Source organism: Arthrobacter sp. C9C5 (assembly GCF_013359735.1).
Taxonomy (GTDB): Bacteria; Actinomycetota; Actinomycetes; order Actinomycetales; family Micrococcaceae; genus Arthrobacter.
Genome location: NZ_JABFMX010000002.1, coordinates 1 through 180,260 on the forward strand (window position 1 = coordinate 1; position 180,260 = coordinate 180,260).

Below are 180,260 nucleotides of genomic sequence, written 5' to 3' on the forward strand. Positions count from 1 at the left end.
GCCCCGGACCTCCGCCCGCCCCGCCCTCCATCGAAATGGCTCCGAGGAGAAAAAAGTTCTTGACAAATAAAACTGTCGGCGGCCAAACTCGGAGCATGTTGGACATCGAAGTGATCGAAGACCCGGCCGCGGCGGAGGCGTCGCTTGACCCGATCCGCACCCGGATCCTGCGTGAGCTCGCCGAGCCCGGATCCGCAACACAGCTCGCCGCGAAGGTGGGCCTGCCGCGGCAGAAGGTGAACTACCACCTCAAGGCCCTCGAACGGCATGGTCTGGTGGAGCTCGTCGAGGAGCGCAGGCGCGGCAACGTCACCGAACGCATCCTGCGGGCGACGGCGGCCTCGTACGTGATTTCCCCGACCGTGCTGGCGTCCGTAGCCCCGGATCCGCGTCGGTTCTCGGACCACTTCTCCGCGTTCTGGCTGCTGGCGCTTGCGGCCCGCATGGTCCAGGAAATGGGCCAGCTGATCGCCGGTGCCGCCGCGGCCAGGCAGAAACTCGCCACCTTCGGGATCGACGGCGAGGTCACCTTCCGGTCTGCCGCAGACCGGGCGGCCTTCGTCGAGGAGCTCGGCGTAGCGGTGACCCTGCTCGTGGACAAGTACCACGACGGCGGAAGCGAGGCCCCGGCGGGCGGCGCGCCAGGGTCCCCGGCAGCCCGGCCTACCGGACGCAGGCACCGTCTCGTCGTCGCACTCCACCCCGCACTGAAGGCGCCGGCCCGCGCAGCAGCGCACGCGGCCTCACAAACAAACAACCCACAAGCTAAGGAGCAGGACAATGACTGACAAGCGCGAATTCGAGATTGTCTACGACACCGAGCTGCCCGGCACCCCGGAGCAGGTGTGGGAGGCCGTTACCAAGGACACGCCGGCCTGGATGTTTCCCACGGACCAGTGGCCCGCGGTCCGGACCGTCGACGAGTACCCCTCCCACCTGGTGTCCCGGATGGACGGCCCTGACGGCTGGTTCAACCAGCTGGAGCACGTCCTGGAACCGCTCGACGGCGGCCGGGCGCGGCTGCACTACGTCCACAGCGGCATCTTTGCCGAGAACTGGGACGAGCAGTACGACGGCGCCAGCAAGCACACCGCCTTCTACCTCCACACCCTGGGCCAGTACCTGGAGCACTTCAACGGCCGCCCCGTGGTCTTCGCGGACATCCAGGCGCCGGCTGCGTCCCAGGCCCCGGACGGCTTCGATCGACTCAAGACGGCCCTCGGAGTGGCCGGCTCGGCCCAGGGGGACAACGTGGAGTTGGACGTCGACGGCGTCGGGCACCTGTCCGGGGAAGTGGACTTCTCCAACGAAAACTTCCTTGGCCTGCGGACCGCCGACACGATGTACCGGTTCTTCGGACGCAACGCCTTCGGCGCACCCGTGGGCATGACCGTGCACGACTTCAGCGGCCGCGGTGACTCCGGCGGGACAGCCGATGCCTGGGCCGGGTTCCTGGCGAAGGTCTACGCGTAGGCTTCCTCCCGCCCGCACCCGCCCCGCCCGCGCCATTTCGACGGTTCCGCGCACACTCGACGTTTCCAAGCATCGTGCCGGCAGGGAACCGTCGAAACGGGCCGACCCCAGCTCGGCCGGGAGCTCAGGCGATGGCCGCGGCGGGCTGGGCGGGGAGATTCCGGCGCAGCTGCGGGGAGCGGTCCAGCCGGTCCTGGGACGCTCGCAGGGCCAGCACCGCCGACTCCAGTTGCTCCGGCGGCAGGGTGAACGGCAGGCGCAGGTAGTACTCGAAGGCGCCGCCGACGCCGAACCTGGGTCCCGCCGCGAGGCGGATGCCGAAGTCCGGGGCGAGCACCGCAAGGGCGGTACTGACGGGCGCGGGAAGACGGCACCAGACCGACAATCCGCCTGCCGGCCGTTCGGGCTCCCAGTCCGGAAGATGCCCGCGGATCAGGTCCAGCAGGGAATCCCGGTTTCCGCGCAGCGCGGCGAGCCGGGCGGGAAGCGGCTCGGCCAGGTCGTTGACCAGGTGCGCCGCGGCCAGCTGCTCCACCACCGGACCGCCCAGGTCCAGGGTGGTGCGCGCCGCGGCGAAGCGCTGGATCAGGGGCTCGCTGGCGCGGATCCAGCCGGTGCGCAGCCCCGCCCAATGCGACTTGCTGAGCGAGCCCAGGGACACCACCGCCGGCCCGAACGCGGCCATCGGAGTGGAGCTGGCGCCGTCGAGGTTCAGCTCCCGCAGCGTCTCGTCGGCCACCAGCACGGTGCCTGACGCCGCCGCGGCCGCTACCAGGCGGCGCCGCTGGGCGTCGGGCATGAGCCGGCCGGTGGGGTTGTGGAAGTCCGGCACCACGTAGGCCATTGACGGCCGCTGCTGCAGCAGGGCCGATTCCATCGCTTCCAGGTCCCAGCCCGCCGGGCCATCCGCGCCGGCGCGGTCGGGCCGCGCGCCAAGGCGGTGGGCCGCGGGCATGGCCACCGTCACCGGCCGGCAGCCCGCGGCCCGGATCGCGTCGAGGGCATTCGGGTAGCTCGGATGTTCCACGAGCACCTTCCCGGACCGCCCGGCGAGGGTCCGGAGCACAATGTTCAGGGCGTGCTGGGCGCCGGAGGTGACCAGGATCTGCCCGGCGGTGGTGGGCACCCCGGCCGCCGTGTAGCGGGCCGCGATCGCCTCCCGGAGCGGACCCACGCCGAGCGCGTCGTAACCGAAGCCGGGCAGCAGTGCCGGCAGCTCCGTCAGTGCGGCGGCGAAGGCCCGGTGCACCACTTCGCCGCTGGCCGGCAGAGAGGCGTAGGCCAGGTCCAGGATCCCGTCGGGAACCGCCAGCCCGGGGGCGCCGCTGAGCCGCAGGCCGCCGTCGTTCCCGCCGGTATGGGCCGGTCCCTGGCTCGGGATGCAGCTCCGGCTCCGGCTGCCCTGGCCGCTGCTGAGGAAGCCCTGCTCCCGCAGCAGGGCGTAGGCCGCGGTCACGGTGGTGCGGCTGATGCCGAGGGTGGCTGCCAGCGAGCGCTCGCTGGGCAGCGCGACGTCGAGCGCAACGCGCCCGTCGAGGATCAGCAGGCGGACGACGTCGGCCAGCTCACGGTAGGCGGGCGAGGCGCCGACGTTCCACTCGCCCAGCAGGCGGGGCAGGGAACTCGGATTCAGGGAGCCGGACATAAAGCCAGTATTCCAAACTGGCTATGGATTACAAGGCCAGTTTGCCGGCAGGATGGTGGCCATGATGACGCGCAGACTCCTCCAGCTCCTGATCGGCCTTGCCCTGTACGGCGTTTCGCTCGCCATGGTCATCCGAGCCAGCCTGGGGACCGCGCCGTGGGACGTCTTCCACCAGGGGCTTGCAGGCAGGACCGGGCTGAGTCTTGGCACCGTGGTGATCATCGTCAGCTTCCTGGTGCTGCTGCTGTGGATCCCGCTCCGGCAGTGGCCCGGGGTCGGCACTGTTTGCAACGCCGTGCTGGTGGGGGTCTTCGCCGACGTCGGGTTGGCGCTGATCCCGAAGTTCTCACACCTTGGTGGACAGATCGGGCTCCTGATCGGGGCCGTGCTGCTCAACGGCGTGGCCTCCGCCCTGTATATCGGCGCGCGTCTGGGGCCTGGAGCGCGGGACGGCCTGATGACCGGACTTGCACGGCGCACCGGCTGGCCGGTCCGGGGCGCGCGGACCGGCATCGAGGTGGTGGTGCTGGCCGCCGGCTGGCTGTTGGGCGGCTCGGTCGGCGTCGGGACCGTGCTCTACGCGCTGGCCATCGGCCCGCTGGTGCAACTCCTGCTGCCGCGGTTCACCGTCCCGGAGCTGAAATCCGCGGAGCTGAAGTCCGCCGGAGAGGTCCTGCCCGCAGCGGACGACCAGCCCGAAGCGGAGGCCGCCGTGGCCGGGGCCTCGACCCCGGCCACGTAGGTCCACGGGACGGAGCCTAATGGCCGCGCACCCGGCCGGGCCGCCTCAGGCTCCGGGCGGCGGCTGGCAGGTGGGGCAGAAGTAGATGTCCCGTTCCTCGGCGCCGGTGGCCTTGGCCAGGACCCCGCGCCGGATGGGGGTGCCGCATTTGAGGCAGGGCTGGTGCTCGCGCCGGTACACCCAGTAGCCGGGCCGCCCCGCCGTCCGGCCGACCGGGACGCCGCGAGCGTTGAGCACCGTGACGCGGCGGCCCGGGCCGAGGTTGGCTGTCAGCAGGACCTTCGCGTCGGTGATCATCGCGGCCAGGTCCGGTACCGCTGAGACCGGCGACGCCGGGTGGACGCCGGACAGGAAACACGCCTCGCAGCGGTAGATGTTGCCGATGCCGGCCAGGTTGCGCTGGTCCAGGAGCGCGACGCCGATCGGCACCTCGGGTGCCGCGAGCAGGCGCCGTTCGGCTTCCGCCATGTCCCAGTCCGGGCCGAGCAGATCCGGTCCGAGGTGGCCTACGACGCTGGCCTCCTCCGCCGTCGGGATGACCTCCAGCAGCCCGAGGGAAAATCCGACGGCGTCCGCCGACGCCGTGCGGAGCACACAGCGGGCGGTGAAGCCGGGCTTGCGCCAGCGCCCGCCGGGGGGATAGACCTGCCAGGTCCCCTCCATCTTCAAGTGCGAGTGGATGGTGAGCCGGTCCTTCGGTGCCGGGCCCGTCAGACGCATCAGCAGGTGCTTGCCGCGGGGGACGACCTCCTGGACGGTCCAGCCGCCCAGCTTCAGCGTGGCGAAGCGCGGCACGCGGAAATCGGACGCCAGCAACTCCTTGCCGGCCAGCGCGGCGTGCAGTTGCGCCGCGGCGCGGAAAACGGAATCGCCCTCAGGCACGGATCCTCAGTCCCTTCGGGGTGGAGTAGGCGCCGGCCTGGGCCAGGGCGGCGGCAACGGGTGTGTCCAGGATGCCGTGGCCGTTGACCTTTTCCATGATCAGCTTGTCCACGGCGCCTCGGGCCACGACGCCCACGAGGGCCGTGCCGGCGGCGGCCAGGACGTTGGCGTCGGTGCTGAACGCCAGCAGGGTTTTCCCGCCGCGTTCGACGTAGAGGACCAGGGCTCCGTCGACCAGCACCACCAAGGCACCTGCTTTCCGGCCCGGCCGGTGGCCGGTGCCGGCCTCCTCATTCAGGGCCGGCCACGGCAGCGCGGCGCCGTACGGGTTCGCGGGGTCCGTGGCGGCGAGTGCCAGGGCGACCGGCTCGGCCTTGTTCAGCTGGGCGTCCTCGACGTAGGAGCGCAGCCGGTCCACCGTGGCCGGCACCGCGAACTGGGCTGCGCCGAGGTGCTCGATGAAGTAGCCGCGGCGGCAGCGTCCGGCTTCCTCGAGCCGGGCCAGCACCTTGTACATCAGGCCGAAGCCGCCCAGGATGTTCTCCGCCATGACCGATCCCCGGGTGACCACGCCGTAGCGGTCGAGCAGGAGTTCGGCGGTGGCGCGGGCATGGATGGTGGCGTCGAGTTCGGGGGCCGGGAGCGCGGACCAGCGCCCCGCGGCTAGGGGAGGCGTGGGGGCGGCGCCGCTGGCTGAGCCGTAGCGGCCGCCGGTAAGGCCGGGCGATCCGAGCAGGCCGGTCCCGTGGGCGCGGCCCAGCCGGCTGAGCCGTGGTGCCCGGGCCCGTGGGGCGCGCCCGACCTGCCGGTGCGCGGTGTGCCCGCCGGCGATGAGGGCCCGGACCGGGGCGAAGGTGTCGCCGGTGATCCGTCCCGCCCAGGCCAGGTCCCAGAGCGCGGAGACGACGTCCTGGTCGCTGAGCACCGAATCCATCCCGCCGGCGATGTCGGTCAGCTGCCGGAAGAAGTAGCCGCCGCCGTTGTTCTGCAGGTGGTCCAGGAGCCGCTGCTGTGCGTCGCCTGGTTCGAAGTCCAGGGCCGGGTTCAGGGTCAGTTCCGCCGAATCGGCAAGGTGCAGGCTCACCCAGCCGTCATTGCCGGGCAGTGAGCCGGCTCCGGACCAGAGGACCTCGCCGGCGGCCATGAGCTCGTCGAGCATGGCCGGCTGGTAGTTGGAGACGCGGCTGGCCAGGACCAGCGGTTCCCAGGCCGAAGCCGGAATCGGAACGCCGGAGAGCTGGTCGATGGCGGTGACGATGCCGTCGAGCCCGCGCAGCGCCGACTGCCCCCGGGTGCCGGGTGTCCGTACGTTTTGCCAGGCCGGGAGGAACCGCCCGTAGGCGGACGCGTCCACGGGCTCGACCTCGGCGCGCAGCGCGGCCAGCGAGCGGCGGCGGAGCTTGCGGAGCACCTCGGCGTCGCACCATTCGCTGGCACTTGCCGCAGGCAGAACGGCCGGCGGGGCGACGGGTTGATGAACCGGCGGAACGACGGCGGCGTCCTCCTCGGCGGGTTCCCGGGCCCCGGCTGCCGCTGTTTCCGGTGCCGTGGCGTGGGGCCGGAACTCGCCCTCGACGGCGCGTCCGTCCGCGGCCAGCCGCTTGAGCGCCGTGCCGACGACGGCGACGCCGAGTCCCAGCCGGGCGGCGGCCTCGGCGGCGGTAAAGGGCCCGTGGGTCCGGGCGTAGCGCGAGACGAGGTCGCCCAGCGGGTCCGCGACGGGTTCGATGAACGCCAGCGGCACGCCCATCGGCAATGGAACACCGAGGGCATCACGCAGCCTGGCGGCGTCCTCGACGGCGGCGAACCGTTCGGCGCCGCCGATGTTGACCTTGATCGCACGGTTGGCCCGCTGCAGCGCGGCCAGATGCGCCGCGGCCTCGGCGCTGCCCGCAGCGGCTTTGACGGGTTCCGGTTCCGCGCCGGGCGCGCCGTCTCCGGCTGCGGCGTCGTCGGGCTCCGCTCCCGACGCGGGCTTGGTTTCGGCGGGCTGGACCTCCGCCTCCAGGCGGGCGGCGACTTCGTCGGGGGTGAGCGGGCCCAGCAGCCGGAGCAGGTCGGCCACGCCCTCCAGCCCGCGCATCCTGCGGTCCGGCGCGAGGCGCTGCAGTTCAAGCTCGGTGGCCTCGATGACCTTGGCGTCGAGCAGTTCGCGCAGCTCCACCCGGCCCAGCAGTTCGTTGAGCAGGGTGGAATCCAGCGCCAGGGCGGCGGCCCGGCGCTCGGCCAGCGGCGAATCGCCCTCATAGAGGAACTGCGCGACGTAGCCAAACAGCAGGGACTTCGCGAACGGCGAGGGCTGTTGCGTGGTGGTCTGCAGGATCCGCAGCTCGCGCCGCTCGATCGAGGCGGCAATGTCCTTCAGGGCCGGAAGGTCGTAGACGTCCTGCAGGCACTCGCGCACGGTTTCGAGGACGATCGGAAAGGTCGGGTACTTCCGGGCGACGTCCAGCAGCTGAGCCGAGCGCTGGCGCTGCTGCCACAGCGGCTGGCGCTTTCCGGGGGTCTGCCGGGGCAGCAGCAGGGCGCGGGCGGCGCACTCCCGGAAACGGGAGGCAAACAGTGCGCTGCCGCCGACCTCCGCGGTGACAATCTGTTCGAGTTCCTCGGGCTCGAAGAGGAACAGTTCGGCGCCGGGCGGTTCGTCCTCCATCATCGGCACCCGCAGCACGATGCCGTCGTCGGCGGCCATCGCGGAGCCGTCCATCCCGTAGCGCTGTTGCAGCCGCTGGCCGACGGCGAGGGCCCAGGGCGCGTGCACCGGCATGCCGAAGGGGCTGTGCAGCACGACGCGCCAGTCGCCGAGCTCGTCGTGGAACCGCTCGACCACGAGGGTCGTGTCGCTGGGGACCACCTCGGTGGCGAGCTTCTGCTCGGCGAGGTACTGGATCAGGTTGTTGGCGGCGAAGTCGTCCAGGCCGGTGGCCTTGCAGCGCTCGGTGGCCGGGCCGACGTCGGACGCCGAAAGTTCGCGCATGAACGCGCCGAGGGCCCGGCCCAGGTCCACCGGCCGGCCGAGCGAGTCGCCCCGCCAGAACGGCAACTTGCCCGGCTGGCCGAAGGCGGGGGAGACAAGGACGCGGTCGTGCGTGATGTCCTCGATCTTCCAGCTGGTCGCGCCGAGGGCAAAGATGTCGCCGACGCGGGATTCGTAGACCATCTCCTCGTCGAGTTCACCGACGCGGCGGCCGCCCTTGGCCGTGGAGGCCTGGCCCGCGGCTTTGCCGTCCGCGGTGCCGCCGGGGGAGCCGGTGCCCTCCACCTCGGTGCCGATGATGTACACCCCGAACATGCCACGGTCCGGGATGGTGCCGCCGGAGGTCACGGCCAGCCGCTGCGAGCCGGGGCGCCCCTCGATGGTGCCGGCATTGCGGTCCCAGACGATCCTGGGCCGCAGTTCGGCGAATTCGTCGGAGGGATAGCGCCCGGCCAGCAGGTCCAGGGTGGCCTCGAACGCGGAGCGCGGGAGCGAGGCGAAAGGTGCGGAGCGGCGGACGGTGGCGAACCATTCCTCGACGTCGATCGCGCCGAGCGCGGTCGCGGCAACGGTCTGCTGGGCGAGGATGTCCAGCGGGTTGGCCGGGACGTAGAGCCGTTCAATCTTGCCGTCCAGCATGCGCTCCACGGTGATGGCCGTGTGGACAAGGTCCGCCCGGTGCTTGGGAAAGAGCACTCCCTGGGAGATCTCGCCGACCTGGTGGCCGGCGCGGCCCACCCGCTGCAGCCCGCTGGCCACCGAGGGCGGCGACTCGACCTGCACCACGAGGTCCACGGCGCCCATATCGATGCCGAGTTCCAGCGAGGAGGTGGCCACGACGCAGCGCAGCCGGCCGGATTTCAGGTCGTCCTCGATCATGGCCCGCTGGTCCTTCGAGACGGACCCGTGGTGTGCCCGGGCCAGCACCGGGTCCGCGCCCGCGGTGCTGCCGGCCTGGGCCATCATGTGCGCCGGCGTCGCGGTCGAGGCGGGCAGCGAACCGCCCGGCCCCGCGGCACCGCCGCCTGCCTCGTCCCAGCCGCCGCCTTCGGCCATCAGCTGGCGCTCGGCGTAGATCTCGTTGAGCCGGGCGGTGAGCCGCTCCGCGAGCCGGCGGGAGTTCGCGAACACGATGGTGGACTGGTTGGCCAGCACCAGGTCCACGATCTTCTCTTCGACGTGCGGCCAGATCGACGCGTGCGGCTGCAGCCCGGACGCCGGGCCCGAATCGAAGGCCCCGGCGGCGCCCTGGAGATCGGACATGTCCTCGACCGGGACGGAGACGGTCAGGTCCCAGGTCTTCTTCGACGGCGGCGCCACGATCTCGACCGGCGCGGAGCCTGCCAGGAACTGCGCCACCAGCTCCTTCGGCTCCACGGTCGCGGAGAGCCCGATCCGCTGGGCCGGTTTGGGCAGCAGCGCGTCGAGGCGTTCCAGCGAGACGGCCAGGTGCGCGCCGCGCTTGGTGCCGGCGACGGCGTGGACCTCATCCACGATGATGGTGTCCACCTCGTCAAGGGTCTCGCGCGCCTTGGAGGTGAGCATCAGGAAGAGGGACTCGGGGGTGGTGATCAGGATGTCCGGCGGGTGGCTGAGCAGCGAGCGTCGGTCCGCCGCCGTCGTATCCCCGGAGCGGACCCCCACCGTGATTAGCGGCGCGGGCAGGCCGAGGCGCTTGGCGGTCTGGGTGATGCCGATCAGCGGCGCGCGCAGGTTGCGTTCGACGTCGACGCCCAGCGCCTTGAGCGGGGAAATGTACAGCACGCGGGTTTTCCGCTTCGGCGCCTTCCGCCGGACCGGCTTCGCGGCCGCGGCATCCAGGCCGGGCAGTTCTTCGGGTCCGGCGGGTGCGGAGACCAGCAGCCGGTCCAGTGCCCAGAGGAACGCCGCGAGGGTCTTGCCGGAGCCGGTCGGCGCCACCACCAGGGCGTGCGCGCCCGAGGAAATGGCATTCCAGGCGCCGTTCTGCGCCGGCGTGGGCGCGGAGAACGCGCCCAGGAACCACTCCCGGGTCGGCCGGCTGAACCGGTCCATGGCCTCGGCCGCAAGTGTGCCGCCGGCAAGCTCCTGCCCCTTCATTCCTCCATCATGCCTTAAGGCACCGACACTATTTTGCGGTGCGATTTGGCGGTGGGGTCCGGCGGTGCCTTGGGGCGGACGCTACATCGCGGTGAACGCCGAGATGGTCAGGAGCTTGATCGCCGACTCGCTGCAGGCGTCCTTGGGTGCGGCGATGAACAGCGACGCCGTGTCTTCCGGCGGGTAGACCCGGAAGCCCGCGGCCGGGGTGCGGGTGCAGCTGGGGTAGTTGCCGGCCTGCGTGTAGCGCAGCGTGGCTTTTCCGGACTTGCCCGGGGCGAGCAGCACGTTGGCAACGGGCGCGGAGTCGTCGCGCGTCGCCGGGGCACCGATGGGGGTGCCGCTGGCGCCGGCGGTGAGGGATACTCCGGCGAAGCCCAACAGCCGGCACGGTTCAGCGCCGGAGTTCTTCAGGATCAGCTGCATATAGACGCTTCCGGCAGCGCCGCCGCCCCGGGCGTCGAGGGAGGCCTTCAAGTTGGCGGCCTTGCAGAGGGCAGGACCCGTCGCGGTGGACGAGGTGGCAGTTGCGGGCGATGCCGTAGCAGCTCCGCCGGACGCCGTCGTGGCCGGGCTGGCGGAACTCGTCTCGCTGGCAGAGGCCGACGGCGACGTGGCGGTCGTCGCGCCCTGGGACTGGCTTTGGGGCCGGCTTTGGCCGCAGCCGCTGAGCAGCAGCGCAACCGCGGCGGCCGCCGTCACGGAAGTAATTACCAGTTTGTTCTTCATCTGCTGAGGCCTCATGGCACAACCTTGATGTTCCACGGTTGCCTTAGTCAACGACGCCACGACGAAGGGCCCGGATTGATGCCCGGATTGTGATTTCCGGGCATCAACCGGGTGTGCGTCACTTCGCTGGTGCTGGCTTACGGCTGCGGAGCAGCGCGAGGCCGCCCAGGACCAGGCCACCGACGCCGGCGACGAGGCCCGCCCAGCTTCTGGCCTGGCCGCCGTCGTCGTTTGTCGCGGACGCGTGGGCCGCGGTGACGGACCCCGCCGGCTCGGCGCCGTGTGCGTCGTGCCCGTCTGCTTCCGTGGCGGCTGCCGCTGCTGTCACCGTCAGCGACGGCGCCGGAGACTTCAGCGCATGGGCGTCCTGGCCCTCTGCCGGGACCTGCGACCAGTCCACCCGGCCGACTTCGCAGCTCTGCAGGGTCGGGAAGTAGAGGGTCTTTCCGGCAGCATCCGGCAGCTTCACCGACAGCACCAGCGCGTCGCGGAGCTCCGGGCTCAGCGGCGTCTTGGCGGTGTACACGATCTGGCTGGTGCGCTTGGTGATCGATGAGCCGTCGGCCAGCTTCTTCGGCGCGGTCAGCTTTTCGGTGACCTTGGCCGCCGTCCAGTTGGGGTTCACGGTGGGCTGGGCGTCGTCGAGCTCCGGCGGCAGGGTGATGGCCACCTTGGTGGTGGCGGATTCTTCGCAGCCATGCGGGATGGCGAAGGTCAGCAGGGCATAGGAGTTAGCCGTGGTTTTGTCCGGGGAGACGCCGACGTGGGCCGAGGCGCCGCTGATGCCGGCGAGCATCAGGGCGGCGGTGGCTGCGGCGACGGCGGTGCCGGAGAGGGTGCGGCGGAGGGCGGTTTGGTGCTGTGTGGTGGTCAAAACAGGTGCCTTTCAGGCGTGCGCGCGGCAATCAAAGCGGCGCGCGGAAACGGGGGAGGCGCGGGGCAGCTACCCGACGTGCCGGGGGCACGGAGGCTTTGCGGGGCAGGAACGGCCGCAGCCGGAAGGGAGGTTAGGAGGAAGAGACGACGACGGCGGGCGGCCCGCGGCGGCAATCGGGCCGGAGGTTGCGCCACGGCAGCGGGACGGCGACCACGGACCGGGGCGGCAGGACGCGCGTGAGGGCCGGACGCGGCGATACCGCCGCCGGGAGCTCGACGAGCGGGCGGAGCCACGCCGCGAGTGACCAGAGCGCATCCTCGCCCTTGGCCAGGAGCAGGGCGCAGGCGAGGGTTGCGAGGGCGTGGCCGGCGAGCATGGACAGGGCCAAGGCGGAGTCCAGTTCGTGGAGCCGGAGGTGGTCCGCCGGGACCGGAATCGTGCCCAGGCCCGCGTGGTGCGCCGGCGCGGCAATTCCGCCGGTTACGCTGCCGGGCCCGGGCCCTGGCGTGCCGACCGGCGTGCTGAACGCGGCGAATGCCTCATGCAGCACCACCTGCCCCGCGCCGAGCAGGCCGGTCATCGCGGGCAGGTTGAGTTTCAGCCTGGTGGCCGTGGTGGAAACCAGTCCGGTGAGGGCCAGGAAAGCGAACAGGATGGCGGGGGCGGGAAGCTGGCCCCCGGCGACAACGTGCGCTGCGGCGGCGAGGGTCACGATTGTCGTGGCAACGATGGCCGAGCGCAACGCGTGGAAGGGTGCTCTGGCGGCGGTGCGCATGGAACACTCCCTTCCCCGGCGGCGGCCATGGTTGCTCCCGCGGGCGTCCTGTCGGCAGCGGGTTGTCCCTTGATTCTAGCCTCGATTTCTACAGGGCTACGAAAAAGGACTGTCTGCTACAAAGCGGACACCCCGGTCCGGGGACCGGGGTGTCGTTGTCATGATTTCCGTTGGTGCGGCGGGACTCAGTTGCCGACGGCGGCTGCGGCGGCTGCCGACGCCTCTGCCGCCCCGGCGAGGCGGATCCAGGTGTCCACCACGGTGTCGGGGTTCAGCGAGACGGAGTCGATGCCTTCCTCGACCAGCCATTCGGCGAAGTCCGGGTGGTCGCTCGGGCCCTGGCCGCAGATGCCCACGTACTTGCCGCGCGCCTTGCAGGCCTTGATGGCCATGCTTAGGAGCTTCTTGACGGCAGGGTTGCGCTCGTCGAAGCTACCGGCGACGATCGAGGAATCCCGGTCCAGGCCCAGGGCTAGCTGTGTCATGTCATTGGAGCCGATGGAGAAGCCGTCGAAGTAGTCCAGGAACTCGTCCGCCAGCAGCGCGTTGGACGGAATCTCACACATCATGATGACCTCGAGGCCGTTTTCGCCCCGGCGCAGGCCGTTTTCAGCGAGCAGGTCGATGACGCCGCTGGCTTCGTCCAGGGTGCGCACGAACGGGATCATCAGCTTGACGTTGGTCAGGCCCATCTCGTTGCGGACGAAGGACAGGGCCTCGCACTCCAGGTCGAAGCAGTCCCGGAAGGACGGCTCCAGGTACCGGGAGGCGCCGCGGAAGCCGATCATCGGGTTTTCCTCGTGCGGCTCGTAGGCCGGTCCGCCGAGCAGGTTGGCGTACTCGTTGGACTTGAAGTCGGACATCCGCACAATCACCGGCTCCGGGGCGAAGGCCGCGGCGATGGTGGCCACCCCTTCGGCCAGACGCTTGATGTAGTAATCGCGCGGGCTGTCGTAGGCGGCGATGTGCTCCCGGATCTCGGCGAGCACCTCCGCGGGCTGATCGTCCATGTTCAGCAGCGCCTTGGGGTGGATGCCGATCTGCCGGTTGATGATGAATTCCAGCCGGGCCAGGCCCACGCCGTGGTTGGGGAGCTGGGCGAACGTGAAGGCCTGCTCGGGGGTGCCGACGTTCATCATGACCTTCACCGGGGCCTCGGGCAGCTGGGTAATTTCGGTTTCCTCGACGCTGAAGTCCAGGAGCCCTTCGTAGATGAGGCCGGTCTCGCCGTCGGCGCAGGAGACGGTCACGTCGAGTCCGTCGGAGAGGGTGTCGGTTGCGTCCCCGGTGCCGACGACGGCGGGAATCCCCAGTTCCCGGGCGATGATGGCCGCGTGGCAGGTGCGTCCACCGCGGTTGGTCACAATCGCGGAGGCGCGCTTCATGATCGGTTCCCAGTCCGGGTCGGTCATGTCCGCGACCAGGACGTCGCCGGTCTTGAACGCGGCCATCTGGTCGATCGCGGTGAGGATCCGGACGCTGCCGGCGCCGATCCGCTGGCCGATGGCGCGGCCCTCCACCAGGACCCGGCCGGTCCCATTCAGGCGGAAACGGCTCAGGCTGCCGGAGGCCCTGCGGGACTGCACGGTTTCCGGGCGCGCCTGCAGGATGTACAGGCTGCCGTCCACCCCGTCCTTGCCCCATTCGATATCCATCGGGCGTCCATAGTGGTTTTCGATGGCGACGGCGTGCCGGGCGAGCTGCTCGACGTCGTCGTCGGTGAGGCTGAAGCGGCTCCGCAGGGAGGCCTCCACCGGGACGAAGTCGATGGTGTGGCCGATTTCGCGGTTGCTCGTGTACGTCATCTGGAGCGCTTTTTCGCCCAGTCCGCGCTTCAGGATGGCCGGGCGGCCTGCCGCCAGGGCGGGCTTGTAGACGTAGAACTCGTCCGGGTTGACCGCGCCCTGGACAACGGCCTCGCCGAGGCCGTAGGAGGAGGTGACGAAGACGGCGTCCTTGAAGCCGGATTCGGTGTCCATGGTGAACATGACGCCCGAGGCGCCGACGTCGGAGCGGACCATGCGCTGGACGCCCGCGGAGAGCGCCACCTCGGCGTGCTCGAACTTGTGGTGTACGCGGTAGGCGATGGCCCGGTCGTTGTAGAGGGACGCGAAGACGTCCTTGATGGCGGCCAGGATGTTCTCGATGCCGCGGACGTTCAGGAAGGTTTCCTGCTGCCCGGCGAAGGAGGCATCGGGAAGATCCTCCGCCGTCGCGCTGGAGCGGACGGCCCAGGAAAGCTCCTCGGAGCCGCCGTGCTTGTCCACCAGCTTCTGGTAGGAGTCGCGGATCTGCGCTTCGAAGTGCGGCAGGAAAGGCGTCTCGCGCATCAGGGTGCGGATCTCCTGGCCCGCTGCGGCCAGGGCCGTCACGTCGTCGGTATCCAGGCCCACCAGCCGGTCGGCAATCTTCTGGTCCAGGCCGGAGTCGGCCAGGAAGCTGCGGTAGGCGTCGGCTGTCGTGGCGAAGCCGTCGGGAACCTGGACGCCGGCGGAGGTGAGGTTTTGCACCATCTCGCCGAGGGAGGCGTTCTTGCCGCCCACCCGGTCCAGGTCCTTGAGGCCGAGTTCTGAGAACCACAGGATGTCCGTCGTCATGGTTGCTGCTCCTTTGCAGATGATGCCGTAATACAGCCCCGCATGGGGCGGCGCTAAGTTGATGGGCGCAAGTCCTGTCCACAGTGACAGGTCGGCGCCGGTGATTCCACACGATGTGGTCCACGCAACACTTGTGAAGTCTGGCCTCAGTGCTTGAGGTTCATCTTCTGGAGGATGGTGGCTGCCATTTCCTCCACGGAGACGCTGGCCGAATTGAGGTACGGGATCCCGTGGGACACGTACAGCCGCTCGGCGCTGCGCAGCTCGAAGCCGCACTGCCGCAGTGACGCGTAGGGCGAGCCGCGGCGGCGTTCGGTGCGGACCTGGCTCAAGCGCAGGGGATTGGTGGTGAGACCGAAACACTTGGAAACGACCGGCCGCAGCGGCTTGGGGAGTCCTTCGCGTTCAAAGTCCTCGTCCACCAGCGGAAAATTCGCGGCGAAGATCCCGTGCTGCAGCGCCAGGTACATGGTGGTGGGCGTCTTGCCGCAGCGGGACGGGGCCACCAGGATCACCTGCGCCTTTTCGAGCGCGCGCAGGCTCTGGCCGTCGTCGTGCTCCATGGCATATTCCACGGCGGCCATCCGGGACTGGTAGCGGGCGGCGTTGCCCAGTCCGTGGGCCCGGCCCGGTTCCCCGCTGGCTTGCGTTCCCAGGGCCCGCTCCAGCTGCCCGACGTGGCTCCCGATCAGATCCACGATGATCCCCTTGCAGGTCCCCAGCGTCTGCCTAATGTCGCTGCCGACGGCGGTGGAGAAGACGATCGGCTGCTTTCCCGTGGCCGCGAGGTTGTCGATGACCCTGACGACGGCGCGCGCCTGGTCGACGGTGGTGATGAAGGGGACCGTGATGCGGTCATATTCGTTTGCGGGGAACTGCGTGAGCAGGGTGTTGCCGAGCGTTTCCGCGGTGATGCCCGTACTGTCCGAAAGGAAGTAGACCGGGCGGGGAGCGTCATTGGTCATGAACGCATTGTGCACCAGTGGGGGCCGCGCGGTCTTCCATGACGCCTGCGCCCGCCGCCGGGTGTCGGCTGGACTACGGGGAGTAGGCTGTGACCCACATCCCCAAAGGAGGCCGCATGAGCTACAAATATCGGACTGTGAAGGTCCGCGGTACGGACCTGGTCGGCACCATTGCGCGCAGGCACGGGGGCGCGCCCGAAATCTACGAGACCTCGAAGGACCCGAGTACTTCTGTGGTTCCCGTGTTCTTCGCGGAAACCGGTGAAATCCGCTTCTTCGACCGGTCGGTGCTGGAGGACGTTGTAACGCCGGCCGGCTAGGAGCGGCGGCTGGCGTGACCTAGTGCGCCGTGACCTAGTGCGCGCTGTCCGCCCCCGGGTCGGGCTGGTCCGCTGTGGCCGCGCGGAAGACCAGAACGGGGCAGTGGGCATGGTGGACCGCCTGGGTGGACACGGAACCAAGCAGCAGCCCGGTGAATCCTCCGTGGCCGCGTGAGCCAACGGCAACGACGTCGGCGTCCCGCGAGGCGTCCACGAGCACCGCAGCGGCGCTGCCCTGCACAATACGTCCGCTGATCTGCACGCCCTGGCCCCGGACCCGGGCAAGTTCCTCATCGAGAATCGACTGGGCATCAGTTTGGAACACCTCGTAGTCCCAAGCCTGGCCGAGGGCGTCGGTGACGTAAGGGAAGTGCCAGGCCGTGAGGGCCAGCACTTCACCGCCCCGAGCCTTGGCTTCCTCAACAGCCCAGTCCATTGCCGCTCGGGACTGCTCAGAACCGTCTACGCCGACCACGATTCTGTAGCTCTCGTTTCCGGCCATAAGCCTTCCTTCCGAATAGCAGGCCCGCTTCCGGGCGGTGCAGTGATAGCTCACCCTGGCACGCCCGAACTCGGTCCGGGAGTGCCATTGGGCACGGATCCCGCGCGCCTTTTCGGCCTTGGGAGACAGTGGAGGCTGGCCGGATAGGCTGAGGACATGCGCGCTTCTCCGCTGGTCGCCGTCTGTGGCCCCGCCTCGTGGAACCACCTCATTCTCCTTGACCACCTCCCGGACCCTGTTCCGCACATGCAGTTCGCCCGGCGCGCCTGGCATACGGTTGGAGGGACCTCGGCGGGCAAGGCCTTACACCTGGCGGATCTTGGCGTCCGCGTCCGCTTGTGTTCGCCTGTGGGCGCGGACGACGCCGGCGGCCGGGTGCGCGACGCCCTCGCCACGGCCGGTATCACCATCGAAGCGATTGCGTCGGAGCGCACCGAGCGCCACGTCAACCTCATGACCGACGGCGGCGGCCGGGTATCGCTTTACGTTTCGGTGCCCTCCCCGCCGGCGGACGACGACCTCAACGCTGTCGCGGCAGTAGTGGCTGCAGTGGATGTTGCCGTGATTGACCTGAGCGAACTCGGCTTGTTGTTGCTCGAACGCGACGAGGTCCGGCAAACACCAGTGTGGGTGGACCTTCATGACTTTGACGGGTCGTCCGCGTTCCATGAGCCATTCCTGAGGGCGGCCGACACCGTCTTCATGAACGACGACCGGACCGACGATCCCTGGGCGCTGATGCGGTCCTGCCTCGCCCGTGGCCCCCGTCTGGCTGTGTGCACGCGCGGGGCGGAGGGTGCTGTAGCGCTGGAAGCGGACGGGACGCGGCATGTGGTTGCTGCTGTTCCCGCGGACGTAGTGGACACCAACGGTGCCGGCGATGCGTTCATGGCCGGTTTTCTGGCGGCGAGCCTGCACGGCGCGTCCGTAGCTGATTCCCTCAAAGCTGCGGCCGTTCAGGCCCGCGTCGCCATTGGGAGTGAGCATCTGCACCCCGTTCTCGGGCGCTGAATCGTGGGGCGCCTGTCAGAAAGACCGGTGCGGAAGACCCGACGCGCGTCCGAGGGGCCGGCTTAGAGGCCGTCCGGGAACGTGAACGTCGCGGGCATCGGGTCCGGCGCCGTCCCGTGGAACAGGACGACCTCATCATGGGCTTTCAGGACGACAGCCTGGGCCGGCCCCGCCTGCTTGGCGCCGTTCACAGCGACTGACCAACCCGAGATGGCTGAATGCGCGGTCCCCGGCTTGTCGGTGCCGTCCAGGACACCCCATTCGGTCAACAGCTGGCCAAGCGTGTAGGTAGCCCCGGCGACCGGCGCCTCAATGTGGATGATGCCGGTCTCGTCGTGTGTGTGCAACGCCGAGATGCCGTTTGGTTGGCCGGCCGCGGTGAAGCTGAACCCGATGTCCGCCGGGACAGGAACGGGTTTGCCGTCCGCGAAAACGTCCAGATGGGCGTGGAAGTGCTCGGCTGCTCCCTCCTCGTTGAGGACCGCCAGGCCTGCTGCTTTGATCCGCTCTGCTCCGCCCTTGGGGTTCAGCTCCCAGCCCGTGGTCGGAGCCGCGGCTGCGGCGGAGGAGGTGGCCGATGCGGCCGCGCTCGCAGGCGGTACGGTCGGGCTCGGAGTAGGGGCGGCGGTAGAACATCCGGAAACGGACAAGCAGGCAGCGCCCAGCACCACAGAGAGCGGGAGGAGCTTCTTCACAGGGGCTTCCTTCTTTAGGGAGCAGGGGCACGGTGGATGTGTGCGGGGGAGGCAGGAGGTCTTCGTGACTTCTAAGCCTACGTGGCAGGAGTTTGCGCCCGATCCGGAGTCCAGTGCGCATCGGTCAATCCGCGCGGACGTTGGACGTCGCCGGGAAAGTCAGGAAAGTACCCGCACGGCGAAAGCTGGCTCAGCTAATCCGCTCAGCCAACGCCACGGGAAACCCTGCGGACCGCGCGCGTAGGCCATACGCCAGGCATCCTCACGCCGGCCGATGCCGCCGCCTAGTCAATGTCCCGCCGCGGCCAGCCGATCGACGTGGGCATCAAGATCGCTGACTTCGAAGGACAAACTGCGCAGTTCCAGCTCGTTTGCCATGGCGGCGGCCAGACCCCGCAACGGGGTCCGGTCGGACGAAGCTGGACAGCTCCACGCCTGTGCCTAAGCCGGGCACTCGCAATATGACGATTTCTGTGCCCGAGTCCGGGATTGCTATGACCTTGTCGATGGACTCGCCCTCTACGAACCTCCGGCCTTCGATCTCAAGGCCGAGTCCTACGAAGAACGCTGTCACGTTGTCGAGGTCCTGCACGGTGACGCCAACGTGGTCGAACCGCATGACTCGTGTCATGAGCGGCACCGACGCCGAGGGTGGAGCGCGAAGCTTGAAACTCCGTGGAGCCGACAACGTGGCCAGGGTAAAGGCGGATCCTGCATCCTAATCCGTGCAGACGGATCAGTTTGGCAACCCGCAAGACGGTTTGATGAGTCAATGACTTACCTGCTCACTCGCGTCGTTGGCAACCGGGATGCGCGGGAATCCACGGACGAGGAGTATGTGATTGCACCGTTGAAGGGGGCAGGTCGTCGTGAGAAAGTGACGGTGTGAATCCGGACGACCTCAGAATGTGGACAAATGCTTACGTCGTCGAGTTGGAAGCAACGGACTCGATCCCTCTGGCAAGCGACACGCGCGCCAGACGATGGAACAAGCACGTCCATCGAATGCAGCGTGCCCAGCTCGAGCTGAGGAAGTCTCCCGCGGGACGCGCGGCAATTACGGCGATGATCGCCCATCCCGTGCCGACCGTCGCGCAGTGGTCCGCGGCCCATTCCCTGTTCTGGGCTGAATCTGAAGCGCGCACCTATCTGACGGCTCTCGCAAGCTCGGGCGGCGTCGGGGCCCTTGAGGCGAAGATGGTGCTGCGTGAATTCGACGTTGGCCGCCTCCAGATGGACTCGGAGCCCAAACACCTATGATCGCAGCGCGTCACGGAGCCTCTTGCTATATACGTGCTTCTCCCGTGGCATGTAAAGAAGCGGACGGTTCACCGAACTTCGCGGACGGTCAGATGATTCACTTAGCATTCGTGGTCGTTTACCTCGTGGCGGCCCCGCCACGAGGTTCGAGTCCAATGGCTTTGTAGCATTGATCGATTAGTTCCATGGTCTGGACGGCGTCGTCGCTGTCTGTGGGCATGGGTGTTTCGTGCCGGATCAGGGCGGCGAAAGCGTCGAGCTGGTAGGTGTAAGAGGATCTTGTGCCCGGGTGCTCGATCCGTTGGCCGTTAGTCGTTTCCACCTCGAGGCTGTCATTGGTATGAGGAAGGATGAAATTTGCCACGGTGGCTTGCCCTTTGCTTCCGATGGCGCGGTAGGTCATTTCGGCTCGCGTCCCGTTCATATTGCATCGTGCCGTTGCGGTGATTCCGGAGGGATATGCCAGGTCTGCGTCAACCCATTCATCCACTCCGGGCAAGCCGGTCCGTTCCGCTCCCCGTGCGCTGATGAGGGTGGGATTCCCTCCTGCCAGGTGGGCCATAGCCCGGATGGCATGGAGACTGTAGCAGCCCAGGTCCATGAGTGCTCCGCCCGCGAGTGGCAGTGACCAACGGGGGTCTTCGGGTGGCGGGGACGGAATCATCACCATAGTTTCCACACGCTGGAGCTCGCCGAGTTCCCCTGAGGCGACCAGTTCGTGGAGTCTCTTCGTGACAGGGTGGTAGAGATAGTGGAAGCCGTCGACGACCTTGACGCCCGCGCGTTTGCCTGCGTCCCGCACTTCTCTGGCTTCCGCTGCGTTTGCGGCGAACGGTTTCTCCGACAGGACGTGTTTTCCGGCGGCGATGGCCGCCAGGTTCCATCGTGCGTGCTGCGAGTTGGCCAGCGGGTTGTAGACGGCTTCGATCTCCGGGTCATTGACAAGATCTTCGTAGGAGCCGAGTACCCGTTCGACGCCGTACCGGTCGGCAAAGTCCTGTGCCCGGTCCCGGTCGCGGGCTGCGACGGCCACCAGCCGCGCGCCTGTCAGCCTGGCAGGTTCAATGATGGATGTCGGGCTGACACGGGACGCTCCCAGGATGCCGATGCGCAGTGGTGCTTCTTCTGGATCCATCTGTGGAGTCCTTTCTGGTTTTCTGATGTCGCGTTCGCCCCCGCCGGATTGGTCACAGTGCGTCCCTGATCGATGAGCTACTGCTTGAAGGCGGCGTCGAAGGAGGTGTGCGAGGAGGGGAAGTCGTACTTCTTGAGCGCGGCGAGGGCTTCGGGGGCGCCGTGGAGGCGGTCCATGCCGGCGTCCTCCCATTCCACCGAGATGGGGCCGTCGTAGCCGATCGCGGTCAGGGCCCGGAATGATGATTCCCAGGGCACGTCGCCGCGGCCAGCGGAGACGAAGTCCCAGCCCCGGCGCGGGTCTCCCCAGGGCAGGTGCGAGCCCATGACCGTGTTGCGTCCGGTGGGGCGCAGCTTGGTGTCCTTACAGTCCACGTGGTAAATCCGGTCCTTGAAGTCCCAGATGAACGAGACCGGGTCAATGCCCTGCCACATGAAGTGGGACGGGTCCCAGTTCAGGCCGAACGCTTCGCGGTGCCCGATCGCCTCGAGGGTGCGGACGGTGGTCCAGTAGTCGTAGGCAATCTCGGAGGGGTGCACCTCGTGGGCGAAACGGACACCGCATTCGTCGAAGACGTCCAGAATGGGGTTCCAGCGGTCAGCGAAGTCGTGGTAGCCGGCCTCGATCACCTTCTCCGGGACGGGCGGGAACATCGCCACGTACTGCCAGATCGAGGATCCGGTGAAACCGACTACGGTGTCCACGCCGAGGGCTTTGGCGAGCCGGGCGGTAAGCTTCATTTCCTCCGCGGCGCGGGTGCGGACACCCTCGGGGTTCCCGTCACCCCAGACCCTGGACCCGACGATGGCCTCGTGCCGGAAGTCGATGGGATCGTCGCAGACCGCCTGGCCCTTGAGGTGGTTGGAGATCGCCCATACCTTGAGCTTGTACCTTTCCAGGACGGCGAGCTTGGAATCAACGTAGCCGGGTTCGTCCCAGCGCCAGGCGTCCAGATGATCACCGGACACGGCGATTTCCAGGCCGTCATAGCCCCATCCGGAGGCCAGGCGCGCGACTTCTTCGAACGGCAGGTCGGCCCACTGGCCGGTGAACAGCGTGTACGGGCGTGGCATGTCAGGCTCCCTTGCCTACTGGATTGTTCGGTTTGGTCGGATCGCCAGTTTTGGGGCCGGCGCGTTCGGATCAAAGGTTGTCGCCCCGGCGGTGGCAGCGCTTGCTGCAATGTCGGATTTCCGTCGGGTCCGGGGGTGTTCAGAGGACTTGGGCTTTTTTCATGCAACCCCTGACGTAGGCGTCGGACGCGCGAAGGTGTTCGCCGATTCTTTCGAAGCTCCATCCCTGCGTTCCGTGGCATTTGAGGCTGGCGACGCCTTCGTACCCGACACGACTTAGCGTTCCCAGCATCACGGAATGGTCGAGTGTTCCATCAGGGCGGGGGAGCTGCTGGTCCGCGGGACCGAAGTTCAGCCCGTCTGTGCCGTGGCGGTATGCGCGGTCGATGTCCCAGATGTAGTAGTAGAAGAGCCGCTTGCGTTCGGCGAGGAACGTGATCGCTTCGCTGATGGTGTCCTGCATTACCCACAGGTGCGGGGGAGCGATGCAGACGCCGAGGTAGGGGTCGTCGATGTCGCGGATGAGACGTTTCATCTGCGCGAGGGTGTCCACGCCTTCGTCCCATCGCTGGTCCTCGTTGGCACCGGATTCGAAATCCGCCGAAAAAGGGACGGTGAGGTGGTTTTCGACCGCGATCCGGACTCCGCGGCGCGCTCCTGCTTCGACGATGGGAGGCAGGAAGGTGGAGACGAAGTCGGGGTAGTTAGCTTCGCAGTCGAAAATGATGGTGTCGATTCCGAGGTCTGCGGCGAATTCGACGCGTTCAAGGATCTCGTCCTGGGTCTTTCCGTAGACCGTGAGGCCACAGGGTTTAAGCCCGTACTTGTTCAGGACTCCAAGGATTTTGCCTGGGTCATCTCCTGGATTGACGTGGTGGGCCAGCGGTGCTGCGGAGGACCAGAGATTGACTTCCTTGAAGCCGATGTCGGCAAGGTCGCGGATCGAGTCTTCGAAGCCGTGGTCGTGGTAGGGGACGAGCTCGGCGGCATATCTGAACATGGGTTCTCTCCTTGGGAGGGTCTGACGGGGTTCACCAGACGAAAACGGCTTTTTCCGTTTCGCGCTGGTCGAAGGCGCGGAAGGCTTCCTCGGCCTGATCAATGGAAAAGTCATGGCTGATGAGCTTTTCGACCGGGATTTTCTGGTCGATGACGAGGCGGACGATTTCTTCCCAGTCGCTGATGGGGAAGTACCAGCCGCCGACGACGGTGAGCAGTTTTCTGAGCATTTGGTCGCTGGGATTGATCTGTGTGGCACGCGACTCACCGACGAACGCGACGGCGCCTAGCTTGGCGGCGGCGTCTAGGGCGGAGTTCTGCCCGGCGGGGTTGCCGGAACAATCGATGCAGATGTCCGCTCCGCGGCCCTGGGTGAGGTCCCGGATCTGCTTAACGGCGTCGGCTGTTGTGCTGTTGATGACGGAGTCCGCGCCGAGCGAGCTGGCCTGTTCGAGCCGGTGGTCGATGACGTCGACGGCGATGACGCGGGCGCCGAAGGCCTTGCCGATGAGCACCGCGGCGGATCCCATTGGTCCCATGCCGAAGACGGCGACGGTTTTTCCGCCGGCCACGCCGAGCTGCTTCTGCACGTGGTACTGGCTGCCGACCATGTCGGTCATGACCGCCCCGGCGCGGAAGCTGAGTTCGTCGGGGAGCTGAAGACAGTTGCGTTCGGGAAGCACGAAGTAGTCGGCGTCGCCGCCGTGGACGTCGAAACCGAAGCATTCCCACTGGTTGCACAGCATCATGTACCCGCTCAGGCAGTACTCGCAGAATCCGCAGCCCACGGCGAGGTAGCCGGCGACGCGGTCTCCCACTTTGACATGGGTCACGGCACTACCGACCTCGACGACTTCGCCGGCTGCCTCGTGCCCGGGTATCACCGAACCGTGGCTGGCGCCTTCGCCGCCGACGATCGGGGTCCCGTAGTAGATGCTCATGTCGCTGCGGCAGATCGCGGAGGCACGGGTCTTCACCAGCACCTCGTGCGGTCCCGGCTCCGGGACGTCGCGTTCCACGACGGTGACTCTCTTGTCACCGGGGAGGATGACTGCTTTCATCTTTTCTTCTCCAATACTCATTTACTTGACTGCACCGAAGGTGAGGCCGGCGACCATCTGGCGGCGCAGCACGACCATGAGCACCAGGATGGGCGCGACGATCAGGGTCGCGGCTGCGGTGATGTTGCCCCAGTCCGTGCCGTACATACCGGTGAACTGCTGCAGGCCCACCGGAGCGGTCTTCGCTCCGCTGCGGGTCAGGGACAGGGCGAACAGGAATTCGTTCCAGGACAGGACGATGGTCAGTACGGCGGCCGTAGCCACGGACGGCACTAGCAGGGGCCAGATGATCCGGCGGAGCACGTCCCATGTTGAGGCGCCGTCGACCATGGCGGCTTCCTGGATCTCATAGGGCAGCTGCAGGATCGAGCTGCGCAGGATCCAGACCACGATGGGCAGGTTGAAGGCAGCGTACGGGATGATCAGGGCCGGGTAGGTGTCCATGAGGCCGAGCTTGCCGGCGAAGACGAAGACCGGGATGACGGCGACGATGGGCGGGAACATGTAGGTCGACAGGATCCAGGATGAGAGCCCCTTTCGGGCCCGAAAATCCCTCATGGTCAAGGCATAGGCAGCCGGGACCCCCACGACGATGGCAAGGGCGGTGGCACCGAGACTTACGATTGCGCTGTTGGTGAGCAGTTGGCCGAAGCTTTCGGATTTGCCGCCGCCGGCAGACAGTACTGAGGCGTAGTTGTCCAGAGTGGGTGGGAAGATCCACGCCGGGGGGATCTGGTTGGCGATCCCGGCCGGCTTGATGGAGGTGATGAACATGAACAGCAGCGGCACGAGGCCGACCAAGAGCCATGCCCACAGGAAGGTACGTCCGACGATGACGCGTGCCACGGCACCGCCGCGGCTGGTTGATGATGTCGTTGTCATTACATTTCCTCAGGGTCGGACCGGCGGCCGATGACGCGCAGCATGAAAGGGATAAGGAGCGAGAGGATGATCAGGAAGACTACGCCCAGGGCGCAGGCGAGACCGACGTTGAAGCTTTGAAGGCCGACGCGGAATATGCCCAGGTTGATGATTTCGGTGGACTCACCGGGACCGCCGCCGGTCAGGATCTTGAAGGAATCGAACGTCTTGAAGGCCTGAATGGTCCGCAGCACGGCCGCGATGGCAATGAACGGAACCATTGCCGGAAAGGTGATGTGCCGGAACATCTGCCATGAGGTGGCCCCGTCGACCATGGCTGCTTCTCGGGGCTCCCCTGGCAGGGACTGAAGGCCGGCCATCAGAATCAGGGCTACGAACGGGGTCCACTGCCACATGTCGAGGATGACCAGGACGATCCATGCCGATGTCGGATCACCGAGGAGGTCGATGCCATTGGGGAATCCGAAGACGCCGAGGTAGTAGCCTACCCACCCGTAGTTGGGGTTCAGCAGCTGCTTGAAGACCATGGCCGCGACCGCCGGCGTGACGGCGAAAGGCAGCAGCATGAGCGCGGCCCCGACTTTGTTGGCGCGCGTCTGAGCGGCGAGCGGGAGTGCCAGGGCGAAGCCCAAGATCATCTCCAGGATCACCGCGACCGCAACGAAGCCGAACGTGATCAGGAATGCGTGCTGGACTGAGGCGTTGGTGACCGCCGTGATGAAGTTATCCAGGCCGACGAATTTGCCCACGCCGCCGAGAATCTTGTCGTTGCGGAAGGCCGAGTAGAAGATAAAAATGGCCGGGGCCACCGTCATCAGCAGCAAGACAAACATCGCCGGGGCCATGTAGACCCACGGGGTCGAACGTTTTTTCCAGGTCAGCGGCTTCCTGTCGCGCGGGCCGGCCGTGGCACGGCCGGCCGCGCGGCGGGAAGCGTCAACCGTCAAGGTCGCATCCAATGGTGCGGCGGTTGCTTTCATAATCGATACTCCTTGGGCGACCTTGAGCGGTCCGATGGGTTAGTAGCCGGCCGATTTTAGGAGGGCCGAGACCTTCTCTGACGCGGATTTGAGGGCGTCCGTCGGGGAGGAAGCGCCTGTTGCTGCGTTGTTCACGGCGACGGCAACTTCGTGGCTGACTTCGGTGTAGTTGGTCAACCGTGCACGGCCAACGCCTTCTGCGAGGGATTTTCCGAGGGTGTCGTAGAAGGGCGCGAGGGGGTTATCGCTCTTGATGCCGGTAAAGACGGAAGTCCGGCTGGGGTGCAGGGACTTTGCGGTCATCGTCGTTTGCTGCTCGGCGGCGGTCAGCCAGCTGATCCCCTGGTAGGCCCATTCCTTGTTCTTGGAATTCTTGTTGACGCTCAGCATCCAGGTCCCGAAGTGGGGTCCGGCGGCCTTCGCGCTGGGCACCGGGGCATAGCCGATGGTGCCGCCCTTGACGTTGTCACCGAGTTTGAGGTCGTGGTAGTTGATCGTCATGGCGGTCAGCCCGCTGCCGAACGATTCGGCGGTTGTACCCCAGTCCGCTGACGTGCTGCCCGGGGGCACGTGTCCGCTTTGCGCCAACTTGGCATAGTAGTCAAGTGCCTGGGTTCCTTCGGGTGTGTCGAACGTGGGCTTGCCGTTCTGGTCTGCCAAGGTCCCGTCTCCGCCCCAGGAGGCGAGCAGGGTCTTGAAGTCGTCGGTGGCCCAGTCGCCGACGCCTGCCATGACCGTGGTGCCGTACAGCTTCTTGTCAGGCTGGGTGAAGAACTCTGCAACCTGGGCATAGTCGTCCCAGGTCTTCGGGACCGTGAGGTCCTTGCCGTACTTGGCCCTGAAGTTCGACTTCTGGACCGGGTCGTTGAACAGGTCGCTACGGTAGGCCATGACGGCCACGTTCGACTGGATCGGCATCCCGTACACGTCGAATCCGGCATTCTTGATCGCGGATGCGTCGGGCTTTGCCGTGGGGTCCGGGTAGCGTTTGATCGGGGAATCAGCGTTGTAGACGGCCGTGTCGTAGAACACCTTGGGGATGAAGTCGCCCACGTTGGACTGCGGGCCGTCAGGGTTCAGGGCGTCGTTCTGGATGTACTGGCTCAGGGGTTCGAGGTTTTGCACCAAGGCCGGCGCCCACGGGGTGTCGACGACGACGATGTCGTAGTAGCTGCTGCTGGACGCGAACTCGGAGAAGACCTTCTGCTGCAACGCGTCGTACGGCTGGTTGTCGATCTTCAGATCGATGCCGAACTTTTCCTTGAACTGCGGCACCAGCGACGCGACGGCGGCGCTGTTGGCTTCATCGGTGGTGTAGAGCATCCGCAGCTCTGCCGGTTTGGCCGCAGCGGTGTTGGGTGCTGATGACCCGCCCGTGCATGCGGTTGCCAACAGGGTTACGGTGAGCGCGGCTCCCAGGCCCGCTACGATGCGGGATCGCTTGACGCGATCGAGAGATCGGATCATCCTACTGCCTTTCCTTAAGGGTTAATATAGGGGTCTTGTGCCCGGTCAGTTCCGGGTCGTTCGGTGGAACGTCTTGCCAGCCGCCCTCCCGGGCGGAGCGCTGGACGGCGGAGGTGAGCCGGGCAGCCCGTAGCCCGTCATCAAACAGGGGCAGGCCATCCGGAGCCGTACCGGATCTCACCGCTAGGTAAGCATCGGATATGAATGAGTTGAAGGCGTCCTGATAGCCCTGCGGATGGCCTGGCGGCAGGCTGCAGTATCGGGCAGCCGACGGATCAAGGACGGCCGGATCTCGGACCATCAGCTGGGAGCCCGAGCGGCGTCCGACCCACAGAGTTTCCGGTTGCTCCTGATCAAAGGTCAGTGTTTCCGTCGTTCCCGAGATTTCCAGGGCGAGGCGATTCTTACGCCCCGGGGCGACCTGGCTGATCAGGAGTGTTCCCACGGCGCCTCCGCGGGTCTCGAAAACAATGGAGACGATGTCCTCTGTCCGGACATCCCGGCCCCCCCGTTGGCTGAAGGCCGTGCGTGTCAGGGCGGCGACGCGGCTGATTCGGTCATCAAGAATAAATTCGATGACATCGCACAAATGGGAGCCGATGTCGGCGAAAGCCCGTGAGGGGCCGCCCAGGCTTTCATCAACCCTCCAGTCGTCATCTTCGCTGGACAGAAGCCAATCCTGAAGAAATGAACCCTGGATGGTCAGGACACGTCCGACCTGGCCATGGCGCACCCTGGCCCGCGCCTCCCGGACCATGGGATGAAACCTGTAGATAAAGGGCACGGCGGCTGTGCGGCCCATGGTGCGGGCCAGTGCGGTCACTGCCGCGGCGTCCTCTACGGAGGTAGCCAGCGGCTTCTCGCAGACCACGTGCTTGCCAGCCCGCAGCGCCGCCGTGGCGAACTCCGCATGGGTGACGTTCGGCGTGCAGATGTGCACAACGTCGATGGACTCGTCGTCGAGTAACTGCTCCACGGAAGAATAAACGCGGCCCAGCCCTAGACGGGTAGCCGCCCGTTCGGCACTCTCCAGCGTCGAGGAGGCCACCCCGGCAGGGATGAGACCGGCAGCCCGGACCGCCCTGCCGTGAACGGCAGCCATAAACCCGCCCCCAATGAAGCCCGCTCGCAGTGGGGCGGACGCCTCGTCAGTTCCGTTCTCGTTCATTGCATCAGTATGACATTCGTCACCTGTCTTATGTCAAGCACTAAGCAAAAGATGCCTAAACGTGCTCAATAGATCATTCACGACGGTTCGTATCGCGTGTAATAATCAACAGATGAAACAAGACGGAGCTTCGAAGTCCTACAGGAGGGAAGCGGTTTCAGTGAGCAGCCAGACGCCGGGATTCGGTGCATTCGAGATCTTTCAGCTCATGCGTGACGGCAAGCCGCGGACCAGGGCCGAACTGACTGCTCAAACGGGACTTTCACGGTCGACCATCGGCGCGCGGATCGATACCCTCTCGGAGCTCGGGCTCGTCAAGCCGGTCTCTTATGCCTCATCAACCGGCGGGCGGCCGTCGTCTCAAATAGCCTTCAACGCGGGCGCCGGAATCGTGGCGGCCGCCGACCTCGGCGCCACGCACGCCACCATTGCCATCACCGACCTCGCCGGGAACAGAATCGCTGAAACACATACGAAACTTGAAATTTCCGACAGGCCCGACGAGGTGCTCACATCCCTGGCAGAGAACGTCACGTCGCTGCTGAAACAGATCGGACGTGATGCCAGCGAACTCATGGCCATCGGCATCGGACTGCCCGGCCCGGTAGAACATGATACCGGGAAGCCCTCCAAGCCGCCCCTCATGCCGGGCTGGGACGGATTCGACGTTCCGGCAGCCATGCGGAAGAAATTCCAGGTGCCCATTCTGGTCGACAATGACGTTAACATCATGGCCTTGGGTGAACGCGCCGCCCAGTCGCCGGACACGGACCATATGATCTTCGTCAAGGTCGCCACCGGCATCGGGGCAGGGATCATCAGTGGCGGACAGCTTCAGCGCGGGGCGGACGGAACCGCCGGGGACATCGGCCATATCCCCATCTCACGCGGCGTCCTCGTCCCCTGCAGCTGCGGCAATATGGGCTGCCTCGAGGCCCTCGCCAGCGGGCCGGCAGTCGCTGCCGCCCTCAGGAAAAACGGCGCGGATGTCCGCACGGTGGCCGATGTCATTGCACTCGTACGGGCCGGCGATCTCGCCGCCATACAGACCGTCCGACAGGCTGGCCGGGACATCGGTGAAGTCCTGAACATGTGCGTCAGCATCATCAACCCCTCCGTCATAACCATCGGGGGCTCGATGGCCGAAGCGGGCGAATACCTCATCGCAGGAATCCGCGAAGTCGTGTACAGCCGGTCCACACCGATAGCCACTCAACACCTGACCATCGAACAATCACACTCCGGGCCCCAGGCCGGCGTCATCGGTGCCAGCATCCTCGCCATCGAGCACGCACTCTCTGCCGAGCGACTCGAATCCCTCCACAGCCGCCGAACCGCCTAGACCATCAGCTCGGGACCCAGAGGGCCAAAGCGGCTTGTGCGCCGCCGTTCTCATAAAGAGCGATAAGGCAACTGGCAATCAAGGTTCCGGCAGGGGACGGACCCGGAACGTCGAACCCATCTTCGTCAGCACGCGCAAGCTCATGGTCATCACGTTTGCCTTTAGGTGGACGCGGTCAAGCCACGCGATCTTTGACCGGGCGCGCGTCTGAGACTGCCGCTGGAGCCCGCATCTATTCCGCAGATTCGATGGCAGCCGACGAAATCAGATGGCAACAGTAAACAGCCCTGACCTGCGACGATGAAAAGTGCGGATAGTCCGCAGAAACGCCCGAGAGCGCCGTACTCTCTCTCGAAAGGCCATCGGATCCACTCCGGTCCAACATCTGCGGGTCCGGGTTGCATTGTTTGCCTCGGCCGGCAGCACTGCCCGACCTATGCTCGGGCCGGCTTCGCCTTAGAGTTGGCGACGGCCAGCCCGTCGCTTGTGCAGTTCGTAGCTTCTGGTGTGGTGATCGCCCTGGTAGGTCTCGCCATGACCGTCACGACCCTCAGGAAAGAACCGGCGCCTCCCGAGGTATTTCTAGAGGAGGAACACTTCGAGGGCGGCGGGACCGTGCCAGTCCGAGAGGGAAACGTGTGGACGGGTTTTTCAGTTCATGCGATGTTCCGGATGCTGATTCTTAGCCCCACCTCGGAAGCCCTCAGGTTCAGTCTCGCCTACGGCTTTGGGAAGTTCGTTGGGCCATGGACTTTACAGCGAACGGAAGTCGCGCGGATAGAGCGCGTCCGGATGTGGTTGAATCCTCAGGACGCCCTCAGAATCATCCCGGCCACCGGTTCTCCTTGGTATTTTTTGAAGCACGAGCCCGGCACCGTTCTGGCCTGCTTGAAAGAACTTGGCTGCCCCGTGTCCGCTGACGTAGGCAAATGGCCCTGATCGTCCTATCGGTCTCGAACCGGGCTGGCCTACTCTCCGCGCCGGACGGGGGGATGTCAATCCGCACATCAGTAGACGACCGCTGTGGGCAGCGCATGCGGGTTTGACGTCAGGGCTGGGGCGAAGCGTCGATGGCCGGCGGCGAGAGCCCTGGCGAAGTCTTGCCAATTCTTTGCCAATGCGTCCATTCCGGGCAAAGCAAAGGCCCCTGCTTCCCTTATAAACAAAGGGAAGCAGGGGCCTCGATCATTGGCGGTGACGGTGGGATTTGAACCCACGTTGGCTTTTACACCAAACAACATTTCGAGTGTTGCACCTTCGGCCGCTCGGACACGTCACCAACCTGACTAGGGTACCGGAGCAAGGCGCCCAACCCCAAAACGGCGCCTAAACAGACAGCGCCGGAGTCGTGGTCGGGTTCCCGGCGCTCGGGGTTCTGCAACGCAGAGGGCCGCGGCTGGATCATCGCGGCCGTGACGAAGCTGGCCACCGCTACCGCCATGGACGCGGCGGACACCAGTTGGAACGTCGACATCATGGGGGAGAGGCGGGTGCCGCTGGCGATGGCGACGGCAAGGCCTGCCGCCATGCCGGCCGCGCTGGAGGCCCAGCCCAGCAGGGCCAGCCTCCTGCACAGGGGCCGCAGCAGCGGCCACACGTCACCCAAAGTCATGCATCCACGTTAATGAAGCCGGCTGGACGCAGGCTGGGAGCGGACCGGGCGGTAGCCGGATTCCGCCGGAGCCTCTGGCCCCGGCCCTAGGATGAGGTCATGGCAGCACAGGTGCGCACGCGGTTGAGCCGGTCCGTGATGGGCCGGCTCCGTCTGGCCTCCCAGGGTCTCACCGGGCCTGGCTTCGAGTCCGTTCCCGGGGCGGTCCGGGTCATGACCGCCATGCAGGCGCAGGACCTCCAGGCTTCGCTGTGGGCCGTGGGGCAGCGTGTGCCGGGCTCCCGCGCGGCCGATGTCCGCGCCTCGCTGGACCGCGGCGAAATCGTCCGGTCCTGGCCGATGCGCGGCACGCTGCACCTGCTGGCGCCCGAGGATCTGAAATGGATCCTGGACATCACCTCCGCCCGCCTCATCAAAGGCCTGGCCGGGCGGCACCGGGAGCTGGGGATCTCCGCCGCGGACATCGAAGCTGCCGCGGATGCCGCCCTGCAGCGGGTCGCCGGCGGGGCCGCGGCCAGCCGGGCGGAGCTGTTCCAGGCCTTCGAGCAAGCCGGCCAGTCCACGGCGGGCCAGCGCGGCATCCATCTCCTGGGGACCCTGTGCCAGCGGGGCTTGCTGGTGCTGGGCCCGCTCGCCGGCAACCAGCAGCTGGTGGTGGCCTTTGACGACTGGATCAAGGACTCGCGGCGGCTGGGCCGCGAGGAAGGAATCGCCGAGTGGCTGCTGCGCTACCTGTACAGCCACGGCCCTGCCACCGAACGTGACTTCGCCTGGTGGTCCGGCATCCCGCTGACCGAGGTCCGGGCGGCGCTGGCCGAAGTGAGGGACCAGCTGGCGGAGCTGGACTTCGAAGGCAGGCAGTACTGGCTCTCCCCGGAGACGGAGGCCCTGCTCGACGGCGGCGTCCCCGCCCAACGCACCGTGCTGGCGCTGCCGGGATTCGACGAGTTCCTCCTCGGCTACACCGACCGGTCCATCGCGCTGCCCGCGCAGCACGCGGACAAGATCGTCCCCGGCGGCAACGGGGTGTTCAGGAAGACCATCGTGGCCGGTGGCGCCGTGGTGGGGACCTGGGCGGCGCCCGGCAACGGCCGGTCCGGCGCCGTCGTGCCCGAACCGTTCGACGGAGTTAACGGACTGCGGCCTGCGGCTCGAAAATCCTTTGAGCTGCAGGCCGCGAAGTACCGGCGGTTCCTCGGCCTCGACCGGCCCTGAGGGGTCGGAGGGGCTTAGAGGGACCTAGAAGGCCCTAGAGGGTGCCGGTGGCGATCTTGAGCATGCGCCGCAGCGGCTCCGCGGCGCCCCAGAGGAGCTGGTCCCCGACGGTGAAGGCGCTGATGTACTCCGGGCCCATTTCGAGCTTGCGGATGCGGCCCACCGGGATGTCCAGGGTGCCGGACGCCGCCACCGGGGTGAGGTCCGCCATCGAGGCTTCCTTGGTGTTGGGCACCACGGTGGCCCATTCGTTGTCCGCGTCCAGGAGCTTCTCGATCTCGGCGACGGAGAGGTCCTCGCGGAGCTTGAGCGTGAGCGCCTGGGAGTGGGAGCGCATGGCGCCGATCCGGACGCACAGGCCGTCCATGATGACGCGGTCCGCGCCGGTGGTACCGAGGATCTTGTTGGTTTCCACCCCGGCCTTCCACTCTTCCTTGGACTGGCCGTTGCCGAGGTCCGCGTCGATCCAGGGGATCAGCGAGCCCGCCAGCGGCACACCGAACTGGGTGGCGTCGATATCGGTACGCTGGTGGGCCAGGACCTTGCGGTCGATCTCCAGGATGGCCGACGCCGGGTCGTCCAGTTCGCTGCTGACCTCGGCGTTGAGCGTGCCGAACTGGCTCAGCAGTTCACGCATGTGCCGGGCGCCGCCGCCGGACGCGGCCTGGTAGGTCATCGAGGTGCCCCATTCGACGAGGCCGTTCTTGAACAGGCCGCCGAGGCCCATCAGCATGCAGGAGACCGTGCAGTTGCCGCCGATGTAGTCCTTCACGCCGCCGGAGAGGCCGGCGTCGATGACGTCGCGGTTGATCGGGTCCAGCACGATGATCGAGTCGTCGTTCATGCGGAGGGTGGAAGCGGCGTCGATCCACAGGCCGTCCCAGCCGCGGCTGCGCAACTCGCCGTGCACCCGCTTGGTGTAGTCGCCGCCCTGGGCGGTCACAATGATCGGCAGCTTCGCCAGCGTCTCGACGTCGAACGCGTCCTCGAGCTTGCCGGCCGCGCCCGCCGCAGAGCCCGCAATGGCCGGGGCGGCGCCTCCGGCGTTCGAGGTGGAGAAGAAGACCGGGTTGATGTTGGCGAAGTCGCCCTCGTCCTGCATGCGCTGCATCAGGACGGAGCCGACCATGCCACGCCAACCGACCAGTCCGACGGACGGGGTAGCTGCTGTAGTCATTGGGCCAGTTTAGACTTTGCGGCGGGTGGGCCGCAGTCGGTTACGTCACGGCCGGTCCGCCGCGCGCAGCACCGCCCGGGCAGGCTCCCCGTCAGTCCAGCTGCCGCGGGCTTGGTTCCGGAAGACCGCGCTCGCGGCGGATGCTCCGGGCCTTGAACTCAGACGTGGCAAGCCGGACGGCATAGAGCACTCCGGCGGCACCAATCACGGTCAGCACGAGGGCGCCCCACAGCGGGCTTTCGCCCCGCGAGGTCGGGGCGGCTACGAGGAAGACCGAGAACACGGTCACCGCGGCGAACACGGCCGCCAGGAGGGCCATCCCGGACGCCGTGGTGACGATCGGGCCGGACCCGGTGCGGGCAAAGCCGATCTCGTCCGCGGCGTAGGAATGCAGCCGCCCGCGGTCCATGGTCCTGGTTAGGAGCCGCTTCTCCCCGGCAGCCACGGCACGTTCGTGCCGGGCGCGGATCTCGTCGTCGTGCTGGTGGTCCGCCGCGTCTTCAGGCACGTGGTTCTCCCTTTGTGATGGGTCCATTTCCCCGGCGTCGCCGGGGGTTCATTGACGGCTCGGGTGCTCGACCGGCCTCGGCAGGTTGCGGGCCCTACGCAGCTTCTCGGCTTTGCGTTCCGTGACGTAGCCGGCCCAGCCTGCGAACAGCGGATAGAGTACCAGCACGTACATCCACCAGATCTCGCCCATGATGTGCCACTGGCCGGTGACGGCCATCTGGACCACGCCGTAGAGCATCAGTCCGAACAGGGCGGTCATCAACAGGGACAGGAACAGCAGGCCGCCGGAGGAGTTCACCGGCTTGATGATGCCCAGTCCGTCGTCTTTGCGTACCCCGTATTCCTCGTCGGTGCAGCTGACAATCCCGCCATTTTCGGCCATCCAGTGCTTCACGGGCGCCTCCGTGGCCGGCGGCGGTGTGTCACCGGGTTCCTGAGGCACGCCCCGGCTACGCCTCGCCACGGGACCCTCCCCCCTTCAGTAGATTACCGCCGGTGCCGTGGGCCTGTGCTACTCGACCGGCCGGGGCAGGTTCCGGTCCTTGCGGAGCTTTTCGGCCTTGCGTTCCTTGAAGTAGTTGAACCAGGCAGCGGCGAAGGGGAAGATGCAGGCGGGAAAGACCCACCAGACCTCGCCGGCGATGTGCCAGGCGTCCTGCCTGATGATCTGGACCACGAAGTAGACCAGCCCTCCCATTCCGATCGTCAGCAGGATAGCCAGAAAGAGAATACCGTTGGCACTGTTGACGGGTTTGATCACGCCGAGGCCGTCATCCTTGCGGACCCCGTACTCCTCGGCGCTGTAGGCGACAAGCTCCCCGTTGTCCGCCCTGCGGCGGATCGGGCGCCCTGGCCCGGCTCCCCGCTCATGCCCTCCTTGCGCGCCGTCGCGGGCGGGATCCTGGGGGGTGTTCTGGTTATGCCTGTCCACGGGACTCCTCAATGGCCCGCAGCAGCGCGGCGTCGTCAAGACCTGCGGTTTCCGCGACCTCATCCGTCTCGAAGTCGGGCACGCCGGTCGTCCACGTATCGCCTTCCCGGCGCACCAGAAGACGGGTCTCGGCCGTGAGGGTTTTGAACACGAAGTAGGCAGAGCCGCCGGGGGTTTCTACGGCGTGCTGCTTGACCAGCCGCAGCGTAGCCTCGGCCGAGCTGATGGCGGGGTCCTGCGCGAACACGAACCAGGTGCCCAGCAGCCGGGGCTGGAGCATCAGCGCGACGTCGGGGGCCTCGATGAGCAGCACGTTGTCCATCGACTCGGGTGCCAGGAGGGACACCTCCGTCCAGCGGGTCGCGTGGCCGAAAGCGGACGCGACGGCGGCGGCGGCACCGGTCACGCCGAGCTCTCCTTCTTCATTGACCGTGGCTAGGTCCCGTGCAAGGAGCGAGGAGGCGCCGGCGGTAGCCAGAGTGACGTCGTCCACCATCTCTTCAGCCCGGAAGACGCTGACGGAACGGTCACGGGCCGGTCCCTCGAAAACATCAAGCAGGTAAGCGAGTTCCCCGATGCCGAAGCCGATGACATCGACGCCGAGCCGGGGCTCGTAGGCAGTTTCATCCTGAACTGTCATGTGATTCTCCTAATCTAGAAGCCGAAGAAGTGTGCCACGGATTCGCCGGCATCCTTGACGCTGTCAGCGGCATCGCTGACGAACTTGCCCGGATCCTTGACGGCATCGACGATGCCTTCTCCGATGTTCTTGCCGACGCTGCTGATGGTGTCCCAGTTCTCGTAAACGGCTACGCCCACGCTCGCCACCTGGCAGATGGTCCCGGCAGGCGGCGGCATGAAGCATCCGACGCCGAGCATCGTTTTGCCAAGGCTGGCGGCGCCACCCTTGAGGTCCCCGTCCGCGAAGCTCTTCACTGTGTCCACGGCGTTGAATCCGACCCCGGCCCAGCCGAGAGTACGGGACAGTCCGGACTTCCCGAGCCAGTCCCAGCTCTTGCCGGCCCCAAAGAGCTGCCGCTCTTCGAGCAGCGGCGCCAGACGTGACAGCCCGGGGATGTGCTTGTTGAGGTCCTTGAGCGACGCGATGTCCGAGGCCTTGTCGATCCGGCCGAGTGTCTTGCTGGACTCCGTCGATTTCTTGAGCAGGTCCTTGAGCGGATCACTTCGCAATAGCTTGCCTGCGGTGAATCCGGGTCCCCCCAGCCGGTGGCGGCCGGTGGTGAAGAACGCCTTGGACAGTGCATCCCGCTCGTTCTTCAGGACCCAACCGTACTGCCCGAGGTGTTTGGCCAGGGTGAGTGGGGTCTTGAAGTTCTTCTGGATCCCCATGAGCATCTTGAGGCGGGCGGCTCCGCCGGCGAGGATGCCGCCGGCAAGGGCCCACGCCCCGGGGCCGGCGCCGTGGCCGAGGGGGCCCAGCGGGCCGCCGCCGGAGCCCGGGGCGGCGTTGCTGGCCTTCTCCTGCTCGTCGGCCTGCGTCAGGAGCACCTTGGACTGCTGCTTCAGCGCCCGGGCGGTCTGCTGGATCAAGGCACGGTGGGTGCCGTTCCACTCAGAGGTGAAGCGCGCGCTGTCCGCGCCCTTCCACGAGGTGTTGTTGTTGATCGTGGACGTGAGGACTGAGGACTGCTGCAGCAGCGTTTCCGACGTGTTGCCGAAGTGCTGCGCGAGCGACCGAAGCTGGGCGACGTCGGCGCCCCACAAGTTTCCTGCCATGCTGGCAACCCCCTTTACGGGCAACAGCCTAACGGGCCGCTGCCAAACCGCACGCATCCCGGACGGACGCACTGTGGTCGAAGAATCTGACCGGCCCAATCTATCCGGGCCGGAGCAATGCCGCGATGGGGTGATCTCCCCATCATGTCCGGGCCGGAGGCCGGTGCCGCTATTCGCCGTCGGGCTCTGCCAGCAGTGCGCTCTTGCGCCGGCGCAGGGCGAACATGGCACCGAAAGCGAACACCTGCGTAACGACGACGAGCACGATCGCGCCGGCAATCTTGTTGCCGCCCAGGATCATGGTCAGTCCCACGATCGCGGACAGCAGCGCCAGCAGAGGCAGCAGCATGTAGCCGAGGACAAAGAGGATTTCGGGTTTACGCAGCACTATTTGGCCTCCGTCCGCCGCCACAGGGTGATGCGGTACCGCGTGCCGTTCGCCGCGGTCAGCCAGCCGTCGGGCGGGAGGCTGGCCTCCGCGGTCCAGTCGTAGCCGAGTTCCGGGGCGAAGGTGTCGCCCTCCGTCGTGGTGTCGATGGTCGTGACCACGGCGACGTCGGCAAGGTCGAGGGACTGCGTGAAGATCTCGCCGCCGCCGATGATCCAGACCATCTGCTGGCCGGACGCAAACTGCGATTCCAGCAGGGCGTCGTCGAGGGATTTGACCGCCAGCGCGCCTTCGGCCTCCGGCGTCCCGCCCCAGCCTTCCTGCCGGGTGATGACAATATTTGTCCGGCCGGGCAGCGGCCGGTACTTGTCCGGGAAGGAGTCCCAGGTCTTGCGGCCCATGATGACGGGGTGTCCGGCCGTGAGCCGGCTGAAGTGCTTCATATCCTCTGGCAGGTGCCACGGCATGGTACCGGCCTGGCCGATCACGCCGGTGCTGGTCTGCGCCCACACCAGGCCGAGGCCTGTGACGGTGCCGCGGAGCTGCTCGGTGAAATCGACGGGATCCGTGGGGTTGCTGGTCTCGTTGCTCATACGGCTATCGGGGCCTTAATCGTTGGATGGTGCTGGTAGCCGACGACCTCGAAGTCCTCGAGGGTGTAATCGAAGATGGACTCCGGCTTGCGGGTGATCCTCAGCTGCGGATATTCGTAGGGCTCCCGGCCCAGCTGCGTGAGGACCTGGTCCAGGTGGTTCTCATAGATGTGGACATCGCCGCCGGTCCAGACGAATTCTCCCGGTTCCAGCCCGGTCTGCTGGGCGAGCATGTAGGTCAACAGCGCGTAGGAGGCGATGTTGAAAGGCACACCCAGGAAGGTGTCCGCGGAGCGCTGGTACAGCTGGCAGGAGAGTTTGCCGTCGGCTACGTAGAACTGGAAGAAGGCGTGGCACGGCGGCAGGGCCATGTTCTTGAGCTCGGCCACGTTCCACGCCGAGACGATGTGGCGACGTGAATCGGGGTTGCTTTTGAGGTTCTCCACCAGTTCCGCGATCTGGTCGATGTGGCCGCCGTCGGGCGTGGGCCAGGAGCGCCACTGCACGCCGTAGACCGGGCCGAGTTCGCCGTCGGCGTCGGCCCATTCGTTCCAGATGGTGACGCCCTGGTCCTGCATCCATTTCACGTTGCTGTCCCCGCGCAGGAACCACAAGAGCTCCACGGCGACGGACTTGAAATGCACGCGCTTGGTGGTGATGAGCGGGAAGCTCTTGCCCAGGTCGAAGCGGAGTTGCCGGCCGAACACGCTGCGGGTGCCCGTCCCGGTGCGGTCCGATTTGTGTGTGCCGTGCTCGAAGACATCGCGCAGCAGGTCTTCATAGGGCGTTGGGATGCTCACGCTCCCAGTCTACTGAGAAGTGTCTTGCCCGCCGTATTCGTGGCGTTGGCCGAGCCGGGCGCGCATCACGGCGAGCAGCGCGCCGTCGTCGAGGCCGGCCGCGCGGCCCGCGGCTATGCAGCGGTCGACGGCGGCGATCACCGCGGCATTCGGTCCGGGCGCCGGCCGCGCCGGGACAGCATCACCGGGCGTGCCGCCGGGCCCGTCCCCGCCGGCCGGGGCGGCGACGACGGTTCCGTTGCGGCGTCCGGTCTGGATCAGCCCGGTTTGTTCGAGTTCCTTGTAGGCACGTGCGACGGTTCCGGCCGCAATGCCGAGGTCTGCGGCGAGGCGCCGGACGGTCGGCAGCCGGGTTCCCGGCGGCAGCGCCCCGATGGCGACCAGGGAGGCGATCTGCGCACGGATTTGCTCGTACGGCGGTGTGGCGGAGCGGAGGTCGATGGAGATTCCCGCGGTCATGCGGCGGGCTCCTTGTCCCGCCGCGGCGAGGGTCCGGCCGGGCTGCGCGCGGGGCCGGCGACGGGGATGACGGCGATGATGGTGGCAATGGTGCCGAGGACCGCGCCGGCCAGGGTCGCCGGCCACCAAGTGTTGGCGTCGGGATTGAATGGTCCCCCGAAGGATTCGGCCGCAAACACGGCAGCCCACGCAGGCCCCTGGGTCAGCAAGAGCGCGGCCGACTGCGCGGTGAACAAGGCCGCCAGGGTCCGCACGGTCCGGTGGATCGTGACGGCGCGCAGCGCGGCGTCCATGCCGGCGGCAAGGCCGGGGACCCCCTGCCGTCGCCTGGCGGCGAGGAAGGCCGGCACCGAGGCAAGCGCGCCGCCGGCCGCGAGGAGGGCCGGAGGAACCCAGTCCGGTTCGCCGTAGAGCCGCTCCTGACCGACAGCGGTAACTGCCAGGACCAGCAGGAACGCCAGCAGGGCCAGGACGGCCGTGGCCAGCATTGCCGGGCTAACCGGCTGCCGCGGCCAGTTGCGCGGCGCTCCCGGGTCGCCATAGTTGCGCTGCAGGAGCAGTTCGCCGGCCGTAATGACCGCAAACACCGCGGCCGCCATCAGGGTAGCGAAGCCCGCCATTCCAAAGCCCGCCGCGGCGGCCGTTAGCCCGGGGACGATAAAGACCCCCGCCAGCAGGGGCACCGCCGCCGCGAAACCCAGCAGCGGACCCAGCGAGGAGACCAGCCGGGCCGCAGGATGCTGGCCGCCGGCCTGCAGTCCTGCGGGCGGCCGGTTGCGCGCGCCCAGCCCGGCGGCCGCGAGCCGCGGCGGCCCCCACAACCACATCACCAGGAGCACGGCCATGCCGACGACGCCGGCCGGATTCGTCCATCCCGTGATGCCGGCGGACGGGTCGGGCCGTGCCGCGAAGTTGCCTGCGATCACGCCCAGCCCGGCGGCCACGGTGGATACGGTGCGGAGCAGGCGGTTCATGGCGATGGTGCGCAGCACCGCATTGTCGCCGGCGTCGAGGGCCTCGAGCTGGCGGCGGCTGGCGATCAGCCACAGCACCAGCATCGTCCCGGCGGCCAGGACGGCCAGGGCTCCGCCCAGCCAGGTGGCCAGCTCAACCCCGGGAATACGGCCGTCACCGCCCTGCGTCTGCCGGGTGTATGGGCCGTCCACCACGGTTGCGGGCGGCACGGGTGCGAACCCCGGGAGGGCGGCGGTCCACGCGATGAGCGCGCCGGCGGCGGCAAAGACGACCGCCGTGACCGCGGCCAGCCGGTGCGGCAGGAAGTCGCGGATCCGCCGGACCGACAGGACGGTCTGCCGCCGCATTCGCCGCGGCCCCGGATAGCTGACCTGGCCGAGGGCGTGCACGCCCAAACACCCCAGGATCGGCCAGATGAGGGCCGGCAGGATGGTCGCGGGGGTGGTCAGGGCGCCGCCGGCGGAAGGGTCGGCCGGAATGATGCCCAGATTCATGGCGCCCTGGAGCGAGCTCGCCAGCCAGCCGATGACCCCCACCCAGAGGGCGTGTTCCGACACCGATGCCGGGGACGTGCCGGTATTCGGCGCCCAGATGACCCAACGCAGCACGGCGTAGATCAGCACGGCGGCGATGATCGGGCCGAACAGCAGCATCGACGGAAAGTAGAACTCGCCCGGCATGAAATCCCCCAAAGATCCCGCAGTTATGTACCAAGTACTTGATACAAACTAGGGCCGGCCGGCGCCGGGGTCAAGGACCTAGTCGTCGAAGGGCCGGAACTGCTCCACGGCCACGACCTTGCCCTTGCCGCGCGAGACATGGCAGACGATGATTTCCCCGGGCGAGAGGAACGGATCGCTGGACGGCAACAGGTCCCGCAGCCGGGAGTTCATGTGCTTGCCCAGCTGCGCAAAGACCGTGGGCAGTGCGGGGCGGTGCGTGCACAGTGCCACGGGGCGCCCCTTGTCGAACAGGGACTCGACGACGTTGGCGGTCTTGTGCGGACTCCGGCCGTGCAGGTGCTCGGTCAGCGATTCGTGCAGCTTCACCTTGGCGTCGACGGCCTTGGCATAGGGCGCGACCGTGGCTACGCAGCGCAGCCACGGACTCGTCACCACCCGCGACGGGCTCCACGCCTGCAGCAGTCGGCCCACGGCCTGCGCCTGGCGTGTCCCGGTGGCAGCCAGCGGACGGTCGCCCTCGGCCTTGGACCAGGAAGAGCGCGGCTTGGCTTTGGCGTGGCGCAACACCAGCAGCGGCCAGGTGTCCAGTTCGCCGCGGGAGTGTGCCGCCGCGAGGTGCTCCAGCGGGACCCGGTCGCTGGGGTTGCTGAGCAGGCCGGCGGCCTTCTCCGGCGAACACCACATGACGCTGTCCACCTCCTTGCCATCGGGCTGGAGCGGGGCGCCGTCGACGTCGACCGCCCAGTAGTGCACCACCTTTAGGCCCGCCGCCACGTGGTAGTGGATGGGCGGGAGCGGTATGCCTAGGGGGGCCTTGAGGCCGATTTCCTCTTCCACCTCGCGGGCGGCGCACTCGGGAACGGTCTCGCCCGGATCAAGCTTGCCCTTTGGCCAGGACCAGTCGTCGTAGCGGGGGCGGTGGATCAGCAGGACCTCAAGCTTGTCCTTGTTGACGCGCCACGGCAGGGCGCCGGCCGCGACGACGGCTATGGCCTCGCCGGGATGGTCGGTCTGGTCCGCAACCAGGGAATCGCTGCTCACAACCGGCGGCCCTAGCGCAGGCTCGCTGAGCGCTGCCGCGAACGCGATGCGAGCAGCCATGACTGGACGTCTTGCAGTGCGGTGCCGTCCTCCGAGAGGTGGTGGCGGACCCATTCGCCGCTGTTGTCCAGATGCCAGCTGGCGGTACCCGGATCCATGTAGCGGCGGAGCATGTCCAGGACATACGAGGTGTCGTCCCCGCTGCTGAGCTGCACCAGGGCCTCTACCCGCCGGTCCAGGTTGCGGTGCATCATATCGGCCGAGCCGATGTAAACCACCGGGTCCCCGGCGTTGGCGAACGCGAAGACGCGGGAGTGTTCCAGGAAGCGGCCCAGGACGGAGCGCACGGTGATGTTCTCGCTGAGTCCGGGGACGCCGGGGCGCAGGGAGCAGATGCCGCGGACAATGACGTCCACCTGCACCCCGGCCTGCGAGGCCCGGTAGAGGGAATCGATGATGGCTTCGTCCACCATCGAGTTCACCTTGATCTGGACGCGGGCGGCGATTCCGGCCCGGGCGTTGCGGATTTCCGTTTCAATCCGGTCAATCAGCCCGGAGCGCACCGACCGTGGAGCAACCAGCAGGCGCTTGAAGGTGGACTTGGGCGCGTAGCCGGAAAGCTGGTTGAACAGCTTGGACAGATCCTCGCCCACCTGCTCGTTGGCCGTCAGCAGGCCGAGGTCCTCGTAGTAGCGGGCGGTGCGCGGGTGGTAGTTCCCGGTGCCGATGTGGCAGTAGCGGCGCAGCCCGTCGACTTCCTGGCGGACCACGAGCGAGAGCTTGCAGTGGGTCTTGAGGCCCACGATGCCGTAGACCACGTGCACCCCGGCCTGCTCCAGCTTCCGGGCCCAGGAGATGTTGGCCTGCTCATCGAAGCGGGCCTTGATCTCCACCAGGGCGAGCACCTGCTTGCCGGCCTCGGCGGCGTCGATCAGGGCGTCAACGATGGGCGAGTCGCCGGAGGTGCGGTATAGGGTCTGCTTGATGGCCTGCACCTTGGGGTCCGCGGCGGCCTGCTCGAGGAAGGCCTGCACGGAGGTGGAGAAGGAATCGTACGGGTGGTGCAGGAGGATGTCCCGCCGCCGCATGGCCGCAAAAACATTCGCTGCCTTGGAGGTTTCCGACTCGTTGAGGTACCGGGACGTGTGCGGCACGTGCTTGGGGTAGTGCAGGTCCGCGCGGTCGATCCCCGCGATCACGGAGAGCCCGCGCAGGTCCAGCGGGGCAGGGACGGAGTAGACCTCGGATTCCTCCACGCCGAGCTCACGGATCAGCAGCGCACGGATGTTGGGGTTGATGTCGTTGGTGACCTCGAGCCGGACCGGCGGGCCGAAGCGGCGGCGCAGCAGCTCCTTCTCCAGGGCCTGCAGCAGATTCTCGGCGTCGTCCTCTTCGACCTCGACGTCCTCGTTGCGGGTAACGCGGAAGGTGTGGTGTTCCAGTACCTCCATCCCGGCGAAGAGCTGGTCCAGGTGGACGGCGATGACTTCTTCAAGCGCGATGAAGCGGGCCACCCGCCCGGGCACGGAGCCGGCGCGCGGGCCGTCAATGGAGATCAGCCGCGGCAGCTGGTCCGGGACCTTGACGCGGGCGAAGAGCTCCTTGTCGCTGACCGGGTTGCGGACCACGACGGCGAGGTTCAGCGAGAGTCCGGAGATGTACGGGAACGGGTGGGCCGGATCCACGGCCAGCGGCGTCAGGATCGGGAAGACCTTTTCCGCGAACATGGCGCTGAGCTGGTCCTTGGCCTGGTCGTCGAGTTCTTCCCAGTGCATCAGGTGGATGTGCTCGTAGGCCAGCGCGGGGCGGATCTGTTCCGCGTAGACCCGGGCGTGGCGCTGCTGGAGCCGGTGGGCGGCGTCGCCGATCTGTTCCAGGACCTGCATGGGGCTCAGTCCGGCGGGGGAGGGCACGGCCAAGCCGGTGGCGATGCGGCGCTTGAGGCCGGCGACGCGGACCATGAAGAACTCGTCCAGGTTGGAAGCAAAGATGGAGAGGAAGCTGACGCGTTCCAGCAGGAAGAGGTTCGGATCTTCGGCGAGTTCCAGGACGCGGGAGTTGAACGCGAGCCAGCTCAGTTCCCGGTCCAGGAAGCGGTCCGGGCTGATGTCGCCTTCCGGTTCCAGGTTGGGGGCGAACTCGGGGATGTCGATCCGGTCCTGGGTGGCGCGCGAGGCGGGCACTTCGGAGGAGCCGAACCGCGCACGCACGGGACGCGTAGCCTTGTCCGGCGTAGCGGCTTCAGACGTGGCTGTCCGGGCAGATTCCCGTTGCATGGTCTCTCCTAATGCTTGCGCGATTTAGCTTCAACCTTACAAGGAATTAGATCCGGATGAGCCCAGGTTTCGGCCCTGGCCGGGTGCCCGACCGCCGGCCCGGCTACTGCCCTTCCAGCGGGGCATACATGACGTCCACATCCCAGCGTGAAAAGCCCAGCCGCCGGTACAGCGCGACGGCGGGAATGTTGTCGGCGTCGACGTAGAGCATCACGGCGTGCAGGCCCTGCTGCTGCAGGTGCTTGATGCCGGCCACGGTCAGGGCCTTGCCCAGGCCGGTGCCCTGAGCCTCGGGGGCGACGCCGACGACGTACACCTCGCCGATTGCCGGGTGCTCGCCGTGCCGGGGGTGCACCTTGGTCCAGTGGAAGCCGAGAATCCGGCCGGCGCCGTCGACCGCGAGCAGGAAGCCGGCCGGATCAAACCACGGCTCGGCCATCCGGGCGTCCAAGTCCGCGCGGCTCATGTTTCCCTGTTCCGGGTGGTGGGCGAAGGCGGCCCGGTTGACCGCGAGCCAGGCCTCCTCATCCCGGCCGGGGACGAAGCTGCGCAGCGACACGCCGCCGGGCAGGGCGACGTCCGGCAGCTCCGAGGCCGCGGTGGCGAGCCGCATCTTCCACAGTTCGCGCACCGGGGCGTAGCCGTAGCGGGCGGCCAGGTCGGCGGCGGCCTCGTGGTTGCCGTGCGACCACGCCTTCAGGCCCGCGAAGCCGCGCACCTTCCGGAGTTCGCCGACCAGCCGGTCCGCGACGCCCTGGTTGCGGTAGCTCGGATGGACGGCCACCTCCAGCACCCCGGTGCCGTCGGCTTCCTCGACGACGACGGCGAAGCCCGCCAGGTCGTTGCCGCGGCCCTGGCGGGGTGATCCGGCGGGGCGGGGGGCGGCGGCATCCATGCCGGAGTCCTCGCGGGAATAGTCGGGGGAGTAGAGGGCCAGGGCCAGCACGGAGTGCGGGCCGGAGTCCGCGGCGCGGAGCGTCACGAGGGTCTGCTCGGACAGCGGCGGGTTGCCGTCGGACTCCTCGGCGGCGGCCACGAGCGTCTTGACGTCCCGCAGCAGCTGTTCGTCGACAGCTCCCTGCAAGGTGAGTACGGGCCAGTTTTCCGGATGCGCAGGACTCATGGTGCAAGGCTATACGTCCGCTGCCCGCCGGCGGGTGGGAGCCGCGTCGATTTGATGCATCCGGCCCGGGCACGTATAGTCGTTATCTCATCCGGCTCAACGGTTCGAAACGTTGAGTGGATGCGAGGGGGATCCACCACTGGGGTGGCCTCGATACGTTCGACCCGTATGTCCTCCACTGCAGCGCCAAGCGGCGTAAGAAAGCCCCGGACTATTGAGTCCGGGGCTTTTCTGTTTCCGAAGCGGCGCGGGCGGCGCCGCTCAGGCCTCGGTGAGTTCCTCGTCCGGCTGCCGGACCAGCGTTAGCCGGTATCCGACGTTGCGGACGGTGCTGATCAGGTTCTCGTGGTCGGCGCCGAGCTTTGCCCGCAGCCTCCGGACGTGTACGTCCACCGTGCGGGTGCCGCCGTAGTAGTCGTAGCCCCAGACCTCGGTGAGGAGCTGCTGGCGGGTGAAGACGCGGCCGGGGTGCTGGGCGAGGTACTTGAGCAGTTCAAATTCCTTGAACGTCAGATTGAGCGCCGCCCCGTTGACCCTGGCCGTGTAGCTGGCTTCATCGATGACGACGCCGGCCGCCCGGATCTCCGTGGGGGTGTCGTCCTGGTCCGGCAGGGCACGCGCGACGCCGAGGCGGATGCGGGCTTCGACTTCTGCGGGTCCGGCCGACTCCAGCAGGATGTCGTCCACGGCCCAGGCCGAGGAGACCGCTGCCATGCCGCCTTCGGTCAGGATCAGCATGAGGGGGGCGCTCAGCCCGGTCGCCTTGAGCAACTGGGTGAGGGAGCGGGCGCCGACCAGGTCCTTGCGTGCGTCCAGCAGCACGATGTCGCACGGGTCGGTTTCGAGCAGCGCCGTGGGCTCGGCGGGAAGAATGTGGACGCGGTGGTTGAGCAGTTCCAGCGCAGGCAGGACATCCACCGATGACCCGGTGCTGTTCGTCAGTAGCAGGATGTGCGACATGGTTCCTCCAAGGGGTGTCCGCGCATCATTGGGCGTCTGAGCCGGGCTCTCACCGGCCGGTACTGAGCTTCCGGACGGTGACCTGCCTGCGGCTGCCGGAGGAAGCGTAGCTGAGCTTTGAGTATACCCAAACGGCCTCCGACAGGCACTGTTCCGCCGCTCCAGCTTGGCTCTTTTGCGACACAAAACGTTCATATAGGGCAGGATTGATCCGTCAGGGCCTCAAGCCCGGCGGAGTCGAGCGGACCCAACGGGTCCGCAGTGAGCGAAGGTGCCGGTTGATCGTGGCTAAGTTGATCGTGGGGGACCGCGTCCTGGGTGCCCTGCTGGGGAGGGCTTTGAGACAGACGTTGGAGGGGAAACTGTGAAGTCCTGGAGTGTCGGTGTCATCGGCCTGGCCGGACTCGCCGCGATCATTGCCGGGGCTTACTCCGCGCCGGAGGTCCTGCTGGCCGTCGCCGTGCTCACCGCCGTCTGCGTCGGCATCGGCTGGCCGCACTTCCTCGGCATCCCGGCCAAGAAGACCCTCGCCATCCTGATCGGCCTCCCCGGAATCGGCTCCGCGGTGGCCGCCACTTACCTGCCCGCGCCGGGTTTCCTGAACTGGACGCCCGCACTTGTGGCGGCCGGGGTGATGGCCATCTTCGTCATGCAGCTGATCCGCGGCACGGGCCAGGCCCAGCGCCTCGAATCCACCCTGGGGTCCAGCGCCGGCGTGCTGCTGTCCTGCCTCGGCGCCGGCTGGATCGCCTGCTCTCGTTTCAACGGGGTCAAGGAAATGCTGCTCGTTGCCGCCATCAGCGCGGCGATCGCCCTGATGGCGGGCCTGATCCGCTGGCCGGACCGGATCGTGGCCCCGCTGGGCATCGTCGGGGCAGGGCTTGCCGGTCCGCTGGCCGGCCTCGTGCTCTCCGACATCGCCGTGCTGCCGGCCGCCCTCGTCGGGATCGTGGTCGGGGCCGTCCTGGTCAGCTTCCGCCGGCTGGTGATCATCCGAGGCGCTACCTTGAACCTTCCGGCCGTGCTGAGCATGGGCCTGGCGCCCGTCTCCGCGGTCGGTTCGCTGGCTTACTTCATAGACAAATTACTCCTCCACTAACGCGTTAGGATGGCATCATGTCCGTACTTGCATTTGAGATCTTCTTCCTTGTCCTGCTTGCCGTCGCCGGCCTTTCCATGGCCTGGTTTGCCGGCTTTGTGGTGTACCGGCTTTTCAAGGGCCAGAAGTAAAAAGCCAATAAGCGTCCAGAACCCGTAGTTTCCAGAGGTAGCTGCTGTGCCGATTGAAATTCCTACAGATCTGACACCCGAAATTGTTCCGCTGTCCTGGCTCATTGGTGAGTGGGAGGGCCGCGGCCGGCTCGGTGCCGGGGAAGAGGATTCGGAGCATTTCCTCCAGCACGTCTCCTTCACCCACAACGGCCTGCCGTACCTGCAGTACCGGGCCGAATCGTGGCTGACGGACGACGAGGGAACCAAACTCCGTCCGCTGACCGTGGAGACCGGTTTCTGGGCCCTTGAGCGCAAGCAGCGCGAGGAGGACGGCGGCCCCGGGCTCATTCCGGCCGACATCGTCCCGGTGCTCAAGAGCGCCGACGAGGTCGAGGAACTGCGCAACAGCGACGGCGGCTTCGACATTTCCGTCTCCATCTCGCATCCGGGCGGGATCTCCGAGCTGTACTACGGCCAGATCAAGGGCCCGCAAATCCAACTCAGCACCGACATGGTGATGCGCGGCAGCCATTCCAAGGAGTACGCCGCGGCGACACGGATTTTCGGCCTGGTTGACGGCAAGCTGCTCTGGCGCTGGGACGTCGCCGCCGGCAAAATCTCCACGCCCGGCGGCGGCCTGGAAGCGCACGCCTCCGCCATCCTCAGCAAGGTCGGCTGAACCGCGCGTCCGGCCGAAGCCGGGGTCTCACTGGATTTCCGTTGTCCGCAGCGAACGCAGGGAGCACCACAGTGAACGACACAGCAAATGGCACCGCAACGGAAACCGCCCCTGACACGGCGGGATCCGGCACGTACAGCGACCTCAAGGCAGTCTTCTTCAACGGCACCCTGAAGAAATCCCCGGAGACGTCCAACACGCAGGGCCTGATCGAGATCAGCCGCAGGATCATGGAGAAGCAGGGCGTCGCCACCAGCGTCATCCGGACGGTGGACCACGACATTGCCAGCGGCGTCTACCCGGACATGCGCGAGCACGGCTGGGCGAGCGACGAATGGCCCGCGCTGTACCCTGCGGTGCAGGAAGCGGACATTGTGGTGGTGGCGGGCCCGATCTGGCTGGGTGACAACTCGTCCCAGACCAAGAAACTGATCGAGCGGCTCTACGCGCACTCCGGCGAGCTGAATTCCAAGGGGCAGTGGGCGTTCTACCCGAAGGTGGGCGGCTGCCTCATCACCGGCAACGAGGACGGCATCAAGCACTGCGCCATGAACGTGCTCTACAGCCTCCAACACATCGGCTTCACCATCCCGCCGCAGGCGGATGCGGGCTGGATCGGTGCGGTGGGTCCGGGGCCGAGCTACCTTGACGAAGGCTCGGGCGGACCGGAAAGTGACTTCACCAACCGCAACACCACCTTCATGACGTGGAACCTGCTGCACCTGGCCCGGATGCTCAAGGATGCCGGCGGCATCCCCGCCTACGGCAACCTGCCCGAAGGCTGGAAAGCCGGCACCCGATTCGACTTCGAAAATCCGGAATACCGCTGAGCGCTGAGGACTTCTACTTCATATGACTACCAAGAGCCCCCTGCTGTCGCGCCCGGGCGCCGTCGAAGCGGCCGGTGCTGATGCCGGCGTCGCCGCCCATTACGGCGAACCGCTGCGCGAGCAGCGCGCGCTGGCTGCCGGCACCGCCGTCGTCGACCTGTCCCAGCGCGGAGTGGTCACGGTGAGCGGGCCGGACCGGTTGAGCTGGCTCAACACCCTGTCCTCGCAGCAGCTCACGGCTCTGGCCCCCGGCCAGTCCACCGAGCTGCTCCTGCTCAGCGTGCAGGGCCGGATCGAGTTCGACGCGCGGGTGCTGGACGACGGAGCGACCACCTGGCTGATCGTGGAGGCGGCCGAGGCCGCGCCGCTGGCCGAATGGCTGACCAGGATGAAATTCATGCTCCGGGTCGAGGTCGCCGACGTCTCGGCGGACTGGGCCGTGCTGGGCGCCACCCGGCCGGTTCCGGAGTGGTCCGGTCTCCATGTTTGGGAAGACCCCTGGCCGCACGTCGGCGCCGGCGGGTACTCCTACGCCGTGGTCGGCGAGGACACCCACCCGGGCCTGGAACGGCCCTGGTTCGAATACCTCGTGCCGGCTGCCGAGCTCGAGGCCACCGTGGCGGAACGCCCGCTGGCCGGCGTCCTGGCCGCCGAGGCGCTGCGCATCGCCGCGTGGCGCCCCCGCTGGGGAGCCGAGACCGACGACAAGACCATCCCGCACGAACTGGACCTGCTGCGCACGGCCGTGCACCTGGCCAAAGGCTGCTACAAGGGACAGGAAACCGTCGCCCGGGTGCACAACCTGGGCCATCCGCCGCGGCGGCTGGTGTTCCTCCAGCTGGACGGCTCGCAGCACACGCTGCCCGCCGTCGGCAGCGAAGTCCGAGCCGGCGAGCGGAAGGTCGGCACGATGACTTCCGTGGCGCAGCACTACGAAATGGGTCCCGTGGCATTGGCGGTCATCAAGCGTTCCGTCGCCCCGGACGAGGTGCTCACCGTGATGGACGGCGAGGAAGCGTACACCGCCGCCCAGGAGCTTATTGTGGCGCCCGACGCCGGGCAGGTCGTGGGACGCCAGACCGGCTTCCTCCGGGGGACCCGGTGAGCGGCGGGCCGGAGGTGACCGCTCCGGAGCCGGCCGCCCCCGACGACGAGACCCTCGCCCTCGCCCACGCGCTGTTCGACGCCGCCCGCGAAGGCAACTCCGCACTGCTCGGCAGCTACCTCGCGGCCGGGGCGCCCGCCACGCTGACCACCGCGGCCGGGGATACCCTGCTGATGCTTGCCGCCTACCATGGCCACGCGGACACCGTCCGGCTGATCCTGGCGCACGGCGGCGACGCCAACACGGCCAACGACCGCGGCCAGACACCGCTCGCCGGGGCCGTGTTCAAGGGCTACCCGGAGGTCGTCCAGGTCCTCGTGGACGCGGGCGCCGACCCCGACGCCGGAAGTCCCTCCGCCCGGGCAGCCGCCCAAATGTTTGCCCGGAACGATATTCTGGCGCTCCTCGGCTGAACCGGCCACCCACGCACCCTAAGGAACCGAATGGAAAACGTAGCGAGGCCGTGGGCCGCCCTCTGGTCTTTGGTGATCGGATTCTTCATGATCCTGATCGACACCACCATCGTCTCGGTGGCCAACCCCCGGATCATGGAGGGCTTGAACGCTGACATCAACTCGGTGATCTGGGTGACCAGCGCCTACCTGCTGGCCTACGCCGTCCCGCTGCTGATCACGGGCCGGCTGGGCGACCGCTTCGGTCCGAAGAAGCTCTACCTGTCCGGGCTGGTGGTCTTCACCCTCGCATCGCTGTGGTGCGGGCTGTCCGGCGACGTGCACACCCTGATCGAGGCCCGGGTGCTGCAGGGCCTCGGGGCCGCGATGATGACGCCGCAGACCATGGCGGTCATCACGCGGATCTTCCCGCCGGACCGCCGCGGCGCCGCCATGGGCATCTGGGGTGCCACGGCCGGCGTTGCCACCCTGGTGGGGCCGATCCTGGGCGGAGTCCTGGTGGACGGCCTGGGCTGGGAGTGGATCTTCTTCATCAACATTCCGGTAGGCATCACCGGCTTTATCCTGGCCGTGCGCTTCGTTCCGGCCCTGAGTACGCACCCGCACAAGTTCGACATCCCCGGCGTGGTGCTCAGCGCCGTCGGCCTGTTCCTGCTGGTGTTCGGGATCCAGGAAGGCGAAACCTACAACTGGGGCACCATCACCGGCCCCATCACCGTCTGGGGCCTGATCATCGGCGGCATCGTGGTCCTCGTCGCCTTCGTGGCCTGGCAGCGGTTCAACAAGGGCGAACCGCTGCTGCCTCTGGGACTGTTCAAGGACCGCAACTTCTCGCTGGCCAACGTGGGCATCACCACCGTGGGCTTCACCGTGACCGCCTTCAGCCTGCCGCTGATCTTCTACTACCAGGTGGTCCGGGGCCTCACCCCGACGCAGTCCGCGCTCATGATGGTTCCGATGGCCGTGATCTCCGGGGGCCTGGCACCGGTCGTGGGCAAGATCATCGACCGGGTCAACCCGAAGTTCATCACGGCCGGCGGCCTGACCCTGATGTCGGTGGCGCTGTTCTGGAACGCCTCGCTGATGCACCCGGAGACCCCCATCTGGCTCTTCCTGCTGCCCAGCGCCGTGCTGGGATTCGCGAACGCCGGCATCTGGGCGCCGCTGAGTTCCACCGCCACCCGGAACCTGCCGCCGCGCCAGGCAGGGGCCGGCTCCGGCGTCTACAACACCACCCGCCAGATCGGTGCGGTCCTGGGCAGCGCTGCCATTGCCGTGCTGATCCAGGCCCGGCTTGCCGCGGAACTCCCGGCAGCCCCGGGGGCGTCGGGGAAGTCGAGCCCGATGGCGTTCGGCGGCAAGCTGCCCGAGGCGCTGCACGAGGGATTCTCGACGGCGATGGGCCAGTCCATCCTGTTGCCCGCGGCGGTGATCCTGCTCGGCGCTGCCGTGGCGCTGTTCTTCGCCAAGCCGCAGCCGCACCAGGGCTGGGGAACCCCCGGCACGGTTCCGGCGGCAGCAACCGGCGGGGCCGCCGTCACGGAGGACGCCGACGCCCAGCGGGGCTAGGGCAACGCGGCCGGGCGCAACCGGACCCGGCCCGGCTAGCCCAGCAGCACGCTGGTCTGGATGCCGCCGGCGGTGAAGCCCAGGCTCCGGGCCAGCGCCAGCGAGCCCTTGTTGCTGACATCGGAGCGCCACTGCAACGTCAGCCCCGAGGCCAGCGCCTCGTGGGCCGCAATCGAGGCGGCCAGGGTGCCGACGCCGCGGCGCCGCCACTCGGGGGCCACCAGCACCCCAAGCTGGGCCAGGATGCCTTCCCACTCGGTGTAGGCGCCGCAGGCCACGGGCGTCCGCCGGCCGTCTTCGACGTGCATGATCGTGAAGCGGTGTTCGAGGTCCGCGAGGCCGACCTCGTTGACATCGTCCGGCGGGCACAGCGCTTCGAGTTCGATCGCTTCCGGGTTCCCGTGGGAGACGGTCAGCTCCTCGGCGGGCTGCTGCAGCGGCAGATCGTCAGCGAAGAACAGTGCGGCGGCACCCAGCCCGTGGCCGCCATGCCCGCGGGTGATAGTCAGCAGCGTGACGTGCTGCGCCAGCTCCTCGTCGGAATACCCAGCCGCGGCGTCGACGGCCCATCCCGGCCCGACCAGGGCGGAGCTGCCAAACAGGCGGACGAACTGCACGGCACGGGCCGCGTCGTCCACCCGGGTGAGGCGGCGGCCCGCGGCGGTGGCGAAAGCGCCGTCGTCGAGCCCCAGCCGGCGGGCCCACGCGAGCTGGATGATTTCAGCGGAACCGGGCGCAAGAGTCATGCCTCAACCCTACCCAGCGGCGACTCCCAGTCGGGAAAGCCTCAGCCGAAGAGGACGGCCGCTTCCTCGTAGCGGTGCTGCGGCACGCTCTTGAGGTTGCCCAGGGCGGCGTCGAAGCCGACGTGGACGATGTCGGTGCCATTCAGCGACACCATGGTTCCCCAGCGCTGCTCCACCACCGAATCGATCGCCGCCATGCCGAGGCGGGTGGCCAGCACCCGGTCGAAGGCCGTGGGGACGCCGCCGCGCTGGATGTGGCCCAGCACCGTGGCCCGGGTCTCGATGCCGGTGCGGGCCTCCAGCTCGGGGGCCAGCAGTTCGGCGATGCCGCCGAGGCGCGGCCGGCCGAAGGTGTCCAGTCCGCGCTCGGAGTGCGGTGACTCCTGGCCTTCGGGGACGAAGCCCTCCGCGACGACGACCAGCGGCGCGCGGCCACGGTCGCGGGCCGAGATGACCCATTCGGTGATCTGTTCCATCGAGGCCTTCTGCTCCGGGATCAGGATGGCGTGGGCGCCGGAGGCCATACCGGCGTGCAGTGCGATCCAGCCGACGTGGCGGCCCATGACCTCGGCGATCATGGTCCGGTGGTGGGATTCCCCGGTGGTGCGCAGGCGGTCGATGGCCTCGGTGGCGATCTCGACGGCGGTGTCGAAGCCGAAGGTGTAGTCGGTGGCGTCGAGGTCGTTGTCGACGGTCTTGGGCACGCCGACGATCTTCAGCCCGGCGTCGGTCAGGCGCTTCGCGGCGGCGAGGGTGCCTTCGCCGCCAATGGCGATGATGGCGTCGATGCCGAGGCGGTCCATGTTCGCCTTGATGACCTCGGGGCCGCCGTTGTTCTCGAACGGGTTGGTGCGGGACGTGCCGAGGATGGTCCCGCCCTGCTTGGCGATGCCGCGGACGAGGGCTCGCGGGATGTCGATGATGTCGCCCTCGACCACGCCGCGCCAGCCGTCCAGGAATCCCACGAATTCGTGGCCGTGCACGGCGATGCCCTTCAGGACGGCGCCGCGGATCACGGCGTTCAGTCCGGGGCAGTCTCCGCCGCTGGTGAGGATTCCAATTTTCATGTCTCGGCTCAAATCCTGGTTCGAAGGGGTACAGGCAGAGCGCCACGCTGAGCTCACCTAGAAGTCTAATCGCGGATGTGGGGCAGCACACAAACGGTGACCAACGCACAGTGCCCCCGCCGGAGTCGGCGGGGGCACTGTGCGTTCGTGGAGGGGGCGGCGGCTGCCGCCCCGGCTCAGGGCCGGCCGGCGCGCTTCTCGAGGAAGGACTCGAGGATGATCGCGTTCCGCTGGTCCGGCAGGATCAGCCAGGCTGCCAGGTAGAACACGAAGGCGGGGCCGGGGATGAGGGCGAAAAGCAGGTACCCGATCCGGACGTACGCGACGTCGACGTTCAGCTTGGCGGCGATCCCGCCGCACACGCCGCCCAGCCAGCGCTGCGGACCGCGTTTCAGGCCAAGGCCCCGGACGATGCTGAAAAACTTATCCATGGTTCAAGACTTCCCTGTCGTAGTGTCTTTGTCACGTCCGCGGGCGGACAGCAATCCGCCGACCACCAGCGCGGCGCCGGCCCCGATCATCAGGCCGATCAGCACATAGGTTCCGTTCAGGGCGACGAGGCCCAGCCGGGAGATGATGATCAGCGCGGCCAGGGCCAGCACGATCAGCCCCCACACCACGGTTCCCACGCGGGCCCGCGGACCGCCGTCGGTCGAGGGCCCGGCCGGCGTTTCCGGCGTGTCCGCCGGGTCATAGCTGCTCATGTCAGTTCCCTTCCTTCACGGTGATGTTGCTCAGGGTCCCCGAGATCTTGACGATCAGGCGGCTGCCGGGTTTGTCCGTGTTGTAGTCGTTCTGCTGGGTCGTCATGCCGCCGTGGTTGCCGCGGCTGTCGCTAAGGTTGCCCATCGTCATGTCCGCCTGGACCTGGACCGGGACGCTGGCGGGGATGGCCACCGTGACATTGCTCGCCGTGGCATCCAGCCGGACCACGACGTCGGAACCCAGCGGCGGGTTCAGGTTCAGCTTGGTCAGGTCCACCGTGCCGGTCCCGCCCGTGATGTCGAAGCCGTCCCGGGCCTGCTCGATGCTCGCCGGGGCCCAGTCGATGTTCTGGAACCGGGCGCGGTCAGCGTTGGGCACCAGGTTGAAGATCCCGCCGATGATCAGTGCCACGACGGCGAAGAACCCCAGGATGCCCGCCGTCCGGCCCCTGAGCCCGGAGACCAGGATCCCCAGACCCAGCACTGCCGCGGCGCTGGCCCACACGACGGCATTGCCCGCGGTGCCGAGATTGATAGCGTGGGCTGCATCGAGGGCCTTGATGCCGCCGCCGACCAGGAGCGCAATGCCGGCGGTCACCGCCACGGCAGAAGCCCCGGGGCCCAGGTTGCGGGGCTTGGGGGCCGGCACCGGGGCGGTCGGCGGCACGGGGCCGTAACCGCCGCCGTAGGGCGGGATAGGGCCGGAGGGGGGCGGTGCCGCCCAGCCGGGGGCAGCTTCGGAGTGGTTCTCCCAGTTCCGCGCCGGGAGTCCTTCCAGCGGGAGGGTCTGGTTGGTGACCGTTGGGGCCGGCCCGGCGCCGCCGTAGGTGCTGCCGTAGGTGTCGGCGCCTGCCGCACTCCAGCCGGCGCCGCCCGGCCGCGATCCTGGGGACATGGGGGTTCCCCCGGCCCGGGCCTTGTTGCGCTGCGTCAGGTAGTAAATGACGTAGATGGCGCCGCCCACCCAGAACACGGTCCAGACAAAGGCGCCGAAACCGTAGCGATCCCAGCCCCAGACGCCGCTGCCGAGGCTGGGGAACCCGATGATGGTGGTGATCAGGGCGCCCGTCATGCCCGAGCTCCAGCGGCCCGCGGCCGCCTCCTGGACATGGATCCGGCCGTCCGGCTCCGGCAGCAGCGCCCACGCCAGACCGTAGAACAGGACGCCGACGCCGGCGAACACGGTCAGAACGATCAAGATGCCGCGCACGATCAAGGGGTCGACGCCGAGCCGCTGGGCAATGCCGCTGGCGACGCCGCCGACCCAGCGCTGGCGGCCGCGGAAGATCCCGTGGCTGCGGATCCAGTCAAAGAAGTCTTGCGGCTGCGCGCCCGGGGCCCGCGGGGCGCCGGTGTACGGCGGAGGGGTGGCCCCGGGGCCGGACGGGTACGGGCCGCCCGGAGGGTAAAGGGGCGGCGCCTCCTGGGCTGGTTCGCCGGCCGCCGCAGTGGTGTCGGCGGGGCCGCCGTAAGTGGCGTCCGGAGTGCTATCCGGACGGCCCGAAGCGTTCGGGTCCTCATCTGGGTGCGGAGTGTGCGGGTTCATACCTCGATCCTCCCGCCCACGGGGGCTTGCGCTCTACTGGGGAAGACCCTGACCGGCCCCTGACCGGCCCCCGGTTCGGCCCGAAAACGGCTCCGGGAAACCCCGGTTCGTGCTTGGATTGACCCATGACAACAGCCGCTTCCCGCCCGCCGCTGGTCCGCAGCAGCGACCGCGTGATCGCCGGCGTCTGCGCGGGCCTGGCCCATCACCTGGGCTGGCCGGTGCGGATGGTCCGGATCGGCATGGTGGTGGCGGCGCTCGCGGGCGGCGCCGGCGTCGCGTTCTATGCCTGGCTCTGGATCATGGTGCCCACCGCGGACGAAAGCTCTAAGCGCAACGCCCGTCAGCCGGCGTCGCCAATCGCTCCCGCGGTGAGCGCGCCGGCGGTAGGCGGTCCAGCGGTAGGCGGGGGGAGCGGCGTCGGCGTAGATGCCAGCGCCTGGGCCGGCTCCTGGCGGACGCGGTTCCCGGGCATGCCGTACGGCAAGGAAATCCTGCTCGGCGCCGGGCTGCTGCTGGCGGCCGGCATCCTGATCGCCCGGCTCTTTGGCCTGGACGTGCCGCTGGGCACACTGATCCCGGTTGCCGCGATCCTGGGCGGCGCCGCCATCGCCTGGATGCAGCTGGATGAAACGCGGCGGGCCGGCCTCGTGGACAAGACAAAAGCTGACCAGGCCGGCGGCTGGGCACGGCTCGCGGCCGGGCTCGCCCTGGTGGTGGCCGGGGTGCTGCTGATGGTTTCCGGCTCGGGCTCCTGGGAGCAGACCTGGCTCGCCCTGCTGGCCTCCGTGGCCGTCCTGGGCGGCGTGGCGCTGGTGTTGCTGCCCTGGGGGCTGAAGTTCTGGCGCGATCTGGAAGCCGAGCGCACCGGCCGGGTCCGTGCCACCGAACGGGCCGAGATCGCCGCCCACCTGCACGACTCCGTGCTCCAAACTCTGGCGCTCATCCAGCGGCGCGCCGCCAACGAGCACGACGTCGTCCGCCTCGCCCGCGCCCAGGAACGGGAGCTGCGGGGCTGGCTCTACCGTGACCCCGGGCCGGACTCGGGCCAGCTCTCCGCCGGACTCAAGGCTGTCGCCGCGGACGTGGAGGACTCCCTGGGGCACGCCGTGGAAGTCGTGACCGTGGGGGACTGCGCCATGACCGAACGCCTCGAGGCCCTGGTCCAGGCAGCGCGCGAGGCCATGCTCAACGCGGCCCGGCACGGCGGCGGCGCCGTCTCGGTGTACCTGGAGGTCACCGATGACGCCGCCGAGGTCTTCGTCAAGGACCGGGGGCCGGGGTTTGATCCGGGCTCGATCCCTGCCGACCGCCTGGGCGTCCGGGAATCCATCATCGGCCGGATGCGGCGCCACGGAGGCACCGCCGCCATCGCCAGCAGCGCCGACGGCACCGAGGTGCGGCTCCGGTTGCCGCTCGCTGCCACCGCCAACAACACCGCCGCCAGCAACGGCACCCGAACCAACGGAGAGGACCAGCCATGAGCACCCAGCCCCTGGCCAGCAGCGGGGCCGGGACCCCTCACGGGGCCACGCGCGTGGTGATCGTCGATGACCACGCCATCTTCCGCTCCGGGCTGAAGGCCGACCTGGATCCCGGCATCCTGGTGGTCGGCGAGGCGGGCACCGTGGAAGAAGCCGTCGCCGTCATCGCCGAGGCGCGCCCCGACGTCGTGCTGCTGGACGTCCACCTCCCCGGCGGACTGGGCGGCGGCGGACGCGAGGTCCTGGCCGGCTCCGCGGCGCTGCTGGGCAGCACCAGGTTCCTTGCGCTAAGCGTTTCGGATGCCGCCGAGGACGTCGTCTCCGTGATCCGCGCCGGGGCACGGGGCTACGTCACCAAGAGCATTTCAGGGGCGGGGATCAGCGACGCGGTGCGCCGCGTGGCGGGCGGCGACGCCGTCTTCTCACCCCGGCTGGCGGGCTTTGTCCTCGACGCCTTCGGCACCGCCCCGGCGGACATCGCCGACGACGAACTGGACCGGCTGTCGGCCCGCGAACTTGAGGTGATGCGGCTGATCGCGCGGGGCTACAGCTACAAGGAAGTGGCCAAGGAGCTGTTCATCTCGATCAAGACAGTCGAAACCCACGTCTCGGCGGTGCTGCGAAAACTCCAGCTCTCCAGCCGGCACGAGCTGACCCGCTGGGCCGCGGAGCGCCGCCTCCTCTAGCCCTCCCTCACGTCTGGGGGTCTGCCACCCGACGCTCCCGCAGTTCCGGCGGCCGGACGGCAGACGCTCCCGCAGTTCGGGCGGTTACGACGAACGCTCCCGTAGTAAGTGCGGAAGCGTTCGTGGGACTCGGGCAGGACCTGCGGGAGCGTCGGCGTCCCACCCGCTAAAGGGGAGGGAACGTCGGTGTTTGAGCTGCGAAATCTGAGAGAGGGCCGCTACTTGGCCTTGCCGAGGAAGTCTTGGAGTCGGCCGACGCCGGTGGCGAGGTCCTCGTCGCCCAGTGCGTAGGACAAGCGCAGGTAGCCGGACGGGCCAAAGGCCTCGCCGGGCACCACAGCGACTTCCACCTCGTCAAGGATCAGCGCGGCGAGTTCGGCCGACGTCGAGGGCCGAACCGGGCCGTTCGCGGTGGGGAACTCCTTGCCCAGCAGCGCCCGGACGTCGGCGTAGACGTAGAAGGCACCCTTGGGTGTGGGGCAGTCCACGCCCTCGATCGCGTTGAGCCCGGCCACGATGGCCTTCCGGCGGCGGTCAAAGGCCACCTTCATCTCATCAACCGCGGTGAGCGGGCCGGAAACGGCCGCGAGGGCAGCGATCTGCATGATGTTGGAAACGTTGGAGGTGGCATGCGACTGCAGGTTGGTGGCGGCCTTGATGACGTCGGCCGGGCCGATCATCCAGCCCACCCGCCAGCCGGTCATAGCGTAGGTCTTGGCGACGCCGTTGAGGATGACCACCTTGTCGCCGAGTTCGGGGACGGCCGTGGCGATCGAGGTGAAGGGCACGCCGTCGTATGTCAGGTGCTCGTAGATCTCGTCGGTGACCACCCAGAGGCCCCTGGCGGCGGCCCACTGGCCGATCTCCTTGACCTGTTCCGGCGAGTAGACGGCGCCCGTCGGGTTGGACGGGGAGACGAAGAGCAGGATCTTGGTGCGGTCCGTGACGGCCGCTTCCAGCTGTTCAACGGTCACCAGGTAGCCCTGTTCCGGGCCGGCGAAGACCTCCACCGGAACGCCGCCGGCCAGCCGGATCGCCTCCGGGTAGGTGGTCCAGAACGGCGCAGGCACGATCACTTCGTCGCCCGGATCCAGCAGGGTGGCGAAGGTGTTGTACACCGCCTGCTTGCCGCCGTTGGTGACGAGCACCTGGGACGCCTCGGCCTTGTAGCCGGAATCCCGGAGGGTCTTGTCCGCGATGGCCTGCTTCAGTTCAGGCAGGCCGCCGGCGGGGGAGTAGCGGTGGTACTTCGGCCGGCTCGCGGCCTCGATGGCTGCCTGGACGATGTAGCCGGGAGTCGGGAAATCGGGTTCGCCGGCGCCGAAGCCGATCACAGGCCGGCCGGCCGCCTTCAACGCCTTCGCCTTGGCATCGACAGCCAGTGTGGCGGATTCGGCTATGGCGGAAATGCGCTGGGAAATGCGGGCGGCAGGCATTGCGGGTCCGTTCTTCGCGTTCAGCTCGTGGCTGGATGTGGGATTCGACGAAATCTACTCTATGCTGTTCAGCGGATCCTCCGGGGTGCCGGGTATGAATGTGACCCAGAGCGGGAATGCGACTTCAGGGTCCGCCGTTTCCGCAGGCAGCCAGGGGTCCGGAGGGAGCCGGTTCGACGTGGACGCAGTTGTTGCGTAGACTGGTTCTCCGGTGTTGAAAACACGATGATGGCTTGCGCCTCAGGGAAGCCTGCGGAAATGCGCGGTCTGACCGGTTTTCGATCCATAGGGTAGTGGCGCAATTGGTAGCGCAGCGGTCTCCAAAACCGCAGGTTGCAGGTTCGAGTCCTGTCTGCCCTGCGCAAGCTGTTCCGGGGTTTACCGGAACCAGCGCAGCAACCATGGTTCAGTTCAGAGCCGGGTATCCGACATCGCGAGGATGAGTGAGGATCAGGTGACCGAAACAGCTGCCAGCAGCTCCAAAGGCCGCCCCGCCAAGAATGCCCCCAAGGCAGGATTCTTCGCTCGGATTGCACTCTTCATCCGCCAGGTCATCGGCGAACTGAAGAAAGTCGTTGCGCCCACCCGCAAGGAACTGATCAACTACACGCTCGTGGTGCTGGTGTTCGTGGTCATCATGATGGTGATCGTCACCCTGCTGGACCTGGCCTTCGGGACCGGAGTGAGCTGGGTCTTCGGCGGAACAGGCGCCACGGACCGCTAAGGCGACCGGTCCGCAGACTGCGTGGACCTCCGGGAAACCGGAGCTTCCGCGGGGTGTGCGGAATTGAGTCATTTAAATAGGCATGTTAGGCAATGAGGAAGCAGGAGACCAAGTGTCTGAGCAGGAGCTCGAGGTAACTGAGACTGAGCTGGATAAGAGCCAGGACGCCGCGGCGGAAGCCACGGAAGAGTCCGAGGCTGTGTCTGCTGCGCCCGAATCCGACGCCGCCGATGAGACTGCTGACGAGGCCGTAGCTGCCGAGGAGACCGGGACCGGCGACGCCCTCGCGGCTGCCGCCGCCGCGGCCGAGGTCGACCCCGCCGACGAATTCAAGGCCAAGCTGCGCCGCCAGGAGGGTGACTGGTACGTCATCCACTCCTACGCCGGCTACGAAAACCGCGTTAAGGCAAACCTTGAGACCCGCATCCAGACCCTGGACATGGAAGATTACATCTTCGAAATCCAGGTCCCGATGGAGGAAGTCGTTGAGATCAAGAACGCTCAGCGCAAGGTCATCAACCGCGTCCGCATCCCCGGCTACGTGCTGGTCCGCATGGACCTGACCGACGCCTCATGGGGCGCCGTCCGCCACACCCCCGGCGTCACCGGCTTCGTGGGCAACGCCCACAACCCCGTGCCGCTGCGCCTCGACGAGGTCTTCTCCATGCTCGCCCCGGTCTTCGAAGAAGAGCAGGCCGAGAAGGGCAAGCCGGTCAAGCACGCTGCCGCCGCGGTCGACGTCGACTTCGAGGTCGGCGAATCGGTTATCGTCAAGGAAGGTCCCTTCGAGACCCTTCCCGCCACGATCTCCGAGATCAAGGTGGATTCGCAGACCCTCGTGGTGCTGGTTTCCATCTTTGAGCGCGAGACCCCGGTCACGCTGGCGTTCAACCAGGTCAGCAAGATCTAGCAACACCGACAGAATTCGCCCCGGGCTGCCCGCTTAGCAGCCTTGGAGCGGCAGGCCGCCTCGCCATGGCGGCCAACAACCTGAGGCACGCTCCTGTGTCCCAGGACGTAATTGAGAGAAGGACCCTACATTGGCTCCCAAGAAGAAGGTCACCGGCCTCATCAAGCTGCAGATCCAGGCAGGTGCCGCTAACCCGGCCCCGCCGATCGGTCCTGCGCTTGGCCAGCACGGTGTCAACATCATGGAATTCTGCAAGGCGTACAACGCTGCGACGGAAGCCCAGCGCGGCAACGTTATTCCGGTTGAAATCACCGTCTACGAAGACCGTTCGTTCACGTTCATCACCAAGACCCCGCCGGCTGCAGAGCTCATCAAGAAGGCTGCAGGCGTCGCCAAGGGTTCGGCTACCCCGCACACCGTCAAGGTTGCGAAGCTGACCCAGGCCCAGGTCAACGAGATCGCCTCCACCAAGATGGAAGACCTCAACGCCACCAGCCTGGAAGGCGCCGCGAAGATCATCGCCGGCACCGCCCGCTCCATGGGTATCACCGTCGAGGGTTAATTCCCCACCGCTGATGCGGCTCCGGGTTCGGGAAACCGAGACCGACGCCGGGCAGCACAGCCGGGCGACCGGCACCACCTAAACATTGAAATGTCGGGAACCCGGAACGGATCAACCGTTCGGAATTCCGACTGTGGCAGGGCCCAGCGCGGTCCGCAGACCACAACTGCACAAGGAGAATAAGCAGCATGGCAAAGCGCAGCAAAGCATATGAGGCAGCCGCCGCCAAGATCGACGCGGAGAAGTTCTACGCGCCGTTCGAGGCAGTGACCCTCGCCAAGGACACCAACCCGTCCAAGTTCGACGCCACCGTTGAGGTCGCGTTCCGCCTGGGTGTCGACCCCCGCAAGGCCGACCAGATGGTCCGCGGCACCGTCAACCTGCCGCACGGCACCGGCAAGGTCGCCCGCGTCCTCGTCTTCGCCACTGGCGACAAGGCTGAGGCCGCGATCGCAGCCGGCGCCGACTTCGTCGGTTCCGACGACCTGATCGAGAAGATCGCCGGCGGCTGGACCGACTTCGACGCCGCCGTCGCCACCCCTGACCTCATGGGCAAGGTTGGCCGCCTCGGTAAGGTCCTCGGCCCGCGTAACCTGATGCCGAACCCGAAGACCGGCACCGTGACCGCTGACGTCACCAAGGCTGTCAACGACATCAAGGGCGGCAAGATCGACTTCCGCGTCGACAAGCACTCGAACCTGCACTTCATCATCGGCAAGGTTTCCTTCGACGCCATCAAGCTGGCCGAGAACTACGCTGCCGCTCTGGAAGAGGTCCTTCGCCTCAAGCCGTCCGCTTCCAAGGGCCGCTACATCCAGAAGGCCACCGTCGCCACGACGTTCGGCCCGGGCATCTCGGTTGACCCCAACGTCACCAAGGTTCTGACCGAGGTCTAATCCCCTCTCGGCTTGCCGTTGTAAGCACTGAAAAGACCGTCCCGCATCCGCGGGGCGGTCTTTTCTGCATTCCGGACCCCGGTTAGGCTGTTTCGGTGACTCCAGCGACGTACCTCATCGAACCCCTGATCCTTCCGGAATCCGTCGACGCGCCGGACGCCGCGGATTTTCACGAATTCGGCCGGCTCTGTGACGCGCTGACCCTTGAGACCTGGGGAAGCCTGGACCGGGCGACGGCGCCCCGGGCGCGGCTGCGCTTTTGGCGCGACAACGCCTACACCCGGATGCGGATCTTCTTCGTCCGCGTTGAGGGCCGGATGGTGGCGAAGTCCTGGATCCGCTTCGAGCAACAGGAGAACCTCGGCCGCGCACTCCTGCACGTCGCCGTGCTCAGGGCGCACGGAGGCCGCGGGATCGGCCGGGCGCTGCTGGAGCACGCGGAGGAGTTGGCCGCCGCTGAGGGCCGCAGCGTGCTGATGAGTTTCACGGAACACCCGGCGGACTTCGACGCCAACGGCCCGGACATGATCGCCCCGCTGACCGGAACCGGCGCACTGCCGACCGCGGCCCGCGGCGTCCGTTTCGCCGTGGCGGCAGGCTACCAACTCGAACAGGTGGAGCGGTTCAGCAGCCTGGATCTCGCTGCTGCGGCGCCGGCGCTGGACGGCTTGGAGCGGGACGCGCGGACCAAGGCCGCCGGGTACGAGCTGCTGACTTGGACGGACCGCTGCCCGGACGAATACGTGGCGCAGCTTGCCGTGCTGATGTCACGGATGAGCACGGACGCGCCCACGGGAGGCCTCAGCTTTGACGAGGAAATCTGGGACGTTGCACGCGTCCGGCACGTGGAGGACACCTGGAAGCAGGCCGGCAATGTCTCGCTCGTGGCTGCGGCCTGGCACCGAGAGAGCGGCGAGCTGGCGGCGTACTCCGTGCTCGAACTGGCGCCCAGCAAGCCGTGGCTCGCCGAGCAGGACGACACCCTGGTGGCCGCCAACCACCGCGGCCACCGCCTGGGCATGCTGGTCAAGATCGCCAACCTCCGCCGTCTGGCCGACTTCCCGGAGGTCGAACGCGTCACCACCTTCAACGCCGCCGAAAACGACCACATGCTGGCCATCAACGTGGCCCTCGGCTTCCGTCCGGCCGGCTGGGACGGGGAATGGCAACGGTCCGTCACGGCCGGGACTGCAACGGCGTCCCAGTGACCACCGGCTGCGTTCCGGCCGTCCGCAAACTTCCCGGTGCCGGCCATGGAATGCGGACCCAAACGGGCATATGCTGACGCTTGAAAGCCCGGCGCGGGCCGGGCAGCGCATGAGGCGGTAGAGCATTGGGCGGCAGGATGGCTGGGAACATGCCCGCTAAGGCACAAGAGGTACGGGTCGAGCAGCTCTGGATCCCGGATTCGCTGGACGGACCGGATGCAGCGGACTTCCTTGCCGCCGTCGAAGTGGGGCGGAAGGTCCGGATGCAGACCTGGGGGAGCGATGACCTGGCCTACGCGCCGCTGGAGAAGCTGCTGGAGATGGCGGACCCCTATGAACGCCAGGTGATCCTGGTGGCCAAGTTCGGCAACCAGATCGTCGGAACCGTGGACATTGCCCTGCCGCTCGCGGACAACCTGGACCTGGCCGAATTCACCCTCGACATCCTGCCGGAGTTCCAGGGCCGCGGCGTCGGGCGGCAGTTGCTGGAAGCCGCGGAGCACCTGGCACGGGAGGAGGGTAGGCGCACCATCCTGATCGACACGAACCACCCCGGCGCGACGCTCGCCGACAGCAAGGCGGGGCAGCTGATTCCCGGGACCGGTATGGGGTTCGTGCCACTGAACAGCCGGGAGGTGGAATTCGCCCAGCACACCGGCTACACCCTGCAGCACATCGAACAGTTCAGCTCCTGCGCCCTTCCGCTGGACAGCAAACTGGCCGCCGAGCTCCAGGCCGAGGCGGAAGAAGCCAACGCCGGACGATACCGGCTGCACCACTGGACGGACCGCTGCCCGGAGCAGTGGCTCGAGGCCGTCGCCGCGCTGGAGAACGAGGCCGGGGAGGACGGTATCCCCGGCGCCGACGACGGGGCCCTGGTGTTCGACGGCGGCATCCTCCGTGAGGCGGAGGACGTCGCCATCGCGCAGGGACGCCGGACGGTGGTCACCGCCGTCGAGCACATCGCCAGCGGAACGCTGGTGGGGCTGACGACCATCAGCGTCCTGGCCCTGCGCCCCGACGTCGTTTTCCAGGACGACACCGTCGTGCTGCGCGAGCACCGCGGCAACAAGCTGGGACTGCTGATCAAGGTGGCGAACATGGAAAGGCTGACAGAGCAGTTCCCGGACGCGCGTGTGCTCTACACCTGGAACGCTCCGGAAAACCGCTACCTCCTCACCGTCAACCAGCAGCTCGGGTTCACCACCGCGGGCGTCACGGGCATCTGGCAAAAGGAGCTGCCGGACCTCCGGCCCAGTGTCAGCTGAGCCGATTTGGAGCACACGGTGCCCTTCCCGTAAGCTAATGGGACCAAAGACCGTCGGTTGTTGGAAATCCACTCTCCCAAGCAAGGCTCAATTCTGCAGCTGCGCCGGGAGGGCCAGTGGATCTCCAGACGAAGGACCCTGACATAGGGCGGCCGGCGCAGGTGAACGAAGCAAAGCTCCGCGGCATGACCGCGTTGAGCCAAGCCCCGTGCATCTGCGCGGGGCGTTTTTAGTTTTAGCTCATCTGAGCGGGGACCCGGACAAACCGGCACTATCCCCGGAAGGAGGGTTATGGCAACGCCTAGCAAGGTTTCAGCAGTAGCTGAGATCACTAACGATTTCAAGGAATCGAACGCCGCTGTCCTGACCGAATACCGTGGGCTCACCGTTGCACAGCTCAAGCAGCTGCGTGTTTCTCTCGGCCAGGAAACCAAGTTCTCGGTCGTCAAGAACACCCTGACCGCAATTGCAGCCAAGGAAGCTGGTGTCGAAGCATTCGACGGTCAGCTCGCCGGCCCCACTGCAATCGCGTTCATCAAGGGTGACGCAGTTGCCGCTGCCAAGAGCCTGACGGATTTTGCCAAGGCCAACAAGCAGCTGGTTATCAAGACCGGTTACTTCGAAGGCAAGGCACTGAACGCCAGCGAAGTTGCTGCCCTGGCAGCACTCGAGTCCCGTGAGCTGCAGCTCGCCAAGGTTGCAGGCGTCCTCAAGGCTCCTGCTGCCGCTGCTGCACGCATCATCGACGCACTGCGCCTCAAGCTTGAAGAAGAGAACGGTGCACCGGCAGCTGCCGAAGCGCCCGCCGCTGAAGAAGCAGAAGCCCCCGCAGCCGAGGCTACCGCCGAAGCCGCAGCTCCGGCCGAAGCCGCAGCTGCCGAAGAGAACTAACTCTCTCTTTCAAACCAGACTCCGGTGCGAAGGCACGGCCCCGGCCGCCAAGCACCACTATAGGAAGGACGCCAACCATGGCGAAGCTCACCAACGAAGAGCTCATTGAAGCTTTCAAGGAACTGACCATCATCGAGCTCTCCGAGTTCGTCAAGCTCTTCGAAGAGACCTTCGAAGTTACCGCTGCTGCGGTTGCTGTTGCTGGCCCCGCCGGCGGCGCCGCTGAAGAGGTTGAAGAGAAGACCGACTTCGACGTCATCCTCGAAGCTGCTGGCGACAAGAAGATCGCAGTGATCAAGGAAGTTCGCGCCATCACCTCCCTCGGCCTCAAGGAAGCCAAGGACCTGGTCGACGGTGCACCGAAGGCTGTTCTCGAAGGCGCCACCAAGGAAGCCGCAGAGAAGGCCAAGGCTCAGCTCGAAGAGGCCGGCGCAACGGTTACCCTCAAGTAACTTGCCCTGCCCGGGACGCTCGACGATTTCGAACGCCCCAGTCTTTCCGGGAAACCCCGTCCACTTCGGTGGGCGGGGTTTCCTGCGTTCCGGGCTGGAAGCGCCGCGGGTGAACCTTGTGTAAATGATTGTGGGCTCTCCTTTTCAGGAGAGTGCGGGGCCCCTAGACTTTGGCTTTGTGCCGACCGGCCGCCAAACCCTGAGGAGTCCACCCCATGACCGATCCGAATCCTTCGTTCTCCCGCCGGGCCATGCTCACCGCGGCCTTCGTCGGCGGCAGCGCTGCCGCTGCCGCCCTCTCCGGCGCCCCGGCGGCCCAGGCCGCGCCGGCCCGCGGGAAGAAGCAGTTCCAGCTGACCGTGCTCGGCACCACCGACCTGCACAACAACGTCTTCAACTGGGACTACTTCAAGGACGTGCCCTACTCGGACAACGGAGGAAACAAGATCGGCATCGCGCAGGCCGCCACCCTGATCAAGGCGGTGCGGGCCGAGCGCGGCGCCGGCAACACCCTCACCATCGACTCCGGCGACACGATCCAGGGCACGCCCCTGGCCTACTACTTCGCCAAGGTCAACCCCATCTCCGAGACCGTCAAGCACCCCATGGCGCTGGCCATGAACGCCGTGGGCTACGACGCCGTCGCGCTCGGCAACCACGAATTCAACTATGGCATCCCGCTGCTGCGGACCTGGGAGAAGCAGCTGGATTTCCCGCTGCTCGGCGCGAACGTGCACGACGCCGTCACCGGCCAGCGCGCTTTCACCCCGTACATCCTCAAGCGCGTCAAGACCGAGAGTGGCTGGCTGACCGTGGGCCTCGTCGGCTTCGTGACCCCCGGCTGCGCGCTCTGGGACCGCGACAACGTCCAGGGCAAGCTCGACTTCAACGGGATCGTCGAGGAGGCCAAGACCGTAATCCCGCAGATGAAGGCGGCCGGAGCCGACGTCGTCATCGTCTCCAGCCACTCGGGCGCGACGCCGGGTTCTTCCTACGGCGATGCGCTGCCGTTCCCCGAGAATGCCTCCACCCAGCTCGCTGAGGAGGTCCCCGGGATCGACGCGATCCTCGTCGGGCACGCCCACCTGGAGATCCCCGAGCGCTTCGTCACCAACAAGGCCACCGGCCGGCAGGTGCTCCTGACCGAACCCCTCAAGTGGGGGATGCGTGTCGCCGTGATCGACCTGCAGCTCGTCAAGGACCGGGGCCAGTGGACCGTCGCCTCGGCGCACTCGCACCTCCTCGACGCCAAGACCGTCGATGCTGACCCCGCCGTCGTCGGCGCCGTGCAGGCCGGCCACGAGGCGACCGAAGTATGTGAACCAAGTGATCGGCACGTCCACCGCACCGCTGAGCACGGCGACCGCCTGCTGGGGCGACTCGGCCGCGATCGACGCGATCAACTATGTCCAGGCGAGCACCATCAAGGCGGAGCTGGCCAACGGGCCGGCAGCCGGGCTTCCGGTCCTCTCCATCGCGGCGGCGTTCTCGCGGTCGGTGGATGTCAAAGCCGGGCCGCTGACCATCCGCGACGTGGCCGGGCTCTACATCTTCGACAACACACTGTTGTCGATCAAGGTCACCGGCGCCCAGGTCAAGGCCTACCTCGAATGGTCAGCGCAGTACTTCAAGCCGGTCTCCGGCACGACGGCCAGCGCCCAGGACGTCACGAACGCGGCCACCGCGATGGCGCCGAACGGCACCCCGGACTACAACTACGACGTCGTCTACGGCCTGGACGCCCCGCTGGACTACGAGATCGACCTCGCCCGCCCGGTGGGGGACAGGATCATGAACCTGACGTACGGCGGTTCGCCCGTGCCGGCCGGCCAGGAATTCGCGATGGCGATCAACAACTACCGACAGAGCGGTGGAGGCAACTTCCCGGCCGTGAAGACGGCGCCGGTGCTCTCAAATAGCCAGCAGGAGATCCGCCAGCGCATCATCGACTACGTCGTGGCCCGCGGCACCCTGGACGCGGCCGTGTTCAGCCAGAGTAACTGGCGGCTCACAGTCAACGGGGCTCCGCTGACCGTCACCGCCTGACGCCGGCGCATCACCGTCCACTGCTCCGTAACTGCCGTTGTCAGCACCCATGACGGCAGTTACGGAGCAGTTGTCGGGTCGGACACCCCTGGACGGACGGTGGTGTTAACCCGGCTGGGCTACTTTCTCACTGCGCCCGGTTTGTCATTGCAGTGGCTCGGTGATGTCCGCGACGATGGCGCCGAGCGCCGCGGTGAGCGCGTCGGCGTCGACGAACGCGCTGTAGCCGTGTTCGCCGGCGCCCATCGAAATCCGCCGGCCGGTGATGGTGCTGTCCGCGTAGACCGGCCACGGGGAGATGCTGCCGAGCGGGGTGATCGTGCCGCGCTCGTAGCCGGTCGCCGCGAGGGCGACGTCGGCGCTGGGCAGGGAGAGCTTGTTGACGCCGACCAGCTGGCGGAGCTTGGGCCAGGAGATCTGGCGGTCGCCGGGAACGAGGGCGAAGAGGAAGCTGCCGTCCTTGTGCTTGACCACGAGTGATTTCACGATGTCGCCGGGGGCGATCCCGAGGATACCGGCGGCCTCCTCCAGGCTGCTGGCGGCCAGCCGCTCAACCAGCTCCACCGCAAGACCGCGCGCGGCGGCGTCGGCGAGGAAGCGCTTCCTGCCGGCACCGCCGCCGCGGCCCTGGCCCGAGACGAGCTCGGTCATCAGTCGCGGTACAGCAGCAGGGCCTCGCCCTGGCCGCCGCCGCCGCAGAGCGACACGGCGGCCTTGCCGGTGCCGCGCCGCTTCAGCTCGTGGGCCGCGTGCAGGGCCAGCCGGGCCCCCGAGGCCCCGATCGGGTGGCCCAGGGCGATGGCGCCGCCGTGGATGTTGCACTGTTCCAGCGGGTAGTCCAGGTCCTTGAGCGACTGCACGGCCACGGAACCGAAGGCTTCGTTGATCTCGATGAAGTCCAGGTCCCCGGTGGACCAGCCGGCCTTGTCCAGCGCGTTCTTGATCGCATTGGAGGGCTGGGAGTGCAGCGAATTGTCCGGTCCGGCGACCTGCCCGGGCTTACCGACCACGGCCAGGTAGTCCAGGCCGTGGTCCTCTGCGAACTTCCGCGAGGTGAGGACCAGGGCGGCGGCGCCGTCGGAGAGCGGGGAGGAGTTGCCGGCCGTGATGGTGCCGTCCGTGGCGAAGGCCGCGCGCAGGCCCGCCAGGGATGAGACGGACGTGTCCGGGCGGATCCCCTCGTCGGTGCCGACCAGGATCGGGTCGCCCTTGCGCTGCTTGACGCTGATTGGGGCGATTTCGCCGTCGAACACCCCGTCCTTCGCCGCCGTGGCGGCGCGCTGGTGCGATGCCGCGGCCACTTCGTCCTGGGAGGTGCGGTCGATGCCGAGCGTGACGTTCTTGCTCTCCGTGGACAGGCCCATCGACTGCCCGTCGAAGGCGTCGGTGAGGCCATCGTGGGCGGCGGCGTCGAGTGCCTGGACCGAGCCGTAGGTCCAGCCCTGCCGCGAGCCGGGCAGCAGGTGCGGTGCCCGGCTCATCGATTCCTGGCCGCCGGCGACGACGACCGTGGCGTCGCCGCTGCGGATCATCCGGGCCGCGTCGATCACGGCGGTGAGGCCCGAGAGGCAGACCTTATTGATGGTGACGGTGGGGACGTTCCAGCCGATGCCGGCGCCGATGGCGCTCTGCCGGGCCGGGTTCTGGCCCGCTCCGGCCTGCAGTACCTGGCCCATGACCACCGAATCGACCTGGTCCGGCTTCACTCCGCTGGCGGCCAGGGCCGCCCGGATCGCGTGGGCGCCGAGTTCGACGGCGGTGAAGCTGGCCAGCTGCCCGTTCAGCCGGCCCTGCGGGGTGCGGGCGGCGGCGAGGATGACAACATCATTGTTGTCCGCGGAGTTGCTCATGGTTATCTCTTCCGATCTCTAATGATGTCCTCCAAGGCTATCGTGAGCCCCATCACGGAGCCATTCCGCGGAAGCGGCCCGGCTGTGGGCGAACCTGCGGCGAGGCCGTGGGGGAGCGGGAGCCGTGCTTGCATTCACGCCGCAAGTGGGGTAGACAAGTAGGTTGCTTTGCCGTATCGTAGATATTTGCGTCTTCCCTGTTTACCTTCAGCCTTCATATAGCGGTGGGCTTAGCCTGACAGCTGCTCCATCAATGTGCCGTCTACAACGCGCACCAGCATGGGCAGCGGGGTCCCGGGTCATATAGCGGAACCGGACTGGTAGCACTGCGGAGTCACTTCGCAGGGTGCATAACGGGGGAGATCTGAAAACGCCTGAAGGTCTGTGGAAGGATCCCTCTTGGTCGCCTCGAGCACCTCTAATGTAAACAACGCTACCGCTATCAATGCCGACAGCACCGACGGTGCAACCCGCCGGCTCTCCTTCGCAAAGATTCACGAACCGCTTGACGTTCCGAATCTGCTTGCCCTGCAAACCGACAGCTTCGACTGGCTGGTCGGAAACGAACGCTGGCAGGCACGCGTCGCGAAGGCCGTCGAAGAAGGCGACCTCAGCGTCGCCACCACTTCGGGCCTGTCTGACATCTTCGAAGAGATCTCCCCGATCGAGGACTTCCAGGGCACCATGTCCCTGAGCTTCTCCGAGCCGGAGTTCGCTGATCCGAAGTACACCATGGCCGAGTGCAAGGACCGGGACGCTACCTACTCGGCTCCGCTGTACGTCAAGGCCGAATTCATGAACAACAACACGGGCGAAATCAAGCAGCAGACCGTGTTCATGGGTGACTTCCCGCTGATGACCGAGAAGGGCACCTTCGTCGTCAACGGCACCGAGCGTGTCGTCGTGTCCCAGCTGGTCCGTTCCCCGGGCGCCTACTTCGAGCGCACCGCGGACAAGACCAGCGACAAGGACATCTTCACCGCGAAGATCATCCCGTCCCGCGGCGCCTGGTTCGAACTCGAAATCGACAAGCGCGACCAGGTCGGCGTTCGCCTCGACCGCAAGCGCAAGCAGTCCGTCACCGTGCTGCTGAAGGCCCTCGGCTGGACCGAAGGCCAGATCCTCGAAGAGTTCGGCCAGTACGACTCCATGCGCGCAACGCTGGAGAAGGACGCCACCGAAACCCGCGAAGACGCCTTGCTGGACATCTACCGGAAGCTGCGACCGGGCGAGCCGCCCACCGTCGAGGCTGCCCAGTCCCTGCTGGACAACCTGTACTTCAACTCCAAGCGCTACGATCTGGCCAAGGTCGGCCGTTACAAGATCAACCGCAAGCTCGGCATCGACCGCTCCCTTGGCGACAAGGAAGCATCCGTGCTGCACGTTGAAGACATCGTTGCCATGATCAAGTTCCTGGTAGCCCTGCACGCCGGTGAGAAGACCCTCATGGGCAAGCGCGACGGCCAGGACCACGAGCTGCGCGTCGAGATCGATGACATCGACCACTTCGGCAACCGCCGCATCCGCGCCGTCGGCGAGCTCATCGAGAACCAGGTCCGCACCGGACTGTCCCGCATGGAGCGCGTTGTCCGCGAGCGTATGACGACCCAGGACGTCGAGGCCATCACGCCGCAGACCCTGATCAACATCCGCCCCGTCGTGGCAGCCATCAAGGAGTTCTTCGGAACCTCCCAGCTGTCACAGTTCATGGACCAGAACAACCCGCTCTCGGGCCTCACCCACAAGCGCCGCCTGTCCGCGCTTGGCCCGGGTGGTCTGTCCCGTGACCGCGCCGGCATGGAAGTTCGTGACGTGCACCCGTCCCACTACGGACGTATGTGCCCCATCGAAACCCCTGAAGGCCCGAACATCGGTCTGATCGGTTCGCTGGCTTCCTACGGACGCATCAACCCGTTCGGCTTCATCGAGACCCCGTACCGCCTGGTCTCCGAGGGTGTCGTTTCCGATGAGGTCCAGTACCTCACCGCCGACGACGAGGCCGAGGTCCTGATCGCACAGGCCAACGCCCCCCTCGACGAGAACAAGCGTTTCGCCGAAGAGACCGTGCTGGTCCGTGCCCGTGGTGGTGGAGGCGAGCCCGTGCTGGTTCCCGCCGCCGACGTCGAGTTCATGGACGTTTCCCCGCGCCAGATGGTGTCCGTGGCTACCGCCCTGATCCCGTTCCTCGAGCATGACGATGCCAACCGTGCACTCATGGGTGCCAACATGCAGCGCCAGGCTGTCCCGCTGGTCCGCTCCGAGGCGCCGTTCGTCGGCACCGGCATGGAGCGCGCCGCCGCCGTCGACGCCGGTGACGTAGTCATCGCGAAGAAGGCCGGTGTGGTCACCGAGGTTTCCGCCGAGCTCGTCATCATGCTCAACGACGACGGCACGGAGACCAACTACCGGATCAACAAGTTCGCCCGCTCCAACCAGGGCAACTGCTACAACCACCGTGTCCTGGTGAACGAAGGCCAGCGCTTGGAGGTCGGCGGCATCATCGCTGACGGCCCGGCAACGGACCAGGGCGAGCTCGCCCTCGGTAAGAACCTGCTCGTGGCATTCATGTCATGGGAAGGCCACAACTTCGAGGATGCCATCATCCTGTCCCAGCGGATCGTGGCCGAGGACGTCCTGTCCTCGATCCACATCGAGGAGCACGAGATCGACGCCCGCGACACCAAGCTTGGTGCCGAGGAAATCACCCGTGACATCCCGAACGTGTCCGAGGAAGTCCTGGCAGGCCTGGACGAGCGCGGCATCATCCACATCGGTGCCGAGGTCGAAGCCGGCGACATCCTGGTAGGTAAGGTCACGCCCAAGGGCGAGACCGAGCTGACCCCGGAAGAGCGCCTGCTGCGCGCCATCTTCGGTGAGAAGTCCCGCGAAGTGCGCGACACATCGCTGAAGGTTCCGCACGGCGAGTCCGGCACCGTGATCGGTGTCCGCGTCTTCGACCGCGACAACGACGACGAGCTGCCCCCGGGCGTCAACCAGCTGGTCCGCGTCTACGTGGCCGCCAAGCGCAAGATCACCGACGGCGACAAGCTCGCCGGCCGTCACGGCAACAAGGGTGTTATCTCCAAGATCCTTCCGATCGAGGACATGCCCTTCCTTGCCGACGGCACCCCCGTTGATATCGTCCTGAACCCGCTGGGTGTTCCGGGCCGTATGAACGTCGGCCAGGTGCTCGAAACGCACCTCGGCTGGGTTGCCAAGACCGGCTGGAAGATCGAGGGCGAGCCCGAGTGGGTCAAGCAGCTGCCGAACCTGCCGCGTGAGAGTGGCCAGACCACTGTCGCAACGCCGGTCTTCGACGGTGCTCGTGAAGAAGAAATCACGGGCCTGCTCGACTCCACCAACGTCACCCGCGACGGCGACCGCCTGATCAACTCTTCGGGCAAGACCCGCCTGTTTGACGGCCGCTCCGGCGAGCCGTTCCCGGATCCGATCTCGGTCGGCTACATGTACATCCTGAAGCTCCACCACCTGGTGGACGACAAGATCCACGCGCGCTCCACCGGCCCGTACTCCATGATCACGCAGCAGCCGCTGGGTGGTAAGGCACAGTTCGGTGGCCAGCGCTTCGGTGAAATGGAAGTGTGGGCGCTCGAAGCCTATGGCGCCGCCTACACGCTCCAGGAGCTCCTCACGATCAAGTCGGATGATATCCACGGTCGTGTGAAGGTCTACGAAGCCATCGTCAAGGGCGAGAACATCCCGGAGCCGGGCGTTCCTGAGTCCTTCAAGGTCTTGATCAAGGAAATGCAGTCGCTGTGCCTGAACGTGGAAGTTCTTTCCACGGACGGAACCACAATTGAAATGCGTGACTCTGATGACGCAGTCTTCACGGCTGCGGAAGAACTGGGCATCGATCTGTCTCGTGCAGAGCCCAGTTCCGTAGAAGAGGTCTAGCAGGCGGGGTCCGACGGCGGGTCACCACCCGCCGTCGGACGCCACCTCCCTCTTCCCGTAACCCAAGACTTCAGAATTTAGAGAACAAGAGAGAACAGGGACCATATGTCCAGCGAATCCTCCTTCGGCCTCATGCAGATCGGCCTCGCCACCGCGGAAGACATCCGTGGCTGGTCTTACGGCGAGGTTAAGAAGCCGGAAACCATCAACTACCGCACGCTCAAGCCCGAGAAGGACGGTCTCTTCTGCGAGAAGATCTTCGGCCCGTCCCGCGACTGGGAATGCTACTGCGGCAAGTACAAGCGCGTGCGCTTCAAGGGCATCATCTGCGAGCGGTGTGGCGTTGAGGTCACCCGTGCCAAGGTGCGCCGTGAGCGCATGGGCCACATCGAGCTGGCCGCCCCGGTCACGCACATCTGGTACTTCAAGGGTGTACCGTCCCGCCTGGGCTACCTCCTTGACCTGGCGCCGAAGGACCTCGAAAAGGTCATCTACTTCGCCGCCTACATGATCACCAGCGTCGACGCTGATGCCCGTCACGAGGAACTGCCCAACCTCCAGGTTGAGCACGACATCGAGAAGAAGCAGCTGATCGACAACCGCGACTCGGACATCGCCACGATCGCCCGCGACCTCGAAAACGAGATCGCGCGCCTCGAGGGTGAAGGCGCCAAGGCTGCTGACAAGAAGAAGGCCCGCGACTCCGCCGACCGCCAGATGGCCAACGTCCGCAAGCGCGCGGATGCTGAGATCGAGCGCCTCGAGCAGGTCTGGGACCGCTTCAAGAACCTCAAGGTCGCCGACCTCGAAGGTGACGAGGGCCTGTACCGCGAACTGCGTGACCGCTACGGCATGTACTTCGAAGGCTCCATGGGTGCCGAGGCCATCAAGAAGCGTCTTGAGGGCTTCGACATGCAGGCCGAGTCGGACCTGCTGCGCGACATCATCGCCAACGGCAAGGGCCAGCGCAAGACCCGCGCCCTGAAGCGGCTCAAGGTGGTCAACGCGTTCCTGACCACCAACAACAGCCCGCTCGGCATGGTGCTGGACGCCGTCCCGGTGATCCCGCCGGAACTGCGCCCGATGGTCCAGCTGGACGGTGGCCGCTTCGCGACCTCCGACCTCAACGACCTGTACCGCCGAGTGATCAACCGCAACAACCGCCTCAAGCGCCTGCTTGACCTCGGTGCCCCGGAGATCATCGTCAACAACGAGAAGCGCATGCTTCAGGAAGCTGTTGACAGCCTCTTCGACAACGGCCGCCGCGGCCGTCCGGTCACCGGACCGGGCAACCGCCCGCTGAAGTCCCTGAGCGACATGCTCAAGGGCAAGCAGGGTCGTTTCCGCCAGAACCTCCTGGGTAAGCGCGTCGACTACTCGGGCCGTTCCGTGATCGTCGTCGGCCCGCAGCTGAAGCTGCACCAGTGTGGTCTGCCGAAGCAGATGGCGCTTGAGCTCTTCAAGCCGTTCGTGATGAAGCGCCTGGTTGACCTCAACCACGCACAGAACATCAAGTCGGCCAAGCGGATGGTCGAGCGCTACCGCCCGCAGGTCTGGGACGTGCTCGAAGAGATCATCACCGAACACCCCGTGCTGCTGAACCGTGCACCTACCCTGCACCGTCTCGGCATCCAGGCGTTCGAGCCGCAGCTCGTTGAAGGCAAGGCAATCCAGCTCCACCCGCTGGTTTGTGGCGCCTTCAACGCCGACTTCGACGGCGACCAGATGGCAGTCCACCTGCCGCTGAGCCCCGAAGCCCAGGCCGAAGCCCGGATCCTGATGCTGTCCTCGAACAACATCCTGAAGCCGTCCGATGGCCGCCCGGTGACGCTGCCTTCGCAGGATATGATCATCGGTCTCTACCACCTGACCACTAAGCGTGTCGGTTCAGCTGGCGAAGGCCGGATCTTCTCCTCCGTTTCGGAAGCCATCATGGCGTTCGACCTGCACGAGCTGCACCTGAACTCCAAGGTCAAGATCCGGCTCGAGGACTTCGTTCCTTACGCCGGCTGGGAAGCTCCCGAAGGCTGGGAGCCGGGTCAGACCGCACTGGTCGAAACCTCCCTCGGCCAGGTCATCTTCAACCAGACGCTGCCTGCGGACTACCCGTGGGTTGAGGCTGTTGCCGACAAGGGCGAGCTGTCCCGGATCGTCAACGACCTCGCCGAGCGCTACCCGAAGGTAGTCACGGCGGCAACGCTGGACAACCTGAAGGATGCCGGTTTCTACTGGGCAACCCGCTCGGGCGTCACGGTCGCCATCTCCGACATCGAGGTCCCGGCCTCTAAGCCGGAGCTCCTCGCCGGTTACGAGACCATGGCCGCGAAGATCCAGGGCCAGTACGACAAGGGCCTGATCGACGACGACGAGCGTCGCCAGGAACTGATCGAGATCTGGAACAAGGCAACCAACGAGATCGCCCAGGCGATGCGTGACAGCCTGTCGCCGATGAACACCATCAACCGCATGGTGTCCTCCGGTGCCCGTGGTAACTGGATGCAGGTCCGTCAGATCGCGGGTATCCGTGGCCTGGTGGCCAACCCGAAGGGCGAGATCATCCCGCGTCCGATCAAGTCCTCCTACCGCGAGGGCCTGTCGGTGCTGGAATACTTCATCGCCACGCACGGTGCCCGTAAGGGTCTGGCCGATACCGCACTGCGTACCGCCAACTCGGGTTACCTGACCCGTCGTCTGGTGGACGTTTCGCAGGACGTCATCGTCCGTGAAGAGGACTGCGGCACCGAACGCGGCCTCGTCACCCCGATCGCGGTGGCTGACGCCAATGGCGAACTGGTCCTGGACGAAAACGTCGAGAACAGCGCATACGCCCGCACCCTGGCCGTGGACGTCGTTGACGCCAAGGGCAAGGTCCTGGCGGCGGCCGGCACTGACTGCGGCGACGTCGTCATTGCCGAACTGTTCGCAGCCGGCATCACCGAGGTCAAGGTCCGCTCCGTTCTCACCTGTGAGTCCAGCGTCGGCACCTGCGCCCTGTGCTACGGCCGTTCGCTGGCCACCGGCAAGACCGTGGACATCGGCGAGGCCGTGGGCATCATTGCCGCACAGTCCATCGGTGAGCCGGGTACCCAGCTGACCATGCGTACCTTCCACACTGGTGGTGCTGTCTCCGCCGGCGGTGGTGACGACATCACCCAGGGTCTGCCCCGTATCCAGGAGCTCTTCGAAGCCCGTACTCCGAAGGGTGTCGCACCGATTGCTGAAGCAGCCGGCCGCATCACCATCGAAGAGTCCGAGCGCCAGATGCGCCTGGTCATCACCCCGGATGACGGGTCCGAAGAGATCGCCTACCCGGTTCTGCGCCGTTCACGTCTTCTCATCGAGGACGGCGAGCACGTCAGCGTCGGACAGAAGCTCATCAACGGTCCGGTCGACCCCAAGCAGGTTCTGCGCATCATGGGCCCCCGTGCCGCGCAGAAGTTCCTGGTTGACGAAGTCCAGGGCGTGTACCGCAGCCAGGGCATCGGTATCCACGACAAGCACGTCGAGGTTATCGTCCGCCAGATGCTGCGCCGCGTCACGGTCATCGAGTCCGGTGAATCGGATCTGCTGCCCGGCGAGCTCGCCGAGCGCAGCCGCTTCGAGGATGCCAACCGCCGCGTTGTCTCCGAGGGCAAGACGCCGGCCTCCGGCCGTCCCGAGCTCATGGGTATCACCAAGGCGTCCCTGGCGACCGAGTCCTGGCTGTCCGCAGCTTCCTTCCAGGAGACCACCCGCGTCCTGACGCAGGCGGCCATGGAAGGCAAGAGCGATCCGCTGCTCGGCCTCAAGGAAAACGTCATCATCGGTAAGCTCATCCCGGCCGGCACGGGTCTCCCGCGCTACACCGAGGTCACGGTGGAGCCGACTGAAGAAGCGAAGGCCAATCTGTTCACCGGCCCGAGCGCGTTCAGCGACTTCTCCTACGACTCCCTGGGCGGCGACGGAGCTCCTGAGTTCCACGCCATCCCGCTGGATGACTACGACTTGGGCAGCGACTTCCGCTAACCGCCGCGGCGGCCCCTCCGGGCCGTCGTAGCTCTGCCGGGGATGGTCCCGCACCGCAAGGTGTGGGACCATCCCCGTTTAACCCGCAGCCTGCTCCCCGCCGCGTCGCCGGCTGGGCCAGGTAGCAAGCTTCGCCGGGAGCAGTCGATGGGAGCGGAGGGCCGGGTTTCCGCGCCGATTAAGGGCTGCGGGCCGTCCGTGTTAGACTTGAGACTAATTGTTATTGTGGCAGTGGATGAGAGCGCCGGTTGTAGCCGAAAGGTTCGACCAGGACGACGTTTCCGGTTTGCAGGGTTCTTGTGCAACGTATGCCACATTTTCGCATGCCTAGGGGCAGTCCAGGATGAGAGTCCGGAGCCCCGGTGTGCGGTCCGACTATTAAGGCTTCGCCTCAGCTGCTCTGGAGAGAACTTCAAAGCTCGAGCGGCGGGGCGAAGCGACAAGAGAGCAGCCGTCAACGGCCGCTCCGGATAAAACGGAGAACACGAGAGTGCCTACGATTAACCAGCTGGTCCGCAAGGGCCGCACGCCTAAGGTCAAGAAGACCAAGGCTCCCGCGCTTAACGGCAGCCCGATGCGCCGCGGTGTCTGCACCCGCGTCTACACGACGACCCCGAAGAAGCCGAACTCGGCTCTCCGTAAGGTTGCCCGCGTGCGCCTCAACGGCGGCGTTGAAGTCACCGCCTACATCCCCGGTGTTGGCCACAACCTGCAGGAGCACTCCATTGTGCTCGTCCGTGGCGGCCGTGTTAAGGACCTTCCGGGTGTCCGTTACAAGATCGTCCGTGGCGCCCTCGATACCCAGGGTGTGAAGAACCGTAAGCAGGCCCGCAGCCGCTACGGCGCAAAGATGGAGAAGAAGTAATATGCCTCGCAAGGGTCCGGCCCCCAAGCGGCCGCTAGTACTAGATCCCGTTTACGGCTCCCCGCTGGTCACTCAGCTGATCAACAAGGTGCTGGTTGACGGCAAGAAGTCCACCGCAGAGCGCATCGTTTACGGTGCCCTCGAAGGCGCACGCGCCAAGTCCGGCGGCGACCCGGTTGCAGCCCTCAAGAAGGCCATGGACAACGTCAAGCCTTCCCTCGAGGTCCGCTCCCGCCGCGTCGGTGGCGCCACCTACCAGGTTCCCGTCGAGGTCAAGCCGGGCCGTTCCACGGCCCTCGCCCTCCGCTGGCTGGTTGGCTACTCCAAGGCCCGCCGCGAAAAGACGATGACCGAGCGCCTCCAGAACGAAATCCTGGATGCCTCGAACGGTCTCGGAGCCGCTGTGAAGCGTCGCGAAGACACCCACAAGATGGCCGAGTCCAACAAGGCCTTCGCACACTACCGCTGGTAATACTTCCCGGACGCCGCCGGCTCAACCGAGTCGGCGGCGAACGTGCAGTCCATCCGAAAGGGAGACACCGTGGCACAGGACGTGCTTACCGACCTTAGCAAGGTCCGCAATATCGGCATCATGGCCCACATTGATGCCGGCAAGACCACTACTACCGAGCGCATCCTGTTCTACACGGGTGTGAACCACAAGATCGGCGAAACGCACGACGGCGCGTCGACCACCGACTGGATGGAACAGGAGAAGGAACGCGGCATCACCATCACGTCTGCCGCCGTGACCTGCTTCTGGGAAAACAACCAGATCAACATCATTGACACCCCCGGCCACGTGGACTTCACGGTTGAGGTTGAGCGCTCCCTGCGCGTCCTCGACGGTGCAGTCGCCGTGTTCGACGGCAAGGAAGGCGTGGAGCCGCAGTCCGAGACTGTTTGGCGCCAGGCCGACAAGTACAACGTCCCGCGCATCTGCTTCGTCAACAAGATGGACAAGCTCGGCGCTGACTTCTACTTCACCGTCGACACCATCGTCAGCCGCCTCGGTGCCAAGCCGCTCGTCATGCAGCTGCCGATCGGCGCCGAGAACGACTTCATCGGCGTCGTCGACCTGCTCTACATGCGCGCACTGGTCTGGCCCGGCGACTCCAAGGGTGACGTCACCATGGGTGCCAAGTACGAGATCCAGGAGATCCCGGCTGACCTCAAGGAAAAGGCCGAAGAGTACCGCGCAACTCTCGTTGAGACCGTTGCAGAGTCCTCCGAAGAGCTCATGGAGAAGTACCTCGAGGGCGAAGAGATCTCGATCGACGAGCTCAAGGCCGGCATCCGCAAGATGACGATCAACTCCGAGCTCTACCCGGTCTTCTGTGGCTCCGCGTTCAAGAACCGCGGCGTCCAGCCGATGCTCGACGCCGTCGTGGACTACCTGCCGAACCCGCTCGACGTCCCCCCGATGATCGGTCACGATCCTCGCGACGAAGAGAAGGAACTGACCCGTAAGCCTTCCGCTGACGAGCCGTTCTCCGCGCTGGCGTTCAAGATTGCCGCACACCCCTTCTTCGGCCAGCTCACCTTCATCCGCGTGTACTCCGGTCACGTGGAAGCAGGCGCACAGGTGGTCAACTCCACCAAGGGCAAGAAGGAGCGCATCGGCAAGCTGTTCCAGATGCACGCCAACAAGGAAATGCCCGTTGACGGCGCTACCGCTGGCCACATCTACGCAGCGATCGGCCTGAAGGACACCACCACGGGCGACACCCTGTGCGATGCGTCGAACCAGATCGTCCTCGAGTCCATGAGCTTCCCGGAGCCCGTGATCTCGGTCGCGATCGAGCCGAACACCAAGGGTGACCAGGAGAAGCTCTCCACGGCCATCCAGAAGCTCTCCGCTGAGGACCCGACCTTCCAGGTCTCCCTCAACGAAGACACCGGCCAGACCATCATCGCCGGCATGGGCGAGCTCCACCTGGACATCCTGGTGGACCGCATGCGTCGCGAATTCAAGGTCGAGGCAAACGTGGGCAAGCCCCAGGTTGCCTACCGCGAAACCATCAAGCGTGCTGTAGAGCGTCACGACTACACGCACAAGAAGCAGACCGGTGGTTCGGGCCAGTTCGCAAAGATCCAGATCGCCATCGAGCCCCTGGACACGTCCGAAGGCGAGATGTACCAGTTCGAGAACAAGGTCACCGGTGGCCGCGTTCCGCGCGAATACATCCCGTCCGTTGACGCGGGTATCCAGGATGCGCTGAACGACGGCGTCCTGGCCGGATACCCGGTTGTCGGCATCAAGGCGACGCTGATTGACGGCGCTTACCACGATGTTGACTCCTCGGAAATGGCGTTCAAGATCGCCGGCCGTATGGCTTTCAAGGAAGCCGCACGCAAGGCGAACCCTGTCCTGCTTGAACCGCTGATGGATGTCGAGGTCCGCACCCCTGAGGAATACATGGGTGAAGTTATCGGTGACCTCAACTCCCGCCGTGGCCAGATGCAGTCCATGGAAGATGCCCAGGGCGTCAAGGTCATCCGCGCGCACGTCCCGCTGTCCGGCATGTTCGGCTACATCGGTGACCTGCGTTCGAAGACCCAGGGCCGCGCTGTGTACTCCATGACGTTCAACAGCTACGCCGAGGTCCCGAAGGCAGTTGCCGACGAGATCATCCAGAAGAGCCGCGGCGAGTAGTCCCCACGGACTTCCCGCAGCAGCGAGAACACTCGGGTGCGTTTCCTCAATAGGGGATTCACCTGGTGCTGGCGGCCGGCCCCGGCCGGATGCAGTCGGTCCAGACCGGATCCGGCCGCCAGCACGAACAGGCTCGAGGGACTAGTATTAGTTCCTGAATCTGCAATTTCACCAATCCAAAGCCCCCCAAGTAGACTTACTGGAGTTTCAGCCGCGACAAGCGCGGTCGAAGGGTAAGTCATTTGAAAACGTTCTAGGAGGAACCTGTGGCAAAGGCAAAGTTCGAGCGGACTAAGCCGCACGTTAACATCGGTACCATTGGTCACGTTGACCACGGTAAGACGACGCTGACGGCCGCCATTTCCAAGGTGCTGTACGACAAGTACCCGACTCTCAACGAGAAGCGTGACTTCGCGTCGATTGACTCTGCACCCGAAGAGCGTCAGCGCGGCATTACCATCAACATCTCCCACGTTGAGTACCAGACCGAGAAGCGCCACTACGCACACGTAGACGCTCCGGGTCACGCTGACTACATCAAGAACATGATCACCGGCGCTGCTCAGATGGACGGTGCAATCCTCGTGGTTGCCGCCACTGACGGCCCGATGGCCCAGACCCGCGAGCACGTTCTGCTCGCCCGCCAGGTTGGTGTTCCCTACCTGCTGGTGGCACTGAACAAGGCTGACATGGTCGATGACGAGGAACTCCTCGACCTCGTCGAAATGGAAGTTCGTGAGCTCCTGAGCTCGCAGGGCTTCGATGGCGACGAAGCACCGGTTGTCCGCGTTTCCGGCCTGAAGGCTCTGGAAGGCGACCCGGAGTGGGTCAAGTCCGTTGAGGACCTGATGGCTGCTGTCGACGAGTCCGTTCCGGACCCGGTACGTGACCGTGACAAGCCGTTCCTGATGCCGATCGAAGACGTCTTCACGATCACCGGCCGTGGCACCGTTGTTACGGGCCGCGCCGAGCGTGGAACCCTCGCGATCAACTCTGAGGTCGAGATCGTCGGCATCCGCCCGGTCCAGAAGACCACGGTTACCGGTATCGAGATGTTCCACAAGCAGCTCGACGAAGCATGGGCCGGCGAGAACTGTGGCCTCCTGCTCCGCGGTCTGAAGCGCGACGATGTCGAGCGTGGCCAGGTTGTCGTCAAGCCGGGTTCCATCACCCCGCACACCGACTTCGAGGCTAACGTCTACATCCTCTCCAAGGACGAAGGCGGACGTCACAACCCGTTCTACTCCAACTACCGCCCGCAGTTCTACTTCCGCACCACGGACGTAACCGGCGTTATCACCCTGCCGGAAGGCACGGAAATGGTTATGCCCGGCGACAACACTGAGATGACCGTTGCGCTCATCCAGCCGATCGCAATGGAAGAGGGCCTCGGCTTCGCTATCCGTGAAGGCGGCCGCACCGTTGGTTCGGGACGCGTCACCAAGATCATCAAGTAGTACTTGCTGATCTGAGCTTGAACTCCTGATCGGCCGGCCGTCTGACGGCCGCCGTGACGAAAGGAACAGCCCCGCTGCACTGCAGCGGGGCTGTTCCTTTTAAGTGCCTGCTACGGTTGCAGGTGAAGAGAGGAGTCCGGCATGGAATGGATCATTTTCTTGGTGGTGGTTGCCGCCGTCGTCGCAGGCGGGCTGTGGGCCAAGAAGTACTTCCGGCACGAGATCGAGCGTGCAAAACGCATCGACCGCGCCAACAAGAACCAGTAGCGGGGCAGGGATTTAGCGCGCGGACTGGTCCTGCCTGGCCCGGCTCAGTGCCTGGTACCAATAAAAGGACTCCTTGGGGGTCCGCGCCTGGGTGTCGAAGTCGACGTGGACCAGGCCGAAGCGCTGGGAGTAGCCGGCCGCCCACTCAAAGTTGTCCATCAGCGTCCACACGTAGTAGCCCAGGAGTTCGACGTCGTCGGCGATCCCGCCGGGGGCCGTCGCCGCGAGGGCGTGGCCCAGATGGTCGGCCAGGTAGCTGATCCGGCCCGCGTCAGCGATCGGCCCGTCCACATGGTCCGGTTCCGGGAAGCTCGCCCCGCTCTCGGTGATGTAGAGCGGTGGGAGGGCTTCGCCGTACCGGTCTTTCATTTCCCGAAGCAGCGGACCCAAGTGGTCCGGCGCAACCGGCCAGCCGAAGCCGGTGGTTTCGTACTCCGGGAATGCGGCGAAGTGGAACGGTAGCTTCACCATCGCCTCCGCTGAACCGACCGGACTGTCCGCGGGGCCGCGGCCGGTGGCCACCTTCACCGGGTAGTAGTAGTTCACCCCGTAGAAATCCAGTGGCTGGTGGATATTGCGCAGGTCCGCGTCGGAGATCTTGCCTAGGGCACGGAACCAGGGCCGGGCCACCAGCGGCGGTTTTGGATAGCTCCCCAACAGGATCGGATCGGCGTAAATGCGGTTCAGCGCGAGATCGAAGACCTTCGCCAGCAGCCTGTCCGTGACGGACCCGGTGGCCGGCCGGACGGGGGAGTGCAGGTTGGTGACGCCGACCGCCCCGGTGACACCCTCGGCCCGCAAGGCCTGGACCGCGAGTCCGTGGGCCAGAAGCTGGTGGTGCACCGACGGCAGGGCGTCGAAGAGCAGGTCGTGGCCGGGCGCGTGCACGCCCAGGGCATAGCCGTTGAGGGTGACGGAGGCCGGTTCGTTCAAGGTCACCCACTGGGTCACCCGGTCCCCGAACCGGGCGCCGGCGGCGGCGCTGTACTCGGCGAAGCGTTCCGCCGTCGTCCGGTTCATCCAGCCGCCGCGGTGCTCCAGCGGAAGCGGGGTGTCCCAGTGGTACAGCGTGGCCATCGGCGAGATGCCGGCCTCGAGGAGCCGGTCGATCAGCCGGTCGTAGAAGTCGAGGCCCTCGGCGTTGAACGGACCCGTGCCGTCCGGCTGGATCCGCGGCCAGGAAATCGAGAACCGGTAGGAATCGATGCCCAGCTCGCGCATCAACCGGACGTCCTCGTCCGTGCGGTTGTAGTGATCGCAGGCGACGGCGGGGGAGTGTCCGTCCTGGATGCTGCCGGGCTTCTCGGCAAAGGCGTCCCAGCCGGAGGGCCCTCGGCCCCCGGCCGCGAGGGCGCCTTCGATTTGGAAGGCGGCGGAGGCCACCCCCAGCATGAAGCCAGGCCGCAGCTTGGCAGCGAGGGCCTGGACGGCGGGGGAATCCTGCACGGTCATGCCCCTATCTTCGTATCGACCGTTGCTGAAGGCAATGACCGGGCGCCGGCCGGACCAATACTCGTGGGGAGCGGGCAGCGACGGGCAGGCCCTGTCGGCGCTGATTCGCTTCTGCCGATTAATTCCGGCATACTAGATGAGTTGTTCAAGCGCTCTTTCGCGTCCCGATCCGGATAATGCCGGGTGCCAGGGTCCAAGTAAGAGCCCAAACATAACCCACTTCCCAAGGAACTGCGGACGAGTACGCGTGCAAAGCGCGACACGCCCGACCGCGGGGGTCGGTTGCGTCGGCAGGTTGAGGAACCCGGATTCATCCGGATTCAGCTTGTGCGGCGGGTGGTAGTTACGACTTCAAATGCTTCGGCAGCCATACAACAGGTAAGTAAACAGAGCAGCATTTACTGAAAGAGAGTCAGGCGACATGGCGGGACAAAAAATCCGCATCCGGCTGAAGTCATACGACCACGAGGTCATTGACGTTTCAGCACGGAAGATCGTTGAGACGGTCACGCGCGCAGGCGCAACTGTAGTTGGCCCCGTGCCGCTGCCGACGGAGAAGAACGTTTACTGCGTAATCCGCTCTCCGCACAAGTACAAGGACAGCCGCGAGCACTTTGAAATGCGCACGCACAAGCGTCTTATCGACATCATCGATCCCACGCCCAAGGCTGTCGATTCGCTCATGCGTCTCGACCTGCCGGCCGACGTGAACATCGAAATCAAGCTGTAGGGAGGTGCTGAGAGACTATGACCGCAACCCGTAACGTAAAGGGCCTGCTGGGCACGAAGCTCGGCATGACCCAGGTCTGGGACGAGAACAACAAGCTCATCCCCGTCACTGTGGTCCAGGCTGACTCGAACGTCATCACGCAGCTGCGCAATGCAGAGACTGATGGCTACGTCGCCGTTCAGATCGGCTACGGCCAGATCGACCCCCGCAAGGTCACCAAGCCGCTGGCTGGTCACTTTGAAAAGGCAGGCGTCACGCCTCGCCGCCACGTCGTAGAACTGCGCACTGCAGATGCTGACTCTTACGAGCTGGGCCAGGAGCTCTCCGTAGAGCTCTTCGAAGCCGGCCAGAAGATCGACGTCGTTGGCACCACCAAGGGTAAGGGCTTCGCCGGTGTTATGAAGCGTCACGGCTTCCACGGCGTTGGAGCTTCCCACGGTGCCCACAAGAACCACCGTAAGCCCGGTTCAATCGGTGGCGCATCCACCCCGAGCCGCGTCTTCAAGGGCATGAAAATGGCCGGCCGCATGGGCGCCGTTCGTCACACCACGCTGAACCTCACGGTCCACGCGGTTGACGTCGAGAAGTCGCTGCTCCTGATCAAGGGTGCCGTCCCCGGCGCCCGCGGCCAGGTCGTACTCGTACGCACCGCCGTGAAGGGAGCCTAGTTCAATGACTAGCACTGTCAAGGTTGACCTGCCCGCAGAGATCTTCGACGTACAGACCAACGTGCCGCTGCTGCACCAGGTCGTCGTTGCACAGCTCGCTGCTGCTCGCCAGGGTACCCACAAGACCAAGACCCGCGCCGAAGTTTCCGGTGCAGGTCGCAAGCCGTTCAAGCAGAAGGGCACCGGCCGCGCCCGTCAGGGTTCAATCCGTGCTCCTCACATGACCGGTGGTGGCATCGTCCACGGCCCCACGCCGCGTGACTACAGCCAGCGCACCCCCAAGAAGATGATTGCTGCTGCACTGCGCGGCGCTCTCTCTGACCGCGCCCGTAACGGCCGCATCCACGTCGTTGCTGATCTGGTCGCCGGCACCAAGCCGTCTTCCCGTGACGCACTGGCAACGCTGCGTGGCGTCTCCGAGCGCAAGAACCTGCTCGTTGTCATCGACCGCGCCAACGACGTTGCTGCACTCTCCGTGCGCAACCTCCAGGATGTTCACGTTCTGTACGCAGACCAGCTGAACACCTACGACGTGCTCGTTTCTGACGACGTAGTCTTCACCAAGGCTGCCTACGAAGCATTCGTTGCTGACAAGGCTGCAAAGAACGAGGAGGATGCCAAGTGAGCGCAGCCACCATCAAAGACCCGCGCGACGTCGTGCTTGCACCCGTCGTTTCGGAAAAGAGCTACGGCCTGATCGACGAGGGCAAGTACACCTTCCTGGTGGACCCCCGCTCGAACAAGACCGAGATCAAGCTGGCCGTGGAGAAGATTTTCTCCGTCAAGGTCGAATCGATCAACACCATCAACCGTGCCGGTAAGCGCAAGCGCACCAAATTCGGATGGGGTACCCGCAAGAACACCAAGCGTGCCATTGTGAGCCTCAAAGAAGGCACTATCGACATCTTCGGCGGTCCGCTCTCGTAGCGGAGACCACTTTAACGAGGAAATAAATTATGGGAATCCGTAAATACAAGCCGACTACCCCGGGCCGTCGTGGCTCGAGCGTAGCGGACTTCACCGAAATCACGCGGTCGACGCCGGAAAAGTCGTTGGTACGTCCCCTCCCGAAAAAGGGTGGCCGTAACAACACCGGTAAGATCACGACCCGTCACAAGGGTGGTGGCCACAAGCGCCAGTACCGTCTGATCGACTTCCGTCGCCACGACAAGGACGGCGTCAACGCCCGCGTTGCCGAAATCGAGTACGATCCGAACCGCACGGCTCGCATCGCCCTCCTGCACTACGTTGATGGCACCAAGCGTTACATCATCGCCCCGAACAAGCTGGCCCAGGGTGACACCGTGGAAGCAGGTGCCGACGCTGACATCAAGCCCGGCAACAACCTGCCGCTGCGCAACATCCCGGTCGGTACCGTAATCCACGCAGTTGAACTGCGTCCGGGTGGCGGCGCCAAGATGGGCCGCTCCGCCGGCGCATCGATCCAGCTCGTTGCAAAGGAAGGCCGTTTCGCCCAGCTGCGTCTGCCTTCCGGCGAAATCCGCAACGTTGACGTGCGCTGCCGCGCAACCGTCGGCGAGGTCGGCAACGCCGAGCAGTCGAACATCAACTGGGGTAAGGCCGGCCGTATGCGCTGGAAGGGCGTCCGCCCGACCGTCCGTGGTGTCGCCATGAACCCGGTCGACCACCCGCACGGTGGTGGCGAGGGTAAGACGTCCGGTGGACGTCACCCCGTCAACCCGAACGGTAAGCGCGAAGGCCGCACCCGCCGTCCCAACAAAGAGAGCGACAAGCTTATTGTTCGTCGCCGTCGTACTGGCAAGAACAAGCGATAGGAGCCTGGACACATGCCACGCAGCCTGAAAAAAGGTCCTTTCGTTGACCAGCACCTCTTTGTGAAGGTAGCCAGGGAAAACGAAAAGGGCACCAAGAACGTCATCAAGACCTGGTCCCGCCGTTCGATGATCGTCCCCGACATGCTCGGCCACACGATCGCCGTGCACGACGGACGCAAGCACATCCCGGTGTTTGTCACTGAGTCGATGGTCGGGCACAAGCTCGGCGAATTCGCTCCCACGCGGACATTCCGCGGCCATGTCAAGGACGACCGTAAGGGCAAGCGCCGCTAGGCGCCTGCACTTACGTCAAAGACGAGAGAAGGAAAGCAATGGAAGCCAAGGCAATTGCGCGTCACATCCGCGTAACGCCTATGAAGGCCCGGCGCGTCGTCAACCTTGTTCGTGGTAAGCAAGCGAACGAGGCTCTGGCAATTCTGAAGTTTGCCCCGCAGGCAGCTTCTGAGCCGGTATTCAAGGTAGTTCAGTCGGCAATCTCCAACGCCCGGGTCCTCGCGGACCGCGACGGCGTGGCGTTTGACGAAGGTGATCTCATCATCAGCGAAGCGTTTGTTGATGAAGGCCCGACCATGAAGCGGTTCCAGCCGCGTGCCCAGGGTCGTGCATTTCAGATCAAGAAGCGCACGAGCCACATCACCGTGGTAGTCGCTACCCCGGAGAAAGAGGAGGCTCGCTAAGTGGGACAGAAAGTTAACCCGCACGGGTTCCGACTCGGTATCACCACCGATCACGTATCGCACTGGTTCGCCGACAGCACCAAGTCCGGCCAGCGGTACAAGGACTTCGTTCGCGAAGACATCCGTATCCGCCAGCTCATGTCCACGGGCATGGAGCGCGCCGGCATCGCCAAGGTTGAGATCGAGCGCACCCGCGACCGTGTCCGCGTGGATATCCACACGGCACGTCCGGGCATCGTGATCGGCCGCCGCGGCGCCGAGGCAGACCGCATCCGCGGCGAGCTCGAAAAGCTCACCGGCAAGCAGGTCCAGCTGAACATCCTCGAGGTCAAGAACCCCGAGATGGAAGCCCAGCTTGTTGCCCAGGGCGTTGCAGAGCAGCTGACTTCCCGCGTGGCTTTCCGCCGCGCGATGAAGAAGGCAATGCAGTCCGCGCAGCGCGCTGGTGCCAAGGGCATCCGTATCGCTTGCTCGGGTCGACTGGGTGGCGCAGAAATGTCCCGCTCGGAGTTCTACCGCGAAGGCCGTGTGCCCCTGCACACCCTCCGCGCGAACATCGACTACGGCTTCTACGAGGCCAAGACCACCTTCGGCCGCATCGGCGTGAAGGTCTGGATCTACAAGGGTGACGTCACCGCCAAGGAACTGGCTCAGCAGGCAGCTGCTGCTCCGTCCCGCGGCCGTGGTGCCAGCGATCGTCCGGGCCGCCCGGGTGGCGCTGACCGTGGTGACCGCCGTCGTCGTAACGACCGCCCGGCCGAGGCTGCACCCGCTGCTGCCGACGCTCCGGCTGTCGAAGCAGCTGCACCGGCAGTAGAAGGAGGACAGGCTTAAATGCTTATCCCGCGTCGAGTAAAGCACCGTAAGCAGCACCACCCGGGTCGTTCCGGCGCTGCCACGGGCGGCACCGAGGTCTCGTTCGGTGAGTGGGGTATCCAGGCTCTGAGCCCGGCCTACGTCACGAACCGTCAGATCGAATCTGCCCGTATCGCGATGACCCGCCACATCAAGCGTGGCGGAAAGGTCTGGATCAACATCTACCCGGACCGTCCGCTGACGAAGAAGCCGGCCGAAACCCGCATGGGTTCCGGTAAGGGTTCTCCGGAATGGTGGGTCTCAAACGTCAAGCCGGGCCGGGTTCTCTTTGAACTCTCCGGTGTCAGTGAAGAGGTAGCTCGCGAGGCCCTGCGCCTGGCAATCCACAAGCTGCCGTTGAAGGCACGCATTGTGCGTCGCGAAGGTGGTGAGTAGAAATGGCAGTAGGATCCAAGGAACTTGCATCCGCACAGCTGGACGGTTTCGACAACGAGCGTCTCGTTGAAGAACTCCGCAAGGCCAAGGAAGAGCTGTTCAACCTGCGTTTCCAGTCCGCCACCGGACAGCTGGAGAACCACGGTCGTCTGCGCGCGGTAAAGAAGGACATCGCACGCATCTACACCGTTCTCCGTGAGCGCGAGCTGGGCATTCGTGCCGAGGTTGCCGCACCGGTTGTGGAAGCCAAGGAAGAAAAGAAGTCCAAGAAGGCTGCAACCAAGAAGGCTGACAAGGCTGAAACGGTTGAGACCGAGGAGGACGCCAAGTGAGTGAAAAGGACGAGAACGTGACGGAAACTGTTTCCGACGCAGCCAAGGCTGACGAGCGCGGTTACCGTAAGACGAAGCGCGGCTATGTCGTCTCGGACAAGATGGAAAAGACCATCGTTGTCCAGGTCGAAGACCGCGTGAAGCACGCCCTCTACGGCAAGGTTATGCGCCGCAACACGAAGATCAAGGCTCACGACGAAGAGAACTCCGCCGGCATCGGCGACCTCGTTCTCCTCGCCGAGACCCGCCCGTTGTCCGCTACCAAGCGGTGGCGCCTGGTGGAGATCCTCGAGAAGGCCAAGTAACACCTGCAGCGTCCCCGCCAGGGGATCTGCGCCGAAACCCCCGTTCCCTTCTGGGAACGGGGGTTTCCTCGTTCCCGGCGGCGCCCCGCGGCAGCCCTAGCGCGTCACGTGGCGCAGTGTTTCAGCGGGGCACGACGCCGGCGGGCCCGGTTCGCGGGGGAGAGCGGCGGAAGGCGGGCCAAAAGACTGCCCCCAGTGATGACGTCGGCCGCTGCCGGCCGCTGAGGGCCCGCCCGACGCCCACGTCGCGCCCACGATCCCGCCACGCGCGTGGCCGGCGGTGGGGACGCAAGTGTGCGTTCGCGCGTCGTGGGCAGGGGGCCGGTGGCTGTGATATGGGGATGTGCCGGAAACGTGCTAAGATTTTGAGTTTGTATGGCGCCTTTCGTGCGTCATCATCAACCTCGTAAACAATCGTGCCACGGCATAGTGCCCCCTCGCGCCTCGCGCGCCCGGGAAGCAACTGTTTTTGGCACGGGCGTTTAGGCCTGGTCTGGCAAAATCCAGGCAGGTCAAGAGACACCCCGATCAACCGTTCCGCAAGGCTCATTCCGTAGGAAGATTTTCGGTCTGAGAACCGGCGCGACGCAAGGAGTAAATAGTGATTCAGCAGGAGTCGCGACTCAAGGTCGCCGACAACACGGGTGCTAAGGAAATCCTTACCATTCGCGTTCTCGGTGGATCTGGCCGTCGCTACGCAGGCATTGGCGACGTGATCGTCGCTACCGTCAAGGACGCAATTCCGGGCGGCAACGTAAAGAAGGGCGACGTCGTCAAGGCTGTCATCGTCCGTACCAAGAAGGAACGCCGCCGTGCGGATGGTTCCTACATCAAGTTTGACGAGAACGCAGCTGTGATCCTGAAGAACGACGGTGACCCCCGCGGTACCCGTATCTTCGGACCGGTTGGTCGTGAACTTCGCGACAAGAAGTTCATGAAGATCGTTTCTCTGGCTCCGGAGGTGCTCTAGTCCATGGCTAAGATCAAAAAGGGTGACCTCGTTCAGGTCATCACTGGCGCCAAGGCTGAGCGCGGCGGCGACCGTGGCAAGCAGGGCAAGGTTCTGCGCGTATTCCCGGAGACCAACCGCGTGTTGGTTGAAGGCATTAACCGCGTAACCAAGCACACCAAGGTCGGTCAGTCGCAGCGCGGCACCAAGACCGGTGGCATCGAGGTCGTTGAGGCTTCAATCCACATCTCCAACGTGGCTCTGGTTGACCCCTCCACCAAGAAGCCCACCCGCGTCGGTTTCCGCACCGAGACCGTTGAGCGCGATGGCGTGAAGCGTGAAGTGCGTGTCCGCGTGGCCAAGAGCTCAGGGAAGGACATCTAATGACTGAGACTCTCGAGACTCCGGCAAGCAAGATCGTTCCTCGTCTGAAGACCAAGTACGCGGATTCCATCAAGAGCTCGCTCGTTGAGGAATTCAAGTACGAGAACGTCAACCAGGTTCCCCGTCTGGTGAAGGTCGTTGTGAACATGGGTGTTGGAGATGCCGCTAAGGACTCCAAGCTGATCGACGGCGCTGTCCGCGATCTGACCCTGATCACCGGCCAGAAGCCGCAGGTAACCAAGGCCCGCAAGTCGATCGCACAGTTCAAGCTGCGCGAAGGCATGCCGATCGGTGCGCACGCAACTCTGCGTGGCGACCGCATGTGGGAATTCCTGGACCGTCTGGTCACGCTGGCACTGCCGCGTATCCGCGACTTCCGGGGCCTCAGCGGCAAGCAGTTCGACGGCAACGGCAACTACACCTTCGGTCTGACCGAGCAGGTTATGTTCCACGAGATCGACCAGGATTCCATCGACCGCGTTCGCGGCATGGACATCACCGTCGTGACCACTGCCAAGACCGACGACGAAGGCCGCGCGCTGCTCAAGGCGCTTGGCTTCCCGTTCAAGACCGAAGATTAATCTAGCTACGTAAAAGGTCCGACTGCCTGGCGTTAATTCCAGGACAGCGGAAACCGTTATGAGGAAGGGCAAGAGCCCACATGACTATGACAGATCCTGTCGCAGATATGCTTACGCGTCTGCGCAATGCAAACTCGGCATACCACGATTCCGTGTCTATGCCTTACAGCAAGCTCAAGGCACGCGTTGCTGACATCCTGAAGGCAGAAGGCTTCATCGCCTCCTGGAAGGAAGAAGACGCGGAGGTTGGCAAGAAGCTGACCCTCGAGCTCAAGTTCGGTCCGAACCGCGAGCGTTCCATCGCTGGTGTTCGTCGTATTTCCAAGCCGGGACTGCGCGTTTACGCAAAGTCCACCAACCTGCCGCACGTGCTGGGTGGCCTGGGTATCGCAATCCTGTCCACCTCTTCCGGCCTCCTGACTGACAAGCAGGCCGGCAAGAAGGGCGTGGGCGGCGAAGTCCTCGCTTACGTCTGGTAACGGGAAAGGAAGAGAATAATGTCACGTATTGGACGTCTCCCCATCACCGTTCCTGCCGGCGTTGAGGTCAAGGTTGACGGCTCTGTCGTCAGCGTCAAGGGTTCCAAGGGCGAGCTGAGCCACACTGTGGCCAGCCCGATCGAGGTCACCCTGGAAGATGGCACCCTGACTGTCGCCCGCCCGAACGACGAGCGCGCCTCCCGTTCGCTGCACGGCCTGACCCGCACCCTGATCGCCAACATGATCCAGGGCGTTACCGCAGGCTACGAGAAGAAGCTTGAGATTGTCGGTACCGGTTACCGCGTCCAGGCCAAGGGTTCTGACCTGGAGTTCGCTCTGGGCTACAGCCACCCGGTTAGCGTCTCGGCTCCGAACGGCATCACCTTTGCAGTTGAGACCCCGACCAAGCTCTCTGTTTCAGGTATCTCCAAGCAGCAGGTCGGCGAGGTTGCTGCCAACATTCGCAAGCTGCGGAAGCCGGACCCCTATAAGGGCAAGGGCATCCGCTACGCCGGCGAAGTCATCCGCCGCAAGGTCGGAAAGGCTGGTAAGTAACCATGGCCATCGCAATTAACAAGAAGCGTACGAACAAGAGCAAGTCTGCCCAGCGCAGCCGCCGCCAGCTTCGTATCCGCAAGCGCATCTCCGGTACGGCTGTACGTCCGCGTCTGGTCGTCAACCGTTCCGCACGCCACGTATTCGTCCAGGTTGTCGATGACACCAAGGGCCTGACCGTAGCGAGCGCGTCCACTCTGGAAGCCGACCTTCGTGCATTCGACGGTGACAAGACCGCCAAGGCCAAGCGCGTTGGCGAGCTCGTCGCCGAGCGCGCCAAGGCTGCCGGTATCGAAGCTGTTGTCTTCGACCGCGGTGGTAACAAGTACCACGGCCGGATCGCCGCCGTCGCTGACGGCGCACGTGAAGGTGGGCTGGCACTGTGACCGAAAATAACGAAAAGGACATTCAGGTGACTGAAGCTGTAGCTGCTCCGGCAACTGAGACCGCTGCGCCTGCTACCACTGACGACCGCCGTGGTGGCGCCCGTCGTGGCGAGCGTGGCGACCGCGGCCAGGGCCGTGGCGACCGTGGTGGCCGTGGTGGCCGCGACGGCGGCCGCGAAGCCGAGAAGAGCCAGTTCGTAGAGCGCGTCGTAACCATCAACCGTGTTTCCAAGGTCGTCAAGGGTGGTCGTCGCTTCAGCTTCACCGCCCTCGTCGTCGTCGGTGACGGCAACGGTATGGTCGGCGTCGGCTACGGCAAGGCTAAGGAAGTTCCCGCCGCCATCGCGAAGGGCGTTGAAGAGGCCAAGAAGTCCTTCTTCCGCGTTCCCCGCATCGGCAGCACCATCCCGCACCGCGTGCAGGGCGAAGCCGCTGCAGGCGTTGTCATGCTGCGTCCGGCTTCCGCCGGTACCGGTGTTATCGCCGGCGGTCCGGTCCGTGCAGTACTGGAGTGCGTGGGCATCCACGACATCCTCTCCAAGTCGCTCGGTTCCTCCAACGCCATCAACATCGTTCACGCGACCGTTGATGCGCTGAAGCGCCTCGAAGAGCCGGCAGCAGTGGCAGCACGCCGCGGCCTCCCGCTCGATGAGATCGCTCCGCCGGCAATGGTGAAGGCGCTCCTGAACCAGAAGGCAGGTGTTTGAGTCATGGCTAAGAACCTGATTCCCTCCGACGCTCAGTTGGAGATCACTCAGCTCAAGTCCGCCATTGGCGGCAAGCAGAACCAGCGCGACACCCTTCGGTCCCTCGGCCTGAAGCGGATCGGACACACCGTTGTCCGCACCGCCGACGCCGTGACCGTCGGGATGCTCAACACGGTTCCGCACCTGGTAAAGGTAGAGGAGGCGAAGTAAATGGCAGAGAAGAACACCGCCGAGAAGGCACAGGGCGCCGCTGCTGAGAAGCAGAACGCACTGAAGGTTCACCACCTGCGTCCCGCCCCGGGTGCCAAGACCGCCAAGACCCGTGTTGGTCGTGGTGAAGGTTCCAAGGGTAAGACCGCTGGTCGCGGTACCAAGGGTACGAAGGCCCGCTACCAGATCAAGGCTGGCTTTGCCGGCGGCCAGCTGCCGCTGCACATGCGCCTGCCGAAGCTGCGCGGCTTCAAGAACCCGTTCCGGGTTGAGTACCAGGTTGTAAACCTGGACAAGCTCAACGAGCTGTTCCCGGAAGGTGGCGCAGTCACCGTGGAGAACCTGGTCGAAAAGGGTGCCGTTCGCAAGAACCAGCCCGTCAAGGTGCTGGGCACCGGCGACATCACCGTCAAGGTTGACGTCACCGTCCACGCATTCTCGGCCAGCGCCGCAGAAAAGATTGCCGCAGCAGGCGGAAGCACCACCGCCCTCTAAAGAGGCGGCGGGGCAGTTGCCTGTTGTTGAAACTCCCGGCACCGTGGGGCTCAGGCCCCCGGTGCCGGGAGTTTTTTCTGTTTCCCGGCCATGCCGATTGTTCGCCGGACGCATCCACCCGTTAGACTCGGTTGTTGGGTTTATTTGACCTATCTCACACGACTTTACTTATTACTCAGGAGGACGCTTGCTTAGCGCATTTGGCCGGGCCTTTCGCACGCCTGATCTGCGACGCAAGTTGTTGTTCACGCTGGGAATCATCACAATCTTCCGCTTGGGTGCCTTCATCCCCTCGCCTGGTGTGAACTACCAGAATGTCCAGCAATGCTTGCAGAACGGTCAGACCTCGGGCGGGATCTACCAGCTCGTCAACCTGTTCAGCGGCGGTGCATTGCTGCAGGTCTCAATTTTCGCGCTCGGGATCATGCCGTACATCACGGCAAGCATCATCGTCCAGCTGCTGCGCGTGGTCATTCCCCGGTTCCAGCAGCTCTACGAAGAGGGCGCCTCGGGCCAGTCCAAGCTGACCCAATACACCCGGTACCTCACGATCGCCCTGGGCCTCCTGAACGCCACGACGCTGGTGTCGCTGGCGCGCTCCGGCCAGCTGCTGCCGAACTGCCAGCTGCCGATCATTCCGGACGCGAGCATCATCACCACGATCCTGATCATCATCACGCTGACGGCCGGCACCGGCCTGATCATGTGGATGGGTGAGCTCGTGACCGAGAAGGGCGTGGGCAACGGCATGTCGCTGCTCATCTTCACCTCCATCGCCGCCGGCTTCCCGACGTCGCTCGGCGCGATCTGGAAGGCGCAGGGTCCGGGCACCTTCTTCATGGTGCTGGTCATCGGCCTGCTGACCGTCGCCCTGGTCGTCTTCGTTGAGCAGTCCCAGCGCCGGATCCCGGTGCAGTACGCCAAGCGGATGATCGGCCGCCGCACCGTGGGCGGCACCAGCACCTACATTCCCATCAAGGTGAATATGGCCGGCGTCGTGCCCGTCATCTTCGCGTCCTCGATGCTGTACCTGCCGGGCCTGATCTCGCAGTTCAACCGGCCCGCGCCGGGCGAGCCCGTCGCGCCGTGGGTTGAGTGGATCAACAACAACCTGACCCGCGGTGACCACCCCATCTACATGGCCCTGTACTTCGCCATGATTGTGTTCTTCACTTACTTCTATGTTGCGATCACTTTCAACCCTGAGGAAGTTTCTGACAACATGAAGAAGTACGGCGGCTTCATTCCGGGTATCCGTGCCGGCAAGCCGACCGCGGATTACCTGCAGTATGTGCTTTCCAGGATCACCCTGCCCGGCGCGATCTACCTGGGCTTTGTGGCCCTGATCCCGCTGATTGCCTTGGTCCTGATCAACGCCAACCAGAACTTCCCGTTCGGCGGCACCTCGATCCTGATCATGGTGGGCGTAGGTTTGGAGACCGTCAAGCAGATTGATGCGCAGCTACAGCAGCGTCACTACGAAGGGCTTTTGCGATGACGAGAATGTTGATTATCGGACCTCCCGGTTCCGGCAAGGGAACGCAGGCGGAACGCATTTCGGAGCGCCTCGGCGTCGTTGCGATCTCCACCGGCGACATCTTCCGTGCCAACGTCAAGGGTGAGACGCCGCTCGGCATCGAAGCCAAGAAGTACATGGACGCGGGCGATTTCGTCCCGGACAGCGTGACCAACAAGATGGTCCGGGACCGCCTCACGGAGGGCGACGTCGAAGCCGGCTTCCTGCTGGACGGCTACCCGCGCACGACCGCTCAGGTGGACTACCTCGACGCGATCCTCGCCGAGGGGGGCCAGTTGCTCGACGTCGTCCTGCAGCTCACGGCCGACGACGAGGAACTCGTCAAGCGCCTCCTGGGCCGCGCCAAGGACACCGGCCGTAGCGACGACAACGAAGCCGTGATCCGCCACCGGCTGGACCTCTACCACGGCCAGACGGAAGCCGTGGTGGCCAAGTATGCCGACCGCGGCATCCTCACCCAGGTCGACGGCATCGGCGGCATCGACGAGGTCACCGACCGCGTCATGCAGGCCATCAAAGCGGCGCAGTCCGCCTGATCCGGCCCGTGACTATTGAGGCTCCTCCCGCAGCGCCGGGAGGAGCCTCAGCCATTTGTCTGCATGCCCCCTGCAGGGCGGCTGCGGCACCACCGAAAGGACGCTGAGGATGGCATTGGGCCAGACCCGCATTGAATACAAGACCAACGCCCAGATGCGGACCATGCACGAGGCCGGTTTGGTCCTGAGCCGCGCGCTCGACGCCGCCGTGGCGGCAGCTGTCCCCGGAGTGAGCACCCGCGACCTCGACGCCGTCTTTGCCGGCGTGCTCCAGGACGCCGGAGCGAAGTCCAACTTCCTCGGCTACCACGGCTTCCCGGCCACCATCTGCACCTCGGTCAACGAGGAAGTGGTGCACGGCATCCCCGGCGACCGTGTCCTGCAGGACGGGGACATCATCTCGATCGACGGCGGCGCCATCGTGGACGGCTGGCACTCCGACTCGGCCCGTACCGTCATCGTCGGGACGGCGGATCCCGAGGACCAGCGACTCTCCGACGTCACCGAGGCGGCCATGTGGCACGGCATCGCGGCGCTGGCCACCGGCAAGTTCGTCGGCGACATCGGCAACGCCGTGGACGACTACGTTTCCTCCGTCCCCGGGAAGCCGCTGGGCATCCTGGAGGACTACGTGGGGCACGGGATCGGCTCCGAGATGCACATGGCCCCGGACGTGCTGAACTACCGCACGGGCCACCGCGGGCCCAAGATCCGGCCCGGGCTGTGCCTGGCAATCGAACCCATGCTGGTGCGCGGCAGCATCGAAACCGCCACCCTCGACGACGACTGGACCGTGGTCACCACCGACGGGAAGCGCTCCTGCCAGTGGGAGCACTCCGTGGCGGTGCACGAGAAGGGCATCTGGGTGCTTTCGGCGCCCGACGGCGGAGCCGCGAAGCTGGCGCCGCTCGGCGTCGTACCCGTCCCCATTCCCTAAGCGTTTCTTTCGCGGGGGCCCAGCGTGGGCTTAGCGGCCCGCTATACGACAAATCCCTGGCGACGCTGGAATACCAGCGTCGCCAGGGATTCGTCGTATCCTCAGGCAGGGAGCGTAGCGTCAGCTCTTGAGCTTCGGCTTCACGTCCTTGGTGTAGATGCCCTCGAGGGTGGTCTTGAGCTCGGTCATGGTGGCCTTGACGTCGCCCTGCTGGGTGAGGATTTTCGCGGCGGCCTTGGCCATTTCCTGGTCCGCACCGGGCAGGAACACCCGGGCGTTGTCCTGGACGTGGGTAACCGCGAGCTGGTCGATGGCCGTCTTGATCTGCGGCGTCTTGGCGAGCACCGCGGTCATGTCGGCGGACGTCCGGGTCGGCATGTAGCCGGTGGCAGCGGAGAACGCGGCGGTGTTCTCCGGCTCGGTCATGAACTTCAGGAAGGTCGCGGCAGCGAGCTGGACTTCCTTGCTGACACCGCTGGGGATGCCGAGCCCGGCGCCGCCGGTGGGGCAGACGCCGGTTTCCTTCTTCGGACCGCCCGGGAGGAAGCCGACGCCGACGTTGAACTTGGCGGAGCTCAGCACGCCCAGCAGGGAGCCGGTGGAGGCGATCGTGGCGGAGGTGATGCCGGCGGCGAAGTCGTCCGCGGCCTCCTTGGAGGAGACGCCGGCCCACTTGTCCTTGTAGATCGAATCCTGGGCCCACTGGAGCGCCTCAACCGACTCGGGGGAGTCACAATTGATGGTCCATTCGTTGGACCAGCTGCCGCCCCAGCCCCAGAGGTTGTTCTGCAGGGTCCAGCCGGCGTATCCGGCCAGCGCCGGGTAGATGTAGGCGTACTGCGCGCCGGAGCTGGCCTTCAGCTTCGGGGCCCACTCGGCGAATTCCTGCCAGGTCTTGGGCGCCCGGTCCGGCAGGCCGGCGGCCTTGAAGTGGTCCTTGTTGTAGTAGAACAGCGGGGTGGAGCGGCCGTAGGGGAGGGCCCACTGCTTGTCCGCGTACTTGTAATCCGCGACGAGTGACTTCTGGAAGTCGTCGACCTTGATGTCCAACTGCTTGATCAGGTTGTCGAGCGGGATGATGTTGCCGTTGGTGTAGTAGCGGAACCACCAGACGTCCGAGAGCACCACAAGGCCGGGCAGGGCCGACTTCGCCGCTTGGGAGGTCTGGAACTTCTGCGCGATTTCCTCGTAATTGGCGCCCGCGGTGATCAGGTTGACCTTGATGTCCGGGAACTTGGCCTGGAACTTCTCAATGATCGCCTTTTCCACGTCCTGGGACTTGCCCGGGTGGTTGGTCCAGAAATCGATCGACGAGGCGGGCTTAACGCCGCTGAAGTCGATGTCCGCCGCGCCTGAGGCGCCGGTGCCGCCTCCCGTCGTCGGGCCGCCGCAGGCCGCCAGGGCTGCGGCTCCTGCGCCCGCGCCGGCCAGGCCAAGGAAGTGTCTGCGGCCAAGATTGATTGCCATGGTGGATCCTCTCAAAAGTGTTGACTCGTTGTGATGGTGGGATGCATTGGGAGGCGGCGTCACCCGGTGACGCTGCCTTGGGTGAGGCCGGCGACGATGTAGCGCTGCAGTGCCGCGAAGACCAGCAGGATCGGAACAATCACCAGGACGGCGCCGGCCATCAGGATGCCCCAGCCGGAGCCGTTGCCTTCCGAGTTCTGCAGCAGGGTCAGGCCCACGGGCAGCGTCATGGTTTCCGGCCGGTCGGTGATGATGAGCGGCCAGATGTAGTCGTTCCATTCGCTGACCACGGTGACCAGGGCGACAGTGGCGATGGAGGGGCCGGAGACCGGGACGACGACCTGCCACAGCCGGCGCCAGTGCCCCGCGCCGTCGATCTCGGCAGCTTCCAGGATGGAGCCGGGCAGCGTCATGAAGTGCTGGCGCAGCAGGAAGGTTCCGAAGGCGGTGCCCAGTCCGGGCAGGATGATGCCCCAGAGGGTGTTTTTACCGCCCAGGCCCGCAATCAGGATGTAGTTGGGCAGGATGGACACCTGCGGCGGCACCATCAGCGCGACCAGGATGATGATGAAGATGACGTTCTTGAACGGAAAGCGGACAAAGACCAGGGCGTAGGCCGTCAGGATGGCCAGGATCACCTTCACGGTGGCGCCCACCGTGGTGACGATCAGGCTGTTCACAAAGAACTTGGCGAACGGCACCGTCGTCATCGCGACGTGGTAGTTGTCCAGGTTCACGCTTTCCGGCAGGATCTTCAGGTCCATCGTGACGATCTCGCCGGGCTGCTTGAAGGAGCTCAGCACCATCCAGAGCAGCGGCAGCACCACCACGAGGGTGGCGAGGATGAGCGGGACGTAGCCGGCGGCGATTGTCTGGACCAGGTTGGCGCGGGAAAACGGCCGCTGGCGCTGCGGGGGAACCTCGGGGCCGGCGGCGGGATCGGGGTTCACGGGAGAGAGTGTGCTCACGAGTAGTGCACCTTCCGTTCTACGAACCGCACCTGCAGCACGGTGATGACCAGGAGGATGGCAAAGAGGACCACGGAGATGGAAGCCGAGTAGCCGGCCCGGTTGAAGGCGCCGAAGGCCTGCATGTACGCCTCGTAGATCAGGGTGGACGTGCCGTTGCCGAGCGGGGTCATGATCCGGATCAGGTCGAAAGCCTGCAGCGAACTGAGCATCGTGGTGATCAGCAGGAAGAACGTGGTGGGGGAGAGCAGCGGGACCGACATGCTGATGAAGCGGCGGAACCCGTTGGCGCCGTCCAGCGACGCCGCTTCCATGACGTCCTGGGGCAGCGACTGGAGGCCGGCGAGGTAGACGACGGCGCAGTAGCCGAGGTTCTTCCAGATGTAGACCGTGATCACCATGACCAGGGAGAGTTGCGGGTCGTTAATCCATTGCGGGCTCTGCTGGCCGATCCCGCGGAGCAGCCAGGACAGCACCCCGTAGCCGGGGTCGAAGATGAACAACCAGACCAGTCCGACGCCGACCCCGCTGAGCACGTAGGGGGCGAAAACGGCGGACCTGGCGAAGGTGGTGCCGCGGACCTTGGAGTTCAGGGCGAGGGCCACCAGTAGTCCGAGGACCATGGACCCGCCGACCGTGATGACGGTGAAGAAGGCCGTGGTCCCCAGCACCTTGGGGGCGTCGGCGCTGGTGAAGAAGTTGATGTAGTTGTCGAAGCCGACGACTGTGGCGGAGGCGGAGCCCAGCGTCCAGTCCAGCGTGGAGTAGTAGATGTTGTTGATAAGCGGGAGGTAGGTGAACACCGCTATCAGTGCCAGGTTCGGCAGGGCCAGCGCCAGGAACACGATGAAGTCCCTGCGGGTCCGGGCGGACCAGCGTCCCCGGCGCTGGTCCCGCGTGACGGTCCCGGCGGTAGCCACGGGACTGTCCGTCAATTGTCTAGTCATAGGGGTCTCTAACGGATCCGGGCCTGCCGAGGGCAGGCAGTTGGGCGGGGGATCAAGAACACTTCACCACACACTCGGTGGGCGGAACCCCGCACAAGGCCTTGTCAGAGCTTTGTTATGTCAGGCTTCCTTGCCCGTTTACCTATTGTTGGTTGCAGTATTCCATAACGTTCGTTTGCGGACGGGGAGATCGCGGCGCCTGGTTTCCCGGCGGTGGGGCGCACAATGGAGCCATGACGGCGATTACGGATGTGCCCGGAATCCGCGTGGGCCATGCCTCTCGGACCGGGGAGGGCTGGTTGAGCGGTGTCACGGTAGTCCTGCCGCCGCCGGGAACGGCCGGCTCGGTGGACGTCCGCGGGGGCGGTCCCGGTACGCACGAGACCGACGCGCTCGACCCCACCACGCTGAGCACCGCCGTCGACGCCGTGGTCCTCACCGGGGGCAGCGCCTTCGGACTGGCGGCTGCCCACGGCGCCCAGCGCTGGTGCGAGGAGCAGGGGAGGGGCTTCGCCGTGCCCGGCGGCGTGGTGCCGATTGTCCCCGCGGCGGCCATCTTCGATCTGGGCCGCGGCGGCGACTTCGCCGCCCGCCCGGACGAGGCCATGGGCTACGCCGCGACCGCTGATGCCGCCGCCCGTCAGGACGGGCACGACGTCGAACGAGGCAACGTCGGAGCCGGCACCGGAGCAGCAATCGGCCGGGGAACCTACAAAGGCGGAGTAGGCACCGCCTCGATCACCTTAAACAACATCTCCGCGGACGGGCCGGTAGTCGTCGGAGCAATAGCGGTAGTCAACGCCCTGGGGTTACCCTTCGACGCCTCGGCGGCGACTGCCGCTAAGAGCGCGGAACCGGAGCCGGCGGCACAGCCGGAACCCGGAAGCGTGCGTCTATGCGACGAAGGAGCGAGCACGCGGAGGGTTTCGGATGCGCCGTCGGCCCAGCCTGATTTGCCGCCCCTCAACACGACCCTCGTCGTCGTTGCGACCAACGCCATCCTGGACAAGGCCGAATGCAAGCGCACAGCCTCGGCTGCCCACGCCGGCCTGGCGCGGGCGCTGGACCCCAGCCACACCCTGGCCGATGGCGACACCGTGTTCGCGCTCTCCACTGGCGCCGTCGCGCTGGACCGCGGCACCGAGTCCGCGCGGCAGTTGAGCCTGATTACCCTGCAGAGCGCGGCAGCCGACGTCGTCCGGCTGGCCATCCTGGACGGGATCGCCGCGGCGGCGGAGGTGGAGACTCCGGCGGGGCGCTTTCGTGCATACGGGGACGGAGTGCGCTAGCATGGCTGGATTTAACATTCGGCCCGCAATGCCGTAGTGTTGACTGTTGGTTGTCTGCCCTGTTGTGCCCTTTTGTGGCCTGGTGGCTGCAGGCAAGCTAGCAAAACAAGCAATCAAAAATCGTCCGCAGTGATCGTCGGTGCAAACCGGAGGGGCTGTGGCAACAACAGTTAGCGGAGGGTATGGCCAAGAAGGACGGGGTCATTGAGATCGAGGGCGTTGTGACCGAGGCGCTGCCTAACGCGATGTTTCGCGTTGAGCTCACCAACAAGCACATCGTTCTGGCACACATCTCTGGAAAGATGCGCCAGCACTACATCAGGATTCTCCCTGAGGACCGGGTAGTGGTGGAGCTGAGCCCGTACGACCTGACACGTGGTCGTATCGTCTACCGCTACAAGTAAACACTGGCCGGCCAGGGCATTAGCCAAAGGCCGGTCCAGCTGACCAACTGCAACACGCAAAGGAACGCCATGAAGGTCAAGCCGAGCGTCAAGCAGATCTGCGAAAAGTGCAAAGTGATCCGCCGTAATGGCCGGGTCATGGTGATCTGCGAGAACCCGCGCCACAAGCAGCGCCAGGGCTAATTTCCTTCACTGGAAACCCTGGGTTGCTAACCCACGCAAGTAAATAAAAAGGCAGCACAAGCTGATCTGGGACACTGAGCAAGAACGAGTCCGGACAGCTAACCCCCGGTCGGAGGCTGGGGCCGCACGGATTGTGCGGGTGTACTGCCTACGACCTCCGGTTTATTCAAGGAGCACTGCCACTATGGCTCGTCTCGCTGGCGTAGACATTCCCCGCGAAAAGCGGCTGGAAATTGCGCTTACTTACATCTACGGCGTGGGCAAGACCCGTGCACACGAAACCCTGGCTGCCACCGGCATCAGCGCTGACGTCCGGGTCAAGGACCTGACTGACGCCGAACTGGTCCAGCTGCGTGACTACATTGAAGGCAACTACAAGGTTGAGGGTGACCTTCGCCGCGAGGTAGCCGCTGACATCCGCCGCAAGGTTGAGATCGGCAGCTACGAAGGCCTGCGTCACCGCAAGGGCCTGCCCGTACGCGGTCAGCGTACGAAGACCAACGCCCGTACCCGCAAGGGTCCGAAGCGTACCGTCGCCGGCAAGAAGAAGGCCGGACGCTAGAAATAGCGTTCTCCCTTCCCCCAATAACTTTCTGTAGGAGAAATAATGCCCCCGAAGACTCGTGGCGCGGTTCGCAAGCCGCGTAAGAAGGACAAGAAGAATATCGCGCTGGGCCAGGCGCACATTAAGAGCACCTTTAACAACACCATCGTTTCCATCACGGACCCGAACGGTGCTGTCATCTCCTGGGCTTCGTCCGGTGAGGTTGGCTTCAAGGGCTCCCGTAAGTCCACCCCGTTCGCTGCCCAGATGGCCGCCGAAGCCGCCGCAAAGCGTGCACAGGAGCACGGCATGCGCAAGGTTGACGTGTTCGTCAAGGGACCGGGATCCGGACGCGAGACCGCAATCCGTTCACTGCAGGCCGCTGGCCTCGAGGTTGGATCCATCCAGGATGTAACCCCCAGCGCGCACAACGGCTGCCGCCCGCCGAAGCGCCGCCGCGTCTAAGTCTTAGCCGGAGCTTGCCCGGACCGTCACCGGTCCGGGCAAGCCCAGCCGCGTTAAGTCTTTAGACCGATCTTTCCACCACCTGTGTTGCGTCATATAGCGGATGCTCGCCGAAAGGAAACCTAAGTGCTCATTGCACAGCGCCCCACCCTCTCCGAAGAGGTCGTCTCCGATAACCGCTCCCGTTTCATCATTGAACCGCTGGAGCCGGGCTTCGGTTACACCCTCGGAAACTCCCTCCGCCGTACCCTGCTCTCCTCCATCCCCGGTGCCTCTGTAACGAGCATCCGGATTGATGGCGTGCTGCACGAGTTCACCACGGTTCCGGGTGTCAAGGAAGATGTCACCGAGATCATCCTGAACATCAAGAACCTGTCGGTCTCCTCCGAGCACGACGAGCCGGTTGTTGCTTACCTGCGCAAGCAGGGCCCGGGAGTCGTCACCGCCGCGGACATCGCTCCGCCGGCCGGCGTCGAATTCCACAACCCGGATCTGCACATTGCCACGCTGAACTCGAAGGGCAAGTTCGAACTCGAACTGACCATCGAGCGCGGCCGCGGCTACGTTTCGGCAGCTCAGAACAAGTCCGGCGACTCCGAGATCGGCCGCATCCCGGTCGACTCGATCTACTCGCCGGTCCTGAAGGTTACTTTCCGCGTGGAAGCTACCCGTGTTGAGCAGCGCACTGACTTCGACAAGCTCATTGTCGACGTCGAGACCAAGCAGGCCATCGCCCCGCGCGACGCGGTCGCTTCGGCTGGTACCACCCTGGTGGAACTGTTCGGTCTGGCCCGCGAGCTGAACACCGCAGCTGAAGGTATCGAGATTGGCCCGTCGCCGACGGATGCTGCCCTGGCAGCAGACATGGCCCTGCCGATCGAGGATCTGGACCTCACCGTCCGTTCCTACAACTGCCTCAAGCGTGAGGGCATCCACACCGTGGGTGAACTCGTTGCCCGCTCCGAGGCTGACCTGATGGACATCCGTAACTTCGGTGCGAAGTCCATTGATGAGGTCAAGGCGAAGCTTGTTGAACTGGGTCTGTCCCTCAAGGACTCCCCTCCCGGTTTCGATCTCGCAGCCCGCGCCGCAGCCATCGAAGAGGACGACGCCGCTTTCGGCGACGACGAGCTCTAAAACAGATCTTGGCCAGCAGGCTGGACGCACCGCAGCGTGCACAGCCCGCCGGCTTCCATATGAGGAGAAATAGTTATGCCTACCCCCACTAAGGGTCCGCGCCTCGGAGGCGGCCCGGCTCACGAGCGTCTCATGCTCGCGAACCTGGCAGCCGCACTGTTCGAGCACAAGCGGATCACCACCACGGTGACCAAGGCCAAGCGACTGAAGCCCTACGCAGAGCGCCTGGTGACTTTCGCCAAGCGTGGCGACCTGGCTTCTCGCCGCCGTGTGCTCGGCCTGATCAGCAACAAGGGCGTCGTCCACGAGCTGTTCACGGACATTGCACAGGCAGTGGAGAACCGCGACGGTGGCTACACCCGCATCACCAAGATCGGCAACCGCAAGGGCGACAACGCTCCCATGGCTGTCATTGAACTGGTTCTCGAGCCGGTTTCCGCCAAGCAGGCCGTGGTAGCCGAGGCTACCTCCGCTGCGAAGCGCGATGCTGACAAGAAGGACGCCGACAAGGCTGAAGCCGCTCCGGTCGCCGAGACTGAAGCTGCAGAGACCGAAGAGGCTCCCGAGGCTGAGGTTGCTGAGACCGAAGCCGCAGAAACCGAAGAGGCTCCGGCCGCTGAGGAAGCTGCTGCAGAGTCCGAGAAGGACGCGAAGTAATTCGCTAGAACCTTCTTATAGACTTAAGTCTATGAACGAGCTCAAACCCGCTGCCCCCGTTATGGGGGGCGGCGGGTTTTTGCGTATCCGGCTGGATCTTTCGTACGACGGCGGCCCGTTCAGCGGCTGGGCGCTACAGCCCGGCCGACGCACCGTCCAGGGCGTCCTGGAGGAGGCCCTCGCCCTGCTGATCCGCCGGCCGGTCCGCGTCACCGTCGCCGGCCGCACCGACGCCGGCGTGCACGCCCGCGGACAGGTGGTGCACCTGGACCTGAGTGAAGCGGAATGGCAGGGGCTGAACCGCGGGGCTGAGCTCGACCCTGCCGCGGCGCTGCTCCGGCGACTCCGCGGCGCACTGAGCCGGGGACTGGGCGAGCTCAGCGGAGCAATCGAAGTGCACCGGGTCGCCCTGGCGCCGGAAGGCTTCGATGCCCGCTTCTCCGCCCTCTGGCGGCGCTACAGCTACCGGATCGCGGACGGCGCGGCCCGGTGGGACCCGCTCGGCCGGTACTCGACGCTCTGGCACAAGGAGCAGCTCGACACCGCTTTGCTGAACGAAGGCGCCTCCCTGCTGCTGGGACTGCAGGACTTCCGTTCCTACTGCAAGCCCCGCGAGGGCGCCACGACCATCCGGGAACTGCAGCGGTTCGAATTCACCCGCGGCGCGGACGGCGTCATCGTCGCCACGGTCCAGGCTGACGCCTTCTGCCACAACATGGTCCGTTCGCTCGTGGGATCGGCGCTCTACGTCGGTGCCGGGGTGGAGCAGCCCGGGTGGCTGTACGAGCGGCTGATCGCCCGCCAGCGGGATGCGCGGTCCGTCCTCGCCGCCCCGCACCCGCTGGTCCTTGAAGAGGTGGCGTACCCCTCCGCTAGCGGGCTGCTGGCACGGGCCGAACTGACGCGGGCCCTTCGCAAATAAAGACCGTCGCGGACTTCCCCCATCTTTGCCGGCACGAAACCCGTGCACGTCGGCGGGTCGGCGCAACACGCAGACCCGGCTGCGCCAAAGGTGGGGAAATTCCGACCCAGACTAGAACGCCTGCGGCGCTCCCTCTGCCGGCAGGTCCACGGTAAAGGTGCTCCCGCAGCCGGGGAGGGTGCTGCAGGTGATGGAGCCGCCGTGGCCCTCCACGATCGCCTTGGTGATGGACAAGCCCAGCCCGGCCCCGGGGATTGCGCCGTCCCGTACGGCCGGGCTCCGGAAGAAGCGGGTGAAGACCCTCTCGGCGTCGGCGGCGGTCATGCCGATGCCGCTGTCCTCCACCTGCAGGAGCACACGGCCGTCATCGGCCCAGGCCGAGACAGTCACGGCGCCCCCACCCGGCGAGTATTTGATGGCATTGGAGACGAGGTTGTCCAGCGCCTGGCTGATCCGCAACGGGTCCACGTTCGCCCACAGCGGCGCCGGCACGTCCATGGCCAGTGACACCCGCGAGGACTGGGCATGCGCCTGGGCCGAGCCAAGGCTTGCCTCAACCAGCCCGGCCAGGTCGGTTTTCCGCGGGTGGACCTGAACCGCGGAGCTGGCGGACATCAGCAGGTCCGAGACGAGCGCCAGCAGCCGCTCGGCGTTGCGCTGCGCCACCTCTATCCGGCGCAGCACCGGCAGCGGCAGCTCATCGCCCAGGACCAGGTCCAGGTTGCCGATGATCGACGTCAGCGGTGTCCGGAACTCGTGCGAGACGGTCGCGACCACATCTTCCTTGGCGGCCAGGGCGTTGACCAGCCCGGTGACCTCGTTGTACACGACGACGGCGCCGCCAAAGCCGCCGTCGTCGTTTTTCAGCGGTCTCGCCCCGGTGGACACAACCCGGCTGCCCGGCGCTTCCCCGAAACAGACGAGGTGGTCCGCGAAGGACTCGCCCTCCAGCGCCCGGCGGAGCGGGCGCCGGCCGGGCGGGAGCGGCGTGGTCTGGTCCCGCCCGGTCAGCAGCAGTTGCTCTTCCCAGCCGGGATCGGCGGGCCCGGCAGGACCGGCGGTCGCCGCGGACGCCTCCAGCCTTGCCTGCCAGCTGTTGGTCAGCAGCCGGCGGCCGTTCGCGCCGATCGCGACGATGCCGACGTCGACCGTGTCCAGGATGGTATTCAGCAGCCGCTCGCGCTCCCGGCTTTCCGCGAGGAGGGCCTGCAACTCCGCTTCCTTGGCTTCGATCTTGCGCTGCTGGCGCCGCAGCTGCACCCTGGCGAACTGCATGGCCAGGGCGACTGCCAGGGTCATCAGTGCCAGTAGCACGACGGTGGCGCTGCGCCCAGGGCTGTCCTCGGCGCCGGCGGCAAAATACCAGGGCAGGCCTGCCAGCAGCGGCCCCAGGAAGCTGACGGACACGATGACGGCGGGGGAGAGCTGCGAGGCGGCGATCCAGACGACGGGAAGCACGGATAGCACTCCCAGGCCCGGTAGTTCCTCGGCGGCCGCGACCCGGCTGAGTCCGATCGCGGCGAGGTCCAAGACCGGAATCGCCAGGGGCGCCAGCGGGCCGAACCGTTGCCACGGCACGAGGAGGCAGGCCAGGAGGAGTACGGCATGAAGTGCGAGGGCACTCTGGCCCCAGCCGCTGGCCAGGTGGAGGCCCCAGGCGGCCGGTGCGGCCGTCAGCCCGGCGCCGAACAACAGGGTGAGGGGCAGCTGGCTGAGCAGCACACGGGCGCGAGGGTGCAGGGCGCCCAGGCGGCGGTCCACGCCCGCGCCACGAAACAGCCGCTGTTCACCCAATGACAAGCGCCCCTTCCTCGCAACTGGAGTTTACATTGCTGTCACACTTACTTGACATTAACAATATTATTGTTGCCCGTGTTACTGCGCCGGAGACCGAAATTGAGGCCCCCGGTGGGTATTGTGGCAGGACGTGCGTACGCCGTGTCCCTTGGGCGCGGCATGGGCATCGGGGCATGGGCCCCGGATTCATAGCGGCGGCGTATGGACAGCCATCGTCGGCCGGCAGAGCAGCAGCGGATGTGAGGGTGGCATGACTGACCTTGGGGTGGCCGTCGTTGTTGAGGACGATGCGGATGTGCGTAACCTCGTGGAGGCAGTGCTCCGGCAGGCCGGCTATGAGGTGCATTCGGCAGCCGAGGGCCGGGAGGGCGTCGAGGTTGTCCGGCGTCGGGAGGCCAGCGTAGTAACACTGGACGTGGGCCTTCCCGACATCGACGGCTATGAAGTCCTGCGCCGGATCCGCCAGTTCAGTGACGCCTACATCGTCATGCTGACCGCACGGACGGACGAACTCGACACGCTGACTGCGCTCCACACCGGCGCCGACGATTTCCTGACCAAACCGTTCCGGCCCCGTGAACTGCGGGCACGGGTGGCCGCGATGATGCGCCGGCCCCGGCGTGACGGCCTGGGCGCGTTGACCGCGGCGTCCGCACGACCGGACGGCGACGCTGTTGTCCCGGACAACGTTTTGCGCCACAATGGGCTGGCCCTGAATCCCGACATGCGCTCGGTGACGGTCGAGGGCGAACCGCTTGCCCTGACCCGCAGTGAGTTCGACCTCCTGCACGCGCTCCTCCGCGGCGCCGGCGCGGTGAAGTCCAAGACCGAGCTGGTCCGTGTGGTGCGGGGAGAGTACTACCGGGCCGACGCCTACATCAGCGAGTCCGATGAACGGGCCGTTGAAGTGCACATCGGCAACCTGCGCCGGAAGCTCCGGGAGGATTCGGTGCAACCGCGCTGGCTCCAGACGGTGCGCGGAGTGGGCTACCGGCTGGCGCCTGATCGTTCCTAGCGCTCCCAGAGGATGTAGCTGAACTGCAGCTCGTCCACGGTTTCGCTGCCGCGCGCGGCCACATCGCCCAGCAGGGAAGCGGCCCGTCCGAGGTCCCCGCCCCGGATCGCTTCCTCGAGTTCGCCGGCGAGTTCGGCCAGGCGCAGGCCGCCGACCATCGACGAGGACGTCTTGAGGCTCAGCACGGCGTCGAGCGCGGCTGCCTGGTCGCGGCGTTCCAAGGCCCCGGCCAGCGAGTCATAGCGCTGGCCCCACATCTCTGCGTAGTCCCGGGCGAAGCCCTTGGCGACGGCGGCGCTGTTCAGCTGCTCACCCAGGTCCTGGAGGGCCGCGGGGTCCACGAGCGGGGCCGCGCCGGAGAACGACGCCGACAGTCCGGCCCCGCCTGCGGGGGCATCGGCAGCGAGCAAGGACCCCGCGTTTGCGTCGTCGGGGCAGGCAGCTAAAAGAGACATGGCACTACGGTACTAGCTGTCTGGACCGGCGCCGGAGGCGGCGGGGTATCCTGCGGAAACCTTGCGGCTATCCTTGTCCGGCCCTTTTACGGGCCAACTTGCGGCGCCCGTGCGGGCCGTCCGCCGCAAAATACGGGCAGATTAATGGCCACTGAAGGTCTCAATGGCATTGATCACGGCGGGCCCCAGGATGGCGATAAAGAGCACCGGGAAGATGAAGAACAGCAGGGGGAACAGGATGGTGACCGGCAGCTTCATGGCCTTCTCCTCGGCCCTCTGGCGCCGCTTGACGCGCATCACCTTGGCCTGGATGCGGAGCACCCGGCTGATGGCAATGCCGTAGGTGTCGGCCTGCACCACGGCCTGGACGAAGCTGCGCAGCTCGGGGATGTTAGTCCGCGCCGCCAGCGCCTGGTATGACTCCCGCCGGCTGCGTCCCACCTGCATATCCTGCAGGGTGCGGACCAATTCCTCGGCGAGCGGCCCCTTGCCGTTCTCACCGGCCCGCGCCATGGCCCCCTCGAATCCCAGTCCGGCCTCGACCGAGATCAGCATCTGGTCCAGCGTGTTGGCCAGTTCCAGCTGCATGATCTTCTGGCGCTCCTGGCCCTTGCTGTAGAGCAGCAGGTCCGGGATGAAGTAGCCCAGGAGCATCACGAACAAGCCCACCAGTTTCAGGAGCGGGGCCGGCGTGTTGGCGAGCCAGATGCCCAGGAGGGCGCCCAGCAGTCCCAGCAGGGGTTTGGCGGCCAGAACCCGACCCAGCGGGAGCGAGGCGGGACGTCCGGCCAAGGACAGCAGCCGGTCGAGTTTCCGGACATAGCCCGGTGGCGTCAGGCGGTGGCCGATCCGCTCCAGCAGGGCCGTCTCCTTGGGCCCGGCGGACTCGGCGGGTCCGGTGCCCAGGGAGAGCATCTCCCGGATGGCGCGTTGGGATTTCCGGTCGACGGAGAGGACGGACCACGTCAGGTAGGCCAAGGGGAGGCAGATCAGCAGGAGGGAGCACAGGATCAAGGGATTCATCCGGGCCTCAGAACTTTAGGTCGATGATCTTGCGCATCCACAGACCACCGATCGTCATCAGGATCACGGAGGCCGCCATCATGGCCCAGCCCAGCGGGTTGGTGAACATCACGTTCATGTAGCCGGGGTTGACCAGCATGAGCATGACCACGATGCCGATGGGCATGGCCATCAGGATGTAGGCGGAGAACTTGCCTTCGGCCGCGAGGGACTTGATGTGGCCCTTGATCTCGCTGCGCTCGCGGATGGTCTCGTTCACCTGGTCCAGCACTTCGGCCAGGTTGCCGCCCACCTCGCGGTTGATCTGGATGGCTTGGGCGATCCAGACGAAGTCTTCGTTGCGCATCCGCTCCGCGGTGTCGCTGAGCGAGGCCAGCAGGTCGCGGCCCAGGGAAGTTTCGGTGACGACGCGGCGCATTTCTTCGGCGGTGGGGCTCTGCGATTCGCTGCCGGCGGCGTCGATGGCCCGCAGGATGCTGTGCCCGGCCCGCAGGCCGCCGGAAAGCAGTTGCAGGGTGTCGCCCAGCTGGTCGTCAAACTTGGCGCGGCGCTTTCCGGCCAGGACCGTGAGGGCCAGGTGACCGCCCACCGGGGCGAGCAGGACCAGCAGAAGGGCAAGCATGACACCGCCGACGACGAAGCCGGCCAGGGCCCCCACAAAGGCGCCGACCGCCAGCAGCACGTAGAAGTCGCCCTGGCCCATGCGCAGTCCGGCTTGTTCCAAGGCGTCCCGGTTGAAGAGCCGGACCTTCCGTTGCGCGAAGAAGCCGTCCGCCAGGTTGACCGCGGATCCCGCGAACCGGCTGAGCGAGGAGTCCGGTGCGGCCTGGACCGGCCGCCGTCGGTCCAGTGGAACGCGGGCGGTCCCCGGCGAGAGGACCGCGACGGCGAGCAGGAGGAGGGCAGTGGCCAGGAAGGCGACGCCGATAGAAAGTGTCATGGCCGGCTCACGCCTTGCCGGCCGGCGCCAGCGGTGCTGCGAAGACGTTGGGGGAAACGTAGATGCCCATGTCCTCGAAGCGGTCGATGAAGCGCGGACGGATCCCGGTGGCCACCGGCTTGCCGAGGAACCGGCCGTGGGCGTCCACTCCGGCGGAGTAATCGAAGACGAAGGCATCCTGGAGGGTGACAATGTCCCCCTCCATGCCCTGCACCTCGGTCACGTGGGTGATCCGGCGCGTCCCGTCCCGCAGACGGGAGATCTGCACGATCAAGTTCACCGCCGAGGCGATCTGCTCCCGGATGGCGCGCAGGGGAAGATCCATTCCGGCCATCAGCACCAGGGTCTCGAGGCGGGCAACAGCGTCGCGCGGCGAGTTCGAGTGGACGGTCGAGAGGGAGCCGTCGTGGCCGGTGTTCATGGCCTGGAGCATGTCAAGGGACTCGCCGCCGCGGACCTCGCCCACCACGATCCGGTCCGGCCGCATACGCAGGGAGTTGCGCAGCAGGTCGCGGATGGTGACCTCGCCCTTGCCTTCGGTGTTGGGCGGCCGGCTTTCCAGCCGCACCACGTGCTCCTGCTGGATCTGGAGTTCCACCGCGTCCTCGATGGTGACAATGCGCTCGTCGTGCGGCAGGAAGGACGAAAGGACGTTCAGCAAGGTGGTCTTGCCGGTGCCGGTGCCGCCGGAGACGATGATGTTCAGCTTGGCCCGGACACAGGCGTTCAGCAGCTCGGCCATTTCGGGGGTCAGGGTGCCGAAATCGATCAGGTTGCGCACCGTGAGCGGGACCTTGCTGAACTTCCGGATGGTCAGCGAGGAGCCGCCGACTGCCAACGGGGGGATGACGGCGTTGACGCGGGAGCCGTCCTCGAGCCGTGCATCCACCAGCGGGGATGACTCATCGATCCGGCGGCCCACCTTGGAGACGATGCGTTCGATCACCTTGCGCAGGTGGTCCTCCGAGCTGAAGCGCGAGTCGGTCAGGGTGAGCTGGCCTTTGCGTTCCACGTAGATCTGGTCCATCCGGTTGACCATGATCTCGGTGACCGCGGGGTCATCCAGCAGCCGCTGCAGCGGCCCGTACCCCAGCACGTCGTCCGCGACGTCGCGGACCAGCCGGGTGCGCTCCTCGGTGGACAGCGGCACCTGTTCGGCGTCGATGATGCGGGTCAGTTCATCGCGGGCGGTCGCGCGTAGTTCGTCCTCCTTGACCGCCGAGTCGTTGAAGCGGGTGCCCATCCGCTCGAACAGGGCGGTGGCTGCCCGCTCTTTGAGCGCGGCAAAGGCATCCACCGGCTGCTGGCCTTTGGTGCGGGCCGTGTCGGGGTGTTCCGCGAACGACGGCGCGGCCGCCGCGGCGAGGCGCGACGGCTCGGGGCGGGCTGGTTCGAGGTGGGGGGAGAGCCGGGGCGGCCGGGCCGTCGTCGCTACCGGGGCCGACGTCGGCGGCGGTGCCGGGTGCGTTTGGGGGCCGGCTTCCGCTGCGGAGAGGCGTTCGGAGAGTTTCACTTAGACCACCACCCGTCGGTGCAGTTTCTTCTGGGCGGTAGCTCGCCAGGCCGGATCAAAGCGCGTCACCAGCTGCCGCAGGCCCTTCACCGCGGGATCCTTGCGGCCGTCTTGCAGGACCGGGATCCCGCGGTTAGTGGAGTACGCCACCGCCTGGGAACGCGGGATGCTCACGTCCACCGGCGCGCCGATTGTGGCCTCGACGTCCTGGACGCTGAGCCCGGACTTGGAATCGGCCATGTTCAGGACCACATGGCGAGTTTCCGGAAGCAGATCGAGCCGGCGGAGGATTTCCAGCCCCGAACGGAGGCCGCGGATGCTGGGCACGTCCATGGCACTGACCCAGACGACGTCGGTGCACTGTTCCATGGCGGCCAGGCCCACCTCGGGCAGGCCGGGGGCGGTGTCTACGACGACGTACTGGAACTGCTCCGCGAGCTGTTCGATCAGCCGGCTGACCTGCTGCGGCGTGATGTCGTCCGCTTCCACCGGGGTCCGGGGCGCGCAGAGGGCGTAGATGCTGCTGGGGTGGACGGTGAGGAAGGCCTTGAGGACCAGCGAGTCCTGGCTGGCCGACGCCGAGACGGCGTCGGTGACGGTGTGCTCCGGATTCAGGTACAGGCCGGAGGCCACGTCGCCGAACTGCAGGTCCAGGTCCACGATGACCACGCCCATCGGTGCAACCTGCCCCAGCCCGATGGCGATATTGGTGGCGATGGTCGTCTTGCCGACTCCTCCCTTGGGCGAGAAGACGCCGATCACCAGGCCTTTGGGTTTGTTATCCGGCTGCTGGACGGCCGTGGCCCGGGTCCGGCTGGCGTAGGACTGGCAGGCCCGTTCCAGGAGCACCCGGATCTGGGCGGGGTCCGAGGCGGGGCTGAGGATGTCCCGGATCCCGGCGCGCATAGCCAACAGCACGAAGTCCGGTTCGGGTTCGCCGACCAGGATCACGCTCAACTCCGGCAGCTGCACATCGAACACCGTGGCGAGCCGCAGGGCATCCTCGATGGGAACATCGGGTCCGAGGATCAGCACTTCGGGCCGCTCCTGGTTGAGGTTGGCGAAAAGTTCGCCGGGATTGGCGGGATTGACGAAGGCAAAGGTCTGGACGCCGCCGGGCACACCCGCGACGGCCTGGCGGACCCGCGCGTCGAAGTCTGCGTTGGGAGTGATGAGGACGAAGCGGCTCACTTGTAGACCTCCGGCTTGGTCATGATTCCAGGGCGGCCGCTGTCCTTTGCGTCGAGCGGTTCCTTGCTCAACCACAGCTTCTCGAATTCAGCGGCATAGACGATCTTCGTGGCATTTACGTCGTTGACAGCCACCGTCACAAGGAACAATCCCGTGGGGAGCGAAGTGTCCTCGGCCGGAGCCGCCGAGCCCCCTGCCGTGGGTTCCGGGCTGGGCGTGGCCACTGGTGCACGCTGCACCGCCGTCACGAGGGCCTTGTGAACAGTCAGCTGCGCAGTTGATTTTTCCGGCTTGGCTTCAAGGCCGCCCTCCTTGAGGTTAATGAAGATGCCGACGTGGTCCCCGGCCGCGATGCGACCGCCGACGACCCGCTGGGGCTCGAGCTGGAAAGACACTTCCTGCAGACCCTTTGGCACTTCCACCGATCCACTGGTCTTCAGCTCCTCTGGTTCGACCAGCCGCTCGGCCACGAGCTGCTCACCCGGCAACAGGTCGACGGCGGTGACCTTCCCGGCCAGGCCGTCCAGATTTTGCAGCGCAGTCTTGGACACGGCCTTGCCGGGGAGTTCCTGGCTGGTGACGAACGCCGACAGCGACGCCACCGGCGTGCCGGCGGGGAGGGCCTTTTGCACCACCATGACGGAGACGGGTTCCAGGTTCTGCACGGCGCGGGTGTCGGCTCCCTGGGCGTAGCTGACGACAAGGATGGCACCGACGATGGCCAGCACGACGGCGGCCAGTCCTGCCAATAAGCGTGACTTCACGGTTAGGGCACTCCAATGGTGAGACGGACAACGGAAGCACCGTAATCGGCTGTACTTCCGAGTTCGAGGGCCTGTGACAAGGAAACGAATTTCACGAAGTATCCGCGGAGGGACTTGTTGGCCAGCCCGCTCGAGTTCCAAGTGTCACTCGAGAAGCGGTAGCCGGTGACGTGAAAGGCTGCAAAGCCCTTGATGTAATATTTGCCGCCTGACCCGGTGCCCGTGGCCACGGCATAGAGCGGGAGGAGGACGGTCTGGTCGTTCAAAGCGCTGATGTCCCCGGGCGAACAGACCGACGGTCTGGAGGCGCCGGTGTCGCTACTGAACCAGATTCCTGGATTATTCGAGGCGCCAGCGCTGATCACGACGCTGCATGCAGAATCGGCGCCATTCGGGTCGGTGATCCATCCAAAACCACCGGGGATCCCTGAGCATCCGCCCGCGTTCATATTGAGGACCTGCACGAAAGAGGGGTCCGGGGAGAATTTGCACTCGGCGATGGCCAAAGGGACGATAACGGTGCCCTTGGACGGCGTCCCCCACTGAACGTTCGAAGTAGCCGTGACCTCAGAGTTCGAAAAGCCTAGTGCGCGGGCAAAAAGGTCCGGTACCGAGTTGAGGGCGCCCCCACTCGCCTTGGCGCTCGTGGTGACCGTGGCTTTGCGGTTCGCCTTATCCAAGACGATGGCCTTGACATTACTCTGTCCGTCCACGGCGTTGGCGTTGGCAAGCGTTCTGGCGAGAACTACGGGCGATGCCAAGGTGTCGGAGCAGTCCACATCGTTCAGATTCTTGGCACATTTTTGGCCCAGCATAAGGGCCACCGAATCGGCCCCGTTCTGCAATTGGCCACGCTCGGAATAGAGTCGAGCAACGTCGATGGAGATGGCCGCGAACCCAAGTAGAACCACCATGAGGAGGGCGACCATGACAGCAATCCCGCCACGTTCTGTGTCGCCCGAAAATGCTACCCGCCGCATTGCATCGTACCTACGCCCTTCATCGAGAATGGTCCGGCAATTCCGGTCATAGTGGACAGGTTGTAGTTGATTGTCACGGTGACTTGAACGTTCGCGGCGCAGGCCGTCGGCGTGGGCGTCGAGGCGGGCGTCGTCTGATAGGTGAAGACAATCTTGTCGTTTGTCAGACTCGGCCTTAGCACGCTCGCGGCGCTCACGGCAGCGGCTTTGGCGGTTGTCGCGGCTGTTGGCGCCGCGTAGTTGACGGCCATCACTCTTGCGCCTTCACGGGCAGCGTTGGAGAGCGAGATCTGTACGTTGTAGGCGCGGCCAAACTCCATGATGCCCAGCAGAACCATCACCAGGACCGGGGCCAGCAGGGCAAACTCCACCGCGACGGCGCCCCGTTCGCTTGTCTTGGACATGGAGGACCGCCTTCCTGGACACTCGCCCGAGACGAAAGTGTGGTGGCGGCCAACTGCCGCCACCACACTTTGTTTTGACTAGACGCTAGGACGCCTCATTAAGGGGCGCAGGACGCTGCGACGTCGCCCGCACGTTCGGTGAAGTCACCGCCGCTGATGGAGCACTGGACCTGCGTGAACGTGTCGAGCAAGGTGCCGCCGAGCAGCGTGACCGCGACGATGATGACCACGGCGATGAGGGAGACCATGATGCCGTATTCGACGGCCGTGGCGCCCTTCTCATCGCCGCGGAGGCGGACGGAGAGGTTGGTGTAAAGAGCAAGCATTGGTGACTCCTGAGCGAGTTTGGGCGGCTGGCCCTGCACCAGCACTGAGAGGAACTTAGCAAGCGCCGACACGCCGTCAATTCGAATTTGGAACATCCTGTGCCAAGACTTCCCAAACTGCCTTTTTCCTGTACTTTCCCTGCGCGGATCCTGCGCTGGGCCTGGACTGAACCATGCGAAAACGCGCCGGCACAAAGGAGGACCCCCTTGGCTCTGGGTACCAAGGGGGTCCGGTCTATGGGGCGGCCCGGAGGCGGACCGCGTGTTTATTTGTTGGCGAAAACCTCCATAATGCCCATCACCGTGGGTCCCAGCACCACGATGAACAGGGTGGGGAGGATCGAGAAGATCAGCGGGAACAGCATCTTGACCGGCATTTTCATGGCATGCTCTTCCGCACGCTGACGGCGCTTCACGCGCATGTCCTTCGCCTGGGCGTTCAATACTTGAGCTATGGCGATGCCGTAGGCGTCCGCTTGGACCACTGCCCGGACAAAGGACCGAAGGTCCGGTACGTCCACGCGCTGGGCCATCGCCAGATATGCGTCCTTGCGGGAGCGGCCCACCTGGATGTCCTGCAGCGTCCTGATCAGTTCGTCAGCCAGTGGGCCCTTGCCGTTCTGGCCTGCCCGGGCCATCGCGGTTTCGAAGCCGAGGCCGGCCTGGACCGAGATGAGCATCTGGTCCAGTGTGTCCGGCAACTCGAGCTTAATTGCCTCGCGCCGCTTCTGGGCGTGGTTCCGAAGCAGGATGTCCGGGACAAAGTAAGCCAGTGCGGAGGCTCCCGCAGCGAGGAGCACGCTAACTGTCGTAGGGTTTCCGGCAATGAACAGTACGCCCATCACGGCGCCCGCGAGGGCCAGCAGGGGCTTGACCATAAGGATGCGTCCCAAGGGCCAGTCCTTCGGTCGGCCCGCGCCGGCGAGCTGCTTGTCCAGCCAGGCCGTGTAGCCCTTCGGGGTGATCCTTCGGCTGAAGGCTGCGAATTGGCCGGTGGCGGAGACCGCGGAGCCGGCGGCCTGCGGGCCTTGCCCGAGGTTGGCCTGGATGTTTCGCAGTCCGGCCCGGTCACCGGTGAAGGCAAGCCACGTCATGATCGAGAGCGGGGCGATGACCGCCAGGATGGCTGCATAGGCGATGGGTTGCACGTTCTCTCCTACTTCTCAGAACTTCGGTTTGATGAGTCGGCTGAGCCAGAAGCCGCCAACAGTCAGCAGGACTATGGCAACGAGGATCATCAGGAAACCCGGAATAGTGGTCAGGAAGACCTTCGAGTACAGCGGGTTGAAGAGTGTCAGCCCCATGAACATCACGACCGGGAGTGCCATCAGGACCATCGCGGACATCCGGCCCTCCGCACTGAGGGCCCGGACCTGGCCCCTGATCTGGTTGCGATCCCGGATGGTCTCGCCCACATGGTCCAGGACCTGGGCAAGATCACCGCCGACTTCCCGGTGGATCTCGATGGCCCGGGTAATTGAGGCGAAGTCTTCGTTGTCGGTACGCCGGGCAACTTCCGCGAACGATTCGCCGAGATCCCGGCCGATCCGTGTCTCGTTGACCACCCGGCTGAGCTCCTCTTTCATCGGTGCCTCATTCTCCTCGGCGGCAGCATCCACTGCCCGGAGCAGGCTATGGCCGGCGCGGAGGCCACCGGCGAGCATCTGCAGCGCATCCGGCACCTGCTCATCGAACTTCTTGCGACGCCGCGAGACCAGAATGCTGAGGAAAACGAGGAGACCCACTGGTGTCAGCAGCGTCAATACCGCGGCCAGGGCCGGGCCGCCGAGGAGGAAGCCAAGGACCGCAGCCACGAAAGTAAGGGCGCAGCCCATCAGCACGTAGTCGCCAGGTTGCTTCTTCAGTCCGGCGCGATCAAGCTTCTCCCGGCTAAGCAGTCCGGAGCCGCGGCTCCGGAGGCCCTTGTTGAGAGTGTCCACGGCTTGGTCGGTGAGCCGGGTGAGGTTTGACGTGTGCGCGGCCGCCTCGTCGGGCCGGCGCCGGGAAAGCGGCACCGCGTGCGGCTTGAAGACGATGGCGACCATCGTCGCCAAGGCTGCGTACGCCAGGACTAGGCCGGCGACAAAAACGAGGGGAGACAGGTCCTGCACGGTTACCGCCCCCTGACTGGCGCTGCGCCAAATACTGCCGGCGAAATCGGAATCCCGAGTTCGGCGAAGCGATCGGTGAACCGGGGACGCACGCCGGTCGGCACGGGCTTGCCGAGGAACCGGCCACTGGCGTCGATGCCGGCGGAGTAGTCGAACACAAATGCATCCTGGAGCGTGACGACGTCGCCCTCCATGCCCTGGACCTCGGTGATGTGGGTGACGCGCCGTGATCCGTCGCGAAGCCGGGAGATATGCACGATCAGGTTTACCGCCGAAGCTACCTGTTCGCGGACCGCCCGCAGGGGCAAATCCATGCCTGCCATCAATACCAAGGTTTCGAGCCGGGCGATGGCATCCCTGGGGGAATTTGCATGCACGGTGGAGATGGAGCCGTCATGGCCGGTGTTCATGGCCTGCAGCATGTCCAGGCACTCTCCGCCGCGGACTTCGCCGACCACGATCCGGTCCGGCCGCATACGCAGTGAGTTGCGAACCAGATCGCGGATGGAGATTTCTCCCTTTCCCTCGATGTTCTGCGGCCTGCTCTCCAGACGGACCACGTGGTCCTGCTGCAGTTGCAGTTCCACGGCGTCCTCGATCGTCACGATCCGGTCCGAGCTCGGAATGAACGAGGAAAGCACGTTCAGCAGGGTTGTCTTTCCGGTGCCCGTTCCGCCGGAAACGATGATGTTCAGCCTGGCCAGCACGCAGGCCTGCAAGAGCTCTGCCATTTCCGGGGAAAGGCTGCCCATCGAAATGAGGTCATGGACCGTCAGGGGATCCCGGCCGAACTTCCGGATGGTCAGGGCCGGCCCGTTGACGGCCAGCGGTGGGATGATGGCGTTGACGCGGGACCCGTCCGACAGCCTGGCGTCGACCAAAGGGGAAGACTCATCGATCCGGCGTCCCACGTTGGAAACGATCCTTTCAATGACCCGCCGCAGGGCGTCATCCGAGGTGAACTTGGAGTCCGTCAGCTGCAGCTGCCCCTGACGTTCCACGTAGATCTGATCGAAGCGGTTGACCATCACCTCGGTCACCGTGGGATCGTCCAAATACCTCTGAATGGGGCCATGGCCCAACACGTCGTCGATGATTTCACGGATCAGCCGCTGCCGTTCGATTGCGGTGAGGGGGATTTGCTCCTCATCCACGACGGCCTTCAGCTCGTCCTTGACGGACTGGTGAAGTTCCGTTTCATCAATAGAGGAATCGGTAATGCGCGACCCAAGCCTTTCGAAGAGGGCCTGGCTGGCGCGTTCCTTGAGCGCGTTGAGCGCCTCGCTGGCAACGGATGCGGTCTGCTGGAGCTCTGAGAACCCGGGCTGGGATTCTGCCGCCGTCTTAGCCTCCAGGATCCGCCCCAGGGTGGCCGGCTGTGCTTGCGAAGCAAAGACGTCGACGGCGCCCGGCTTGTCCCCGGGCCCGGCGGGCGGAAGACCGCCGCGCAGTTGCTGGAATCGGTCGGTGAGGCTCACTGAACTACCGCCCTTCTGTGGAGTTGCTTGTGCGGTCTGGCGTCCCATTCCGGCTTGAAACGGTCAACAAGCCGGCGGAGGCCCTTGAGTGCAGCGTCCCGGCTGCTGTCCTGAAGGATGGGGACGCCCTTGTTGGTGGAGAACGGAAGAGTCCGCGACCGCGGCAACACCACGTCCACCGGGGCTCCAATAGTGGCTTCGACATCCTTCAGCGATAGCCCAGCCCGACGATCGGCCATGTTGAGCACAATATGGCGGTTCGCCGGCACCAGGTTCAGCTCATCGAGGATTTGGAATCCGGTGCGCATGCCCCGAATGCTGGGGACGTCCATGCCGCAAATCCACAAAGCGTCCGTGGCCTGCTCAAGGGTGGCGAGGACATGCTCACCCAGGCCAGGTGCGGTGTCCACCACGATGTACCGGAACTCCTTCCGCAACTGCTCAAGCAGATGGGAGACATGTGCTGCGCTAATTCGGTCCATCTCCACGGGTGTCCGCGGAGCGCAGAGAGCGTAGATGCCGGCGGGGTGAACCGTCAGGTAGGTCTTGAGCACCATGGAGTCCTGGCTTGCAGCTCCCATCACTGCGTCGGTGATGGTGAACTCCGGTTCGAGCAGCAGCCCGCTTGCCACGTCGCCGAACTGCAGGTCCAGGTCCACGATCACCACGCCCATGGGTGCGGTCTTCCCGAGCCCGACCGCAAGGTTGGTGGCGACCGTAGTCTTGCCGACGCCGCCCTTGGGGGACATCACTGCAATGACCCGCCCGGAACCGCGGTCGGCGTGCTCGGTCGTCTGGGGGCCAAGCCCCCGGCGCCGGCCGGCGGCGGCGAGGCTGGCCCGCTCCAGCATGACCCTGATGGTGTCAGGGTCAGCTGCCGGATCCAGCAGGTCACGCACGCCGGCCCGCATTGCCTGAACCACGGTTTCCGGATCTGCATCGACTGCCAGGATCACGCTGATTTCCGGATACTGGAGGTCGACCACTGCGGCCAGCTTCAACGAATCAGCTACGGGTACGCCAGGACCAAGGATGAGGACCTCGGGTGCGTCGCCTACCATTTGACGCAGGATGTCGGACGGGCCTTCCGGCAGGTAGTCGGCTTTGAAGACGTGGAGATCTCCATGCATTCCGCCGACAGCCAGTCGAACCAGCCGTTCGAAATCAGCGTTTGGCGTGATCAGGACGAAGCGGCTCATCGGAACAGTCCTGCCGCATCGACGGTGCCCTTGCCCGATTCGACGGCATTGCCGGGTTCCTTCGACAGGTAGACCTTGCCGAACTCGGTGGCGAACACGATCCGCTCCGCGTCGGCGGAGTTTCGGGCCAGGGTAATGAGGTAGCTGCCGTCACCTTGCGCCTTGGTGGAGGAGGTGGAGGATACCTGGCTCGCACCGGCCTCGGTGTCGGCCGTTCCAGTCTGCGTGGCTGCGCCGTCGCTGAACTGCGCAGCGGTGACCAGAACTTTATGGAAGGTCTGCTGCGTCTTGCTCACCTTTGTGCCTGCTGCGCCGTCCGACCCCTTGGCTGTTACTTCCACGGACAGGAAGACGCCGACAGTGTCCCCGGCCTTCAGGATGCCGCCCGCAACGCGCTCGATAGGAAGCTTGAGCGTCAGCTCCTGGAGGCCGGCCGGTACCTGGACCCGAGCCGGGCCGAGGAAGGCATTCTCTTCCACCATCCGGCTGGACAGCAACTGCTCGCCCGGCATCAAGGTGACTGCGGTGACCTTGGACCCGAGCGAGGCGAGATCCGTGACGCTGCTGTCGGCCAGCGCCAGCTTAGGCACTTCCTTCTTTGTCACCATGGATGCGATCTTGTCCGCGGCGGTTCCGGCCGGAATGGCCCTTTGCACAACGTAGATTGATTCTGTTTCCGTGCCGGCCAGCGCCCGTTTATCAGCATTCTGAACATATGAGACCAGCAGTACGGTTCCAATAATTGCCACAAGTAATGCGGCGATGCCCCCCAGCAGGCGTGCTTTCATCGTAACTCCTTAGATACTGCTCATTTGATGAGCTTTATTTCAGCGGTCCCTAAGTTGGCGCCGCCGCTCGAATTTCCCCCAATGGAATCAATAGTCTCGAATGTCACGAATTGTCCGATGATGCAGCGGTTGTTTCCGCCCGAGCAAGCCAGGGCGCTGGTCATGTTTGGATCGCCCGCTCTGTTCCGAAATTCGTAGTTGTGGTTGTTGCCGAATTTCCAGCCCCACATCTTGAAAGTGGCGTAACCGATCACATGGAAGTAGCCGTTCTGCCCCTGGCCGCCAGCATTGTCGAAGACGGGGAAGGCCACTTTGACGTCGCCCCCGGCGAGGATGGTTGCGATCCAGCCGCCAAGTACTGTGTCGCAGTCAGTCGGCGGGTTGTTGCCGGGGTCGGACCCCGCCCGGTTGTTTCCGGTAGTGGTTTCAGCGATGCATGGCGAGGTCCGATCGAGCCAGCCCCAACCGCCCGGGATTTGCGTTCCGGACGGTCCGGTGCACGTTCCGCCTGGCTTGTAGGAGATTTTCTGGACCTCTGCGGTTTGGCTTCCGCCTGAGAGGTTGAAGCAGCTATCGGACAACGCCAGCGGAAAACCGGATCCCTGCGTCTTATTCCTGAAGGACGCGATGGCGTTGGCCCGAACGGTCACCGGCGGAGCATTCAGGGCGCTGGCGAAGAGTTTCGTCAAAAACCCTGCGCCGTTGCTGCCGCGAGTGGATGTGACCACCTTGATCTGGTTGGGCACCGACAAGTCGACTGAATCTACGGTGGTGGCGCCGTCGTCGGAGTTGGGCCCGCTCAGCTCGGCGGCCCATGCCATGGCCTGTCCGACGGTGCAACCGCCGGCTCTGTGGCACTGTTGGGCGGCAGCAAGGGCGCCTGCGTCAGCGGCATTCTGCAGCTGTGCGCGCTCGGCGTAGATCTGTCCGGTGTCCACGGCCAGGGCCCCGGCTCCGATGAGCACCAGCATCATGACCGCAACTAGCACGCCGGTGGCGCCGCGCTCGTCCCGGTGCTGCCTGGTCGCGGTTGCCCTTAGCCGTTGCATCGCATGGCTCCCTTGCCATGCAAGGTGACGGTGCTGCCGAAAAAGCTTGTCAGCGTGTTCGCGGTGTACGTCACGTTGACGGTTGCAGTGCTGCCGTTGGTGCAGGCCGCGGGGGAAAATGCGTAGCTAAAGCCGGCCGGGCTGAGCCCCGGCGCTCCGGCCGCGGCGGCCGCCTTTGCGTCGCCCTGGTTGTTCTTGATGGCCATGGTCCTGGCCGCTTCGCGGGCGGCCTGGGTCACTGATATCTGAAGGTTGTACGTGTAGGAAAACTCCACGATCCCTACAACCAGGGACAAGAGAAGAGGTGCTACGAGGGCGAATTCGACGGCGGCCGAGCCGCGCTCCCGCCCCTGCGCCCGAGCTGTAGGCGCCGACGAACTGCTGCGTTTCATGGAATCCCCCCCGGGATAGAGGCAGCGAATGGTTTTAAGGAATGTGCCGCGTCCGCGAGACACGGACGCGGCACACTGCGTAGAGCTGAGACCTGTGTTGCTCCCGGCGCCTAGTTGTTCCAGGCGCGGACGTTGTTACCCAGCTCGGTGAACCAGGCGCTCAGCTGGTTTCCGAAGACGGTGACGCCGCCAATAACGGCGAAGGCGATGAACGCGACCAGCAGCGAGTATTCCGTGGCGGTGGCGCCCTTTTCGGATTCGAGCTTGTCCTTGATGCCGGCGACAAAGGCGAGCATTGAGACCATGAGACCAGTCATTGTAAAAGTCCTTTTCCAGAGTTTCGAATAGTTTTACGAAGCTCCAGCAAATCCCCTTGCTATCTGATGGGGCTTCGTTGGGACAACATTTGCACGCCGATTAACGGCACTGCAATGGCTTCGACTACTCGACTTCTGAGGACGAAATGAGGGGTTTACTCATGGCCTCCGGAGAGGTGTACTCAGTTTTTTCTGGCGGCGCGATAACAACTACTTGGTTTTATAAGTCCGCTTACTGGTTCGCCCGCAGGTGGGGCGGGGGAGGGGCTACGCCGTGAGCAGGATGACGATCAGGGCGGCGGCCAGCATGGAAGGCCCGAAGGCCACTTCGGTGGGCTTATTTCCGCGGTTCTTGAAGACGAGGGCCGCGGAAACCAGGCCGCCGGCCACAAAGCCTAGGGCACCGCCATAGAACAGCTGGGTCCAGCCCAAGTAGCCTAAGTACAGGCCCAGCGGCGCAGCGAGCTTAACATCGCCCATTCCGAGGCCCTTGGGGCTGATGAGGGCCAAGATGAAGTAGAAAAAGAAGAGAATGACGCCGCCGGCGAGGGCACGGGCCAGCTTTTCCCAACCTCCAAGTGCTACCGAGGCCCCTGCGAGCAGCAGGATGCCGGCTCCCAGCAGGGGGATAACCAGACGGTTGGGCAGCAAATGGTGAATAACATCAATTCGCGCTAACTGGACGCCTATAACCGCTAGGAAAATATAGGCCGGCAGTTCCGGTGAAGCGCCGAAACGCCACGCCAGCAGCGCGCAGAGCGCGGCAGCGGCCAGGGCCGCCGTCGTCCTCCCTGCAAGGGTGGGATGCGGCGTCAACTGCGGCAATGTCCGCCGAACGACTACGTCGGCGAGCAGCCCGAGGCACAGGCCGCCGGCGGCGATTCCCGCGAGGAACAGCAACGGCGCGGAACCTGCAAGGGCGGGATCGGGCACGGGACCTCCAGGAACGCGGCGGACTGGAACTGAACGGCACGCAGGGCTGCATGCCACCGGACACCCCATTTTGACCCACGACCCCGGCTTCCGCTATTCTTGGTAGTCGTTGTGCGTGTCCTATCTCGATGATGCGTGCCCGCTTGAGAATCCGGTTGCAGGATAGCTACTCAACGTGCACATTCGAGACCACAGGATGACTGGTTACATGGAGCCCTCACCTCTGTTCCGGTAGCGCATAGATAGTAGGTGCACCTTTTGCGTGACGCCTAAAACAAGAACGCCAGAACAAGAACGAGGCAAACACCGTGCGTACGTACACCCCGAAGCCCGGCGATATCAACCGCCAGTGGCACGTCATTGACGCCACCGACGTTGTCCTTGGTCGTCTCGCCAGCCAGACCGCAATCCTGCTGCGCGGCAAGCACAAGGCCACCTTTGCGTCCCACATGGACATGGGCGACTTCGTCATCATCATCAACGCTGAAAAGGTCGCCCTCACCGGTGCCAAACTGGAGCAGAAGCGCGCATACCGCCACTCCGGTTACCCGGGCGGCCTGACCTCCGTCAACTACGCGGAGCTGCTGGAATCCAACCCGGTCCGCGCCGTGGAGAAGGCCATCAAGGGCATGCTCCCGAAGAACTCCCTCGCTGCTCAGCAGCTGGGCAAGCTGAAGGTTTACCGCGGTGCCGAGCACCCGCACGCCGCCCAGCAGCCCAAGACTTTCGAAATCACCCAGGTCGCCCAGTAGTCCTGGCCACCAACCAACTTTTTATCAAGGAGAATCGTGGCTCAGAACGAAGAACTGACCACCGAAGCCGTTGAGGCTGAGGAAAACCTGACCAGCTACACCTCGGAAAGCGGAGCTGCTGACGCGGCTGCGCCGAAGAAGGAACGTCCGGCACTGACCGTCGCCGGCGCAGCTGTTGGCCGCCGCAAGGAAGCCGTTGCACGCGTTCGCGTTGTGCCGGGCTCCGGCAAGTGGACCATCAACGGCCGCGAGCTGTCGAACTACTTCCCGAACAAGCTGCACCAGCAGGACGTCAACGAGCCCTTCAAGATCCTCGATCTCGAAGGCGCCTACGACGTTATTGCCCGCATCCACGGCGGTGGCCCCTCCGGCCAGGCCGGCGCACTGCGCCTCGGCATCGCCCGTTCGCTGAACGAGATCGACGTCGACAACAACCGCGCCACGCTGAAGAAGGCCGGCTACCTTACCCGTGACGCACGCGTCATCGAGCGTAAGAAGGCTGGTCTCAAGAAGGCACGTAAGGCTCAGCAGTACTCCAAGCGCTAAACACGCTCAACCGGAAGCCCGTCCCGCATTCTGCGGGGCGGGTTTCCGGCGTTTAACGGGTATCCGACGGTCCGAGACAGGACCCGGGCCCGTGATCGACTAAACTTGGGCACGATGTCTAGATTATTTGGAACAGATGGTGTCCGGGGCCTGGCTAATGGCCTACTGACCGCAGAGTTGGCGTTGCAGCTGGCGCAAGCCGCCGCCGTCGTGCTCGGCCACGACCGCAACACCAACGGCAACAGGCCGCGCGCCGTCGTTGCCCGCGACCCGCGGGCCAGCGGCGAGTTCCTCGCGGCCGCCGTGGAGGCCGGGCTCTCCAGCTCAGGCATCGACGTCTACGACGCCGGCGTGCTGCCGACGCCGGCCGCCGCGTACCTCGTCGCCGACCTCGACGCCGACTTCGGCGTGATGATCTCCGCCTCCCACAACCCGGCCCCGGACAACGGCATCAAGTTCTTTGCCCGCGGCGGCCAGAAGCTCCCCGATGACGTCGAGGACGCGATCGAGGAACAGCTGAGCAAGGAGCCGTACCGCCCGGTCGGTGGCGAAGTTGGCCGCATCCAGCGGTTCTCCGACGCGGAAGACCGCTACATCGTGCACCTCCTGGGCACCCTCCCGCACCGCCTGGACGGCCTCAAGGTGGTCCTGGACTGCGCACATGGCGCCGCCAGCGGTTGCTCGCCCCAGGTCTTCAAGACCGCCGGCGCCGAGGTGATACTGATCGGCGCCGACCCGGACGGCCTCAACATCAACGACGGGGTGGGCTCAACGCACCTCGGCCCGTTGAAGCAGGCGGTCCTGGACTACGGGGCAGACCTTGGCATCGCTCACGATGGCGACGCTGACCGTTGCCTAGCCGTGGACCACGAAGGCAACGAGGTCGACGGCGACGAGATCATGGCCATCCTTGCCGTGGCCCTCAAGGAATCCGGGAAGCTCAAGGATGACGTCCTGGTTGCCACCGTGATGAGCAACCTCGGACTCAAGATCGCCCTGCGCGAGGCGGGCATCAGCCTCCGCGAGACCGGGGTAGGCGACCGCTACGTGCTGGAAGGCATGCGCGAAGGCGGCTTCAACCTCGGCGGCGAGCAGTCCGGCCACGTCATCTTCGCCGACTACGCCACCACCGGCGACGGCGTCCTGACGGGTCTGCAGCTTGCCGCCCAGGTGGCGCTGACCGGCCGGCCGCTCAAGGACCTGGCCACGGTCATGACCAAACTCCCGCAGGTGCTGATCAACGTCAAGGGCGTCGACCGCAGCCGGGTCAAGGGTGACGAAACCGTGGCCGAAGCCGTGGCCCGGGCCGAGGCACGTCTGGGCGACACAGGTCGCGTGCTGCTGCGTCCGTCCGGGACCGAACCCGTCGTCCGGGTGATGGTGGAAGCCGCGGACCAGGACACTGCCCAGGAAGTTGCCGAAGGCCTGGCCCAGGTGGTCCGGACTGAGCTTGCCCTGGCCCTGATCGCCGACTGACTTCAAGAACGCAAGAAGGTGGCCCGTTTCCATGAGGAAGCGGGCCACCTTCAGTTGGCCCGGAAGTTAGCGGGTGGTGCGGTTCAGGGCGTCGCGGATCTCGGTGAGCAGGGCGATCTGTGGGTCCTCGGCCGATTCCTCCTTGACGTCCGGGTTGATGCCCAGCCGGCGGTTGCGGCGTTCAATCATGTGGTTCATCGGCAGGATCACCACGAAGTAGATGGCAGCCGCAATCAGCACGAACGAGATGATGCTGGAGATGACGGAGCCGTACTTGAAACCCTCCCAGGCCATTTCCTCGATGCCTTTGGCGTTGAAGAGCAGGCCGATGAGGGGCGTGAGGAGTCCTTCCACGATTGAGGTCACGACGGCGCCGAAGGCGGCACCCATGACGACGGCGACGGCAAGGTCTACGACGTTGCCCTTCATGATGAAATTCCTGAATCCGGTCAGCATGGACACCACGGTAGCCCGGGCCCGGCAGGCTCAGCGGTAGGCCGGGGCCGCTTCCAGCCCAAAGTACTCCTCAAGGGTGGCGATGCCGCGCTTGTGCATGTCGCCCGCGGCCTCGGCGCCGATGTAGCGCAGGTGCCACGGCTCGTAGAAGTAGCCGGTGACCGGGTGGGCCATCCAGGGGTAGCGGACCACGAAGCCGAAGCGGTGCGCATTGGCCTTGGCCCACACGGCGGCCGGCTGTTCCGCGAAGCAGGGCTGGAAGCTGCATGCCCCTCCGCCGTCGCCGATATCGAAGGACCAGCCCGTCTGGTGCTCGGAGTATCCGGGCCGGGCGGAGGCGGTGTCCGCCTCGGCGCGCCCCCGGGAGTTCGCGTAGCCGTTGTAGGTGGCCCTCTGGGTGGCGTAGGAGCGGTAGCCGCTCGCCAGGGTCAGGACCACGCCGTCCGCCGCGGCGGCTGCAAACATCCGTTCGGCAGCTGCCGCCGTCGTGCTGTTCAGCTGCGCGGCCTCGCCGGAGACCGCCAGCCTGACGGCCGGCTGCACGAGGTCGGGCGGAACGAACGTCGCGGGGGAGAGCGGTCGGTGTTTGTTCACCACAACCCACGGGCTCGCAGGGTCCGTCAGGGAATGCTTCCGGGCCGGCCCGGACGTCGCAGCCGCGGAGGCTGACGGCGCGACGCCGGGCGGGGGAGTGGTGGCGGGGCTGGCCGTGCCCGCGGACGTGGCCGTCGTCGTTGGCGAGCCGGAGGCGGAAGCCGAAGGGGAGGAACCCTCAGTTGGCACAGCCGTGCCGGAGGGGCGCTGCGCCACGTCGCTGGCCGGGCTACAGCCGGACACGGCGGCCAGGACGGCCAGGGCCGTCCCCACGGCGAGCAGGCGCCCGAACGTCCGCCGGCTCGGAGTTTCCTGGCCCGGCACAGCGCCGGCGCAGTGGTGGCACACCCGTGCTAGACCTTGCGCAGCAGCATGCGGCGGATGGAGTGGTCGGCGTCCTTGGTGAGCACCAGCTGGGCCCGGCCACGGGTGGGGAGGACATTTTCCTCCAGGTTCGGCTCGTTGATGCGCTTCCAGATGTCCCGGGCGGTCTGCTCGGCCTCCGAATCGGAGAGCGTCGCATAGCGGTGGAAGTAGGACTCCGGCTGCGCGAAGGCCGTGGTGCGCAGCTTGCGGAACCGGTCCACGTACCACTCCTCGATATATGAGGTTTTCGCGTCCACGTAGATGGAAAAGTCGAAGAAGTCGCTCAAAGCCAGGCCCTGCCGGCCGTCGTGCCGCGGGCGTGCCGGGGCCAGGACGTTGAGGCCCTCGACAATCAGCACGTCCGGCCGGCGGACCACGACTTCCTTGCCCGGAACGATGTCGTACGTAACGTGCGAGTACCAGGGGGCGCGCACTTCCTCGGCCCCGCCCTTGACCTCGCTCACGAAGCGCAGCAGCGCGCGGCGGTCGTAGGACTCCGGAAACCCCTTGCGCTCCAGGAGTTGACGGCGCTTGAGTTCGGCGAGGGGGTAGAGGAAACCGTCGGTGGTGATCAGCTCGACGTTCGGGGTGCCGGGCCAGCGCCGCAGCATTTCACGCAGCACGCGGGCGATGGTCGATTTACCCACGGCCACGGAGCCGGCCACGCCGATCACGAACGGGGTGCGCTGGGTTTTCTCGCCCAGGAAGGTCGTGGTGGCCGCGTGGAGCTGGTTGGCGGCCTCAACGTAGAGGTGCAGCAGCCGGGACAGCGGGAGGTAGACCTCGCGGACCTCCTTCATGTCCAGGGGGTCGCCCAGGCCGCGGAGGCGGAGCACGTCCTCTTCGTTGAGGGGCTGCTCCATCTGGGCAGCGAGCCGGGACCAGGTCTGCCGGTCCAGCTCAACGAACGGGGAGACGCCCTCGCCGTTCGCTTCGTTGCGTTGCAAAGTCACCATAGAGATTCTGCCCTTGACAACGCCCAGAGCGAAATGGACACCCCGCCAGCCGCCAGCGGCGGGCCCGGACCGGCACATCCTACGTCGGACGACCGGGAAACCGGTTAGGCTTATGTCCATGTGCGGAATCGTTGGATATGTAGGCCGCTCGGCTGGCCGGGTAAATACTGAACACAAAGCCCTGGACGTTGTCCTGGAAGGATTGCGGCGCCTGGAGTACCGCGGCTATGACTCCGCCGGGATCGCGGTCGTCGCGGACGGTGCCATTTCATCCCGCAAGAAGTCGGGGAAACTGAGCAACCTGATCGCCGAGCTGGAGGCACACCCGCTGCCGGACGCCCTCACCGGCATCGGGCACACCCGCTGGGCTACCCACGGCGGCCCCACGGACCTGAACGCGCACCCGCACCTGTCCGACGGCGGCAAGCTGGCGCTCATCCACAACGGCATCATCGAAAACTTCGCGGAATTGAAGCAGGAGCTGGTCGCCAAAGGCGTGACCTTCCTCTCCGAGACGGACACCGAGGTGGCCGCCGCGCTGATCGGTGACATCTACCGCAACCAGCTCGGCGGCGACAACGCCAGTGGCGGCCTGACCCGGGCCATGGAACTGGCCTGCCAGCGCCTCGAAGGCGCCTTTACGCTGCTCGCCGTGCACGCCGACCAGCCCGACGTCGTCGTGGCCGCCCGCCGCAACTCCCCGCTCGTGGTGGGTCTGGGTGAGGGCGAGAACTTCCTCGGCTCCGACGTCTCCGGCTTCATCGACTACACGCGCCGCGCCGTCGAGCTGGGCCAGGACCAGATCGTCACCATCACCGCCGATACCGTCGCGATCACCGACTTCTTCGGCGCCCCGGCCGAGGGCAAGGAATATTACGTCAACTGGGATCCCGCTTCCGCCGAGAAGGGCGGCTTCCCGTCCTTCATGGAAAAGGAAATCCACGACCAGCCGGACGCCGTGCTGCAGACCCTGCTGGGCCGTTCCGACGTCGACGGCAAACTGACCCTCGATGAGCTCCGGATCGACACGGAGCTGCTCAAGAGCGTTGACAAGATCATCGTCCTGGCCTGCGGCACGTCCGCTTACGCCGGCCAGGTCGCGAAGTACGCGATCGAACGCTGGTGCCGGATCCCCACCGAGGTCGAACTCTCGCACGAGTTCCGCTACCGCGATCCGATTGTGGACGCCAACACCCTGATCGTTTCCATCTCGCAGTCCGGCGAGACCATGGACACGCTGATGGCTGTTCGGTACGCCAAGGAACAGGGCGCCAAGACGGTGTCCATCTGCAACACCAACGGCTCCACCATCCCGCGCGAGTCCGACGCCGTGCTGTACACGCACGCCGGTCCGGAAATCGCGGTGGCTTCCACCAAGGCGTTCCTCGCCCAGATCGCGGCCGCCTACCTGCTGGGCCTGTATTTGGCACAGCTGCGCGGAAACAAGTTCCAGGGCGAGATCAAGGACATCCTCGCTGACCTGGGCAAGATCCCGGCCAAGATCCAGCAGATCCTGGACAACGCCGACGCGATCAAGAAACTCGGCCACGACATGGTGGACGCCAAGTCCGTGCTGTTCCTGGGCCGCCACGTCGGCTTCCCGGTTGCCATGGAGGGCGCGCTCAAGCTCAAGGAGCTCGCCTACATCCACGCCGAAGGCTTCGCCGCCGGCGAGCTCAAGCACGGCCCGATCGCCCTGATCGAGGAAGGCCAGCCGGTATTCGTCGTTGTCCCGTCGCCCCGGGGCCGCGACTCGCTGCACGCCAAGGTCGTCTCCAACATCCAGGAGGTCCGCGCCCGCGGCGCCAAGACGATCGTGATCGCGGAGGAGGGTGACGAAGCGGTGAAGGCCTACGCCGAGCACGTCATCTACATCCCGGAGACCCCGACCCTCCTGGCCCCGCTGCTGTCCACCGTGCCCCTGCAGATCTTCGCGCTGGCCCTCGCCAGCGCCAAGGGCTACGACGTGGACCAGCCGCGGAACCTGGCCAAGAGCGTGACCGTAGAATAGCCGCATGATTGTTGGCATTGGCGTAGACGTCGTAGACATTGAGCGGTTCGGCCGGCAGCTTGAGCGCACCCCCGGGTTGCGCGACAGGCTGTTTGTCCCGGCAGAGCGGGAACTGAACACCCGGTCCCTGGCCGCGCGGTTCGCCGCCAAGGAGGCCGTGGCCAAGGTGCTCGGCGCGCCCGCCGGAATGAACTGGCAGGACTGCTGGATCGGCCTGGACCAGAACGGCCCCACCGTCCAGGTCAAAGACACGGTACTGGCCGTGGCCGAGTCGAAAGGCGTCAAACGCTGGCACCTTTCAATCAGCCACGACGGCGGCATCGCCACCGCCACGGTGATCGCCGAAGGCTAAGCACCATGATCAGCGCCTATACCGGTACCCACATTCGAGGCCTCGAGAAGCAACTCCTTGAGGCGAGTGCGGACCCCGGTATGGGCGCTGTTCTCATGCAGCGGGCCGCCTACGGGCTCGCCAACACCGTGATCCGGGAACTCCAGCGCCGCGGACTGCGGCCCTACGGCTCCCGCGTCACCGTGCTCGCCGGCAAGGGCAACAACGGCGGCGACGGGCTCTACGCCGCGGCGCTGCTGGCCCGCCGGGGCCTGCGGACGACGGCGGTGCTCACCGCCGGAGAGGCCCATCCGGCCGGGCTGGCGGCGTTCCGCGCCGCCGGAGGCCGGGACACCGCCCTTAGCGACGGCAACGCCAGGGACCTGGCAGCAGACGCCGCCCGCGCCGACGTCGTCATTGACGCGGTCGTGGGAACCGGCGCCCAGGGCGGGCTGCGCGGCGCGGCCGGCACCCTGATCGAAGAGCTGCAGCGCAGCCGCCACGGGCTGGTGGTGGCCTGCGACATCCCCAGTGGCGTCGACGCCGACACCGGCGAAGCGCACGCCCCCGTCCTGGCCGCGGACGTGACCGTGAGCTTCGGGGCGGCGAAGGCCGGCCTGCTCGCCGACCCTGGCGCGGACTTCACCGGCCGGCTCCGGTCCATCCCGATCGGCATCGAGGACGCGCTGACGCACCCGGAGCTGCGGCGCCTCGAAGCCGCGGACCTGGCCGCGCTGCTCCCGCAGCCCGGCCGCCGCTCGCACAAATACTCCCGGGGCGTGCTCGGCGTCGTGGCCGGATCCGCCCGCTACCCGGGGGCGGCCGTGCTCGCCTGCCGCGGCGCCCTGGCCGCGGGTGCCGGCATGGTCCGCTACGTGGGCCCGCCGGAGGTCGCGGACCTGGTCCGCCAGAGCTGCCCCGAAGTGGTGTGCGGCACGTCCGTCGCCGACGCGCACGTCCAGGCCTGGCTGCTCGGGCCGGGGCTCGACGACGGCGCCCACGAGCAGCTGGAGCGGGTTCGTGAGGCGGCAGCCGCCGGACTTCCCACGGTGGCCGACGCCGGTGCGCTACCGGCCCTGCCCCGCGACCTGTCCCCGCACACCGTGCTGACACCGCATGCCGGCGAGCTGGCCACCCTGCTGGAACGCTACGGCGCCGGCCCGGGCCGGACGGCCGTGGAGGACGCAACGCTCGCGGCCGTCCGGCAGGCCAGCGGGCTCAGCGGAGCGACAGTGCTGCTCAAGGGCGCAACCACCCTGGTGGCGGCCCCTTCGGGGGCGGTCTTCAGCCAGGCCGAGGCCAGCCCGTGGATGGCCACCGCCGGCAGCGGCGACGTTCTGGCCGGGGTGCTCGGCGCCCTGCTGGCACAGCTCCCGGAGGGCTCCGGTGCCTTCAGCGCCTTGGGGCTCGACGGGCCGGACCGGTGGGCCGCCGTCGCCGCGATGGCGGCCAGCCTGCACGGCCGCGCCGGAACAGCTGCCTCGAACGGCGGGCCGCTGACGGCGTCGGACATTGCCGAAGCCTTGCCGGAGGTCATCGCGAAGCTGTAACAAAAGCGCGCGTCTTGCGCCTCCGGTAAATTAGTAACCTTACTTACAAGTAGTCTGTCTAGAGATTGTCCGCATCGCACGAGGAGTACACATGGAAGTCTGGCCCGGAACGGCTTACCCGCTGGGAGCCACTTTTGACGGCACCGGCACCAATTTTGCCCTGTTCAGCGAGCAAGCGGAGCGGGTGGAGCTCTGCCTCCTGGCCGACGACCTGAGCGAGACGCGGATCGAACTCACCGAGGTGGACGGCTACGTCTGGCACTGCTACCTGCCGCAGATCCAGCCCGGACAGAAGTACGGCTACCGGGTGCACGGCCCGTACGACCCGGCGAGCGGAAACCGCTTCAACCCCAACAAGCTGCTGATGGACCCGTACGCCAAGGCCATCCAGGGCCAGATCGACTGGGACCCCGCGCTCTTCTCCTACGAGTTCGGCGACCCCGATTCGCGCAACGACGCCGATTCGGCACCGCACACCATGCACGGCGTCGTCATCAACCCGTACTTCGAGTGGGACGGTGACCGCCAGCTGCGCGTCCCCTACCACGAGTCGGTCATCTACGAGGCCCACGTCAAAGGCCTGACCGAGCTGCACCCGGAAATCCCCGAAGAGCAGCGCGGCACCTACGCCGGTGTGGCCCACCCGGCCGTCATTGAGCACCTGAAGAAGCTCGGCGTCACGGCGATCGAGCTCATGCCGGTCCACCAGTTCGTCAACGACGGCACCCTGGTGGAGAAGGGCCTCAACAACTACTGGGGCTACAACACCATCGGCTTCTTCGCCCCGCAGAACACCTACAGCTCCTCCGGCGACGTCGGACACCAGGTCCAGGAATTCAAGGCCATGGTCCGCGAGCTGCACCGGGCCGGCATCGAGGTCATCCTCGACGTCGTCTACAACCACACGGCCGAAGGCAACCACCTCGGCCCCACGCTGTCCTTCAAGGGCATCGACAACCAGGCGTACTACCGGCTGGTCGACGGGGACCTGAAGCACTACATGGACTACACCGGCACGGGCAACTCGCTCAATGTGCGGCACCCGCACTCGCTGCAGCTGCTGATGGACTCCCTGCGCTACTGGGTGACGGAAATGCACGTCGACGGCTTCCGCTTCGACCTCGCCTCCACGCTGGCCCGCGAGTTTTACGACGTCGACAAGCTCTCCACCTTCTTCGAACTGATCCAGCAGGATCCGATCGTGTCCCAGGTCAAGCTGATCGCCGAGCCGTGGGACGTCGGCCCGGGCGGATACCAGGTGGGCAACTTCCCGCCGCAATGGACCGAATGGAACGGCAAGTACCGCGACACCGTCCGGGACTTCTGGCGCGGCGAACCGTCCACCCTGGGCGAATTCGCCTCCCGCCTGACCGGCTCCGCGGACCTGTACGAGAGCTCGGCCCGGCGCCCGGTGGCCTCGATCAACTTCGTCACGGCGCACGACGGCTTCACCATGCGCGACCTGGTCTCCTACAACGAGAAGCACAACGAGGCCAACGGCGAGGGCAACAACGACGGCGAATCGCACAACCGCTCCTGGAACTGCGGCGAAGAAGGCGACACCGACAACGACACCGTGTTGACCCTCCGCGCCCGCCAGCAACGGAACTTCATTGCGACGCTGCTGCTCTCCCAGGGCGTGCCGATGCTGCTGCACGGCGACGAACTCGGCCGCACGCAGCAGGGCAACAACAACACCTACTGCCAGGACTCCGAACTGAGCTGGATCCACTGGGAAGCCATGGACCAGCCCCTCGTGGAGTTCACCGCGTTCGTCAACAAGATCCGCCACGACCACCCGACGTTCCGCCGCAGCCGCTTCTTCGACGGCCGCCCGGTCGTCCGCGGCGAGGGCGAGAAACTGCCGGACATCGTCTGGCTGAAGACCGACGGCACCGGAATGCTGCCGGAGGACTGGGACAGCGGCTTCGGCCGGACCATCGGCGTGTTCTACAACGGCCACGGCATCCAGGAGCAGGACTCCCGGGGCCGCCGGATCACCGACGACAGCTTCCTGATGGCCTTCAACGCCCACGACGACAGCGTGGACTTCGTGCTGCCCAATGAGGAGTACTCGCCCTTCTGGGAGATCCTCGTGGACACCGCGGACCAGGCCGATACGGACGAGCCGCTCAAGGCGGGGTCGACCCTGACGCTGGCGGCCAAGTCCATGGCGGTGCTGCGCGCCTACTCGGGCCCCGAGATCGAGATCGACCACTCCGCGGCCGCGTCCCTGGCCTCCATGGCCGAGCACGAGGACGCCCAGGAGGAGATGGCGGAGGCCCAGACGAAGGCCGCCGAAGCCAGCGAAGCGAAGGCCACTGCTTCATGAGGACCCCCGCCTCGACCTACCGGCTCCAGATCCGGCCGGGCTTTACCCTGCAGGACGCCGCCGACACCGTGCCCTACCTGAAGTCCCTCGGGGTCGACTGGATCTACCTGTCGCCGATCCTGACGGCCGAGCAGGGCTCGGACCACGGCTACGACGTCACCGACCCCGCCGCGATCGACCCGGACCGCGGCGGGCCGGAGGGGCTGGCGGCGGTGTCCCGCGCGGCGCGGGAGGCCGGCATGGGTGTCCTGGTGGACATCGTGCCCAACCACGTCGGCGTCGCCACCCCGGCCCAGAACCCGTGGTGGTGGTCGCTGCTCAAGGAAGGGCGGCAGTCACGCTACGCCCCGGCGTTCGACGTCGACTGGGATTTCGGCGGCGGCCGGATCCGGATCCCCGTGCTGGGCGACGACGCGGACGTGGACGCGCTCGAGATCCGCGACGGCGAGCTGCGCTACTACGACCACCGCTTCCCGCTGGCCGAGGGCAGCTACACCGCAGGTGACTCCACTGCCGACGACCCGCGCGCGGTCCACGACCGGCAGCACTATGAGCTGGTGGGCTGGCGCCGTGCGGACAACGATCTGAACTACCGCCGGTTCTTCGCGGTCAACACCCTCGCCGGGATCAGGGTTGAGGTCCCGGAGGTCTTCGATGAGGCGCACGCGGAGGTTGTCCGCTGGTTCCGGGAGGGCCTCGTTGACGGCCTGCGGATCGACCACCCGGACGGCCTCGCGGATCCGGCAGGCTACCTCCGCCGGTTGCGCGAAGTGACCGGCGGGGCCTACCTGCTGATCGAGAAAATCCTGGAGCCGGGCGAAGAGCTTCCGGCCGGCTTCGAGTGCGAGGGCACCACCGGGTACGACGCCCTCGCGGACGTGGACCGGCTCTTCGTCGACCCCGCCGGCCAGGCGGGCCTCGACGCCTTGGACACCTCGCTGCGCGGCGGGGAGCCCGCGGACTACGAGGACATGATCCGCGGCACGAAGCGCCGGATCACGGACGGCATCCTGCACTCGGAGATGCGGCGGCTCGCCCGGCTGGTGCCGGCGTCCGCCGGCCTCAGCCCGGAGGCCGCCGTCGATGCGCTCTCCGAGATCACCGCGGCCTTCCCGGTTTACCGCAGCTACCTGCCCGAGGGCGAGGGCGTGCTGCGCGAGGCATGCGAACTCGCCGTCCGGCGGCGTCCCGAGCTGGAACCCGTGGTGCAGGCGCTGCTGCCGCTGCTGCTGCAGGCAGGCCCCGGGGCCGACGAGGAGCTGGGCCGCCGCTTCCAGCAAACCTCCGGCATGGTGATGGCCAAGGGCGTCGAGGACACCGCTTTCTTCCGCTACACCCGGCTCGGCACCCTCACCGAAGTCGGCGCGGACCCCACCGAGTTCGCGCTGTCCACCGACGAGTTCCACGCCCGGATGGCACGCCGCCAGGCCGGTCAGCCGCTGTCCATGACCACGCTCAGCACCCACGACACGAAGCGCAGCGAGGACACCCGGGCCCGGATCTCCGTGCTCGCGGAGCTGGCCCCGGAATGGGCGGCCTCGCTGCGCCGGCTGCAGGAGCTGGCGCCCCTGCCCGACGGCCCGCTGGCCAACCTGCTGTGGCAGGCCGTGGCCGGGGTCTGGCCCGCGGACCGGGAACGCCTCCAGTCCTACGCCCAGAAGGCGGCCCGCGAGGCCGGCAATTCGACGAACTGGCTGGACCCGGACCCGGCGTTCGAGGCGAAACTCGCAGCCGCCGTCGACGCGGCGTTCGACAACGCCCAGGTGCGCGCCGAACTCGATTCGCTGGTGGACCTGCTGGAACCCTACGGCTCCGCCAACGCGCTCTCCGCCAAACTGGTCCAGCTCACCATGCCGGGCGTGCCGGACGTCTACCAGGGCACCGAGTTCTGGGACCGGTCGCTGACCGACCCGGACAACCGGCGGCCGTTCGACTTCGGGGCGCGGCGAGCCGCCCTCAAAGCGATCGACGCCGGCGAGCGGCCGGCGTCGTACCGGGAGGACGCGGCGAAGCTGCTCGTGACCTCGCGGGCGCTGCGGCTGCGCCGGGACGCACCGGAGCTATTCACCGGCTACGCCCCGGTTACTGCCACCGGAGCCGCCGCCGAACACCTGATCGCCTTCGACCGCGGCGACGGCGCACCCGGGGCCATCACCCTGGCCACAAGGCTGCCCCGCGGCCTCGAACACCAGGGCGGCTGGCAGGACACCGCCATCGGCCTCGCCGTCGCCATGACGGACCAGCTCAGCGGCAGGTCCTTCGGGCCGGGCACGACGGACGTGGCGGAGATCCTCCGCGACTACCCGGTGGCCCTGCTGGTGCCGGGCGCCTGAACGCACGTACTGACGAACCAACATAGGGGAACGGCAATGACTCTGCCCGCACACGGAACCACACGCTTCGACCTCTGGGCACCGGAAGCGCAGGACGTCACGCTGCTCGCCGACGGCCGGCACTACCCGATGGTCCGGTCCGGGTCCGCCGGCTGGTGGAGCGCGCCGGAGGCCCCGGCCTCCGGAGACGTCGACTACGGCTACCTGCTCGACGGGGACACCACGCCGCTGCCGGATCCGCGCTCCCGCCGCCAGCCCGGGGGAGTGCACGCACTCTCGCGGACCTTCGACGCCGGCAGCCACGAATGGGCCGACGGGCAGTGGAAAGGCCGCGGGCTGCAGGGCGGCGTGATCTACGAGCTGCACCTTGGCACTTTCACGCCCGAGGGGACGCTGGACGCCGCGATCGGCAAGCTCGGCTACCTCGCCGACCTCGGCGTTGACTTCGTTGAACTGCTGCCGGTCAACGGGTTCAACGGCACCCACAACTGGGGCTACGACGGCGTCCTCTGGTACGCCGTGCACGAGGGCTACGGCGGCCCGGCCGCCTACCAGCGCTTCGTCGACGCCGCCCACGCCGCCGGGCTGGGCGTCATCCAGGACGTCGTCTACAACCACCTCGGCCCCAGCGGCAACTACCTGCCCCGGTTCGGGCCCTACCTCAAATCCGGGGAAGGCAACACCTGGGGCGACTCGGTCAACCTGGACGGCCCCGGCTCCGACGTCGTCCGCCGCTACATCCTGGACAACGCAGCGATGTGGCTGCGCGACTACCACGTGGACGGCCTGCGGCTCGATGCCGTGCACGCCTTCAAGGACGAGCGGGCGGTCCATCTGCTGGAGGAATTCGGAGCGCTCGCGGATGAAGTCTCCGCCGAAACCGGACGCCCTGCCACTATGATCGCCGAGTCGGACCTGAACAACCCGCGGCTGCTCTACCCGCGGAAGGTAAATGGCTACGGCCTGGCCGGGCAGTGGAGCGATGACTTCCACCATGCGGTGCACGTCAACGTCAGCGGCGAGACCACCGGTTACTACAGCGACTTCGATTCGCTCGCGGCCCTGGCCAAGGTCCTGGTTGACGGGTTCTTCCACGACGGCAGCTACTCGAGCTTCCGGGACCGGCACCACGGCCGGCCCATCAACACCGCCCTCGTGCACCCGGCCGCCCTGGTGGTCTGCAGCCAGAACCACGACCAGATCGGCAACCGGGCCACCGGCGACCGGCTCTCGCAGAGCCTCGGCTACGGGCAGCTCGCGCTCGCAGCGGTCGCGACCCTGGCCTCGCCCTTCACTCCGATGCTGTTCATGGGCGAGGAATACGGCGCCACCACGCCCTGGCAGTTCTTCACCTCGCACCCGGAGCCCGAGCTGGGCAAGGCCACGGCCGAGGGACGGATCAAGGAGTTCGAGCGGATGGGCTGGGACCCCGCCGTCGTGCCCGACCCGCAGGACCCGGCCACGTTCACCCGCTCCAAGCTGGACTGGTCCGAAGCCGAGGCCGGCGACCACGCGCGGCTGCTGGAGCTGTACCGGAACCTGATCGCGCTGCGCCGTGCGACCCCGGAGCTGGCCGGGCTCGGCTTCGAGGACACCGCGGTGGCGTTCAGCGAGGATGAGGGCTGGCTGCGCCTGCGCCGCGGCAGCGTGGAGGTCGCGATGAACTTCTCCACCGAACCGCGCCAGGTTGCCGTGGGCGGCGGCTCGCTGCTGCTGGCCACCGAGGACGGCGTCGCGCTGTCCGGCGGCCGCGTGGAGCTGCCCGGCCACAGTGCCGCCGTCGTCACACAATAGGAAAGGATAATCCGCATGACTTACGTTGCAGCAGAGAACCGATACGAGACCATGCCCTACCGCCGCGTGGGACGCAGCGGACTGAAGCTGCCGGCCATTTCCCTGGGCCTCTGGCACAACTTCGGCGATGACAAGCCCTTCGAGGTGCAGCGCGCCATCCTGCGCCGCGCCTTCGACCTGGGTGTCACCCACTTCGACCTCGCCAACAACTACGGCCCGCCCTACGGCAGCGCCGAGACCAACTTCGGCCGCCACTTCAAGGACGACTTCAAGCCGTACCGCGACGAACTCATCATCTCCAGCAAGGCCGGCTACGACATGTGGCCCGGCCCCTACGGCAACTGGGGCTCCCGCAAGTACCTGCTGGCCAGCCTGGACCAGTCGCTGGCGCGGATGGGCCTGGACTACGTGGACATCTTCTACAGCCACCGCCCGGACCCCGAGACCCCGCTGGAAGAGACCATGGGCGCCCTGGACCAGGCCGTGCGCTCCGGCAAGGCGCTCTACGCCGGCATTTCGTCCTACACCCCGGAGCAGACCCTTGAGGCGGCCCGGATCCTGAAGGAACTCGGCACCCCGCTGCTGATCCACCAGCCCAGCTACTCGATGCTCAACCGCTGGACCGAGAACGGCAGCCCCAGCCTCTACGAGGCGCTGGAGCAGGTGGGCGCAGGCGCCATCGCCTTCTCGCCGCTGGCGCAGGGCATGCTGACCGACCGCTACCTCAACGGCGTCCCCAAGGATTCCCGCGCGGCGCAGGACAAGTCCCTGGACGAGGCCATGATCACCGGGGAAAAGCTGGACCGCGTGCGCGGGCTCAACCGGATCGCCGAAGGCCGGGGCCAGACCCTCGCGCAACTGGCGATCGCCTGGATCCTGCGCGAACAGGGCAAGGGCACCTCGGTGACGTCCGCCCTGGTCGGCGCGTCCAGCGTCCGGCAGCTGGAGGACACCCTGGCCGCGATCAACAACCTGGACTTCACGGCCGATGAGCTGGACGCGATCGACGAGTTCGCCGTCGAGTCCGACATCAACCTCTGGGCCCAGAAATGAGCCACGGCGGCGCTGTTCCGCGGCGCCGCCGGCGGTCGTAACAGATTCGGTGCCGTGGCCGGGAACAACTTGAGCCCCGGCGCCGTTGACTAGAATGCAAGAGTGCCGCATGGCGTTGTGCCCGTTTGCCGCCGTCGTACATCAGAGTATGTCCGCGCCGGGCACGTGAAGTTTGTTCTCAAAGGGAGTTTCGTGTCTTCAAATCCGATTCGTGTTGCAATCGTCGGCGTGGGTAACTGTGCCACTTCGCTGGTCCAAGGTGTCCAGTACTACAAGGATGCCGACCCCCAGGCCACGATTCCGGGTCTGATGCACGTGCAGTTCGGCAAGTACCACGTCAACGACGTGCAGTTCGTCGCAGCCTTCGACGTCGACGGCAAGAAGGTGGGCCAGGACCTGTCCGCCGCCATCCTCGCCAGCGAAAACAACACCATCAAAATCGCCGACGTCCCGCCGACCGGCGTCACCGTCCAGCGCGGCCCGACCCTCGACGGCCTCGGCAAGTACTACCTCGAGACCATTGAGCAGTCCCCGGAGGAGCCGGTCGACGTCGTCCAGGCCCTCAAGGACGCCAAGGTCGACGTGATGGTTTGCTACCTGCCGGTCGGATCCCAGGAAGCGGCCGAGTTCTACGCCCAGTGCGCGATCGACGCCGGCGTGGCCTTCGTCAACGCGCTGCCGGTGTTCATCGCCGGGACCAAGGAGTGGGCGGATAAGTTCACCGCCGCCGGCGTGCCGATCGTGGGCGACGACATCAAGAGCCAGATCGGTGCCACCATCACGCACCGCGTTATGGCCAAGCTCTTCGAGGACCGCGGCGTCACCCTGGACCGCACGTACCAGCTGAACGTCGGCGGCAACATGGACTTCAAGAACATGCTGGAGCGCGACCGCCTCGAGTCCAAGAAGATCTCCAAGACCCAGGCCGTCACGTCCAACGTCGAAGCCGATCTTGCCGCCAAGGACGTGCACATCGGCCCGTCGGACTACGTCCAGTGGCTCGATGACCGCAAGTGGGCCTTCGTGCGCCTCGAGGGCCGCAACTTCGGTGACGCACCGGTCTCGCTCGAGTACAAGCTGGAGGTCTGGGACTCGCCCAACTCCGCCGGCGTGATCATCGACGCCGTCCGTGCCGCCAAGATCGGCCTGGACCGCGGCATCGGCGGCCCGCTGCTCTCGGCGTCGAGCTACTTCATGAAGTCCCCGCCGGAGCAGTTCAACGACGACCTCGCCCGCGAAAAGGTCGAGGCCTTCATCCGCGGCGACCTGGAGCGCTAAGCCCCGCCCGCACCGCACCGCACACCGCAACGCGGGGTCACTTACGGCCCATCATCCCCCTTGGGATGGGCCGTAAGTGACCCCGCGTTGCTGTTTAAAACAGGCCGACGGGGTTGCCGTCGGCGTCGACGTCCATCCGCATTGCCGCCGGGACCTTGGGCAGTCCGGGCATGGTCATCACCGCACCCGTGAGCGCCACGATGAAGCCGGCGCCGGTCTTGGGGATCAGGTCCCGGACGTGGACAGTGAAGCCCTTCGGTGCGCCGAGTTTGGCGGCGTCGTCACTGAAGGAGTACTGTGTCTTCGCCATGCAGACCGGCATCCCGGACCAGCCGTTCTTCTCGATCTCCGCGAGCCGCTTAAGCGCCGGGACGGAGAAGTCGACGCCGTCGGCCCCGTAGATTTCCTGCACGATGGTGCGGATCTTGTCCTCCACCGACATCGCCAGCGGGTACAGGTGGCGGAAGCCGTGCGGGGCGTCGATGGCGGCGGCAACCTTCGCGGCGAGCTCGTCGCCGCCGTCGCCCCCTCCGCCGCGGCCCCAGACGTCGGCCACGGCGGCCTGCACGCCCTCCGCGGCGCACCAGTCCAGCAGCCAGTCGAGCTCCTCCTGGCTGTCGGTGCCGAACTTGTTGATCGCCACCACCGGGGTGATGCCGAACTTTTCCACGTTGCGCACGTGCCGCTGGAGGTTGGCGACGCCGGCGGCCAGCGCCTCGACGTTGGGCTCCTTGAGCTGGTCCTTGGCAACGCCGCCGTGCATCTTGAGCGCTCGGATGGTGGCCACCACCACGACGGCGGACGGGGCGACGTCGGCCATCCTCGCCTTGATGTCCATGTACTTCTCGGCACCCAGGTCGGCGCCGAAGCCGGCCTCGGTGATGACGACGTCGGCCAGGCTGCGCGCCGTCTGGGTGGCGATCAGCGAGTTGCAGCCATGGGCGATGTTGGCGAAGGGCCCGCCGTGCACCAGGGCCGGGGTGCCCGCGATGGTCTGCACCAGGTTGGGTTTGATCGCGTCCTTGAGCAGCATGGTCAGGGCGCCCTGGACGCCGAGGTCCGCGACCGTGACCGGCTCGCGGTCGTAGGTGTAGCCGAAGGTGATCCGGCCCAGCCGCGCGCGCAGGTCGTTCAAGTCCGTGGCCAGGCAGAACACGGCCATGATCTCCGAGGCGACCGTGATGTCGAAGCCGTCCTGCCGCGGCACGCCCTGCGTGGGACCGCCCAGGCCGATCACGACCTCGCGCAGCGCCCGGTCGTTCATGTCCAGCACCCGCTTGAACGTCATCCGGCGCGGATCGATGTTCAGCGCGTTGCCCTGGTAGATGTGGTTGTCCACCAGCGCCATCAGGGCGTTGTTCGCCGAGGTGATCGCGTGGAAGTCGCCGGTGAAGTGCAGGTTGATCTCGTCCATCGGCAGGACCTGGGAGTAGCCGCCGCCGGTCGCGCCGCCCTTCATGCCCAGGATCGGCCCCAGCGAGGGCTCGCGCAGGGCGATCATCACCCGGTGCCCGGCGCGGGCCAGGGAGTCGGCGAGGCCAACGGTGGTGGTGGATTTCCCCTCGCCGGCCGGCGTGGGGGACATCGCCGAGACCAGCACCACCTTGCCCGGAGCGTGCGCACTGTCCCGGGCCAGCTTGGCCGGATCGATCTTCGCCTTGTAGCGGCCGTAGAATTCCAGCGCCTCGGGGTTGATCCCGGCCGCGGCAGCCACGTCCTCGATCGGCCGCATGGTGGCCCGCTGCGCGATCTCCAGGTCGCTCAGGACCGGCGCCGCGGCCGGCGAGCCGGGTGCCGGCGTCTCGGCCGGCGCTGCGGTTTCCGTGGTGTTCTCAGACATCGTTGCCCTTCAGCTCGTGGCTTCGGGTCGCTCCGGCCGGCGGTTCCGGCCAGGCGCCCGGTGTGGTTCCCTCAGGGCGTGTGGCCCACCGGGATGCTCCGTGTTCCAAAATACTGGACCAATGCGGACTGGTAGCTCTCCAGCGTAATCGCGGCGGTGCGTTGCCAGCCGAAGCCCTGGGCGTGCACGGACGCCGCACGGCCCATGTCCTCCCGGGTGGCCGGGTCGTCGTGCAGGGCCTCCAGGGCATCGGCCCAGTCCGCGGCCTTGTGCCCTTCCACCAGCAGCCCGGTCCGGCCGTCGAAGATCGCCCGCGACAGCCCGCCCACCTTCGTGGCGACCACGGGCGTTCCGCAGGCCTGCGCCTCCAGGGCAACGAGGCCGAAGGACTCGCTGTAGGAGGGCATCACCACAACGTCGGCCGAACGGTACCAGCCTGCCAGCTTGGGCGCGCTGACCGGCGGATGGTGCGTGACGACGTCGTCCATCCCGGCGGCGGTGATCAGGGCCTTGAGGTCGAAGTCCTTCGCCCCGCTCACCGCGCCGAGGATGGTCAGCTGCAGGTCGATGTCCGGGCGGCGGGCGCGCAGCAGCGCGGCCGCCTTGATCAGGATTTGCGGGCCTTTGAGTCGCTGGATCCGCCCGGCGAAGAGCAGGTGGAAGCGGCCCGGCGGGACCCCGTGCTGGCTGCGGGCGCGGCTCCGGAAGGCGGGCGTGAAGACGGACAGGTCCACTCCCGGGGGCGCCACGTCGATCCGGTCGGGGTCGGCGTAGTAGTGCGAGACCAGCTCGGCGGCCTCGGCGCCGGTGTTGGCGATCAGCCGGGTGGCGCCGTCGACGATCCGGTGTTCACCCTCCTCGCGCCGGCGCGGCTCGGGCTGCTCGCCGGATTCCAGCAGCAGGTTCTTGACCTTGGCCATGGTGTGCATGGTGTGCACCAGCGGCACCCCCCACAGCTCCGAGAGTTCGAGGCCCGCGACCCCGGAAACCCAGTAATGCGAATGGATGACGTCGTAGCGGCCATGCGGCTGCAGCTGCTTGATCCGGTCGATTTCGGCCACCATGCTGTGCAGCAGCGCCGGCAGTTCCTCCTTGGGAAGTTTCCGCGGCGGCCCGGCGAGTACGTTGTGCACGCAGACTCCCGGGGTGGGGTGTTCGACGGCGGCCTGGCCGGCCGCGTTGGACCGAGTGAAAATCTCCACCTCGACGCCGGTCTCCGCGAGGGCCGCGGCGAGGGCCCGGATGTACACGTTCATACCGCCGGCGTCCCCGGAGCCGGGCTGCTCCATCGGCGAGGTGTGCAGGGAGAGGAAGGCGACACGGCGGACCAGCGGCATCCTCTTCCTTCCCTTCGCGTGACGTGGATTCGGTAAAACATTACTCCTGAACGCCGGGCCGGTTCGCGGGCGGCTGCCTGCTGCTAGCGTGGCGGCTGTGAGCGCAAACGCAAAAGACCGGCCGGCCACGGCGTCCTGGGAGATCCGCGAGGCCACCGCGCAGGACTGGCCCGCCATCTGGGAGATCCTGGAACCCGTGATCCGTGCCGGGGAGACGTTTACCTGGGACCGCGACACCACGGAGGACCAGGCTCGCGCCAAGTGGTTCAAAACGGCCCCCGGCAGGACCTTCGTCGCCGTCGGAACTGGCCGGTTCGACGGCGTCGTACTGGGCACCGGCGAGCTGCACGCGAACCAGGGCGGCGGCGGCAGCCACGTCGCCAACGCCGGCTACATGGTCCGCGCCGGTTACGGCGGCCAGGGGGCGGCCCGCGCGTTGTGCGCCTACTCGCTGGACGCCGCCCGCGCCGCGGGATTCCGCGCCATGCAGTTCAACGCCGTGGTGGAAAGCAACGTCCGGGCCGTCGCCGCCTGGCAAGCCATGGGCTTCGAGATCCTCGCCACCATCCCGGAAGCCTTCCGGCACCCGCGGCTGGGCTACGTGGGCCTGCACGTGATGTACCGCAAGCTATAGCTGCCTTCGCCGGATTCAACCCAAGACATTTGCGTCCGGCGCTAATAGGCTGGCCCTCTGGGGGCCGAGCGAGGGAGGCCTGAATGCCCGGAAGTGGCGATCCGCAGCTGCCGCACCAAGAACGGCGCAGCCCTGAACGGGGTGCACGACGGCGCCGCCTGCCTGGGTGGGTTCTGGCCGTACTGCTGCTGGTGATTCCGTTGCTGGTCATGGCCGGTTGCACGCTTTCCCGGAACAACGACAGGAGCTCCTCGGCGGAGAATTCGTCGGACTTCGTCACCGCCTCGGGCCGCGGCCTTGTCCTCAACGGCGAGCCCACCCGGCTGAAAGCGGTGAATTTCTCCAACCTCTACCATCGAAACCTGAACGGGGCCGAGCTTCTTAATTCGCAGCACCATGCGGAAGACGACTTCGCCCGGGCGAAAGAAATCGGCTTCAACAGCATCCGCTTCGCCTTCGACGGGGACTGGTATGTCGACTCCCCGCAGGTCTTTTGGCAGTGGCTGGACCAAAACGTGGCCTGGGCGCGGGGACACGAGATGCGCCTGATCCTGGATTTGCACACCCCGATCGGCGGATTCTGGCTGGACCCCACCAGCGACGCCGTCAGTTTCGACATCTGGTCCGACCCCCGGCTGCAGCAGCAGAATGCGGACCTGTGGCGCGATATCGCCGCCCGTTACAAGGATGAACCGGCCATCGCAGCCTACGACCTGCTCAACGAGCCGGTGACGACCGATGCGACCGGGGAGCAATGGAAAGTGCTGGCACGGCAGCTGGTTGCCGCGGTCCGGTCGGAGGATCCGAACCACCTTCTGGTCGTGGGCGGGATCTATGGGGTCAACGGCCGCTACGGCACCTCCGGAGTCGACCAGCACTTTCTGGTTGACGACGACAACGTGGTTTACGACGTCCACTTCTACGAGCCCATCGAATACACCCACCAGTATGCGTCCTGGGTCGAGGGCCCGGTTCAGGACGGCGGCCGCTATCCCGACCCGGACACCATTCTCCCGACCGGTCAGCGGGTCCTGCTGCCGGAAAGCCGCATCGCAACCAAGTCCCTGCCCGCCGGCACGTCAGGCTGGGCGGCGTATGACAGCGGCATCGTAACGATCGACGACAGCAGTGCGGTCGCGGCTGCACCCATGGTCACTGCGCAGGGCGGCATGCGCGGAACGGCCGGCTTCGATGCAATCAGGGTGACCGAGTACGGCCCCGACGGGACCGAACTCCGGCGAGTCATCGACGACCCCCTGGACCGCGACGCGACGTTGGACTGGCATCAATGGCAGTACGGCGGGGACACAGCGGCGCCGCCGAAGTTCGCGCGGGAGAAGGCCGGACACCAAGACAGCGGCAGCCTCTCAATCAGCAATGCCGTTGATGCCACGGCAATTGCAGGGTGGAGCAACGACGCCCACCTGTTCAAGGTCGTGCCGGGCAATAAGTACCGCATCCAGGGCCACATGCGGGGGCAGAACATTGCGGCCTCGGCCGGTTCGGCCCCCCGGATCGGGCTCCAGCTCGACGTCTATGCACAGTCGCCCGGAACACCCGGAAACGGCTTCCTGGCACGCGACAAAGGCTATTTGGCACACGAGTTGGGGAAGCGGCTCAAGTTCGGCATCGACAACAACGTGCCGATGTCGGTCATGGAGTTCGGACTGGTCCGGCAAGCATTTGAGATGGAGGGCAAGGGCGGCAGCCAGTGGGTCACCGACATGCTTGATCTCCTGGCGGAGAACGAGCTCAGCTTCGCTTACTGGGAATACCACGGGAGCCAGATGGGGCTCTACCTCAGCGGCACCGGCCAGCCGGGCCAACCCAACAAGGCGCTCCAGGAGACCCTCGCCCGCGGACTGCGTTGACCGGCGGCTGCGTTGAGCGGCGGCTGCGTTGAGCGGCGGACTCGGCTAGGAGCCACCGGAACTGCGGACGTCGTTGCGCCAGAGCTGCAACAGGCCCGGGAACGCGGCCTCGTAACCGGCGAGCAGCTTCGCCGCGAGCACGTCCGAGTCGACCAACGGATGCCGGGCGAACGCGGCGAGGGCGGCCCCGCGCCGCAGGCTGCCGGGTCCCGGCCCGGTGGCCTGGACCACGAGCCGTTCCACCTCCTTGATCCGCAGCATCAGCGCGAGCTGCGCTTCCGCCGGGCGGTCCTGCGGGAGCGGCACCACGCCGTCGGCGTTCACCCGGCAGGGGACCTCGACGACGGCGTCCACCGGCAGCCCCGGGATCGCGGCGGTCGGTGCACCGCCGGCGCCGGGCACCGCGTTGGGCGTGTTCAGGACCAGCTCGGCCCCGCCGCCGCCGGCGAGGGCGCGCATCACCGCCAGCGCGACGCGCTCATAGCCGCCGCCGGCCAGGTCCTCCTCGTCCCGGCGCTCGCCGGCGGTACGGGCCTCGGCCAGGTAGCCCTCCTCGCGGGACCGGCGTGCGGCATCCCAGAGCCCGTAGGCCTCCGCGCCGGCGGACGCGAGCCGCGGATACAGCTCGGACTGCTGCCGGTGGATGGACTCGCCGCGGGTCTGGGCGGCGGCCCGCATGGCGGCCATGGCGCGGGCGGTCTCGTAGTAGTAGAAAAGGTATTCGTTCGGCAGGCAGCCGAGGCCGGCCAGGAAGGGCTGGGGGAAGAGGCGGCCCTCCTCGAAACCTGCCAGGGCCCCGGCGTCGGCGAGCAGGGCGGGGATGACGTCCCTGCCGCCGGACTCCAGCCGGTACAGCCAGCCCAGGTGGTTGAGCCCGTAGTAGCCCACGCCGTCGAGCCTGCCCTCGGGCAGCACGACGCCGGCGGCCCGCGCCGCGCGGTGCACCAGTCCGCCGGCCGAATCGCAGATGCCCACCACCCTGTGGCCCAGTACCGGGACCAGGGCCTCGGTCACCATGCCAGCCGGATTCGTGAAGTTGACCAGCCACGCCCCGGGGCAGAGGCGTTTCATCGACTGCGCCAGGGACAGCATCGGCGGGATGGTGCGCAGGGCGTAGGAGATGCCGCCGGCGCCGGTGGTCTCCTGGCCCAACACGCCCAGCTCCTGCGCCACGCGCTCGTCGGCCGTCCGGCCGGCCGTGCCGCCGGGGCGGATGGCGGCGAAAACCATGTCCGTGCCGGACAGGGCCTCGGCCAGCGACGTGGTGGTGCGGACCGGCGGCCCGCCACCCGGTTCCCTGCCCGGTTCCCTGCCCGGCAGGGAGGCCAGCACCGCTTTGATAGCGGCCAGCCGACCGGCGTCGACGTCGAACAGCACCAGCTCCCGGACCAGCCCGGCAAAGGGACCGGCGGAGAGCGCCCGGTAGACCAGCGGCACCCGGAATCCGCCGCCGCCGGCAATCATGAGCCGCATGGCAGCAGTCTATTCCGCGCCGCGCCGACGGGCCCGGAATGTCGTCTTTCGCCGGCTACCTGGACGGCGTAGTGTGCCGTGTATGGACGCGATTCCAGCGCCGCGCTTCGACCCGCTCGCCGCCGTCCGTACCCCATCGGCGGGAGGCTTTGACCTGCTCCTGACCGGCACCGTGTTCCAGGACATCATCTTCACCGGGCTGCCGCACGCACCCCGGCCCGGCACGGAAATCTGGAGCGACGGCATGGGCAGCTGTCCCGGCGGGGTGGCGAACCAGGCCATCGCCGCGGCCCGACTGGGGCTGAGGACCGGGCTGGCCGCCGCGTTCGGCGACGACGGCTACGGCGACTACAACTGGAAGATCCTGGACCGGCAGGAACACGTGGACCTGTCGCTGTCGCGGCGCGTTCCCGGCTGGCACTCGCCAGTCACCGTGTCGCTGAGTGTCGAGAAGGACCGGTCCATGGTGACCCACGGCCACCCGGCGCCGGTCACCTCGAGCGAACTGATCGGCTGCCCGCCGCCCGCGCTCGCCGCCGTCGCCGAGCTGGGCGAGGAGCTGGAACCCTGGGCCGTCGACGCGCACCGGGCAGGTGTTCGGCTCTTCGGCGATGTCGGCTGGGATCCCACCGGGACGTGGGCGCAGGCGCGGCTGGACAACCTGAAGTACTTCCACGCCTTCATGCCCAATCAGGAGGAGGCCATGGCGTTCACCGGCAAGGACAACCCGTGGGCCGCGCTCTACGCGCTCGCGGATAAGGTCCCCGTGGCCGTGGTGACCCTGGGCCCGCAGGGGTCCATGGCGGTCGACTCCGAGACCGGTGAGGAGGAGTGGGTGCCGTCGCTGCCCGTGCCGGCCTTCGACCCCACCGGGGCCGGGGACTGCTTCGGGGCCGCGTTCATCGTCGGTTGCCTGGCCGGCTGGCCGCTGGGGGACCGGCTCCGGTTCGCCAACCTGTGCGCGGCGCTGGCCGTGCAGCAGGTCGGCGGCTCGTTGGCCGCACCCGGCTGGGGCGACCTCGCCGACTGGTGGCAGCGGGCCAATGCCCGCAAGGAGCGGCAGAGCAGTCAATGGCTGCGCCGCTACCGATTCCTGGAAGAAATCGTCCGCGACGTGCCGCCGGAGGCGCAACGGCGGGCGACGGCGACGATTGCGCACCTCTCCGACGCATAGCCAGGGGTGTGGCGGGCGGCTGGGGTACCGTGCGCGGCGGGCCGCGGGCCGAGGGACATGTCCTGTGTCCGGGCCGTGGGGTGGGCATATTCCCCATATGCCCACCCGGGGTTGCAAGGAATGGGCATGTCCCAAAGTCCGGGATGGACCTGTGCCTGGTTCGGCGTGCCGCGGGCCGAGGGACATGCCCTGCGTCCGGGCCGTGGGGTGGGCATATTCCCCATATGCCCACCCGTGGCCGCCGGGAATGGGCATGTCCCAAAGTGCGTGGCGCCAGCGGAATTCAGCAGGATCTGCGGCCACCCGTAGAATCGTAAAGTGATATACCCAGCAGCAACAGGTGATTTCCGGCCGGTGGCGGAAGCAGGTCCGGACCATGTCGAGGAGCGCTCGGCCGTCATCGACCTAGAGGCAATCCGGCACAACGTCCGGCGGCTGGCCAAGGTGGCTTCGCCGGCGAAGGTGATGGCCGTCGTCAAGGCCGACGCCTACGGCCACGGGGCCATTCCGGTGGCGCGCGCCGCGCTCAGCGCCGGGGCCAGCTGGCTCGGCGTCGCGCACATCTCCGAGGCGCTTGCCCTGCGCGCCGCCGGGATCGAGGCCCCTCTGCTGGCCTGGCTGCACACCCCCGAGAGCAACTTTGCCGCCGCCGTCGCTGCCGGGATCGATATCGGCTGCTCCGGCTGGGAGCTGGGCCGGATCGTGGCCGCAGCCCGCGAGCAGGAACGCCCAGCCCGGATTCACCTGAAGGTGGACACCGGGCTCGGCCGCAACGGGGCCACCCTGGAGTCCTGGGACACCCTGCTCGGCGAAGCGATGGACTACCAGGACCAGGGCCTGTTGCGGGTCGTGGGCATCTTCTCCCACCTTGCCGTGGCTGACGAACCCGAGCGCCCCGAAACCGACGAGCAACTTGCCGCCTTCCGCGAAGTCCTGGCGATGGCCCAGGACGCCGGCGTCGATCCCGAGGTCCGCCACCTCGCAAACACCCCGGCGACGCTGTCGCGCCCGGACACGCACTTCGACCTCGTCCGGGTGGGCCTGGGCATCTACGGTCTCTCACCCTTCGAGGGCCAGAGTTCCGCGGAGGTCGGGCTGCGCCCGGCCATGACGGTCCGCACCGTCGTCTCGCACTGCAAGGACGTGCCCGCCGGCCAAGGCGTCTCCTACGGACTGAACTACCGCACCGGGGGCGCCAGCACGCTGGGCCTCGTGCCGCTGGGATACGCCGACGGAGTTCCTCGCGTCGCCACCGGAGGTCCGATCCGGGTGGGCGGGGTCAGCTACCCCGTGGTGGGCCGCATCGCGATGGACCAGATGGTGATCGACCTCGGCCCGCTCCACGTCTCCGCGGGCGGTCCCAGCCTGCTGGGCGCAGAAGCCGTGATGTTCGGCGACGGTGCCGACGGCGGTCCCACCGCCGAGGACTGGGCCAGGGCAGCCGGCACCAACAACTACGAGATCGTCACCCGCATCAGTCCGCGGGTGCCGCGCCGCTACATCAACGAAGAGCCCGCCCCCGGCGACGGGGCCGCGCAGTGAGCCACCCGGCCTGGCAGCGGACCCTGGAAGTCGGGACCGCGGAGCAGACCCATGCGCTCGCAGCCAGCCTTGGCGCCGAGCTGCAGGCGGGCGACCTGCTGGTCCTCAGCGGCGAGCTTGGCGCCGGGAAGACCACCTTCACGCAGGGGCTCGGCGAGGGCCTTGGCGTCCGCGCCGGAATTATTTCGCCCACGTTCGTGCTGGTGCGCATTCACCCCAACCTTCCGGACGGACCCCGTCCCGGCGGCCCGGACCTGGTCCACGTTGACGCGTACCGGCTCGCCTCCGCTTCCGAAATCGATGACATCGACCTGGAAAACACCATGGACAGTGCGGTGACCGTCGTGGAATGGGGCCGTGGCCGGGTGGAGCACCTGAGCGAGAGCCGGCTGGAGGTTGAGCTGCACCGCCGGCTGGGCAGCGCCCGGCCCGGCGGCAGCGCCCAGCCCGGCAGCGTCCGGCCCAGCACCGACGTGCTGGATTTCGACACCGACGACGCCGACGAGCCCAGGACCGTGGTCTTCCGCGGCTTCGGGCCGCGCTGGACCGAGCCGCCGTCCGCCCTTGCCGGAATCCCTGACCTGCCCGCGACCACGAAAACGGACTGAAGATGCTGATCCTCGCCATCGATACCTCGGCCGTTGCCAGCGCGGCGCTCGTCTCCGATGATTCCCTGGAATCAGTCGTCGGCAGCTTCGCCACCGCCGACACCCGCAGCCACGCCGAGGTGCTGGCCCCGGGCATCGAGCAGCTGCTCGCCGGCGCGGGTCTCAGCGGCGCCGACGTCGACGTCATTGTGACCGGGGTGGGACCAGGTCCCTTCACGGGCCTCCGCTCCGGCATCGTCACCGCCCGTAGCCTGGCTTTCGTCTGGCAGAAGCCCCTCTACGGGCTCATGAGCCTGGATGCCATTGCCCTGGAGGTGGCGGAGTCCACGGAAGCGGCCGCCGACTTCATCGTGGCCACCGACGCCCGGCGCAAAGAGGTCTACTGGGCCCGCTACGCGCTGGCCGGGAGCCAGCTGCCGCAGCTGCTGGACGGGCCGCATGTGGGCTTTGCCGCCGATCTGCCGGACCTTCCGGTCTACGGTGCGGGCGCCGGCCTTTACCCGGACGTCGTCAACGCCGTCCCCGAGTTCGCCGCGCGGCAGCCCGAGGCGCTTTCACTGGGCCAGTTTGCGCTCGCGCGGCTCGCCGCCGGGGAGCAGCTCCTGGACACCACGCCGTTGTACCTGCGGGAATCGGACGCGCAGGTCCCGGGCCCGCGGAAGCGCGCTCTGTGAGCGCCCCGGAAACGCCGAGCGGAACCTCTCCGGCCGGCGTGAGCCTCAGGGACATGGGCTCCGCGGACATCCCCGCGGTGCACGCGCTGGAGCGCCGGCTGTTCCCCGTGGACGCGTGGCCCCTGCAGATGTTTGTCGACGAGCTCGCCCAGTCCGAGACCCGGCGCTACCTCGTTGCCGAGTCCGGCGGCGCAATCGTCGGGTACGCCGGGCTGATGTGCATCGAACCCATCGCGGACGTGCAGACCATCGCGGTGGTGCCCGAACAGGAGGGCCGCGGCATCGGTTCGGCGCTGCTGACCGAGCTCATCCGGGAAAGCCGGCGGCGGCATGCCGCGGATGTGCTGCTGGAGGTGCGCGCGGACAACCCCCGCGCCCAGCAGCTCTACCGGCGCTTCGGCTTCGAGCAGATCCATGTCCGCCCCCGCTACTACCGCGACGGCGTCGACGCGCTGATCATGCGGCTCGAGCTGCACACGACGGAACAGCCAGCGCCCGGCAACACCACGGACCACACACAGCCAAGGGGAACAGGCCAAGAATGAACCACCACCCACGCAGCTCCGCCCCGCTGGTGCTTGGGATCGAGTCCTCCTGCGACGAGACCGGCGTCGGCATCGTCCGGGGCACCCGCCTGCTCGCCAACACCGTCTCGTCCTCCATGGAGGAGCACGTGCGTTTCGGCGGGGTCATCCCCGAGATCGCCTCCCGCGCGCACCTGGACGCCTTCGTCCCCACCCTCCGGGAAGCCCTCGCCGCAGCGGAGGTGAGGCTGGACGACATCGACGCCATCGCCGTCACCTCCGGCCCGGGACTCGCCGGAGCCCTGATGGTGGGGGTCTGCGCGGCCAAGGCGCTCGCCGTCGCCACCGGCAAGCCGCTGTACGCGATCAACCACCTGGTGGCGCACGTCGGCGTCGGCCTGCTCGAGCCCGGCGCCGGCGGGCCGGTCGACGGGGGCCCGGCGGCCGGCTCCGGGAACGCCCTGCCGGAGAACCTCGGCGCGCTCCTGGTCTCCGGCGGCCACACCGAAATCCTCCGGATCCGCAGCATCACCGACGACGTCGAGCTGCTGGGCTCCACGATCGACGACGCCGCCGGCGAGGCGTACGACAAGGTGGCCCGGCTGCTGGGGCTCGGCTACCCGGGCGGGCCGGCCATCGACAAGCTGGCGCGCACCGGCAACGCGAAGGCGATCCGTTTCCCTCGTGGCCTCACCCAGCCCAAGTACATGGGGACCGCCGAAGAACCCGGCCCGCACCGCTATGACTGGTCCTTCAGCGGACTCAAGACCGCCGTCGCCCGTTGCGTGGAGCAGTTTGAGGCGCGCGGCGAAGCGGTGCCGGTGGCGGACATCGCGGCCGCCTTCCAGGAGGCCGTGGTGGACGTGATCACCTCCAAGGCCGTACTCGCCTGCCGCGAAAGCGGCATCACCGAGCTGCTGCTGGGCGGGGGAGTGGCGGCGAACTCGCGGCTGCGCCAGCTCACGGAGCAGCGCTGCACGGCGGCCGGAATCCGGCTGACCGTTCCGCCGCTGTCGCTGTGCACGGACAACGGGGCCATGGTGGCCGCGCTCGGGGCGCAGCTGGTGATGTCCGGAACCGCGCCGAGCGGGCTCGGCTTCGCGCCGGACTCCTCGATGCCGGTGACGAGCGTATCCGCCTAGGAAACTGCCCGGGAACCTAGGCTTCGGGCCCCTTGCGCATCTGCTCGACCAGATCCAGGACGACGGCGCGCAGGTCCCCGCCGTGCTCCGCGGCGACGCGGCGCTGCCGCTGGTAGCCGGCGCCGCGCTCGATGATCTTCTCGACGTCGGCCAGCTCCGCGCTGCAGCCGAGCTTGGCGGCCACGGGCGCGAGCCGGGCCAGCGTCTCCCGCAGGTTCTCGGTGACGAGCTGCTCGTTGCCGTCGGCGTCGAGGATGATGATCGCGTCCAGACCGTAGCGGGCCGCGCGCCACTTGTTTTCCTGGACATGCCAGGGCGGCATGGTCGGGATGGTGCCGCCATTATCCAGGATGGTGGAGAACTCGTCCACGAGGCACTGGGTCAGGGCGGCGATGGCCCCTACTTCCTCAAGCGTGGCCAGGCCGTCGCAGATGCGCATCTCGATGGTGCCGAGGTTGGGTACCGGACGGATGTCCCAGCGGATCTCGGAGAGGGTGTCGATCACCCCGGTGGTGAACATGTCCTGGACGTAGGACTCGTATTCTTCCCAGCTGGAGAACTGGAACGGCAGTCCCGCCGTCGGCAGCTGCTGGAACATCAGCGCGCGCTGCGAGGCGTAGCCGGTGTCCTCGCCGCCCCAAAACGGGCTGGAGGCGGACAGCGCCTGGAAGTGCGGGAAGTAATTGACGAGCCCGTCGAGCACGGGAAGTACCTTGTCGCGGCTGTCGAGGCCCACGTGCACGTGGACGCCGTAGATGACCATCTGGCGGCCCCACCACTGGGTGCGGTCGATCAGCTTGGCGTACCGCGCCTTGTCGGTGACGGGCTGGAGCTGCGGCGGGCTGAAGGGGTGGCTGCCGGCGCAGAAGACTTCGACGCCCATCGGGTCGGTGACCTCGCGCACCGCGGCGAGGGAACTGTTCAGGTCCGCCTTCGCTTCCGCCACGGTGGTGCAGATGCCCGTGACGAGCTCCACCGTGTTGAGCAGCAGCTCCTGTTTGATGTGCGGGTGTTCGTCATCCTCGTTCAGCTCGGGATGCCGGGCGGCCACGCCGCGGAGCACCTCGCTGGCCACCGAGGCCAGCTCGCCGGTTTCGGCGTTGACGAGCGCGAGTTCCCATTCCACACCAAGAGTTGATTGCCTGGATGAAGCGAAATCAATCTTCATGTGGTCCCTTCGTGTTTTATTGCCCGCCGGTGCTTATTCGCCGCCGGTGCAGCCCGCATGCGGCATGCAGTGGCAAGGCGGCGGTGTTCAAAGTCTAGTGCAGGGGTAGCATCGAACTGGTGGTCAAGTTACAGCTGATGCGTGAGAGTTTTCACAGAAGAAGCCTGTTCCCGGCAGCCGCGGCGGTTCTGACCGGGCTCGCCCTGGTATCCACCGGCTGCACCGGCCCCGGCGCCTCGGACCCCGCCCCGTCCCCGGGCCGGAACATCCAGAGCGCCCCACCGCCGGCCGCGGATGCCCGTTCCGCGAAGCCACGCCCCCTCGGATGGGGCCCGGACCAGCGCGACGCCGATGCCGCGGCCAAGGCCGTGGGCGCCATGAGCCTTGAGCAGAAGGCCGGGCAGGTGCTGCTGCCGTTCTTCGCCGGGCCCGACTACGAAGCCCACGCCAGGACCATTGAACGCCTGCATCTGGCCGGTTCGATCATCATGTCAGACAACGTCCCCGCCACTCCGGACGGGTGGGTGGACACCGCCGCCATGCGCGGTGCCACCATGCGCCTGCAACGGGCCGCCCGCGCCGATGGCCGCAGCTGGCCGGGAATGATCGCGGTGGACCAGGAAGGCGGAGTGGTTGCCCGGCTGCGCGCGCCGCTGACCGAGTGGCCCGCTCCGATGAGCTACGGGGCCGCCGGCAGCGAACCGCTGGCTTCCGCCGCCGGCCGGGCCATTTCCGCGGAACTGGCCGGCCTGGGCTTCAACGTCGACTTCGCGCCCTCCACCGATGTCACGATGGGCCCCGCCGACCCCACCATTGGTGCCAGGTCCATCTCCGGCAGTGCTCACACCGCCGCGGAATTCGGCATCGCCTTCTCGAAGGGCATGCTTGGCGCGGGGATCCTCCCGGCAGCCAAGCACTTCCCGGGACATGGCTCCGTGACCGTCGACTCGCACAAGGTGTTGCCCGTCCAGAACGCCAGCCTGAAGCAGCTGCGCGCGAAGGACCTGCTGCCTTTCCAGGCGGCCATCGACGCCGGCCTGCCGATGGTCATGACCGGGCACATCGCGGTCCGCGCCTTCCAGCCAGGGGTCCCCGCCTCCGTGTCGAAGGCGTCCTATGCAGAGTTGCGCCGGATGGGTTTCAAGGGTGTGGCCGTGACGGATGCACTCAACATGGGCGCCATCCAGCAGCAGTTCCCCCGCGACAGTGCCGCTCCGCTGGCGCTTGCGGCCGGAGCGGACCTCCTGCTCATGCCGGCCTCGGTGGAAGCTGCCCATACGGCGATCGTGAACGCCGTGCGCAGCGGCGCCCTGGCTGCCGCGCGGCTGGACGAGGCAGCGCGGCGGGTGGCCACCATGCAGCTGTGGCGCGGTCGCAGCCACCCGCCGCGGGGCTCGGCGCCCGGCAGCGGCTCGGCGCTGTCGGAGAAGATCTCGCAGGAGGCCATTACCGTGCTCGCGGGGCCCTGCCGCGCGCGGATCGTTCCGCCCAGGGTCCGGGTGAGCGGAGGCTCCGAACAGGACCGCGCACGCTTCGCGGTGGCGGCTAAGCAAGCCGGTATCGGCATCGGCGCGGGGCCGCTCGTGACGCTGATCGGTTACGGCGGTGCTCCGGCGACCGCGGACGTGGCCGTCTCGCTCGATGCGCCGTGGCCGCTGGCGAAATCCACCGCGCGCGCCAAGATCGCGCTCTACGGCCGAAGCCAGGAGGCTTTCGACGTGCTGCTGGCGGTGCTGGCCGGAAAAGCGGCCGCCCCCGGGAAGCTGCCGGTCGCCGTCGGGCGGCAACGGCCGGGTTCCGGCTGCCGCTGAGGGGGCCGCGTGGCGTTTAATGGTGCTGTGCCCATCCTGAATAAAGACATGACCCTATGCATCTCGCTCTCGGCCCGGCCGAGCAACAACGGGACCCGCTTCCACAACCACCTGTATGAACAGCTGGGCCTGAACTGGATCTACAAGGCCTTCGCCCCCACCGACCTGGCTCAGGCCATCGCCGGTGTGCGGGGCCTGGGCATCCGCGGCTGCGCGGTGTCGATGCCGTTCAAGGAAGACGTCATCGCCCTCGTGGATGTCATGGACCCGTCCGCGAAAGCCATCGAGTCGGTCAATACGATCGTCAACGACGGCGGGAAGCTCACGGCCTACAACACCGACTACACGGCGATCGAGCAGCTGCTGGAACGCAACGCCGTCCCCACGGACTACACGGTGTGGCTGCTGGGCGCGGGTGGAATGGCGAAGGCCACTACGGCGGCACTGCGCGACGCCGGCTTCCGGCACGTCACGATCATCGCCCGCAACGAGGCGGCCGGCCGGGCCCTCGCCGGGCTCTACGGATTCGAATGGCGTGCCGGACTCCCGGCCCCGGATTCCGCAGAGGGCACAGCCGACCTGCTGATCAACGTGACGCCCGTCGGCATGGCCGGCGGCCCCGAGTCCGGCGCCCTGTCCTTCCCGCCGGAAGCCGTGGCGGCCGCGAAGGTGGTGTTCGATGTTGTGGCGTTGCCCGCCGAAACGCCGCTGATCAAAGCCGCACGGGCGGCCGGCAAGCAGGTGATCACCGGCGCCGAGGTTGCCACCATCCAGGCCCTCGAACAGTTCGTGCTCTACACGGGCATCCGGCCCAGCGACGAACAGGTCCGTGCCGCCGAGGAGTTCATGCGGGCCCAGTAGCCCCGCCCGGGAGGTCCGGTCCTAGATCGGCTCCACCGAGATGGCCACCCGTTCCTCCCCGATCCGGGTGAGGACCAGGGTGGCCGTCTTCTTGGCCGCATTCTTGGCGTTCCTGCCGCCGCCGGGGAGCAGTTGCTTGCGCAGTTCCTCCGGCGTGACCGAGGTGCCGCGCTTCTTAATGTCAAGGACGCCCACGCCGTTGTCCTTGACCCAGGACTTGAGCGCCTTGACGTTGAACGCCATCACCTCAAGGACCTTGTACGCCCGGGCATATGGGGTATCGCGCAGTTCCGGCGCGCAGATATAGGCGATGTGTTCGTCCAGCAGATGACCGCCCAGCTGGAGCGCGACGTCGGCGACGAGGCCGGCGCGGATCACGGCGCCGTCGGGCTCGTAGAGGTAGCCTTCCACCGGGCCCAGGGGGGCCTCCGGGCCGGCGTCGAAGTCCTCCGTGCTGGTGAGCTCCGCGGCGCCTTGCGGGCCGAGTACCAGCGCGGCACGCCGGATTCCGGGCCGGCGGACCGCGTTGAACCACAGCGCCACCTCGGTGACGTCGCCGCCCACAGAGACCCACTGCGCCTCGCAGTCCTCGGGTACGGAGGCATGCGGCATGCCCGGGCCCATCTTCACGCCGACGGCGCGGCCGGACGCGGCCAGGGATTCCACAAAGGACAGCGGGGGAGAGAAGTCCTCCGGATCCCAGAGTCGCTTGGTCCCGGAACTTGAGGTGGTGCGGCGGGCCGGGTCCAGCCAGACGCCGTCAATCCCGTCGAGCGGGACGGCGGCGGCGTCGGCATGGACGACGGTGGCGTTCCGGAACGGGATCAGGTTCATCGTGGCGCAGGCGGCGGTGGTTTCATCCAGTTCCACGGCGGTCACCTTGATGTCCAGCGAGGCCAGGGCCATTGCGTCGGCTCCCAGCCCGCAGCCCAGATCCGCCACATGGGCGATCCCGGCCTCGGCGAAGCGCTGCGCGTGCCGCGCCGCCACAGTCAGCCGGGTGGCCTGTTCCAGGCCGGCCCGGGTGAAAATCATCTGCCGGGCGAATTCACCGAACTTCGCTTCCGCCTTGGTCCGCAGGCGGGACTGGGTGAGTGCCGCGGAGACCAGTTCGGGGGAATGGCCGGCCTTCCGGAGCGAGGCGTTGAGGCGGAAGGCCTCCTCCTCGCGGTACGGTCCCAGCGAGGCCAGCAGCTCCCAGCCCTCCGGATTGAGGAGCGGGGCGATCTGGTCCTGCGTAGTCTCAGCCATGCCATCAAGCGTAGTTCAGGCGGGGAACGCGCGGCGCGCCCGATAGGGTGGACGGCATGGACGGCAGGGACACAGACGACTTCGGCACGGCAGGCACCCGGGAGAACACCGTCGGGGAGGCCCGGGACAGCCGGGGACTGGCCCGCTTCGCCCGGCCGGCGCTGATCGCCGGCAGCGTGACCGCCGTCGTCTGCGTGGCGTTGCTCGTCATTATCTTCTTCCTGGACTCTTTCAATGCGACCGTCTACTCCGTCGGCGGCAAGGACGTGAAGGACGCGACCGATGAGGCGCGCGCGATCCGTGACACCTACGCCGCCGCCCGGGTGGGCGGCATCATCGGCCTCGTTCTGGGCGCGGTCGCTGCCCTCGCCGGCGGCTTCGTGCTGTACCGCGAACGCAACGCCTCCACCCGGATCGACGAAGACGACGACGGCCAGGACTGGGACTACGAGGACCTGGCGGGGGAGTAGGCTGAGCCCGCTGCTGCGTCTGCTGTTGCTCCGCGGGGCACGGTGCGGTGCGGATCGGGCCCCCGGACATGTCCGTCCTTCGCCGCCAGCACTGGACATATTGCGTATATGTCCATCCTTGGCAGCCAGCAACGGGCATGTCCCTCGCTGCCGGACGGCATCTCCATTGCACGGGACCAACAATGAGCATGCCCGTCGCTCGCCTCCAACAATGAGCATGCCCGTCGCTCACCTCCAACAATGAGGATGCCCGTCGCTCACCTCCAACAATGAGCATGCCCTTCGCTCAGCTCGAACAATGGACACAAGCTCGGCGCTCTGGGCGGCAAGTCCGACGTTTCCAACCCCCAATGAGCATGTCAGTCGCCCCGATGCGCCAAACCGGGATGCGCCAAACCGGGATGCGCCAAACCTGAGCCGACCGGCCACGCGAAGAATGAGCATGTCCCGCGTGCCGTTCACCAGCGACGAACTTCTGGCACTCACCTTGACCGAGTGCTAACTACTTACATAGAGTCGTCATTAGCACTCTCCCTAGGCGGGTGCTAACACATGGAGCATGCTCCGCCTGGCTGCTGCCGGCACCGCGACGACGGTCTGTACGCCATGGCATCGCCGCTTCATAGTCCACAAATTTGCTGACGAAAAGGAGAGGTCCGAGTGTCGGTCTCTATTAAGCCTCTTGAGGATCGTATTGTTGTCCGCCCGCTCGAAGCCGAGCAGACCACGGCTTCCGGCCTGGTTATCCCGGACTCCGCACAGGAGAAGCCGCAGGAAGGCGAAGTTGTTGCAGTTGGCCCCGGCCGCTTTGACGACAACGGCAACCGCGTTCCCGTAGACGTCGCCGTCGGCGACGTTGTCATCTACTCCAAGTACGGCGGAACCGAAGTTAAGACCGGCGGTGTTGAGTACCTCGTACTGTCCGCCCGCGACGTTCTGGCGATCGTCGTAAAGTAACTCTCTTGGACCCCCGCGCCGCCGATCCTTCGCTTTGAACGGAACGGCTGCGCGGGGTTCTGTCTTGAAAGGACAAAACCATGGCAAAGCAGCTTGCGTTTAACGACGCTGCCCGCCGGTCGCTCGAAGCCGGCATCGATAAGCTCGCCAACACGGTCAAGGTCACGCTCGGCCCGCGCGGCCGCAACGTCGTGCTGGACAAGAAGTGGGGCGCCCCCACGATTACCAACGACGGTGTGACCATCGCCCGCGAAGTGGAGCTCGACGACCCGTACGAAAACCTTGGCGCGCAGCTTGCCAAGGAGGTCGCCACCAAGACCAACGACGTCGCCGGTGACGGCACCACCACCGCCACCGTGCTCGCCCAGGCGCTGGTCAAGGAGGGCCTGCGCAACGTTGCGGCAGGCGCCGCCCCGGGCCAGATCAAGCGCGGCATCGAGGTCTCGGTCGAGGCCGTCGCCGCCCGCCTGCTTGAGAACGCCCGCCCGGTCGAAGGCACCCAGGTGGCCAACGTGGCCGCCATCTCCGCGCAGAGCGACGAGGTTGGCGAGCTGCTGGCCGAGGCCTTCGGCAAGGTCGGCAAGGATGGTGTGATCACCATCGAGGAGTCCTCCACCACGCAGACCGAGCTTGTCCTCACCGAGGGCATGCAGTTCGACAAGGGCTACCTGTCCCCGTACTTCGTCACCGACGCGGAACGCCAGGAAGCAGTCCTTGAGGACGCCCTCATCCTGATCAACCAGGGCAAGATCTCCTCGGTCCAGGAATTCCTGCCGCTGCTGGAAAAGGCGCTGCAGAGCTCCAAGCCGCTCTTCATCATCGCCGAAGACGTCGACGGCGAGGCGCTCTCCACGCTGATCGTCAACCGCATCCGCGGCACCCTGAACGTCGTGGCCGTCAAGGCTCCCGGCTTCGGAGACCGCCGCAAGGCCATGCTGCAGGACATCGCGACCCTCACGGGCGCGCAGGTTGTCTCGCCGGAACTGGGCCTCAGCCTGGACACCGTGGGCCTTGAGGTCCTGGGTACCGCCCGCCGCATCACCGTCACGAAGGACAACACCACCATCGTGGACGGCGCCGGTTCGGCCGAGGACGTCGCGGCCCGGGTTGCCCAGCTGCGCGCCGAGCTGACCCGCACCGATTCGGACTGGGACAAGGAAAAGCTGCAGGAACGCCTGGCCAAGCTGGCCGGCGGCATCGGCGTGATCAAGGTCGGCGCTGCCACCGAGGTCGAGCTGAAGGAAAAGAAGCACCGCATCGAGGACGCCGTATCCTCCACCCGCGCTGCCCTCGAAGAAGGCATCGTGGCCGGCGGCGGCTCCGCCCTCATCCACGCCCTCAAGGCGCTCGACGAGGATCCGGCTGTCCAGGCGCTCGACGGCGACGCGGCAGCTGCCGTGGGCATCGTCCGCCGGGCCCTGACCCAGCCGCTGCGCTGGATCGCCCAGAACGCCGGCTTCGACGGCTACGTCGTCGTCGCCAAGGTGGCAGAATCCGCCGTCAACCAGGGCTTCAACGCCAAGACCGGCGAATACGAGGACCTGATCGCGGCCGGTGTCATCGACCCCGTCAAGGTCACGCGTGCGGCCCTCCGCAACGCGGCCTCCATCGCGGCGCTGGTTCTCACCACCGAAACCCTCGTGGTGGAAAAGCCCGCCGACGAGGACGAGCACGCCGGACACCAGCACTAAGGTTTCCGCGCAACAAAAAGGACCGGATCAGCGTCAGCTGGTCCGGTCCTTTTTGGTGCCCGGCGCGGCCCGGCGCCGGCCGGCGTTGTCCTGGCGGCGATTGCTCCGGTCCCGCCGTCGGCCGTCCGGGCAAAGTCCGCGCGTTGTATAGTGGCTTCCGCTGTCTTGCGTTGTTTCTAAGGGGTTTGTATGTCTGGAGCGGGAACGCTGGTCTCGCCGCGCGAAACGGACGCCCGGCCCCGCCAGGGCCGGGCGAGCAAGTTCCGGCCGGAAATTCAGGGTTTGCGGTCGCTCGCCGTGCTGATGGTGGTCACGTACCATGTCTGGTTTGGCCGGGTCTCGGGCGGGGTTGATGTTTTTCTCCTGATCTCGGCGTTCCTGATGACCCTGCAGTTCGTGGGCCGTTACGAGCGCGGCTCGCAGATGGCCCTGATCAAGCACTGGCTCCACCTGTTCCGGCGGCTCCTGCCCGCGGCGGCCCTCGTGATTCTCAGCGCACTGGCCGCCAGCTATGTGCTGCTGCCCCGGACCCGTTTCCCGGACGTGGTCTCCCAAAGCTGGGCATCGCTGTTCTACGTGGAAAACCGGGTGTTGCAGGCTGACGCCGTCGACTACTACGCGGCAGACCATGCAACGGCCAGCCCACTCCAGCACTTCTGGTCGCTGTCCATCCAAGGCCAGGTCTTTATTCTGTGGCCGCTCATCTTTGCCGTTGCCGCCGTCCTCGCGCGCAGGTTTAGGCTCCGTTACCGTGCGCTGCTCTGCTACATATTTGCTGCAATCTTCCTGGCCTCATTGAGTTTCTCGATTTTCTACACGGCCACGAGCCAGACCCAGGCCTACTTCGACACCGGCGCACGCCTCTGGGAGTTCGCTTTGGGCACCCTTCTGGCGTTGTTCCTGCCGGGCCTAACCTTTCTTTCGCGGTCGGTGCGCGTGGTCCTCGGCTGGGTCGGTGTCCTGGCCATGATCAGCTGCGGCTTCATCCTGGACGTGGAGGGAGCTTTCCCCGGCTTCGTGGCACTCTGGCCCACCTTGGCTGCCAGTTGCGTCATCACGGCAGGGCAGACCAACAGCCGTTGGGGAGTGGACCGCATCCTCAGTGCCGGCCCCCTCGTGAAACTTGGAGACAACTCGTACGCCTTGTATCTCTGGCATTGGCCCGTCCTGGTGCTGGCCCTGGCCTGGAGCGGCAAGGAGCACGCGGGATGGCTTTCGGGCAGCATCATTATCGCCATGTCCTTGGGGCTCGCCTTCCTGACTACCCGCTTCGTCGAGAAGCCGTGGCGCTCATGGGCCTGGCCGGAAGCCCGACGGCGGCGCGCTGCCCTCGCCGTCGCCCTCTGCCTTGCGGTGGTCGCAGTGCCTCTGACAGCGGTGCAACTCCAGCAGCATTTCCAGGCGCAGGCTGTGATGTCGCAGGCGCAAAGGAACAACCCCGGAGCTCTGGCCCTGCTGCCAGGTTTCGTCAGCGGGGCCGACAGCGACGCCGCAATCCTGCCCACGCCTGCACTATTGCCGAAGGACTGGGCCACCCTGGCCGGCCCGTGCAACGGCGAATTGGAGCCATCGAATGCATCGCTGCGCAAGAGCTGTGGTCAAAACGAGGCGCCGGTTGAAGCAGCTAAGACGGTCCTAGTGCTGGGTGATTCACATGCCCAGCAGTGGCTGGCAGCTATCGATGCAGTGGGGAAGCAGCACGGTTGGCGCGTTTACTCCCTCCTTAAGGGTGGCTGCCGATTCAGTGTCCTGGCGGCAAACGTTGGCTCCGACTGCAACAGGTTCAACGCCGCCGTCCGGGACGAGGTAACGGCCAATCCGCCCGATGCCATCATCACCGTTGGCACCATGGCGGCACCCTCCTCGCCTGCAGAACAGCTCGTCCCGGGGCTTGAGGCCACCGCGGCATACTGGCACCAGAGGGGCGTCGATATGGTTGCCATCCGGGATAACCCGCGGTTCAACTTCAACATGGCTGAGTGCGTCGTGGTCAAGGGCGCCGAAAATCCAGATTGCCGTCTTTCCCAGCGTGACGTTCTGGCCTTGAAAAGCCCGTTGGCTGCGTTGCAGGGCCGGGCCCCGGGCCTGTCGATCGTCGACATGACAGATCTGATCTGCGACGGAGAAACCTGTCCCGGCGTGGTGGGCAACACCTACGTCTACAAGGACAACAACCACCTCAGCCGGACTTATGTTGCCTCCATGTCCTCGGTTTTCTCTGATCGGCTACTTACCGCGACAGGCTGGAAGTAGCGGCTCCGTTCAGCCGCAGGCGCTATGCGTCCCGCCGCAACTTCCGCGCGGCGTCGCGCGGCAGCCGCTTCGTCACGAGCCTGTAGAACAGCAGCACTGCCACCGCCGAGACCACTATCCCGACCAGGTTCAGGAGAAGCTGCAAGGCAGAGCCGGCGGCCTTCTGGTACTCACCCAGCACGAGGGAAACCGCGACAAAGCCGGCCGCGGGAACGGTGGTGACGGAGATGAACACACCGATCAGAGCCGCGGAACGCCGGCTGATCACGGACAGCATGCCCGCGGTCCCTGCCAGCAGGGCGACAATCAGGGAATAGGGTCCAGGGTGGTAGATGAACTCCACGGCAGAACCGCGGTCCAGGGCGTCGGCGGGGAAGAGACCCAGCGGGACGGACAGCCACGCCGTGAAGGCCGCCGCCAGCATTGCGACCGGAAACCCGACGCCGAGAGCCAGCGCCGCGCTGCGGCCGAGCCGCCACTGCCTGCGCACCAGCGCAACGGCCAACGCGGCGAGCGGGCCGAACTCGGGCCCCACCGCCATGGCGCCTACGATCGCAATGGTGGAGTCGGTGACGATGCCAATGGCGGCCAGCTGGGTGGCGAGGACCAGGAACGCCAGATAGCTCCACGTCAGCCTGGAGTCCTCGCCGGTCTGCCGCGACACCTCATCCCAGATCATGGCATCCGCGCCTTCGCCGGGCGCCTCGTCGACCGCCTGGTCCGCGCGGTCCGACAGCACCAAATCGGGAGTGGTGACCGATATGGAACCCACGTCCTGGACGTTCAAAGCGTGCAGTTTTTCGATCAGGGCTTCAACGGATTCCCGTGCCATGAACACGAGAATGACGTCGCCCGGCGGAACCACCGCGGCCCCGGGGTGCAACGCCACCTCCGCGACGCCGAGCTCGCCGGAGCAGCACTCCACCACAGCTCCGGAGAGCTTCTCCGGGACACATATCCGCACCTGCACGATCACTCGCGGCCTCCTTCGACTCGTAACAGCCTAGCCTCGCCGGTCCGCCCTGCCCGGGGAATCCCCGGCGGAAGGGCCCCGGAAATTGGAAAAGAAAATTACGTTTCGGTAACATTGATGTTTTGGAAGCCAGCCCGAGGGACCCCACGTGACTAACGAGCGAACCATAGCCAGCCCGCAGCACGCGGCCGCGGGTTCTCCCGCGAGCCGGAAATCGGGCTACCGCCCGGAGGTGCAAGGCCTGCGCGCCCTCGCCGTTCTCATGGTGGTGACCTACCACGTGTGGCTGGGCCGGGTCTCCGGCGGCGTCGACATCTTCCTGCTCATCTCGGCGTTCCTGATGACCCTGAGCTTCGCCCGCAAGGTGGGGAGCGATAAGCCGCTCCGGCTGATCAGCCACTGGCTGCATCTGCTCAAGCGGCTGCTGCCCGCCGTCGTGGTGGTGGTCCTGGGCGTGCTGATCGGCACCTGGGCCATCCTGCCGGCGAGCCGCTGGCCGGACATCCTCGACCAAGCCTGGGCGTCCCTGCTGTACCGGCAGAACTGGCTACTTGCCGACACCGCCGTGGACTACTACGCGCAGGACCACTCGGGAGCCAGCCCGCTGCAGCACTTCTGGTCGCTGTCCATCCAGGGGCAGGTCTTCCTGTTGTGGCCGCTCGTGTTCGCGGGCGCCGCCCTGCTGCGTCGCGCGCTCCTCCGCTGGACCGGGCTGGAGGAACGGCTGCTGAATTACCGCCTGATCCTGGCCCTCGCGTTCGGCGCCATCTTCGCCACATCGCTGGCCTACTCGATCGAGCAGACCGCCAGCAACCAGGCCTACGCGTACTTCGACACCCGTGCACGGCTCTGGGAATTCGCTTTGGGCTCACTGCTGGCACTGGCGTTGCCGTACCTGAAACCGGGCAGGATCCTGCGCGTGGTGCTGGGCTGGGCGGGACTGGCCGCGATGCTCTCCTGCGGGCTGCTGCTGACCGTGGACCGTTCCTTCCCCGGATTCATCGCGCTGTGGCCGACGCTGGCTGCCGCCGCCATCATTGTGGCGGGGCAGAGCGGCAGCCGGTTCGGCGTGGACCGTTTCCTGACCTGGCGGCCGCTCGTCGCCCTCGGCGACAACTCCTACGCCCTCTACCTTTGGCACTGGCCGCTGCTGGTGCTGGCCCTCGCCGGAATGGGAATCAGCGCGCCGGACCTGTGGCAGGGGCTCGCGATTGTCGCCACCTCCGTGGTGCTGGCCGTGCTCACCACCCGCTTCGTCGAGAAGCCGCTGCGCGAGTGGCACTGGCCGCAGCGCCGCGCCTGGCGCACCGCCGTCGTCATCGCCGCCTGCGGGGCCGTGCTGGCCGGCCCGGTGACTTTGTGGCAGAGCCACATTGTGGCCGACGAAGCCGCGGCCGCGTCCCAGCCGAAGGAGCTGACGCCCGGCGCCGCCGCCCTGGCCCCGGAGAACGCCGGGAAGCCGACGCCGGACGCCAAGATCATCCCGGCACCGGCTGCCATGAAGAACGAATGGGCCGACATTGACGGGCTCTGCACCGACGGCAACGTGCCCAGCGACCCGCTCCTGCAGGGCTGCCTGCAGAACAGCCGGCCGGACACGGTCACCAAGAAAATCGTGGTGCTCGGCGACTCGCATGCGCAGCAGTACATGGCCGCGCTGGGACCCATCGCCAAGAGCCACGGCTGGGAAGTCGTCACCCTGCTCAAGGGAAACTGCCGCTTCGGGGGAGACTCGCCCGAGCGCGACGCCGACTGCAACGCCTTCAACAAGGCCAGCTCCGACTACGTCCTGACGCACAAGCCCGACGCCGTCTTCACGGTCGCCTCGCTGACGCACAAGGAGGCGCCGTTCGAAACCGAGGTGCCGCAGTACCTGAAGGGGATCAAGCCCTTCACCGACGCCGGCATCGAGGTTGTCGGCATCCGCGACAACCCGCGGTTCACCACCAACATGCCCGAATGCGTCCAGAAAAAGGGCCCCGACGCCGCCGAGTGCAACGTCCCGCTGCAGGAATCCCTGGCGGCGTCCTCACCGCTGGACGACTACCGCGGCAAGGTCGCCCGCCTGCACCTGATGGACATGAGCGACTTCATCTGCGCCGACGGGACCTGCCCCGCCGTCGTCGGGAACGTGTACGTCTACAAGGACGACAACCACCTGACCAAGACCTACGTCCAAAGCATGATCCCGATGTTCGAAAAGCGGCTGCTCGCCGCCACCGGCTGGAAGTGACGCATCCGGTGCCGCCCGCCGGATGCCGTCGCTCACATTCGCGCCCCGGAATATGGGGATCGCCGCCAAGGTTCTAGTATTTACACAACACTTCTGCACAGGCCATGCCCGTAATGACGGGCTGGTCATCTGCTGCAACCCCTACCCGTGAACCCAGAAACCCAAGGTAAGAGGCGCACTCATGACCCAGCCCGAACACGATCCTTTCGGCTTTGTTGGCCTGACCTACGACGACGTCCTGCTCCTGCCGGGGCACACCAACGTCATCCCCTCCGAAGCTGACACCTCCTCGCGGATTTCGAAGCGCATCACGGTGAACACGCCGCTGCTGTCGGCCGCGATGGACACCGTCACCGAGTCGCGGATGGCGATCGCCATGGCCCGCCAGGGCGGCCTCGGCGTCGTGCACCGGAACCTCTCGATCGCCGACCAGGCCGACCAGGTGGACCGGGTCAAACGCAGCGAGTCCGGCATGATCACCAACCCCCTTACCATCGGCCCCGAGGCCACGCTGGCCGAGCTGGACGAGATCTGCTCGCACTACCGGGTCTCCGGCCTGCCGGTCGTGGACGAGGGCATGCGGCTGCTGGGCATTGTCACTAACCGCGACACCCGCTTCGTTCCGGAGACGGACTTCCCGATCCGGCTGGTCAGCGATGTCATGACCAAGATGCCGCTGGTCACCGGGCACGTCGGCATCAGCCGCGAGGAAGCCTCGCACAAGCTGGCCACCAACAAGATTGAGAAGCTCCCGCTCGTCGACGAGCAGGGCCGGCTCAAGGGCCTCATCACCACCAAGGACTTCACCAAGGCCGAGCAGTACCCGCTGGCCACCAAGGATGACGAGGGCCGGCTCCGCGTCGGTGCCGCCATCGGGTTCTTCGGTGACGGCTGGGAGCGGGCCATGGCCCTAATCGACGCCGGCGTCGACGCCCTCTTCGTGGACACCGCCAACGGCCACTCGCAGGGCGTGCTGGACATGATCCGCCGGCTAAAGTCCGACCCGGTGGCCGCGCACGTGGACATCATCGGTGGCCAGGCGGCCACCCGCGAAGGCGCCCAGGCCCTGATCGACGCCGGCGCCGACGGCATCAAGGTCGGCGTCGGCCCCGGATCCATCTGCACCACCCGCGTCGTCGCCGGCGTCGGCGTCCCGCAGATCACCGCCATCTACGAGTCCGCCAAGGCGGCCATCCCGGCGGGCGTTCCGCTGATCGCCGACGGCGGCCTGCAGTACTCGGGCGATATCGGCAAGGCCCTGGTCGCCGGCGCGGACACCGTCATGCTCGGTTCCCTGCTGGCCGGCTGCGACGAGTCCCCGGGCGACCTGATTTTCGTCAACGGCAAGCAGTTCAAGAGCTACCGGGGGATGGGTTCGCTGGGGGCCATGCAGACCCGCGGCAAGAACACCTCCTACTCCAAGGACCGCTACTTCCAGGCCGACGTTTCCGGCGACGACAAGCTCATCCCGGAAGGCATCGAAGGACGCGTGGCGTACCGCGGCCCGCTCTCCTCCGTGGCCTACCAGCTGGTCGGCGGCCTCCGCCAGACCATGTTCTACACCGGAGCACCTACCGTCCCCGAGCTCAAGGCACGTGGCAAGTTCGTCCGGATCACCCCGGCCGGGCTGAAGGAATCCCACCCGCATGACATCCAGATGACGGTGGAAGCGCCGAACTACGGTTCGCGCTAGTCCCCGGCGCCTCCCTAACCTTGCTTCGCTGCGGTCAGGGAACCCGGGCGCCGTGGGCCCACCCACCGCCTCCCTAACCTTGCAAGCTCGGTCAGGGAACCCGGCGGGCGTGGCCCCACCCGGCAAACGTGAGGGGCCACGGGATTCGTCCCGTGGTCCTTTCGCGTTCCTTCGCCGCCGCCCGCAACTAGGCTGGAGCCATGTCCGAACTCCTGCCCGCGCGTGAGCCGAAGCGCAAACTGGCGCTGCGCCCGTACGCCCGGGCCGTGGCGCAGGTGCTGCGGGTCAGTTTCCGCGCCTCGCCCGCCGCCGTCGTGATGAAAGTCGTGGGCTCGCTGGTCTCGGCGCTGCTGCCCCTGGTCACCACCTACTACGCCGCGCTGACCACGACGGCGCTGGCGGCCGCCTATGCGGGAAACGCGGCGGCCGGGCAGCAGGCCATCGTCTACGTCATCATCACCGCGGCGCTTGGCCTCTTCTGGGGGGCGTTCAGCAGCGTGGACCGCTACATCCAGCAGCTGATGAGCTTCCGGGTCGGCGCGATCGTCGGGGACCTGATGCACGAGCGGTTCCTCGCCCTCGACTTCTGGCGCTATGACGACAAGGAGACGGTGGACCTGTACGACCGGGCCAAGCGCTTCTCCGATTCCTACGCCCGGGTCCTGGACCGGATCGCCGCGATCTTCACCCAGCTGGTCTCGGTGGTCCTGGCGATCGGCGCGCTGCTGCTGGTCAGCTGGTGGATCGCGGTGATCGTTCTGGTCGCGATCGTGCCCAGCGTCTACCTGCAGTTCAAACTGTCCCGGGAACAGATCGCGCACTGGAACACCCAGGTCGATTCACGCCGGCAGCGCCGGATGATCGAGACCAACCTGCTGCGCCCGCAGCACATCGCCGAGATGCGGCTCTACGGGATCGTCGGCTACCTGATGGGGCTCCGCTCCCGGCTCCGGGATGCGGATGAGAAGCGCCGGCTCGACTTCCAGAAGCGCTACATCCCCAAACAGCTCGCCGCCGACGCCCTGCAATACGGCGCGGAGGTGGTCTCGCTGATCTGGGTGGTGGGCCAGATCATCGCCCGGGCCCAGCCGGTGGGGCAGTTCCTCTACGTCCAGCAGATCGTCAGCCGCGCCCTGTCCACCGCCAACAGCCTCGTCTCCTCGCTCAGTTCCATCGACGAGGACCTCGCCAACCTCAAGGACTACGAGCTGTTCATGGCGTTGCCCGTGCACTCCGACCATGCCCCGCCCCTCCTCCAGGCGCCCCGGACCGTGGAGCTGCGGGACATCCGGTTCACCTACACGGGCAGCGAACTGGAGGTCATCAAAGGGATCTCGTTGACCATCCGGCAGGGCCAGCACATTGCGGTCGTGGGGGAGAACGGCGCCGGCAAGTCCACCCTGATCCGGATCCTCGCCGGGCTCTACCGCCCGGATTCGGGCCAGGTACTGCTCGACGGCGTGGACCTCGCTGCCGTCGACGTGAAGTCGTGGCACCGCCACCTGGCGGTGCTCAGCCAGGAGTTCCTCAAGTACGAGTTCGCCACCGCCGCGGAGAACATTTTCTTCGGCGACGTCGATGCGCCGCGTGACGACGACCGGATCCGCCGGGCCGCGTCGGACGCGGAGGCCCTCGAGTTCATCAACAAACTGCCCAACGGGCTGGACAACCACGTCAGCAACTGGATGGAGGACCCGCGCGGGAGGAAGGGCAGCGGCCTGTCCGGCGGGCAGTGGCAGCGACTGGCGATGGCCCGGAACTTCTACCGGGACGCGTCCTTCATGGTGATGGACGAACCGACGTCGGCAATCGACGCCCTGGCCGAGCACCGGATCTTCACCCGGCTCTTCGCCGACCGCAGCAGCACGATCATCGCCATCAGCCACCGGCTCGCGACGATCGAGAAGGCGGACATTGTCTACATGCTCGAGGACGGCCGGATCGTGGAGCAGGGCACGCACAAGGAACTGGTGGCACTGCGGGGCCGCTATTTCCGGATGTTCGAATCGCAGCTCGCCGTCGACGAGGCCGAGGGGGTCTGAGCCGCGGCACTGGGCCCGGCGGGGTGGCCGCCGACCGGACATGCCCTCCGCAGGCCGCGTCCGGTGGACATCATGCCGTTCTGCCCACTCCCGGGCACGAACAATGGGCATGTCCTCCCGGGGAGGGAGGGCATGCCCATTCCTTGCGGCGGACCAGGGACTACGAGGTGGTCACCGAGGTGTCGTCAAGGTAGAAGTACGTTGCCAGGGAGGAATCTTCCGCGCCGAGGAACCGCAGGGTGACGGTCTTGCCCTTGAACGAGGACAGGTCCAGCGTCTTCAGGACATAGCCGGTGGACTTGTTCAGGTTGGAGTAGGTGGCCAGCGTCGTGGTCACGCCGCCGCTGATGGCCTGGACCTTCAGGGTGTCGTACGCGGTGCTGGTGGTGGTCTCATCCGAGAGCGTCTTGAGGTAGAAGGACAGCGACGAGCCGGTGACCGAGGAGGGGATGGAGATGGTCTGGTCCAGCGTGTACGACGTCGACTTGCCCCAGCCGTTCAGCCCCGCGAAGCCGCTGCCGCTGCGGGCGGCCGTGCCGGTCTCGAAGGTGTCCGACTGGTTGGAGGTCCAGGACGCCGAGCCGCTTTCAAAGCCGGGGTTCAGGAGCAGGTTGCCCGACGGCGGCGGGGTGCTTCCGCCGAGCAGGCCCATCGTCGCCGTGGCGTCGGAGAGGCCGGCGCCGCAGCCCTTGGTGCAGCCGCCAGGCATGGCCCGGGTGCCCTGCCGGAGCGTGGACTCGACCTGGGCGGGGGTGAGGGCAGGCGACTTGGACTTCATCAGGGCGACGAGCCCGGCGACGTGCGGGGTCGCCATCGACGTGCCCTGGTAGCTGGCGTAGCCGGCCGCACCCGGCGTCGTGGTTCCGGTGTTGAGCGTGGAGAGGATGCCTCCGCCGCTGACGCTGGTGTCGCCGCCCGGGGCGGTGAGGTCAACGGTGGCGCCGTAGTTGGAGTAGTAGGAGAGGGCGCCGCTCGGGTTGCTGGCGGCCACGGTCACCACCGAGTTGCAGTTGGCCGGACGGAAGCCGGAAGCGTCCTGGTTGCTGTTGCCGGCAGCCACCACCACGGTCGTGCCCCGCGACACGGCGGAGTCGATGGCGGCCTGGTAGGTGGTGCCGCAGGCGCCGGATCCGCCCAGGCTCATGTTGATGACCTTGGCCGGATTGGCGTTGGCGGGGATCCCGGAGACTGTGCCGCCGGAGGCCCAGATGATGGCGTCCGCGATGTCGGAGAGGGAGCCTCCGCACTTGGCGAGGACCCGGACCGGCAGGACCTTGGCGTTGGGCGCGACTCCGGCCACGCCGGTGGAGTTGCCCGTCACCGCGGCGATGGTGCCGGAGACGTGCGTCCCGTGCCAGGAGGAGTTGCCGGCGGTGGTCTGCCCGCACTCTCCGGCGGCGTACCAGTCACCCTGGTCCTGGGCGTTGGAGTCGCGGCCGTTGCCGTCGCGTGCCGCGGTGGCGTCGGAGACGAAGTCATAGCCCGGCAGCACGTTGGCGTCCAGGTCCGGGTGTGCGGTGATGCCCGTGTCGATCACGGCAACGGTGGACCCCGACCCGGTGGAGACATCCCAGGCACCGGGGATCCGCATGCCGTTGGCGCCGGTGAAGTCCCATTGCTCCCCGTAGCGGGTGTCGTTCGGCGTCAGGACCGCCGTCATGCGGGCGTCGGGTTCGACGGCGTTGACGGCACCGGAAGCGACGATCGAGTCCATGAAGTCCGTGGCGGCCTGGTCGGACAGGGGTTTGTCGGAGGCGATCAGGGTTGCTCCGGTGGCCAGGGCGCGCAGCTCCCGCACGGTCACCCCCTGCTCCTTCGCGGCCTTGCCCCAGGCGTTTGCGCGGCCGTTGGGGGTGCCGTTGCCCGGGGTTTTCTTGAAGCTGACGATGAACTGCGTGTAGGCCTCACCGGCGTTGACGTCCGGTGCGGGGACATTTTCGGTGGCGACCGGTCCGATGCCGGGGGCGGCGAGCACGGGGGTGACGGCGAGGGTCATGGTTCCGACGACGGCGGCCAGCGACAGGGCCAGGACGCGGGACTTCCTGAGTGATGCACTTCCCATGGGTTCTGCTTTCTTTAACCGGGCATCGCGGAATGCCCGGAACTGGGTGGGGAGGCCCCCGGCGAAATCCCCGGCAGGCCGAAAGCAAACGTAAGGGCATTTTCAGGTTTTGTAAACTATTGACAGAATGCGTCAAGTCAGTGTGAACTATCGATTAAATTGGGGGTGTGGATCGCGGTTCCGCCGGCCTGGCGGCGCCGCCGCAGAGCCCCCGCAGGGCCACCCGCGGCCCGGCAGGCGCGGCCAATGCCGGGTCCCCGGCGCGGTCAAGTAAAGTGGGGACGTGACTTACGAGATTGAGATTGGCCGTGGCAAGCGTGGGCGTCGTGCCTACTCCCTGGACGACATTGCGATCGTCCCCAACCGACGTACGCGCGATCCCAAAGACGTCTCCGTCTCCTGGCAGATCGATGCCTACAAGTTCGATATGCCCGTCATTGCCGCGCCGATGGATTCCGCGATGTCCCCGGAAACCGTCATCGCGCTGGGCCGCCTCGGCGGCCTCGGCGTCCTCGACCTGGAAGGCCTCTGGACCCGTTACGAGGACCCGCAGCCGGTCCTGGACCAGATTGCCGCCCTCGAAAACGAGACCAGCAGCCCGGCCGCCACACGCCGGATGCAGGATCTCTACCAGGCCCCGATCCAGCCCGAACTGATCACCTCGCGGCTGGCCGAAATCCGAGCCGCCGGGGTGACCGTGGCCGGCTCCCTGACGCCGCAGCGCACCCAGGAGCACTACAAGACCGTCGTGGCCGCAGGCGTTGACATCTTCGTCATCCGCGGCACCACCGTCTCGGCCGAGCACGTCTCCAAGGACCACGAGCCGCTGAACCTCAAGCAGTTCATCTACGAACTCGACGTCCCCGTGATCGTCGGCGGGGCGGCCGGCTACACCCCGGCCCTGCACCTCATGCGCACCGGCGCCGCCGGCGTGCTGGTCGGCTTCGGCGGGGGAGCGACCAGCACCACCCGCCGCGCCCTGGGCATCCACTCGCCGATGGCCTCCGCCATCTCCGACGTCGCGGCCGCCCGCCGGGACTACATGGATGAATCCGGCGGCCGCTACGTGCACGTGATCGCCGACGGCGGCATGGGCACCTCGGGCGACATCGTCAAGGCCATCGCCATGGGCGCCGACGCGGTCATGCTCGGCAGCGCCCTGGCCCGCGCCGAAGAGGCCCCCGGCAAGGGCTGGCACTGGGGCCAGGAAGCCCACCACCTCGAACTACCCCGCGGCGACCGGGCCAATGTCGGCACCGTCGGACCGCTCGAGGAGGTCTTGTTCGGCCCGGGCCACCACACCAACGGGACCTCGAACCTGATCGGCGCGCTGCGCCGCTCGATGGCGACCACCGGCTACTCGGACCTGAAGGAATTCCAGCGCGTCGACGTCGTCGTCTCGCCGTACGCCGGAAACTGAGCCCGGCGCCGGCGGGGCCAAGGCCCTGCCCATCCGAAGAACTTGGAAGTAGTGTGGTGCACTACGAGGTTTGATCCGGATGGAGGCGTGAGATGAACAGTTTTCCCGGTGGTGCTCCCTTGGCCGGTGGCGCGCTCGGGCCCGCGGAACGCGAAGCGTCCCTCGCGGTGCTCAAAGCCAGCACCCAGCCCGGCAAGGAACTCGACATCCTGATCGTCGGCGGCGGCATTGTCGGCGCGGGCGCCGCCCTCGATGCCGTGACCCGCGGCCTCAGCGTGGGCATCGTCGAGGCCAACGACTGGGCCGCGGGCACCTCGTCGCGGTCCTCGAAGCTCATCCACGGCGGCCTGCGGTACCTGGAGATGCTGGACTTCGCGCTGGTCAAGGAGGCCCTGCACGAGCGCGGGCTGATCCTCTCCGTCCTCGCCCCGCACCTTGCCCGGCCGGTGCCGTTCCTCTACCCGCTCACGAAGCGGTTCGTGGAACGGCCCTACGTCGGCTCCGGCATCGCCCTCTACGACGCCATGTCCATCACCGGCGGCCACAGCCGCGGCGTCCCGTTCCACAAGCACCTGAGCAGGCGCGGCACCCTGCGGGCGGCGCCGAGCCTCAAGGACGACGCCTTCGTCGGGTCCATCCGCTACTACGACGGCCAGGTCGACGACGCGAAATATGTCGCGAACCTCGTTCGCACCGCCGCCTACTACGGCGCGCACGCGGTGAACCAGATGGCCGTCGTCGACTTCCTCCGCGAGGGCGAACGGGTGGTCGGCGCCAAGGTCGTCAACCACGAGGACGGCTCCAGCTTCAACATCCGGGCCAAGCAGGTCATCAATGCCACCGGCGTCTGGACCGATGAGACCCAGGCCATGGTCACCGATCGCGGCCAGCTCAAGGTCCGCGCCTCCAAGGGCATCCACCTGGTGGTGCCGCGCGACCGCTTCCAGTCCACGGTGGGCCTGATCCTGCGGACCGAGAAGTCCGTGCTGTTCGTCATTCCCTGGGGCCGGCACTGGATTATCGGCACCACCGACACGGACTGGCACCTGGACAAGGCGCACCCGGCGGCGTCGAGCAAGGACATCGACTACATCCTCGAGCACGTCAACAAGGTCCTCAAGCGGCCGCTGACCCGCGAGGACGTCGAGGGCGTCTATGCGGGACTGCGCCCGCTGCTGGCCGGGGAGAACGACTCGACGGCCAAGCTCTCCCGCGAACACGTGGTGGCGCACCCGGTGCCCGGCCTCGTCGTCGTGGCCGGCGGCAAGTGGACCACCTACCGGGTCATGGCCAAGGACGCCGTCGACGAAGCCACCCGCAGCATGGACGAGCGCGTTCCGCCGTCCTGCACCGAATCCATCCCGCTGCTCGGCGCGAGCGGCTTCAAGGCCGCATGGAACAAGCGCAACCGGATGGCGGAAGAAACCGGCGTGCACGTGGCGCGGATCGAACACCTGCTCAACCGCTACGGTTCAATGGCCCCGGAAGTGCTGGCGCTGATCGGGGAGAACCCCGAACTGGCCGAGCCGCTGCCGGGCGCGGACGACTACCTCGCGGCCGAGGCCGTCTACGCGGCCAGGTACGAGGGGGCCCGCCACGTCCAGGATGTGCTGACCCGCCGGACCCGGATTTCGATCGAGGCATGGGACCGCGGTGTGTCCGCCGCGCCGGTAGTCGCTAAACTGATCGGTGAGGTTCTCGGCTGGAGCGACGCGCAGCGCGAGAGCGAGATCAAGCACTACCTGGCCCGGGTCGACGCGGAACGGTTGAGCCAGGAGCAGCCGGACGACGAATCCGCCGACGCAGCACGCCTGGGCGTCGAGGACATCGTCCCGCTGCGCTGACCGGGGACGCCGTACGGCGCGCCACCAGTCGGCGTGCACCGACGCCACTTCGAAGGGACACCTCTTGGCGGAACCACTGGACCGGTACGATGCCGACCTCACCACGCCGCAGATGGTGATCCTGGAGCTCGACGCGGCGGACAAGTTCGACGCCGCCGCCCAGCTCGCGCAGCGGATGTATGACGCCGGCCGGATCTCCGATCTGGAGGGGTTCCTCGGCCACGTCAACGCCCGCGAACACCAGCTGGCCACCGGGCTTCCCGGCGGCGTCGGCCTGCCCCACGCCCGCAGCGAATTTGTTTCCCGCACCTCGATCGCGGTGGGCATCACCAAGTACGGCAAGGCGCTGGACTTTGGTGCGGCCGACGGCCCGGCCACCGTTATCCTGCTGATCGCGACGCCGGCGAGTTCCTTCTCGGACCACCTGGAAGTGCTGGCCACCCTGGCGCGCTCGCTGTCCAAGGAGTCCTTCCGGGAGTCGCTCCGCCGGGCCTATGATCCCGAGGTGATCTCCGAACTGATCAATTCCAGCCTGGTGTTCTTCGACCACTAGAGATTGGGGCAGGCCCTTTCGTGTCGACTCCGTCGCCACGTAGGGACCCTGCTGCCCCACTCTAGGCAGGCCCTTTCGTGTCGACTCCGTCGCCACGTAGGGACCCTGCTGCCCCACTCT

General features: G+C 66.6%; 171 protein-coding genes, 2 tRNA genes and 2 pseudogenes. 100 read left to right on the forward strand and 75 right to left on the reverse strand.

Translation table 11 applies throughout. From position 1 onward, the window contains the following. Positions 1-95 precede the first annotated feature (95 nt). Both HNO80_RS01535 and HNO80_RS01540 read left to right on the forward strand, forming a co-directional pair. Positions 96-788 carry an ArsR/SmtB family transcription factor gene (locus HNO80_RS01535; RefSeq protein WP_175321111.1) on the forward strand — a complete coding sequence of 231 codons (693 nt, stop codon included), beginning with the start codon at positions 96-98 and terminating at the stop codon, positions 786-788. Then, entirely contained in the window at positions 781-1,473 is a 693-nt protein-coding gene (locus HNO80_RS01540; protein ID WP_175321112.1) for an SRPBCC family protein, read from the forward strand. The genes HNO80_RS01535 and HNO80_RS01540 overlap by 8 nt, the downstream gene beginning before the upstream one ends. 124 nt (positions 1,474-1,597) lie before the next feature. On the opposite strand, the gene yczR is transcribed toward HNO80_RS01540, so the two are convergent. After that, positions 1,598-3,118 carry a MocR-like transcription factor YczR gene (gene yczR, locus HNO80_RS01545; RefSeq protein WP_175321113.1) on the reverse strand — a complete coding sequence of 507 codons (1,521 nt, stop codon included), beginning with the start codon at positions 3,116-3,118 and terminating at the stop codon, positions 1,598-1,600. A 61-nt stretch (positions 3,119-3,179) separates the two neighbouring features. Between yczR and yczE the strand changes: the two genes are divergently transcribed. Further along, a complete protein-coding gene (yczE, locus tag HNO80_RS01550; protein ID WP_175321114.1) occupies positions 3,180-3,860 on the forward strand; it encodes a membrane protein YczE in 681 nt (226 codons plus the stop codon). A gap of 45 nt (positions 3,861-3,905) precedes the next feature. Here yczE and HNO80_RS01555 read toward each other — a convergent pair whose 3' ends face one another. The 3 genes from HNO80_RS01555 to HNO80_RS18110 form a co-directional block, all read right to left on the reverse strand. Continuing rightward, positions 3,906-4,742, reverse strand: a complete 837-nt coding sequence (locus HNO80_RS01555; protein WP_175321115.1) for a DNA-formamidopyrimidine glycosylase family protein — start codon at positions 4,740-4,742, stop codon at positions 3,906-3,908. After that, positions 4,735-9,798, reverse strand: a complete 5,064-nt coding sequence (locus HNO80_RS01560; RefSeq protein WP_175321116.1) for a DNA glycosylase AlkZ-like family protein — start codon at positions 9,796-9,798, stop codon at positions 4,735-4,737. The genes HNO80_RS01555 and HNO80_RS01560 overlap by 8 nt, the downstream gene beginning before the upstream one ends. Before the next feature lie 81 nt (positions 9,799-9,879). Further along, a complete protein-coding gene (locus HNO80_RS18110) occupies positions 9,880-10,275 on the reverse strand; it encodes a DUF4232 domain-containing protein (protein WP_349627154.1) in 396 nt (131 codons plus the stop codon). A gap of 10 nt (positions 10,276-10,285) precedes the next feature. Between HNO80_RS18110 and HNO80_RS18115 the strand changes: the two genes are divergently transcribed. After that, positions 10,286-10,534, forward strand: a complete 249-nt coding sequence (locus HNO80_RS18115; RefSeq protein WP_349627156.1) for a hypothetical protein — start codon at positions 10,286-10,288, stop codon at positions 10,532-10,534. Positions 10,535-10,645: 111 nt separating this feature from the next. On the opposite strand, the gene HNO80_RS01570 is transcribed toward HNO80_RS18115, so the two are convergent. From HNO80_RS01570 to HNO80_RS01585, 4 genes are all read right to left on the reverse strand, one after another. After that, entirely contained in the window at positions 10,646-11,323 is a 678-nt protein-coding gene (locus HNO80_RS01570; protein ID WP_175321305.1) for a YcnI family copper-binding membrane protein, read from the reverse strand. Positions 11,324-11,534: 211 nt separating this feature from the next. Next, positions 11,535-12,179 carry a hypothetical protein gene (locus HNO80_RS01575; protein WP_175321118.1) on the reverse strand — a complete coding sequence of 215 codons (645 nt, stop codon included), beginning with the start codon at positions 12,177-12,179 and terminating at the stop codon, positions 11,535-11,537. 185 nt (positions 12,180-12,364) lie between these two features. Next, positions 12,365-14,776, reverse strand: a complete 2,412-nt coding sequence (gene ppsA, locus HNO80_RS01580) for a phosphoenolpyruvate synthase (RefSeq protein ID WP_175321119.1) — start codon at positions 14,774-14,776, stop codon at positions 12,365-12,367. A 146-nt stretch (positions 14,777-14,922) separates the two neighbouring features. Continuing rightward, the gene (locus HNO80_RS01585) at positions 14,923-15,741 is read right to left on the reverse strand and encodes a pyruvate, water dikinase regulatory protein (protein WP_175321120.1); all 819 of its coding nucleotides are present in this window, start codon (positions 15,739-15,741) and stop codon (positions 14,923-14,925) included. A gap of 116 nt (positions 15,742-15,857) precedes the next feature. Between HNO80_RS01585 and HNO80_RS01590 the strand changes: the two genes are divergently transcribed. Beyond that, on the forward strand, positions 15,858-16,061 hold the full coding sequence (locus HNO80_RS01590; protein WP_175321121.1) for a hypothetical protein: 204 nt from the start codon (positions 15,858-15,860) through the stop codon (positions 16,059-16,061). 34 nt (positions 16,062-16,095) lie between these two features. On the opposite strand, the gene HNO80_RS01595 is transcribed toward HNO80_RS01590, so the two are convergent. Continuing rightward, a complete protein-coding gene (locus HNO80_RS01595) occupies positions 16,096-16,563 on the reverse strand; it encodes a universal stress protein (protein ID WP_175321122.1) in 468 nt (155 codons plus the stop codon). Between the two features lie 156 nt (positions 16,564-16,719). On the opposite strand from HNO80_RS01595, the gene HNO80_RS01600 reads away from it, so the two are divergent. Further along, positions 16,720-17,574 (forward strand): carbohydrate kinase family protein, encoded by an 855-nt coding sequence (locus HNO80_RS01600; RefSeq protein ID WP_175321123.1) that lies wholly within the window; start codon positions 16,720-16,722, stop codon positions 17,572-17,574. 62 nt (positions 17,575-17,636) lie between these two features. On the opposite strand, the gene HNO80_RS01605 is transcribed toward HNO80_RS01600, so the two are convergent. Continuing rightward, positions 17,637-18,269: a hypothetical protein gene (locus HNO80_RS01605; RefSeq protein ID WP_175321124.1), complete on the reverse strand. Its 633-nt coding sequence runs from the start codon at positions 18,267-18,269 to the stop codon at positions 17,637-17,639. 885 nt (positions 18,270-19,154) lie between these two features. On the opposite strand from HNO80_RS01605, the gene HNO80_RS01610 reads away from it, so the two are divergent. Then, positions 19,155-19,529 carry a DUF2019 domain-containing protein gene (locus HNO80_RS01610; protein ID WP_175321125.1) on the forward strand — a complete coding sequence of 125 codons (375 nt, stop codon included), beginning with the start codon at positions 19,155-19,157 and terminating at the stop codon, positions 19,527-19,529. A gap of 118 nt (positions 19,530-19,647) precedes the next feature. Here the strand turns inward: HNO80_RS01610 and HNO80_RS01615 are convergent, their stop codons facing one another. From HNO80_RS01615 to HNO80_RS01650, 8 genes are all read right to left on the reverse strand, one after another. Further along, complete coding sequence (locus tag HNO80_RS01615; protein ID WP_175321126.1) at positions 19,648-20,664, reverse strand: Gfo/Idh/MocA family protein; 1,017 nt, start codon at positions 20,662-20,664, stop codon at positions 19,648-19,650. Between the two features lie 77 nt (positions 20,665-20,741). After that, positions 20,742-21,737, reverse strand: a complete 996-nt coding sequence (locus HNO80_RS01620; RefSeq protein ID WP_175321127.1) for a sugar phosphate isomerase/epimerase family protein — start codon at positions 21,735-21,737, stop codon at positions 20,742-20,744. A 139-nt stretch (positions 21,738-21,876) separates the two neighbouring features. Beyond that, entirely contained in the window at positions 21,877-22,737 is an 861-nt protein-coding gene (locus HNO80_RS01625) for a sugar phosphate isomerase/epimerase family protein (protein ID WP_175321128.1), read from the reverse strand. 31 nt (positions 22,738-22,768) lie between these two features. After that, positions 22,769-23,797 carry a zinc-binding dehydrogenase gene (locus HNO80_RS01630; protein ID WP_175321129.1) on the reverse strand — a complete coding sequence of 343 codons (1,029 nt, stop codon included), beginning with the start codon at positions 23,795-23,797 and terminating at the stop codon, positions 22,769-22,771. A gap of 21 nt (positions 23,798-23,818) precedes the next feature. Beyond that, on the reverse strand, positions 23,819-24,679 hold the full coding sequence (locus tag HNO80_RS01635; protein WP_175321130.1) for a carbohydrate ABC transporter permease: 861 nt from the start codon (positions 24,677-24,679) through the stop codon (positions 23,819-23,821). Further along, positions 24,679-25,659 (reverse strand): carbohydrate ABC transporter permease, encoded by a 981-nt coding sequence (locus HNO80_RS01640; protein WP_175321131.1) that lies wholly within the window; start codon positions 25,657-25,659, stop codon positions 24,679-24,681. The genes HNO80_RS01635 and HNO80_RS01640 overlap by 1 nt, the downstream gene beginning before the upstream one ends. Before the next feature lie 39 nt (positions 25,660-25,698). After that, on the reverse strand, positions 25,699-27,126 hold the full coding sequence (locus tag HNO80_RS01645) for an ABC transporter substrate-binding protein (RefSeq protein WP_175321132.1): 1,428 nt from the start codon (positions 27,124-27,126) through the stop codon (positions 25,699-25,701). A gap of 1 nt (position 27,127) precedes the next feature. After that, on the reverse strand, positions 27,128-28,294 hold the full coding sequence (locus HNO80_RS01650) for a Gfo/Idh/MocA family protein (protein WP_175321133.1): 1,167 nt from the start codon (positions 28,292-28,294) through the stop codon (positions 27,128-27,130). A gap of 208 nt (positions 28,295-28,502) precedes the next feature. On the opposite strand from HNO80_RS01650, the gene HNO80_RS01655 reads away from it, so the two are divergent. Continuing rightward, on the forward strand, positions 28,503-29,636 hold the full coding sequence (locus tag HNO80_RS01655; RefSeq protein WP_249777118.1) for an ROK family transcriptional regulator: 1,134 nt from the start codon (positions 28,503-28,505) through the stop codon (positions 29,634-29,636). A gap of 534 nt (positions 29,637-30,170) precedes the next feature. Beyond that, the gene (locus HNO80_RS01660; RefSeq protein WP_175321134.1) at positions 30,171-30,575 is read left to right on the forward strand and encodes a hypothetical protein; all 405 of its coding nucleotides are present in this window, start codon (positions 30,171-30,173) and stop codon (positions 30,573-30,575) included. Positions 30,576-30,825: 250 nt separating this feature from the next. Here HNO80_RS01660 and HNO80_RS01665 read toward each other — a convergent pair. Next, positions 30,826-30,915, reverse strand: a tRNA-Ser gene (locus HNO80_RS01665). Positions 30,916-31,347: 432 nt separating this feature from the next. On the opposite strand from HNO80_RS01665, the gene HNO80_RS01670 reads away from it, so the two are divergent. After that, entirely contained in the window at positions 31,348-32,463 is a 1,116-nt protein-coding gene (locus tag HNO80_RS01670; protein ID WP_175321135.1) for a winged helix DNA-binding domain-containing protein, read from the forward strand. A 34-nt stretch (positions 32,464-32,497) separates the two neighbouring features. Here the strand turns inward: HNO80_RS01670 and asd are convergent, their stop codons facing one another. From asd to HNO80_RS01745, 15 genes are all read right to left on the reverse strand, one after another. Then, positions 32,498-33,640: an aspartate-semialdehyde dehydrogenase gene (asd, locus tag HNO80_RS01675; RefSeq protein ID WP_175321136.1), complete on the reverse strand. Its 1,143-nt coding sequence runs from the start codon at positions 33,638-33,640 to the stop codon at positions 32,498-32,500. A 91-nt stretch (positions 33,641-33,731) separates the two neighbouring features. Continuing rightward, positions 33,732-34,148 carry a hypothetical protein gene (locus HNO80_RS01680; protein ID WP_249777104.1) on the reverse strand — a complete coding sequence of 139 codons (417 nt, stop codon included), beginning with the start codon at positions 34,146-34,148 and terminating at the stop codon, positions 33,732-33,734. 48 nt (positions 34,149-34,196) lie between these two features. Then, positions 34,197-34,544 (reverse strand): hypothetical protein, encoded by a 348-nt coding sequence (locus HNO80_RS01685; protein WP_175321138.1) that lies wholly within the window; start codon positions 34,542-34,544, stop codon positions 34,197-34,199. A 117-nt stretch (positions 34,545-34,661) separates the two neighbouring features. Further along, the gene (locus HNO80_RS01690) at positions 34,662-35,081 is read right to left on the reverse strand and encodes a hypothetical protein (protein ID WP_175321139.1); all 420 of its coding nucleotides are present in this window, start codon (positions 35,079-35,081) and stop codon (positions 34,662-34,664) included. Further along, positions 35,068-35,721: a hypothetical protein gene (locus HNO80_RS01695; RefSeq protein ID WP_175321140.1), complete on the reverse strand. Its 654-nt coding sequence runs from the start codon at positions 35,719-35,721 to the stop codon at positions 35,068-35,070. The genes HNO80_RS01690 and HNO80_RS01695 overlap by 14 nt, the downstream gene beginning before the upstream one ends. 14 nt (positions 35,722-35,735) lie before the next feature. Beyond that, the gene (locus tag HNO80_RS01700) at positions 35,736-36,818 is read right to left on the reverse strand and encodes a WXG100 family type VII secretion target (protein ID WP_175321141.1); all 1,083 of its coding nucleotides are present in this window, start codon (positions 36,816-36,818) and stop codon (positions 35,736-35,738) included. 169 nt (positions 36,819-36,987) lie between these two features. Continuing rightward, on the reverse strand, positions 36,988-37,206 hold the full coding sequence (locus HNO80_RS01705; protein WP_175321142.1) for an NF038396 family protein: 219 nt from the start codon (positions 37,204-37,206) through the stop codon (positions 36,988-36,990). Then, positions 37,206-37,799: a dihydrofolate reductase gene (locus tag HNO80_RS01710; protein ID WP_175321143.1), complete on the reverse strand. Its 594-nt coding sequence runs from the start codon at positions 37,797-37,799 to the stop codon at positions 37,206-37,208. The genes HNO80_RS01705 and HNO80_RS01710 overlap by 1 nt, the downstream gene beginning before the upstream one ends. Then, positions 37,796-38,599, reverse strand: coding sequence for a thymidylate synthase (locus HNO80_RS01715; RefSeq protein WP_175321144.1), 804 nt, complete (start codon positions 38,597-38,599; stop codon positions 37,796-37,798). The genes HNO80_RS01710 and HNO80_RS01715 overlap by 4 nt, the downstream gene beginning before the upstream one ends. A 9-nt stretch (positions 38,600-38,608) precedes the next feature. Further along, positions 38,609-39,058, reverse strand: coding sequence for a GntR family transcriptional regulator (locus HNO80_RS01720; protein ID WP_175321145.1), 450 nt, complete (start codon positions 39,056-39,058; stop codon positions 38,609-38,611). Continuing rightward, positions 39,055-40,713, reverse strand: coding sequence for a hypothetical protein (locus HNO80_RS01725; RefSeq protein WP_249777105.1), 1,659 nt, complete (start codon positions 40,711-40,713; stop codon positions 39,055-39,057). Before HNO80_RS01725 ends, HNO80_RS01720 begins: the two co-directional genes overlap by 4 nt. A 78-nt stretch (positions 40,714-40,791) precedes the next feature. Then, positions 40,792-41,757 (reverse strand): NUDIX hydrolase, encoded by a 966-nt coding sequence (locus HNO80_RS01730; protein WP_175321146.1) that lies wholly within the window; start codon positions 41,755-41,757, stop codon positions 40,792-40,794. A gap of 11 nt (positions 41,758-41,768) precedes the next feature. Then, positions 41,769-44,033, reverse strand: a complete 2,265-nt coding sequence (locus HNO80_RS01735) for an RNA degradosome polyphosphate kinase (protein WP_175321147.1) — start codon at positions 44,031-44,033, stop codon at positions 41,769-41,771. Positions 44,034-44,136: 103 nt separating this feature from the next. After that, positions 44,137-45,156: a mycothiol synthase gene (mshD, locus tag HNO80_RS01740; protein WP_175321148.1), complete on the reverse strand. Its 1,020-nt coding sequence runs from the start codon at positions 45,154-45,156 to the stop codon at positions 44,137-44,139. Between the two features lie 261 nt (positions 45,157-45,417). Further along, positions 45,418-46,116 carry a winged helix-turn-helix transcriptional regulator gene (locus HNO80_RS01745; RefSeq protein WP_175321149.1) on the reverse strand — a complete coding sequence of 233 codons (699 nt, stop codon included), beginning with the start codon at positions 46,114-46,116 and terminating at the stop codon, positions 45,418-45,420. Between the two features lie 364 nt (positions 46,117-46,480). Between HNO80_RS01745 and HNO80_RS01750 the strand changes: the two genes are divergently transcribed. The 6 genes from HNO80_RS01750 (at position 46,481) to HNO80_RS01775 (ending at position 51,924) form a co-directional block, all read left to right on the forward strand. Further along, complete coding sequence (locus tag HNO80_RS01750; RefSeq protein WP_175321150.1) at positions 46,481-47,215, forward strand: permease; 735 nt, start codon at positions 46,481-46,483, stop codon at positions 47,213-47,215. Positions 47,216-47,392: 177 nt separating this feature from the next. Beyond that, positions 47,393-48,007, forward strand: coding sequence for a nitrobindin family protein (locus tag HNO80_RS01755; protein ID WP_175321151.1), 615 nt, complete (start codon positions 47,393-47,395; stop codon positions 48,005-48,007). A 71-nt stretch (positions 48,008-48,078) separates the two neighbouring features. Beyond that, on the forward strand, positions 48,079-48,837 hold the full coding sequence (locus HNO80_RS01760; RefSeq protein WP_175321152.1) for a flavodoxin family protein: 759 nt from the start codon (positions 48,079-48,081) through the stop codon (positions 48,835-48,837). A 22-nt stretch (positions 48,838-48,859) separates the two neighbouring features. Beyond that, entirely contained in the window at positions 48,860-49,942 is a 1,083-nt protein-coding gene (gene ygfZ, locus HNO80_RS01765) for a CAF17-like 4Fe-4S cluster assembly/insertion protein YgfZ (protein WP_175321153.1), read from the forward strand. Then, a complete protein-coding gene (locus HNO80_RS01770; RefSeq protein WP_175321154.1) occupies positions 49,939-50,355 on the forward strand; it encodes an ankyrin repeat domain-containing protein in 417 nt (138 codons plus the stop codon). The genes ygfZ and HNO80_RS01770 overlap by 4 nt, the downstream gene beginning before the upstream one ends. Before the next feature lie 30 nt (positions 50,356-50,385). Next, entirely contained in the window at positions 50,386-51,924 is a 1,539-nt protein-coding gene (locus tag HNO80_RS01775) for a DHA2 family efflux MFS transporter permease subunit (protein WP_175321155.1), read from the forward strand. Positions 51,925-51,959: 35 nt separating this feature from the next. Here HNO80_RS01775 and HNO80_RS01780 read toward each other — a convergent pair whose 3' ends face one another. From HNO80_RS01780 to HNO80_RS01800, 5 genes are all read right to left on the reverse strand, one after another. Then, on the reverse strand, positions 51,960-52,670 hold the full coding sequence (locus HNO80_RS01780; protein WP_175321156.1) for a GNAT family N-acetyltransferase: 711 nt from the start codon (positions 52,668-52,670) through the stop codon (positions 51,960-51,962). A gap of 41 nt (positions 52,671-52,711) precedes the next feature. Further along, positions 52,712-53,737, reverse strand: a complete 1,026-nt coding sequence (locus HNO80_RS01785) for a 6-phosphofructokinase (protein ID WP_175321157.1) — start codon at positions 53,735-53,737, stop codon at positions 52,712-52,714. A gap of 176 nt (positions 53,738-53,913) precedes the next feature. After that, positions 53,914-54,168: a PspC domain-containing protein gene (locus HNO80_RS01790; protein WP_175321158.1), complete on the reverse strand. Its 255-nt coding sequence runs from the start codon at positions 54,166-54,168 to the stop codon at positions 53,914-53,916. 3 nt (positions 54,169-54,171) lie between these two features. After that, positions 54,172-54,441: a hypothetical protein gene (locus tag HNO80_RS01795; protein WP_175321159.1), complete on the reverse strand. Its 270-nt coding sequence runs from the start codon at positions 54,439-54,441 to the stop codon at positions 54,172-54,174. Between the two features lies 1 nt (position 54,442). Next, entirely contained in the window at positions 54,443-55,987 is a 1,545-nt protein-coding gene (locus tag HNO80_RS01800) for a PspC domain-containing protein (RefSeq protein ID WP_175321160.1), read from the reverse strand. 125 nt (positions 55,988-56,112) lie between these two features. On the opposite strand from HNO80_RS01800, the gene HNO80_RS01805 reads away from it, so the two are divergent. Together HNO80_RS01805 and HNO80_RS01810 are read left to right on the forward strand one after the other, a co-directional pair. Further along, positions 56,113-57,471 (forward strand): ATP-binding protein, encoded by a 1,359-nt coding sequence (locus HNO80_RS01805; RefSeq protein WP_175321161.1) that lies wholly within the window; start codon positions 56,113-56,115, stop codon positions 57,469-57,471. Then, the gene (locus HNO80_RS01810) at positions 57,468-58,157 is read left to right on the forward strand and encodes a LuxR C-terminal-related transcriptional regulator (protein WP_175321162.1); all 690 of its coding nucleotides are present in this window, start codon (positions 57,468-57,470) and stop codon (positions 58,155-58,157) included. The genes HNO80_RS01805 and HNO80_RS01810 overlap by 4 nt, the downstream gene beginning before the upstream one ends. Positions 58,158-58,375: 218 nt before the next feature. Here the strand turns inward: HNO80_RS01810 and HNO80_RS01815 are convergent, their stop codons facing one another. Then, complete coding sequence (locus HNO80_RS01815) at positions 58,376-59,593, reverse strand: pyridoxal phosphate-dependent aminotransferase (RefSeq protein ID WP_175321163.1); 1,218 nt, start codon at positions 59,591-59,593, stop codon at positions 58,376-58,378. A gap of 287 nt (positions 59,594-59,880) precedes the next feature. On the opposite strand from HNO80_RS01815, the gene HNO80_RS01820 reads away from it, so the two are divergent. The 12 genes and pseudogenes from HNO80_RS01820 to HNO80_RS18120 all read left to right on the forward strand — a co-directional run bounded on the left by HNO80_RS01820 (position 59,881) and on the right by HNO80_RS18120 (position 68,550). Further along, a tRNA-Trp gene (locus HNO80_RS01820) sits at positions 59,881-59,953 on the forward strand. 79 nt (positions 59,954-60,032) lie between these two features. Continuing rightward, positions 60,033-60,317: a preprotein translocase subunit SecE gene (secE, locus tag HNO80_RS01825; RefSeq protein ID WP_175321164.1), complete on the forward strand. Its 285-nt coding sequence runs from the start codon at positions 60,033-60,035 to the stop codon at positions 60,315-60,317. A gap of 112 nt (positions 60,318-60,429) precedes the next feature. Beyond that, on the forward strand, positions 60,430-61,227 hold the full coding sequence (gene nusG / locus HNO80_RS01830) for a transcription termination/antitermination protein NusG (RefSeq protein ID WP_175321165.1): 798 nt from the start codon (positions 60,430-60,432) through the stop codon (positions 61,225-61,227). Between the two features lie 130 nt (positions 61,228-61,357). After that, entirely contained in the window at positions 61,358-61,789 is a 432-nt protein-coding gene (rplK, locus tag HNO80_RS01835) for a 50S ribosomal protein L11 (RefSeq protein WP_003803853.1), read from the forward strand. 188 nt (positions 61,790-61,977) lie between these two features. After that, positions 61,978-62,685, forward strand: a complete 708-nt coding sequence (gene rplA / locus HNO80_RS01840) for a 50S ribosomal protein L1 (RefSeq protein ID WP_138768556.1) — start codon at positions 61,978-61,980, stop codon at positions 62,683-62,685. Positions 62,686-62,780: 95 nt separating this feature from the next. Then, positions 62,781-63,893 (forward strand): GNAT family N-acetyltransferase, encoded by a 1,113-nt coding sequence (locus HNO80_RS01845; protein WP_175321166.1) that lies wholly within the window; start codon positions 62,781-62,783, stop codon positions 63,891-63,893. Between the two features lie 149 nt (positions 63,894-64,042). Then, the gene (locus HNO80_RS01850; protein ID WP_175321167.1) at positions 64,043-65,161 is read left to right on the forward strand and encodes a GNAT family N-acetyltransferase; all 1,119 of its coding nucleotides are present in this window, start codon (positions 64,043-64,045) and stop codon (positions 65,159-65,161) included. A gap of 291 nt (positions 65,162-65,452) precedes the next feature. After that, entirely contained in the window at positions 65,453-66,052 is a 600-nt protein-coding gene (rplJ, locus tag HNO80_RS01855) for a 50S ribosomal protein L10 (protein WP_175321168.1), read from the forward strand. A gap of 77 nt (positions 66,053-66,129) precedes the next feature. Continuing rightward, complete coding sequence (rplL, locus tag HNO80_RS01860; RefSeq protein ID WP_175321169.1) at positions 66,130-66,504, forward strand: 50S ribosomal protein L7/L12; 375 nt, start codon at positions 66,130-66,132, stop codon at positions 66,502-66,504. 251 nt (positions 66,505-66,755) lie between these two features. Continuing rightward, positions 66,756-67,529: pseudogene (locus HNO80_RS17840) on the forward strand (metallophosphoesterase); the annotation flags it as partial. A gap of 235 nt (positions 67,530-67,764) precedes the next feature. Next, positions 67,765-68,340 (forward strand): annotated as a pseudogene (locus HNO80_RS17845) (5'-nucleotidase C-terminal domain-containing protein); the annotation flags it as partial. 69 nt (positions 68,341-68,409) lie between these two features. After that, positions 68,410-68,550: a hypothetical protein gene (locus tag HNO80_RS18120; RefSeq protein ID WP_349627176.1), complete on the forward strand. Its 141-nt coding sequence runs from the start codon at positions 68,410-68,412 to the stop codon at positions 68,548-68,550. 144 nt (positions 68,551-68,694) lie between these two features. Here the strand turns inward: HNO80_RS18120 and HNO80_RS01870 are convergent, their stop codons facing one another. Together HNO80_RS01870 and HNO80_RS01875 are read right to left on the reverse strand one after the other, a co-directional pair. Further along, positions 68,695-69,201, reverse strand: a complete 507-nt coding sequence (locus HNO80_RS01870) for an aminoacyl-tRNA deacylase (protein WP_175321170.1) — start codon at positions 69,199-69,201, stop codon at positions 68,695-68,697. After that, positions 69,201-70,400 carry an acetyl-CoA C-acetyltransferase gene (locus HNO80_RS01875; protein WP_175321171.1) on the reverse strand — a complete coding sequence of 400 codons (1,200 nt, stop codon included), beginning with the start codon at positions 70,398-70,400 and terminating at the stop codon, positions 69,201-69,203. Before HNO80_RS01875 ends, HNO80_RS01870 begins: the two co-directional genes overlap by 1 nt. Before the next feature lie 399 nt (positions 70,401-70,799). Here HNO80_RS01875 and rpoB point away from each other — a divergent pair, with 399 nt between their 5' ends. The 7 genes from rpoB to HNO80_RS18030 all read left to right on the forward strand — a co-directional run bounded on the left by rpoB (position 70,800) and on the right by HNO80_RS18030 (position 83,565). After that, the gene (gene rpoB / locus HNO80_RS01880) at positions 70,800-74,315 is read left to right on the forward strand and encodes a DNA-directed RNA polymerase subunit beta (protein ID WP_138768564.1); all 3,516 of its coding nucleotides are present in this window, start codon (positions 70,800-70,802) and stop codon (positions 74,313-74,315) included. A gap of 105 nt (positions 74,316-74,420) precedes the next feature. Continuing rightward, positions 74,421-78,320: a DNA-directed RNA polymerase subunit beta' gene (locus tag HNO80_RS01885; RefSeq protein WP_175321172.1), complete on the forward strand. Its 3,900-nt coding sequence runs from the start codon at positions 74,421-74,423 to the stop codon at positions 78,318-78,320. Positions 78,321-78,810: 490 nt separating this feature from the next. Next, positions 78,811-79,185 (forward strand): 30S ribosomal protein S12, encoded by a 375-nt coding sequence (gene rpsL / locus HNO80_RS01890; protein ID WP_011692814.1) that lies wholly within the window; start codon positions 78,811-78,813, stop codon positions 79,183-79,185. A gap of 1 nt (position 79,186) precedes the next feature. Then, complete coding sequence (gene rpsG, locus HNO80_RS01895) at positions 79,187-79,657, forward strand: 30S ribosomal protein S7 (RefSeq protein WP_026531948.1); 471 nt, start codon at positions 79,187-79,189, stop codon at positions 79,655-79,657. A 69-nt stretch (positions 79,658-79,726) separates the two neighbouring features. After that, on the forward strand, positions 79,727-81,841 hold the full coding sequence (fusA, locus tag HNO80_RS01900) for an elongation factor G (RefSeq protein ID WP_175321173.1): 2,115 nt from the start codon (positions 79,727-79,729) through the stop codon (positions 81,839-81,841). Between the two features lie 266 nt (positions 81,842-82,107). Beyond that, positions 82,108-83,298, forward strand: coding sequence for an elongation factor Tu (tuf, locus tag HNO80_RS01905; RefSeq protein WP_003803827.1), 1,191 nt, complete (start codon positions 82,108-82,110; stop codon positions 83,296-83,298). Positions 83,299-83,439: 141 nt separating this feature from the next. Beyond that, on the forward strand, positions 83,440-83,565 hold the full coding sequence (locus HNO80_RS18030) for a hypothetical protein (RefSeq protein WP_283810425.1): 126 nt from the start codon (positions 83,440-83,442) through the stop codon (positions 83,563-83,565). A gap of 12 nt (positions 83,566-83,577) precedes the next feature. Here the strand turns inward: HNO80_RS18030 and HNO80_RS01910 are convergent, their stop codons facing one another. Further along, the gene (locus tag HNO80_RS01910) at positions 83,578-85,017 is read right to left on the reverse strand and encodes a GH1 family beta-glucosidase (protein ID WP_175321174.1); all 1,440 of its coding nucleotides are present in this window, start codon (positions 85,015-85,017) and stop codon (positions 83,578-83,580) included. A gap of 421 nt (positions 85,018-85,438) precedes the next feature. On the opposite strand from HNO80_RS01910, the gene rpsJ reads away from it, so the two are divergent. From rpsJ to map, 23 genes are all read left to right on the forward strand, one after another. Then, entirely contained in the window at positions 85,439-85,747 is a 309-nt protein-coding gene (rpsJ, locus tag HNO80_RS01915) for a 30S ribosomal protein S10 (protein WP_003803825.1), read from the forward strand. 17 nt (positions 85,748-85,764) lie between these two features. Next, positions 85,765-86,415 carry a 50S ribosomal protein L3 gene (rplC, locus tag HNO80_RS01920; protein WP_003803812.1) on the forward strand — a complete coding sequence of 217 codons (651 nt, stop codon included), beginning with the start codon at positions 85,765-85,767 and terminating at the stop codon, positions 86,413-86,415. A gap of 4 nt (positions 86,416-86,419) precedes the next feature. After that, complete coding sequence (gene rplD / locus HNO80_RS01925) at positions 86,420-87,040, forward strand: 50S ribosomal protein L4 (RefSeq protein ID WP_175321175.1); 621 nt, start codon at positions 86,420-86,422, stop codon at positions 87,038-87,040. Beyond that, positions 87,037-87,342: a 50S ribosomal protein L23 gene (gene rplW / locus HNO80_RS01930; RefSeq protein WP_018773664.1), complete on the forward strand. Its 306-nt coding sequence runs from the start codon at positions 87,037-87,039 to the stop codon at positions 87,340-87,342. Before rplD ends, rplW begins: the two co-directional genes overlap by 4 nt. Before the next feature lie 29 nt (positions 87,343-87,371). Continuing rightward, positions 87,372-88,211, forward strand: a complete 840-nt coding sequence (gene rplB, locus HNO80_RS01935) for a 50S ribosomal protein L2 (protein ID WP_024366131.1) — start codon at positions 87,372-87,374, stop codon at positions 88,209-88,211. A 12-nt stretch (positions 88,212-88,223) separates the two neighbouring features. After that, the gene (gene rpsS, locus HNO80_RS01940) at positions 88,224-88,505 is read left to right on the forward strand and encodes a 30S ribosomal protein S19 (protein ID WP_018773666.1); all 282 of its coding nucleotides are present in this window, start codon (positions 88,224-88,226) and stop codon (positions 88,503-88,505) included. A gap of 38 nt (positions 88,506-88,543) precedes the next feature. After that, positions 88,544-88,909, forward strand: coding sequence for a 50S ribosomal protein L22 (gene rplV, locus HNO80_RS01945; RefSeq protein WP_003803798.1), 366 nt, complete (start codon positions 88,544-88,546; stop codon positions 88,907-88,909). Continuing rightward, a complete protein-coding gene (gene rpsC / locus HNO80_RS01950) occupies positions 88,910-89,743 on the forward strand; it encodes a 30S ribosomal protein S3 (RefSeq protein WP_175321176.1) in 834 nt (277 codons plus the stop codon). After that, entirely contained in the window at positions 89,744-90,160 is a 417-nt protein-coding gene (gene rplP / locus HNO80_RS01955) for a 50S ribosomal protein L16 (protein ID WP_138768571.1), read from the forward strand. Positions 90,161-90,162: 2 nt separating this feature from the next. Continuing rightward, positions 90,163-90,492, forward strand: coding sequence for a 50S ribosomal protein L29 (gene rpmC, locus HNO80_RS18035; protein WP_011692802.1), 330 nt, complete (start codon positions 90,163-90,165; stop codon positions 90,490-90,492). Then, positions 90,489-90,797, forward strand: a complete 309-nt coding sequence (rpsQ, locus tag HNO80_RS01965; RefSeq protein WP_056737811.1) for a 30S ribosomal protein S17 — start codon at positions 90,489-90,491, stop codon at positions 90,795-90,797. Before rpmC ends, rpsQ begins: the two co-directional genes overlap by 4 nt. Before the next feature lie 601 nt (positions 90,798-91,398). Continuing rightward, positions 91,399-91,767, forward strand: coding sequence for a 50S ribosomal protein L14 (gene rplN, locus HNO80_RS01970; RefSeq protein ID WP_003803789.1), 369 nt, complete (start codon positions 91,399-91,401; stop codon positions 91,765-91,767). A 3-nt stretch (positions 91,768-91,770) separates the two neighbouring features. Continuing rightward, the gene (gene rplX, locus HNO80_RS01975) at positions 91,771-92,130 is read left to right on the forward strand and encodes a 50S ribosomal protein L24 (RefSeq protein WP_066436866.1); all 360 of its coding nucleotides are present in this window, start codon (positions 91,771-91,773) and stop codon (positions 92,128-92,130) included. Further along, on the forward strand, positions 92,130-92,711 hold the full coding sequence (gene rplE, locus HNO80_RS01980; protein WP_056425240.1) for a 50S ribosomal protein L5: 582 nt from the start codon (positions 92,130-92,132) through the stop codon (positions 92,709-92,711). The genes rplX and rplE overlap by 1 nt, the downstream gene beginning before the upstream one ends. 80 nt (positions 92,712-92,791) lie before the next feature. After that, entirely contained in the window at positions 92,792-93,190 is a 399-nt protein-coding gene (gene rpsH / locus HNO80_RS01985; RefSeq protein WP_056737814.1) for a 30S ribosomal protein S8, read from the forward strand. A gap of 18 nt (positions 93,191-93,208) precedes the next feature. After that, positions 93,209-93,745: a 50S ribosomal protein L6 gene (gene rplF, locus HNO80_RS01990; protein WP_175321177.1), complete on the forward strand. Its 537-nt coding sequence runs from the start codon at positions 93,209-93,211 to the stop codon at positions 93,743-93,745. 2 nt (positions 93,746-93,747) lie between these two features. Further along, positions 93,748-94,131 (forward strand): 50S ribosomal protein L18, encoded by a 384-nt coding sequence (gene rplR, locus HNO80_RS01995; protein ID WP_018773674.1) that lies wholly within the window; start codon positions 93,748-93,750, stop codon positions 94,129-94,131. Positions 94,132-94,157: 26 nt separating this feature from the next. Beyond that, positions 94,158-94,838 carry a 30S ribosomal protein S5 gene (gene rpsE, locus HNO80_RS02000; RefSeq protein ID WP_173403037.1) on the forward strand — a complete coding sequence of 227 codons (681 nt, stop codon included), beginning with the start codon at positions 94,158-94,160 and terminating at the stop codon, positions 94,836-94,838. Between the two features lie 3 nt (positions 94,839-94,841). Further along, positions 94,842-95,048 carry a 50S ribosomal protein L30 gene (rpmD, locus tag HNO80_RS02005; RefSeq protein ID WP_175321178.1) on the forward strand — a complete coding sequence of 69 codons (207 nt, stop codon included), beginning with the start codon at positions 94,842-94,844 and terminating at the stop codon, positions 95,046-95,048. Continuing rightward, positions 95,049-95,543, forward strand: a complete 495-nt coding sequence (gene rplO / locus HNO80_RS02010) for a 50S ribosomal protein L15 (RefSeq protein ID WP_011692793.1) — start codon at positions 95,049-95,051, stop codon at positions 95,541-95,543. A gap of 187 nt (positions 95,544-95,730) precedes the next feature. Then, positions 95,731-97,041, forward strand: coding sequence for a preprotein translocase subunit SecY (gene secY / locus HNO80_RS02015; RefSeq protein WP_175321179.1), 1,311 nt, complete (start codon positions 95,731-95,733; stop codon positions 97,039-97,041). A 5-nt stretch (positions 97,042-97,046) separates the two neighbouring features. After that, a complete protein-coding gene (locus HNO80_RS02020; RefSeq protein ID WP_175321308.1) occupies positions 97,047-97,616 on the forward strand; it encodes an adenylate kinase in 570 nt (189 codons plus the stop codon). A 109-nt stretch (positions 97,617-97,725) separates the two neighbouring features. Further along, entirely contained in the window at positions 97,726-98,553 is an 828-nt protein-coding gene (map, locus tag HNO80_RS02025) for a type I methionyl aminopeptidase (protein ID WP_175321180.1), read from the forward strand. Between the two features lie 120 nt (positions 98,554-98,673). On the opposite strand, the gene HNO80_RS02030 is transcribed toward map, so the two are convergent. From HNO80_RS02030 to HNO80_RS02040, 3 genes are read right to left on the reverse strand one after another with little or no spacing between them, the layout of a single operon-like run. After that, complete coding sequence (locus HNO80_RS02030) at positions 98,674-100,020, reverse strand: ABC transporter substrate-binding protein (protein ID WP_175321181.1); 1,347 nt, start codon at positions 100,018-100,020, stop codon at positions 98,674-98,676. Between the two features lie 59 nt (positions 100,021-100,079). After that, entirely contained in the window at positions 100,080-100,988 is a 909-nt protein-coding gene (locus tag HNO80_RS02035; RefSeq protein ID WP_175321182.1) for a carbohydrate ABC transporter permease, read from the reverse strand. After that, complete coding sequence (locus HNO80_RS02040) at positions 100,985-101,935, reverse strand: carbohydrate ABC transporter permease (RefSeq protein WP_217500459.1); 951 nt, start codon at positions 101,933-101,935, stop codon at positions 100,985-100,987. Before HNO80_RS02040 ends, HNO80_RS02035 begins: the two co-directional genes overlap by 4 nt. A gap of 233 nt (positions 101,936-102,168) precedes the next feature. Between HNO80_RS02040 and HNO80_RS02045 the strand changes: the two genes are divergently transcribed. The 8 genes from HNO80_RS02045 (at position 102,169) to HNO80_RS02080 (ending at position 107,536) form a co-directional block, all read left to right on the forward strand. After that, the gene (locus HNO80_RS02045; protein ID WP_175321183.1) at positions 102,169-103,224 is read left to right on the forward strand and encodes a P1 family peptidase; all 1,056 of its coding nucleotides are present in this window, start codon (positions 102,169-102,171) and stop codon (positions 103,222-103,224) included. 182 nt (positions 103,225-103,406) lie between these two features. After that, complete coding sequence (infA, locus tag HNO80_RS02050; protein WP_009358723.1) at positions 103,407-103,628, forward strand: translation initiation factor IF-1; 222 nt, start codon at positions 103,407-103,409, stop codon at positions 103,626-103,628. Positions 103,629-103,697: 69 nt separating this feature from the next. Then, on the forward strand, positions 103,698-103,811 hold the full coding sequence (rpmJ, locus tag HNO80_RS02055) for a 50S ribosomal protein L36 (protein WP_009358722.1): 114 nt from the start codon (positions 103,698-103,700) through the stop codon (positions 103,809-103,811). Positions 103,812-103,995: 184 nt separating this feature from the next. Beyond that, positions 103,996-104,373, forward strand: coding sequence for a 30S ribosomal protein S13 (gene rpsM / locus HNO80_RS02060; RefSeq protein ID WP_011775569.1), 378 nt, complete (start codon positions 103,996-103,998; stop codon positions 104,371-104,373). A gap of 45 nt (positions 104,374-104,418) precedes the next feature. Further along, positions 104,419-104,820, forward strand: a complete 402-nt coding sequence (gene rpsK, locus HNO80_RS02065) for a 30S ribosomal protein S11 (RefSeq protein WP_018773682.1) — start codon at positions 104,419-104,421, stop codon at positions 104,818-104,820. A gap of 126 nt (positions 104,821-104,946) precedes the next feature. Beyond that, positions 104,947-105,957 carry a DNA-directed RNA polymerase subunit alpha gene (locus HNO80_RS02070; RefSeq protein WP_175321184.1) on the forward strand — a complete coding sequence of 337 codons (1,011 nt, stop codon included), beginning with the start codon at positions 104,947-104,949 and terminating at the stop codon, positions 105,955-105,957. 75 nt (positions 105,958-106,032) lie between these two features. After that, entirely contained in the window at positions 106,033-106,614 is a 582-nt protein-coding gene (gene rplQ / locus HNO80_RS02075) for a 50S ribosomal protein L17 (protein ID WP_175321185.1), read from the forward strand. A gap of 31 nt (positions 106,615-106,645) precedes the next feature. Further along, a complete protein-coding gene (locus HNO80_RS02080; RefSeq protein ID WP_175321186.1) occupies positions 106,646-107,536 on the forward strand; it encodes a tRNA pseudouridine synthase A in 891 nt (296 codons plus the stop codon). Positions 107,537-107,647: 111 nt separating this feature from the next. Here HNO80_RS02080 and HNO80_RS02085 read toward each other — a convergent pair whose 3' ends face one another. Next, positions 107,648-109,336 (reverse strand): sensor histidine kinase, encoded by a 1,689-nt coding sequence (locus tag HNO80_RS02085; RefSeq protein WP_249777106.1) that lies wholly within the window; start codon positions 109,334-109,336, stop codon positions 107,648-107,650. A gap of 247 nt (positions 109,337-109,583) precedes the next feature. On the opposite strand from HNO80_RS02085, the gene HNO80_RS02090 reads away from it, so the two are divergent. Next, positions 109,584-110,348 carry a response regulator transcription factor gene (locus HNO80_RS02090; protein ID WP_175321187.1) on the forward strand — a complete coding sequence of 255 codons (765 nt, stop codon included), beginning with the start codon at positions 109,584-109,586 and terminating at the stop codon, positions 110,346-110,348. On the opposite strand, the gene HNO80_RS02095 is transcribed toward HNO80_RS02090, so the two are convergent. From HNO80_RS02095 to HNO80_RS02180, 18 genes are all read right to left on the reverse strand, one after another. Continuing rightward, complete coding sequence (locus HNO80_RS02095) at positions 110,345-110,803, reverse strand: Hpt domain-containing protein (RefSeq protein WP_249777107.1); 459 nt, start codon at positions 110,801-110,803, stop codon at positions 110,345-110,347. The genes HNO80_RS02090 and HNO80_RS02095 overlap by 4 nt on opposite strands. Positions 110,804-110,944: 141 nt before the next feature. After that, positions 110,945-111,826: a type II secretion system F family protein gene (locus tag HNO80_RS02100; RefSeq protein WP_175321188.1), complete on the reverse strand. Its 882-nt coding sequence runs from the start codon at positions 111,824-111,826 to the stop codon at positions 110,945-110,947. Positions 111,827-111,833: 7 nt separating this feature from the next. Further along, on the reverse strand, positions 111,834-112,766 hold the full coding sequence (locus HNO80_RS02105; protein ID WP_175321189.1) for a type II secretion system F family protein: 933 nt from the start codon (positions 112,764-112,766) through the stop codon (positions 111,834-111,836). 7 nt (positions 112,767-112,773) lie between these two features. Beyond that, positions 112,774-114,063: a TadA family conjugal transfer-associated ATPase gene (locus HNO80_RS02110; protein WP_175321312.1), complete on the reverse strand. Its 1,290-nt coding sequence runs from the start codon at positions 114,061-114,063 to the stop codon at positions 112,774-112,776. Between the two features lie 216 nt (positions 114,064-114,279). Then, positions 114,280-115,470 (reverse strand): CpaE/TadZ family protein, encoded by a 1,191-nt coding sequence (locus tag HNO80_RS02115; protein ID WP_175321190.1) that lies wholly within the window; start codon positions 115,468-115,470, stop codon positions 114,280-114,282. Next, positions 115,467-116,234: a Flp pilus assembly protein CpaB gene (gene cpaB / locus HNO80_RS02120; RefSeq protein ID WP_175321191.1), complete on the reverse strand. Its 768-nt coding sequence runs from the start codon at positions 116,232-116,234 to the stop codon at positions 115,467-115,469. Before cpaB (HNO80_RS02120) ends, HNO80_RS02115 begins: the two co-directional genes overlap by 4 nt. 2 nt (positions 116,235-116,236) lie before the next feature. Further along, positions 116,237-117,214, reverse strand: coding sequence for a TadE/TadG family type IV pilus assembly protein (locus HNO80_RS02125; protein WP_175321192.1), 978 nt, complete (start codon positions 117,212-117,214; stop codon positions 116,237-116,239). Beyond that, positions 117,202-117,618 (reverse strand): TadE/TadG family type IV pilus assembly protein, encoded by a 417-nt coding sequence (locus tag HNO80_RS02130; protein WP_175321193.1) that lies wholly within the window; start codon positions 117,616-117,618, stop codon positions 117,202-117,204. The genes HNO80_RS02125 and HNO80_RS02130 overlap by 13 nt, the downstream gene beginning before the upstream one ends. A gap of 98 nt (positions 117,619-117,716) precedes the next feature. Continuing rightward, the gene (locus tag HNO80_RS02135) at positions 117,717-117,944 is read right to left on the reverse strand and encodes a Flp family type IVb pilin (protein WP_175321194.1); all 228 of its coding nucleotides are present in this window, start codon (positions 117,942-117,944) and stop codon (positions 117,717-117,719) included. Between the two features lie 266 nt (positions 117,945-118,210). Then, the gene (locus HNO80_RS02140) at positions 118,211-119,092 is read right to left on the reverse strand and encodes a type II secretion system F family protein (protein WP_175321195.1); all 882 of its coding nucleotides are present in this window, start codon (positions 119,090-119,092) and stop codon (positions 118,211-118,213) included. A 15-nt stretch (positions 119,093-119,107) separates the two neighbouring features. Then, on the reverse strand, positions 119,108-120,055 hold the full coding sequence (locus tag HNO80_RS02145; RefSeq protein WP_349627161.1) for a type II secretion system F family protein: 948 nt from the start codon (positions 120,053-120,055) through the stop codon (positions 119,108-119,110). A gap of 2 nt (positions 120,056-120,057) precedes the next feature. Further along, positions 120,058-121,533, reverse strand: coding sequence for a TadA family conjugal transfer-associated ATPase (locus HNO80_RS02150; RefSeq protein ID WP_175321196.1), 1,476 nt, complete (start codon positions 121,531-121,533; stop codon positions 120,058-120,060). Continuing rightward, a complete protein-coding gene (locus HNO80_RS02155; RefSeq protein WP_175321197.1) occupies positions 121,530-122,732 on the reverse strand; it encodes a CpaE/TadZ family protein in 1,203 nt (400 codons plus the stop codon). Before HNO80_RS02155 ends, HNO80_RS02150 begins: the two co-directional genes overlap by 4 nt. Further along, positions 122,729-123,520 carry a Flp pilus assembly protein CpaB gene (gene cpaB, locus HNO80_RS02160; protein ID WP_175321198.1) on the reverse strand — a complete coding sequence of 264 codons (792 nt, stop codon included), beginning with the start codon at positions 123,518-123,520 and terminating at the stop codon, positions 122,729-122,731. The genes HNO80_RS02155 and cpaB (HNO80_RS02160) overlap by 4 nt, the downstream gene beginning before the upstream one ends. 20 nt (positions 123,521-123,540) lie before the next feature. After that, positions 123,541-124,569, reverse strand: a complete 1,029-nt coding sequence (locus HNO80_RS02165) for a pilus assembly protein TadG-related protein (RefSeq protein ID WP_175321199.1) — start codon at positions 124,567-124,569, stop codon at positions 123,541-123,543. Then, positions 124,557-124,961 carry a TadE/TadG family type IV pilus assembly protein gene (locus HNO80_RS02170; protein WP_175321200.1) on the reverse strand — a complete coding sequence of 135 codons (405 nt, stop codon included), beginning with the start codon at positions 124,959-124,961 and terminating at the stop codon, positions 124,557-124,559. The genes HNO80_RS02165 and HNO80_RS02170 overlap by 13 nt, the downstream gene beginning before the upstream one ends. 110 nt (positions 124,962-125,071) lie before the next feature. After that, positions 125,072-125,278, reverse strand: coding sequence for a Flp family type IVb pilin (locus HNO80_RS02175; protein ID WP_175321201.1), 207 nt, complete (start codon positions 125,276-125,278; stop codon positions 125,072-125,074). A 267-nt stretch (positions 125,279-125,545) separates the two neighbouring features. After that, a complete protein-coding gene (locus HNO80_RS02180) occupies positions 125,546-126,211 on the reverse strand; it encodes a prepilin peptidase (protein WP_349627162.1) in 666 nt (221 codons plus the stop codon). Positions 126,212-126,519: 308 nt separating this feature from the next. Here HNO80_RS02180 and rplM point away from each other — a divergent pair, with 308 nt between their 5' ends. The 3 genes from rplM to glmM all read left to right on the forward strand — a co-directional run bounded on the left by rplM (position 126,520) and on the right by glmM (position 128,985). Beyond that, positions 126,520-126,963 carry a 50S ribosomal protein L13 gene (gene rplM / locus HNO80_RS02185; RefSeq protein WP_015937805.1) on the forward strand — a complete coding sequence of 148 codons (444 nt, stop codon included), beginning with the start codon at positions 126,520-126,522 and terminating at the stop codon, positions 126,961-126,963. Positions 126,964-126,999: 36 nt separating this feature from the next. Further along, positions 127,000-127,509 (forward strand): 30S ribosomal protein S9, encoded by a 510-nt coding sequence (gene rpsI / locus HNO80_RS02190; protein ID WP_175321203.1) that lies wholly within the window; start codon positions 127,000-127,002, stop codon positions 127,507-127,509. A gap of 114 nt (positions 127,510-127,623) precedes the next feature. Then, a complete protein-coding gene (gene glmM, locus HNO80_RS02195) occupies positions 127,624-128,985 on the forward strand; it encodes a phosphoglucosamine mutase (protein WP_175321204.1) in 1,362 nt (453 codons plus the stop codon). A gap of 66 nt (positions 128,986-129,051) precedes the next feature. Here the strand turns inward: glmM and mscL are convergent, their stop codons facing one another. The 3 genes from mscL to coaA are packed head-to-tail and all read right to left on the reverse strand — an operon-like array spanning position 129,052 to position 131,357. After that, complete coding sequence (mscL, locus tag HNO80_RS02200) at positions 129,052-129,441, reverse strand: large conductance mechanosensitive channel protein MscL (RefSeq protein ID WP_175321205.1); 390 nt, start codon at positions 129,439-129,441, stop codon at positions 129,052-129,054. Positions 129,442-129,471: 30 nt separating this feature from the next. Next, the gene (locus HNO80_RS02205; RefSeq protein ID WP_175321206.1) at positions 129,472-130,383 is read right to left on the reverse strand and encodes a M15 family metallopeptidase; all 912 of its coding nucleotides are present in this window, start codon (positions 130,381-130,383) and stop codon (positions 129,472-129,474) included. A gap of 5 nt (positions 130,384-130,388) precedes the next feature. After that, positions 130,389-131,357 (reverse strand): type I pantothenate kinase, encoded by a 969-nt coding sequence (coaA, locus tag HNO80_RS02210; RefSeq protein WP_175321207.1) that lies wholly within the window; start codon positions 131,355-131,357, stop codon positions 130,389-130,391. A gap of 118 nt (positions 131,358-131,475) precedes the next feature. Between coaA and glmS the strand changes: the two genes are divergently transcribed. The 8 genes from glmS (at position 131,476) to HNO80_RS02250 (ending at position 144,039) form a co-directional block, all read left to right on the forward strand. Then, the gene (gene glmS / locus HNO80_RS02215; protein ID WP_175321208.1) at positions 131,476-133,368 is read left to right on the forward strand and encodes a glutamine--fructose-6-phosphate transaminase (isomerizing); all 1,893 of its coding nucleotides are present in this window, start codon (positions 131,476-131,478) and stop codon (positions 133,366-133,368) included. A gap of 4 nt (positions 133,369-133,372) precedes the next feature. Beyond that, positions 133,373-133,720: a holo-ACP synthase gene (locus HNO80_RS02220; RefSeq protein ID WP_175321209.1), complete on the forward strand. Its 348-nt coding sequence runs from the start codon at positions 133,373-133,375 to the stop codon at positions 133,718-133,720. A gap of 5 nt (positions 133,721-133,725) precedes the next feature. Next, positions 133,726-135,249, forward strand: coding sequence for an NAD(P)H-hydrate epimerase (locus HNO80_RS02225; RefSeq protein ID WP_175321210.1), 1,524 nt, complete (start codon positions 133,726-133,728; stop codon positions 135,247-135,249). A gap of 91 nt (positions 135,250-135,340) precedes the next feature. Beyond that, positions 135,341-137,581, forward strand: a complete 2,241-nt coding sequence (gene glgX, locus HNO80_RS02230) for a glycogen debranching protein GlgX (RefSeq protein WP_175321211.1) — start codon at positions 135,341-135,343, stop codon at positions 137,579-137,581. Beyond that, positions 137,578-139,914, forward strand: coding sequence for a malto-oligosyltrehalose synthase (treY, locus tag HNO80_RS02235; RefSeq protein WP_175321212.1), 2,337 nt, complete (start codon positions 137,578-137,580; stop codon positions 139,912-139,914). The genes glgX and treY overlap by 4 nt, the downstream gene beginning before the upstream one ends. A gap of 36 nt (positions 139,915-139,950) precedes the next feature. Continuing rightward, positions 139,951-141,708, forward strand: coding sequence for a malto-oligosyltrehalose trehalohydrolase (gene treZ / locus HNO80_RS02240; RefSeq protein WP_175321213.1), 1,758 nt, complete (start codon positions 139,951-139,953; stop codon positions 141,706-141,708). A gap of 15 nt (positions 141,709-141,723) precedes the next feature. Next, positions 141,724-142,761: an L-glyceraldehyde 3-phosphate reductase gene (gene mgrA / locus HNO80_RS02245; RefSeq protein WP_175321214.1), complete on the forward strand. Its 1,038-nt coding sequence runs from the start codon at positions 141,724-141,726 to the stop codon at positions 142,759-142,761. 192 nt (positions 142,762-142,953) lie between these two features. After that, positions 142,954-144,039 carry an inositol-3-phosphate synthase gene (locus tag HNO80_RS02250; RefSeq protein ID WP_175321215.1) on the forward strand — a complete coding sequence of 362 codons (1,086 nt, stop codon included), beginning with the start codon at positions 142,954-142,956 and terminating at the stop codon, positions 144,037-144,039. 94 nt (positions 144,040-144,133) lie between these two features. On the opposite strand, the gene HNO80_RS02255 is transcribed toward HNO80_RS02250, so the two are convergent. Both HNO80_RS02255 and mshA read right to left on the reverse strand, forming a co-directional pair. Further along, on the reverse strand, positions 144,134-145,879 hold the full coding sequence (locus HNO80_RS02255) for a formate--tetrahydrofolate ligase (RefSeq protein ID WP_175321216.1): 1,746 nt from the start codon (positions 145,877-145,879) through the stop codon (positions 144,134-144,136). A 71-nt stretch (positions 145,880-145,950) separates the two neighbouring features. Then, positions 145,951-147,216: a D-inositol-3-phosphate glycosyltransferase gene (gene mshA / locus HNO80_RS02260; RefSeq protein WP_175321217.1), complete on the reverse strand. Its 1,266-nt coding sequence runs from the start codon at positions 147,214-147,216 to the stop codon at positions 145,951-145,953. A gap of 97 nt (positions 147,217-147,313) precedes the next feature. Between mshA and HNO80_RS02265 the strand changes: the two genes are divergently transcribed. Both HNO80_RS02265 and HNO80_RS02270 read left to right on the forward strand, forming a co-directional pair. Continuing rightward, entirely contained in the window at positions 147,314-147,850 is a 537-nt protein-coding gene (locus HNO80_RS02265; protein WP_175321218.1) for a GNAT family N-acetyltransferase, read from the forward strand. Between the two features lie 83 nt (positions 147,851-147,933). Beyond that, the gene (locus HNO80_RS02270; RefSeq protein WP_175321219.1) at positions 147,934-149,721 is read left to right on the forward strand and encodes a glycoside hydrolase family 5 protein; all 1,788 of its coding nucleotides are present in this window, start codon (positions 147,934-147,936) and stop codon (positions 149,719-149,721) included. Between the two features lie 45 nt (positions 149,722-149,766). Here the strand turns inward: HNO80_RS02270 and HNO80_RS02275 are convergent, their stop codons facing one another. Further along, positions 149,767-151,194, reverse strand: coding sequence for a family 4 glycosyl hydrolase (locus HNO80_RS02275; RefSeq protein WP_175321220.1), 1,428 nt, complete (start codon positions 151,192-151,194; stop codon positions 149,767-149,769). A gap of 82 nt (positions 151,195-151,276) precedes the next feature. Here HNO80_RS02275 and HNO80_RS02280 point away from each other — a divergent pair, with 82 nt between their 5' ends. From HNO80_RS02280 to tsaD, 6 genes are all read left to right on the forward strand, one after another. After that, positions 151,277-152,368 carry a carbohydrate kinase family protein gene (locus HNO80_RS02280; protein WP_175321221.1) on the forward strand — a complete coding sequence of 364 codons (1,092 nt, stop codon included), beginning with the start codon at positions 151,277-151,279 and terminating at the stop codon, positions 152,366-152,368. 318 nt (positions 152,369-152,686) lie between these two features. After that, complete coding sequence (alr, locus tag HNO80_RS02285; RefSeq protein ID WP_175321222.1) at positions 152,687-153,910, forward strand: alanine racemase; 1,224 nt, start codon at positions 152,687-152,689, stop codon at positions 153,908-153,910. Next, positions 153,907-154,518: a tRNA (adenosine(37)-N6)-threonylcarbamoyltransferase complex ATPase subunit type 1 TsaE gene (gene tsaE / locus HNO80_RS02290; RefSeq protein WP_175321223.1), complete on the forward strand. Its 612-nt coding sequence runs from the start codon at positions 153,907-153,909 to the stop codon at positions 154,516-154,518. The genes alr and tsaE overlap by 4 nt, the downstream gene beginning before the upstream one ends. Positions 154,519-154,520: 2 nt before the next feature. After that, positions 154,521-155,192, forward strand: a complete 672-nt coding sequence (gene tsaB / locus HNO80_RS02295) for a tRNA (adenosine(37)-N6)-threonylcarbamoyltransferase complex dimerization subunit type 1 TsaB (RefSeq protein WP_175321224.1) — start codon at positions 154,521-154,523, stop codon at positions 155,190-155,192. Positions 155,193-155,245: 53 nt separating this feature from the next. Further along, positions 155,246-155,737, forward strand: coding sequence for a ribosomal protein S18-alanine N-acetyltransferase (rimI, locus tag HNO80_RS02300; RefSeq protein WP_175321314.1), 492 nt, complete (start codon positions 155,246-155,248; stop codon positions 155,735-155,737). Next, complete coding sequence (gene tsaD, locus HNO80_RS02305) at positions 155,734-156,858, forward strand: tRNA (adenosine(37)-N6)-threonylcarbamoyltransferase complex transferase subunit TsaD (protein ID WP_175321225.1); 1,125 nt, start codon at positions 155,734-155,736, stop codon at positions 156,856-156,858. Before rimI ends, tsaD begins: the two co-directional genes overlap by 4 nt. Positions 156,859-156,874: 16 nt before the next feature. Here the strand turns inward: tsaD and HNO80_RS02310 are convergent, their stop codons facing one another. Next, the gene (locus tag HNO80_RS02310; RefSeq protein WP_175321226.1) at positions 156,875-158,026 is read right to left on the reverse strand and encodes a glutamate--cysteine ligase; all 1,152 of its coding nucleotides are present in this window, start codon (positions 158,024-158,026) and stop codon (positions 156,875-156,877) included. A gap of 137 nt (positions 158,027-158,163) precedes the next feature. On the opposite strand from HNO80_RS02310, the gene HNO80_RS02315 reads away from it, so the two are divergent. Both HNO80_RS02315 and HNO80_RS02320 read left to right on the forward strand, forming a co-directional pair. Then, positions 158,164-159,837, forward strand: a complete 1,674-nt coding sequence (locus HNO80_RS02315) for a glycoside hydrolase family 3 protein (RefSeq protein ID WP_249777110.1) — start codon at positions 158,164-158,166, stop codon at positions 159,835-159,837. Positions 159,838-159,864: 27 nt separating this feature from the next. Then, a complete protein-coding gene (locus tag HNO80_RS02320; RefSeq protein WP_349627163.1) occupies positions 159,865-160,698 on the forward strand; it encodes a shikimate 5-dehydrogenase in 834 nt (277 codons plus the stop codon). A 21-nt stretch (positions 160,699-160,719) separates the two neighbouring features. On the opposite strand, the gene HNO80_RS02325 is transcribed toward HNO80_RS02320, so the two are convergent. Beyond that, positions 160,720-161,949 carry a THUMP-like domain-containing protein gene (locus HNO80_RS02325; protein WP_175321228.1) on the reverse strand — a complete coding sequence of 410 codons (1,230 nt, stop codon included), beginning with the start codon at positions 161,947-161,949 and terminating at the stop codon, positions 160,720-160,722. Positions 161,950-162,005: 56 nt separating this feature from the next. Between HNO80_RS02325 and HNO80_RS02330 the strand changes: the two genes are divergently transcribed. The 4 genes from HNO80_RS02330 to HNO80_RS02345 all read left to right on the forward strand — a co-directional run bounded on the left by HNO80_RS02330 (position 162,006) and on the right by HNO80_RS02345 (position 167,320). Further along, positions 162,006-162,419: a hypothetical protein gene (locus tag HNO80_RS02330; RefSeq protein WP_249777111.1), complete on the forward strand. Its 414-nt coding sequence runs from the start codon at positions 162,006-162,008 to the stop codon at positions 162,417-162,419. A gap of 660 nt (positions 162,420-163,079) precedes the next feature. Further along, on the forward strand, positions 163,080-163,376 hold the full coding sequence (gene groES / locus HNO80_RS02335; RefSeq protein WP_056737866.1) for a co-chaperone GroES: 297 nt from the start codon (positions 163,080-163,082) through the stop codon (positions 163,374-163,376). Positions 163,377-163,456: 80 nt separating this feature from the next. Continuing rightward, the gene (gene groL / locus HNO80_RS02340) at positions 163,457-165,067 is read left to right on the forward strand and encodes a chaperonin GroEL (protein ID WP_175321229.1); all 1,611 of its coding nucleotides are present in this window, start codon (positions 163,457-163,459) and stop codon (positions 165,065-165,067) included. Between the two features lie 282 nt (positions 165,068-165,349). Further along, the gene (locus HNO80_RS02345) at positions 165,350-167,320 is read left to right on the forward strand and encodes an acyltransferase family protein (protein ID WP_249777112.1); all 1,971 of its coding nucleotides are present in this window, start codon (positions 165,350-165,352) and stop codon (positions 167,318-167,320) included. A 22-nt stretch (positions 167,321-167,342) separates the two neighbouring features. Here the strand turns inward: HNO80_RS02345 and HNO80_RS02350 are convergent, their stop codons facing one another. Next, positions 167,343-168,296 (reverse strand): DUF389 domain-containing protein, encoded by a 954-nt coding sequence (locus HNO80_RS02350; protein WP_175321231.1) that lies wholly within the window; start codon positions 168,294-168,296, stop codon positions 167,343-167,345. A 145-nt stretch (positions 168,297-168,441) separates the two neighbouring features. Between HNO80_RS02350 and HNO80_RS02355 the strand changes: the two genes are divergently transcribed. The 3 genes from HNO80_RS02355 to HNO80_RS02365 all read left to right on the forward strand — a co-directional run bounded on the left by HNO80_RS02355 (position 168,442) and on the right by HNO80_RS02365 (position 174,261). Further along, the gene (locus tag HNO80_RS02355) at positions 168,442-170,526 is read left to right on the forward strand and encodes an acyltransferase family protein (protein ID WP_502707796.1); all 2,085 of its coding nucleotides are present in this window, start codon (positions 168,442-168,444) and stop codon (positions 170,524-170,526) included. A gap of 181 nt (positions 170,527-170,707) precedes the next feature. Next, a complete protein-coding gene (gene guaB, locus HNO80_RS02360; protein WP_175321232.1) occupies positions 170,708-172,219 on the forward strand; it encodes an IMP dehydrogenase in 1,512 nt (503 codons plus the stop codon). A gap of 200 nt (positions 172,220-172,419) precedes the next feature. After that, the gene (locus HNO80_RS02365) at positions 172,420-174,261 is read left to right on the forward strand and encodes an ABC transporter ATP-binding protein (RefSeq protein WP_175321233.1); all 1,842 of its coding nucleotides are present in this window, start codon (positions 172,420-172,422) and stop codon (positions 174,259-174,261) included. 160 nt (positions 174,262-174,421) lie between these two features. Here HNO80_RS02365 and HNO80_RS02370 read toward each other — a convergent pair whose 3' ends face one another. After that, positions 174,422-176,323, reverse strand: a complete 1,902-nt coding sequence (locus HNO80_RS02370) for a S8 family peptidase (RefSeq protein ID WP_175321234.1) — start codon at positions 176,321-176,323, stop codon at positions 174,422-174,424. A 283-nt stretch (positions 176,324-176,606) separates the two neighbouring features. Here HNO80_RS02370 and HNO80_RS02375 point away from each other — a divergent pair, with 283 nt between their 5' ends. From HNO80_RS02375 to HNO80_RS02385, 3 genes are all read left to right on the forward strand, one after another. After that, on the forward strand, positions 176,607-177,743 hold the full coding sequence (locus tag HNO80_RS02375) for a GuaB3 family IMP dehydrogenase-related protein (RefSeq protein WP_175321235.1): 1,137 nt from the start codon (positions 176,607-176,609) through the stop codon (positions 177,741-177,743). Between the two features lie 92 nt (positions 177,744-177,835). Next, a complete protein-coding gene (locus HNO80_RS02380; RefSeq protein WP_175321236.1) occupies positions 177,836-179,587 on the forward strand; it encodes a glycerol-3-phosphate dehydrogenase/oxidase in 1,752 nt (583 codons plus the stop codon). A gap of 64 nt (positions 179,588-179,651) precedes the next feature. Beyond that, a complete protein-coding gene (locus tag HNO80_RS02385; protein ID WP_175321237.1) occupies positions 179,652-180,140 on the forward strand; it encodes a PTS sugar transporter subunit IIA in 489 nt (162 codons plus the stop codon). The last annotated feature ends 120 nt before the right edge of the window (positions 180,141-180,260 follow it).

Bases quoted from the DNA above. Each gene is read 5' to 3' on its own strand.
- rplA (WP_138768556.1), top strand. From the start codon at position 61,978: ATGGCAAAGCGCAGCAAAGCATATGAGGCAGCCGCCGCCAAGATCGAC.
- HNO80_RS01585 (WP_175321120.1), bottom strand. From the start codon at position 15,741: ATGACCAATGACGCTCCCCGCCCGGTCTACTTCCTTTCGGACAGTACG.
- glmS (WP_175321208.1), top strand. From the start codon at position 131,476: ATGTGCGGAATCGTTGGATATGTAGGCCGCTCGGCTGGCCGGGTAAAT.
- rplP (WP_138768571.1), top strand. From the start codon at position 89,744: ATGCTTATCCCGCGTCGAGTAAAGCACCGTAAGCAGCACCACCCGGGT.
- HNO80_RS02030 (WP_175321181.1), bottom strand. From the start codon at position 100,020: ATGGCAATCAATCTTGGCCGCAGACACTTCCTTGGCCTGGCCGGCGCG.
- rpsM (WP_011775569.1), top strand. From the start codon at position 103,996: ATGGCTCGTCTCGCTGGCGTAGACATTCCCCGCGAAAAGCGGCTGGAA.
- HNO80_RS01735 (WP_175321147.1), bottom strand. From the start codon at position 44,033: ATGCAACGGGAATCTGCCCGGACAGCCACGTCTGAAGCCGCTACGCCG.
- HNO80_RS01700 (WP_175321141.1), bottom strand. From the start codon at position 36,818: ATGGCAGGAAACTTGTGGGGCGCCGACGTCGCCCAGCTTCGGTCGCTC.
- HNO80_RS01910 (WP_175321174.1), bottom strand. From the start codon at position 85,017: ATGACCGTGCAGGATTCCCCCGCCGTCCAGGCCCTCGCTGCCAAGCTG.
- cpaB (WP_175321198.1), bottom strand. From the start codon at position 123,520: ATGAAAGCACGCCTGCTGGGGGGCATCGCCGCATTACTTGTGGCAATT.
- HNO80_RS01650 (WP_175321133.1), bottom strand. From the start codon at position 28,294: ATGAACGAGAACGGAACTGACGAGGCGTCCGCCCCACTGCGAGCGGGC.
- secE (WP_175321164.1), top strand. From the start codon at position 60,033: ATGAGTGAGGATCAGGTGACCGAAACAGCTGCCAGCAGCTCCAAAGGC.
- rpmJ (WP_009358722.1), top strand. From the start codon at position 103,698: ATGAAGGTCAAGCCGAGCGTCAAGCAGATCTGCGAAAAGTGCAAAGTG.
- HNO80_RS01615 (WP_175321126.1), bottom strand. From the start codon at position 20,664: ATGGATCCAGAAGAAGCACCACTGCGCATCGGCATCCTGGGAGCGTCC.
- mshA (WP_175321217.1), bottom strand. From the start codon at position 147,216: ATGCCGCTGGTCCGCCGTGTCGCCTTCCTCTCCCTGCACACCTCGCCG.
- guaB (WP_175321232.1), top strand. From the start codon at position 170,708: ATGACCCAGCCCGAACACGATCCTTTCGGCTTTGTTGGCCTGACCTAC.
- map (WP_175321180.1), top strand. From the start codon at position 97,726: ATGGCATTGGGCCAGACCCGCATTGAATACAAGACCAACGCCCAGATG.
- HNO80_RS02080 (WP_175321186.1), top strand. From the start codon at position 106,646: ATGAACGAGCTCAAACCCGCTGCCCCCGTTATGGGGGGCGGCGGGTTT.
- HNO80_RS01595 (WP_175321122.1), bottom strand. From the start codon at position 16,563: ATGGCCGGAAACGAGAGCTACAGAATCGTGGTCGGCGTAGACGGTTCT.
- HNO80_RS01875 (WP_175321171.1), bottom strand. From the start codon at position 70,400: ATGAGCAACTCCGCGGACAACAATGATGTTGTCATCCTCGCCGCCGCC.
- HNO80_RS01575 (WP_175321118.1), bottom strand. From the start codon at position 12,179: ATGCGCACCGCCGCCAGAGCACCCTTCCACGCGTTGCGCTCGGCCATC.
- HNO80_RS01535 (WP_175321111.1), top strand. From the start codon at position 96: ATGTTGGACATCGAAGTGATCGAAGACCCGGCCGCGGCGGAGGCGTCG.
- HNO80_RS01590 (WP_175321121.1), top strand. From the start codon at position 15,858: ATGAGCTACAAATATCGGACTGTGAAGGTCCGCGGTACGGACCTGGTC.
- rplC (WP_003803812.1), top strand. From the start codon at position 85,765: ATGACCGCAACCCGTAACGTAAAGGGCCTGCTGGGCACGAAGCTCGGC.
- treZ (WP_175321213.1), top strand. From the start codon at position 139,951: ATGACTCTGCCCGCACACGGAACCACACGCTTCGACCTCTGGGCACCG.
- HNO80_RS01745 (WP_175321149.1), bottom strand. From the start codon at position 46,116: ATGTCGCACATCCTGCTACTGACGAACAGCACCGGGTCATCGGTGGAT.
- HNO80_RS02310 (WP_175321226.1), bottom strand. From the start codon at position 158,026: ATGAAGATTGATTTCGCTTCATCCAGGCAATCAACTCTTGGTGTGGAA.
- HNO80_RS02105 (WP_175321189.1), bottom strand. From the start codon at position 112,766: ATGACACTTTCTATCGGCGTCGCCTTCCTGGCCACTGCCCTCCTCCTG.
- HNO80_RS02330 (WP_249777111.1), top strand. From the start codon at position 162,006: ATGGACGGCAGGGACACAGACGACTTCGGCACGGCAGGCACCCGGGAG.
- HNO80_RS01695 (WP_175321140.1), bottom strand. From the start codon at position 35,721: ATGACAGTTCAGGATGAAACTGCCTACGAGCCCCGGCTCGGCGTCGAT.
- rpsK (WP_018773682.1), top strand. From the start codon at position 104,419: ATGCCCCCGAAGACTCGTGGCGCGGTTCGCAAGCCGCGTAAGAAGGAC.
- HNO80_RS01640 (WP_175321131.1), bottom strand. From the start codon at position 25,659: ATGAAAGCAACCGCCGCACCATTGGATGCGACCTTGACGGTTGACGCT.
- rplL (WP_175321169.1), top strand. From the start codon at position 66,130: ATGGCGAAGCTCACCAACGAAGAGCTCATTGAAGCTTTCAAGGAACTG.
- tsaD (WP_175321225.1), top strand. From the start codon at position 155,734: ATGAACCACCACCCACGCAGCTCCGCCCCGCTGGTGCTTGGGATCGAG.
- HNO80_RS01805 (WP_175321161.1), top strand. From the start codon at position 56,113: ATGACAACAGCCGCTTCCCGCCCGCCGCTGGTCCGCAGCAGCGACCGC.
- glmM (WP_175321204.1), top strand. From the start codon at position 127,624: ATGTCTAGATTATTTGGAACAGATGGTGTCCGGGGCCTGGCTAATGGC.
- HNO80_RS01600 (WP_175321123.1), top strand. From the start codon at position 16,720: ATGCGCGCTTCTCCGCTGGTCGCCGTCTGTGGCCCCGCCTCGTGGAAC.
- HNO80_RS01660 (WP_175321134.1), top strand. From the start codon at position 30,171: ATGACCGTCACGACCCTCAGGAAAGAACCGGCGCCTCCCGAGGTATTT.
- rplF (WP_175321177.1), top strand. From the start codon at position 93,209: ATGTCACGTATTGGACGTCTCCCCATCACCGTTCCTGCCGGCGTTGAG.
- HNO80_RS01620 (WP_175321127.1), bottom strand. From the start codon at position 21,737: ATGCCACGCCCGTACACGCTGTTCACCGGCCAGTGGGCCGACCTGCCG.
- HNO80_RS02045 (WP_175321183.1), top strand. From the start codon at position 102,169: ATGACGGCGATTACGGATGTGCCCGGAATCCGCGTGGGCCATGCCTCT.
- HNO80_RS02100 (WP_175321188.1), bottom strand. From the start codon at position 111,826: ATGAATCCCTTGATCCTGTGCTCCCTCCTGCTGATCTGCCTCCCCTTG.
- mgrA (WP_175321214.1), top strand. From the start codon at position 141,724: ATGACTTACGTTGCAGCAGAGAACCGATACGAGACCATGCCCTACCGC.
- HNO80_RS01625 (WP_175321128.1), bottom strand. From the start codon at position 22,737: ATGTTCAGATATGCCGCCGAGCTCGTCCCCTACCACGACCACGGCTTC.
- HNO80_RS01720 (WP_175321145.1), bottom strand. From the start codon at position 39,058: ATGACCGCGGGAATCTCCATCGACCTCCGCTCCGCCACACCGCCGTAC.
- mscL (WP_175321205.1), bottom strand. From the start codon at position 129,441: ATGCTGACCGGATTCAGGAATTTCATCATGAAGGGCAACGTCGTAGAC.
- HNO80_RS02280 (WP_175321221.1), top strand. From the start codon at position 151,277: ATGGACGCGATTCCAGCGCCGCGCTTCGACCCGCTCGCCGCCGTCCGT.
- HNO80_RS02315 (WP_249777110.1), top strand. From the start codon at position 158,164: ATGCGTGAGAGTTTTCACAGAAGAAGCCTGTTCCCGGCAGCCGCGGCG.
- HNO80_RS01725 (WP_249777105.1), bottom strand. From the start codon at position 40,713: ATGCCGGGCGAGTTCTACTTTCCGTCGATGCTGCTGTTCGGCCCGATC.
- HNO80_RS01790 (WP_175321158.1), bottom strand. From the start codon at position 54,168: ATGGATAAGTTTTTCAGCATCGTCCGGGGCCTTGGCCTGAAACGCGGT.
- HNO80_RS02020 (WP_175321308.1), top strand. From the start codon at position 97,047: ATGTTGATTATCGGACCTCCCGGTTCCGGCAAGGGAACGCAGGCGGAA.
- rplQ (WP_175321185.1), top strand. From the start codon at position 106,033: ATGCCTACCCCCACTAAGGGTCCGCGCCTCGGAGGCGGCCCGGCTCAC.
- HNO80_RS01710 (WP_175321143.1), bottom strand. From the start codon at position 37,799: ATGAGCAACGAGACCAGCAACCCCACGGATCCCGTCGATTTCACCGAG.
- HNO80_RS02270 (WP_175321219.1), top strand. From the start codon at position 147,934: ATGCCCGGAAGTGGCGATCCGCAGCTGCCGCACCAAGAACGGCGCAGC.
- HNO80_RS02380 (WP_175321236.1), top strand. From the start codon at position 177,836: ATGAACAGTTTTCCCGGTGGTGCTCCCTTGGCCGGTGGCGCGCTCGGG.
- rplR (WP_018773674.1), top strand. From the start codon at position 93,748: ATGGCCATCGCAATTAACAAGAAGCGTACGAACAAGAGCAAGTCTGCC.
- HNO80_RS02220 (WP_175321209.1), top strand. From the start codon at position 133,373: ATGATTGTTGGCATTGGCGTAGACGTCGTAGACATTGAGCGGTTCGGC.
- rplD (WP_175321175.1), top strand. From the start codon at position 86,420: ATGACTAGCACTGTCAAGGTTGACCTGCCCGCAGAGATCTTCGACGTA.
- HNO80_RS01870 (WP_175321170.1), bottom strand. From the start codon at position 69,201: ATGACCGAGCTCGTCTCGGGCCAGGGCCGCGGCGGCGGTGCCGGCAGG.
- HNO80_RS18030 (WP_283810425.1), top strand. From the start codon at position 83,440: ATGGAATGGATCATTTTCTTGGTGGTGGTTGCCGCCGTCGTCGCAGGC.
- rpsJ (WP_003803825.1), top strand. From the start codon at position 85,439: ATGGCGGGACAAAAAATCCGCATCCGGCTGAAGTCATACGACCACGAG.
- HNO80_RS02165 (WP_175321199.1), bottom strand. From the start codon at position 124,569: ATGCAACGGCTAAGGGCAACCGCGACCAGGCAGCACCGGGACGAGCGC.
- infA (WP_009358723.1), top strand. From the start codon at position 103,407: ATGGCCAAGAAGGACGGGGTCATTGAGATCGAGGGCGTTGTGACCGAG.
- HNO80_RS01775 (WP_175321155.1), top strand. From the start codon at position 50,386: ATGGAAAACGTAGCGAGGCCGTGGGCCGCCCTCTGGTCTTTGGTGATC.
- HNO80_RS02135 (WP_175321194.1), bottom strand. From the start codon at position 117,944: ATGCTTGCTCTTTACACCAACCTCTCCGTCCGCCTCCGCGGCGATGAG.
- groL (WP_175321229.1), top strand. From the start codon at position 163,457: ATGGCAAAGCAGCTTGCGTTTAACGACGCTGCCCGCCGGTCGCTCGAA.
- rpsS (WP_018773666.1), top strand. From the start codon at position 88,224: ATGCCACGCAGCCTGAAAAAAGGTCCTTTCGTTGACCAGCACCTCTTT.
- yczR (WP_175321113.1), bottom strand. From the start codon at position 3,118: ATGTCCGGCTCCCTGAATCCGAGTTCCCTGCCCCGCCTGCTGGGCGAG.
- HNO80_RS02130 (WP_175321193.1), bottom strand. From the start codon at position 117,618: ATGTCCAAGACAAGCGAACGGGGCGCCGTCGCGGTGGAGTTTGCCCTG.
- rplE (WP_056425240.1), top strand. From the start codon at position 92,130: ATGACTGAGACTCTCGAGACTCCGGCAAGCAAGATCGTTCCTCGTCTG.
- HNO80_RS01810 (WP_175321162.1), top strand. From the start codon at position 57,468: ATGAGCACCCAGCCCCTGGCCAGCAGCGGGGCCGGGACCCCTCACGGG.
- HNO80_RS02275 (WP_175321220.1), bottom strand. From the start codon at position 151,194: ATGCGGCTCATGATTGCCGGCGGCGGCGGATTCCGGGTGCCGCTGGTC.
- HNO80_RS02325 (WP_175321228.1), bottom strand. From the start codon at position 161,949: ATGGCTGAGACTACGCAGGACCAGATCGCCCCGCTCCTCAATCCGGAG.
- HNO80_RS01570 (WP_175321305.1), bottom strand. From the start codon at position 11,323: ATGCTCGCCGGCATCAGCGGCGCCTCGGCCCACGTCGGCGTCTCCCCG.
- rimI (WP_175321314.1), top strand. From the start codon at position 155,246: ATGGGCTCCGCGGACATCCCCGCGGTGCACGCGCTGGAGCGCCGGCTG.
- HNO80_RS02155 (WP_175321197.1), bottom strand. From the start codon at position 122,732: ATGAGCCGCTTCGTCCTGATCACGCCAAACGCTGATTTCGAACGGCTG.
- HNO80_RS01645 (WP_175321132.1), bottom strand. From the start codon at position 27,126: ATGATCCGATCTCTCGATCGCGTCAAGCGATCCCGCATCGTAGCGGGC.
- HNO80_RS02365 (WP_175321233.1), top strand. From the start codon at position 172,420: ATGTCCGAACTCCTGCCCGCGCGTGAGCCGAAGCGCAAACTGGCGCTG.
- HNO80_RS02125 (WP_175321192.1), bottom strand. From the start codon at position 117,214: ATGCGGCGGGTAGCATTTTCGGGCGACACAGAACGTGGCGGGATTGCT.
- rpsG (WP_026531948.1), top strand. From the start codon at position 79,187: ATGCCTCGCAAGGGTCCGGCCCCCAAGCGGCCGCTAGTACTAGATCCC.
- HNO80_RS02175 (WP_175321201.1), bottom strand. From the start codon at position 125,278: ATGACTGGTCTCATGGTCTCAATGCTCGCCTTTGTCGCCGGCATCAAG.
- treY (WP_175321212.1), top strand. From the start codon at position 137,578: ATGAGGACCCCCGCCTCGACCTACCGGCTCCAGATCCGGCCGGGCTTT.
- HNO80_RS01560 (WP_175321116.1), bottom strand. From the start codon at position 9,798: ATGAAGGGGCAGGAGCTTGCCGGCGGCACACTTGCGGCCGAGGCCATG.
- HNO80_RS01800 (WP_175321160.1), bottom strand. From the start codon at position 55,987: ATGAACCCGCACACTCCGCACCCAGATGAGGACCCGAACGCTTCGGGC.
- rpmD (WP_175321178.1), top strand. From the start codon at position 94,842: ATGGCTAAGAACCTGATTCCCTCCGACGCTCAGTTGGAGATCACTCAG.
- HNO80_RS01850 (WP_175321167.1), top strand. From the start codon at position 64,043: ATGCCCGCTAAGGCACAAGAGGTACGGGTCGAGCAGCTCTGGATCCCG.
- HNO80_RS01670 (WP_175321135.1), top strand. From the start codon at position 31,348: ATGGCAGCACAGGTGCGCACGCGGTTGAGCCGGTCCGTGATGGGCCGG.
- HNO80_RS01785 (WP_175321157.1), bottom strand. From the start codon at position 53,737: ATGAAAATTGGAATCCTCACCAGCGGCGGAGACTGCCCCGGACTGAAC.
- HNO80_RS02370 (WP_175321234.1), bottom strand. From the start codon at position 176,323: ATGGGAAGTGCATCACTCAGGAAGTCCCGCGTCCTGGCCCTGTCGCTG.
- rplV (WP_003803798.1), top strand. From the start codon at position 88,544: ATGGAAGCCAAGGCAATTGCGCGTCACATCCGCGTAACGCCTATGAAG.
- asd (WP_175321136.1), bottom strand. From the start codon at position 33,640: ATGACTACAGCAGCTACCCCGTCCGTCGGACTGGTCGGTTGGCGTGGC.
- HNO80_RS02040 (WP_217500459.1), bottom strand. From the start codon at position 101,935: ATGACTAGACAATTGACGGACAGTCCCGTGGCTACCGCCGGGACCGTC.
- yczE (WP_175321114.1), top strand. From the start codon at position 3,180: ATGATGACGCGCAGACTCCTCCAGCTCCTGATCGGCCTTGCCCTGTAC.
- coaA (WP_175321207.1), bottom strand. From the start codon at position 131,357: ATGGTGACTTTGCAACGCAACGAAGCGAACGGCGAGGGCGTCTCCCCG.
- HNO80_RS01655 (WP_249777118.1), top strand. From the start codon at position 28,503: ATGCGTGACGGCAAGCCGCGGACCAGGGCCGAACTGACTGCTCAAACG.
- rplX (WP_066436866.1), top strand. From the start codon at position 91,771: ATGGCTAAGATCAAAAAGGGTGACCTCGTTCAGGTCATCACTGGCGCC.
- HNO80_RS01885 (WP_175321172.1), top strand. From the start codon at position 74,421: ATGTCCAGCGAATCCTCCTTCGGCCTCATGCAGATCGGCCTCGCCACC.
- rplB (WP_024366131.1), top strand. From the start codon at position 87,372: ATGGGAATCCGTAAATACAAGCCGACTACCCCGGGCCGTCGTGGCTCG.
- ppsA (WP_175321119.1), bottom strand. From the start codon at position 14,776: ATGACGACGGACATCCTGTGGTTCTCAGAACTCGGCCTCAAGGACCTG.
- tsaB (WP_175321224.1), top strand. From the start codon at position 154,521: ATGCTGATCCTCGCCATCGATACCTCGGCCGTTGCCAGCGCGGCGCTC.
- HNO80_RS01815 (WP_175321163.1), bottom strand. From the start codon at position 59,593: ATGCCTGCCGCCCGCATTTCCCAGCGCATTTCCGCCATAGCCGAATCC.
- glgX (WP_175321211.1), top strand. From the start codon at position 135,341: ATGGAAGTCTGGCCCGGAACGGCTTACCCGCTGGGAGCCACTTTTGAC.
- HNO80_RS01540 (WP_175321112.1), top strand. From the start codon at position 781: ATGACTGACAAGCGCGAATTCGAGATTGTCTACGACACCGAGCTGCCC.
- rplJ (WP_175321168.1), top strand. From the start codon at position 65,453: ATGGCAACGCCTAGCAAGGTTTCAGCAGTAGCTGAGATCACTAACGAT.
- mshD (WP_175321148.1), bottom strand. From the start codon at position 45,156: ATGAGTCCTGCGCATCCGGAAAACTGGCCCGTACTCACCTTGCAGGGA.
- HNO80_RS02095 (WP_249777107.1), bottom strand. From the start codon at position 110,803: ATGTCTCTTTTAGCTGCCTGCCCCGACGACGCAAACGCGGGGTCCTTG.
- rpsH (WP_056737814.1), top strand. From the start codon at position 92,792: ATGACTATGACAGATCCTGTCGCAGATATGCTTACGCGTCTGCGCAAT.
- HNO80_RS01630 (WP_175321129.1), bottom strand. From the start codon at position 23,797: ATGAAAGCAGTCATCCTCCCCGGTGACAAGAGAGTCACCGTCGTGGAA.
- rpmC (WP_011692802.1), top strand. From the start codon at position 90,163: ATGGCAGTAGGATCCAAGGAACTTGCATCCGCACAGCTGGACGGTTTC.
- HNO80_RS02255 (WP_175321216.1), bottom strand. From the start codon at position 145,879: ATGTCTGAGAACACCACGGAAACCGCAGCGCCGGCCGAGACGCCGGCA.
- HNO80_RS01795 (WP_175321159.1), bottom strand. From the start codon at position 54,441: ATGAGCAGCTATGACCCGGCGGACACGCCGGAAACGCCGGCCGGGCCC.
- HNO80_RS02090 (WP_175321187.1), top strand. From the start codon at position 109,584: ATGACTGACCTTGGGGTGGCCGTCGTTGTTGAGGACGATGCGGATGTG.
- rplO (WP_011692793.1), top strand. From the start codon at position 95,049: ATGGCAGAGAAGAACACCGCCGAGAAGGCACAGGGCGCCGCTGCTGAG.
- ygfZ (WP_175321153.1), top strand. From the start codon at position 48,860: ATGACTACCAAGAGCCCCCTGCTGTCGCGCCCGGGCGCCGTCGAAGCG.
- HNO80_RS01635 (WP_175321130.1), bottom strand. From the start codon at position 24,679: ATGACAACGACATCATCAACCAGCCGCGGCGGTGCCGTGGCACGCGTC.
- HNO80_RS02225 (WP_175321210.1), top strand. From the start codon at position 133,726: ATGATCAGCGCCTATACCGGTACCCACATTCGAGGCCTCGAGAAGCAA.
- HNO80_RS02170 (WP_175321200.1), bottom strand. From the start codon at position 124,961: ATGAAACGCAGCAGTTCGTCGGCGCCTACAGCTCGGGCGCAGGGGCGG.
- HNO80_RS01780 (WP_175321156.1), bottom strand. From the start codon at position 52,670: ATGACTCTTGCGCCCGGTTCCGCTGAAATCATCCAGCTCGCGTGGGCC.